245 protein-coding genes, 8 tRNA genes, 1 other RNA gene, 1 pseudogene, 3 riboswitches and 1 other annotated feature are annotated in these 230,686 nt (G+C 38.4%); of the genes and pseudogenes, 24 read left to right on the top strand and 231 right to left on the bottom strand.

Translation table 11 applies throughout. The annotated features are described in order from the left end of the window. Positions 1–13: 13 nt before the first annotated feature. From V6C17_RS10245 to V6C17_RS10175, 15 genes are all read right to left on the bottom strand, one after another. Entirely contained in the window at positions 14–316 is a 303-nt protein-coding gene (locus tag V6C17_RS10245) for a DUF167 domain-containing protein (protein ID WP_333522470.1), read from the bottom strand. A 2-nt stretch (positions 317–318) separates the two neighbouring features. Further along, complete coding sequence (locus V6C17_RS10240; RefSeq protein ID WP_333522469.1) at positions 319–771, bottom strand: DivIVA domain-containing protein; 453 nt, start codon at positions 769–771, stop codon at positions 319–321. Between the two features lie 23 nt (positions 772–794). Then, positions 795–1,580 carry a YlmH family RNA-binding protein gene (locus tag V6C17_RS10235; RefSeq protein ID WP_333522468.1) on the bottom strand — a complete coding sequence of 262 codons (786 nt, stop codon included), beginning with the start codon at positions 1,578–1,580 and terminating at the stop codon, positions 795–797. Between the two features lies 1 nt (position 1,581). Then, positions 1,582–2,391: a pyrroline-5-carboxylate reductase gene (gene proC / locus V6C17_RS10230; RefSeq protein WP_333522467.1), complete on the bottom strand. Its 810-nt coding sequence runs from the start codon at positions 2,389–2,391 to the stop codon at positions 1,582–1,584. A gap of 16 nt (positions 2,392–2,407) precedes the next feature. Continuing rightward, positions 2,408–2,845 (bottom strand): cell division protein SepF, encoded by a 438-nt coding sequence (locus tag V6C17_RS10225; RefSeq protein WP_333522466.1) that lies wholly within the window; start codon positions 2,843–2,845, stop codon positions 2,408–2,410. Between the two features lie 15 nt (positions 2,846–2,860). Next, the gene (locus V6C17_RS10220) at positions 2,861–3,556 is read right to left on the bottom strand and encodes a YggS family pyridoxal phosphate-dependent enzyme (RefSeq protein ID WP_333522465.1); all 696 of its coding nucleotides are present in this window, start codon (positions 3,554–3,556) and stop codon (positions 2,861–2,863) included. Between the two features lie 216 nt (positions 3,557–3,772). Beyond that, positions 3,773–4,939: an ABC transporter substrate-binding protein gene (locus tag V6C17_RS10215; RefSeq protein WP_333522464.1), complete on the bottom strand. Its 1,167-nt coding sequence runs from the start codon at positions 4,937–4,939 to the stop codon at positions 3,773–3,775. 223 nt (positions 4,940–5,162) lie between these two features. Then, positions 5,163–5,975 (bottom strand): peptidoglycan editing factor PgeF, encoded by an 813-nt coding sequence (pgeF, locus tag V6C17_RS10210; protein ID WP_333522463.1) that lies wholly within the window; start codon positions 5,973–5,975, stop codon positions 5,163–5,165. A 5-nt stretch (positions 5,976–5,980) separates the two neighbouring features. Beyond that, positions 5,981–7,717 (bottom strand): TIGR03960 family B12-binding radical SAM protein, encoded by a 1,737-nt coding sequence (locus tag V6C17_RS10205; RefSeq protein WP_333522462.1) that lies wholly within the window; start codon positions 7,715–7,717, stop codon positions 5,981–5,983. An 80-nt stretch (positions 7,718–7,797) separates the two neighbouring features. Then, complete coding sequence (locus V6C17_RS10200; RefSeq protein WP_333522461.1) at positions 7,798–8,004, bottom strand: hypothetical protein; 207 nt, start codon at positions 8,002–8,004, stop codon at positions 7,798–7,800. Positions 8,005–8,072: 68 nt separating this feature from the next. Beyond that, positions 8,073–8,600 (bottom strand): anaerobic ribonucleoside-triphosphate reductase activating protein, encoded by a 528-nt coding sequence (gene nrdG / locus V6C17_RS10195; RefSeq protein WP_333522460.1) that lies wholly within the window; start codon positions 8,598–8,600, stop codon positions 8,073–8,075. 16 nt (positions 8,601–8,616) lie between these two features. Continuing rightward, entirely contained in the window at positions 8,617–10,629 is a 2,013-nt protein-coding gene (gene nrdD, locus V6C17_RS10190; protein WP_333522459.1) for an anaerobic ribonucleoside-triphosphate reductase, read from the bottom strand. Continuing rightward, positions 10,629–11,114 (bottom strand): transcriptional regulator NrdR, encoded by a 486-nt coding sequence (nrdR, locus tag V6C17_RS10185; RefSeq protein WP_333522579.1) that lies wholly within the window; start codon positions 11,112–11,114, stop codon positions 10,629–10,631. The genes nrdD and nrdR overlap by 1 nt, the downstream gene beginning before the upstream one ends. A 156-nt stretch (positions 11,115–11,270) precedes the next feature. Then, on the bottom strand, positions 11,271–11,567 hold the full coding sequence (locus V6C17_RS10180) for a YlmC/YmxH family sporulation protein (RefSeq protein WP_333522458.1): 297 nt from the start codon (positions 11,565–11,567) through the stop codon (positions 11,271–11,273). Positions 11,568–12,050: 483 nt separating this feature from the next. Next, positions 12,051–12,458 (bottom strand): hypothetical protein, encoded by a 408-nt coding sequence (locus V6C17_RS10175; RefSeq protein WP_333522457.1) that lies wholly within the window; start codon positions 12,456–12,458, stop codon positions 12,051–12,053. Positions 12,459–12,632: 174 nt separating this feature from the next. On the opposite strand from V6C17_RS10175, the gene V6C17_RS10170 reads away from it, so the two are divergent. Beyond that, positions 12,633–12,758 (top strand): hypothetical protein, encoded by a 126-nt coding sequence (locus V6C17_RS10170; protein WP_333522456.1) that lies wholly within the window; start codon positions 12,633–12,635, stop codon positions 12,756–12,758. A gap of 150 nt (positions 12,759–12,908) precedes the next feature. On the opposite strand, the gene V6C17_RS10165 is transcribed toward V6C17_RS10170, so the two are convergent. From V6C17_RS10165 to lgt (V6C17_RS10040), 26 genes are all read right to left on the bottom strand, one after another. After that, on the bottom strand, positions 12,909–13,172 hold the full coding sequence (locus V6C17_RS10165) for a YlmC/YmxH family sporulation protein (protein ID WP_333522455.1): 264 nt from the start codon (positions 13,170–13,172) through the stop codon (positions 12,909–12,911). A gap of 72 nt (positions 13,173–13,244) precedes the next feature. Then, positions 13,245–13,844 carry a stage II sporulation protein R gene (gene spoIIR, locus V6C17_RS10160; protein ID WP_333522454.1) on the bottom strand — a complete coding sequence of 200 codons (600 nt, stop codon included), beginning with the start codon at positions 13,842–13,844 and terminating at the stop codon, positions 13,245–13,247. A 16-nt stretch (positions 13,845–13,860) separates the two neighbouring features. After that, positions 13,861–14,634: an RNA polymerase sporulation sigma factor SigG gene (gene sigG / locus V6C17_RS10155; RefSeq protein WP_333522453.1), complete on the bottom strand. Its 774-nt coding sequence runs from the start codon at positions 14,632–14,634 to the stop codon at positions 13,861–13,863. 246 nt (positions 14,635–14,880) lie between these two features. Continuing rightward, positions 14,881–15,618, bottom strand: a complete 738-nt coding sequence (sigE, locus tag V6C17_RS10150; RefSeq protein WP_333522452.1) for an RNA polymerase sporulation sigma factor SigE — start codon at positions 15,616–15,618, stop codon at positions 14,881–14,883. Continuing rightward, complete coding sequence (gene spoIIGA / locus V6C17_RS10145) at positions 15,609–16,523, bottom strand: sigma-E processing peptidase SpoIIGA (RefSeq protein WP_333522451.1); 915 nt, start codon at positions 16,521–16,523, stop codon at positions 15,609–15,611. Before spoIIGA ends, sigE begins: the two co-directional genes overlap by 10 nt. Positions 16,524–16,728: 205 nt before the next feature. After that, complete coding sequence (gene ftsZ, locus V6C17_RS10140) at positions 16,729–17,775, bottom strand: cell division protein FtsZ (protein WP_333522450.1); 1,047 nt, start codon at positions 17,773–17,775, stop codon at positions 16,729–16,731. Positions 17,776–17,809: 34 nt separating this feature from the next. Continuing rightward, positions 17,810–19,000, bottom strand: a complete 1,191-nt coding sequence (gene ftsA / locus V6C17_RS10135; protein WP_333522449.1) for a cell division protein FtsA — start codon at positions 18,998–19,000, stop codon at positions 17,810–17,812. Positions 19,001–19,196: 196 nt separating this feature from the next. After that, positions 19,197–19,526, bottom strand: coding sequence for a small basic family protein (locus V6C17_RS10130; RefSeq protein WP_333522448.1), 330 nt, complete (start codon positions 19,524–19,526; stop codon positions 19,197–19,199). Further along, positions 19,526–20,215: a DUF881 domain-containing protein gene (locus V6C17_RS10125; RefSeq protein ID WP_333522447.1), complete on the bottom strand. Its 690-nt coding sequence runs from the start codon at positions 20,213–20,215 to the stop codon at positions 19,526–19,528. The genes V6C17_RS10130 and V6C17_RS10125 overlap by 1 nt, the downstream gene beginning before the upstream one ends. 17 nt (positions 20,216–20,232) lie before the next feature. After that, positions 20,233–20,979, bottom strand: coding sequence for a cell division protein FtsQ/DivIB (locus V6C17_RS10120; RefSeq protein WP_333522578.1), 747 nt, complete (start codon positions 20,977–20,979; stop codon positions 20,233–20,235). A 124-nt stretch (positions 20,980–21,103) separates the two neighbouring features. Continuing rightward, complete coding sequence (locus tag V6C17_RS10115) at positions 21,104–22,033, bottom strand: D-alanine--D-alanine ligase (RefSeq protein WP_333522446.1); 930 nt, start codon at positions 22,031–22,033, stop codon at positions 21,104–21,106. Between the two features lie 12 nt (positions 22,034–22,045). After that, entirely contained in the window at positions 22,046–23,293 is a 1,248-nt protein-coding gene (gene murA, locus V6C17_RS10110; RefSeq protein WP_333522445.1) for a UDP-N-acetylglucosamine 1-carboxyvinyltransferase, read from the bottom strand. 59 nt (positions 23,294–23,352) lie between these two features. Next, positions 23,353–24,729 (bottom strand): UDP-N-acetylmuramate--L-alanine ligase, encoded by a 1,377-nt coding sequence (murC, locus tag V6C17_RS10105; RefSeq protein WP_333522444.1) that lies wholly within the window; start codon positions 24,727–24,729, stop codon positions 23,353–23,355. A gap of 88 nt (positions 24,730–24,817) precedes the next feature. After that, a complete protein-coding gene (gene murG / locus V6C17_RS10100) occupies positions 24,818–25,933 on the bottom strand; it encodes an undecaprenyldiphospho-muramoylpentapeptide beta-N-acetylglucosaminyltransferase (RefSeq protein ID WP_333522577.1) in 1,116 nt (371 codons plus the stop codon). A gap of 33 nt (positions 25,934–25,966) precedes the next feature. Continuing rightward, complete coding sequence (gene spoVE / locus V6C17_RS10095; protein WP_333522443.1) at positions 25,967–27,076, bottom strand: stage V sporulation protein E; 1,110 nt, start codon at positions 27,074–27,076, stop codon at positions 25,967–25,969. A gap of 11 nt (positions 27,077–27,087) precedes the next feature. Next, positions 27,088–28,443 (bottom strand): UDP-N-acetylmuramoyl-L-alanine--D-glutamate ligase, encoded by a 1,356-nt coding sequence (murD, locus tag V6C17_RS10090; RefSeq protein ID WP_333522442.1) that lies wholly within the window; start codon positions 28,441–28,443, stop codon positions 27,088–27,090. Position 28,444: 1 nt separating this feature from the next. Then, on the bottom strand, positions 28,445–29,419 hold the full coding sequence (gene mraY / locus V6C17_RS10085; RefSeq protein WP_333522441.1) for a phospho-N-acetylmuramoyl-pentapeptide-transferase: 975 nt from the start codon (positions 29,417–29,419) through the stop codon (positions 28,445–28,447). A gap of 18 nt (positions 29,420–29,437) precedes the next feature. Next, positions 29,438–30,799: a UDP-N-acetylmuramoyl-tripeptide--D-alanyl-D-alanine ligase gene (locus V6C17_RS10080; RefSeq protein ID WP_333522440.1), complete on the bottom strand. Its 1,362-nt coding sequence runs from the start codon at positions 30,797–30,799 to the stop codon at positions 29,438–29,440. Continuing rightward, entirely contained in the window at positions 30,799–32,289 is a 1,491-nt protein-coding gene (locus tag V6C17_RS10075) for a UDP-N-acetylmuramoyl-L-alanyl-D-glutamate--2,6-diaminopimelate ligase (protein ID WP_333522439.1), read from the bottom strand. Before V6C17_RS10075 ends, V6C17_RS10080 begins: the two co-directional genes overlap by 1 nt. An 83-nt stretch (positions 32,290–32,372) precedes the next feature. Continuing rightward, the gene (locus V6C17_RS10070) at positions 32,373–34,466 is read right to left on the bottom strand and encodes a stage V sporulation protein D (RefSeq protein ID WP_333522438.1); all 2,094 of its coding nucleotides are present in this window, start codon (positions 34,464–34,466) and stop codon (positions 32,373–32,375) included. An 18-nt stretch (positions 34,467–34,484) separates the two neighbouring features. Further along, complete coding sequence (locus V6C17_RS10065; RefSeq protein WP_333522437.1) at positions 34,485–34,937, bottom strand: cell division protein FtsL; 453 nt, start codon at positions 34,935–34,937, stop codon at positions 34,485–34,487. 42 nt (positions 34,938–34,979) lie between these two features. Further along, entirely contained in the window at positions 34,980–35,912 is a 933-nt protein-coding gene (gene rsmH, locus V6C17_RS10060) for a 16S rRNA (cytosine(1402)-N(4))-methyltransferase RsmH (protein WP_333522436.1), read from the bottom strand. A gap of 45 nt (positions 35,913–35,957) precedes the next feature. Further along, positions 35,958–36,389, bottom strand: coding sequence for a division/cell wall cluster transcriptional repressor MraZ (mraZ, locus tag V6C17_RS10055; RefSeq protein WP_333522435.1), 432 nt, complete (start codon positions 36,387–36,389; stop codon positions 35,958–35,960). Between the two features lie 166 nt (positions 36,390–36,555). Continuing rightward, complete coding sequence (locus V6C17_RS10050) at positions 36,556–37,386, bottom strand: polysaccharide deacetylase family protein (RefSeq protein ID WP_333522434.1); 831 nt, start codon at positions 37,384–37,386, stop codon at positions 36,556–36,558. Between the two features lie 44 nt (positions 37,387–37,430). Then, positions 37,431–37,886 carry a YbaK/EbsC family protein gene (locus V6C17_RS10045; protein WP_333522433.1) on the bottom strand — a complete coding sequence of 152 codons (456 nt, stop codon included), beginning with the start codon at positions 37,884–37,886 and terminating at the stop codon, positions 37,431–37,433. A gap of 47 nt (positions 37,887–37,933) precedes the next feature. After that, a complete protein-coding gene (lgt, locus tag V6C17_RS10040; protein WP_333522432.1) occupies positions 37,934–38,611 on the bottom strand; it encodes a prolipoprotein diacylglyceryl transferase in 678 nt (225 codons plus the stop codon). Between the two features lie 248 nt (positions 38,612–38,859). Here lgt (V6C17_RS10040) and V6C17_RS10035 point away from each other — a divergent pair, with 248 nt between their 5' ends. Next, positions 38,860–39,093: a DUF1858 domain-containing protein gene (locus V6C17_RS10035; RefSeq protein WP_333522431.1), complete on the top strand. Its 234-nt coding sequence runs from the start codon at positions 38,860–38,862 to the stop codon at positions 39,091–39,093. Positions 39,094–39,205: 112 nt separating this feature from the next. Here the strand turns inward: V6C17_RS10035 and V6C17_RS10030 are convergent, their stop codons facing one another. The 65 genes from V6C17_RS10030 to folP all read right to left on the bottom strand — a co-directional run bounded on the left by V6C17_RS10030 (position 39,206) and on the right by folP (position 96,258). Continuing rightward, positions 39,206–39,511 (bottom strand): FeoA family protein, encoded by a 306-nt coding sequence (locus tag V6C17_RS10030; RefSeq protein WP_333522430.1) that lies wholly within the window; start codon positions 39,509–39,511, stop codon positions 39,206–39,208. A 21-nt stretch (positions 39,512–39,532) separates the two neighbouring features. After that, a complete protein-coding gene (gene feoB, locus V6C17_RS10025; RefSeq protein ID WP_333522429.1) occupies positions 39,533–41,461 on the bottom strand; it encodes a ferrous iron transport protein B in 1,929 nt (642 codons plus the stop codon). Positions 41,462–41,575: 114 nt separating this feature from the next. Continuing rightward, a complete protein-coding gene (gene trxA / locus V6C17_RS10020) occupies positions 41,576–41,899 on the bottom strand; it encodes a thioredoxin (RefSeq protein ID WP_333522428.1) in 324 nt (107 codons plus the stop codon). A 17-nt stretch (positions 41,900–41,916) separates the two neighbouring features. Next, on the bottom strand, positions 41,917–42,297 hold the full coding sequence (locus V6C17_RS10015) for a CoA-binding protein (RefSeq protein ID WP_333522427.1): 381 nt from the start codon (positions 42,295–42,297) through the stop codon (positions 41,917–41,919). Between the two features lie 107 nt (positions 42,298–42,404). Further along, positions 42,405–43,229: an RMD1 family protein gene (locus tag V6C17_RS10010; RefSeq protein ID WP_333522426.1), complete on the bottom strand. Its 825-nt coding sequence runs from the start codon at positions 43,227–43,229 to the stop codon at positions 42,405–42,407. 112 nt (positions 43,230–43,341) lie between these two features. Next, the gene (locus V6C17_RS10005) at positions 43,342–45,048 is read right to left on the bottom strand and encodes a proline--tRNA ligase (protein ID WP_333522425.1); all 1,707 of its coding nucleotides are present in this window, start codon (positions 45,046–45,048) and stop codon (positions 43,342–43,344) included. After that, entirely contained in the window at positions 45,039–46,115 is a 1,077-nt protein-coding gene (gene ispG, locus V6C17_RS10000; protein ID WP_333522424.1) for a flavodoxin-dependent (E)-4-hydroxy-3-methylbut-2-enyl-diphosphate synthase, read from the bottom strand. The genes V6C17_RS10005 and ispG overlap by 10 nt, the downstream gene beginning before the upstream one ends. 27 nt (positions 46,116–46,142) lie before the next feature. Next, a complete protein-coding gene (rseP, locus tag V6C17_RS09995) occupies positions 46,143–47,177 on the bottom strand; it encodes an RIP metalloprotease RseP (RefSeq protein WP_333522423.1) in 1,035 nt (344 codons plus the stop codon). A 28-nt stretch (positions 47,178–47,205) separates the two neighbouring features. Further along, the gene (locus V6C17_RS09990) at positions 47,206–48,351 is read right to left on the bottom strand and encodes a 1-deoxy-D-xylulose-5-phosphate reductoisomerase (RefSeq protein WP_333522422.1); all 1,146 of its coding nucleotides are present in this window, start codon (positions 48,349–48,351) and stop codon (positions 47,206–47,208) included. 24 nt (positions 48,352–48,375) lie between these two features. Beyond that, a complete protein-coding gene (locus V6C17_RS09985) occupies positions 48,376–49,203 on the bottom strand; it encodes a phosphatidate cytidylyltransferase (protein WP_333522421.1) in 828 nt (275 codons plus the stop codon). Between the two features lie 29 nt (positions 49,204–49,232). After that, positions 49,233–50,006, bottom strand: a complete 774-nt coding sequence (locus V6C17_RS09980) for an isoprenyl transferase (protein ID WP_333522420.1) — start codon at positions 50,004–50,006, stop codon at positions 49,233–49,235. A 56-nt stretch (positions 50,007–50,062) separates the two neighbouring features. Beyond that, positions 50,063–50,230, bottom strand: a complete 168-nt coding sequence (locus V6C17_RS09975) for a DUF362 domain-containing protein (RefSeq protein ID WP_333522419.1) — start codon at positions 50,228–50,230, stop codon at positions 50,063–50,065. A 4-nt stretch (positions 50,231–50,234) separates the two neighbouring features. Beyond that, positions 50,235–50,438, bottom strand: a complete 204-nt coding sequence (locus tag V6C17_RS09970; protein ID WP_333522418.1) for a hypothetical protein — start codon at positions 50,436–50,438, stop codon at positions 50,235–50,237. A gap of 2 nt (positions 50,439–50,440) precedes the next feature. Then, positions 50,441–50,962 carry a ribosome recycling factor gene (gene frr, locus V6C17_RS09965; RefSeq protein WP_333522576.1) on the bottom strand — a complete coding sequence of 174 codons (522 nt, stop codon included), beginning with the start codon at positions 50,960–50,962 and terminating at the stop codon, positions 50,441–50,443. Between the two features lie 28 nt (positions 50,963–50,990). Further along, positions 50,991–51,725: a UMP kinase gene (pyrH, locus tag V6C17_RS09960; protein ID WP_333522417.1), complete on the bottom strand. Its 735-nt coding sequence runs from the start codon at positions 51,723–51,725 to the stop codon at positions 50,991–50,993. 93 nt (positions 51,726–51,818) lie between these two features. Next, positions 51,819–52,466 (bottom strand): translation elongation factor Ts, encoded by a 648-nt coding sequence (gene tsf / locus V6C17_RS09955; RefSeq protein WP_333522416.1) that lies wholly within the window; start codon positions 52,464–52,466, stop codon positions 51,819–51,821. Positions 52,467–52,536: 70 nt separating this feature from the next. Then, positions 52,537–53,241 carry a 30S ribosomal protein S2 gene (rpsB, locus tag V6C17_RS09950; RefSeq protein WP_333522415.1) on the bottom strand — a complete coding sequence of 235 codons (705 nt, stop codon included), beginning with the start codon at positions 53,239–53,241 and terminating at the stop codon, positions 52,537–52,539. A gap of 180 nt (positions 53,242–53,421) precedes the next feature. Then, the gene (locus V6C17_RS09945) at positions 53,422–53,991 is read right to left on the bottom strand and encodes a DUF6115 domain-containing protein (RefSeq protein ID WP_333522414.1); all 570 of its coding nucleotides are present in this window, start codon (positions 53,989–53,991) and stop codon (positions 53,422–53,424) included. A gap of 34 nt (positions 53,992–54,025) precedes the next feature. Continuing rightward, positions 54,026–54,364, bottom strand: a complete 339-nt coding sequence (locus V6C17_RS09940; protein WP_333522413.1) for a hypothetical protein — start codon at positions 54,362–54,364, stop codon at positions 54,026–54,028. Positions 54,365–54,398: 34 nt separating this feature from the next. Continuing rightward, complete coding sequence (locus V6C17_RS09935) at positions 54,399–56,012, bottom strand: DUF342 domain-containing protein (RefSeq protein WP_333522412.1); 1,614 nt, start codon at positions 56,010–56,012, stop codon at positions 54,399–54,401. A 22-nt stretch (positions 56,013–56,034) separates the two neighbouring features. Next, positions 56,035–56,787: a FliA/WhiG family RNA polymerase sigma factor gene (locus tag V6C17_RS09930; RefSeq protein ID WP_333522575.1), complete on the bottom strand. Its 753-nt coding sequence runs from the start codon at positions 56,785–56,787 to the stop codon at positions 56,035–56,037. A gap of 38 nt (positions 56,788–56,825) precedes the next feature. Further along, on the bottom strand, positions 56,826–57,146 hold the full coding sequence (locus V6C17_RS09925) for a hypothetical protein (protein WP_333522411.1): 321 nt from the start codon (positions 57,144–57,146) through the stop codon (positions 56,826–56,828). Positions 57,147–57,159: 13 nt separating this feature from the next. Beyond that, entirely contained in the window at positions 57,160–57,645 is a 486-nt protein-coding gene (locus V6C17_RS09920) for a chemotaxis protein CheD (protein WP_333522410.1), read from the bottom strand. Continuing rightward, on the bottom strand, positions 57,645–58,265 hold the full coding sequence (locus tag V6C17_RS09915) for a chemotaxis protein CheC (protein ID WP_333522409.1): 621 nt from the start codon (positions 58,263–58,265) through the stop codon (positions 57,645–57,647). The genes V6C17_RS09920 and V6C17_RS09915 overlap by 1 nt, the downstream gene beginning before the upstream one ends. A gap of 20 nt (positions 58,266–58,285) precedes the next feature. Beyond that, positions 58,286–58,750, bottom strand: a complete 465-nt coding sequence (locus V6C17_RS09910; protein ID WP_333522408.1) for a chemotaxis protein CheW — start codon at positions 58,748–58,750, stop codon at positions 58,286–58,288. A gap of 11 nt (positions 58,751–58,761) precedes the next feature. Further along, positions 58,762–60,786, bottom strand: a complete 2,025-nt coding sequence (locus tag V6C17_RS09905) for a chemotaxis protein CheA (protein WP_333522407.1) — start codon at positions 60,784–60,786, stop codon at positions 58,762–58,764. Positions 60,787–60,801: 15 nt separating this feature from the next. Further along, positions 60,802–61,854, bottom strand: coding sequence for a protein-glutamate methylesterase/protein-glutamine glutaminase (locus V6C17_RS09900; RefSeq protein ID WP_333522406.1), 1,053 nt, complete (start codon positions 61,852–61,854; stop codon positions 60,802–60,804). Between the two features lie 20 nt (positions 61,855–61,874). Further along, a complete protein-coding gene (locus V6C17_RS09895) occupies positions 61,875–62,534 on the bottom strand; it encodes a flagellar brake protein (protein WP_333522405.1) in 660 nt (219 codons plus the stop codon). Between the two features lie 24 nt (positions 62,535–62,558). Then, a complete protein-coding gene (locus V6C17_RS09890; RefSeq protein ID WP_333522404.1) occupies positions 62,559–63,446 on the bottom strand; it encodes a MinD/ParA family protein in 888 nt (295 codons plus the stop codon). Position 63,447: 1 nt separating this feature from the next. Next, positions 63,448–64,563: a flagellar biosynthesis protein FlhF gene (gene flhF, locus V6C17_RS09885; RefSeq protein ID WP_333522403.1), complete on the bottom strand. Its 1,116-nt coding sequence runs from the start codon at positions 64,561–64,563 to the stop codon at positions 63,448–63,450. Then, positions 64,564–66,627 carry a flagellar biosynthesis protein FlhA gene (gene flhA, locus V6C17_RS09880; protein WP_333522402.1) on the bottom strand — a complete coding sequence of 688 codons (2,064 nt, stop codon included), beginning with the start codon at positions 66,625–66,627 and terminating at the stop codon, positions 64,564–64,566. It lies immediately after the preceding gene. A gap of 33 nt (positions 66,628–66,660) precedes the next feature. Further along, positions 66,661–67,812: a flagellar biosynthesis protein FlhB gene (gene flhB, locus V6C17_RS09875; RefSeq protein WP_442891473.1), complete on the bottom strand. Its 1,152-nt coding sequence runs from the start codon at positions 67,810–67,812 to the stop codon at positions 66,661–66,663. After that, complete coding sequence (gene fliR / locus V6C17_RS09870; protein WP_333522401.1) at positions 67,766–68,545, bottom strand: flagellar biosynthetic protein FliR; 780 nt, start codon at positions 68,543–68,545, stop codon at positions 67,766–67,768. The genes flhB and fliR overlap by 47 nt, the downstream gene beginning before the upstream one ends. Positions 68,546–68,560: 15 nt before the next feature. Then, entirely contained in the window at positions 68,561–68,830 is a 270-nt protein-coding gene (gene fliQ, locus V6C17_RS09865; RefSeq protein ID WP_333522400.1) for a flagellar biosynthesis protein FliQ, read from the bottom strand. A gap of 11 nt (positions 68,831–68,841) precedes the next feature. Next, positions 68,842–69,567, bottom strand: coding sequence for a flagellar type III secretion system pore protein FliP (gene fliP / locus V6C17_RS09860; RefSeq protein ID WP_333522573.1), 726 nt, complete (start codon positions 69,565–69,567; stop codon positions 68,842–68,844). Between the two features lie 43 nt (positions 69,568–69,610). Further along, positions 69,611–70,168, bottom strand: a complete 558-nt coding sequence (gene fliO / locus V6C17_RS09855; protein WP_333522399.1) for a flagellar biosynthetic protein FliO — start codon at positions 70,166–70,168, stop codon at positions 69,611–69,613. A 2-nt stretch (positions 70,169–70,170) separates the two neighbouring features. Further along, positions 70,171–70,533, bottom strand: a complete 363-nt coding sequence (locus V6C17_RS09850) for a response regulator (RefSeq protein ID WP_333522398.1) — start codon at positions 70,531–70,533, stop codon at positions 70,171–70,173. A 44-nt stretch (positions 70,534–70,577) separates the two neighbouring features. Continuing rightward, the gene (gene fliY / locus V6C17_RS09845) at positions 70,578–71,696 is read right to left on the bottom strand and encodes a flagellar motor switch phosphatase FliY (RefSeq protein WP_333522397.1); all 1,119 of its coding nucleotides are present in this window, start codon (positions 71,694–71,696) and stop codon (positions 70,578–70,580) included. After that, positions 71,689–72,693 (bottom strand): flagellar motor switch protein FliM, encoded by a 1,005-nt coding sequence (fliM, locus tag V6C17_RS09840; RefSeq protein WP_333522396.1) that lies wholly within the window; start codon positions 72,691–72,693, stop codon positions 71,689–71,691. Before fliM ends, fliY begins: the two co-directional genes overlap by 8 nt. Before the next feature lie 58 nt (positions 72,694–72,751). After that, positions 72,752–73,225 (bottom strand): flagellar basal body-associated FliL family protein, encoded by a 474-nt coding sequence (locus V6C17_RS09835; RefSeq protein ID WP_333522395.1) that lies wholly within the window; start codon positions 73,223–73,225, stop codon positions 72,752–72,754. A gap of 143 nt (positions 73,226–73,368) precedes the next feature. Continuing rightward, the gene (locus tag V6C17_RS09830; protein WP_333522394.1) at positions 73,369–73,563 is read right to left on the bottom strand and encodes a flagellar FlbD family protein; all 195 of its coding nucleotides are present in this window, start codon (positions 73,561–73,563) and stop codon (positions 73,369–73,371) included. Between the two features lie 47 nt (positions 73,564–73,610). After that, positions 73,611–74,846, bottom strand: a complete 1,236-nt coding sequence (locus V6C17_RS09825; RefSeq protein WP_333522393.1) for a flagellar hook protein FlgE — start codon at positions 74,844–74,846, stop codon at positions 73,611–73,613. A gap of 90 nt (positions 74,847–74,936) precedes the next feature. Next, positions 74,937–75,332: a TIGR02530 family flagellar biosynthesis protein gene (locus V6C17_RS09820; RefSeq protein ID WP_333522392.1), complete on the bottom strand. Its 396-nt coding sequence runs from the start codon at positions 75,330–75,332 to the stop codon at positions 74,937–74,939. A 23-nt stretch (positions 75,333–75,355) separates the two neighbouring features. Next, positions 75,356–75,976, bottom strand: coding sequence for a flagellar hook capping FlgD N-terminal domain-containing protein (locus tag V6C17_RS09815; RefSeq protein ID WP_333522391.1), 621 nt, complete (start codon positions 75,974–75,976; stop codon positions 75,356–75,358). A gap of 10 nt (positions 75,977–75,986) precedes the next feature. Further along, positions 75,987–77,408: a flagellar hook-length control protein FliK gene (locus V6C17_RS09810; protein WP_333522390.1), complete on the bottom strand. Its 1,422-nt coding sequence runs from the start codon at positions 77,406–77,408 to the stop codon at positions 75,987–75,989. A 41-nt stretch (positions 77,409–77,449) separates the two neighbouring features. After that, positions 77,450–78,052: a MotE family protein gene (locus V6C17_RS09805; protein ID WP_333522389.1), complete on the bottom strand. Its 603-nt coding sequence runs from the start codon at positions 78,050–78,052 to the stop codon at positions 77,450–77,452. Between the two features lie 20 nt (positions 78,053–78,072). Continuing rightward, on the bottom strand, positions 78,073–78,621 hold the full coding sequence (locus V6C17_RS09800; RefSeq protein ID WP_333522388.1) for a lytic transglycosylase domain-containing protein: 549 nt from the start codon (positions 78,619–78,621) through the stop codon (positions 78,073–78,075). Between the two features lie 5 nt (positions 78,622–78,626). Beyond that, the gene (locus tag V6C17_RS09795) at positions 78,627–79,073 is read right to left on the bottom strand and encodes a flagellar export protein FliJ (protein WP_333522387.1); all 447 of its coding nucleotides are present in this window, start codon (positions 79,071–79,073) and stop codon (positions 78,627–78,629) included. Between the two features lie 21 nt (positions 79,074–79,094). Beyond that, positions 79,095–80,411 (bottom strand): flagellar protein export ATPase FliI, encoded by a 1,317-nt coding sequence (gene fliI, locus V6C17_RS09790; RefSeq protein WP_333522386.1) that lies wholly within the window; start codon positions 80,409–80,411, stop codon positions 79,095–79,097. After that, entirely contained in the window at positions 80,408–81,145 is a 738-nt protein-coding gene (locus V6C17_RS09785) for a FliH/SctL family protein (protein WP_333522385.1), read from the bottom strand. Before V6C17_RS09785 ends, fliI begins: the two co-directional genes overlap by 4 nt. Continuing rightward, positions 81,138–82,148, bottom strand: coding sequence for a flagellar motor switch protein FliG (gene fliG / locus V6C17_RS09780; protein ID WP_333522384.1), 1,011 nt, complete (start codon positions 82,146–82,148; stop codon positions 81,138–81,140). The genes V6C17_RS09785 and fliG overlap by 8 nt, the downstream gene beginning before the upstream one ends. Positions 82,149–82,165: 17 nt before the next feature. Further along, the gene (gene fliF, locus V6C17_RS09775) at positions 82,166–83,698 is read right to left on the bottom strand and encodes a flagellar basal-body MS-ring/collar protein FliF (protein WP_333522383.1); all 1,533 of its coding nucleotides are present in this window, start codon (positions 83,696–83,698) and stop codon (positions 82,166–82,168) included. Between the two features lie 35 nt (positions 83,699–83,733). Further along, on the bottom strand, positions 83,734–84,030 hold the full coding sequence (gene fliE / locus V6C17_RS09770; protein WP_333522382.1) for a flagellar hook-basal body complex protein FliE: 297 nt from the start codon (positions 84,028–84,030) through the stop codon (positions 83,734–83,736). 14 nt (positions 84,031–84,044) lie between these two features. Then, complete coding sequence (flgC, locus tag V6C17_RS09765; protein WP_333522381.1) at positions 84,045–84,479, bottom strand: flagellar basal body rod protein FlgC; 435 nt, start codon at positions 84,477–84,479, stop codon at positions 84,045–84,047. Positions 84,480–84,481: 2 nt separating this feature from the next. Beyond that, positions 84,482–84,895: a flagellar basal body rod protein FlgB gene (gene flgB, locus V6C17_RS09760; protein ID WP_333522380.1), complete on the bottom strand. Its 414-nt coding sequence runs from the start codon at positions 84,893–84,895 to the stop codon at positions 84,482–84,484. 354 nt (positions 84,896–85,249) lie between these two features. Then, the gene (codY, locus tag V6C17_RS09755; protein ID WP_333522379.1) at positions 85,250–86,026 is read right to left on the bottom strand and encodes a GTP-sensing pleiotropic transcriptional regulator CodY; all 777 of its coding nucleotides are present in this window, start codon (positions 86,024–86,026) and stop codon (positions 85,250–85,252) included. Between the two features lie 91 nt (positions 86,027–86,117). After that, positions 86,118–87,518: an ATP-dependent protease ATPase subunit HslU gene (hslU, locus tag V6C17_RS09750; RefSeq protein WP_333522378.1), complete on the bottom strand. Its 1,401-nt coding sequence runs from the start codon at positions 87,516–87,518 to the stop codon at positions 86,118–86,120. Positions 87,519–87,526: 8 nt separating this feature from the next. Then, the gene (gene hslV, locus V6C17_RS09745; RefSeq protein WP_333522377.1) at positions 87,527–88,057 is read right to left on the bottom strand and encodes an ATP-dependent protease subunit HslV; all 531 of its coding nucleotides are present in this window, start codon (positions 88,055–88,057) and stop codon (positions 87,527–87,529) included. A 329-nt stretch (positions 88,058–88,386) separates the two neighbouring features. Further along, the gene (gene trmFO / locus V6C17_RS09740) at positions 88,387–89,712 is read right to left on the bottom strand and encodes a methylenetetrahydrofolate--tRNA-(uracil(54)-C(5))-methyltransferase (FADH(2)-oxidizing) TrmFO (RefSeq protein WP_333522376.1); all 1,326 of its coding nucleotides are present in this window, start codon (positions 89,710–89,712) and stop codon (positions 88,387–88,389) included. 17 nt (positions 89,713–89,729) lie between these two features. Further along, the gene (topA, locus tag V6C17_RS09735; protein WP_333522375.1) at positions 89,730–91,904 is read right to left on the bottom strand and encodes a type I DNA topoisomerase; all 2,175 of its coding nucleotides are present in this window, start codon (positions 91,902–91,904) and stop codon (positions 89,730–89,732) included. Next, the gene (gene dprA / locus V6C17_RS09730) at positions 91,897–92,982 is read right to left on the bottom strand and encodes a DNA-processing protein DprA (protein ID WP_333522374.1); all 1,086 of its coding nucleotides are present in this window, start codon (positions 92,980–92,982) and stop codon (positions 91,897–91,899) included. Before dprA ends, topA begins: the two co-directional genes overlap by 8 nt. 72 nt (positions 92,983–93,054) lie before the next feature. Next, positions 93,055–94,185: an MGDG synthase family glycosyltransferase gene (locus tag V6C17_RS09725; RefSeq protein WP_333522373.1), complete on the bottom strand. Its 1,131-nt coding sequence runs from the start codon at positions 94,183–94,185 to the stop codon at positions 93,055–93,057. Positions 94,186–94,204: 19 nt separating this feature from the next. Beyond that, entirely contained in the window at positions 94,205–94,693 is a 489-nt protein-coding gene (folK, locus tag V6C17_RS09720) for a 2-amino-4-hydroxy-6-hydroxymethyldihydropteridine diphosphokinase (protein ID WP_333522372.1), read from the bottom strand. Position 94,694: 1 nt separating this feature from the next. Next, the gene (folB, locus tag V6C17_RS09715) at positions 94,695–95,057 is read right to left on the bottom strand and encodes a dihydroneopterin aldolase (RefSeq protein ID WP_333522371.1); all 363 of its coding nucleotides are present in this window, start codon (positions 95,055–95,057) and stop codon (positions 94,695–94,697) included. Further along, positions 95,047–96,258, bottom strand: a complete 1,212-nt coding sequence (gene folP, locus V6C17_RS09710) for a dihydropteroate synthase (RefSeq protein WP_333522370.1) — start codon at positions 96,256–96,258, stop codon at positions 95,047–95,049. The genes folB and folP overlap by 11 nt, the downstream gene beginning before the upstream one ends. Before the next feature lie 115 nt (positions 96,259–96,373). Here folP and V6C17_RS09705 point away from each other — a divergent pair, with 115 nt between their 5' ends. Then, the gene (locus V6C17_RS09705; protein ID WP_333522369.1) at positions 96,374–97,423 is read left to right on the top strand and encodes a nicotinate phosphoribosyltransferase; all 1,050 of its coding nucleotides are present in this window, start codon (positions 96,374–96,376) and stop codon (positions 97,421–97,423) included. 82 nt (positions 97,424–97,505) lie between these two features. Here V6C17_RS09705 and sigK read toward each other — a convergent pair whose 3' ends face one another. The 3 genes from sigK to V6C17_RS09690 form a co-directional block, all read right to left on the bottom strand. Next, entirely contained in the window at positions 97,506–98,204 is a 699-nt protein-coding gene (gene sigK, locus V6C17_RS09700; protein WP_333522368.1) for an RNA polymerase sporulation sigma factor SigK, read from the bottom strand. 228 nt (positions 98,205–98,432) lie between these two features. Continuing rightward, on the bottom strand, positions 98,433–99,017 hold the full coding sequence (gene yyaC, locus V6C17_RS09695; RefSeq protein WP_333522367.1) for a spore protease YyaC: 585 nt from the start codon (positions 99,015–99,017) through the stop codon (positions 98,433–98,435). A 193-nt stretch (positions 99,018–99,210) separates the two neighbouring features. Beyond that, complete coding sequence (locus tag V6C17_RS09690) at positions 99,211–99,777, bottom strand: HD domain-containing protein (RefSeq protein ID WP_333522366.1); 567 nt, start codon at positions 99,775–99,777, stop codon at positions 99,211–99,213. 147 nt (positions 99,778–99,924) lie between these two features. Between V6C17_RS09690 and V6C17_RS09685 the strand changes: the two genes are divergently transcribed. Continuing rightward, complete coding sequence (locus V6C17_RS09685; protein ID WP_333522365.1) at positions 99,925–100,848, top strand: Na/Pi cotransporter family protein; 924 nt, start codon at positions 99,925–99,927, stop codon at positions 100,846–100,848. A gap of 54 nt (positions 100,849–100,902) precedes the next feature. Here the strand turns inward: V6C17_RS09685 and V6C17_RS09680 are convergent, their stop codons facing one another. The 9 genes and pseudogenes from V6C17_RS09680 to V6C17_RS09640 form a co-directional block, all read right to left on the bottom strand. Beyond that, positions 100,903–101,565, bottom strand: a complete 663-nt coding sequence (locus V6C17_RS09680; RefSeq protein WP_333522364.1) for a C40 family peptidase — start codon at positions 101,563–101,565, stop codon at positions 100,903–100,905. Positions 101,566–101,568: 3 nt separating this feature from the next. Next, positions 101,569–101,707: riboswitch (cyclic di-AMP (ydaO/yuaA leader) on the bottom strand. A gap of 173 nt (positions 101,708–101,880) precedes the next feature. Continuing rightward, positions 101,881–102,267 carry a chorismate mutase gene (gene aroH, locus V6C17_RS09675; protein WP_333522363.1) on the bottom strand — a complete coding sequence of 129 codons (387 nt, stop codon included), beginning with the start codon at positions 102,265–102,267 and terminating at the stop codon, positions 101,881–101,883. 78 nt (positions 102,268–102,345) lie between these two features. Further along, positions 102,346–102,726 (bottom strand): hydrogenase expression/formation C-terminal domain-containing protein, encoded by a 381-nt coding sequence (locus V6C17_RS09670; protein WP_333522362.1) that lies wholly within the window; start codon positions 102,724–102,726, stop codon positions 102,346–102,348. Beyond that, positions 102,723–103,202, bottom strand: coding sequence for a HyaD/HybD family hydrogenase maturation endopeptidase (locus tag V6C17_RS09665; protein WP_333522361.1), 480 nt, complete (start codon positions 103,200–103,202; stop codon positions 102,723–102,725). Before V6C17_RS09665 ends, V6C17_RS09670 begins: the two co-directional genes overlap by 4 nt. Continuing rightward, positions 103,203–103,901, bottom strand: coding sequence for a Ni/Fe-hydrogenase, b-type cytochrome subunit (gene cybH, locus V6C17_RS09660; RefSeq protein ID WP_333522360.1), 699 nt, complete (start codon positions 103,899–103,901; stop codon positions 103,203–103,205). It abuts the gene before it with no gap. 20 nt (positions 103,902–103,921) lie between these two features. Continuing rightward, entirely contained in the window at positions 103,922–105,811 is a 1,890-nt protein-coding gene (locus tag V6C17_RS09655) for a nickel-dependent hydrogenase large subunit (RefSeq protein ID WP_333522359.1), read from the bottom strand. A 21-nt stretch (positions 105,812–105,832) separates the two neighbouring features. Beyond that, a pseudogene (locus tag V6C17_RS09650) lies at positions 105,833–106,962 on the bottom strand (hydrogenase small subunit). Positions 106,963–107,257: 295 nt separating this feature from the next. Further along, positions 107,258–107,581: a thioredoxin gene (trxA, locus tag V6C17_RS09645; RefSeq protein ID WP_333522358.1), complete on the bottom strand. Its 324-nt coding sequence runs from the start codon at positions 107,579–107,581 to the stop codon at positions 107,258–107,260. Positions 107,582–107,719: 138 nt separating this feature from the next. Then, positions 107,720–108,388 (bottom strand): TMEM165/GDT1 family protein, encoded by a 669-nt coding sequence (locus tag V6C17_RS09640; protein ID WP_333522357.1) that lies wholly within the window; start codon positions 108,386–108,388, stop codon positions 107,720–107,722. Positions 108,389–108,599: 211 nt separating this feature from the next. Here V6C17_RS09640 and V6C17_RS09635 point away from each other — a divergent pair, with 211 nt between their 5' ends. Beyond that, positions 108,600–109,148 carry a ferritin-like domain-containing protein gene (locus tag V6C17_RS09635; protein WP_333522356.1) on the top strand — a complete coding sequence of 183 codons (549 nt, stop codon included), beginning with the start codon at positions 108,600–108,602 and terminating at the stop codon, positions 109,146–109,148. A gap of 70 nt (positions 109,149–109,218) precedes the next feature. Here the strand turns inward: V6C17_RS09635 and rnpB are convergent. From rnpB to V6C17_RS09560, 15 genes are all read right to left on the bottom strand, one after another. Beyond that, positions 109,219–109,571: RNase P RNA component class A (rnpB, locus tag V6C17_RS09630), an RNA gene on the bottom strand. A gap of 59 nt (positions 109,572–109,630) precedes the next feature. Beyond that, entirely contained in the window at positions 109,631–110,290 is a 660-nt protein-coding gene (gene thiE / locus V6C17_RS09625) for a thiamine phosphate synthase (RefSeq protein WP_333522355.1), read from the bottom strand. A 3-nt stretch (positions 110,291–110,293) separates the two neighbouring features. Continuing rightward, on the bottom strand, positions 110,294–110,914 hold the full coding sequence (gene thiF, locus V6C17_RS09620) for a sulfur carrier protein ThiS adenylyltransferase ThiF (protein ID WP_333522354.1): 621 nt from the start codon (positions 110,912–110,914) through the stop codon (positions 110,294–110,296). Continuing rightward, positions 110,915–112,045, bottom strand: a complete 1,131-nt coding sequence (gene thiH / locus V6C17_RS09615; protein WP_333522353.1) for a 2-iminoacetate synthase ThiH — start codon at positions 112,043–112,045, stop codon at positions 110,915–110,917. Then, positions 112,038–112,808 (bottom strand): thiazole synthase, encoded by a 771-nt coding sequence (locus tag V6C17_RS09610; RefSeq protein WP_333522352.1) that lies wholly within the window; start codon positions 112,806–112,808, stop codon positions 112,038–112,040. Before V6C17_RS09610 ends, thiH begins: the two co-directional genes overlap by 8 nt. 4 nt (positions 112,809–112,812) lie before the next feature. Beyond that, entirely contained in the window at positions 112,813–113,013 is a 201-nt protein-coding gene (thiS, locus tag V6C17_RS09605; protein ID WP_333522351.1) for a sulfur carrier protein ThiS, read from the bottom strand. A gap of 51 nt (positions 113,014–113,064) precedes the next feature. Next, positions 113,065–113,171: riboswitch (TPP riboswitch) on the bottom strand. 75 nt (positions 113,172–113,246) lie between these two features. Continuing rightward, positions 113,247–114,368: a Nif3-like dinuclear metal center hexameric protein gene (locus V6C17_RS09600; RefSeq protein ID WP_333522350.1), complete on the bottom strand. Its 1,122-nt coding sequence runs from the start codon at positions 114,366–114,368 to the stop codon at positions 113,247–113,249. Next, positions 114,359–115,048, bottom strand: coding sequence for a tRNA (adenine(22)-N(1))-methyltransferase (locus V6C17_RS09595; RefSeq protein WP_333522349.1), 690 nt, complete (start codon positions 115,046–115,048; stop codon positions 114,359–114,361). The genes V6C17_RS09600 and V6C17_RS09595 overlap by 10 nt, the downstream gene beginning before the upstream one ends. A gap of 109 nt (positions 115,049–115,157) precedes the next feature. Then, a tRNA-Val gene (locus V6C17_RS09590) sits at positions 115,158–115,233 on the bottom strand. Positions 115,234–115,238: 5 nt separating this feature from the next. Further along, positions 115,239–115,313: transfer RNA gene (locus V6C17_RS09585), tRNA-Glu, on the bottom strand. A gap of 10 nt (positions 115,314–115,323) precedes the next feature. After that, a tRNA-Ile gene (locus V6C17_RS09580) sits at positions 115,324–115,398 on the bottom strand. A 41-nt stretch (positions 115,399–115,439) separates the two neighbouring features. Beyond that, a tRNA-Asn gene (locus tag V6C17_RS09575) sits at positions 115,440–115,515 on the bottom strand. Positions 115,516–115,601: 86 nt separating this feature from the next. Beyond that, entirely contained in the window at positions 115,602–116,714 is a 1,113-nt protein-coding gene (rpoD, locus tag V6C17_RS09570) for an RNA polymerase sigma factor RpoD (RefSeq protein ID WP_333522348.1), read from the bottom strand. Between the two features lie 51 nt (positions 116,715–116,765). Continuing rightward, complete coding sequence (dnaG, locus tag V6C17_RS09565; protein ID WP_333522347.1) at positions 116,766–118,571, bottom strand: DNA primase; 1,806 nt, start codon at positions 118,569–118,571, stop codon at positions 116,766–116,768. Positions 118,572–118,947: 376 nt separating this feature from the next. Next, complete coding sequence (locus V6C17_RS09560; protein WP_333522346.1) at positions 118,948–119,949, bottom strand: deoxyguanosinetriphosphate triphosphohydrolase; 1,002 nt, start codon at positions 119,947–119,949, stop codon at positions 118,948–118,950. A 130-nt stretch (positions 119,950–120,079) separates the two neighbouring features. On the opposite strand from V6C17_RS09560, the gene V6C17_RS09555 reads away from it, so the two are divergent. Next, complete coding sequence (locus tag V6C17_RS09555; RefSeq protein WP_333522345.1) at positions 120,080–120,553, top strand: LptA/OstA family protein; 474 nt, start codon at positions 120,080–120,082, stop codon at positions 120,551–120,553. Between the two features lie 40 nt (positions 120,554–120,593). Here V6C17_RS09555 and glyS read toward each other — a convergent pair whose 3' ends face one another. From glyS to gpr, 32 genes are all read right to left on the bottom strand, one after another. Beyond that, positions 120,594–122,651: a glycine--tRNA ligase subunit beta gene (gene glyS / locus V6C17_RS09550; RefSeq protein WP_333522344.1), complete on the bottom strand. Its 2,058-nt coding sequence runs from the start codon at positions 122,649–122,651 to the stop codon at positions 120,594–120,596. A 1-nt stretch (position 122,652) separates the two neighbouring features. After that, positions 122,653–123,528, bottom strand: a complete 876-nt coding sequence (glyQ, locus tag V6C17_RS09545; protein ID WP_333522343.1) for a glycine--tRNA ligase subunit alpha — start codon at positions 123,526–123,528, stop codon at positions 122,653–122,655. A gap of 341 nt (positions 123,529–123,869) precedes the next feature. Further along, positions 123,870–124,316 (bottom strand): DUF4342 domain-containing protein, encoded by a 447-nt coding sequence (locus V6C17_RS09540; protein WP_333522342.1) that lies wholly within the window; start codon positions 124,314–124,316, stop codon positions 123,870–123,872. 77 nt (positions 124,317–124,393) lie between these two features. Next, positions 124,394–125,128 (bottom strand): DNA repair protein RecO, encoded by a 735-nt coding sequence (gene recO / locus V6C17_RS09535; protein WP_333522341.1) that lies wholly within the window; start codon positions 125,126–125,128, stop codon positions 124,394–124,396. Positions 125,129–125,146: 18 nt separating this feature from the next. Next, entirely contained in the window at positions 125,147–125,287 is a 141-nt protein-coding gene (locus V6C17_RS09530) for a YqzL family protein (protein WP_333522340.1), read from the bottom strand. A 21-nt stretch (positions 125,288–125,308) separates the two neighbouring features. After that, positions 125,309–126,607, bottom strand: a complete 1,299-nt coding sequence (locus V6C17_RS09525; RefSeq protein ID WP_442891480.1) for a hemolysin family protein — start codon at positions 126,605–126,607, stop codon at positions 125,309–125,311. Positions 126,608–126,701: 94 nt separating this feature from the next. Next, positions 126,702–127,292, bottom strand: coding sequence for a DUF502 domain-containing protein (locus V6C17_RS09520; RefSeq protein WP_333522339.1), 591 nt, complete (start codon positions 127,290–127,292; stop codon positions 126,702–126,704). A 152-nt stretch (positions 127,293–127,444) separates the two neighbouring features. After that, complete coding sequence (gene era, locus V6C17_RS09515) at positions 127,445–128,335, bottom strand: GTPase Era (RefSeq protein ID WP_333522338.1); 891 nt, start codon at positions 128,333–128,335, stop codon at positions 127,445–127,447. Next, a complete protein-coding gene (locus V6C17_RS09510; RefSeq protein WP_333522337.1) occupies positions 128,332–128,730 on the bottom strand; it encodes a cytidine deaminase in 399 nt (132 codons plus the stop codon). Before V6C17_RS09510 ends, era begins: the two co-directional genes overlap by 4 nt. Positions 128,731–128,745: 15 nt before the next feature. Then, the gene (locus tag V6C17_RS09505) at positions 128,746–129,099 is read right to left on the bottom strand and encodes a diacylglycerol kinase family protein (RefSeq protein ID WP_333522336.1); all 354 of its coding nucleotides are present in this window, start codon (positions 129,097–129,099) and stop codon (positions 128,746–128,748) included. Between the two features lie 2 nt (positions 129,100–129,101). Next, positions 129,102–129,569 (bottom strand): rRNA maturation RNase YbeY, encoded by a 468-nt coding sequence (gene ybeY / locus V6C17_RS09500; protein WP_333522335.1) that lies wholly within the window; start codon positions 129,567–129,569, stop codon positions 129,102–129,104. Beyond that, the gene (locus V6C17_RS09495) at positions 129,478–131,670 is read right to left on the bottom strand and encodes an HD family phosphohydrolase (RefSeq protein WP_333522334.1); all 2,193 of its coding nucleotides are present in this window, start codon (positions 131,668–131,670) and stop codon (positions 129,478–129,480) included. Before V6C17_RS09495 ends, ybeY begins: the two co-directional genes overlap by 92 nt. Positions 131,671–131,712: 42 nt before the next feature. Further along, a complete protein-coding gene (locus V6C17_RS09490; protein WP_442891472.1) occupies positions 131,713–132,687 on the bottom strand; it encodes a PhoH family protein in 975 nt (324 codons plus the stop codon). 9 nt (positions 132,688–132,696) lie between these two features. Further along, a complete protein-coding gene (gene yqfD / locus V6C17_RS09485; RefSeq protein WP_333522332.1) occupies positions 132,697–133,920 on the bottom strand; it encodes a sporulation protein YqfD in 1,224 nt (407 codons plus the stop codon). Continuing rightward, positions 133,910–134,188: a sporulation protein YqfC gene (yqfC, locus tag V6C17_RS09480; RefSeq protein ID WP_333522331.1), complete on the bottom strand. Its 279-nt coding sequence runs from the start codon at positions 134,186–134,188 to the stop codon at positions 133,910–133,912. Before yqfC ends, yqfD begins: the two co-directional genes overlap by 11 nt. Positions 134,189–134,302: 114 nt before the next feature. Then, positions 134,303–135,856 (bottom strand): ATP-binding protein, encoded by a 1,554-nt coding sequence (locus V6C17_RS09475; RefSeq protein WP_333522330.1) that lies wholly within the window; start codon positions 135,854–135,856, stop codon positions 134,303–134,305. 206 nt (positions 135,857–136,062) lie between these two features. Then, positions 136,063–136,515, bottom strand: a complete 453-nt coding sequence (locus V6C17_RS09470) for a GatB/YqeY domain-containing protein (protein WP_333522329.1) — start codon at positions 136,513–136,515, stop codon at positions 136,063–136,065. A gap of 22 nt (positions 136,516–136,537) precedes the next feature. Further along, positions 136,538–136,717, bottom strand: coding sequence for a 30S ribosomal protein S21 (gene rpsU, locus V6C17_RS09465; protein ID WP_019553266.1), 180 nt, complete (start codon positions 136,715–136,717; stop codon positions 136,538–136,540). 94 nt (positions 136,718–136,811) lie between these two features. Continuing rightward, positions 136,812–137,159 (bottom strand): histidine triad nucleotide-binding protein, encoded by a 348-nt coding sequence (locus V6C17_RS09460; RefSeq protein ID WP_333522328.1) that lies wholly within the window; start codon positions 137,157–137,159, stop codon positions 136,812–136,814. A gap of 111 nt (positions 137,160–137,270) precedes the next feature. Next, positions 137,271–138,569 (bottom strand): tRNA (N(6)-L-threonylcarbamoyladenosine(37)-C(2))-methylthiotransferase MtaB, encoded by a 1,299-nt coding sequence (mtaB, locus tag V6C17_RS09455; protein ID WP_333522327.1) that lies wholly within the window; start codon positions 138,567–138,569, stop codon positions 137,271–137,273. 26 nt (positions 138,570–138,595) lie between these two features. After that, positions 138,596–139,333, bottom strand: coding sequence for a 16S rRNA (uracil(1498)-N(3))-methyltransferase (locus tag V6C17_RS09450; RefSeq protein ID WP_333522326.1), 738 nt, complete (start codon positions 139,331–139,333; stop codon positions 138,596–138,598). A gap of 1 nt (position 139,334) precedes the next feature. Then, on the bottom strand, positions 139,335–140,273 hold the full coding sequence (prmA, locus tag V6C17_RS09445; protein ID WP_333522325.1) for a 50S ribosomal protein L11 methyltransferase: 939 nt from the start codon (positions 140,271–140,273) through the stop codon (positions 139,335–139,337). Positions 140,274–140,343: 70 nt separating this feature from the next. Further along, positions 140,344–141,477, bottom strand: a complete 1,134-nt coding sequence (gene dnaJ, locus V6C17_RS09440; protein WP_333522324.1) for a molecular chaperone DnaJ — start codon at positions 141,475–141,477, stop codon at positions 140,344–140,346. Between the two features lie 104 nt (positions 141,478–141,581). Next, the gene (gene dnaK, locus V6C17_RS09435; protein ID WP_333522323.1) at positions 141,582–143,417 is read right to left on the bottom strand and encodes a molecular chaperone DnaK; all 1,836 of its coding nucleotides are present in this window, start codon (positions 143,415–143,417) and stop codon (positions 141,582–141,584) included. Positions 143,418–143,453: 36 nt separating this feature from the next. Beyond that, positions 143,454–144,026, bottom strand: a complete 573-nt coding sequence (gene grpE / locus V6C17_RS09430) for a nucleotide exchange factor GrpE (RefSeq protein ID WP_333522322.1) — start codon at positions 144,024–144,026, stop codon at positions 143,454–143,456. A 20-nt stretch (positions 144,027–144,046) separates the two neighbouring features. Continuing rightward, positions 144,047–145,633, bottom strand: a complete 1,587-nt coding sequence (locus V6C17_RS09425) for a TCP-1/cpn60 chaperonin family protein (RefSeq protein WP_333522321.1) — start codon at positions 145,631–145,633, stop codon at positions 144,047–144,049. Between the two features lie 39 nt (positions 145,634–145,672). Beyond that, a complete protein-coding gene (gene hrcA, locus V6C17_RS09420; protein ID WP_333522320.1) occupies positions 145,673–146,701 on the bottom strand; it encodes a heat-inducible transcriptional repressor HrcA in 1,029 nt (342 codons plus the stop codon). Between the two features lie 118 nt (positions 146,702–146,819). Then, a complete protein-coding gene (gene hemW, locus V6C17_RS09415) occupies positions 146,820–147,953 on the bottom strand; it encodes a radical SAM family heme chaperone HemW (RefSeq protein WP_333522319.1) in 1,134 nt (377 codons plus the stop codon). Between the two features lie 28 nt (positions 147,954–147,981). Further along, positions 147,982–149,778, bottom strand: coding sequence for a translation elongation factor 4 (gene lepA / locus V6C17_RS09410; protein ID WP_333522318.1), 1,797 nt, complete (start codon positions 149,776–149,778; stop codon positions 147,982–147,984). A gap of 71 nt (positions 149,779–149,849) precedes the next feature. Then, positions 149,850–150,296 carry a hypothetical protein gene (locus V6C17_RS09405; protein ID WP_333522317.1) on the bottom strand — a complete coding sequence of 149 codons (447 nt, stop codon included), beginning with the start codon at positions 150,294–150,296 and terminating at the stop codon, positions 149,850–149,852. Positions 150,297–150,390: 94 nt separating this feature from the next. Further along, positions 150,391–151,446, bottom strand: a complete 1,056-nt coding sequence (spoIIP, locus tag V6C17_RS09400; protein ID WP_333522316.1) for a stage II sporulation protein P — start codon at positions 151,444–151,446, stop codon at positions 150,391–150,393. Positions 151,447–151,759: 313 nt separating this feature from the next. Further along, positions 151,760–152,728, bottom strand: coding sequence for a GPR endopeptidase (gene gpr / locus V6C17_RS09395; protein ID WP_333522315.1), 969 nt, complete (start codon positions 152,726–152,728; stop codon positions 151,760–151,762). Between the two features lie 296 nt (positions 152,729–153,024). Here gpr and rpsT point away from each other — a divergent pair, with 296 nt between their 5' ends. After that, entirely contained in the window at positions 153,025–153,291 is a 267-nt protein-coding gene (rpsT, locus tag V6C17_RS09390; protein WP_333522314.1) for a 30S ribosomal protein S20, read from the top strand. 65 nt (positions 153,292–153,356) lie between these two features. Here the strand turns inward: rpsT and holA are convergent, their stop codons facing one another. The 4 genes from holA to leuS all read right to left on the bottom strand — a co-directional run bounded on the left by holA (position 153,357) and on the right by leuS (position 160,000). Continuing rightward, positions 153,357–154,397 (bottom strand): DNA polymerase III subunit delta, encoded by a 1,041-nt coding sequence (gene holA / locus V6C17_RS09385; RefSeq protein ID WP_333522313.1) that lies wholly within the window; start codon positions 154,395–154,397, stop codon positions 153,357–153,359. Between the two features lie 30 nt (positions 154,398–154,427). Further along, positions 154,428–156,794 carry a DNA internalization-related competence protein ComEC/Rec2 gene (locus V6C17_RS09380; RefSeq protein ID WP_333522312.1) on the bottom strand — a complete coding sequence of 789 codons (2,367 nt, stop codon included), beginning with the start codon at positions 156,792–156,794 and terminating at the stop codon, positions 154,428–154,430. Between the two features lie 8 nt (positions 156,795–156,802). Further along, the gene (locus V6C17_RS09375) at positions 156,803–157,387 is read right to left on the bottom strand and encodes a helix-hairpin-helix domain-containing protein (RefSeq protein WP_333522311.1); all 585 of its coding nucleotides are present in this window, start codon (positions 157,385–157,387) and stop codon (positions 156,803–156,805) included. A gap of 132 nt (positions 157,388–157,519) precedes the next feature. Beyond that, entirely contained in the window at positions 157,520–160,000 is a 2,481-nt protein-coding gene (gene leuS, locus V6C17_RS09370; RefSeq protein ID WP_333522310.1) for a leucine--tRNA ligase, read from the bottom strand. A 75-nt stretch (positions 160,001–160,075) separates the two neighbouring features. Then, positions 160,076–160,276: a binding site (T-box leader), on the bottom strand. Positions 160,277–160,425: 149 nt separating this feature from the next. Here leuS and V6C17_RS09365 point away from each other — a divergent pair. The 5 genes from V6C17_RS09365 (at position 160,426) to V6C17_RS09345 (ending at position 165,419) form a co-directional block, all read left to right on the top strand. Next, entirely contained in the window at positions 160,426–160,818 is a 393-nt protein-coding gene (locus V6C17_RS09365; protein WP_333522309.1) for a hypothetical protein, read from the top strand. 223 nt (positions 160,819–161,041) lie between these two features. After that, on the top strand, positions 161,042–161,827 hold the full coding sequence (gene lgt, locus V6C17_RS09360; RefSeq protein WP_333522308.1) for a prolipoprotein diacylglyceryl transferase: 786 nt from the start codon (positions 161,042–161,044) through the stop codon (positions 161,825–161,827). Between the two features lie 74 nt (positions 161,828–161,901). Then, on the top strand, positions 161,902–162,558 hold the full coding sequence (locus V6C17_RS09355; protein WP_333522307.1) for a response regulator transcription factor: 657 nt from the start codon (positions 161,902–161,904) through the stop codon (positions 162,556–162,558). A 160-nt stretch (positions 162,559–162,718) separates the two neighbouring features. Continuing rightward, entirely contained in the window at positions 162,719–164,101 is a 1,383-nt protein-coding gene (locus V6C17_RS09350; protein ID WP_333522306.1) for an FAD-binding oxidoreductase, read from the top strand. A 1-nt stretch (position 164,102) separates the two neighbouring features. Beyond that, positions 164,103–165,419 carry a (Fe-S)-binding protein gene (locus V6C17_RS09345; protein ID WP_333522305.1) on the top strand — a complete coding sequence of 439 codons (1,317 nt, stop codon included), beginning with the start codon at positions 164,103–164,105 and terminating at the stop codon, positions 165,417–165,419. Positions 165,420–165,480: 61 nt separating this feature from the next. Here V6C17_RS09345 and V6C17_RS09340 read toward each other — a convergent pair whose 3' ends face one another. Next, positions 165,481–166,611: a sensor histidine kinase gene (locus tag V6C17_RS09340; RefSeq protein WP_333522304.1), complete on the bottom strand. Its 1,131-nt coding sequence runs from the start codon at positions 166,609–166,611 to the stop codon at positions 165,481–165,483. A gap of 147 nt (positions 166,612–166,758) precedes the next feature. Next, positions 166,759–166,935, top strand: a riboswitch (Lysine riboswitch). A 92-nt stretch (positions 166,936–167,027) separates the two neighbouring features. On the opposite strand from V6C17_RS09340, the gene V6C17_RS09335 reads away from it, so the two are divergent. Beyond that, entirely contained in the window at positions 167,028–168,446 is a 1,419-nt protein-coding gene (locus V6C17_RS09335; protein WP_442891471.1) for an amino acid permease, read from the top strand. Between the two features lie 154 nt (positions 168,447–168,600). Beyond that, positions 168,601–169,545, top strand: coding sequence for a metal-dependent hydrolase (locus V6C17_RS09330; protein WP_333522303.1), 945 nt, complete (start codon positions 168,601–168,603; stop codon positions 169,543–169,545). 78 nt (positions 169,546–169,623) lie between these two features. On the opposite strand, the gene V6C17_RS09325 is transcribed toward V6C17_RS09330, so the two are convergent. Then, complete coding sequence (locus tag V6C17_RS09325) at positions 169,624–170,085, bottom strand: VOC family protein (RefSeq protein WP_333522302.1); 462 nt, start codon at positions 170,083–170,085, stop codon at positions 169,624–169,626. A 92-nt stretch (positions 170,086–170,177) separates the two neighbouring features. Here V6C17_RS09325 and V6C17_RS09320 point away from each other — a divergent pair, with 92 nt between their 5' ends. Together V6C17_RS09320 and V6C17_RS09315 are read left to right on the top strand one after the other, a co-directional pair. Beyond that, positions 170,178–171,398 (top strand): S1C family serine protease, encoded by a 1,221-nt coding sequence (locus V6C17_RS09320; protein ID WP_333522301.1) that lies wholly within the window; start codon positions 170,178–170,180, stop codon positions 171,396–171,398. A 146-nt stretch (positions 171,399–171,544) separates the two neighbouring features. Next, positions 171,545–172,420: a hypothetical protein gene (locus V6C17_RS09315; protein WP_333522300.1), complete on the top strand. Its 876-nt coding sequence runs from the start codon at positions 171,545–171,547 to the stop codon at positions 172,418–172,420. Positions 172,421–172,447: 27 nt separating this feature from the next. Here V6C17_RS09315 and V6C17_RS09310 read toward each other — a convergent pair whose 3' ends face one another. The 7 genes from V6C17_RS09310 to V6C17_RS09280 all read right to left on the bottom strand — a co-directional run bounded on the left by V6C17_RS09310 (position 172,448) and on the right by V6C17_RS09280 (position 179,692). Further along, complete coding sequence (locus V6C17_RS09310; RefSeq protein ID WP_333522299.1) at positions 172,448–173,110, bottom strand: TerC family protein; 663 nt, start codon at positions 173,108–173,110, stop codon at positions 172,448–172,450. Positions 173,111–173,316: 206 nt separating this feature from the next. Next, positions 173,317–173,688 (bottom strand): DUF1667 domain-containing protein, encoded by a 372-nt coding sequence (locus tag V6C17_RS09305; RefSeq protein ID WP_333522298.1) that lies wholly within the window; start codon positions 173,686–173,688, stop codon positions 173,317–173,319. Continuing rightward, entirely contained in the window at positions 173,688–174,968 is a 1,281-nt protein-coding gene (locus V6C17_RS09300; protein ID WP_333522297.1) for an NAD(P)/FAD-dependent oxidoreductase, read from the bottom strand. Before V6C17_RS09300 ends, V6C17_RS09305 begins: the two co-directional genes overlap by 1 nt. After that, complete coding sequence (locus V6C17_RS09295; protein ID WP_333522296.1) at positions 174,968–176,440, bottom strand: NAD(P)/FAD-dependent oxidoreductase; 1,473 nt, start codon at positions 176,438–176,440, stop codon at positions 174,968–174,970. Before V6C17_RS09295 ends, V6C17_RS09300 begins: the two co-directional genes overlap by 1 nt. A gap of 145 nt (positions 176,441–176,585) precedes the next feature. After that, positions 176,586–178,082: a glycerol kinase GlpK gene (gene glpK, locus V6C17_RS09290; RefSeq protein ID WP_333522295.1), complete on the bottom strand. Its 1,497-nt coding sequence runs from the start codon at positions 178,080–178,082 to the stop codon at positions 176,586–176,588. A gap of 88 nt (positions 178,083–178,170) precedes the next feature. Continuing rightward, complete coding sequence (locus V6C17_RS09285) at positions 178,171–178,899, bottom strand: MIP/aquaporin family protein (RefSeq protein ID WP_442891478.1); 729 nt, start codon at positions 178,897–178,899, stop codon at positions 178,171–178,173. 220 nt (positions 178,900–179,119) lie between these two features. After that, entirely contained in the window at positions 179,120–179,692 is a 573-nt protein-coding gene (locus V6C17_RS09280; protein WP_333522293.1) for a glycerol-3-phosphate responsive antiterminator, read from the bottom strand. A 223-nt stretch (positions 179,693–179,915) separates the two neighbouring features. On the opposite strand from V6C17_RS09280, the gene V6C17_RS09275 reads away from it, so the two are divergent. The 4 genes from V6C17_RS09275 (at position 179,916) to V6C17_RS09260 (ending at position 180,524) form a co-directional block, all read left to right on the top strand. Next, positions 179,916–180,143, top strand: a complete 228-nt coding sequence (locus tag V6C17_RS09275; protein ID WP_333522292.1) for a hypothetical protein — start codon at positions 179,916–179,918, stop codon at positions 180,141–180,143. Between the two features lie 133 nt (positions 180,144–180,276). Beyond that, positions 180,277–180,352, top strand: a tRNA-Thr gene (locus V6C17_RS09270). 4 nt (positions 180,353–180,356) lie between these two features. Next, positions 180,357–180,441, top strand: a tRNA-Tyr gene (locus V6C17_RS09265). Positions 180,442–180,447: 6 nt separating this feature from the next. Continuing rightward, a tRNA-Met gene (locus tag V6C17_RS09260) sits at positions 180,448–180,524 on the top strand. Between the two features lie 102 nt (positions 180,525–180,626). Here the strand turns inward: V6C17_RS09260 and V6C17_RS09255 are convergent. The 13 genes from V6C17_RS09255 to V6C17_RS09195 all read right to left on the bottom strand — a co-directional run bounded on the left by V6C17_RS09255 (position 180,627) and on the right by V6C17_RS09195 (position 189,378). Continuing rightward, entirely contained in the window at positions 180,627–181,196 is a 570-nt protein-coding gene (locus V6C17_RS09255) for an N-acetylmuramoyl-L-alanine amidase (protein ID WP_333522291.1), read from the bottom strand. A 171-nt stretch (positions 181,197–181,367) separates the two neighbouring features. Further along, a complete protein-coding gene (locus V6C17_RS09250) occupies positions 181,368–181,979 on the bottom strand; it encodes an acetate uptake transporter (protein WP_333522290.1) in 612 nt (203 codons plus the stop codon). A gap of 185 nt (positions 181,980–182,164) precedes the next feature. Then, positions 182,165–182,332, bottom strand: a complete 168-nt coding sequence (locus tag V6C17_RS09245) for a hypothetical protein (RefSeq protein ID WP_333522289.1) — start codon at positions 182,330–182,332, stop codon at positions 182,165–182,167. A 74-nt stretch (positions 182,333–182,406) separates the two neighbouring features. Beyond that, positions 182,407–182,889 carry a hypothetical protein gene (locus V6C17_RS09240; RefSeq protein WP_333522288.1) on the bottom strand — a complete coding sequence of 161 codons (483 nt, stop codon included), beginning with the start codon at positions 182,887–182,889 and terminating at the stop codon, positions 182,407–182,409. Between the two features lie 81 nt (positions 182,890–182,970). Next, the gene (locus tag V6C17_RS09235; protein WP_333522287.1) at positions 182,971–183,378 is read right to left on the bottom strand and encodes a (deoxy)nucleoside triphosphate pyrophosphohydrolase; all 408 of its coding nucleotides are present in this window, start codon (positions 183,376–183,378) and stop codon (positions 182,971–182,973) included. 592 nt (positions 183,379–183,970) lie between these two features. After that, positions 183,971–184,249 (bottom strand): DUF1294 domain-containing protein, encoded by a 279-nt coding sequence (locus V6C17_RS09230; protein WP_333522286.1) that lies wholly within the window; start codon positions 184,247–184,249, stop codon positions 183,971–183,973. A gap of 42 nt (positions 184,250–184,291) precedes the next feature. After that, the gene (locus V6C17_RS09225) at positions 184,292–185,221 is read right to left on the bottom strand and encodes a DUF1848 domain-containing protein (RefSeq protein ID WP_333522285.1); all 930 of its coding nucleotides are present in this window, start codon (positions 185,219–185,221) and stop codon (positions 184,292–184,294) included. Between the two features lie 179 nt (positions 185,222–185,400). Beyond that, entirely contained in the window at positions 185,401–186,102 is a 702-nt protein-coding gene (locus V6C17_RS09220; RefSeq protein ID WP_333522284.1) for a cytochrome c biogenesis CcdA family protein, read from the bottom strand. Beyond that, on the bottom strand, positions 186,102–186,644 hold the full coding sequence (locus V6C17_RS09215; protein WP_333522283.1) for a thioredoxin family protein: 543 nt from the start codon (positions 186,642–186,644) through the stop codon (positions 186,102–186,104). Before V6C17_RS09215 ends, V6C17_RS09220 begins: the two co-directional genes overlap by 1 nt. A gap of 459 nt (positions 186,645–187,103) precedes the next feature. Next, the gene (locus V6C17_RS09210; protein ID WP_333522282.1) at positions 187,104–187,268 is read right to left on the bottom strand and encodes an aspartyl-phosphate phosphatase Spo0E family protein; all 165 of its coding nucleotides are present in this window, start codon (positions 187,266–187,268) and stop codon (positions 187,104–187,106) included. A gap of 104 nt (positions 187,269–187,372) precedes the next feature. After that, complete coding sequence (locus V6C17_RS09205; RefSeq protein WP_333522281.1) at positions 187,373–188,341, bottom strand: inverse autotransporter beta domain-containing protein; 969 nt, start codon at positions 188,339–188,341, stop codon at positions 187,373–187,375. A gap of 139 nt (positions 188,342–188,480) precedes the next feature. Continuing rightward, entirely contained in the window at positions 188,481–188,627 is a 147-nt protein-coding gene (locus V6C17_RS09200; RefSeq protein WP_333522280.1) for a hypothetical protein, read from the bottom strand. Positions 188,628–188,730: 103 nt separating this feature from the next. After that, positions 188,731–189,378, bottom strand: coding sequence for a restriction endonuclease (locus tag V6C17_RS09195; protein WP_333522279.1), 648 nt, complete (start codon positions 189,376–189,378; stop codon positions 188,731–188,733). Between the two features lie 287 nt (positions 189,379–189,665). On the opposite strand from V6C17_RS09195, the gene V6C17_RS09190 reads away from it, so the two are divergent. After that, positions 189,666–189,896 carry a hypothetical protein gene (locus tag V6C17_RS09190; protein ID WP_333522278.1) on the top strand — a complete coding sequence of 77 codons (231 nt, stop codon included), beginning with the start codon at positions 189,666–189,668 and terminating at the stop codon, positions 189,894–189,896. 57 nt (positions 189,897–189,953) lie between these two features. After that, positions 189,954–190,223, top strand: coding sequence for a hypothetical protein (locus tag V6C17_RS09185; protein ID WP_333522277.1), 270 nt, complete (start codon positions 189,954–189,956; stop codon positions 190,221–190,223). Between the two features lie 133 nt (positions 190,224–190,356). Here V6C17_RS09185 and V6C17_RS09180 read toward each other — a convergent pair whose 3' ends face one another. The 5 genes from V6C17_RS09180 to V6C17_RS09160 all read right to left on the bottom strand — a co-directional run bounded on the left by V6C17_RS09180 (position 190,357) and on the right by V6C17_RS09160 (position 195,591). Then, a complete protein-coding gene (locus V6C17_RS09180; protein WP_333522276.1) occupies positions 190,357–191,430 on the bottom strand; it encodes a hypothetical protein in 1,074 nt (357 codons plus the stop codon). Beyond that, complete coding sequence (locus V6C17_RS09175) at positions 191,427–192,341, bottom strand: acyl-CoA dehydratase activase-related protein (RefSeq protein ID WP_333522275.1); 915 nt, start codon at positions 192,339–192,341, stop codon at positions 191,427–191,429. Before V6C17_RS09175 ends, V6C17_RS09180 begins: the two co-directional genes overlap by 4 nt. Before the next feature lie 263 nt (positions 192,342–192,604). Then, on the bottom strand, positions 192,605–193,684 hold the full coding sequence (locus tag V6C17_RS09170) for an acyl-CoA dehydratase activase-related protein (protein WP_333522274.1): 1,080 nt from the start codon (positions 193,682–193,684) through the stop codon (positions 192,605–192,607). Continuing rightward, positions 193,681–194,598: an acyl-CoA dehydratase activase-related protein gene (locus V6C17_RS09165; protein WP_333522570.1), complete on the bottom strand. Its 918-nt coding sequence runs from the start codon at positions 194,596–194,598 to the stop codon at positions 193,681–193,683. The genes V6C17_RS09170 and V6C17_RS09165 overlap by 4 nt, the downstream gene beginning before the upstream one ends. A 30-nt stretch (positions 194,599–194,628) precedes the next feature. Further along, positions 194,629–195,591, bottom strand: coding sequence for an acyl-CoA dehydratase activase (locus tag V6C17_RS09160; RefSeq protein ID WP_333522273.1), 963 nt, complete (start codon positions 195,589–195,591; stop codon positions 194,629–194,631). Positions 195,592–195,836: 245 nt separating this feature from the next. Here V6C17_RS09160 and V6C17_RS09155 point away from each other — a divergent pair, with 245 nt between their 5' ends. Further along, positions 195,837–196,391: a ferritin-like domain-containing protein gene (locus V6C17_RS09155; RefSeq protein WP_333522272.1), complete on the top strand. Its 555-nt coding sequence runs from the start codon at positions 195,837–195,839 to the stop codon at positions 196,389–196,391. A gap of 178 nt (positions 196,392–196,569) precedes the next feature. On the opposite strand, the gene V6C17_RS09150 is transcribed toward V6C17_RS09155, so the two are convergent. The 8 genes from V6C17_RS09150 to V6C17_RS15975 form a co-directional block, all read right to left on the bottom strand. Further along, positions 196,570–197,931: a nickel-dependent hydrogenase large subunit gene (locus V6C17_RS09150; protein ID WP_333522271.1), complete on the bottom strand. Its 1,362-nt coding sequence runs from the start codon at positions 197,929–197,931 to the stop codon at positions 196,570–196,572. Then, complete coding sequence (locus V6C17_RS09145) at positions 197,906–198,898, bottom strand: hydrogenase small subunit (RefSeq protein ID WP_333522270.1); 993 nt, start codon at positions 198,896–198,898, stop codon at positions 197,906–197,908. The genes V6C17_RS09150 and V6C17_RS09145 overlap by 26 nt, the downstream gene beginning before the upstream one ends. A 245-nt stretch (positions 198,899–199,143) precedes the next feature. Then, positions 199,144–200,268 (bottom strand): radical SAM protein, encoded by a 1,125-nt coding sequence (locus V6C17_RS09140; protein ID WP_333522269.1) that lies wholly within the window; start codon positions 200,266–200,268, stop codon positions 199,144–199,146. A gap of 551 nt (positions 200,269–200,819) precedes the next feature. Next, complete coding sequence (locus tag V6C17_RS09135) at positions 200,820–202,625, bottom strand: GmrSD restriction endonuclease domain-containing protein (protein WP_333522268.1); 1,806 nt, start codon at positions 202,623–202,625, stop codon at positions 200,820–200,822. A 733-nt stretch (positions 202,626–203,358) separates the two neighbouring features. Beyond that, complete coding sequence (locus V6C17_RS09130) at positions 203,359–204,600, bottom strand: hypothetical protein (RefSeq protein WP_333522267.1); 1,242 nt, start codon at positions 204,598–204,600, stop codon at positions 203,359–203,361. 81 nt (positions 204,601–204,681) lie between these two features. Next, a complete protein-coding gene (locus V6C17_RS09125) occupies positions 204,682–205,659 on the bottom strand; it encodes a DUF3231 family protein (protein WP_333522569.1) in 978 nt (325 codons plus the stop codon). 559 nt (positions 205,660–206,218) lie between these two features. Then, on the bottom strand, positions 206,219–206,464 hold the full coding sequence (locus V6C17_RS09120) for a hypothetical protein (RefSeq protein WP_333522266.1): 246 nt from the start codon (positions 206,462–206,464) through the stop codon (positions 206,219–206,221). 82 nt (positions 206,465–206,546) lie between these two features. Next, complete coding sequence (locus V6C17_RS15975; protein WP_442891469.1) at positions 206,547–206,675, bottom strand: hypothetical protein; 129 nt, start codon at positions 206,673–206,675, stop codon at positions 206,547–206,549. 1,184 nt (positions 206,676–207,859) lie between these two features. Here V6C17_RS15975 and V6C17_RS09115 point away from each other — a divergent pair. Then, entirely contained in the window at positions 207,860–208,708 is an 849-nt protein-coding gene (locus tag V6C17_RS09115) for a hypothetical protein (protein WP_333522265.1), read from the top strand. Between the two features lie 42 nt (positions 208,709–208,750). Here the strand turns inward: V6C17_RS09115 and V6C17_RS09110 are convergent, their stop codons facing one another. From V6C17_RS09110 to minC, 27 genes are all read right to left on the bottom strand, one after another. Beyond that, positions 208,751–209,122, bottom strand: a complete 372-nt coding sequence (locus V6C17_RS09110; protein WP_333522264.1) for a DUF4357 domain-containing protein — start codon at positions 209,120–209,122, stop codon at positions 208,751–208,753. 336 nt (positions 209,123–209,458) lie between these two features. After that, positions 209,459–209,968 carry a hypothetical protein gene (locus V6C17_RS09105; protein WP_333522263.1) on the bottom strand — a complete coding sequence of 170 codons (510 nt, stop codon included), beginning with the start codon at positions 209,966–209,968 and terminating at the stop codon, positions 209,459–209,461. A 339-nt stretch (positions 209,969–210,307) separates the two neighbouring features. Next, positions 210,308–210,383, bottom strand: a tRNA-Ala gene (locus V6C17_RS09100). An 84-nt stretch (positions 210,384–210,467) separates the two neighbouring features. Further along, positions 210,468–211,385, bottom strand: a complete 918-nt coding sequence (locus tag V6C17_RS09095; protein ID WP_333522262.1) for a chemotaxis protein — start codon at positions 211,383–211,385, stop codon at positions 210,468–210,470. Positions 211,386–211,496: 111 nt separating this feature from the next. Further along, positions 211,497–212,375: a CvfB family protein gene (locus V6C17_RS09090; RefSeq protein ID WP_333522261.1), complete on the bottom strand. Its 879-nt coding sequence runs from the start codon at positions 212,373–212,375 to the stop codon at positions 211,497–211,499. A 10-nt stretch (positions 212,376–212,385) separates the two neighbouring features. Beyond that, positions 212,386–212,733: a ribosome silencing factor gene (gene rsfS, locus V6C17_RS09085; RefSeq protein WP_333522260.1), complete on the bottom strand. Its 348-nt coding sequence runs from the start codon at positions 212,731–212,733 to the stop codon at positions 212,386–212,388. Between the two features lie 146 nt (positions 212,734–212,879). Then, entirely contained in the window at positions 212,880–213,851 is a 972-nt protein-coding gene (locus V6C17_RS09080; RefSeq protein ID WP_333522259.1) for an LCP family protein, read from the bottom strand. A gap of 61 nt (positions 213,852–213,912) precedes the next feature. Continuing rightward, positions 213,913–214,476: a bis(5'-nucleosyl)-tetraphosphatase (symmetrical) YqeK gene (gene yqeK / locus V6C17_RS09075; protein ID WP_333522258.1), complete on the bottom strand. Its 564-nt coding sequence runs from the start codon at positions 214,474–214,476 to the stop codon at positions 213,913–213,915. A gap of 156 nt (positions 214,477–214,632) precedes the next feature. Continuing rightward, the gene (locus V6C17_RS09070; protein WP_333522257.1) at positions 214,633–214,884 is read right to left on the bottom strand and encodes an RNA recognition motif domain-containing protein; all 252 of its coding nucleotides are present in this window, start codon (positions 214,882–214,884) and stop codon (positions 214,633–214,635) included. 102 nt (positions 214,885–214,986) lie between these two features. Then, positions 214,987–215,601: a nicotinate-nucleotide adenylyltransferase gene (nadD, locus tag V6C17_RS09065; protein WP_333522256.1), complete on the bottom strand. Its 615-nt coding sequence runs from the start codon at positions 215,599–215,601 to the stop codon at positions 214,987–214,989. A 358-nt stretch (positions 215,602–215,959) separates the two neighbouring features. After that, positions 215,960–217,213 (bottom strand): glutamate-5-semialdehyde dehydrogenase, encoded by a 1,254-nt coding sequence (locus V6C17_RS09060; protein ID WP_333522255.1) that lies wholly within the window; start codon positions 217,211–217,213, stop codon positions 215,960–215,962. A 28-nt stretch (positions 217,214–217,241) separates the two neighbouring features. Continuing rightward, positions 217,242–218,369 (bottom strand): glutamate 5-kinase, encoded by a 1,128-nt coding sequence (gene proB, locus V6C17_RS09055; protein WP_333522254.1) that lies wholly within the window; start codon positions 218,367–218,369, stop codon positions 217,242–217,244. Positions 218,370–218,397: 28 nt separating this feature from the next. After that, positions 218,398–218,706, bottom strand: coding sequence for a ribosome assembly RNA-binding protein YhbY (gene yhbY, locus V6C17_RS09050; protein WP_333522568.1), 309 nt, complete (start codon positions 218,704–218,706; stop codon positions 218,398–218,400). A 6-nt stretch (positions 218,707–218,712) separates the two neighbouring features. After that, positions 218,713–219,984: a GTPase ObgE gene (gene obgE, locus V6C17_RS09045; protein ID WP_333522253.1), complete on the bottom strand. Its 1,272-nt coding sequence runs from the start codon at positions 219,982–219,984 to the stop codon at positions 218,713–218,715. A 63-nt stretch (positions 219,985–220,047) separates the two neighbouring features. Then, complete coding sequence (locus V6C17_RS09040; protein ID WP_333522252.1) at positions 220,048–220,284, bottom strand: Spo0B domain-containing protein; 237 nt, start codon at positions 220,282–220,284, stop codon at positions 220,048–220,050. A 211-nt stretch (positions 220,285–220,495) separates the two neighbouring features. Next, positions 220,496–220,783, bottom strand: coding sequence for a 50S ribosomal protein L27 (rpmA, locus tag V6C17_RS09035; protein ID WP_333522251.1), 288 nt, complete (start codon positions 220,781–220,783; stop codon positions 220,496–220,498). A gap of 7 nt (positions 220,784–220,790) precedes the next feature. Further along, positions 220,791–221,111: a ribosomal-processing cysteine protease Prp gene (locus tag V6C17_RS09030; protein WP_333522250.1), complete on the bottom strand. Its 321-nt coding sequence runs from the start codon at positions 221,109–221,111 to the stop codon at positions 220,791–220,793. Between the two features lie 2 nt (positions 221,112–221,113). Further along, positions 221,114–221,425, bottom strand: a complete 312-nt coding sequence (gene rplU / locus V6C17_RS09025; protein WP_333522567.1) for a 50S ribosomal protein L21 — start codon at positions 221,423–221,425, stop codon at positions 221,114–221,116. A 150-nt stretch (positions 221,426–221,575) separates the two neighbouring features. Continuing rightward, on the bottom strand, positions 221,576–223,015 hold the full coding sequence (locus V6C17_RS09020) for an Rne/Rng family ribonuclease (protein ID WP_333522249.1): 1,440 nt from the start codon (positions 223,013–223,015) through the stop codon (positions 221,576–221,578). A 19-nt stretch (positions 223,016–223,034) separates the two neighbouring features. Then, the gene (locus V6C17_RS09015) at positions 223,035–223,733 is read right to left on the bottom strand and encodes a TIGR03936 family radical SAM-associated protein (RefSeq protein ID WP_333522248.1); all 699 of its coding nucleotides are present in this window, start codon (positions 223,731–223,733) and stop codon (positions 223,035–223,037) included. Then, a complete protein-coding gene (locus tag V6C17_RS09010; protein WP_333522247.1) occupies positions 223,733–225,586 on the bottom strand; it encodes a TIGR03960 family B12-binding radical SAM protein in 1,854 nt (617 codons plus the stop codon). Before V6C17_RS09010 ends, V6C17_RS09015 begins: the two co-directional genes overlap by 1 nt. A gap of 121 nt (positions 225,587–225,707) precedes the next feature. Further along, positions 225,708–226,586, bottom strand: a complete 879-nt coding sequence (locus V6C17_RS09005) for a M50 family metallopeptidase (RefSeq protein ID WP_333522246.1) — start codon at positions 226,584–226,586, stop codon at positions 225,708–225,710. A gap of 3 nt (positions 226,587–226,589) precedes the next feature. Next, on the bottom strand, positions 226,590–227,318 hold the full coding sequence (locus tag V6C17_RS09000; RefSeq protein ID WP_333522245.1) for a M23 family metallopeptidase: 729 nt from the start codon (positions 227,316–227,318) through the stop codon (positions 226,590–226,592). Between the two features lie 176 nt (positions 227,319–227,494). After that, positions 227,495–228,601: a rod shape-determining protein RodA gene (rodA, locus tag V6C17_RS08995; protein WP_333522244.1), complete on the bottom strand. Its 1,107-nt coding sequence runs from the start codon at positions 228,599–228,601 to the stop codon at positions 227,495–227,497. 148 nt (positions 228,602–228,749) lie between these two features. After that, on the bottom strand, positions 228,750–229,031 hold the full coding sequence (gene minE / locus V6C17_RS08990) for a cell division topological specificity factor MinE (protein WP_442891468.1): 282 nt from the start codon (positions 229,029–229,031) through the stop codon (positions 228,750–228,752). A gap of 8 nt (positions 229,032–229,039) precedes the next feature. Then, positions 229,040–229,831 (bottom strand): septum site-determining protein MinD, encoded by a 792-nt coding sequence (minD, locus tag V6C17_RS08985; protein WP_333522242.1) that lies wholly within the window; start codon positions 229,829–229,831, stop codon positions 229,040–229,042. A 13-nt stretch (positions 229,832–229,844) separates the two neighbouring features. Then, positions 229,845–230,462 carry a septum site-determining protein MinC gene (minC, locus tag V6C17_RS08980; RefSeq protein WP_333522241.1) on the bottom strand — a complete coding sequence of 206 codons (618 nt, stop codon included), beginning with the start codon at positions 230,460–230,462 and terminating at the stop codon, positions 229,845–229,847. Positions 230,463–230,686 lie beyond the last annotated feature (224 nt).

Genomic DNA, 230,686 nt, shown 5'->3' with positions numbered 1-230,686 from the left:
GTCAAATTATAATCTATAAAGTTTCAAGTTTGTCTATTAATGACGCTTTATCAATTCCCATAATTTTTATATTCTTAATCCGATTTTTATGTCCAGAACTGATAGTAACCCGACTTCTCGGAACATCAAATACAGCAGCGATAAATTCAATACATGCTTGATTTGCCGCTCCATCGACAGGCGGAGTCGATAAGTGAATCTTAAGGCAGTCACCAAATAACCCGGCAATCATATTACGACTTGCCCTAGGCTGAACCCTCACTTTCAAAGATACTCCATCTGGCAGCGACTTAATATCTAACCCTGTTGTCTCCAATATTACTGCTCGTCCTCATCAGAGGATTTTAACATTTCCAACTGAGCTTGAACTAACGTTCTCATCCTTGTACGATAAATTTGAGCTTGCTTTTGAAGCTCTTCATATTCAGCCGTCATCTTGCGAACTTTAGACATAGCTTCGTCGACAATTCTCTGAGCCCTGACCTCAGCCTCTTTAACAATTAACTCAGTTTCTTTTTTAGCGTTAAGTTTAACCTCTTCTGCAGTTTCTTGTGCTATCACTAAAGTATTGTGAAGAGTATTTTCCATGTGCTGATAATGCTCTAACTTACTATTAATACGATCGATTGTTTCTTTTAAGTCCAGGTTTTCTCGATAAAGCTGCTCATAATCTTTCACGACTCTATCAAGAAATTCGTCTACTTCATCTTCATTATACCCACGGAAACCTCGCTTAAACTCTTTATTATGGATATCTAACGGTGTAAGCAATTACAGCACCCCCACATTTTAAATTATATAACACGTTTAAGTAAAATACTGATCCTACCCTTTTTGGTCTGTCCAAAAATTTCAGAAACTTCGATTCGACCGCGTCCACGCATCGAAATAACATCGCCTTCCTTAATAAGATGAGAACTACTCTTAGCTTGCTGCCAGTTAATCTTAACTTTGTCAGCTACAATTTCATCAGCCATTTTACTGCGTGAAACACCAAATCCAGCTGCAGCAATAACGTCAACTCTTAATGATGCAACAGTTGTTCTGATCTCTTTTATTTTTTCTTCTCGCGGTCTTATCTCGTCAAGTGAAATTTCTTTTATCGTTACAGTTGCGCTTCCTACACTCGTAAGGTTTTGCATTATATAGGAAGCCATAGAACTATCTACGACAATTTGACTACTATCACCTAGCATTATTATGTCTCCGATAGTTTCACGCTTAATACCAAGTCCCATAAAGGCGCCAAGAATATCGCGATGCGAGATATGGTAATAGCGCGAATCCCATGAAACAAGCAAAGCGCTGATCATAAATTCTTCTTTGCCTAAAAAATCTTTGTGTACAAAAGCTGCCTTTTGCCTTTCTGCTCCTAGGTATCCGCCATTAGTTATCAACTGCAGCCGGTCATAATGAGCAATAATAGTTTCGGCAATTGTGTAACCAAATGGATCTAAAAATTCAACCACCTTATACTTACGATTACGTAATACAGCGTCAGCTGCATCCAAAAGTTTGACTGCTAGCTGATCTTCACCACTTGTCCGATAATATCTCAGTATCTTTTCCCGATCACTCATTTTATTTCCCCATCTCTTGTGAGCGGTTTGTCGCTGCCACCACTGCATCGATCAAAGCATTTCGCAATCCTTTTTGTTCAAGCACGTGTATGCCTGTAATAGTCGTTCCGCCAGGAGATGTAACCATGTCCCTTAATTTTGCTGGATGCTCTCCTGTTTCAAGAACCATCTTAGCTGCACCTAATAGCGTCTGAGCTGCTAAAACCAAAGCTGTCTGACGAGGTAGTCCAACTCTAACCCCCGCATCAGCCAAAGCATCTATTATAACAAAGGCATATCCCGGTCCGCTACCCGACAAACCAGTAACGCCATCCATCATTTCCTCCGCAACAGTTACGACATTACCAACTGACGAGAAGATTTTTGAAACAATTTCACTATCGTAATCAGTTGCAAATTTCCCGAGTGCTATGGCTGATATACCAGCACCAACTGCAACTGGTGTGTTTGGCATAACTCTAATTATAGCATTCTTTGAAAAACTTTCTTGAATTTTTTGCAAAGTCAAACCTGCTACAACCGATACAATAATGATTTTAGAAGATATACGTCCACTTAGCTGGTCAATAACTGCATTAATCACTTGGGGTTTGACTGTCAGAAAAAGAATGTCTACCTCATTTATTAAACTATCATAGTCCCTAACAGTTAAAACAGAATAAGTCTTGTTTAAATAATCAAGACGACCTGATACTATATCAGTTACATAAATTTGCTGGGCACTAAGTAAACCCGATTTAATAATACCACCTATTATCGCCTCAGCTATCGCACCGCCACCAATAAATCCAATTTTTTTTGACTTTAGCATGATTCCTCCTGAACCATTACTTATTAGCCCACGGCATAAAGGCTTTATCTATACCTTCTTCTTGCGGGCTATAAGAAATATCAACATTATTAGGAGCGCATAAAAATATATTATTGCCAACCTTTTGTATTGATCCTCCTAATGCGTATGTAGTTCCACTTATAAAATCAATCATCCGTTTTGCGACTTCTTTATCAGTGTTTTCAAAATTGACTACAACTGGTTTACGATTTTTAAGATGGTCGGCTACATGCTGTGCATCATCAAAAGTAAACGGCTCTACTACCATTACTTTAATCTGCTTTGGAGCAGAAGCTGTCGGTAAATTTACCAAATTGTTTGTTTTTTTACTGCTCTTTTGTTCATTCTCTTCCATTTTGGGTTTTTGTTCTTCTTCTACCTCTACCTGCTCAAATAGCCCAAGGCTTCCCCAAACCTTTTCCATGAATTTCATTGTTCTTCCTCCCCACTAATATTGGCGTGCCCCAAATATTCCAGTACCAACCCGCACTAGATTAGATCCCTCTTCAATTGCTATAGTAAAATCATTTGTCATCCCCATAGATAACCATTCAATATTTGTGTTGTTAATATTAACTGAGCGCAACTCTGTAAATAAACTGTATAATTCACGGAATACTGGCCTTGTTAATTCTATATCTTCGTGATTAGGAGCTATAGTCATCAATCCACATAAACGAATATTATTTAAATTACTTACTTGTTTCGCAAAATCGATAACAAATTTAGGATTTATCCCAAATTTACTTTCTTCCCCCGAAACGTTTACTTGAATTAGAACATCCTGGCGTTTTCCCAACTTCTCAGCAATTCGATTGATTTCTAATGCAATACGCTCACTATCAACCGATTGGATTAGATCAGCTGTTGGTACAATTTGCTTTACTTTATTAGTCTGCAAATGCCCAATTAAATGCCACTCTACTTTGCGATCCAATATTACACACTTTTCGAGCACTTCTTGTACCCGATTTTCGCCAATAGCATATACACCGTTATCAATAGCTTCTCGCATAGCATGAACGTCATGATTTTTGGTTACTGCCACTAATTTTACTTCGTCGCCAATTCGCGGTACCTTCACACGTTCAATAGCCAAATTTATATCACTTAAAATTTGGGTTAGATTTTGAGCTATAGACATATAACCCCTCCATGATAGGATTATTCGCGAATAAACATAATTTTCCTCTCATAGTGTTCCCTTAACATAAAAAAATATTGGAGACCCATTATATATGGTAGCCTATTTTTATAATACTAAGCATCTACCAAATGTACTAATTAATTAGTAAAAAGGGCCCTATTTATCTTATAATAATAAAATAACCGCCAGATTCATCTGGCGGTTATTCTATTATTATGGTTTTACAGTTTCTTTATAAACTTGTTTACCTTCCTTCATTTCTATTATAACTGCACTTTTTACTGCATCATGCTTATCGTTTAAAGTCAGAAGACCAGTAACAGCCTGGTAGTCTTTAGTCGCAGCCAATGCATCACGAATTTTTGCAGGTTCAGAACTATTAGCCCGCTTTATCGCATCAACCAAAACATAAGCCGCATCATAGCCTAGTACAGCCATAGCATCAGGAACTTGACCATATTCTTTTGTATAAGCATCTACAAACGCTTTAGATGCAGGACTTTTATCTTCTACTGAATAATGGTTTGTGAAGTAAGTATTATTCAGTGCAGAAGCGCCTGCAATTTCAACTAACTTAGGCGAATCCCAGCCATCGCCGCCAATGATAGGAATATTTACACCTAATTCTCTAGCTTGCTTTGCAATTTTTCCAACTTCTTCATAATATCCTGGAACATAAATCATTTCTGGGTTTTGTGCCTTAATTTTAGTTAGTACCGTTTTAAAATCTTGATCCTTTTGTAGATAAGCTTCTTCAGCTATAATTGCTCCGCCGCCTTTAGTAAAAGCTTCTTTAAAAAACTGAGCTAATCCTTTGCTATAATCACTTGAATTATCAATCATAACAGCAGCATTCTTAATTTTTAAACTATTAAGTGCAAAATTTGCACCAACTGTACCTTGAAATGGATCTATAAAACAAACACGAAATGTGTTTTCCTTAACTTTATTAGTCTTTTCATCTACTGTAACTTTAGGATTCGTTGCTGCTGCTGTTATAAAAGGAACTTTATTTGCTTCAGCAACAGTTGAGGCTGCAATTGCGTTTGAACTTGTAGTAAAGCCAGTTACTGCAACTACTTTATCTTGAGTAAGCACTTTTGTCATAGCATTTGATGATTCAGACGGCTCACCTTTATTATCCGCAACAACTGCCTGAATCTGCTTGCCAAGCACCCCACCTTTAGCATTAATTTCTTTAAATGCTAATTTTGCACCATTTGTAGCGGATGCACCAAAGGTTGCTGTACCCCCAGTCAACTCATATACTACCCCAATTTTTATATTATCTGAACTCGCACCACCACCGCAACCAGTTACCAATCCGACAATCATACTGAAAACTAGAAATAAACTAAATAATTTAATGCGTTTCTTCATAAGTGCTTTCTCCCCCTTATTTAATAAAAAATTTGTTTAAACTTAATCTACTAAGACTATATTGATAATTCACCTCCAAATAATCTGAACATCATCAGCTTTAGTTTACAAAAAAAGCTTCCAAAAGAGCGTAGTATTACACTCTTCTGAAAGCTTCATCGCATTTTAATTATTAAATTATAGTAACATTATAATTTGTATATTGTAAAAATACAAGTGTTTTTTATTTCAAACTAATAACTGCACCCATCCTACCAGTCCGACCATTTTCAGCTCGATATGAAAAAAACAACTCTTTATTACAAGAAGTACAGACACCACTGATTTTAATGTTTTCTTTAAGAACACCAACTTCTTCTAACTGCATGAGGTTCGCTGCCCACAAATTTAGCTTCCATTTTGAGTTGTGAGGAGTTAAGATTTCATCCCCTCTGTCAAATTGTATTTTGAACTGATTAGCAACATATTCATCAACCTCATAACAGCACGGTCCTATTGAAGGCGCTATTCCAACTATGCAATCACCGGGATTGGTGCCAAATTTCTCCCGCATTGACAAGACAGTCTTTTGAGAGATTTTAGCTACTGTTCCCTTCCACCCCGCATGCACTACACCTATAGCTTTGTTTATCGGATCAAAAAGCAAGACAGGTACACAGTCAGCAAAAAACAGCATCAACGGAAGATTAGAAATGTTCGTTATCAGTGCGTCAACTCCTTTAAGAGCTTCACTATAATCCTTCGCACCTTTTCCTAATTCTGTGGTAAATACTTGAGCCACATCAGAACCATGGATTTGTTCAGCAGTGACGATACTATCGAAGTCTATACCTAAAGCTTCACAGAAGATTCTTCTATTATTACAAACGCTTTCGATATCATCACCAGTATGCAAACCTAAATTCAAAGTGGAAAAAGGTGCCTTACTAATACCGCCAATTCTCGTCGAAACAGCATGTGTAATCAATGTTTTATCGAAATGCGAAAAACATCCATACCACACACCGTTATTTGCGTGTTTCAAGCAAAACCCCATTTATGTCACTCCTTTTTACATATCCCGCATCGTACACACCCTTGGACACAAGGATCGGTAAACTTTTCTAATTCAGCCTTTTGTAATTCTTGGTATAAATAATTATCATCAAAACCAATGTTCATGGTCTGCCATGGAAATTTTTCTTCCCTTGTGCGTGTTCTATATAGGTAAAACTCCTCTTGTAAGTTATGCTCCTTAAGCACTTTTTTAAAGTGTTTGCTTCCACCAAGTTTATGTGATTGCATTAGTACTGATCCTAATCGGCGATCACCTCTAGATAGCACACCTTGTATGTAAGCCTCTTTTGGCGATTCGACAAGTACTTCAATACCTTTTTTGTTTTTCAATCCTGTTTGAATTATTTTAAGCTTATGCTCCACTTTTTTCATATCATCCATAGGAAGCCATTGAAATGGAGTGGATGGCTTAGGTATAAAAGGATTTATACTAAGTGTTAGTTTACCCTTGCTACCTAGCTTTTCCATATACTTTTTTATATTTTCTGCCATATGTATTATCTCGGTAATATCACTATCTTGTTCGTAAGGCAATCCGACCATAATATATAATCTAACATTTAATATGCCCGCTTTAACAGCTTGCGAAATCGACTGATATATGTGTTCATCACTGATACCTTTATTTATAATCTTACGCATACGATCACTTGCGGCCTCCGGCGCCAAAGTTATCGTTTTCTGACCACTTTCTGCCAGAGCAGCAACTAACTTATTTGTTAAAGAATCGGCACGAAGTGATGCAACAGATAATCCCATCCCTAAATTGATAATGGTTTCGCAAAGTTCATCAATATACGGATAATCCGATATTGCCGCCCCCATTAAACCAACTTTTGCTTTCAAGTTCTTGGCCTGTCTAACGGCATCAAGAATTTTATTTAAAGATCTAACCCTCGGTCTTCGGAAACAATATCCAGCCATACAAAAGCGGCAATGCCGACCACAACCTCGAGCTACTTCAATCAAATACATTTCTTTGAATTCCGTATCTGATGTAACAATAACAGTATTGGCCAAATGACTGTCTAAATCTCTCACCCACCGCCTATTTACTCTTTCCGGTACACCGTTTACAGTTTCAATTTTACTAATAGTGCCATCTTCGTTATATGAGTGTACATAAAATCTAGGTACATATACTCCTTCAACTTTTGAAAGTCTCAACAAAACTTCATCTTTTGTTAAGTTCTCACCCTGACACGAATAGTACTGATCCAGTAATTGATTAATTACTTCCTCACCTTCGCCAATAATAAATACATCAATAAAATCCGCAAGCGGCTCTGGGTTAAAAGTTGCACAAGGACCGCCAGCTATTATAATCGGGTCATTTTCCTTTCGTTCACTACATAATAGGGGGATTTTCCCTAAGGAAAGTATTTTTAGTATATTGAAATAATCCATCTCAAACGAAACAGCGAATCCTAGGAGCGAAAATTCGTAAATCGGCCTCTGAGTTTCGAGTGTCATTAGCGGTGTATTCGTCCTAATATATTCCTGCTCTGTTTTTTTATCAGGCAAAAACACCCTTTCACACGCAGTATCTCCTCGGCTATTAATTTTTTGATAGATAATATGCATTCCTAAATTAGACATACCAACATGGTATGTATTAGGATAAATTAAAGCGAAACTTTCACGCGATCCTGGTGCAAATATAACAGTTCCTTGCTCCTGCGCAATTGTTTTTTGCAGCTTATCTTTTAAATTCCACGACAATCAAATCACTCCATCATTTTGTCTACTTCTGTATTTATAGTCTTTCCTTATAATAACTTAATAATAAAAATAGCTCACACCTACTGTGAGCTTTCAAATATTTTTGCCTTAACTTTAATTTTATCAATGTTAGTCATTGTAACACTTTCTTTCACTAAATAATTCATTAGGCAATTAAGCACATCCGCCTGTTCAGACAGTTTGTCATTATAATAACGTTGTAAAATAATTACCTGAACTAACACTATAAGCAATGCCAAAGCAAGCAAAACTTCAAAAATAGTCATATACATTCCCCCTATTTTTGCACTACCTTACAGCATATGCAAAAAAAGCAGAAATATGACAAAATATTTTAGGCATTTATACAAACAGGCTGGAAATCGTCCCACAAAACAACTCTCTCGTTTTTCAGTGAATCAACAACATTAATTAAGCGTTGATTAGCAGAGCCGCGAAAGGCTAGTCTTAGATCACGCTTTTCTAGTTGAAAAGGACCATCAACTAAAATATCTGTTTTATAAAGAAGTTCTTTTACATCATTGTCACTTATTGACCTATTCATTAATTGTTCAAAAGTATATCCACTATAGGTCACAATATTGAGCCCTCGAGCCCTGATCTTATCAGCAAGATAAGCCAATGCCTTTGCCTGTAAAAACGGCTCGCCTCCCGAAAAAGTGACACCTCTTATTAATCTAGCTTTACTAATAATCTCCATTAATTCGCCAGCATTAATAATCTTACCACCCATAGGGTCATGTGTTTCAGGATTATGACAACCTAAACAATTATGGGGGCAGCCCTGGGTAAAAATTACAAGTCTTAACCCAGGACCATCTACTACACTATCTTTAACAAATCCGGCAATTCGCAATTCCATATATATCACCTAAAAACTAAGAATGAGCTACCCGTTCTTTTAGTTCAGTACATTTAGCATCATTAAATCTTTCAAGCGTACTTAGGTACCCAGTAATCCTTCGTACGCGCCTTATACTTGAAGTGTTGCAAGATGGGCAACTTTCGGCATCAATAACCCCTAGATAACCACAGCTTTCACAAAAGTCGACAGGGAAGTTTACACCAGCATAACCAATATCACATTTGCTCATGTACCTCAAAATATCTTCAACTGCTGTAAGATTATTTACTGGTGGAGCATCAAACTCAACATAGCTAATATGTCCAGCATTCGTATACTTGTGATAGATACCTTCTAAGCGGATTTTGTCATAAGCTCCTATAGGATAGTTTACAGGTACATGGAATGAGTTCGTATAGTAATCCTTATCAGTTACACCAGGTATAATACCGTACTCGCGACGATCCATCTTCACGAAGCGACCTGATAGCCCCTCAGCAGGAGTCGCCAGTAAAGTAAAGTTCAAGCCATGCCTCTCAGCTGCCTTATCTAGTTTATTACGCATAAAAGCAACTATTTCCTCACCCAAAGCCTGTGATTCTTCATTTTCACCATGATGATTGCCAGTTAAAGCAAGAAGAGTTTCCGCTAACCCAATAAATCCAACAGATAGTGTACCGTTTTTTATTATATCCGCAATTGTATCATTAAAGCTTAAATTTTCAGACCCCATATACAAACCTTGTCCCATTAAGAACGGCATATCCTTAACTCGCAGCATCGCTTGCACTTGGTATCGGTGAAGAAGCTGATCGCATGTTAAATCAATAAGATCAGATAAACTTTGATAGAATTTCATTAGATCCCGTTCAGCCTTAATAGCCAGACGTGGTAAATTTATCGTAGTAAAGCTAAGGTTTCCTCTGCCATCAGTTACCTCTGGACCACATATATTAGACATAACGCGTGTACGACAGCCCATGTATGATACTTGATCTCCATATGGCTTGTTAAAAGAAGAATCCATAAAACTAAAAGTCGGGTTTAATCTTTGCGAAGCAACTCTAATAGCCAATTTGAACAGATCGTAATTCAGATCGCCAGGATTTAAGTTAATACCCTCTTTAATTCTGAAAATAATATTTGGGAAAATAGGGTTTTCCCCACGGCCTAAGCCCCTCTCATACGCCAATAAAACATTCTTCGTTATTAAACGACCTGCAGCTGATGTTTCTGTACCAATATTCAAACTAGAAAATGGCACCTGCGCACCGGCACGACTGTGCATACTATTTAAATTATAAATTAAAGCTTCCATCGCCTGGTAAACTTCTTCGTCGCTGGCTTTGGTCATAAAAGGAGCCATATCGCGATCGAAGAAAGCAAACGACTGACCTCCATGCATATCATTTTGAGAACTTTGCAAAATAATAGCGGCTAGGGCAGTAGCCGAAGCAGGACGTTTAGGAGCACGAATATAGCCATGACCGTTATTAAAGCCTGATTTCAATAGTTTTCCCAATGGTATTTGCACGCAGGTTAGAGTTTTACCGTAAAAATCCAGATCATGAATATGTATATCTCCACGTACATGAGCAGTCGACATATTTTCAGGAATAAGTCGGTTTAGATAATAAGCCTTACTTGCGGCGCTGGCAATTTGAAGCATTTTTGCAGATGGAGAGTTAGATACATTCGCATTTTCCCGGTTTGTCTCAATTAGAATATCCGCAACTGCATCCATTAAGTCTGACTTAGCATCACGAATCCGGGTTCTCTTATCACGATGCAAAATATACGCTTTAGCAGTTTTTGCATGTCCTTTTTCAATAAGAATTTTCTCAACAGTATCTTGTACATCTTCAACACTAAATAACTTTCCACTGTGTTTTTGTTTCAAATATTTTAATACATCTAATGTCAACTCTATGGCAAGCTGTTTGTCCGCACCACCAACAGCCTTAGCTGCTTTAAATATTGCTTCAGTAATATTTCCTTCATCAAATTCAACTTCTCGTCCATCACGTTTTCTAATCTTCGTAAACATTATGATTCCTCACTTTTTGTTGTCTCTTTTTTTGTTAACTTCATTAGACTTTCCAACTCTTGCATAAAGTTATTAATATCGGCAAATTGGCGATAAACTGAAGCAAAACGAACATACGCAACTTGATCACACTCTCGTAAATTGCGCATCACTAACTCACCAATCGTCTGCGTAGGTATTTCGCGCTCCAATGAATTCCTAATTTCCTTCTCGATCCGATCTGCAATCGATTCAATTGTATCAATCGATATCGGACGCTTTTCAAACGCTTTAATTAGTCCGGTTAGCAGTTTGTTTCGTTCAAATACTACCCGTCTTCCATCTTTCTTAATAACCATTAGCGGAACTTGCTCGACGACTTCATAAGTTGTAAATCGCCGCACACATGTTAAACATTCGCGCCTTCTTCGTATCGAGTTACCTTCCTCTGCTGCGCGGGAATCAATTACTTTACTCTCCGCCCAACCGCAAAATGGACAACGCATCTCCTCACCCCTTATACAATAGGCAAGTACTAATATTTCAATGAAAACCAAAACTTGTACATCTATATATTGTATTGCTTTAATATCATTACGCCATATATTGTATAATTCCTGCCATTTCAACAAAAAAAACTCCAATCAGTAAAGATTAGAGTTTTATTTATCTATTGGTTTTATATCCGAATATATTGTCGATTCTACTAAGATAACATCAGATCCAATTCTACTAATTTTCCCCCACGGTATGACTAAATCTTCCCGGCGTCCAAATATTCCAAGAAATTTCTCCGTACCAGGCACTACAATTGCCGTAAGCCTTCCTGTATCAATATCTATTTCTACATCTGTTATAGTGCCTAATCTTTTGCCGTCCGCGATGTTTATAACTTCTTTCATCTTCAAGTCAGAAATACAGCTTATATTATAGTCCAAATTATTACTTCTAAATTTCATAGTTTTCACCTCATTACAAGTATATGACAAGCATCTGAGCATTAGTACTGAATAATAACGTTTATCTTCCTCTATCAAGATTCAAAGATGAGACTTAAAAACAGAAACACCACTAATAAAATAGCGGTGTTCAAAGAAGTTTTTATTGTTATAAACCGTTTGGTGATCCGTTGTCATCAAAGAAAAATAGCAGGAGAATAATTATAATGACAATTACCCACCAGCTACCATTACCATTGCCACAACCGCCAAAACCGCCAAAACCCATAAAAAATCCTCCTTATATCTTAGTTGGGAGTTACCTAATACATCCTATGTTAAATTCAGCCCTTTTGCTACTTACCACAATATGTTTATTAAAGTGATGTAATTATCACCAGGTACTTTTTATGATTTGTCCACAACAGAGAATAATCACACTTAGTTCACCTACTGAATATTATGTAATAAAGCACTGAGATTTCTTTTGGAGGTGATAATGTGTCAGATTATAAAAGGTTTGGTTGGGAAGACGAAGTACCTGAATATATCGATTGGGATGAAGACATGCGGGAAGATGACTATGATGAAAGAGTAGTCGCCACCACTAGCTGTTACCCATATAATTGCTATCCTCGTCAAAATTGCTTCCCTCGTCAAAATTGCTTCCCTCGTCAAAATTGCTTCCCTCGTCAGAACTGCTTCCCTCGTCAAAATTGCTTCCCTCGTCAGAACTGCTTCCCTCGTCAAAATTGCTTCCCTCGTCAAAATTGCTTCCCTCGTCAAAATTGCTTCCCTCGTCAAAATTGCTTCCCTCGTCAGAACTGCTTCCCTCGTCAGAACTGCTATCCTCGTCAAAATTGCTTCCCTCGCAATTGCAACCCTCGCTAAAGCTACATTAGTAGTTTTCAAATATCAAACTTTGAGAGAACGAGTTTATTAATACTTGATAAATAGAAAATACAACATAATGTAAAAACAACAATCTCAAGATCTTGAGATTGTTGTTTTTACATTTATTTAGCGCAATTGTTATAACGCATTAAACTAGGTATTTTGCGAACAATATATTCGGAGGTGATTGCTGTGGCCAAGAAACAAACAAATGATTCTCCAGCACAAAAAAAAGCTAAACAGCAAAACAAAAAACTACAAAACGATAACACTATAGGCAACAGACATACCGAGGGCGCCAACCACCCAGCAACCTAAGGACTAACTTGTTTACTCTTTCGTTATGATGAAAAAAGGCTTTCACCGAGCATTAGTTGACGGCGTAGGTCGTTTTAAACATCCTAACCGAAACCACTTTCTGTTAGAATGGAAAAATCTCTAACCCTGCAAGAGAGTTAGAGATTTCTTTTATTTACCTATCGGATTAATATCAGTAAATGCTGCTGATTCAACTAAAATAACATCTGAGCCAATTTTATTGATTTTTTCCCATGGTATAACCACATCTTCATTACGACCAAAAAATCCAAGAAATTTTCCTACGCCCGGAACAACGATTGCAGTTAACCTACCAGTTTCGACATCAATTTCAATATCAGTTATCGTCCCTAGCCTTTTTCCATCAATAATATTAATTACTTCCTTCATCTTAAGGTCAGATGTTTTTAACATATTCCTGCCCCCCACCGTTTTGCTACATTATATGAGGGACAAAGAATAAATGTGCGCTTACATCCAGTTAGTTTATTTAAATAATTCGGCTACCTTCCATTTCATTTCAATCTTGCTAGAATTTTCCTTGTTGTTAGAGTCCTTATTTACTTCAGCAATTGGCGTTGCGGCTGCATTCGTAATATCGATAAAACAAAGCGGTGGAAATAATACGCACCACCAATTTTTTCCTTCAGCATTACCTATCAAAATTCGTACTGCTTCATACTTGCCTGCGGGAAGTACAAAGTTACCATAAGATTTTACTGGAAAATCAAAAAGCCCAAATTCAGTACTTACTGGATAATTATCACCATTTTCCTTGACAACACGTTGTGCAATATCATTAAGTTTGCTTTGATTCTCTAATACAACAAGGCGCGCTGCTTCAGGATCATTCAAATGTTCAAGACGTGGTGCTAAATAAGCAATAACTGCATCCCGTACTTTTAGCTTAAGCTGCTGATCTTCGGGCTTATCACTATTTGCTAACACATGTAGCCTGATTAGCCCTTCTTGTCCTACAGTAGCTGGAGAATTTTGTTTGATTTGTTCAAGGAAAAAAGCCCATCCGATGCTCACAAGCCCAAAAACTAGTACAACCGCAGTAATATGTAATAAATTTCTCCTCAAGAAAACGTCCCCCTATTTATATATGCTTTCTCATATGACTGAGAGCAGCCTTTTCTAATCTTGATACCTGGGCTTGGGATATTCCTATTTCTTCAGCGACTTCCATTTGAGTTTTTCCTTCAAAGAACCTAAGTGTGAGTATATGCTTCTCCCGATCACTTAACCTACGGAGCGCTTCTTTGATTGCTACTCCTTCCAGCCAGTTCATATCTAGATTTTTATCATCACTTATTTGATCCATTACAAATATAGGATCACCACCATCATGATAGATCGGTTCAAATAGCGATATTGGTTCCTGAATAGCATCAAGCGCAAATATTATCTCTTCTCGCTGTATTTTCAACTCGTCGGCAATTTCATTAATAGAAGGTTCACGCGAATATTTACTAACTAGAGAATCTCGCACCTGTAATGCTTTATATGCAATATCACGCATCGAACGGCTTACTCTAATCGGATTATTATCGCGTAAATAGCGACGTATTTCACCTATTATCATCGGAACGGCATATGTTGAAAACTTAACGTTTTGAGATAAATCAAAATTATCAATTGCTTTCATTAGGCCAATGCAGCCAACCTGAAATAAATCATCCACATACTCACCGCGATTATTGAATCTCTGAATTACGCTAAGCACCAATCTAAGATTTCCATAAATCAACTGTTCACGCGCAGTAAGTTCTCCACCTTGCAGCACTTCGAATAATTCACGCATCTTACTAGAGGAAAGCACCGGGAGTTTTGCCGTATTTACACCACAAATTTCAACTTTATTTATAATCATTAATATAACCTCCCATAAGTTTCCATGATTAAAACGCTACAAGAGAATTATTGCCATGCCTGATAAGTTTTATTCACTGGTTATATAATAATAGTCAGTATAACTCTGCTGGATTTTCTTTAATTTTTAGAAAAAATTGCATTTACACAAAATAAAAAAGCCACTAATCCAGCTTAATTAAGCTTAATTAGTGGCTTTACAATTTATAATATATGTATGTTACAATACATATCAACTCTCGTGAATTCACTCCATACGGCTTATCTCTTTACGTAACCGTTTGATTATTCTTTTTTCTAGACGTGATATATAGGATTGAGATATTCCCAACATGTCAGCAACTTCTTTTTGTGTTCTCTCTACCCCTTCATCATTTAAGCCAAAGCGCAATTCCATTATTCTGCGTTCTCTACCAGATAACTTATTCATAGCAGTATATAACAGTGTTTTATCTACTTCTTCTTCAACAGATTTATAAATTATATCATTGTCCGTTCCTAGCACGTCTGATAACAATAACTCATTGCCATCCCAATCAATGTTTAAAGGTTCATCAAAAGAAACTTCTGCACGAGTCTTACTATTACGCCTTAAATACATCAAAATCTCATTCTCAATGCATCTTGACGCATATGTGGCGAGTTTGATTTTTTTTATTGGATCAAACGTATTAACTGCCTTGATTAAACCGATGGTGCCAATACTGACTAAATCTTCAATTCCTACTCCTGTATTTTCAAATTTACGTGCAATATAAACAACAAGGCGTAGATTTCTTTCAATAAAAACAGTCTTGACAGCTTTATCACCTTTTTGGAGACAATTTAATAAATATATTTCCTCATCATTACTTAAAGGAGGCGGCAAAATTTCGGTACTTCCCACATAGAATACTTCGTCAGGTTTCTGTAATCTTAAGAATTGTAATATCGCGATTAACTTTAGTCTAAAGAATAATTTAACTATTGCCCAGTTTATGCGCATATACTTACCTCCTCATTATTAAATAATGCTGGATGCAATAAAGCGTTATAAGTCCCATCACTAGAGAGTTTACCGTTATATATTGCAATCACTACATCATTTTTAGTTATTAAACCCTCTCTCGTAATTACTTTGATATTGTCAGGGCGAAACGCAAGTAACATACTGCTGCTGCCAACTGCAGTATATGGGATGACCTGCACTCGGCTAAGCCAATCATTATCCTTGCAGTTTTCTAACTCCGCCAACCATAAAGTACTCTCAGTATTATTAAAGTATTTTATAACCTCCTCACTCAAAACCATTTCAATTTTAGATCGTTCTATCACAATTACGGGCTTACGCCCTATCAACGTATACAAACCATTTCCAGTATCCAACATAGAAGTTAACTCAACATGACGTCCTTCATAGCCCACATTTATTTGATACAAGCTGCGCTTCCTGGATAGCCTGCCGATTATTCTTCTGATTACTAAAGTAATTAATATGATTCCTATGAATGTACCTCCAAGTAAATTTTGCAGACTGATACTGCTTAATGTTAAGTATGTTGTTTGGAAATAGCTGCTATTTTGCCAAAAATAAAACCAGCCAATTACGGCTCCACCTAAGAAAAAGGATATAACGTAGAAAACACCAACAAGCATTAACAGACTGCGTATTGACTTAAAACCAAAAGCTACTAGAACTAATAGAAAAGAGATCAAAATTTTAAAAGGTGCTGTATGAAGAAATGCCAATTGTGTCCAGAATCCTGTTAAAACCTGCATAGCGCCGATAGCTGAAGCTGCTAAAATTCGCCAGAATTTATAGCTAATTGCCATTCCTACTGCAGTAAGCCATAATATAATACAATTCATGAAAACGTTAATTACAAGTAGAACATCAACATATACACTCATTGGAATAACCTTCCATTCAAACATGCTATTCATAATACTATATGGCTTCACATTATGATTAATTCCAATTATATCAAAATAGGTATTAGTATTTTGTAAAATTTTGGATATAACAACTAATTAATTCTTAACAAAAGACAAAAAAAGAATGCTGTCTAGCATAAAGCTGGACAGCATTCTTTTTTTGTCAATTTTATATACTAGACTAGCGTCTCATCCATGCAGGAATATCTAAATCGCGCATTTTAAAGGTTTCAATGGCTGGTGAATCCACCTTGCCGGATATCTGTTTTGCTGGTTTTGCATCAAAGCCAGTCGCTATAACGGTTACTCTGACCTCGTCCTGGAATTTTTCATCTATAACTGCACCAAAAATAATATTTGCTTCAGGATCTGCAGCATTAGCAATAATTTCAGCTGCCTCATTTACTTCGAATAAACCTAAACTGCTGCCACCAGTAATATTAAGCAGTACACCTCTTGCACCCTCAATAGAGGTTTCCAGGAGTGGACTTTTTATCGCTGCTTCTGCCGCTGCAACTGCACGATTATCCCCAGTACCGATCCCAATGCCCATCAAAGCCGATCCAGTTTCGGTCATTATTGTTTTAACATCGGCGAAATCCAGATTGATTAAACCAGGGACAGCAATTAAATCCGATATCCCTTGAACGCCTTGACGTAGAACATCATCAGCAATTCGAAAAGCATCCATTATGGAAGTCCGTTTATCCACAACTTGCATTAAACGGTCATTAGGTATAGTAATCAAAGTATCAACTTTTTCTTTTAGTTTAGCAGTTCCTCTTTCTGCTTGGCTTTGGCGTCTACGACCCTCAAAAGAGAAGGGTTTAGTAACAACACCAACAGTTAATGCGCCTACCTCTCTAGCACATTCGGCCACAACAGGAGCAGCCCCTGTTCCTGTTCCGCCACCCATACCAGCAGTTACGAAAACCAAATCAGCACCTCTAAGCGCTTTAATAATCTCTTCTTTACTTTCCTGGGCAGCCTTCTCACCTACTTCTGGATTGGCTCCAGCACCTAACCCTTTAGTAAGTTTTTCACCTATTTGAATGCGATGAGGGGCAAGAGCGTGAATTAGTGCTTGTGCATCAGTATTAACAGAAAGAAATTCAACACCTTGCAATCCAGCACTAATCATTCTATTTACTGCGTTATTACCGCCGCCTCCAACACCTATTACTTTAATATTCGCAAATTGATTAAAATCCATATCAAACTCAAGCATTTTAAATGTCCTCCTTAAATATTACTGCAGCGTATTAGTTTTTTAAAAATTTCCTAACTTTTTTTATAATAGAACTCCAAGAATTCGAATCATCTTCATAAACGGGTATATTCCTTACTGCATAGCGTGTAATACCGTAACACGCAGTATTAACCGGGTTTGAATATTCTTGAGGCATTCCGGCAGGTACAAACCTTTTCACAGGTATTCCGAAATTAACTTCAAGACGCTCAGCAAAACTATTCATAGCAGAACAGCCACCAGTAATATAAATCTCTTCGCAATCAAATCCAGTTATTTTGGGTTTGATGTACTCACAGATTAAATTAACTATTTCGTCCACTCTGCTCTCGATAATCTTATTCAAAAAATCATATGGAATATTTTTATCAGTTGTTCCAAAATCATTACAATCTAAAATAACCTCATTACCAAACAGTTCTTTGTCTAATTTACTATAATAGCGTTTAATTGCTTCCGCATGTTCATTATTTATATCAAGTCCATGCATTAGGTCCCATGTTATATAATCTCCACCGAGCGGTAATGAGTAAGCAGCGTGAATCTGCCCGTTATTTGCTAGAATAACATCAGTGTGCCCCGCCCCAATATCAAAAACTACACATGGTTTTGGCGGAGAAATATCCCCAATAGATTCTCCTAAAGCATAAGTATTTGAGATAACACCAGAAACATTAACCCCAGCTGATTCAACTCCTCGTACTAATTCAGTAAGAATAGCTTTGGGTATTGTTATTATCTGTACTTCAGCCTCCAAATGTTTACCTTTACTCCCTATAGGGGAAGGTGAAGCAATACCATCCACTTTAAAGGTTTTCGGCAAAACATGAAGGACCTCAAGTTCATCTGGTATTAAAGCAAGTACGGCAGCGCGATAAACTTTATCTATATCACTATTAGATATAGTTTCATCGATTTTTAAAGCTATACTTCCGATAGCCTCATGAAATTCTACTCCCATACCGCTAATGCCAATATAAGCCTGTTTTGTCACTATATTATCTGCGGCAAAAGCACATTCTACCGCCTGACTTATAGAAGTAATCATTTCGTTTTGATTAGTTATCACACCTTTAGAAAAACCCTTAGTTGAGATGATTCCATTTCCGTAAATTAATACATTTCCACTGCTATCACTTGACCCAGAGAAAACTTTAATAAAAGATGTCCCTATATCGATAGCTAAAACACCTGGCTTACCCATAACCTGTCCCTCACAAACATTATGTTTCTTTCCATATGTTTCAACAGAAGTAGCATATTCCCTTTTTTTGTTACAAAGAAAATATAAGTATTTTAGTAAATTTGTACTAAAGTCCTAGTAATATCAGCTCTTCACCGCTAATAGTTATATACACAAAAACAACCGTTAGATTTAACGGTTGTTTTTGTGTATATAACTATTTTTTTAAAAAATACCTACGTATAATTGCTAAATTTTGAAATATGCGCAATCCGAAAGCTAATAAGGCAACAAAATATAAATCAATCCCTAATCGTTCACCAACATAAACCAGACCAGCCGCTAATAAAGCATTGGTAAAAAAGCCTGTTATAAAAACTGTATTGTCAAAGCGTTCTTCTGCGCCCGCACGTAAGCCTCCAAATACTGAATCTAAAGAAGCTAGCAAAGCAACGGACATAAACTTTGCGTATTCCACAGGTATACTAATAGGAAAAATGAGTCCTATGATAACGCCAACAATCAGACCGGCAATAGGTAAAGCCACTATTTACCAACCTCCTTTACCGGTTTGGCTAATTCAAATCGGAAGGTTCCTTTGTATGAAGGAATAAATACATCTTCCGCTGTTTTAATTGTAACTTGAATACCCCAAAACTGCAGTGTCTCCACTACTCCGCCCCTCATTTTAAGCGAGTTTTCCAAGGTTTGTGGATCGCCAATTGCTCTAATATCATACGGAGGAGAATATCGGGTATTATTAACCGATAATGTCGGTCCAGCACATCTAATTTCGGAAGTAGCTATAAGCCGCTGTTCGTTAATAGATATAGCCTCCGCCCCCGCAGCCCTTAACTCATTTATTACTTTCAAAATATCGTCATCGTGAATTAAATACAGATTAGGATTGTCACCAGGCTTAGAAGGACGTTTGCTGTCATCAATCGTAACAACAACGCCTGGCCCCTGCAACGCAACTACTCCAGCACCTAGTTTGATAAGCTCAGACTCAAGCCCATTTGCACTGCCAGAGGTCTGCCTTAGTGTGTGCACTTCCTTTAACAAAGCATCTCGTTCTTTTTCAGTTTGGCTTAATCTCTGTGACAAATCCTCTATTCTCTGAAAAGGCACAGTTGAACGAATATCTTGAGTGGTACGGAACTGAACTGCAAGCATTATTCCTAAAACAACGCATACTAAAGCAATTGCAGCTTGTCCCTGTCTCACAGCGAACATTTTGCCATCCCCCTTTCCTAATTTTTAAATTTAATAAATGGAGAAGAATAACTCAAGTCAATATAATCAACGATTAGTTTCTTTTCTGTTATTTCTTTTAATATATCTTTCGTTAAATTAGCTTTATCAGCCAAATTTTCGTTAGTTCCAATCCGAATCTGCACTGAGTTATTAGTATATGCAAACATAGATCCGGATGAGCTGAAGTTAATTTCCGATAGGTTATTAATTGTTTGCTCATCTAGGTTTGATAAATAATTTAATATATATTGTATAGCTTGGTTTTGTACCTGATCCCCAACATAACCAGATTCCAGCCTAACACCCGTGATCATCGGTACACTAACTTTCTTTAAATTCTTGTACACAGCTAGGATAATTCCTTGCTTATCAATCTCCATAAAACCATAGCTGCTGGCGACATAAGCTATAGGTTTCCTCTCAGCAATTTTGAGAACTACTGTTCCAGGAAATTGTCTTGAAACTTCCGCTTCAGCTATTCGAAGGTCATGTGAAAGCCTAGTTTTGATTTCAGAGGTATTTAATCTTAGAATATTTATATTGTCAGGCAGCCCCGCAATGCGAATTACCTCTTCTTCAGACATATATTTATTTCCTTGAACAATAACAGATTTCATATTAAAACTTGATGAGTTCATAAACAAAAACCCGGCAATAAGAATTATTAATATCAAAATTAGACTGGGAAACACTTTCTTTAAATCTTTTTGCTTATCTGGAGGCTTATACTCTAGTCTATCCATCTTCAATATTAGGATCACCCATCCTTGCCAACCTTCTCAACCCACAGAAGTAATTATACACCAGCTTTAGTCGTAAGATAAACTAAAAAAAAAAGACAGCATAACCATATGCTGCCTGATATTATTAAACTGTCGCTGATAATAATAATCGCTCACATAAGTCAGCAAAACTAATTCCCGCGGCAGCAGCCGACTTTGGTACCAAACTTGTCGCCGTCATACCAGGTATTGTATTAACTTCTAACACGTACGGTTTATTTTGTTTATCTATAATGATATCTACTCTGGCAATTCCTCTGCATCCTAAAATTTTATATGCCGCATTGGCAGCTTGATTAACACTGCTCACTGTTTCCTGATCTATTTTAGCAGGTATTATGTATTCGGTAGCTCCTCTTGTATACTTTGACTTATAGTCATATTTGCCTGAAAAAGGAACAATCTCAATTATTGGCAATGCCTGCGGGTTTTGGTCGCCCCAAACAGCAACAGTAACTTCTTTACCTACTACAAATTCCTCAACTAGTATACTATCACTGTATTCAAAAGCTTGATTAATTGCTTCAGGAAGTTGGCTTTCGCTTTCCACAATCGTTACACCAATACTCGATCCTTGGGCTGATGATTTAACAACAACGGGAATTCCAAACTCAGCTGAAACTTCTAAAGTTATATCTTGCTTACTTTTATCCTTATCATAAAGTCTCGATCTTGGAGTTGGTATATCAGCACTTAAGAACATCCGCTTTGATATTGCCTTATCCATAGCCATCGCACTTGCTAGCAATCCCGAACCAGTATAAGGTATATTCAACAGTTCAAAAACTCCCTGAAGAACACCATCCTCACCATACTTGCCATGGATAGCATTAAACACAACTTCAATATTATTTGCTAGTAATTGCTCGAAAATCCGATTTGGCTCTAAGTCCAATCCTATTGCATTATAACCTTTATCTAACAAAGCATTTAAAATAGCGCTTCCTGTGTTCAGCGACACTTCGCGCTCAGCAGATGGCCCACCCATCAATACTGCTATTTTTTTGTTTTTCATAAATACATCCCCCTATTTTGAGCGGATGATGCGGGCACCGAGGCTCTGCAACTTTAGCTCTAATTGCTCATACCCTCTATCAATATGATACACCTGTTCTATCTCCGAAACGCCTTGTGCAGCTAGAGCAGCTAATACTAAAGCCCCACCAGCTCTGAGGTCCGGAGCTGCCACAACAGCCCCAGTCATTCTTGGCACACCACGAATTATAGCCGTCCTACCTTCTACTTTTATTCTGGCTCCCATACGTGTAAGTTCATCCACATGCTTGAAGCGATTCTCAAAAATAGTTTCAGTTACAATACTAGTTCCTTTAGCAACAGTTAATAAAGATAATATTGGCGCTTGTAAGTCGGTAGGAAAGCCCGGAAACGGCAGAGTTTTAATATCTCCACCCCGAAGCTCCCCGGCTTTAATTCTTATGCTGTCAGTTGATGTTGCAATAGTTGCACCAAGTTCTTCCAGTTTGTTAGTAACCGAAAATAAGTATTCAGGCTGAATATTTTCTACAGCAATATCACCTCTTGTAATTGCACCAGCAATTAAGAACGTGCCTGCCTGAATTCTGTCTGGCATAATGATATGCTCTGTAGGATATAGTTTTTGAACACCATCGATACGAATTGTATCAGTGCCAGCGCCTCTGATCTTTGCTCCCATTTTATTAAGAAAATCTTGCAAGTCAATAATCTCTGGTTCTCTAGCGGCATTCCGTATTACACTAGTACCTTTAGCTAAAACGGCAGCCATCATTGCATTCTCTGTAGCTCCAACACTTGGAAAATCAAAATGTATTTCAGCTCCAGTTAATTGGCCTGCTTCGGCTTCAATATATCCAAAACTCTCGCATATCTTTGCACCAAGTTTTTCAAGAGCTTTGATATGTAAATCTATTGGGCGCGGTCCAATCGCGCACCCCCCCGGATATGAGACTCTAACTTTGCGGAACTTTCCTAATAAGGGTCCCATTAGAAATACAGATGCACGCATCTCGCGCATAAGGTGTTCTGGTATCTCCTGTTTGCTTACACCCGACGTATCAATTATGACCGCTGATCCGTCCCTAGTAATCTTAGCACCTAACAATTCCAGAATATCCTGCATAGCTTTTATATCACTCAAGTGTGGCACATCATGGAGAACACTAACCCCTGAGCATAGTAGAGTTGCAGCCATGATTGGCAGCGTTGCATTTTTCGCCCCACTAATCCGAATATTACCAGTTAGTTGTACTTCTCCAGTGACGATTAATTTTTCCATCGTCTCCCCTCCTAAGAAAAGCACAATCACCCAAACATCATATCTTACATGGAAATTTTTTACTGCTCAACTAGACTTTCTACAAGTTTTTCTCCGGCAAGGTAAATATCGCCTGCCCCCATAGTAATAACCAAATCTCCCGGTTCAACTATTTCACTTAAATAACGAGGTATTTTATTTTTATCCTGAATATAAACTACCTTATTATTCGTTTGGTACTCAACCTCCTCCTTTATTACCTCCCCATTTATACCGGGTATCTGTTCTTCTCCGGCTGCATAGACATCCGTTAAAACAAGTAAGTCGGCAGGAGTAAAAGCACCACCAAATTCTGTCCTTAAAAACTTAGTTCTCGAATAACGATGTGGCTGAAATACGCAAATGAGTCTTTTAGGATCAGTTTGTCGAGCGGCTTGCAAGGTTGTAGTAATTTCGGTTGGATGATGGGCATAATCGTCAACTATCCAAACACCATTTATTCTTGCTTTAGTTTGAAAGCGACGTTTGGCACCATTAAAAATAGACAGTCCGTCAGCTATCTGACTAAAACTTAGACCTACTTTTTCACCAACCGCAATTGTCGCAAGGGCATTTGCAATATTATGTTTTCCTGGCACATTTAGTTTAATTGTGCCAAGTAATTCATCATATTTATAAACATCAAACAGTGTCAATGCACCTTGTGTTTTTATATTTCTTGCTGTGTAATCCGCAGTTTGATCTACTGCATAAGAAATAAATGGACATTCTAAATGCTGGGCAATATCCCGCACATAAGAATTATCAAAGCACAGAACTGCTAATCCATCACGTTTAGGAAGTCTTTGTAGAAATTCGTTAAACGTTTGAAGTATATTTTCCATAGTTCCATAGTAATCCATATGATCATTTTCGATATTTGTAACTATTGCTATCTGAGGAGAAAGCTTCAAAAATGATCCGTCACTTTCGTCAGCTTCGGCAACTAAATATTTTCCATTTCCGAGTTTTGCATTGCTTCCAAGATAATCTAATTCTCCACCAATTATGATAGTTGGATCTATACCGGCCTTTTCTAGCATGACTGCAACCATAGATGTAGTAGTAGTTTTTCCGTGAGCACCAGCAACTGCGATACCTTCAGACCCGTTCATAAGGTAAGCCACAACATCTGACCTGTGAAGAATTTTTATCCCTTTTTCTTTAGCCTTTATAACTTCTGGATTGTTTTGTGGAATAGCTGTAGATACAATTAAAGCATCAATATTACTAATATTGTCTCCACTATGGCCTAAGTAAATTTTTGCACCCATTTTTTCAAGCTTATTTGTAGTGTCAGATTTATTCAAGTCTGACCCTGAGACAGTGTACCCTTTTTCTAATAATATTTTTGCAATTGCGCTCATGCCGGAACCACCAATGCCGACAAAATGAGTATGTTTTATATTATTCAGCAAAAAAATTTCTCCCCTTTCTTGCGCCGCAACATTCCTCTTAATGTGTTGTTATTGTATGCAAATATAATACGGATTGTTACAATCCGTATTAGCGTGAATTACTAAGAAGTATTGCCATCCTTGCTATTTGTTCAGCGGCGTCTGGCCGACCTAAACTTTTACTAGCCTTAGCCATAACTTTAAGTCTTTCATTATCAAAAATCAATCCATCGACGACTTTGGTTAGTTTTTCTCCGTTTAGTTCGTTATCCTTTATAACAACGGCGGCACCCTGATGCTCCATAACTCTAGCATTGAATTCCTGATGGTTTTCAGCTGCATACGGATAGGGTATTAGTATAGAAGGTATACCTAAAGAGGTAAGTTCTGCTAAACCAATAGCGCCTGCCCTAAAAATAGCTAGATCTGTTGCAGCTAGTGCATTAGGCATATCGTAAAGATACGGTTTAATGATAATATTTCCAGCTGTGGCAGTATCTATACCAATTTGCATTAAATTTCCAACTATGTCATTATACTCATTTTTTCCTGTAACATGCAATAGCTGAATATTCTTATTTCCCGCATAATGTTTATGAACTTGAATCATGGCAGTGTTTATGCTTCGTGCGCCCCGACTTCCGCCAGATATTAAAATTGTTTTCTTTTTAGGATCTAACCCTAGTTTACTCATACCTTCTTCTCTTAAAGCAGAAAGAACCTCTGGCCTTATCGGATTGCCAGTAAAAACAACTTTAGCACTACGATTAAAATGTTTTGCTGCATCCGCATAGCCCACAGCAATCTTATCGACAAATTTAGCTAATATCCGATTAGTTATACCAGGTACAACATTTTGTTCTTGAATCATTGTTGGAATTCCCATTAAGCTAGCAGCAAGTAGTACTGGACCACAAACGTAACCGCCTGTCCCAATAACAACATCGGGTTTAAACTGACTAATCAGCCTTCTGGACTGCCATAAACTGCCAAACGTTTTAAGTACAGTAGCTACATTTTTTAGTGAAATTTCTCGAGCTAATCCACGCACCTCAATAGTAGCAAAAGGAAGACCTTCCTTGGGAATTATATCTGCTTCTAAGCCTTCATTTGTGCCAATATATAATATTTCACAAGAATTCCTTAGACTTTTAATTGCCTTAATCAAAGTAATAGCGGGGTAGATGTGCCCACCTGTTCCCCCGCCAGAAACAATTATTCGCATCTTCAAACGACGCCTCCTACGTTTCCCCTTTATCTATAAACTATTTTTACTGACGTACCTAGATATATTTAATAAGATACCAACACCTGCCAGAGTAAATATCAAAGCTGAACCACCGAAACTCAGGAATGGAAGAGGTATTCCAGTTACAGGCATTGAGGCAGTCACTACTGCAATATTCATAAGGGCTTGAACCATAATCATAGTTGTTAGTCCTGCTGCCAAAATGCTGCCAAAAATGTCTGGAGCAGACATGGCAATTTTAAGCCCTCTCCAAGCAAATAAGAAAAATAGTGAAATTACAGCAAGGGTGCCGATTAAACCAAGTTCCTCGCCCAATATAGCAAAGATAAAGTCAGTATGAGGCTCTGGTAAGTAAAGGAATTTTTCCCGACTTCGCCCAAGCCCAACCCCAAACAAACCGCCAGAACCTATTGCATAAAGAGACTGAATAATGTGATAACCAGTATCTAAGGGATCTGCCCAAGGGTCACTAAAAGCCAGCAGTCTTTTCATACGATAAGGTTCAAACAGCACGGCAGCAATAATTCCTACTACACCAACTGCTCCTAAAGATCCTAAATGCTTGATTTTAGCACCTGAAATAAATAAAAGAACAAACACCGTTCCACCTATTGATAATGCAGTCCCTAAGTCAGGTTCTTTTAGTATGAGTCCAAACACTACCAACAACATCAACAACTGGGGCACAACCCCCTTTACAAAGTTGCTAATTTTGTCTTGATGCTTAGCTAAGCTTGTTGCTGAGAAGAGCACCATACTAAGTTTTGCGATTTCAGATGGCTGAATATAAATTGAGCCAAAGCCTAACCACCGCCTTGCACCATTTACAACTTTACCCAGTCCAGGTACTAATACCAATACTAATAAAACTAGGGTAGCGATCATAATAGGTTTAGATAATTTACGCCAAACATGATAATCTATGTTCATTGTAAATACCATGGCTAATAGACCTAAAGTAGCCCAGATAATTTGCCGTTTAAGAAAATAGTAGCTATCATCAAAATTAACATAGGCCGAAACAGCGCTTGCACTATAAACCATCACCACGCCTATCCCTAGTAAAGCTAAGACTGAAAAAAAGATAATAAAATCGGGCAACTTAGGTCTAGTGGTCAAAACATTCCCTCCTAACTCAATTGAAGGACTAGATTTTTAAATACTCTACCCCGCTCCTCGTAGTTACTAAACATATCATAGCTTGAACACGCAGGTGATAATATCACAACTTGATTTGGTTTTGCTAAACTATGCGCAAGAGTAACAGCTTCGTTGAGAGATTCTACACTATGTATACTAGATACTCCACTCTTTTTAGCAGCCTCTTTAAATCGTTCTTTAGCTTCGCCTAATACAATCAAATGCACAGCTTTTTTCTTGATTAAATTCATAAATTCATCTAAATTGGTATTTTTATCACGGCCACCAGCAATCAAAATAATCTCCTCGTCGAAAGCTTCAAGCGCCTTAATCGACGACTCAGGATTTGTTGCCTTAGAGTCATTATAATATTCTACACCATTAATGGCAGAAACCATTTCAATGCGATGTTCTACACCCCTAAATTTACTAATTACATTAGCTAGATCAGTGATTTGCGCCCCGGCTAAAAAAGCGACACCGCAAGCGGCTAATGCATTCTCAACATTATGTCCACCCTTTATTTTTAAAGCAGTTACTGGACATACTTCGTATTTTTGATTATTCCATGCAATAGTAATTATTCCGTTATTTACATATACGCCATTATCTAAAATAGTATTTCTGCTAAAATACATTATTTGCGAAGAGGCGCGTTCAGACATATCACGTATTTGGGGGTCATCATAGTTTAACACTAAATAATCTTCGGATGTTTGATTTTTAAAGATAGCTTCTTTAGTGAATTTATAGTTTTGCATAGTATAATGACGGTCAAGATGATCCGGCGTTAAGTTTAATACTGCTGCAACTTTTGGTTTGAAATCAATTATACCTTCTAATTGAAAACTAGAAATTTCCGCGACTACAAGTCCTTGTGAATTTACTGATTCTACTTCTTTAGATAAAGCCGTTCCTATGTTGCCGCCAACAACAACTTCTTTGCCTGTAGTTTCAAGCATTTCACCAACTAAAGTAGTTGTCGTAGTTTTACCATTAGTACCAGTGACCGCAATAATTGGCGCTTTACACAACTGGTACGCTACCTCAATTTCACTCATTACTAAAATACCAAGTTCTTTTGCATTCTTTATTAATGGCAAATTAATCGATATCCCTGGTGACACGACTATGCAGTCAGTCCCATTTAATAAGTCTTCGTTTTGTTCTCCAAATATTAGTTTAACACCAAGGTTTTTTAGATGGGAAAAATCAATTTTAATTTTATCTATTGGCTTAGAATCATTTAGTGTAGCATCTGCACCATTATTTTGAAGTATCTCAGCTACCGCAACACCACTAATTCCCGCACCTAACACCAATATCTTATAGCCTTTAAAATTCATTTTACATGCCTCCTGAATGACTTACTGCCAATATTACTAAAGCTATGGCGCTAAATACTGCACCGGCAAGCCAAAATACAGTGACAACCTTATTTTCAGACCAACCAGCAAGCTCAAAATGATGATGTATTGGACTCATCAAGAAGACACGTTTACCAGTTGATTTAAATGATATTACTTGGATGATAACAGAAAGCGCCTCTATAACAAACACTCCACCGACAATAACTAGGAGCAACTCAGTCTTAGTCATAACTGAGACTGCGGCTAAAGCCCCTCCTAGGGCTAATGAACCGGTATCTCCCATAAATACTTTTGCCGGATGAGCATTATATCGCAAGAATCCTAACGTTGATCCAGCGAGTGCTACACAGAATATCGCCAAGTCAGGCTTCATAAAGTTCATACATATTACTGCATAAGCTAGGGCTGCAACAGTAGTAGTTCCAGCTGCTAAGCCATCCAACCCGTCTGTTAAATTTACAGCATTGGTGGTTCCAACCAGTACCAAAAAAATCAAAATATAATATAACGGTCCAAAATCAACGTTAACGCCTAATAAAGGTATCCATAGGTCTGTACCACGGTCCATATAGTTAATCGCGATATAGCATAAGGCCAAAGCCATTATTATTTGACCAAAAAGTTTTTGACGAGCCTTTAGCCCTAATGATCTTTTTAATACTACTTTGATAAAATCATCAATAAATCCAAGTAAACCATGCCCAAAAGTTATAAATAACGCAAGCCATACTTCCAAACTGCGTCCAGCAAAATAAATCGCAGGTATAATCAATGAAGTTAGAATTATTATCCCCCCCATAGTTGGGGTACCTGCTTTAGCATAATGACGTTGTGGACCTTCTTCTCTAATACTTTGACCAAACTTCAAACGCCGCAGCAATGGTATTATCATTGGTCCGCTAATTATTGCAATGATAAATGCCATTACCGCAGCATAAAACAATTCATGCATGATAAGCCTCCCCGGACATTACATCAACTTTTCTAGTATTTTTTCCATTTTCATGCCGCGTGAACCTTTTATAAGAATGGTATCACCCGGTTTTAGTATAGTTTGTAGATATTCTTTGGCTTGATCATGACTGTCACAGGAAACGGCGGCATTGATTCCACTCTTTTTCGCAGTTTCAGAAATGTGCTTTGCACACTCGCCAACTGTAACTACAACATTAACTCCGCACTCGGCTAACTTCTTTCCAATTTGCCGATGTGCTTCAATCGCAAATTCGCCTAATTCTAACATATCTCCAAGAACGGCAATACTTCTTGCCCCAGCTACCTCAATCAAGGTATCGATTGCGGCATTCATAGACATCGGGCTGGCATTATAGGCATCGTTAATAACTTTATAAGGGCCAATCTTATCTATAGAAAGACGCATAGCACTAGGTGAAAAGCTTTTTAAACCATCTTTAATTTCATTAAAAGTTAAGCCTAATTCTAAGCCAGCGGCAATTGCAGCAAGTGCATTATAAACATTATGCCTACCTATGGCTGGAACTACAACTTCGAATGTACCTTTGGTAGTTTTACATTCAAATCTGGTTTGGAGTTCATTAGTTCTTATATTATCGGCCTTTACATCACACTGACTTTCAATACCATATAAAAGAATACGAGCACAGGTTTTAGAACGCATATCGCTAACTAATCTATTATCGGCGTTTAGTATGGCTACCCCGTCTTGGGAAAGAGACTCGACTAGCTCCGCTTTGGCATTTGCGATATTCTGAACCGAACCAAGAAGTTCGATATGAGTCTCACCAACATTAGTTACAATCCCCATCGTTGGTCTGGCGATTTCAGCTAGTTCTCGAATTTCTCCTAAACCACGCATTCCCATTTCAACCACAGCTACCTCATGGTCATTATTAAGATTTAGAAGTGTATAGGGAAGCCCGATTTCATTATTATAGTTTGCCTGAGTCTTTAAGACCGTGAAACGGCTAGATAAAACAGCTGCCGTAAGATCCTTTGTAGTTGTTTTACCATTGGATCCTGTAATTGCTATCACAGGTATTTTAAATCGATTACGGTGATATGCAGCAATATCTTGGTAAGCTTTTAAGGTATTTTCAACTTCTATTATGGCTATATTGTTGCCATAACTATTGCTTAGGCAAGAACTTATTAATATACCTGCAGCACCCTTTTCAATTGCTTTATCAATAAAATTATGACCGTCAAATTGTTCCCCGACTAATGCAACAAACAAATTACCTGATTTTATCGTCCTTGTATCGGTAGAAATACCTGAAAACTCAGTCCTAAAATTACTTTTCGATTTACCGCCAGTTGCATTACAAACATCACTTACCGTAAACTCAGCCATTAAACCATCCCCCTGAGAATTTGCCGAGCTACTTCTTTATCATCAAACGAAATAGTTTCAGTTTTGAGTATCTGGTAGTTTTCGTGTCCTTTACCTGCAATAATTACAATATCGTCACGACCGGCAACTGCTAAAGCTCGCGTTATTGCCTGCCTTCTATCTACAATTTTTTCATACTGCTTATTATTAGACAGCCCTTGCTTAATGCCCACTTCTATTTCCGATAGAATAAATTCAGGATCTTCACTGCGTGGGTTATCAGATGTAGCGATTACTACATCTGATAACTCTGCTGCTATTTTACCCATAATAGGTCTTTTCGTGCGGTCTCTGTCGCCACCACAGCCAAAAACAACAACAATACGCTTCTTTGCAAATTGCTTTGCTGTCTGCAAAATGTTTTCTAATCCATCAGGAGTATGAGCATAGTCAACAATTACGCTAAAAGGCTGCCCTTCATCGACTAGTTCAAACCGTCCTGGTACACTATCAAAGCTTATTAGTGCTTGCTCAATGATATTAGCTTCTACACCTTCGGCTAAAGCTGCTCCTATTGCCCCCATAACATTATAGACATTAAATATACCAGTTATCTTTAAGTTGAGTGAAATCTCACCAAGCCAATACTTTACATCAAAGACAGCTCCCGATGCTAAAATATCAATGTTGTGTGCTTTAATGTCGGACTCACTATTTATACTATAGGTAATTGAACGGCATGTGGTATTATCCAACATGGTTTTTCCCGCATCATCATCCAGATTAATAACGGCAGCTTTATTCTGTTTGACATTAGTATCATTATTAAGATTTTTGAAAAGTATTGCCTTAGCCTCAATGTATTTGTCAAAAGTAACATGGAAATCAAGATGATCTCGACTAATATTAGTGAATACCCCTACATCAAATTCACAACCAGCAATTCTATCTAGAGCTAAAGCATGTGACGAGACTTCCATAACTACATAGTCAATTTGGTTTTCTACCATCTCCGAAAGCAACTTTTGCAGTTCTATTACGTCGGGCGTAGTATTTTTAGCAGGTAAAACCCGCTCTTCAATTAAAGTCTGAATAGTCCCAATAACACCAACCTTAAATCCGGCTTTATTCAAAATACTTCTAATAAGATATGTTGTTGTTGTTTTACCGTTCGTACCGGTAATACCGATCATGCGCAGCTTACGGGCGGGATAGTCGTAAAAATATGGGGCAATATTTTTCATTGCATCCCTAGTACTTCTAACTTTTATCACAGTCACCCCAGCAGGTGTCTGAACATTTTTTTCAACCAAAACTGCTACTGCGCCAGAAGCATAGGCCTGATCAATGAAGTCGTGACCATCTACCTTTGCACCTGCTAAACATATAAAAAGCGTGCCTGGTACTACTTCCCTAGAGTCGTAGGCTATCGCCTTTATAATTCTATTTCTATCCCCAGCCACTTCGGCTTCAGGTATTAGAGATATAATACTTTCTAAGCTTTTTTCCATAGCAAGGCCTCCCTGTGAGTATAAAACTATTATTACCAATATTACCAATTTTATCTTAAGTGACTTAAAAAGTCCAATTTAGGCTACTCAAAGAAAACCGTTACAATAGTCCCTGGCAGAACTTTGCTTCCAGCCCGAGGATCTTGCTTTGTTGCCAATTGACCATCGCCAGTTGGATTTATTGTAAGTCCTAATTCGGCTAGTATTTCTGAAATTTCTTTCTGCGAACGGCCAGTAAAATCAGGTAAAGTCACTTCACCAGATTCGTATCTTGGCGTTAGCGTATACAAAAGAACATTAGATCCTTGAGGCAATCTACTACCTGGTTTAGGAATTTGATCGGCTATACGTTCACCGGTTTCTTCTATCCTAGCATTTAAATTCAATTTCTTTAACTCTTTGACTGCATCTGGAACTAACAAATTAATTAAGCTAGGTACAGTTACATGCTCTAATATGATACTACCTTTTTCATTTTGTGTAATAATTGGAGTGACCTTTAGGTATTGAAGAATATCCTTCATAACAGCGCCAAAAACAGGTGCAGCTATCTGTCCGCCATAATATAGCCCTACTGGCTCATCAATCACAACAAGCATAGCAACTTGAGGATCATCAGCTGGAGCAAAACCAGTAAAAGACGCAACATATTTACCGGGAACATATCCTCCTGCACCAACCTTCTGGGCGGTTCCTGTTTTCCCAGCAATGCGATACCCGTCTATATAAGCATTTCGACCTGTGCCATTTGCTACGACACTCTCTAAAACACTTTTTACTTGCTGAGCTGTAGATTTATCTATTACTTGATTTAAAGTGTCAGGCTGAAAACCACGAATAAGTTCACCATTAATTCCACGTACCTCGCGCACAATCTGCGGACGATTTCTCTGTCCATCATTGGCAACCGCTGACACTGCGGAAATGAGCTGAATTGGTGTTACAGCAATACTCTGCCCCATAGACATTGTAGCTATATTTATCGGTGTGGCCTTGTTTTGATCGATCATTATACCTTTAGCCTCGCCAGGCAGATCGATAGCCGTAGTTTTACCTAAACCGAACGCTTCCAAGTATCGATAGAAGGGATCCCTGCCTAATCTCAACCCCGCCGTTACAAATCCAGTATTACACGAATTTTCGACAACCTCTTGAAAAGATTGACTACCATGACCACCATGTTTCCAACAATGAATTGTTCTTCCCTGAACTTCTATACCACCAGGATCAAAGAAACGTTCGTCCAGTTTTACAACCTTTTCGCCTAAAACAGCCGTAGTAGTTAAAATTTTAAAAGTAGAACCTGGTTCATAAGCATTTGATACCGCAACATTACGCCATAATTTTGATGGATACTCTGCGAACTTGTTGGGATTATAGTCAGGGCGATTTGCTAAAGCTAATATCTCACCAGTTTTTGGCTGCATAACAATAATAGTAGCAGCCTTAGCTTGTGTTTCCTTCATTACTTTTTCGAGCTCGCGCTCAATAATTTGCTGTATCACTAAGTCGATAGTTAAGTAAATATTATTTCCTTCTGTCGGTGCTGCAAAACGATGATTTGCATAAGGAATCTCTCTGCCTCTGGCGTCATATTCTACAACGATACTGCCTGGACGTCCACGCAAATAATTATCGAAAGTCATTTCGACACCATCTAAACCTTGACTGTCAATACCGGTAAATCCTAATATATGCGCAGCTAAATTATCATGTGGGTAATATCTGCGTCCTTCTTGAGTTAAACCAATACCCGGCAAATTAAGCTTTTTTATTTCTCTTGCAATGTTGTCATCTACTTTTCGCTTTATCCAAGTAAATGCTTGACGTTTCTTTAGTTTAGCTGAAAGCTTATCTTTGTCTAACGCTAAAATAGCAGCCAATTTGGCTGCTGTATCGTCGGCGTTGCGTATTTCTGCAGGTATAGCATAAACTGATTCTGTGCTCAGACTTACTGCCAGTTCTTTGCCATTTCGGTCGTATATTACACCCCTTTTTGCCTCGACCGGAATATCACGTATGCGCTGATCTATGGCGTTTTCAGTAAGCCAACCACTGCGATAAAATTGGAGATACATTAAACGGCAACCAAGGCCAATCATTATTACCGACACAAAAAGAAAAAATACTGTCACTCTTTTCCTTATGGTAACATGTGTTGCTGACGCCAATAACATCTCCCCCATATTTTTATTTTAACGTACTTTACTAGCCTCCGCTTTTCCTGACTTAATAGCACTAACCAAATTATCTAGCAGACCGTTTTCATTCACTGTAACAGCACTAGCCATTGTTGTTTCAGAAGCATTAGCCGCACAATAAACATTAGTCGGTACTACCATACCTAATTCCCTTGTGGCAATTTCCTGAATACGCTGAGGGGATTTTAGTTTAGCAATATCCAACCTTAAAAGTTCATTTTCCTTTTCAGCTTTTATCAGCATGGCCTTTACCTGAACTAAATCGTATCCAGCTCTTATTATAGCTTCACTCCGTACCGTGACAAACATTGCAATCATTGTTATCAATGCTGCAATAATTAGACATCGCGTACGTAAAGCTCTATTAACACTTGGTTTAGCAACTGTGGGTACAGGGGCGGTTTCTTGTTGATACATTTCCCATTCTTGCTTTTTGCTTACTAACATGTGTATTTCCCCCTCCAAAAAATTAGAACAGATACTAATAGATCATAATTTTTCTGCGACGCGTAACTTTGCACTACGAGCTCTAGGGTTTTCATTAGTTTCGTTTTCTGAAGGTGCAATCGGCTTACCTATTAATTTGAGCTGAGCCTCTTGCTTACAAATGCAGATTGGAATCCGAGGAGGACAAACGCACGTTTTCGCGAGATTCTGCAATGTCTTTTTAGCTATACGGTCCTCAAGTGAATGAAATGTTATTATACATAAACGTCCATGCTTTCTAAGTCTGGTAACAGCATCAGTAAACACGTCTTTGAGCATATCTAATTCGTTATTTACCTCGATACGAATTGCCTGGAAAGTGCGTTTTGCTGGGTGTGGCCCTTCTCGCCTCGCTGCAGCTGGAATAGCTCTCTTAATAACATCTACAAGCTGACCGGTTGTATTTATTGTAGTTACCTGGCGTGCCTCTACAATAAGCTTGGCAATACGTTTAGCCCATCTTTCTTCGCCATATTCGAAAATAATGCGAGTTAACTCGTCTTCACTATACTTATTAACTATATCAAAAGCTGATAAATCTTGATTTGGATTCATCCTCATGTCTAATGATGCATCTTGCATATAAGAAAATCCTCTTTCTGCTACATCCAACTGATGAGAAGATACCCCTAAATCAAACAATATACCGTCTACATAATCTATATTAAGTTCGTCAAGAATCTTACTGATATTACTAAAGTTATTGTTAACTATATCTACTCGGCAAATAGCATCTGCTAACCTAGCTTTTCCCACAGCAATAGCAGCAGGATCTTGATCAATTCCGATAAAACGACCTTTGCTGCTCAGTTTATCAACTATTCGTTTTGCATGTCCACTGCCACCTAACGTACAATCGACATATATTCCGTCAGGATTTGTAATTAGTGCGGAAAGAGTTTCTTCCATTAGCACACTTATATGATGAAATTCCACAATAAAATATTCACCTCATACTATTAACATAAATTATTAAAACGACTATATTCCAAGACCTGCTAAATCTTCGGCAATCTGGGTAACTGTTGGGCCAACCTCTTCGTTATATTTATCCCACAATTCTTTGCTCCATATTTCAACTCTATTTGAAACACCAATTACTGCAACGTCTTTTTCTAACTTCGCATATTCCCTAAGATTATTAGGAAGTAAGACTCTCCCTTGTTTATCACACTCTAATTCAGCGGCACCAGCAAAAAAGAATCTAACAAAGGCTCGAGCTTCTGGTTTTGCTAGTGGCAGCTGCTTTAATTTATTCTCTAGAATTGCCCATTCTTCTTTACTATATACGAACAAGCAATTATCTAATCCCTTTGTTAAGATAAAACTGTCTCCAAGTTCATCACGCAACTTTGATGGCAATATTATCCGGCCTTTATTATCGACAGTATGCAAATACTCTCCCATTAGCACGGCAACAACACCACCAAGTTCGTTTTATTCACCACAATACACCACTATACACCACATAAATAGTATCTTCTGGAAAAAAAATAAAAATCCTTCATAATTAATGAAGGATTTTTATTTTTCTGTATATTAAGTTATAAAACCTACTTTACTAGGTCACTGGTCCTGTTTAGTTTCTAATAGCACCTAATCGCTCTAATACTGCGGCAAACTTTAACCGAACAAAAAAACTTTGAAAGGTTCTTTGGCCTTTGAAAATTGGAATTCTCTCTAATGCATATAGATTACTCTCTGGTCCGACTTGTCCATATCTGATAGTAAAAGCTGCATCATAACCAGCTTCGCGAACTAATTTCATCGAATTTAAATCATATGCGCCAGTAGGATAAGCAAAAAAGCATGGTTCGTATCCAAGTTCTTTTTTAATTTTAGCACGCGATTGTATTAGTTCATTTTTAACGCTGTTAGTGCTTATTTTAGTCAAAGGGGTATGATTCACAGTATGCGAGCCAAAGATAAAGCCACTTTGCTGCATCTCTCTAACTTGGTCCCAATTCATAAATCTACTATCATTTCCTATTAAATTTGTGACTAAAAATATAGTTGCTGTAAAACCGTATTTTTTTAAAATTGGATATGCATTAGAATAATTATCTAAATAACCATCATCGAACGTTATAATAATCGGTTTTGGAGGAAGATTTTGGCCACCTTTTATATATGATAAAAATACATCAGGCGAAATAGTATTATAACCCTGTGATTTTAAGTACCCCATTTGTTCGTCAAATTCTTGAGGTGATACTGACAATGCAATATTCTGGTCATCTACCTTATGATAGTTAAGTATAGGAATATTTATGCGGCTATTTTTTGTTAAATTGCTGTTTACACTAATTGAACTGGCTCTTGAACCAACTAAGCCTATAGCGACAAGCAACAACATTAAAACTATTGCTACAGCTTTACAAACAAATAATCGCCTATGGCTTTTTATCAAAATTAGGAGGCTCCTTTCCGTTGTAAATCATCATGTTAAATTTACTAACATACATCAATAACATTTCCATGTGTTATTAGTGCCAGCCGCTGTGGAGAAATAGGAAGCGAGGAATTTGCTGTTCCTGCTGCCGCGTAAACTAAGTCATAACAAAACAAACTTTTATCAAGATATAGAGGAATATCACTTAATAACCCAATAGGCGAAACGCCCCCAGGCAAAAAGCCTGTCAATTCTCTTACAGTTTCAGCATCGGCAAATCTAACTTTTCTAACGCCTAATATTTTTGACAACCGTTTTGTGTCAACTTTTTTATCACCACAGGTAACAATAATTACTCCCTGTCCATCTGCAGTAAAAACTAACGTCTTAGCTATTTGCCCAACTTCTACACCTAGCGTTTCAGCAGCCATCTGTGAAGTATGAGTGCTACTATCAAATAAAATCACTTTCAAGTCAGGATATTGATTTAAGAAATTTTCCACACGCTTTATCGGCACTTCTAGATCCTCCTGCACTTATCCGATTGTTGAAACTTTTTAAAAACTCAATTACTAAGAGTGAAATAAGAAAAAGAAAAATGACCTATTAAGAAAAGTATAATATAACAAAGAAAGAGTTTTCCCTGGGTATTATAGTAATTTTTGCGATAAGATAATCCACAAATAGTCAGCAATAGAAATGTTGCTAATAACCAGCCTGACTCATACAGAAATATTGGGTGGAAATAATCATACTGTTCAAAGCCTGCTGGCCGAAAGGCATAGTCAATGTATATGCCCCATTTTACATCTGTCGGGAAGCCAAACACTTCTTGATTAACAAAGTTTGCCCAAATTCCAATAGCCTGACCAAGCGCTAAACCAGGGGACAAAATATCGGCCCAATACAGAAACGAAAGATTGTTTAAGTGTGTAAAAAAATAAACTGCAAAGAAAAAACCTATAATTGCTCCATAAATTGATAAACCACCGTGCCATACATATAAGCTTTCTAATAAATTCAACTGATATAAAGACCAGTTAGAAACAACATAAAAAACTCTAGCAAAGATAAGAGATACTGGAATAACACATAGGGAAAAATCGAAAAGAGGCTCTAACGGGGCATTGTGTAATTTAGCCTGCCATAGACTTGCTGCTAACCCAACAGTAATTGCAATTGCTATTATTATGCCGTACCAATGAAAACTCAATATGCCAATAGAAAAAGCCGTTATATTCATTTCTGCTCCCAACTAAAATATTGTCAAAAAATATTTTACATCGGACCTGCTAAAAATACTAGTACAAATTCGTATATATGTCTTCAAAATAGGTTAAAATGTACTATAATGCCTAAACACTTATCGTTATTGGTATAAAAATATATAATTAACTAGTAATACTTATTTAAAAGCATATGACAATAAAATTGGTCTGTGCTATAATAATTTTGTCCAATATATACCACTACAAAGGGAGGATAAATTCCATGAGCATAACTAAAGATATGAGTATTATTGAAATTGTACAAAATTTCCCGCAAACAGTCGAAGTTTTCCGCAAATACGGCATGGGTTGTCTTGGTTGCTCTGCTGCTCGTTTCGAAAACGTCGAACAAGGAGCTTCAGCACATGGCATTAATATTGATGCTTTAATCGCTGATTTAAATAAAGCTGTTGGTGGCGAAAGTCACTGCGGTTGCGGTTGTGGCTGCGACAAATAACCTAAATTTCATTCGGATATAATAAAAATAAGACTTGGCGATTTGCCAAGTCTTATTTTTATTATAAAGAAGCTTTGATGTTTACTCATTCTGCCACAATAACGAATTATAATCATAGCATTCTTTTTATTAAAGTAACAAACTTGTTCCATGAGCCGTAAAATAATTTATTATAATCCGTGCACGATTGAAATTTTTTTACGAAAATTGTACTTGCTATAATTCTATCAACTGCTAGCTCTGTATGTTCTACCCGTATCACATAGGCAGGACTATTTTGTATAATTGTAATTTGTGTTCCCGGTAATATACCAAACGCAGCTAATTTGCGTACTATAGCCTCATCTGCTGCTCTCACTTCAACTACATTCGCTATTTGGCCAACTCTGCATAAAACTACCGGCAATATTTCCGACATAAATCCAGCTCCTCTTAGCCTTTACAGTATAATGCTGTTCGCCACTAATAACCAATTAATAAAGTATCCTGAAAGAAACGCTATGCCTGCTATTATTAAAACCATAACTGCAGATGCAACTAATCCTCGTTCCTTAACCATTACTGCAAGCTGCGCAACGCATGGGACAAAAAGTGTCAACGTTACTGCAGCGACTAAAAGTTGATTATCAGATAGTATACCTTGGCTGCATAGATCATATAATCCGGCAGCCCCATAATCACGGCGGAAAAATCCTAGTAAAAAAGCTTCTGCCGTATCGCTAGGTAACCCTAACATTGATATAATCGGCCCAATATTCATAATAATATTTTTTAAGAAGCCGAAATAGTCAAGCGTCCACATGACAAAACTTGTTAATATGAATACTGGCAGAATCTCAAAAAAATACCAAAACATTCTAGTCCATGCTTTTTTTACAATATTAGCGATTAAAGGAAGTCTTAACGGCGGTAACTCCATATAAAAGCAGCTTATGTTGCCTGGTAATATTCGTGCACTAATCCATCCTACTAATACGAAAATACATACTATATACGCTGCCCAAATGGACAGTGATTTATCGTTGTGGGACAAGAGTGACAATATAACTCCAAGTTGAGCAGAGCATGGTACTGTCAAGGCTATTAAAAAAGTAGCTAGAATACGTTCTCTTTTACTTTCTAAAGTTCGCGTAACCATTACCCCCATAGTACCGCAACCAGTACCTAGGGTAATTGGAATTATCGCCCGACCATTTAAACCAAACTTTTTAAAAACCCTATCAACCAACATTGCCAGCCTTGGCAAATATCCGCTATCTTCAAGTATTGCAAAAACAAGGAAAAAGGTCCCAACAATCGGTAGAATAATAACAAACGCATAACGTATACCTAGTGAAAATATACCATATTCACCAACTATCAATGATTTAAGCCAATCCCATTCGATATATCTATTTGTATAGAATTCAACTGTTGGTGAAATTAAAACTTCAAAAATATTTTTGTCCAGATAATCAACCAAAAAACCAGCCCCAAATTTCCCAACGATCAGATAAAGACCAAAGTATAGCACGAAACAAAGAATTGGAATTCCAGTAAGTGGTTCCCTAGTATAACGTCCAAGAATTTCATTAAAGCATATATTTGACTGCTTTTGCTTTGTCATTACATGGTTCAAAATTCGATCCACTACTTCTTGCCTTTGCAACGCTAACACTGCGTTTAAAGATGTCTGGTAACATTCCTGAAGTAATTTAATTTCATTTAAAATTTCAAAGTACTGCTCTTCTTTTTCTACCCTTTTGTGCATTATAGGATCGCCCGATATTAGAAGTACTGCTGCAGTGCGTAAGGAAAACCCGTAGGAATGTTTTATCATGGTGATTATGTTTGATATTGCAGCTTCTATATTATCTGAGAAATTAAAAACAACTGGTTTATTATATTTATAGTTCTTAATTAAATTTCTAAGATTGTCTAACCCAATTTTTCGGATTGCAGAAGTAGTCGCAACGGGTACTCCCAAAATTTCCGAAAGAAGACTAGTGTTTATTTCAACTCCGAGCCGTTTTGATTCATCTATAACATTTAAATCAAGTATTACAGGCAATTCTGCCTCAATTAATTGGATCGTCATCCCTAACATACGTCTGATGTTTTTAGTATCAATTACGTGTATTACACTATCGGCTTTTTCCTTCTCCAGCAAACTACGTGTTACTCTTTCTTCCTCTGTAAATGGTATTAAAGAATATAACCCTGGAGTATCTATTACTTCGTAGCTCTTTTTATTAATTTTAGCACGGCCACGTAGAATGTCGACTGTTGTCCCTGGATAATTAGATACTGTAGTGTAAGCTCCTGTCAAATAATTAAAGATTGCGCTTTTACCTACATTAGGAGTCCCAACAAGTATGACAGAAGACATATATGTTTCCCCCTAGCCTATTTCGAATTTGTACTTTACTTTCTATTCAAGCTAAGTTCTAAATATGTGTATAAATAAAAAATGCGTATCGGTTTTCCGATACGCATTTTTTATTTATATATAAGGTTTAATTTTAGCAACAATCGCTGCCTTAGGAAGAAATCCAACGATTTTTTCTACTTGTTCTCCGTCCGAGAATAATAAAATTGTCGGCAAACTCATTACCCCATGTTTCTCAGCTAGTTTTCGGTTGTCGTCTACATTTATTTTTACTAATTTAATACTCTGCCCTAATTCTTGAGCTAAATCATCAAAAACTGGCGATAACTTTGTGCAATAACCGCACCAAGGTGCCCAAAAATCCACTAAAACTGGTAGGCTAGAATCAATTACTTCATCATTAAAGTTTTCTTCGTTGATACTAATTACATTTGCCATATTAGATTCCCCCTTAATTATTTAAGCTCGATCATAATACAGGCATTGCTCACCACATTTAGCCCAAGCTGCTGGCCAAGTTCTATCAATTCTGCTGTATCAGCACCAGGCTGTAACCAAATATTCATAATCCCTAGTTCAGCACATTCATGCATAATTTGTTCACCTACACGGGGTGGTACAACAACGTTTACAGCATCTGGCCTTTGTGGTAAATCTTTTAGGCTTGGGTAACATTTATGACCAAGAATTTCAGAAACACCTGGGTTTACTGCAAATACCTGGATCTTGTTATTCACTAGGCATTTAAAAATTTTATACCCAAATTTCTGTGTATTATCGGTAGCTCCAACAACTGCCCAAGTTTTTGACTGTAGCATTTCTTCAATATGGTTCAAAATTTGTTCCCCCTACATAATAATTATATTGTCATATATTACCATGGTCAATAAGGAACATTCCTAATACACCTTGTTACCACTACAGTATATTAGGAAAATTCATATTAGTGACCAAAAAACTTCTCTACTAAAGAAATAATAATCTCTATTGCTATTAAAATGATTATAGCCCATTCTAATTTATTGCCACGGTTTGCATTCGCAAGTCCAGAAAACACCTCAGTAATATCCATTAAGGTTGCTGTTTTATCAAGAATAGTTCTATATCTGTCATCTAATTCAAATAAATTAGTGAAATTAATAAATATATTGCTTGCATCATCGTTGACCCAAGTGATATCAGGTTTGTCTAACAACATAAGATATGAGATTGTATTAAGCTTAAAGCCTAATATACTACCAGAAATCTTAGCTAATTTTTCATCGGAAAATGCTAATTCGCCTTGTTGAAGCTTTGCAACTATATATTCAATCTCATCCAGTAAATATCCAATGTCTAATTCTATCTTTTCTAAAGCAACTGATTTAGCTAATACAGTTGCAATAATCTCCATAAGATATTCAGCATTTTGGTCTGTTATCATTAAATCATTGGTGATCGTTTGTTCTGCGCCGGGTTTAATTTCTAAATTATAATCATCTGTATATTTGAAGTCATCAACTATGTTAATATCCGGCTGAACTCTTTTCAGATAATTAAGAACATCCATTTGTTCATGGTGTTGAAAATTGATAAAAACCATACTACCAAACGGAAATATATAAACTACTTTATTGCGAGTTTGTTGAACTATTCCTTTTAAGAATTGATCATTTAGGGCAAGCGATTCTTCCCACTTAAAGTTACGATTTATCCCAAAGTGCTGGGCAATCTTATTCAAATTTATTTCATTTGACACAACAACAGCTTTAAATTCGGCATGTATCATAAAACACCATCCTAGACAGAATGACACATAATATTTTTTCCAGTTACAGTAAAAATATTTGTATCCAAAATATTATATTAATAAAAAAGCGTGATAAAAATCACGCTAATAATTAAAGCTTTGAAAGAAGTGCTTTTACATCTTCTATATAGCTTTGCAGACTGAAGTAGTGCACTTCGCCTGTACGTCTGATTTTAACTTCAATTAATTTCTCACTAACAGTTTTCGGGCCTACTGTAATTTTGATTGGATATCCAATTAGATCTGCATCTTTAAATTTAACGCCAGGTCGTTCATTCCGATCATCAAGCACTGTATCTACTCCGTTATTATTAAGCTCAGCGTATATTTTCTCAGCTAAAGAAAGCTGCTCTGAATCCTTTGCACTTACAGGAATAACAGCGACTGAATACGGCGCTATAGAAACTGGCCACACAATTCCGTTATCATCATAATTTTGCTCAATAGCCGCTGCCATTGTTCGGCTCACACCGATACCGTAGCATCCCATTACCATTGGCTTTTCCTTTCCGTTCTCATCCAGGAAAGTTGCCTTAAGCGCCTTACTGTATTTAGTATATAGTTTGAATACTTGGCCTACTTCAATACCTCGTGCCGTTTTCAATTGTGATCCACATTGTGGACAAGGGTCATTCTCTTGAATTAGACGAATATCAGCAATAATGGTAGGTTCAAAATCTCGCTTTGGATTAACATTAAGAATATGCTGATCCGGTTTATTTGCACCGCAAACAGCATTAAACATATTCATTACTGTCAAATCAGCTACAACTGTAACCTTGCCTTTAAGATCAACCGGCCCAATAAAGCCTGGAGTACTCTCAAATTCTTCAGTAACAGTTTGTTCATCTGCCAATTCTAGAGTCAAACAATTCAACTGATTTTGCAGCTTAATTTCATTTACCTCATGATCACCACGCACTAATGCTAATACAACGCCCTTGTCTGTTTTATAAGCAAGCGCTTTAATAGTTTTAACAGTTTCGATATTTAAGAATTTAGCGATTTCACTGATTGTCTTAATGCCAGGCGTATCCTTAACAGCTTTTGGCAGCAACTCTTCTTCAGCTGCGTAGATTGGCTTCAGCTCTGCTTTTTCCACATTTGCCGCATAATCGCAATCATTACAATAAACTATCCCAGCTTCTCCCGAATCAGCTATGACCATAAATTCGTGAGTTCCACTGCCACCTATCGCGCCAGCGTCTGCCTCAACGGCACGAAATTTTAATCCACACCTTGAAAATACTCGTGTATAAGCATCATACATACTTCGATAACTTTCCTCAAGGCCAATCTCATCTCGATCAAAAGAATATAAATCTTTCATTATAAATTCTCTTCCACGCATCAGCCCAAATCTTGGTCTAATCTCATCACGATATTTGTTTTGGATTTGATATAATCTAAGTGGCAACTGACGATATGACCTTACATCTGAACGCACAAGTGTCGTTATCATCTCTTCATGTGTCGGTCCTAAACAAAAATCGCGGTTATGGCGGTCCTTCAAACGAAACATTTCATCTCCATAGACATTCCAGCGGCCAGTCTCTAACCACAATTCCGCTGGCTGCATAATCGGCATTAATAGCTCTTGCCCACCTTTGTTGTCCATTTCCTCACGAACTATAGTTTCTATTTTTCGCAATACACGCCAAGCCAAAGGCAGATATGAATAAATGCCACCGGCTGCTTTTCTGATCATTCCAGCCCTTAATAAAAGCTGATGACTTATCACTTCAGCTTCTGCAGGAGTTTCTCTTAAAGTTGGTGCATACAATTGTGTCATTCGCATATATTGTTCTCCTCCTCAATTAGCCTATCAATTTCAGTAAATAGTGCTTGAATTAGCTGATTTTCAGGTACTTTACGGATAATTTCTCCCTTACGGAATACTAGACCTTCCTTTTTACCGCCCGCAATACCAATGTCAGCTTCACGTGCTTCCCCTGGACCATTTACAACACAACCCATTACAGCAACTTTAATAGGTTTTTTTAAATTAGCTAGACGATCTTCGACTTGCTGAGCAATAGCTGCCAAATCTATACTACATCTTCCACAGGTCGGACACGATACCAATGTCGGTCCGTATTCTCGTAACCCTAACGACTTCAATATTTCATTTGCAACTTTTATCTCTTCGACAGGATCACCAGTCAAAGAAACTCTAATGGTATCCCCAATTCCCTGCGCTAAAAGCGCCCCAATTCCTACAGCAGATTTAATCACACCAGACTTAACTGTTCCTGCTTCCGTTATCCCTAAATGTAATGGATAGTCGACAGTATCAGACATTAATTGGTATGCCTTGAGTGTTAAAGGAACATCATGAGCCTTTAATGATACCTTAATATCATAAAATCCTAGTTTTTCTAGGATTGCAATATGATTCATGGCACTTTGAACCATTGCTTCTGGAGTAGGATGTCCATATTTCGCTAATAAGGTTTTGTCTAACGAACCTGCATTTACGCCAATTCGAATCGGTAGACGGCGCCTTTTGGCTTCTTTGACAACTGCGGCAACATGATCCGAGTTACCGATGTTTCCAGGGTTAATTCTAAGCGCATCTGCACCACTTTCCATGGCGGCAATCGCAAGTCTATAATCGAAATGTATATCTGCAATAAGAGGAATGGTCACATTTTCTTTTATCTTCTCAAACGCTCTTGCGGCAGCCATATCTGGCACTGCTAATCTTACTAGATCACAACCAGCATCCGAGAGCTTATTTATTTGTTTTACAGTAGCATCTATATCATCAGTTTTTGTATTAGTCATCGACTGTATAGAAACGGGCGCATTGCCACCAATGCGCACCGCTCCAATGTATATAGGACATGTTTTTTTTCTCTTCATTTGTATTCCTCGCAATCAAAATTGCCGTTATTTAAAGATGCTAAGCCTGGTGACATCTTTAAAGGTAGTGATTATTAATAAAATCATTAACAAGGCAAACCCTACCATTTGAATAAATTGCATTTTATTCCGACTAAGAGACCTTCCTCTAATGCCCTCAATTGCTAGCGTAACTAAATGGCCGCCGTCGAGAACCGGTACCGGCAATAAATTTATTAAACCAAGATTTATGCTTAAAAAGGCGGCAAATTGAAGCAACGGAATAAGACCAAGTTGAGCAACTTCACCTGCCATTTGAGCGACACCAATCGGTCCAGCAAGCTCGGCAGAGACCTTTCCTGTTATCATTTGATAGATACCAGCAACCATACTGCTCGTAACCGTATAGGTTTGTTTAAAAGATAACCCAATACTTTCAACAATTCCTGGCTGGTATTTATCTATTTTGGGTGTAACACCAATTATCCCTCTATCAGCTTTACTATCATATTCAGGGATGATTGCTGTATTTTTGATAGTGCCATTATTCTCATATTTAATATTTATCTGTTTTCCAGCACTTATTTGTACTACAGCTACAAAATCTTGCCAAGAGTTAATAGCTGTGTTATTAACAGAAATAATCCGATCACCTGACACTAAACCAGCTTGCGCTGCAGGTCTATCAGGAAATACATTTCCGATTATTGGCTGATTAGAGGGTGTATCTATCCCTGCTCCTATAAATACAAAGAAAAATAGAATTATTGGTAAAATGAAATTCATTGCTGATCCTGCAACAATAACTAACATTCTTGCCCATACAGGTTTTGAGCTAAACGATTTGTCATCCTGTTCTTCGTCAGGATCCATGCCTGATATTTTGTTAAATCCTCCAAGTGGGATAATTCTTAAAGAGTAGAGAGTTTCCCCATGCCTATAGCTAAAAAGTTTTGGTCCGAATCCTATTGCAAATTCTTCAACTCTCATCCCAACAAGTTTAGCAGTTATAAAATGACCTAGTTCATGAACAAAAATCAATAATCCAAAAACAAATATTGTCGCTATCAACGTAATAGACAACTACACTCCCCCTATCGTTAAGTAGTTTTTATTTAACTAATCCGCTTACATATCTTCGAGCCCATGCGTCAAAATAAACTAAATCATCTATCGATGGAGAGTCGATTGAATCATGGCTTGTCATCGCAGCCTTTATCAATTCATTAATTGATAAAAATGAGATTTTACCATCAAGAAAGGCATACACAGCAGCTTCATTAGCTGCATTAAAGACACATGGAAGTGACCCGCCAGTTCTCCCTGCTATATATGCGTACTCAAGAGCTGGAAAAGATATTACATTAGGAGATTCAAAACTAAGCGATGATATTTTTGTAAAATCCACTTTTGCAAAATCGGCTTGAATGCGTTCAGGATAGGTTAATGCATATTGAATTGGCAACCTCATATCAGGCATCCCCAATTGAGCCATAACTGAGCCGTCAATGAATTCTACCATGGAATGGATGATACTTTGAGGATGAACTACTACATCAATTTTATCGTAGCCAATATCGTAGAGCCATCTAGCTTCAATTACCTCTAATCCTTTATTAGCTAGTGTTGCTGAATCAATTGTAATTTTTTTACCCATCGACCAATTAGGATGACGTAGACAATCTGCTATCTCAACATTCTTTAATTGATCTGGTGTCATGCCCCGAAATGGTCCTCCCGATGCCGTTAGGATTAACCTACTAACATTTTCTTTTTTTTCACCCTGTAGACACTGCAGTATTGCACTGTGTTCGCTATCAACAGGCAATATTTTAACACCTTTTATCTGTGCAGTTTTAGTGACTATTTCACCTGCAGCTACTAAAGTTTCCTTATTAGCCAAGGCAATGTTTTTCCCTGCATTAATAGCCGCCATTGTCGGCTTCAGGCCAGCAAAGCCCACAAGCGAAGTAACCACCGTGTTAGCTTTAGGAACCACTGCTGCCTCTAACAGACCATCCTCGCCCGCTAGAATTTGTGTAGAACCACGATATCTTCTGATTAAACGTGAAGCAGCATGTTCATCAGTTAAAACAGCAATTTCAGGTTTAAATATATTAATTTGTTCCTCTAATAATTCATCATTATGGTGGGCCGCTAAAGCACATACAGAAAAGCGATCTCTGTTAGCTGCGATGACCTCAAGTGTCTGCTTCCCTATAGACCCCGTACTTCCTAGTATTGATATATTCTGCATTATGTACTCCCATTTTTATTAAAGTTATTTTAAAATTGTTGCTTGCACATAATAGTAAACAGTTGGAACGGCAAACATTATACTATCAAAGCGATCTAATACGCCACCGTGACCAGGCAGCAGACTACCTGAATCTTTAACACCTGTATATCGTTTTATAGCAGACTCAGCCAAATCACCTAAAGGCGCAGAAATACCAACTAACAGACCGATAATTACACTGTGTAAAATTGATAATTTAAATATTATTCCCATAATTACAATAACTATAATACTGCCTGCTATACCTCCGATTGCTCCTTCGATTGTTTTACCTGGACTTATTAATGGGCAAAGCTTTTTCTTTCCAAATTTTGAGCCTACAAAAAAGGCAAATGTATCACTCGCCCAAGTACCTATAAAAGCAATCCAAATAAACATTGTACCTGCTGACAACTCACCAAAAAAAGCGGAATGATATGGCTCACCGCTAATAAATCTTAACAGTAAGAGATGCGAAAAAGATAACCCTATATACAAAACACTAAACAGCGTTAATGCTGCATTAATTATATTAAATTTCGGGGTAGAAAGTACGATTTTGACTAGGACTAACATCGTCAAGATAGCTATGACCATATTTAATTCATGGGAATTACCTAACCACGCGCATCCCAGTAACATCAGTATGCTAACTGCTCCCATACTGTACCATAAAGGTGTTTTCGCATGACTGAACATTTTACATAATTCGTGCCAAGATAATAGAGCAAGAATAATGATTGAGCTTGCAAAAAGCCACTCTCCATAACTTATAATGTATCCCGTAGCCATTATACCGATAATCGCGGTTAATATTCGCTTAATTAACATAAATTAAACACCCACTTAAAATGTAAGCATTACTTTTTAATACCGCCAAATCGACGATCACGTTTTTGGAAATCAATAATCGCCTGAACTAAATGTTCTGGCTTAAAATCTGGCCAATTAATATCAGTAAACCATAACTCCGAATAGGCAGACTGCCATAGTAAAAAATTACTGATACGCAAATCACCGCTTGGTCTTATAAGTAGATCAGGATCTGGTAATTCGCCTGTAAATAAGTTGTTCTGAATTGTATTATCCGATATATCTTCGATTTTTAATTCTCCCGTTTGCACCTTTTCGGCAATTATTTTAACAGCACGCGTGATTTCAGCTCGGCCGCCATAATTAACAGCCAAATTTAGTATCAATCCTGTATTCTCAGAAGTACGCGCCTGGGCATTTTCAATTTTATGCTGTAAATTTAAAGCTAATTCGTCAATTTTACCAATAAAACGTATTTTAACCTGATTCTGATGTAATTCCTCTATCTCAGTATCTAAATACTCAGAAAACAGACTCATAAGGAAATTAACTTCTTCATCAGGACGTTTCCAATTTTCGGTGGAAAAAGCATAAGCCGTGAGAGCCTTTACTCCTAAGCGTGATGCCGCCTTAACTATATCCCTTAATCTCTCAACCCCAGCACGATGTCCAAAAGTACGTATTAAGCCCTGTTTTTGAGCCCACCGACCATTACCATCCATAATTACTGCTACGTGCTGCGGGATTCTTGTTGGATCTATTAAATCAACTTCGGGAATTTTTGTAACTTCTCCAGATTTGCTAAACCACTTTTTCCACATAGCGACCTCCAATATACCTTTAAGAAACTAAACCCCCTCTCGCGAGGGGGTTCCAATCATGGAGCCAAAATAGCACCAACAGGGCAAACCGCCGCACAGGCACCGCATTCAACACATTCTTCAGAAATCACATATTTGGAATCTCCTTCAGAAATAGCACCTACTGGGCAAGTACCAGCACAAGCACCGCAAGAAATACACTCATCATTAATTGTATAAGCCATAATATTAAAACACCTCCTTTCCCATTTTAGCAGCAGCTACTATCTGATATTGTCCATCAGCATCCAGCCGTTGTCGTATAACATAAAGAGCATCGCCTTCCACTTTAAAGAAATCTCGGGTAGGTCGACTAATCTTAACAGTATACCGATAACTAAGTTTATCCATCGCTTCAGTTACTAAGTGCAAAGGTTGCGCTAAGATATCCACAATTACACTTCCATTATCTCTTTCTCTTTTGCAGTCATTACTGCATCTGTCTCTTTAATAAATTTATCTGTTATCTTTTGCATATCTTCTTGCGCTTTTTTAGTTTCATCTTCCGATATAGCTTTATCTTTTTCTAGCTTTTTAATAGCATCATTTGCATCTCTTCGAATATTGCGAATAGCTACTCGAGCTTCTTCAGCCTTTTTATGAATAACTTTCACCAATTCAGTTCGACGCTGCTGAGTCAATTGCGGTATAGAAAGTCTTATTACCACACCATCACTACTGGGAGTTAGTCCTAAATCAGACTTTAAAATAGCTTTTTCAATCGCAGAAAGCATAGTCTTTTCCCATGGCTGAACTGTAATCATCCGCGGTTCAGGTACCGAAATGTTGGCAACTTGATTAACCGGTGTTGGTGAGCCATAGTAATCCACAGTGATTTTGTCTAGCAGTGCCGGAGTTGCTCTACCAGCTCTGAGCGATGCCAATTCACGACGGAGAGCTTCGATAGCTTTTTTCATTTTTTCTTCATGTGTACTAAATACATCTTTAACTGTCACTTTTATTCCCCCCCACAAGAGTACCTATATCATGTCCAAGCGCCGCTTTTAATATGTTGCCTGGTTCGTCGATACTAAACACAATAATGGGTATTTTATTATCCATACAAAGACTAGTGGCCGTAGAATCCATAACCCCTAGACCTCTTTGCAGTACTTCTATATATTCTAACTCTTTAAATTTCTTTGCATCAGGGTTATATCGAGGGTCCGCATCATAAACGCCATCTGTATTCTTTTTAGCCATAAGTATGACGTCAGCCTCAATCTCAGCTGCACGAAGTGCCGCAGTTGTATCTGTAGAAAAATAAGGATTTCCCGTTCCCGCAGCAAAAATAACCACTCGTCCTTTTTCTAAATGACGAATAGCCTTTCGGCGAATGTAGGGTTCAGCCATCTGCCGCATTTCAATTGCTGTTTGAACCCGTGTATCAACATCACATTGTTCAAGTGCATCTTGTAATGCCAAGGAATTCATAACAGTGGCTAACATGCCCATATAGTCGGCAGTTGCTCTATCCATTCCTTTGGCACTTCCAGCAAGTCCTCGCCAGATATTCCCTCCGCCTACAACAATTGCGACTTCGAGGCTTGTAGCTTTAATTTCCTTGATTTCACGCGCTATGGAATCAACAACAATAGGATCAATTCCATAACCTTTTCCGCCTGCCAAAGCTTCGCCGCTTAGTTTTAAAATTACGCGTTTATATTTTGATGCTGCCAAAATAAAACCCCCATCATCGGTAAAATTCTACAAATGTATCAATAATCCTCTTTTTTGGATATCTTTAAAAATAAGAGAACACTTAGTGTTCTCTTAGCTTTGTACGGCAGCCATTACTTCAGCAGCAAAATCATTTGATTTTTTCTCAATTCCCTCGCCAAGCTGATATCTTGTAAATCTTCTAATTGAAATATTCTCACCGATTTTAGCAATAGTTTCATTAATTAGTTGGTTAATTGTTTTATCAGGGTCTTTAATGAAACCTTGCTCTAACAAGCATACTTCTTTATAGTATTTTTCTACGCGCCCAACAATCATCTTTTCAACGATGTTAGCTGGTTTACCTTCGTTTAACGCCTGTGCACGCAATACTTCGCGCTCATGTTCCACTATTTCTGCTGGCACTTCTTCACGACGAACATAACTTGGGTTAGCAGCAGCGATTTGCATTGCAATATCTCTTGCTAAACCTTTGAAATCGTCAGTCTTAGCTACGAAGTCGGTCTCACAGTTTATTTCAACCAATACGCCTATTCTACCGCCACCATGTATGTAAGATTCAACAACACCCTCTGCAGCAACACGACCAGCTTTCTTAGCGGCAGCAGCTAGTCCTTTTTCACGCAAGAAGTCTACAGCTTTATCCAAATCACCATTAGTTTCAGTCAGAGCCTTTTTACAATCCATCATTCCTGCGCCAGTACGTTCACGCAATTCTTTAACCATTTGAGAAGTTATCATTTAAATCCTCCTATCTATTATTAAAGGTAAGGGGTAGCACTCCTAGCCCCTTACCTTTATTGTATAAAAATTACTCAGCAGCAGCTAATTGTTCGCCTTGACGACCTTCCATAACTGCATCTGCCATTTTAGCTGTAAGAAGTTTAACAGCACGAATAGCATCATCATTACCAGGAATGACATAATCCACTTCATCAGGATCGCAGTTTGTATCTACAATAGCTACAATAGGAAGACCAAGTTTACGAGCTTCTGCAACCGCAATACGTTCTTTACGTGGATCAATAATGAAAAGTGCACCTGGTAGTTTATTCATGTTTTTAATACCACCAAGGAACTTTTGCAATCTATCCATTTCATGGCGCAATGCTAAAACTTCTTTTTTAGGTAATACATCGAATGTTCCGTTTTCTTCCATCTTTTCAAGTTCACGTAGTCTATTAATACGCTTTTGAATAGTTTGGAAGTTTGTTAACATTCCGCCTAGCCATCTTTCATTAACATAATACATGTCAGATCTGATAGCTTCTTCTTTTACTGCATCTTGAGCTTGCTTTTTAGTTCCTACAAACAGAATAGTTTGACCTTGAGCTGCAACTTCACGAATGAAGTTATAAGCATCTTCAACCTTCTTAACTGTTTTTTGCAAGTCAATAATATAAATACCATTGCGCTCCGTAAAGATATATGGAGCCATTTTAGGATTCCATCTTCTGGTTTGGTGACCAAAGTGTACACCAGCTTCCAGAAGCTGTTTCATTGAAATAACTGACATAGTGCACCTCCTGTTAATTTACCGCCGCATTCCGCACTTTTTGTTTTCACCAATATAACTACTGGCACAGTACAAAATTGGAATACGTGTGTTTTTTTTACACCGGAAATTAGTATACCATAACTTCCTTTATATAACAAGCCAATTTATTAAGAATTCAATGGTAGTATGTAATTTATTTTATTTTTTATTCAACTGAAGAACTAACATAATTTCGCCTTTGCCAATCATTGTTGCTTTTGCAATCTCCGTTGCGTTATATCCTTGCTCATACATAGCCAGAATTAGCCTTTTTTTATCATCGCTAATTATTTCTTTAACAACTTTTCGTGTACTGTTAGGAGAAGATGATATATATTCTGGTTGTTGATCTATATTAGTACTATCATAATCCAAGCTTTCTATCGTCCTCACAGTATCAGTAGTATAAATTTCCTGGGTTGTATCAATGTGCTTTAATGTATTTTTGTTTGTTGCTTCAGAAGCGTTTATTAGTTCATTTGCCAATTCCAGTTTTTTATCCAAAACAGCTATTTTTTCTTCTGCTTCTGACAATAAATACTCGAGATGGGTAATATGGTTTTCCATTTTTCTAATAATAGAATCTGCTGTATTTTCAAGTTCAGTTTGAAGTTCTTTTGTTGAGTTTGAAATATTTGTAGAAAAAATTTCAAATAGTGCTTTACGTTTAGTTATGATAATTAAAATAGCTAAAATTATTAATAAAGCAGTGCTTATAGCTATTGACATTTCACACCTCGATATTCTGAGTAATCAGAATGGTTTATGTTCTTATATCGATAACCTGTCCCCTCAGATGGTCTTTAATTGTAGACTGATCCTTTCCAGAGTCTGTAGTTAAGTTTTCATCAGTCTGAATGTCGTGGCTATTTCCATAAGCGCCTCTATGTTTATTCTTAGAGTCTGCTTCCCTCTGAACTTTGCCACCTTCATTTTTCAGCATTTCTTGAACTTGTTTCAACTTTCGATCAGATAATCGCTGGATTTTCTCAGCACAATGCTGCTGCTGCGCAATAATCTGTTGATTAGCCGCATGTTGAACTCGGCTCACATCAGTAGCCCTGGGGATGATTACCTGCAAATCAACAGGCCGAATACTCATTATCCCACCACCCGTTATTTACCTTATAGTTGTACTAATTAAAACTGCCAACTTTTATATCACCGTCTTCAGAAAAAAAAGAAACGTATGATAATTGCTCTCGAATTGGTTTAATGACAGCTCCAACAACAATTTTTACTCCGGGATAAAGAATATCAGCAATTCTAATTCGACCATTTTTCATTTCATCAAACTCTATTTCAATTTCTGCAATTCTATTACGAATACTCTCTATCCGCCCCACCAAATGAAATTGGGTTTTTGTTAATTTCAATAACAGCTCACGCTTATCGGCAGGCATTGAAGCTTGATCCATAGACTTCAATATAGTAACTGCTTTTTGTGTTTGTTCAAGATTAGTTTCCATTAGTTTAACTTCTTTACGAATTGTCTGGTACTCTTCCCTCATAGCAGGATTAATACCTACTTCTAATTCTGTTGCCGTCGCCATTTGAGTGCCAGCTATTTTAGCTACAATTTCTTCTCCTGCAATTACAGTGCCACCGGCTACTAAACCGCGTTTACCCTGTACTAAAACCTTCTTAGCAGCATTGACTTTTGAGTGAAAAATTGCTTCACTCACTATGACATCATTATCGGAAAAAACTACAGCATTTTCAATAAACTTAGCTACCACGTTCTCAGACGCCTTTATATATCCTCTGCTCATACCTTGGACACCAGTTTTTATAATTACATTTTTTCCTTCTACAGTGCCACCGCTAACCGTGCCATAAATTTCAACGTTGCCTGCTGCTTTGACATAAAAACCCGACTGTACAGAGCCTCTTACGATAACACTTCCAATAAAGTCAATGTTACCTGTAGATAAATCAACATCGCCTTTTATTTCGATGACAGGAAGTACATGTATCTTATTGTTAGAGATTATCATCTGTCCAGCTTGAGTCGCAATAATTTTTGTGTCATCAGTAATATGCACGTTTTTACCAACTGGCATTAAAACATCTTTTCCAGCTTTAGCGGGTATTGAATTACCAAAAATATCAACACCAGGAGTACCTTTTGTTGCAGGTATTTTCTCTGCTAAAAGTTCTTCTTGCTGTACTACTGTAAACATGTTTAAGTTTCTATAATCCACTTTGCCATTTTCAAGCTCAGTTGGTATTCCTTTGGAGTGTAGATCCACATAATGCTTAATATAGGCGTTTGTTCCATTCTCAGGCTGCTGCCCCGCCGCAGCAATAGTTTGTTTTCCTGGACACTGTATAGCCGCATGTATTTCTTCAGTATTTAATCCAAAAACAACACCAGTATTAGCTAGTTTTTCCATTACTTGTTCGAATGTTACACTCTTAGCATTTTTGGGCGAAACAATTATTAAGTTTGCTTCCATCCGATCACGGCTTATATTAACCTGAATTTCTGACTCTTCTTTAGGGCTAGGATTATCTCCAATTCTTACTTCAATACCATTTGCTTCTTTTATAGTTTTCACGATAGCTGCGTATTGAAAATTTACGGCTTTATTCTTCAAATCCTCTAATATTGTTGACTCATTTACCTGCTTTCCATCACCTTGTGGGGGATATACTTTTAAAAAAACGCCTTGGTCATTAAGCTCGATTGAATAATATCCGTCAATATTATCATTAATCTCAGATTGCTTTAAAACATGCTCTTGCATTAATGATCCACCCCCGTTTATGCTAAATCAAACTTGATTTAATTCGCGATAAGGAACCTCTTAATCTAAAAACCGCTTTTGTGTGTAATTGAGAAATTCTAGCTTCAGATAATTTCAAGATAACACTTATTTCTTTTAAAGTTAGGCCCTCATAATAATAGAGAGTTATAACTATTTTTTCTTTCTCAGGTAGTTTATCTATCGATTTAGACAAAGTATCTTTTACTTCTTCAGTTTCGACTTGCTGCATTGGATTTGTATACTGATTTGAAACTGTTTCTGACTTAGTAAACTCTTCTAATGGAATAATGGTTGTTGCTTTCAGTTGGGTAATTAATTCATTGAGCTCAGAAGTTGAAATATTAAGACTAGCAGCGATCTCAAAGTCGCTAGCTGATCGTCCAAGTTCATGCTCAAGCTTAGCAACAGTTTGCTCATACTGGCGTGCTTTTTGGCGTATTGCTACCGGAACCCAATCTTGAGCTCGAATAGCGTCTAAAATTGCCCCTCTAATTCGAGCAACAGCATAAGTTTCAAACTTAAAGCCTTTACCTGGATCAAAACGCTCAATTGCTTCGAGTAAGCCAAAAAAACCATTACTAATTAAATCATCTTTATCTACATGCTGAGGCAATCCAATTGCTATTCTTCCCGCAACCAGCTTAACTAGCCCCAAGTAGTTTTGGATAAGCCGTTCACGAATATCAATATTTTTAGACTGCTGGTAAGCAAGCCATAAATCTTGAATTTCAGAAGCCTGTTTACTACCTTTTATAGTCATATAAAGATACTCCTAATTTAACTTGCCCTCAGTTAATCTTTTGGAGATGTGATATGTTCAAATTTGTCTGGAGTAAAAGGGTCAAATTGACTATCTTTGTTTAGAGAAACATCCTCTTGCTCACTTACGATGTCAACTTTGCCGCTTGTTTGCGATCTTTTCTCTTCTAACTTGGCTAAAATCAAATTTTGTATTATTCCTGTCGCTAAATAGCCGAGTACACTAAAAATACTAACTGAAATTATAGTACGATATAATACCGTCACAGGTCTAGCGTCACTTAACAAACTGATAACAAGGGTAATTACTCCGGCTACTAGAGATAATCCTGAAGCAAATTGCAATTTAAACACTCAAGTCCCCCTACTAGAGCTCTTTTTCACCTTTATCAATAGTTTTTACTTTATATATACCATTCTCAAGCTTTAATTCAACTGTTCTACCATAATTCCCGCCAGTGTCATCTGCAATAATTTTTATGTCTATTTTCTTAAGCATTGAACGAACTGCCTCTGAGTTTCGTTCTCCTACTCTCATAATGTCTGTTGCGTTAGCAAAAGTGAACATCTGTGAACCACCAGCTATTTTAGCCGTGATGCGATTTTTACTTGCCCCTAGCTTAAGCATATCACTAAGCATTAAAGGCAAAGCAGTATCTGCAAACTTGGCAGGGTTTTCTGCCGAGCGAGCTTGGGTACTATCAGGAAGCATTATATGAGCTAGACCGCCGATTTTTGTAAAAGGATCGTATAGCGCAATCCCAACACATGAGCCTAGTCCGTAGCTTATAAGATTCGCTGGATAGCGACCGACTTTATAATCTGCCATACCTACCTTAATAAGCTCCGACATTATTCCTTCACCCCTATTGCGGTCAAAATAGTACTTAAAGAACCGGGATCAGGAATGAGGAAAAAGTGACCCTTTACACCATCATTATCGGTAGTAAATTCAGTCTCTATTACTAACGCGTGGTCACCCATCTGACCTAGCTGAATTAACACTACACTTAAAATAGCTCCTGCCATATCAATAGCCAAGGCCGGTATGGAAGGTAGTAATGTCAAATTAGTAAAATGGGAAAGTGCGTTTAAATAGGCACCTGCTAAAATATTTCCGATTTCCATAAGTGCCGACTCATCCATTGAGCTTAGAGTAGTAGTACTACCTTGCTCTCTCCCCATAAGCATATCAACTAAATAAAATGCACTCTCGCGCGGTAATAAAAACAATATACTGCTAGGGGCAAGACCATAAACCCTTAGAAAAACCCCAACTACCATAGCATCCGGTCCGCCTACTACATCTGGTACATCTCCCAATGGCATAATAGCTACTTGCGGAACAGTCATATCAATTTTGCGATCTATAATCTGTGATAGTGCAGTAGCCGAATTACCAGCTCCTACATTTCCGATTTCCCTTAGAGCATCTAACTGCAATGCCGATAGGCTTAATATATCCTCAGACAAACTATTCACCTCTTCATTACTTAAACAGCTTTGGTATCTTGGCCTACGCCAATTATCATTTCTAAATTCAATAAGATTAGTAGGCGATTATCTAGTTTTCCGACACCACTGATAAAATTAGCAGCAATACCGCCCACTACTGAATCTGGGGATTCGATATTAGTTTGATCAATAGCTAAGACTTCGGAAACTGCATCAACAAGCATCCCTAAAACAATTTCGTCAATTTTAATTATTATAATTCGTGTATTGTCGGTATGGTCTTGCGGAGGTAAATTAAGACGATTTTTAAGGTCTATTACCGGTAGAACACTACCACGCAGATTAATAACTCCAGTGATATAATCAGGTGTATGAGGAACACGTGTAATATCGGTCATACGTTTAATTTCTTGAACCTGAAGTATGCTAACTCCATATTCTTCTCTACCTAGTTTAAAAACGACCAACTGCACTTCATTGCCTGAATATGTCTTTTCTGCCATACATCTCACCCCTAATTATATTGCATTAATGCACCTACATCTAGAATAAGTGCGACTTGGCCGTTTCCTAAAATTGTAGCCCCAGCAATAACTTTGATACCTGCTAAAAGCTTACCCAAAGATTTTATAACAATTTCTTGTTGCCCAATTAGATTGTCTACAATAATTCCCGCTCTGTGCTCACCCATATGTACAACAACTACAAACAACTCTTCCTGTGAATCATTACCTTTCTGAGGGACATTTAGTTTATTAGCTAACCTAATGATTGGAATTATTTGGCCCCGCAAAAGAATAACTTCCTGGTTTTGGATCGTTTTAATATCTTCGGTAGTAACACTTATAGTACTATCAATCGACCCTAAAGGTATCGCATATATCTCTTGGCTCACTTTTACCAACAACGCTTGAATTATCGCCAAGGTCAGAGGCAGTCGAATTTTAAACTTACTTCCTTCATTTAATTTTGTTTCTACATCAACCATACCGCCAAGCGACTCAATTTTATTTTTAACCGCATCCATTCCGACACCGCGTCCTGATACATCAGTTACAACTTCCGCGGTTGAAAATCCAGGTAGAAAGACAAGTCGAACGGCATCATTAGCATCCATCTTGTCCGCCTCAGCCTGAGTAATAAGTCCCTTTTGTAATGCTTTATTTTTAATTACATCAGAATTAATGCCTTTCCCGTCATCTTCAACAATTATAATTACGTTGTTACCTTCGTGACGAGCAATTAGACGTATTTCCCCTATCGGGTTTTTCCCTTTAGCCTGGCGCTCATTAGGTTTTTCAATACCATGATCAATTGAATTGCGAAGGAGATGCACAAGAGGATCCCCAATTTCATCAATAACTGTCCGATCTAATTCTGTTTCTTCACCCTGAATAATCAAATTTACTTCCTTATTCAAATCACGTGACAGATCCCGAACCATACGCGGAAAACGATTAAAAACCTGTCCTACTGGAACCATTCGGACTTTCATAACTACCGACTGAAGATCTGTTGTTACCCTATCCATTTGTTCTATTGTCTCAACCAAATCCGCTAAACGATGGGTAATGCCAATTTGTTCAAGTCGAGTTTTATTAATTACTAATTCCCCAACAAGATTAAGAAGTGAATCAAGTTTGTCAATATCAACACGAACAGATTGTCCACTTTTAATTTTCTTATCAGCGGAGCTGGCTTGAGCAGCAGTAGCATTCTTCTCTACTTTTGCTACTGAATTATTCTCAATGTTAACAGTATCTGATATTACTTTGCTTGTCTCTATATAATTAACTGAAGGCGCCTCACATACTAAAACCTCTGCTTTATCAACTTCTGATATAGATAATACAGTTTGGTGGACTTTAGCTGCCTCAGCTGCAGTTAAAAGTAATACTTCGAAACTAAATGCAAATTTCTCTTTTTCTAAATCTTCCGTTGATGGAACTGTTTTTATAATATCCCCTAGTTCCTCCAAGGCACTTATCACCATATACGATCTTGCTGATTTAAGAAGGCATCCTTCACGTAGTGATACCTTGATCTCGAATGCTTGCATACCAGTATCTTTCGCTGATTTTATAATAGAAGCTTCTGTATCACTAAGCACAATACTGGAAACTTGAGGCGTAGTTTCACTGTTTGTTTGGATAGTTACTTCGCCCTTAGCGACTAAATTCAATTTATCTATTAAGGGTTTAATATCCAAGACTAAATCATTACCACTTGCCACATTCTCAACCAGTTGTTCTAAAGTATCAACACATTTAAAAACAGTATCTATAATATCCGGTGTTGCTTTTAGCTGATTTTTACGAAGAAGATCGAGGACATTTTCCATTTCATGGGTTAACTCAGCAATTGTAGTAAACCCCATCGTAGCAGACATTCCCTTAATTGTATGAGCACTACGAAAAATCTCATCAAGTACCGATAAACTTTCCGGATCGTTTTCTAACTCAAGCAGACAACTGTTCAGTGTTTGTAAATGCTCGCGGGATTCTTCTAAAAACATCCCCATATACTGGTTAGTGTCCATTACAATTCCCCCATCTTATTTGGTAACAGATTTGACTATTTCAGACGCTATGTTGTTAATTGGAGCAATTTTATCAATCACTCCTAGCTCAATTGCAGACTTTGGCATACCAAAAACTACAGCAGTCGACTGATCTTCGGCTATAGTAAACCCATGTTGTTGTTTAATCGCTTGCATTCCTTTCGCCCCATCATGTCCCATTCCAGTAAGTATTACTCCGGTTGCATTACTACCGTAAGTCTTAGCTACTGATTCGAAAAGCGGATCAACTGCAGGACGATGACCAGCTAGAGGAGGACTTTGGTTTAACTTTATTAACCTCTTATTGCCATCAGTTTCAACTGTCATATGATAGTCACCTGGCGCTATAAGCACTAGTCCCGGGCGAATTACATCATTGTTCTCTGCTTCTTTTATTGTTAATGATGATATTGAATTTAGTCGATCTGCCAAGGATTTTGTAAAACCGGGAGGCATATGTTGAACTATTACTACGCCGCAAGGTAAATTTCCTGGTAGCTTGGTAATAATTTCTTGCAATGCACGAGGGCCGCCAGTAGAAGTTCCTATTGCAATTACTCTTTCGTTGCTGAATATAGGTACAGTTTTTACGGATGTTTTTAGCGGAACAGGAGAAACTACTGTTTTAGATATTGGTAGAGCCAGTCTTGTCACATTTGCACGTACAGCAGATCGGCATTTAACTATTAATTCCTCGCTTATAGCAGCCACACTAGAAATTGGACCGGCTGCTTTGGCTACAAAATCAACCGCCCCTAACGCTAAGGCTCGAATTGTAGCGTCAGCTCCAGCTTGCGTCAAACTACTAACCATAACAACCGGCGTCGGGAAATCTTGCATTATTACCTCAAGAGCCTGCATACCATCCATAATCGGCATCTCGACGTCCATGGTTACAAGATCAGGCTTTAGCCTCTTTACTTTATCAATGGCATCTTTGCCATTACGAGCTGTATCTATCACTAAAAAGCCATCCTGACCTGTAAATACGTCAGTCAGCATTTTTCTCATGAATGCCGAGTCATCAACAATAAGAATTCTTATCATTACGCCACCTCATCTTCCACCTATAAACCTTTCTGTCGCAATTCGAGTTGCTTTTTAAATATGAATTTGATAATTTTACTTCGAACACTCTCTGGCGTATCTATAAATTTAGTACCTACCCAAAATACTGGCAAATCAGACTGTGGTTTTTCTACTCTAACTACTTCACAATTTAATTGAAGCTGTTCTAAATCGGGTAAGTTAATATGTATTTTAAGCTTTGTTCCAAGACGTATGGGCTGCTTACTGATGAGTCTAGCACCGCCACCACTGATATCTTTGGTAATTGTCTTAGTAGTCTCTGAGTCCTCAGATTCAGCACATTGCCATTCAACTGGTAGCATTGTATCAATCCTAACAAAAGCACGCTGCTGAATCTTTTTAATTTCGTTAGGAAGCGAAACTATCCAAATAGGCAATGGGCGTAATTGCTTGTCAATAAAAATACAAGTAAATTGGTAGGAAGCATTATTGGAAACCATACGAACAAAAAACTTACTTCCACTACTAAGTAATATCGGGTATCCTTTACTCATTGGCATTGCAATTACCATACTCTTTTCGTTGACTTCTTCGATACGGCTTGTTAACTTTTCCTCAGGAACAGAGGCTAGTATTATTTCTAATCTTTGGTTAGGCTTGATAATATCTTCTGGCTTAATTTGTTCTGACTTATTCACATGTACCTCCTGCCTAAAAGGTTGTTACTGTCTCCAAAAATCAAACACTCTACTGAAAAAACCTTTAATTCCACGAGGTGGAACTGCATAATTTCCGAACAGTATGTTTTGCGCTATATTATTAATACACTTTGATGCTAACGTATCAGGAAAAGCTAACAATAATGGTTTTTGATTCTTAACGGCTTTTATAAGGTTTCGATCTTCGTATATGAATCCTATACCTATTACAGAAAGTCCTAGAAAGCGGAAAGCAGCTTTAACTAGTTTATCGGTTACCATCTCGCCTTCACCAACTTCTATAACCCTATTCACAACTAATTTAAGCGGAGAAGTTCCGTTATTATTGATGTAAGCTTTCATCATTGCATATGCATCAGTTATTGCAGTAGGCTCCGGTGTAGTAATAATGATAACCTCGTCGGCAGCAATAACAAAATTCAATACGTTACGATTTAATCCAGCACCTGTATCAATTAAAATAGTATCGGCCCAATCATCGAATAAAGAAATCTGGCTTATTATGCTAAATAATTGTGAATCCGTTAAATTTGCCAAGTGGTGAATTCCTGAACCGCCAGATAAATATTTTATGCCATAAGGTCCTTCAGAAACGGCTTCATTTATTGCTAGACCATCTTCTAGAATGTTTAATAAGTTATATTTTGAAGTACGGCCTAAAACTACATCGACGTTTGCGGTTCCTAAATCAGCATCTATAATCAAGACCTTCTGTCCTAATTTTGCTAAGGAAATAGCCAAATTTACAGTGAAATTTGTTTTTCCTACTCCCCCTTTACCACTTGTCACAGTAATTACACGTGCTTTATTTGCAGGCTTAGTAATTATCGCTGCCTCGCCCACTTTACTTTTCTGCACTAATTGTCGTAACTTCTCAGCTTGATCAGCCATATTAATCCCTCAAGACCATATTAGCAATTTTTTGAGGATTTGAAAGTTCAATATCATCAGGTACATTTTGGCCAGTAGTAATATACGAAAGAGTAGTAGGAAATTGATACAAGAGATTAATTATCGTACCTATATTACTTGCCTCATCAACTTTAGTAAAAATAATCTTTTGTGGAGCACAAACGGAAAACTTACGTACTATATCTAAAGCATCTTTGTATTTTGTAGAAGTACTTAAAACCAGATGTTTTTCTATACTAGCATCTACTTCCAAAAAAGCTTGTAATTCGGCTATTTGATAGTGGTTTCTGGGACTACGTCCTGCTGTGTCAATTAAAATAAGATTTTTGTCCTGGTGACGATAAAGAGCATCCTTTAATTCGTCTGGTGTATAAACTATTTCAATCGGAACTCCAATTATATCCGAATATGTTTTTAATTGCTCCACAGCCGATATACGATAAGTATCAGCTGTAATCATCGCAACCTTATAACCCTCTTTTATTGAAAACTGAGCTGCCAATTTTGCAATAGTAGTTGTTTTGCCAACCCCAGTCGGGCCTATAAACGCAACAGTCTTACACCCAGATGAAGAAACTTCGATACCTTCTATTCGATGTAAATAACTAGTCAAGCGGTCTAAAAGCATTCTCCTTGCTACAGAGTTAGAATCATCGCCAACTTCTTCAATATCAGGGATACCTTTTAATAAATTCTCGGCAATTTTAACTTCAACATCATTTCTAACTAGAAGGTCGAGCAGATGTGAGTTTTTGCACTTACTCTGAGGAATCTTATGCAGCACTTGTTCAAGCATTTTACGCATATTAGCAAGTTCATGTTGCATAACTAAGGAATTATGATCAGGTTCTTCCCATAAGTTATGATCAATATTCTTCGCCGCAACTGTTTGCTTTTTTTCTGTTGTCAATGCGGCTGCTATTGGAGGAGAGTCTACTGCAGCCATAACCTCGACCATCTCTTTTCCAAAGAAGCCGAATAGACCACCTTTTTTGAAGCGTCGTGTGTGCAAAATAACAGCATCACGACCCAACTCATTTTTAACCTGATTCATTGCGTCCTGCATAGAACTGGTTGTAAATACTTTAACTTTCAATTATATTCTCACCATCCCTAAAGCCTGCACCTCAGCTTTTGATTCTAGTTCGGCGTAGGATAAGACGACTAAAGAAGGCGCAGCACGTTCAGTCAACTTACGAAAATAAAGCCTAACAGCAGGGCTTGTAAGTACTACTGGTTGATAGCCAAGATTAGTTAATTTAGGAATTTCGCTGTTTAAACTATTGATCATATTCTGCATAACGGCAGGCTCAAGCGCAACATATGAACCATGCTCGGTACGCTGAACAGATGCAGATATTGTATTTTCTAATTGCGGTTCAATTGTTATGCAAGTCAAAATATTATTTTGTACATACTGTCGTGAGATTTGCCGTGATAAAGCATGACGAACATATTCACCTAGTATTTCAGGGTCTTTAGTTAAGGTTGCATAATCCGCTAAAGTTTCTAAAATCGTAACCATGTCTCTAATAGAAATACGTTCTCTTAACAGTCCAGCCAGCACTTTTTGAACATCTCCTATGGACACCAAATTTGGGACTAGTTCATCAACAACTGCTGGGGAATTCTGTTTGACGCTTTCTACTAGATTCTGTGTTTCTTGACGACCTAAAATTTCTGCCGCGTGGGCTTTTATGATTTCGGTCAAATGTGTTGCGAGTACTGAAACAGGATCGACAACCGTGTATCCTGCCAATTCAGCCTGTTCCCTAGCACCATCCTGAATCCATAAGGCCGGAAGTCCAAAGGCAGGTTCTACAGTATCAATTCCTTTAATTTCTTCCATTACATTGCCTGAGTTCATTGCTAGATAGTGATCAAGTAATAATTCTCCCTTAGCTATTTCTATTCCTTTGAGCTTTATCATATATGAGTTAGGTTTCAACTGAATATTATCACGAATTCTAATGGTAGGAACAATTAACCCCATTTCTAAAGCGCACTGACGTCGAATCATAACAATTCTATCAAGTAAATCTCCACCTTGACCTGCGTCTACCAAAGGGATTAAGCTATAACCAATTTCCAGTTCCATAGGATCTACCTGAAGTAAAGAGACGATGTTTTCTGGTTTTCGTACTTCTTCGTTTTCTTGCTGCTCCATTTGAGAAATCTCTGATTGTGCTTTGTCCTGATCCGATTTATGAAGATTATAGCCAATGGCTAAAGAAATAGCTCCTAGTACAAAAAACGGAATGCCAGGAAGACCGGGCACTAATGATAAAAGAACTAAGACCCCAGCAGCAATGAAGAAAACTCGTGGATTATTAAAAATCTGCGACGCAATATCCTGTCCAAGATTAGAATCTGAAGCAGCTCTCGTAACTACTATACCTGTCGCAGTAGATATTAATAAGGCAGGTATTTGATTAACCAGACCTTCACCAACAGTCAGTAAAGTATAGCTCTGAAGTGCATGTAAAGCATCGAGATTTCTTTGCACCATGCCTATAAAGAAACCGCCAACAATATTAATAATAATTATAATAATTGCAGCAATAGCGTCGCCCTTAACGAACTTACTTGCACCATCCATAGCGCCATAGAAGTCTGCTTCACGCTGAATTTTTTTACGGCGATCCCGCGCTTCACTATCAGAAATAGCACCAGAATTCAAATCCGCATCAATACTCATTTGCTTTCCAGGCATAGCATCTAAGGTAAAACGAGCAGCAACCTCAGCTACACGCTCAGCACCCTTAGTAATAACAATAAATTGTATGATAATCAAAATAACGAATACGATAAAACCTACAACTGCATTACCGCCAACTACGAAATTACCAAAGGCCATGATTACCTCACCGGCATAGCCATCAATTAGAATTAGCCGCGTCGATGAAACATTAAGAGCCAAACGAAACAAAGTAGTTATAAGAAGTAGTGAGGGAAATATAGAAAACTGCAATGGCTCTACATTATAAATAGCAACCATTACAATAATTAATGCAAACGTTATATTTAACGATAATAAAAGATCCAGCAAAAACGTAGGGAGCGGGATAATCATCATAATAACGATGGTAATTATCGCTACAGCTATGAGAATATCACTATATTTTTTTAATACACCAAATGGCGTTGACTGTGTAGCCATGATTACTCGCCCTTTCTAATAGAGAACAATAAATTACGATAATTTCTTTTTTAGTCTGTAGACATAAGCCAATACTTCTGCTACTGATTTGTATAGTTCTGGCGGAACTATGTCGCCGACTTCGGAGTTACTATACAAAGCACGAGCTAGAGGCTTATTCTCGACGATAGTTACACTATGTTCTTTAGCAATTTCTCTAATGCGCTTAGCTAAAAGGTCTTGTCCTTTAGCAATTATCATAGGCGCTGCCATGGTGTTGTCATATTTTAGGGCAACAGCAAAGTGTGTAGGATTTGTAACGATTACATCTGCCTTGGGAACTTCATGCATCATACGACTCATTGCCATTGCTCGTTGACGTTCCTTTATCTTTCCTTTGATTTGAGGATTACCTTCAGTTTGCTTATATTCTTCTTTAACTTCCTGCTTACTCATCTTTAAACTCTGGTTATGTTCCCAATGTTGATAAAAAAAGTCTAAAGCAGCCATCACGAGCATTACTCCGCTAATTTGAAAAACTAGTGTCAATAAAAGCCCTGTTATCAGTTTTAGTGAATCAGACAGGTCAGCACCAATTAAATTTGGTAACCGTCCGGCTTGCTCTATCATGAAATTGTAAACGAAATAGCTAACTATGATTATTTTGAAAATAGCTTTGAATAGTTCAACTAAGGACCTTTTTGAAAAAATCCGCTTAAAGCCGGATAATGGATTTATTCTTTCTAACTGGGGCATTAAAGGTTCAAATGAAAAGTTAATACCAACTTGCAGAAAGTTAATAAATACAGAGGTAACTAATATTACAAGCATTATTGGTAATGAGGCTTTTAAAAAAACAATTCCAAAGTTTAGAAATATCTCGCTAACTGTATTAAGCGTAAAATCTTGATAGGAAAAATTAGAATAAATAAACCTCATATAATTTGCTAATTCATCGTAAATAAAACTTCCAATAACTTTTAAAGCTAAAAAGGCCGCCATAATTCCTATCGCAGAATTAACTTCGACACTCTTTGCCACCTGCCCCTTTTTTCGGGCATCTGCCTTACGCTTTGGCGTAGCATCTTCTGTCTTTTCACCACTAAACAACTGTAGATTAAATGCAGGCAATTTGGTTGCATGCATTAGTTGTAGTAAATCATTTGAAGTTTTCAAGCAATTTGTATATGTTAGTAAACATGCCATTAAATGCCACTTCCAAAAATAGAATGTAAAAAGGTAAGGCCAAGGATAGAACAAAAATGCCGACAATTATTTTGCCCGGCACACCAACTACAAAAATATTCATTTGCGGCATTGTGCGAGCCAGTATTCCTAATGCTATATCAGTTAACAGTAGTGACACCAGCACGGGCAGGCTTATTTTTAAAGCAATAGAAAATATGCCCCACACCATATCCACAATAATTCCTGTTAGGGCGGTATTGAATACTACTCCAGTAATAGGAATTATTTTGAAACTATTAAATAAAGCAATTAACAATAAATGATGACTGTTAGTTATAAGAAAAACTATAAGAGCTAAGATATATTTAAAATTGCCGATAAGGGGAACTTGTTGGCCTGACTGAGGATCAAAAACATTAACTATACCAAATCCAACCTGAGTATCAAGGAGTTGACCAGCCATATGAACGGCCGAAAAAACAAATGAACTAGCATAACCAATAATCCATCCTACCATCAATTCACTTATCATCATAAAGGTAAATAGTAGAACGTTTTCAGGAAGGACTACATTCGTTTGAGACACAATTGGGAATAAAATCATCGAAATAGCTAATGCTAATCCTGCCTTTATATATACTGGTATATTACGACTGCCGAAGATAGGGGTTACTATGAATATCCCACTTATACGTACAAATATAAGTAGAAATACTCCTAGTGAGCTTTGTATAATTGTGAATAAATCCAAAACAAACCACCTTTGCTAGCGAATAATATTAGGCAAACTAACAAAAATATTGCGCGTATAGTCAACCAGCAAACTAAGCATCCAAGGACCAAATACTAAAATAGCAACAAAAACTGCAATTATCTTTGGTATAAAAGCCAAGGTTTGTTCTTGTATCTGAGTAGTAGCCTGAAAAATACTAACTAAAATACCGACTAGCAGCCCTAACCCAAGCATTGGTGCAGCAACCAGCATAACCATAGTTAAAGCATCGCGCCCAACCTGTACAGCAAAATCACCGGACATCATTATCCCCCTTAATTAAAACTGGTTACCAATGACTTAATGATTAGATGCCAGCCATCTACTAGAATAAAAAGCAATATCTTAAATGGCAGTGAAATCATTACCGGTGGAACCATCATCATCCCCATTGACATCAGTGTGCTGGCTACAACCATATCTATTACAATAAAAGGGATATAAATCATGAAACCAATTTGAAAGGCCGTTTTCAGCTCACTTATAACAAACGCAGGAATAAGTGTTGTTGTAGGAACATCATCAGGCGAGTTTGGTCGTGATGCCTCTGAAATATTTACAAATAAAGCTAAATCATTTTCCCTTGTTTGCTTGAACATAAACTCGCGCATTGGCTTTAAACTTTCTGTAATAGCCGCATCCTGTGAAATAGCACCATTTAAATAAGGTTGAAGACCATTAGTGTTGGCCTGCTCAAGATATGGCGACATAATGAAAAATGTCAAAAAAAGTGCTAATCCAATTAAAACTTGGTTCGGCGGCATCTGTTGAGTAGCCAACGCACTTCTCAAAAAAGACAAAACCACGATTATACGAATAAATGATGTCATCATAATCAATATTGATGGCGCTAACGATAAAATCGTCAGGGTGAATAATATTTGTAAGCTAAGCGCAACGTCCTTTGGATCGTTTGCCGATTCAACCCCAACGTTGAAACTAGGTATCGGCATTATTGGAGCGGCCTTAATAGTTTCAGGCATACTTATAATTAACAGCATCACTATGATACTCAAAACAACATAGCGTTGTTTAAACACAGCTTTACCTCTTCTCATTCTCATTGTCTTGCTTGGTTCTATTATTGCTGCCAATAGAAGGGAGCTTTTGCGTTATTTGGTGCAAAGAAGCAAGATGGCTTTGGAAGATGTTACTAAACTGTTCTTGATCTGCTCTGTCGACTTTCTGTACACGCAGTTTTTCAATTTCAGCTTCATCTGTTATCTCTTGAAGAAGTGTAATATTATGATCAGTTACCCCAAGAACCATACATTTGCCGGCGATTTCTACAACATATACCGCTCGGTTTGTCCCAAGAGACAAAGTAGTAATAACTTTACTAGATTCACCAAAAGACTGGCTTCCTAGCTTTTGTCCAATAAATTTTGACGTAAAGTAGGCTAAGCCAATGACCAGTGCAAAAGTCACAATCAACGAAAAAACATAAGAAATGGTGGACATCCACGATGCACTAGTCGGCGCTTGCGGCTCCTGGTATTTTAGATACTCTCCTTGAGCTTCTTGGGCACCGACTTGAGACGAAGCCAATAGCACGCATACTAGAATACATATTGGCAAGATACGCTTATTAATAATTCCCATTATTAACCGACTGCTTTTCGTACAGCCTCTAATACTCGGTCTGGCTGAAATGGCTTTACAATAAAATCACGGGCACCAGACTGAATTGCTTCAATAACCATTGCCTGCTGTCCCATAGCACTACACATTATGACCTTTGCGGCAGGGTCGATCTTTTTAATTTCCTTGACTGCAGCAATACCATCCATTTCCGGCATTGTAATATCCATAGTTGTAAGGTCTGGCTTTAATTCTTGGTACTTTTCTACTGCTTTCAGACCGTTTTCCGCTTCACCAACAACTTCATAACCGTTTTTTGTAAGTATATCTTTAATCATCATTCTCATGAAAGCAGCATCATCAACAACCATAACCTTAATTGCCATTTTTCATCTCTCCTTAAATTCTTCATTGAGCATTTTCTAGAGTACTACTGTAAAGTACTTGCACGTTCTAAAGGACTTATAATATCTGTTATTCTGACACCAAAATTCTCATCAATAACAACAACTTCACCTTTTGCAATTAGCTTACCGTTAACTAAAACATCTACGGACTCCCCAGCAAGCTTATCAAGTTCTACTACCGACCCGGGTGCAAGTTCTAAAATCTCACGAATAAGCTTTTTTGTCCGCCCCAACTCAACAGTTACCTGAAGCGGCACATCTAATATTAAGTTAATATTGGTATCAGCAACTGGTATTGTGTTAGGTGCTAATGGAGCAAATTGAACTGGCTGCACCGCAACATTTTGCTGAGCTCTCTTTTGCATTGGAACCGCAGCAACAGCAGCCTGCTGAGCATAAGCTGTACTTGGCTGTTCGGCAGCCTTAGGAGGAGCCGCACTAGCTTTAGGAGACTGGGCAACTGCAGGTGGTTCTTGAACAGCGGTGAATAAATTCTCCACCATATCTTTAGATATATCAAGCGGAAGTATTTGCATTATTTCACTATCAATTAAATCTTCAACTTCCATCCTAAAAGCAACTTTTACAATATGATCATTTATCGGTACTGAATTGGTAATTGCCGAATCTGTCGCAAAATCTACAATATTCACATTAGGCGGAGAAATGTCGATTTTTTTTCTAAAAATAGTAGACATTGAAGTAGCTACCGAACCCATCATTTGGTTCATGGCTTCCCCAACAGCACTCATATAAAGTTCATTTAGCTGGGTTGGAGGGTTTGTCCCATCTCCTCCCATCATAAGATCAGCTATAATTAAGGCATCTTGCTCACGCATAGCAAGTAAATTCGTCCCTACAATCCCATGTGTATAACCGACTTCAATAACTAAGTACGGTAATGGATATTGACCCTGTATCTCTTTTAACGTAGAAACAGACACTCTTGGAGTAGTTATAGAAACACGCCGCCCTAGTAAAACTGAAAGTGTTGTGGCTGCACTTCCCATCGAAATATTACCTATTTCGCCTAAAGCATCTTTCTCCATGTCCGAAATACTAGGTACAGAAGAAGACGGCGCAGCTGGCTCTCCGCGTAATAGGGCATCAATTTCGTCTTGTGAAAGAAACCCGTCACTCATCACTGTCATCTCCTTCCATAACAATTTGCGATATCTGTACCGCAACCTTTTTCCCCGAAACTCCAGGTTTACAGCGAAATTTTTCTCTATGACCAATTATTACGCTTAAGTCACTTCCAACTTTGGTTTCCAGCTGCAAAACATCACCGACAGCTAAATCCAGCAACTCGTTAACCTTTACGGTGATTTGTCCAAGCTCTACTACCATTGGTATTAAAGTCCTTTCCAACTTTCGCTGCAAAGCACTAATATGTTCTGGATGCTCTTGCTTTGAAACCGAAGAAGCCACCCAAAAAGTTGTTGTAAGTTTCGACATTATAGGTTCTAAGACCAAGTATGGTATGCAAATATTAATTAATCCCTCTACTTGACCTATCTTAGTTTGTAGAGTAATTATTACGACCATATCATTAGGTGGTACAATTTGTGTAAATTGAGGGTTAGTTTCAATTGCTTCTAACCTCGGTTCAATCGCAACAACTTGTTTCCATGCCTCTTGGAAACTCTCTAGAGCTTTATTCATCACTCTTCTAGTTATAGCCTCTTCGATATCAGTCAAAGCCCGGGTTTTAGCCGGTGGTAATCCAGGTCCCCCAAACAATCTGTCTATTATTGAAAAAACTATATTAGGGTTAAGTTCCAAAATGACATTGCCCTTTAGTGGACGCATATTAAAAATCCCAATAACACTTGGGTTTGGTAATGACCGTATAAATTCCTCATAAGTTAGCTGATCTACCGAAGCTACATTTATGTGAACAAGCGCCCTTAGATGTGCCGAGAGGTAGGTGTTCAAAAGACGAGCAAAATTCTCATGCAGCATATTCAGAGTGCGAATTTGGTCTTTAGAAAACTTATCAGGGCGTTTAAAATCATATACTTTTATTTTACGCTGTTTGTGTTCTACCTTAATATCTTCCGCTGATACAACACCTGTTGACAATGCTGATAATAGGTCATCAATTTCCGACTGCGACATTACATCAGACCCTGACAAAATTCCCCCTCCTTCCACACCTTTATTATATATCTTTTGTTATAGCTAATCTATAATACTACTGCAAGACAAAGTTGGTAATGTATACCTCATATACTCTCTCTTGACCAAGTGCCTTGTTAACTTCATTCTTAATGATTTCTTTGAGCTGCTCCTGTTTACCAGGATCAAAGTCTTCTACTTTCTGTGATCTCAGTAATTGAACAACAGTATCTAAAACTTTAATTTCCGTAGGTGAAGGCATTTTCCCTTCCTTCGGAGGATCATTCTTGTCAGGTTTTAACTCTACAATAATACCGATTTTTAAGAAGCGCCCGCTGTTAACACCGCCAATATTTAATATTAATCCATCCTTTGCATCGCCTAGTTTAATAAACACGCCAGGCTCATGCTGTGTGGTCTTTTTATCAGTAGCTTTGTCAGCAACAATTTTTGTCGCTATATAATAAGAAACTCCTCCAGCCAACAAAAGTCCAAAAACAATCATCCCAACTATTAGCATTAAAGAAAACTTCTTTTCACCTTCTGCCAACTTCTACACCTCCATTCCAGAACAACTATAGTTTAGTAACTAAATTACTTTATAGTAATACTAATCCATTGCTATATTCCAAATTATGCCTGTACAGCAAGATCACACATACTTTCCTAATATTAAAAGAACCATGTTATTATCTAGCGAAAGTTGCGGAAAATAGCTCTTCTATAATCCATAACACGTCTTACAACTTCATCCATCGATTCTTCTACAATTAGCTTTTTGCCTGAAGTCAGGGTTATAACTGTGTCTGGAGTTTCTTCAATTGTCTCAATAATCTCTGCATTAAGCACAAAATCGTCGTCGCATTTTAATCTAGTAAGTCTTATCATATTACGCCCTCCAACTTAAGTATAGGGGGGAGTCCCCCCCTATTAGATTAACGTTTAAGATTAGCTAAATCTTGAAGCATTTCATCAGTTACAGTAATTATTTTGGAATTTGCCTGGAATCCACGCTGAGTAATAATCATATTACTGAATTCTTGAGCTAAATCAACATTTGACATCTCAAGTGATCCAGGATTGAAGCCTCCCCTGCCTCCAGAACCAGAAGGTCCTACTTGTGGTTCACCCGAGTTGTTTGACTTGATATACATATTATCGCCAACTTTAGTTAAACCAGCTGGATTATTGAAGGTCGACAGGCACACTTGAGCTAGTTTTTGAGTTTGCCCGTTACTGAATTTACCGATAATAGTACCAGTACCATCAATTGTAGTCTGTTCTAAAGTTCCTGCTGCATACCCATCTCTATCAACTGCCTGGGCAGTTGATTCTCCACCGTACTGAGTAAGACCGGTGAAATTGGGTGTAACAGAAACCGTAGCTGCCCCTGCAGGATCAAATGTAAACGCTGTAGCTGGCGTTGCACTATCAAAACTACCATCTGTATTAAAGTTAATTGTATATGTTCCCCCGGTAATCGTAATTGGCGGGGTATCGGCGGTTTGCGTTCCTGATGAAAACGTCCATTGATTTGCCGTAGCAGTTTTCGTAAATACCCCTGCGATTTTATGTGTATTACCTTTACTGTCATATACAGTAATAGAGGCAGGCACGGTAGTTCCGGTAGCGGCATCACCTGACAAGTTATTAGCATATGTAATAGAAGTAGACGGTTTAGCCGCCATTGAACTGCCCACCGGTATTTGAATCGGCGTTACCGGCTGATTAGTATCAATATTCCCCTCAGTGCCTTTCCAGCCCATAACTTTGTAACCGCTTCCCGGCACAAGGAAATTACCCTGGTTATCAAAATCAAAAGCGCCAGAGCGGGTATAAATTTGGTTCATACCATCTGATAAGACAAAAAAACCTGATCCTGAAATAGCTAAGTCTGTCTGTTTTCCAGTTGGTTGAGTGCTACCATCAGTGAAAAGTGTATCAATACTTGCTAACCCCATACCAAGACCAACCTGCATTGGATTAGTACCACCTAGGTTGCCTTGTCCACTAGAAGCACCCTGGATAGTTTGGTTAAGCATATCCTGAAAGTTTACTCTGCTAGCTTTAAAGCCAACAGTATTTACGTTAGCAATGTTGTTACCAATAACATCCATACGAGTCTGATGATTACGCAAACCGGAAATTCCGGCAAATAATGAACGCATCATAATAAAACGACCTCCTATAAATTTCAATTTTACTAGCTAATTAGCTGCTTCAATCATTCAGCAGCCAGGGCTTCCTCAAGAGGTCCAGCCCTAAATAATTACTGCACTATCGATATTTGTAAACACATTATCTTTCATACTTGTTCCATCTATCGCAGTAATTACTGTCTTATTCTTCACACTGACAACCAATGCCAAATTATCCATCAATACAAGCGATTCCTTAGCACCTTTTTGTGCCGCCTTGTCAACAGCGTTATTTAATTTTGCTACATCAGCCTCACTAAGTTTTATGTTTCGACTATTCATACGCTGCAAAGCGTGCTGTGAAAATTTTACACCTAATTCTTTTTGGAGAGCTTCTTTAAATATCCCCTTATTATCCGCTTCAGTGTAAGACGATTGCCGTGGTTTAATCGTTGTACCGCCCGGATTATGGGGAATGTGAATTACTTGTTGAAAGTAAATTCGATTATCACTACTCATAACACCCCATCCTTATCAAAAATCTATATATGCAGCCCAACATCGGTAATTGCCGAAAGATCAAGACGATTCTCCACCGCCAGACTTTTAACCTTAGTCAGCTCTACAGTAACTTCAACCGGGTCAGCCTTTGACGCTATTTTTTCATCAATAACGAGTTTTTGTTTGCCCTCATCATTTTGGATATTAGTCACAACCCCTGTGTGTTCTTTGCTGTCACTATCGAGCCATTTAACAGTTTTACCCATAAGACTCTCATCAGATTGCAACTTACCATTAGCAATTGTAACATCAGAGTACACGACTAGTTTTGGTTGACCATTTATAACACTTACGCCGCCTACTACTCCCGTTTTTTCTGCATAAGTACTAGAGTCATTCCACTTAACTCTATTACCAATCATGCCACTGGCTTGAGTTGTAAGAAGGTTTGAATTCATATTCTGCATTTGCTCTAGACTGGAAAACTGTGCCATTTGGGAAATAAATTCTTTATCTTCCATTGGGTTCATTGGATCTTGATAGCGGAGCTGTGTTACTAGTAATTGTAAAAATTCATCTTTTCCCATTTCATCATTTGCTTTGCGTGTTCCTTGGTTAGTTGCTGAAGTGTTAACGTTCGATGTACCATTAACGGTTGACATTCTATCCCTCCTATATTCGGTAATCAACACCTGTATCTACTCTAAGCTGAGATTTAATAGTCGATTCGGAATCTTCAAAGGCTTCTTCTGCAATCTTCTTATTATTGAATTTCACCACAGGCTGCTTTGGTGCTTCTCGTTGTCCATTAGATAAAAACTGCCCTAATCCCGAATAAACCCCTACATTATCTACCTTCAACCCTTGATTTGTCATTTCTTGTTTCAATTGGACTAAAGATGACTCAATCACACTTCTAACTTCAGCATTATCTGAATGGAAGCTTGCACTGATTAGTCCCTTATCTACCGAAACCTTCAAGGTTAATTCGCCCAGATGTTCGGGTTTTAATTTAATTATCATTTCTGTTTCTTGAGTTCCTCTAACAAGCCGTGCTTTTTCGATTATCTGCTCGGCTATGTTGTGTGTGTCATTTACCTTAGGAGTATCACTTTGCTTTACGGTACCCAGGTCTGACTGAACGGCAGGTTGCTGTAATTTATTAATACTATCAATATTAGCAGTTTCCCGTTGGAGAACATTACTTGAAAAATCGTTTTTTTCTATTGAGTCGATTTTAGGACTAATGCCATTCTCCTGGTATGACTTACCCTCAGAATTTAGATTTAAGCTAGATTTAAGTAAGGTATCCACTCGTTTTTCAATACTTACAGGACTTTGTTTGTCGAGCGTTACATTAGATAAAGCTGCAGCAACCTCAACTTCAGATCCTTCATTGACCGGTTTATGTGTATTTTTTTGCCCTGTAGTTACATTTAAAACACTTACACCATTAACATCGTCATTTTTGTTAGAAGCTGAGTCAATACCTAAATCAGTAACGTCTTCTGCTAAAGCGCTGCTATTTTTTAGTGAATCTCTTATAACGGTAGTAATTGCAGCATTTTTTTCTGGTTTGGCTCCATCACTGTCGTCAATCAACGGTTTCACTAAAGAATCAGCACTAGGATTTATAACTTTCGCAACATTCGGCTCTTTACCTGACGTGATTAGCTGCTCACTCACTAAGAACTGATCAGTTTCCACAGAAGTGTTACTTATTATATCAGAAGCAAGAATATTAGATAGTTTACTATTATCATCTATGACTACCGAATTCGAAATTTCTTGAGCAGGCACTTGTACTTGTATAACATTACTAGAAATCGAAGGCATCGCGACAAATGGAGCAATAAAGGGCATTATTACTACCTGATCTGAATTCGTGCTCTGTGTTTCACGTTCGGACAATCCACTTTGACTGGACGGTTCCTGGAGGTTTGCCTTGTCTTTTAAGTCTGATTTTTCATAAGATACTTCAGACATTACTTTAGTAAATTCCTTAGACTTCTCTTTATCTAGACTAGTATTTGGCTTGTTTTTATACGTAGATTTGCTTTGTTGATTATTAACTAAAATTAACGATTCTGTCATTTAATTCACCCCCTTTCCTATACCACTTATAACAAGTTTTGTTAATTGCTTACTGCTTGACCTTTGAGTATTAACTCAGTTAGTCTTGCAGATCTCTTACTATCTAGTGAAGATAGAATTTTCGCAGCCTGATCTTCTTCCATTTTGTTTAGTATTGCTAAAACCGTTGGGTCATCTAGCTGATTTAGAATATTAGCAGCCTCAGTTGGCTTCATTGAACTATATAATCGTGCCAATTTACTTATTTTCTTTGCTTCTTCTTGCTGTTTTTCTTTAGCTAATTTATCCCGCTCTGTTGTATCAAGTTTACTTATGGAATTAATTTGAGACTGAGCCTGAGGTAAAACCTCTTGCGGAGATTTATTCACCTGAGGTTTATCTGTATTAGTTTTAGTGTCATCAATATCGACTGTTTCAAAATTCGTTTTTGGTCTCTCAAAATACTTACCGATAACTGGCTTATCATAAAGCTTCCACTTATCCCCAATATCCTGGATATCAATAAACTTCAAATATATTCCTAATGCAAAACCTGCTCCTCCAAGCATAACTAAAACTAATAATACAGCAACAATCTTTGATACATTACCAGATGGTTTTTCAATATTTGCAGGTTTAGTATCTTTTTTTATATTTTGAGCCATATAATTACTCCTGCCTTCTGTTACTGCGAATTACGATATTGCTGCATTACTTTACCAACATAATTTTGGGTCTCAGCGTATGGCGGTATACCATTATACTTTATTACTGTTTGTGGTCCGGCATTATAAGCAGCCACAGCTTTTACAACATCCCCATTAAAAGTACCTAAAAGTTCTTTTAGGTATTTAACGCCACCATCAATGTTTGCACTAGCATCATGTATATTAGTTACACCCAAATAGCTGGCTGTATCAGGCATCAATTGCATGACACCTACTGCACCAGCCGAAGATACCACATTTTGATTATATCCGGACTCATTTTCAGCAATTGCATTAACCAACTTAGGGTCTACTCCATGCTTCTTAGCAGATTTACGGAGTAAATCGATGATTTCCGATGGTTTTGACTTTGAAATCAATTGCTTGGCTTCATTTGAGTTAATTCCCGCATTTTGCACAGCATTATTCAATGCTTCACTAAAACTGCCATTAGCTTTAGGTGTAAGCTTTGCAAAACGCTGCTCGATGTTATTAATACGTTGTACAACACTATTAATCCCACTCATTAAAATCACCTTACCTGTCTTACGTACAGCTGCATGCCCAAATCATCTAAATATTGCTGTTCCTCACGTAGTAGTTCTGCATTAAATTGTCCTAGCCTTTTACTGTGAAGTTCTTCAATTACTTTTAAATTTTTCAATGCCTCATCCAGAGACCTTAACGCTTGAAGTTTCTCTAATTCAGCCACTTTGACGCGTTCTACCTGCAATGCAATTTCGTCTTTTGTTTTCGAAAAATAGCAATTATATGATTTAATAACTTCGATACAGATAATTTGACTTTGAGCATCTCGAAACGTCTTCATGCTTTCAGCCAAACGTTTTTCTATATTATCTAACAATGCTTTAGCAGCAAGAAGTTTGTTTTCTGCAGCAGCAAAATTAGTTTGTGCTTGTTCTTTATGCATACTTCGAACTTTCAGTAAGGTGTCTAAACGAAACTTGAATTTTTTCATGAAGTGCACCTCAATTAAATATTAGGATACTAATCCAATTAGTTTATTAATAGTCTCGTTCAGGCAATTAACTTCGTAAACATCTTGCCGTAAAAATTTCTTAATTTCATCAATCACACTTATTGCACGATCAATATCCTGATTGCTTCCTGATACGTAGGCACCAATATTTATAAGATCCTCAGCTTCACGATAGGCCGCTAAAGAAGACCTTAGCTTTTGAGCAGCCTGATAATGATCTTTTTCAACAATTTCTAGCATAACCCTACTAACGCTATTTAGAATATCAATTGCAGGGTAATGATTTTGAGCGGCAATATTACGAGACAATACGATATGCCCATCCAATATACTACGAACTGAGTCAGCGATTGGCTCGTTCATGTCATCACCATCAACTAGCACAGTATAAATACCAGTTATCGATCCACGTTCGCCTGTCCCTGCACGTTCTAACAATTTGGGCAACATTGCAAATACAGAAGGTGTGTATCCACGTGTTGCTGGTGGCTCACCTACAGTAAGTCCCACTTCCCGCTGTGCCATGGCAAAACGGGTTACTGAGTCCATCATTAAAATTACATCTGAGCCTTGATCTCTAAAATATTCAGCAATTGCAGTAGCCGTCATAGCCCCCTTAATGCGGACAAGTGCGGGCTGGTCGGATGTTGCAACAACTACTACAGAACGTTTTAATCCTTCTTCACCAAGGTCACGTTCAACGAATTCACGCACTTCACGACCACGCTCACCAATTAAAGCAATAACACTAATGTCAGCCTCGGTATTTCTTGCAATCATACCTAGAAGAGTACTTTTCCCAACACCGCTACCAGCCATAATACCAACACGCTGCCCTCGTCCCATAGTAAGTACTCCATCGATAGCTCTTACACCTACGGACAATTTCTCTGAGATACGTCTCCTAGAAAGAGGATGAGGAGGCTGTGTTGTTAAAGGATATTGAATTGATGGCAAAAGCGGTCCTTTGCCATCAATTGGATTTCCTAACCCGTCTAATATTCTCCCAAGAAGTTGTCTCCCTACTGTAACCTTCAAAGTACGCTGTGCAGATATAACTTCACACCCTGGACCGATCCCATGCATTTCACCAATCGGCATTAATAAAACTCTATTCTGCCTAAAACCGACAACCTCTGCAGGTATAGGGGCGCTATCCGAAGTACGAGGGCATACATAGCATAACTCTCCCAAATTCACACTTGGACCTTGGGATTCTATAACTAAACCTATTATCTGAGTTATTTTACCATTCATTTTAATAGATTCAGTCTGTTTAATTGCATTTAAATACTTATTGCTGTCAAATATTATCATTGCGTAACTTCCTGTAATGTTTTTGCAAGCACTTCGAACTGCGTGCTTATCCTCGCATCAACAGTACCATTAGAACTTTCTATTATACAACTTCCTATTTCAATAGTTTGATCATTAGCAATAGTTAAGGAATGTTCTCTGCCAACAATGACTTGTAGATCGCGCCGTGCTTGAAGGAGTAAATCGTAGTCCTCAGGATTAACCTTAATTACTATTTGATCCTGATCTCGAACCTTCTCTAAAGCATTTTTGACAATAGGTAGAACAACCATTGGGTTTTCGTCAATTTCGCGTACCAAAATTTTCCTAGCTACCGCAAGTGCAATTTCCAGGATATGACGCTCAGCATCCAACACACTATCGCGCATTTCCTGATCTGTCATTGACATTATCTGTTCACTCTTCTCTACCGCTTCGAGAAGAGTCTTTAGAGAATCTGCCAACGCAGCTTCTTTTCCTTTTACGTATCCATCGCTATACCCTTGTTCAAAACCAGCATTTTGCGCCTGGTTTCTTAATTCTTCAAGTTCCGCTTTTGCATCAGTAATTATTGTTTCCGACTGATTTTCAGCGTCAGCAATAATAGTTTTAGCTTGTTCATGTGCTTCTTTTAAAAGACGTTCCGCTTCAACACAAGAGTCATCATTATTTCTTTTCGTTTCGATTGCAATTGTACCACTGTTTATAATCCTGGGCGACTCACGCATTGAAACGCTTTTTAAAATTTTAGACAATTATCTCGTCCCCTTTACCACGTGAAACTATAATTTCACCTGATTCCTCGAGGCGTCTTATAACATTTACAACCTTTTGCTGTGCTTCTTCTACATCACGAATTCTAACTGGCCCCATATACTCAATTTCCTCTCGAAGCATTTCGGAAGCCCGTTTAGACATATTTTTATAAACTTTACCAGCAACTTCGCTCGAAGCCGCTTTAAGAGCCAACGCAAGATCCTTAGATTCAATCTCCCGCAGAACAAGCTGCAGAGAGCGGTCATCCAGCATAACAATATCTTCAAATACAAACATCCGGCGTTTAATTTCTTCTGCGAGTTCAGGATTTTGAACTTCTAAATTCTCAATAATTGTACGCTCTGTAGTACGGTCAACACGATTAAGTACTTCAACAATTGATTCCACACCACCAGCAGCAGTAAAGTCTTGTGTTACTAATGATGATAACTTTCTCTCGAGTATACGCTCAACATCTTTTAGAATATCAGGCGAAGTACGATCCATTGTTGCTATACGCTTAGCAACTTCCACCTGCCTATCGGGAGGTAGAGCAGAGATGATTGCTGCTGACTGATCAGGATGCAGATATGCCATAATTAATGCAATTGTCTGCGGATGCTCATTTTGTATAAAGTTAAGCAGTTGGCTTGGATCAGTTTTTCGAGCAAAATCAAAAGGCCTAATTTGAAGACTAGATGTAAGCCTATTGATTATCGAAACAGCTTTTTCTGAGCCGAGTGCCTTTTCAAGAACCTCTCGAGCATAATCCAATCCGCCTGAAGACAAATATTCCTTAGCCATGGCCATTTGATGGAATTCACTTATGACCTTATCACGCTGCTCTTGAGATACCTTGCGCTGATTTGCAATTTCTAATGTAATTTTTTCAATTTCATCTTCTCTCAAATGCTTAAAAACCTGAGCAGACGCCTCTGGGCCTAGAGAAATTAGTAATATTGCAGCTTTTTGTTTATTAGTCAATTCATTTGATTGATACATACGCCACCTACAGCTCTTTATTCATCGGCCAGCCATACTTTGATCAATTGCGCTACATCCTCCGGCTTCGACTTTGCCATCTTCTCGATTGCCTGGCGTTCAGTTGAGCGCTCTTGCTCCTCTTGCGACAGTTTTTTACTTTTAGCCTCAACAGGTTCAGGTTGTATTGAGTTTGCAGCAATCATCTGTTCCTTTTCATCTTCTTTTCGTCTCATATAAATACGAACAAGATACATTACTGCAATAATCGCAATAACCGCTAAACCAACCTTGATCCAAAAAGCTTGACTTTGCTGCTTAGCAAACTCTTGCTCTTCTTTTTGCTGTTTGTCCAACATTTCAGTATTAAACGCTATACTCTCGATAGATACTACATCACCACGAGCAGCATTGAGGCCTATAGCTGAGGATACCGTTTTAGCAAGGCTATCCTGTTGAACTTTAGTTATATTCGCATCAACTAGCACCGCTACCGTCAACCTTTTGATAGATCCAGGTGCGGAAACCACTTTTTCTTTTGTCTCGTTTATTTCATAATTTCTAGTAACGTCTTTTTTCTCATAATTTGATTGCGAGTTATTACCAGTTACATATCCGGGAATATTTGAAGCCGTTCCAGCAGCCCCGCCTGGCGATAACGAATTTCCAGTATAGTTTTCATTAGTCTCTTGTGAACTTCGAATTATTCCTTTTTCGTCGACTACTGGTTCAAAAACCTGGCGATCCAAAGTACGCTGATCAAAACTCAATTCCACATTAACACGGGCTGCAGCTCTGCCAGTTCCAAGAACTTGATCTAGTAATGACTGAATGTTCTTTTGTAAATCATCTTGAACCTTTTTTGTCATCTCTAGTTGCGTCAGAGTTATAGCTCCAGACATTTCACTATCAGACTCATTAAGAATTCGTCCTAAACTATCTACAATCGTAACATTCTCAGCCTTTAGACCTTGAACGCTGTGAGCTACCAGATTTACTACACCTTTAATCTGCTGCTTATTTAGCTGGGCAGAAGGCCGTAGTTTCAGCATAATTGATGCGGTTGCTGGTTTTTCATTCTTTTTATATAAGCTGTCCTCAGGCAAAACAATATGAACCCGAGCTTTTTCAACTTCCGTCATCTGCTCAATAGTACGAGTTAATTCCCCTTGAAGTGCTTGCAGTAAATATACTTTATTCTGAAACTCAGTAACACCAAACTTATTTTGATCAAAAATTTCAAACCCTTTATGCCCACGCGGTAAACCTTGACTTGCAAGTTCTAACCTGACCCTATGGACATCTTTGGCTGAAACCAAGATAGCCGTTCCATTTGCCGTTTCCTGAGGCTCAAATGTTATTTTCGCTTCCTTAAGTTTTGCCGCCACTTCGCCTGCGTCTCTAGCTTCCATACCAGTAAATAAAGGAACGAGATCAGGACGGCCTCCCCACCAGTAACTCCAGGCTAAAATTGCCACGAATACCAGAACGGAAGAACCGACAATTATTGATCGTTCCTTTTTGCCTAGATTTTGCCAAAAGCGCAGAGACTGCTCTTTCCAACCGGCCATCGTCTCCACCCTTTCACTTTATAGCAAATATCGCTCTACACTTGCATGCGCATAACTTCCTGATACGCCTCTACTGCTTTATTACGCACTTGCATAGTCAACTGTAAAGCAATACTGGCCTTTTCAGTGGCGACTACTACTTGGGATATATCTTCAACTTTTCCAGCTGCTAAGTCCACAGACGATTTTGCAGCTTTTAACTGAAGATTATTAACATTATTTATAGCTTCACTTAAGAATTGCCTAAAATTCACATCGCCGCTAGGCAAAGTCTTCGAATTAACGTTCTTATCAACACTAATTGAAGCTAACTTTAAAGGTTCTATTCGCATCTATCTCTCCCTCACTATCTACCTATTTCAAGGGCTTTAAGTGCCATATTCTTAGCAGCATTTACAGCGGTAACATTTGCTTCATAAGAACGAGTAGCAGTAATCATGTCGACCATTTCAGAAACTATATTGACATTTGGCATGTCAACATAACCGTCTTTATTTGCATCTGGATGACTTGGTTCATACACTTTTCTAAGCGGCGAGTCATCTTTAGATATTCCTACTGCTTTGACTCCAAGACCGGCATCCATGTGCTGAGAAAGCATTTGTGAAAACGACGTTTGCCCTGAACGAGGTTCAAATATGACCAACTGTCGTCTGTAAGCCCCGCCTTGCGCCGTACGAGTTGTATTTGCATTTGCAATATTATTTGAGATAACATCCATGCGCAGACGTTCAGCTGATAACCCCGAAGCGGCTGCATTAATTGCATCAAACATGCCCATAACTAACGTTTCCCTTCGTTAATAACAGATTTTAAACCCGAAAAATAATTTCCTAGTTGCTGTGCCACAGCGTTATAGTAAATGTTGTTCTTAGCAAGTTCCGCCATTTCCACATCGATGTCCACGTTATTTCCGTCTGTCCGCATTGTAGTATTTGTAACCGTACTAACCTGAGGTTTTGAAGAAACTAATGATTGCTTTAAGGAAATATGCTTATTATTAGTATTCGCCAAAGCTAATTTGTTTTCATTCAGAGCATTTTGCAAAAAACTCTCAAAGACTACTTCGCTCTTTTTAAAATTCGGAGTATTAACATTAGCTATATTGTTACTAATTATTTTATGACGGAGCGAAGCTGCAGCAAGTGATTGTTCTAAAACTGAAGCACGAGGTGAAGAAAATAGCGACTTTAACACTGTAACCCCTCCTGATAAATTCCCTCGTTCCTTATAATGAGTTCATTCAACATAGTTCTACATAACGTATAAAATTCCTCTAATTTTTCACAATTTAACGAATTCATAACACAAATAGTTCTAGTCGACTAATAAGCTAGGACTTTAGTACTAATATGAAAATAACTAAGGAATATAGCTTTATGAAAAAACGATAGACAAATCCTAATTATATAAACAATAAATTACCACACGAGTTGTTCTCTTTTCAGTAAAAGCTGGTTCTGTCGTACAACACAACGCTTTACCTATATTCAGAGCAAAAAAAAAAATTACTCCGAACAGATGTCTGAACGGCGTAATTTTCATTTGCTATTATTTCTTTAACTTCTTTAGTTCTTCGAGTAATCGTTCATTTAAGACCTTTATATATGTACCTTTCATACCTAGGGACTTAGATTCTATTACTCCAGCACTCTCAAACTTACGGAGTGCATTTACTATAACAGAGCGAGTAATACCAACCCTGTCTGCGATTTTGCTAGCAACTAGCAACCCTTCATTACCTTCTAGTTCACTTAAAATATGCATAACAGCTTCAAGTTCTGAATATGACAGCGTCCCCAGTGCAACCTGAACTGTAGCCTTCTTACGCGCCTCTTCCTCGATTTTTTCACTTCTATCACGAAGTATTTCCATACCAACTACGGTTGCACCATATTCTGCTAATATTAGATCATCATCAGTGAACTCGGCATGAAATTTAGCGACAATCAATGTACCTATTCGCTCACCAACACCATGTATGGGTACAATTGTTGTGAATTTATCATTAAACATACATTCTGTACCTTGACTGAAAGTGCATAACCCGCTTTCAAGTCTTAAGTTAGGAGAAGTATCACTAATTTTTAGCAGCCATTCCACATATCGCTCTGGGAAATTACCTTGTGATAACACCCTATCTCTCATCAAATCGCATTCAAAATCATCCAAGAGGGCAAAACCTAGCACTTTACCATCTTTACTTACTATATAAACATTCGCATTAATGACAGTACTAAGCACACGTGAAATTTCATCATATTCAACATTTTCGGACTTTTGCAGCAGTTTATTTATTTTACGAGTACGTTCCAGCATTGATAACACTACATTCGACCTACCTTTCAACTACTTAAATAATAATTATAAATTTTATCGAACAAGGATTAATCTTTAAACCTAGTCAACTAAATACGGTCTATAAAATAAAGTGACTTAAATCTTGATTTATCACAATATGTGCTAATTTCGAATCGACATATTCTCGGTTAATTTCAATGTTTTTTTCACCTATATCTGGAGCTTCAAACGCTAGATCTTCCAAAAGTTTTTCCAAAATAGTATGCAGTCTTCTAGCTCCAATATTTTCCGTTTGAGAATTTACGCGGCATGCAATTTCTGCTAATTCATCAATAGCATCCTCTGTAAATTTAATTTTTATACCTTCAGTTTCCAGTAGGCATATATACTGTTTTAGCAAGGCATTCGCCGGCTCAGTTAAGATCTGCCTAAAATCAGCTTTAGAAAGATTTGTCAATTCTACTCTTATCGGAAATCTACCTTGCAGTTCTGGAATTAAGTCTGAAGGCTTGGAAATGTGAAAAGCACCTGCTGCAATAAACAAAACATGATCTGTCTTTATCGGTCCATGCTTTGTAACAACGGTAGATCCTTCTACGATGGGCAATATATCACGCTGAACTCCTTCTCGCGATACATCAGGTCCCGATGAATTACCGCGCCCAGCGACCTTATCTATTTCATCCAAGAAAATAATACCATAGTTTTCGGCTAAGTTTATCGCGCTCGCAATAACTTCGTCCATATCAATAAGCTTCTGAGCTTCTTCTTGAATGAAAATTTTCCTAGCATTCGCCACTGTAACTTTACGTTTCTTTTGCTTTTTAGGTAAAAAACTACCTAACATATCCTGGATGTTCATACCCATTTCTTCAACTCCAGAACCAGCAAACATTCCAACCATAGGATTAGAATTATCTTCCACGGATATCTCAATGAGTTCTTCTTCTAACTCGCCGTTATCTAGTCTTTTTTTCCACCATTCACGACCAGCGTTAAACTCAGGTTCTTGCTTAGTTTCTTCTGCGATCACCTGTCCGGTATTTGTATTTCCAGAAAACAAAATTTCAAAAGGATTTCGCGGCGTTTCGCGTTTTAAAGAAGGAATGAAATGCTCAATAATGCGTTCGTTTGCCAATTTACCAGCCTTGTCAGTTACCTCGGACATTTTTTCCTGTTTAACCATCCTTATCGATGTTTCGACAAGATCCCTTACCATGGATTCAACGTCTCGACCAACATAGCCAACCTCAGTAAATTTTGTTGCCTCAACTTTAACAAAAGGAGCATTGACTAATTTAGCTAACCGCCGAGCAATTTCTGTCTTACCAACACCAGTTGGACCAATCATCAGAATGTTTTTAGGGATAATCTCTTCTTTGAGTTCGGAAGAAAGTTGCTTACTTCGCCAACGATTTCTTAGTGCTACTGCTACTGACTTTTTCGCTTGACCCTGACCAACAATATATTTGTTTAATTCGCTGACAATTTGTTTGGGTGTCAGTTCGTTCAACTTCATCCCCCTCTTCAAAGTTCCTCTACGGAAATATGATGATTTGTATAAACACAAATATCCGCTGCTATTTCGAGCGCCTCTTTAGCTATACCTGCGGCGGATAAAGTAGAATGTTTTACAAGCCCCCTAGCAGCGGCCAGCGCATAAGCCCCACCAGATCCAATCGCAGTTACACCATCATCAGGCTCAATTACTTCACCATTACCCGAAATAATTAGCATCTTTTCGTTATCTGTTACGATCAAAAGTGCTTCGAGCTTACGTAAAACCCGATCTGTTCGCCATTCTTTTGCCAGTTCTACTGCTGAACGCATTAAATTGCCATTGAATTCTTCAAGTTTCGATTCAAATTTACTAAATAGAGTGAATGCGTCTGCTACTGAACCAGCAAAACCAGCTAGCACCTTGCCATGATATAGCCTTCGGACCTTTTTGGCATTATGTTTCATTACGGTATTACCGCCAAAAGTTACTTGGCCGTCACCAGCTATAGCCGTTTGTCCGTTATGCTTTACAGCTACTATTGTTGTAGCATGAAACATTCAGCCACCTCCTTATTAAAACAAGTGCTAAATTCTATTTTTATATTCAAAACACGGTACCGACACTTCTCGGCGACACAAGCCTTACGAGCATTGAGTTGAAATTAACATTTATTTAAAAATTTAGAAAGATAGATAAAAAAGAACCTCACACACACGATGCAATAGACAAATTCGACAACGCTCGTTTTTTGCCGATAGTTCACAACACTGTGTGGTGAAGCATTTTTATTTAAAATCAAATCACGTTTAACTCTTTCATTACCAAAAGTAGCCCACTTTAGTAAATTTAGTAAATAATCAATTTATTTATTTATATTATCACAGCACTACAATTTATGCAATATTTTGTCGAAGGTAGATTTGAAATTTTCTAAACTTTCTAATGCTCTTTCCCCAATCATCTTATTTTTAAGTTTTTTATCCCTTATCTTCTGACCAAGCGGGGGTAATAAACCAAAATTAATATTCATGGGTTGAAAGTTCTTTGAATCAGCGCTTGTAATATAATGGCATAAAGCCCCATGAGCTGTATCCTCAGGAAACACAACTGCATCTTGGCCTTTCAAAGCTAACGCTGCATTAATTCCTGCCACTAGACCACTTGCAGCAGATTCAACATATCCCTCGACACCGGTTATTTGTCCTGCAAACATAATTCTAGAATCAGATTCCATTTGTAATGTTGGGCGTAATATTCGTGGCGAGTTAATAAATGTATTGCGATGCATTACTCCATATCGAACAAACTCGGCTTTTTCCAGACCTGGAATTAACCTAAACACTCTGCTTTGCTCCGGCCATTTTAGATGAGTCTGAAATCCAACAATATTATACAGCGTTGCAGCCGAGTTATCCTGCCGAAGTTGAACTACTGCATACGGCATTTCTCCAGTTACAGGATGCTTCAAGCCAACTGGCTTTAGTGGTCCAAAACGCAATGTATCAACACCCCGCGAAGCCATCTCTTCCACAGGCATACAACCTTCAAAGAAAATTGCCTTTTCAAAGTGTTTTAGTTCCGTTTTTTCAGCATTAACCAATTCATTCCAAAATAAGTCATATTCTTCCTTGGTCATTGGACAATTCAGATAATCATCGTCACCTTTCCCATAACGCGATGCCCTATATATTTTATTCATATCCAGCGAGTCTCCAGAAATAATTGGTGCAGCAGCATCGTAAAAATATAAATATTCCTGGCTCGTTAATTTCGCTATCTTTTCGGCGAGCGATGGTGAAGTCAGCGGACCACTTGCAATAATAATAAGTTCACTACTAGGAATATCGGTAAGTTCTTTATTTACAATTTGCACATTTGGATGGTTCTTAAGACTCTCTGTAATATAATTACTAAATGAAGTTCGATCAACAGCTAGTGCACCACCAGCAGGAACTCTCGTCGCATCCGCTGCCTTCATTATTAACGAATCTAATTTTCGCATTTCCTCTTTAAGTAAGCCTACAGCATTTTCTAGCGCCGCGCCGCGTAACGAATTGCTACATACAAGTTCACCAAAGCCACCCGTGTGATGCGCAGGCGTCATAACACCCGGTCTCATTTCAATTAAGTCAACATTAATTCCAGCTTGTGCGATCTGCCAAGCAGCTTCACTGCCAGCTAAGCCAGCACCAACGACAGTTACTTTAGACATTATTTCCCCCGATTATTTCAATTATTTTTCTTTTTGCCTTTTTTAGTTTTAGCTGTTTTGCCAGGTTTACTGCTGTCAGCTTTTTTTTCCTTTTTCTTAAGTTCTTTGTTTATCGGACTATTCTCCCTGGTGGGGCATCCTTCATTATTGCAGTATAGTATAAATCGGCCGTTTTTGTAGTTATGACGTAAAAGTAAGTTTCCACAGCTTTGGCATGCTTCTTTTTGAGGAATATCCCAAGTAACAAAATCACATTCTGGGTAATTTTTGCAGCCGTAGAAATTCTTACCGCGTTTAGTACGACGTTCCACTATATTTCCTTCGCATTTGGGGCACTTAACACCAGTATCTTTTAATATTGCTTTTGTATTGCGACATTCGGGAAAACCTGGGCAAGCAAGAAACTTGCCATAGCGCCCCTGTTTTACAACCATAAATTTACCACAGTTTTCACATGGTACATCAGATATCTCAACAGGAAGTTCTACCTGACCGATCTGCTCTTCCGCGTTTGCTAAGGTTTTTGAAAAAGGCTGATAGAACTCGTTTAACAATTCAACCCCTGAAGCTTTACCGTCAGCGATTTCATCCAATCTATCTTCCATAGCTGCAGTAAATTCAACATCTACTATCGTATTAAAGTATTCTTTTAATAAATCTACTACAACGATACCAAGTTCAGTAGGTTGAAACTTCTTGTCAACTCGGTTTACATAGCCGCGCTCTAATATTGTTTCAATAATAGGTGCATAAGTACTAGGCCGACCAATGCCATTCTCTTCAAGCGTTTTGACTAAAGAAGCTTCAGTATATCGCGGAGGCGGCTCAGTAAAATGTTGAACCGGGAGTATTTTTTGGAGTTTTAGAACTTCGCCTACTTCCAATTCAGGAAGCGTTACGTCTTTATCATTTTCTTGTTCGTCTTTTCCCTCTATATAAATAGCCATAAACCCTTTAAATTTTAATTTTGAACCGTTTGACCTTAAACCATATCTTCCAGCACCAATTTCTACTGTAATCGTATCATAAACCGCTGGTGCCATTTGACTGGCAATAAAGCGGTCCCATATTAAAGTATACAGTCTTAACTGATCGCGCGATAAACTATTGGCTAGACCTTGCGGATTTAGATCAACACTTGTCGGCCTAATTGCCTCATGCGCATCCTGAGATTTTTTTGTTGAGTAAACAGGTGGTTTTTCTGGCAGGTAGTTTTGACCAAAGCGCTCCGCTATATAGCTGCGCGCTTCTTGTTGAGCGACTTCGGATATACGAGTGGAGTCAGTTCTCATGTAAGTGATCAAGCCAACTGGCCCAGAGCTGCCTATCTCAAGTCCCTCATAAAGTTGCTGGGCAACCATCATTGTTTTACGAGAAGTAAAACCCAATTTGCGTGAGGCGTCCTGCTGCAGACTGCTTGTAATAAAAGGTGGTGATGGATTCCTTCTCCGTTCTCTCTTTTTGACATCACTCACCCGGAATTCCGACTGCTCTAATTCCGATTTAATTAAATTAGATTGCTCTTCATTATTTACATAACTTTTCTTTCCATCCACACTCACTAATTGAGCATCAAAAAGTGGTGTTTTCGGCTTCTGGCGCAATTTTGCTGCTATTGTCCAGTACTCCTCAGGTATAAAAGTTTGTATCTCTTTTTCTCGGTCACAAATCATTTTAACAGCAACAGACTGAACTCTTCCGGCACTTAGGCCTTTTCGAACCTTCCGCCAAAGCAGAGGACTTAGTTGATATCCGACAATTCTATCTAATAGCCGTCTAGCCTGCTGAGCGTCTACACGGTCAGAATTAATTGGACGAGGGCTTTTTACTGCATTTTGTATTGCAGGTTTTGTAATTTCGTTAAATACAATTCTACACGCCTTATCTGGCGATAAATTCAGGATATGTGCCAAGTGCCACGCAATAGCTTCCCCTTCACGGTCCGGGTCAGAAGCCAGAAATACTTTATCCGCCGTTTTAGCTGCATCTTTAAGGCTTTTAATTACATCTCCCTTTCCTCTTATATTAATATATTTCGGCGAAAAATTATTCTCTATATCTATACCAAACTGACTTTTCGGCAAATCTCTGAGGTGTCCCATTGAAGCTTTGACAGTATAATTCTTGCCCAAAAACTTTTCAATAGTCTTTGCTTTGGCAGGCGATTCAACTACTACTAAATTTTTACTCACCCAATACCCCCTTAATGGCGCGAACGTAGTATTGCGGACAGTGTTCTGCCACTAAACCACGTAGTTCTAATTGTAATAATATATATGAAATGACAGGAATCGTTAAATTAGTTTTCACAACTATTTCTTCAACCGTCAAAGGATTGTCAAAATTCAAGGTATTATATATGACTGTTTCATCTTTAGATAAACTCAATTCTCCCGCATTCTGTTTACATGCCCAGTTATATTCCTCTAAAATGTCATCAATGCTATCTATTAACTTTGCGCCTTGCTTTATTAGTTTATGGACACCTTTGCTTGCATCCGAAAATATACTTCCAGGTATTGCGAATACGTCCCGCCCATTATCTAAGGCATGTTCAGTAGTTATTAATGCTCCGCTCCTTTCAGCAGCTTCAACTACAACTACCCCCGCTGACAACCCGCTTATTATCCTATTTCTAGCAGGAAAAAAGGCAGCATGTGGAGTTGTTCCAGGTGCATATTCGGAGATAACCGTCCCGCAATCCGATATTTGGTCAAGTAAATATCGGTTCTCCGGAGGGTAACTGATATCAACACCACAACCTAAAACTGCAATAGTTTTCCCCGTGGTTAAAGCCCCTTTATGTGCCGCTGTATCAATACCTCGGGCCGCTCCACTTACCACACAGATATCAGCGGCGGCTAATTCTCTGCCTAACATATTCGCAGCATTTTTGCCATAGGCTGTCGACTGTCTAGAGCCAACTATTGCTATAAGTTTCTCTGACTTTGGCAGTATTCCTCGATAGAAAAACAAATCAGGTGGATTGTAAACATTTCGCAGTAAACCAGGATAATCCCTTTCGGATATATGACAAAGTTTAATATCTTGTTTAAACCACTTGTCAGCTAAATTTAGTATATCTATCTTTTCCCGAAGCAGAATTAAATTATTACAGATTGTTGCATCTATGTTTTTACAAAGCAATAAATCGTGCTTGCTGGCCTGCCATGCCTGCTGGGCACTGCCAAAGTAATCAATGAGTTTCTTTATCCTTGAGTTCCCAATTCCAGGAACCATCTGCAGCCCAGCTAAAAATATTTTTTCCATCTACTCACCGCCAGCCCTCGATTTAAAATACCACTCTAAATTATCAGAGGTTTGCTAATCATCAAAACCAGCCTACACCGAGTACTTTTTAATAATAGTTTCAGCAATTCTACGGGCAGCTTCTGGTCGGCCCAACTTAGCCGAATTCTCCCTCATCACCGCCAGGTTGTTATCATCTTGTTTGAAAAGTCTATTAATCACATTTACAAGATCTTCTGTTGATTCCGCTCGAACAGCGGCTTTTTTTTCAATCAGGAATTTTGTATTAGCTTCTTCCTGTCCAGGAATAGGACGATAAATAACTAGTGGAAGGCCCATGCTTAAAGCCTCCGACGACGTCATACCGCCAGGCTTTGAAACAAGTATATCAGAGACTGCCATTAATTCATGGATATTATCAATAAAACCGAATATTTTCACTCTATACTTAAAGCCGCCCTTATTTGATTCTAGCTTTTTATATAGCTTATTATTGCTTCCAGTAACTACTAATACTTGAATTGGTGTTATTATTTCATTTAAGGCGATTAGAATCTCAGCCATAGGCATAACACCTGCCCCGCCCCCCATTAGGAGAATTGTCTTTATATCGGAAGGAACGTCCAACTTTTCACGGAGCTTTTCAGTGCAAATCATCTCACTAAATGAACTTGCAATTGGAATTCCGGAGGCATTGCTATTTGACCGCGTAATTCCATACTGCTCTAAAAATTTTCGAAGTTCTTCGGATGCAACAAAATAATAGCTGATATCTTCATATATCCATAACCGATGTATAACAAAATCTGTTACAACCGCGACTGCTGGAATATCAATTCTTTTTTCCTTTATTAAATAAGCTATTAGTCCAGCAGGTGTTGCATGAGTACAAATAATTAAAGTAGGCGAGTAATCCTGAATATAGCGACACATACGATTTGCTAAAAACCGGCTCACTATTTCGCGTCCTATTAGTGCTAACTTATTTGTATTCCCCATTCCATACATCATTCCATATAAACTTGGAAAAAAATCAAGTATTTTGAAGTAAGTCTTCAAAAGGAAGTTTCCAATAGACTTACTGAAAAAGTCAAATACATTAATAAGCCGTGTATTTACGTCCGGTCTTAAACATAGTATAGCATCATTAATTGCGTTAGCTGCACGTATATGCCCTGATCCAATTGGAGCACTTAGAAAAAGTATTTTGGCTGGTTTATCCATATTCTTCCCTCCGAGTTCATTATAGAACCAGCGTTTTATAAAAAATAACACGGCAGCTATCTTCTACTTTTTCTAGTAGTTCTGCAGCCGTATACCCGTTAAGAATAACAGTATCCCCCGCAATCTCCTGCAACGGAACCAACACAAAATTACGCTTGTCCATAAGCGGGTGTGGAATCGTCAATTTCTCAGAGTTTATTAATGCATCCTGATATATCAGTAAATCTATATCTATAACGCGGGATTCCCATCTCTTATTTCGTACTCTTCCAAGTAATTTTTCTATGCGCAGACATTCATCGATCAACTCGAAAGGTGAAAGTTTTGTATCGATGCTAATTACAGCATTAAGGTAGTCCTGCTGTTCGATAACGCCATATGGCTCTGTCTCATATAGTGAGGATACTTTTTTTATTGTAATAGTGCTGTTTTTTGCGAGTTCGTCAATAGCAGATATTATGTTTTTTTCACGATCGCCAAGATTTGAACCAAGCCCTAAAAAAATCATTCTATCTTCCTCGTACTATTTCAATCTGCACAAAATCAATTTGACCCGGTATCGGGACAGCAGGTTTTCTAATTCTTATCTTCACTTCATGAATAACTGAATTCCTCACTAAAATTGTATCCGCAATTTTATGTGCGAGAGCTTCAAGTAATTGAAAACGATAATTTTCAACAATTTCCTTAACACAGCCATACACTTTAGTATAATCTACTGTATCATTTAGATTATCAGTCTTTCCAGCTAAGGATAAATCAGTCATTAATTCAATATCTAAATAGAAACGCTGACCTTGTTCGCGTTCATATTCAAACACTCCATGAAAGCCATAAAACATTAAGTTAGAAAGTAATATTTTATCTGACATTGTTAAAACTCCTCAACATAGCATCCGTCATTTTTGCAATTCTTGCCATTTCTTTAACATCATGCACTCTAACGATATTAGATCCTTTTACTATACCTACTGCAACGGTCGCACCCGTACCCTCGACCCTGTCATTAACAGGTAATTCCAAGATATCTCCAATAAACCTTTTTCTTGAAGCTGCCAATAAAATTGGACATCCTAAATTCTTAAGTTGTTCAAGCTGGGACATCACTTCCAAGTTTTGCTCAGAGTTCTTCCCAAACCCAATTCCTGGATCAACTATAATCTTGTCTCTTTCAACACCTGCTTCTAAAGCAATATCAATACTCTTTCTTAATTCTTCGCAAACATGAGACATGACATTGCGTTGATAGCTAGTTCCTTCCTGATTGTGCATAATTATAGTAGGAACATTAAATTGAGCGGCGACAGCTGCCATATCTGGATCTTTTTGCAGTCCCCAGACATCATTTATTATATGCGCTCCCAACTTTAACGCTTCACGAGCAACAATTGATTTATATGTATCAATCGAAATTGGAACACTAGAATAAGCTAGTACATGTTCTATTATTGGCAATAACCGCTCTAATTCCTCCTCAGCAGTTATTTTTTTAGAACCCGCATAAGGTCTAGTCGATTCGGCTCCTACATCAATGATATCGGCACCATCACTAATCATTTCCTCTACTCGTCTAAGTGCCGAGTCACGCTCATTATATTTACCTCCGTCTGAAAACGAATCTGGTGTAATATTTAATATTCCCATTATCAAAGTTCGCCCAGGAGTAATTGCTAACTTTTTATCTGGCCATTCGTAGGTCCTTGTTGGAAAACCTTCATTATATTCGAGTGTTTTTTCAATCGCTTGAGCAAGTCTCGGCAATCCCCACGGCTGTAGTTTCAATTGGTTGACCGCTAGTTTATACTGTTTGATAGTTGCACATATAAGCACATCTGTATAATCTATGCTTAGATTAGCTGTACCCCTAGCAACAGCTACTTCCCCGCCTTTCGCCAAAAATGTTTGTTTTAATAAATTAGCTTCTCGTGCAGGGATTTTTTCCAACTTGATTGTCTTAAATATTGATTTAGGGGACATTATATTAATCCCGGACGGATCACAGTCTATAATCTGCAGTTCATAGTTCGCTTGCTTCAAATTAGTGATCTCAATAACGCGCGGGTTAAAATTCATTTGTTTCCTCCCTATTGCGGCTTAATACGATTTTATTGTATCATAAATAATATGCATAATGGAAATTTATATAAACATTTAAGGAAATTACCGGAATATTAGGAGGACTTTTAAGATGAAAACACGCCGCTCGCCAGACAGCTTTCGAATCCCTGTGGAAGAAATCAAAAGCGGTTTCTACAGTGACAGCTATTTCCTGCGTACTCAGGAAATATTAAATAGAGATAATCATCATCCACGCGTCTTAATGCAGGTCTTTCAACGCCAGCATTCTATATTGTGCGGAATAGATGAGGTCATTGCCGTAATACAAAAGTGTGCTTACAATCCAGAGAATCTCGTTGTAAAAGCGTTGCATGACGGGGACACCATAGAACCTTGGGAAACAGTCTTAACTATCGAGGGTGATCTTGCAGATTATGCTCACTTAGAGACAGTATACTTAGGAATTCTTGCCCGCCAAACCAAAATTGCAACCAATGTTAGGAAATCTGTCGCCGCTGCGAATGGCAAGCCCGTCCTCTTCTTTCCTTCACGCTTCGATCACTTTACCACACAATTATCTGATGGATATGCTGCTTACATCGGAGGCGTATCCGGTGTATCAACTCCAGCAAACGCTGAGTACTGGGGCACCAAATCCTCAGGAACAATCCCCCACGCACTTATTGCAACATATTACGGCGATACATTAAAAGCCACCTTGGCCTTCGATAAGCATATCGATAGCAACATTAATAGAGTTGCTTTAGTTGACTTTAATAATGACTGTGTCGGAACAAGCCTAGCTGTTGCCCGAGCACTGGGAAGTAAACTATCAGCGGTCCGCTTAGATACTGCTGACACTTTGGTTGATGCGTCGGTTCTTTCAGATATGGGTAACTTTAAGCCAACTGGTGTAAATCCTCAACTTGTAAGAAACGTTCGACAAGCACTTGATTCCGCAGGATTTTCCCATGTCAAGATCATGGTTTCCGGAGGATTTAATCCAGAACGAATTAGCGAGTTTGAACACCACCAGGTCCCTGTTGATGTATATGCTGTCGGCAGCAATATCTTTAACAGCAACATCAACTTCACTGCTGATGTCGTTATGGTTGATGGTAAGCACTGCGCTAAAGTTGGCCGGCATTACCGTCCCAACCCGCGCCTTGAAACAGTATAAGAATAACCGCCAATATGGCGGTTATTCTTATATAAGATAACGTTCTTAAATGACTATCATAATATGTAAACATCGAATTATCCTAAGAATCTTCAGCAGATAGATTCTTACCTAGCTTACCGATTGCCCTTTTTTCAATTCTCGATACATACGAACGCGAAATCCCTAGCATTTTTGCTATATCACGCTGTGTCTTTCTACTTCCGTCAGGCATACCAAAACGCATTTCCAATACCCATTTTTCCCGAGTACTTAAGCGTCCAATCTGTTTGTTAAGACGCTCATGTTCGCATTGATTTTCTACAGCTTCGGCAACAACATCTGGTGCTGTTCCAAGAACATCAATTAATGTTATTTCATTGCCCTCTTTGTCAACCCCTATTGGATCATATAAACTGACCTCAGAACGAATCCGACGAGTACTGCGCAAATGCATCAATATTTCATTTTCAATGCATCGGGCCGCATATGTAGCAAGTCTAATCTTTTTAGCTAAATCAAATGTATTAATAGCTTTAATTAAGCCAATAGTACCGATAGAGATTAAATCATCCACATCTTCACCGGTATTATCGAACTTTTTTACAATATGAGCAACTAACCGCAAATTCCGCTCAATCAAAACATTTTTTGCATTTTCATCGCCGTTTTTAAGTCTGTCAAGATAAATTTGTTCGTCTTTTTCAGATAACGGTAAAGGAAAGGTGTTGTTTGTTACGTAGGCAACAAGCAACGAAATGCTTTTTATTACTGTCATCGCTAGGGCTAATAAAAAAGACACTAACCATCACCCCCGCCATATATGTGATTCATTCTATGGCGGTACATGAAACATTGTGCCTGTCAAAACAATTTTTTTAAAAATAAATATCTACGACTTATCTAACAAAAAAACCTTCACGAAGGAGAGTTAGCATGGAAAATTACATTGGTGATATTGGGCTATTGTTCTCGATTGTCTTAGTTACTATTTTTTGTCTATGGGATCGCCTGTTTTCGGATTGACAACTCACCCTAGCAGTACTTTTTCTGATCTTGTTGGATTTACTGTATTAATTGCCTCAGAAAGCGAACAGCCTATTACCTTACTTAGTTTCATAACGATAGAAAGAGGAGTACTTTGTAAATCTAAATAACCTATTTGCCCCCCTGAGTTTACTACTCCAACTATTGAAATATGCCCAACACAAGGCAATCTGTTCCCTACTGCAATGCCTGCATGTAATCCACCTTCCCACATTTCTATATTTCCAATTTCATCACTTTTCCCTAGGCATGCATCAATCGCAATAACTATTGGATTATGATATTGATGATTAATATGCGCAATTATTTCTACAAGATTGCCGGCATGAACTGGATAATCTAGGCTGCCGTGTATAATAGCATCCGTATCTTCCTCAAGTTGACTACCGACAAGCGGACCTAATGAATCGCCCGTATAACGGTCTGACCCTATGCAAAGTAGAACTAAAGGACGCGCCGAATAGTTTTCTTGCCTCTCAAGTAATTTTAAAAAATGGTTGTACAATTTGATTTTAGCCTTGCAGTCAGCCAGATTAACTGTTAGTTTATCGGCAATTTTTTTCCCCATTTTACCTCTCCTCTTCTAAGTACATATATCCTTATACAAATTGCCTTTTAAATAATAATTGTTCACTTATTATTTATATATGTTTTAACTTTTCAATTATGACAATAAACTATGATTCATCAGGCAAATCGAAGAATATTTCCTTATATAAAAAGCGGTCCCTTCACACACCTTAGTGTAAAGGGACCGCTTTTTATATAATCGGCACTTCCTGATAATCTGGATGCTTAGCAGCATCAGAAAGGGCTTTGATTACGAATTGTATATGCTCTCTCAGATCTACTCCCATTGCTTCAGCGCTAGTATATATAGTTTCTCGGTTTACTGCTTTAGCAAAAGCTTTATCCTTCATCTTTTTCATAACAGATTTAACTTCAAGATTATCAAGGCTTTTATCCGGTCTTACAAGAGCACATGCAATGATAAATCCAGTTAATTCATCAACTGCTAGTAACGTTTTTTGCAGAAGTGTTCTATCACTCATCCAATTCCTATCATGCGATTCAATGTTATTGACAAATTCTTCGTCATAACCCTCAGTTTCTAATAACTCTCGAGTATGATATGGATGGTGTTCTGGGTATTTTTCAAAATCAACATCGTGAAGAAGTCCTACTGCACCCCAATGTTCTCGATTTTCGCCAAATTTCTCAGCATATGCACCCATCGCAATTTCAACTGCAAGACAATGTTTTATTAAGGAATCATTGCTAACATGTTTTTTGAGTATGCGCCAAGCTTTGTCTCTTATTTCTCCCATGAAGAAACCTCCGCTATTATAAGTTTAAACACAATCCACCTTACAACTATTACCATGCTAAATTATACCAAAAAAACAGCCATTCCACAAAATTCTATAATAACGAGAATAAGCATACATTTTAGCATTAGATTGGGGGTCAGAAAAATGCATACACTAACAACACTCGGTGTTGGCATCTCCTTATTACTTTTCGGTATTTTTTTTATGCGTTTAGGTCTGCAGAACATGCTAGGGAATAAACTTAGATTAATGCTGGTAGAAATTACTGTGACCCCATGGCGAGGCCTCATTGCGGGGGCACTCGCATCAGCATTAATGCAAAGCAGCACTGCTGTATCTTTAATAACAATCGGTCTCGTTAGTGCAAATTATATGACCTTTTATCAGAGCCTTGGTATTATACTCGGCGCAAATATCGGAACATGCACTACAGTTCAACTGATGGCTCTTTCTTTTCCAGATCAGTACTTTATACCGCTTTTAATAACTTTTACAGTTATTGCAATCTGTATAAAAAAACTTCGTTTTATATGTTTGGCTATTAGCGGGTTCATAAGTATATTTTTGGGTATAAATATACTGTCAGATACACTGAGTAGTCTCTCTGAAATAGAAACTGCCATACAATATATACTTTCCTCGCAATCAAATCCTTTATACGGAATTGCTGGCGGCATACTTATAACTATGTTATTTCAGTCAAGCAGCGCGGCAACAGCTCTACTTATGATTCTCGCAGGTGACGGGTTAATCAATCTGACGTCAGCTGCTTACGTTGTTTACGGTAATAATATTGGATCCTGTATTTCTTCAGTAATTGTTGGCGCTGCTGCACCTATAGCTGCTAAAAGAGTAGCAGCAGCTCACATTATTCTTAACATAGTCGGAGCTGCACTCTTCTTACCTTTCACAAACTTTTTAACAAATTTAATAGCACTGCATGTTACTGATTTCGCGAGTCAAGTAGCACTTGTCCATACTCTTTTCAATATTATTTCGTCAATCGTTGTCGTTCCTTTTGCAAAACAGTATGCTAAGGCAATTATTGTCTTAGTTCCAGATAGATAATCATATCGGCCAATAGATAACAAAAAGGAGGCATATATGCCTCCAAATGAATCACTATAAAACTCTACGCGCTCCTACGTAGCGCGAGCCCCAGTATCCGCTATCAATACGATCAACGGCAACACCGCGACTAGAAGTTGCACTAATGAACTTTCCATCTCCAAGATAAATCCCGCTGTGCGAAGGACCAGAAGTGTATGTAGAAAAGAATACAAGATCTCCTGGCTGCAACCTGTTGTAAGATACCGATTGTCCCACTTCAAATTGCTGATCGGCTGTTCTCGGCATATAAATCCCACTATTGCCAAAAACAAATTTCACAAAACCGGAACAATCGAAGCCGCTTGGAGTAGTTCCACCAAACACATACGGCACCCCAATATAACGAAATGCTGTTTGTGTAAGACGTCTAAACGCCGTGGAGCTATCGCGGCTAGCTGGAATTTCGCGACCCATTAGTGCTTTGTAAGTTTGTTCACCAATTACTCCGTCTGCTTCAAGTCCGCGCTCTTTTTGAAAAGCCTTTACAGCTCTTGTCGTAGCTGGACCAAAATCGCCATCAGCGACGACATCATAACCTAAAGTATTCAATCGGGCTTGAATAGAAGCTACATCCTGACCTTCATCACCTTGTTCGTAGGCACCAGATGCATATGTAACGGAAACGGTGCAAACCAGCATTAAAAACATTACCAAAATACGTGCTGCCTTATTCAATTGATTGGCTCCTCCCTAAGCCTCCGAGGTTAGCTGACGGGTTAGGGTTGAGGTTCCCCTATCACTGCATTGAAATCAGCAGTAATTTCACCCCTTAAAGTTGGTTCCCCCGGTCCTGAGTTAGATTCGGCTTTTATAGTACTCATTCGATATTATTCTTTTTTTTTATTCAAAATCCTTCCTTATAAAAGATTAATTTCACAATCTCTGTTTTTATAAACAACTGTTAGTTTAAATCAAATCCATATTATAACAAATTCCCAAGATAATCAGAAAAACAAAAGCCTTTGCTGAAGCAAAAGCCTATTACATAGATTAACGGTTAGCATCTTCCTTTTCTTTAATGTCCTGCCGCAATGATATAGCGTCTCTTAAATAAATATGCTTTATCGATCTTTGCGGTAAATCAGTATTCCAAAGTATAAGTACTCTTATGCACTTTGAAATACCAGATGGATTCTCTATTTCCTGAGTTCCGAATAAGGGCACCTCATTCCACCCTAAACTTCTAGCCCCCACAGCCGGAAATGCAGAATTTAAATCAGAAGTCGAACTAAATATAACTGCTCCTATATCTTCGGTTTCTATATTGTTCGCAGTAACCATCGAAGTTAAAAGTTCCACGACACTTTCACATATCATTGTACTATTATTCGATTCTACTGTTATTGCACCTCGGACACCACGCAATACCTTCACCATTCCTTTACACTTTTTCTAGTAAAATTCGGTAAATAAATATTAATTCCTTTAGTTATTCCAGGTTATGAGTAATGGCAACTATTCCAAACTTTGCAATTGCTTGCCCAATTTTGATAAGCTGGCTTTTAAATCTTCGGGGTGGGCTGAAGCTAATTGCGGAAATGCGCCTATCTCAATCAGCTCGACAATCGGCTTGCCGAAACTATTATAAATAACTCCTGACCAAACACCAGTTATTCCTGTTTCTTGCCATTCAGCTGGTTCACTGCTATTTCCAAGTTTAACACTAATGCTGCCTTTTCCTAAAAAATCATTGATAATTTTTCGTTCATCTTGAGTTAATGGAGCCTGATTAATAAATATTGTAAATATCTCTCCCGTTGCCTTGAACTTTTCCAACGCTATATAAATTTCATGCAGGATTGATAATACATTGGCAGAAAAACTAGAAGTTTTCATTTCTTATTAACCTCAATTTTCCAGTAACTTAGTTTATTAATTATTCTTTCTATTACTGGTTCAACAGCTGAAGCTGCTACTGGCGATAATTCCAAACCAACATCCATTATTAATGGCTGAGTGCCAATAACTACAACTTCCTTAATTGGTTTACTTATTATCTCCAGAGCTGAAAGTACATCTTGAATCCCCAATTCATGCATTGACACTTTTTCCGTAAAATACGCTTTTACTTCTTCGTTAGAAAATTCATATATAAATCCTGCAGGCTGGGTTCCTGAAACAGCATCGACAATAATTAACTTATCCGTATCTGTTAGGAATTTAAGAAGCTCCATCCCCAGCGTACCACCATCGAGAACTTGTATGGATTCTGAAAAGTTATATGTTTTTTGCATTTCCTCAATAACTCTTACACCGAATCCCTCATCTTTAAGTAAAATATTGCCAATCCCTAGTATAGTTATCTTATTCATTTATTTAATATCATTTAAGTCTTCCGGTTCTTCATCATAAAACTTAACACCTGAAATCATACCGGAAACCTCTCCTCCTTTTTCCATAAAATCAGCTCTAGATGCCATATATATATGTACTATTACAAATAGCATAATTCCCCATGCTGCATAATGGTGAATTATATGAACATTATATTCGTTGATAAATAGGTGATTAAATGGTCCAAATACTTTAGCCGCAAAGCTATTAGGATTTATCATAACATACATTGCAAATCCTGTAACAATTTCTAGCAGGATCATTATATAAACAAATAAATAACCTGTTCTAGCTAAAGAATTACGTAAATATGGAGTATGCTGATCACGTAAGAATAAATAGTGGAGTGTTGTATCAACTAAACCAAACCAATATCGCCGAGTCCAAAAATGCGGCAGCAGCCTGTCACCTTTATTAATGATAAAACCATATATCCTAAGTATTAAAGATACAGTTAGCAGATAAGCAAAAATAAAATGGACATATCTCATCATTTCCATCGAAAATATATTCGTAATAGCAAACGTAGCCTCCGTACCTTGAGTGCCGATAAAAAAAGGATCGCCAATATATAATCCAGTAAAAAACAGCACAAATATAGCTAGTACCATGATCCAATGGAATATTCTGATGGCCGGAGAAAACACATAATAGGCTCTAAGTGATTTTTCCTTCATATTTACTCCTCCATTCAGCTCTACTTGTACGCATCACTATATACTACCGATAATTGTTTACCTTCAGCATTATATAAATGAGTAGCACAAGCAAGGCACGGATCAAAAGAATGTATAACTCTTAGTATCTCGAGAGGTTTTTCAGGAATCTTTATTTTTGTGTCAATCATGCTTGCTTCGTAAGGGCCATAACCAGCTTTGCTGTCTCTTGGACAAGCATTCCAGGTCGACGGTACAACCGCTTGATAATTAGCAATTTTACCGTCTTTAATAACTACCCAATGACTTAACCCTCCGCGCGGAGCTTCATGCAATCCTACACCCTTTGCTTCACTTGGCCATTTGCTTATATCCCATTTATCCATATTGGCTACCGAGGTGTCGCCATTATGGATATTTTTTATTAATTTATCAAAATAGTATTTATTTATATACGCTGCCGCCTGCGCTTCGAGACCACGAACAAGAGTCCGACCAACCGTTGACAACATCCATTTTTCCGGCAAAAGATTAAGCATTTTTGAAACCTGATCAATTTGATCTACCATTAATTTTTCGACCCAAGTAGGCTGCATTATCCCCTGTTTAACTTTAGTATAGACAATAATATATCTTGCAAGCGGACCTACTTCCGCCATTTTCCCCTGCCATTTCGGTGTCTTGATCCAAGAATATTTTCCGTTTTCATCAAGATACTTCCAATTTGTTTTAGTTCCTTCTTTAGGACCAGTATATTGCGGATCAGTAATACCATCCCACGGATGCAAATCAGCGCCAGCCTGATTATAAGTATACCAAGAATGCTCTACCCCTTCTGTAATTACCGCTGAATCGACTAAATCCTTTGCTTCAAAATTATGAAAAACGGCCTTAGAAACTCCCTGATCAAAATTTTCTACTATCCCGTCTGATCTAAGCAAAAGGTTCTTATGATAACTACCGTTTGTTGTACCCGAGTACGTATCTTCAGGATAATCACCAAAACCCAAAACTCGTTTCCCTGCTATACCAGCCCCATCAATATTGCCACTTTTAACATAGATTTCGCAAATTGCAAGTAAATCTGGCAAGTAGAAATAATTAACGGCGTCCAACCCTAAATTAATTGAAGTATCAACAATAGCTAATCGTTCTGTATTAACAGGAGCATTCATGTCATTCATAGAGATTGAGCAAGGCATACCTCCAACCACATAGTGAGGATGGGGATTCTTACCGCCAAACACTACATGGGAATAAACTAAATCCCTCTGCCTATCCAGCATATTAAGATAATGCGCCATTGCCATGAGATGTACTTCGGGTGGTAATAATTCATAATCTGGATGGTCCCACCAATGTGCAGCAAACAATCCTAATTGACCGCTTTCAACGATTTGCTTTATCTTATTTTGGATATCCCGAAAATATATTGTAGTAGCTTTAGGAAAATCTTTTGGGTAAGCCTTAGTATCGTATTCGATTGGCGCATCAATATTAATAGTATATTTTTCTAATACGCTATTTTGCAGAGCAGCTGTTGCAGCTGGGTCAGCTTTTAAGGCTGCTACCGGACTAACCCAATCCAATCCATGCAAATGGTAAAAGTGTATTAAATGATCCTGGACAACCTGGCTTGCTGCAATAATATTTCGAATATAGTTTGCATTTTTTGGAATCTCAATCCCTAGAGCATCCTCAACAGCCCTAAGTGACCCTAAAGCATGTACAGTAGTACAAACTCCACAAATGCGCTGAGCAAATAGCCACGCATCCCGCGGATCACGATCTTTCAGGATTATTTCAATACCTCTCCATGCTGTTCCGCTGGATAAAGCATCCTGAACTTTACCTGTAGCTTCATCTATTATTAACTCAAGTCTTAAATGACCCTCAATCCTATTTACTGGATCAACTACTATGCGTTTCATTCACTTCCTCCTAAGTAACTCTTATTTATCAAGCTCGTTTTCAGGCTTCGCTTCTGAAATATCATGCTCTTTTTCAGTATCCGCTTGCGATTTTTGTTTGCTTTTTATTTTATGATGCACATAAGAAGCAACTCCGTGTGCAATAACTCCGGCAGTTGTGACACCCGCTGCCGTTAGACCGATTTTATCCGCATTAGCGATTGTGTTAAGCACTGGAATATTAGGAAGTCGCTCGTAAAATGGGTCGCTATCCCAAAAACCATCCGATGCACAAGCAACACATGGAGCACCAGATTGAATTGGATAGGACATACCATTCCACCATCGCATATTACCACATGAATTATAGGCTTCAGGACCGCGACAGCCTACCTTGTATAAGCACCAGCCTGCTTTACTAGCAATATCATCAAAGGTCTCAACAAACATCCCCGAATCAAAAAAAGCTCTCCGATAACAAGTATCATGTATACGGTTGCCAAAAAACTGTTTTGGACGCCCTTTGCTATCAAGTGGTGGAATTTGACCAAAAATTGTATAGTGCATAACAACACCAGTAATTATTTCCGGTATAGGCGGACAGCCTGGCACTTTAATTATCGTCTTACCTCTTACTACCTCACTTATCCCAACTGACTGAGTCGGATTAGGACGCGCTGCTTGTATTCCACCCCACGCAGCACAAGATCCAACTTCTATAACTGCCGCAGCACCCTTAGCTGCTTCTTTCAATGCCTCTTCAAAAGTCCGTCCACCAATCATGCAGGTAACTGCATTATCACCGATTGGAACAGCACCCTCAACAGCTAAAATATATTTTCCATAATTTTTCTTCATAGTCTCGTGCAAATGCTCCTCAAGTGGCGCACCTGCTGCGGCTGATAATACATCTATATACTCAAGCGAAATCATATTTAATAGCAGGTCAGATGCTAACGGTGTCTGAGAGCGTAGAAACGCCTCATCACAGCCGGTACATTCGTGTCCATGCAGCCATATAACAGTAAAGGTTTTTTCTCGGCAGCTGAAACAACTTCCTGCAACATATTAGGTGATAAACCTAGTATCCCTGTTATTGTAATACAAGTTTTCAAAAAAGAACGTCTGCTCAAATTCCTCTTTTCAAAAACATTCCACAAGGATTCTCTCATATCAGAACCTCTTTCTTTATATTTTCATTTTTTGTGATAAGTATGCAAAATTTGTTAAAATCAAAACTTAGAAAGATCAAACACGATAAATTTATCTATCCGTATTATATCAATAAACAAAACCTTCGTACATAAATTTTCCAAACAATTAGCGGATGAAGATTTTTTAGGGGGACTATTGTATCTTAAAATAACAATGTGCCATACAAAAAGGCTGCTGACATAATATCAGCAGCCTCTTTTTGTAAACAGTCATTACTATTTACTATGTTATTTTTAAATAGTTTTTAATTCTCTACAATACGCCGTCCAACGCAGCACCAAGCTCTTTGCGAGGTCTATAACCTACTATACGGTTAACTTCTTTTCCATTTTTCAGCACTACAATTGTTGGTACACCCATAACATTATACTCACTAGCAAGTTGCTGGTTTTCATCTACATTAATTTTAGCCACAATAGCTTTACCTTCGTACATTTCTGCTACTGCTTCAACTTCTGGACCAACCATTTTACATGGACCACACCAAGGTGCCCAAAAATCAACTAATGCTGGCTTATCCGACTTAAGAATATGTTCGTTAAAATCTGCTTCGTTATTAATAGTAATTACAGCCATAGATACAGCCCCCCATCCATTTTGATTAGTATTAACTAAATCTTTTTATTAACACCTACTAGGATTAGTTATATTGTAAAAAATATTTTCCAAGAAGTCAACATTATTTACCAACTAAATAGAATGTTCTTCAGATAATCATTCCTGATTTCTGGGCACTATTGTTTTTTGTTCCATGCGAGCTACTAAATAAATAAGTACTATTATAGTTATTATTGCACCAATAACAATTGGTGGCGTTAATAAAAAGCTAGGCAGATTTTCATACAGACCGTAAAGTCCGAAGAATATAAAAACTAAAGCGGCAAACCATTTAACAAGACGGTCTGGTATTTTTTTTCCTAGAACTATACCGATAATAATTCCAATTGCGTCAGCTACCATCATACCGGCAGTAGTACCAAACCAGACTGGTATTATCGCATTAAACTGAGCTGCCAAAGCTACTGTTGCTAACTGAGTTTTGTCCCCCATTTCGGCTATAAAAAAAGCAATTGCTACTGTCCAAAAGGGGCTATAGCCCGACCTCTTATCTTCATCGCCTAATTCATCACCGCGAATTGTCCATAAACCAAATAAAATAAACGAGGCAGCAGCGGCGATTTGTACATATGAAATAGGAATAAACTTAGTAAGATATACACCTACCACAACAGCAAAGAGATGATTAAAGACAGTGGCGACAAAGACTCCCCACATAACCGTCTTCCAATGATATCTAGTAGCAAAAGCCATAGCCAGCAATTGCGTTTTATCCCCCATTTCAGCTAATACAACAAACACTAAAGAAGTTAAAAAAGCTGTCATTAGTTCGCCTCCGATAAAGAATACCATTTTTAGTATTAACTAAACGTAGTTCGATTACTACTCGAGAACTACAAATTCAAGTTTTTTTATGGTAATTCTTTTATTTACCTTTGTATAATATACCAGTCAGTAGCTATTGTCAAAATTACTCTCACAAATCGTCATTTTTTATCATAATCTATATAAAACTTATAGGAGGTATATGTTAAGTATGACTGAACGAAAGAAATCGAGCCAAAAGGATGCTGTACTAGCCGAACTCAGTTTTAATTATAAATGCCCTATATGTCCCGATGACCCGGATTTACTTTTATTGCGTGAAGCCGCTGCAGATGAACGCAATGCAATATCCTTATACTTAAATTCAGCTCGAAAAACTGCCTTTCCTGAACTTTTTATAGAGGCTGCAGAAGATGAAATGCTGCACTATGCAGCAATTATGCGCCTTATTTGTGCTCTAGATCCAGTACAGGAAGAAGAATTCAGAAAAGTAGGCTTAGACTTTTTGACTCGAGCAAAAGAAAAAACAGGTGACAACACATCTATCCCCAGCAGAGAAGATGTTGAAAATGTCGACTATCTTACTAGAGCCTTAAATGATGAATTAATTACAGTAAACAAGTACCAAGTATTTATGGAAAAGGCAAAGCATGAACATACGAAAAAACTTTTTTGTTACTTAATGAATAGCGAAAAAGAACACATTGCCGAATTCACTGATGCATTATTTTGCGTCACTGAAGAACCATTAACTGAATAAGATGGTAAACTAAAAAGCTTCTAAAAAATAAAAACCCGTCATCACTAGGATAACGGGTTTTTTAAATCTTATTATGAGTAATCAATAAGCCGAGTTCTGTACCGCGTAAGCGGTGACGATCATCTATCTAGGCCGGCAGTTGCCTGCCGGCTCAAGCGACACAACCCGGAAGGCTCAGCGAGCCGCTTCATCCCTTCCCTATTTGGTCTTGCTCCGAGTGGGGTTTACCTAGCCAGTCAGTCACCTGACTGCTGGTGCGCTCTTACCGCACCGTTCCATCCTTACCTGAATAATCAGGCGGTCTACATTTCTGTGGCACTATCCCTGAGGTCACCCTCGCTGGACGTTATCCAGCACTCTGCTCTATGGAGCCCGGACTTTCCTCGAGTACCTTAAGGCACTCGCGATCATCTTTCCTACTCATAATTCATTTGCGTTAGATTGATATTATATCACCATATTAACATAACGTCAATATAGATCTACATTCCATTTTTGTCCATCGCTTTACGTATATCGCTAACTTTCTCTGATATATTATCTGCTGCAACAATATCTGTAACAATTGCAACTATCTTCGCTCCATGTTTTTGCACTTCAGCAACGTTGTGCTCTTTTATACCGCCAATAGCAACAAAGGGCAGCTCAATATTGTTCGCAACAAAATCAAGGTATTCTAATCCAACTGGATCACAAACATCCTTTTTGGTATTTGTAGCGAAGATAGGACCTACACCGATATAGTCAACTACGCCACTTTTAACTGCAGCTAATGCCTCAGACGGCGAATGAGTTGATAGACCTAATATCATCGAATCGCCTATTAACTGCCTAACCTTTACAGGAGGTAAGTCTTCCTGACCTATATGAACCCCATCAGCTTCAATCGCAATTGCTAAGTCAATATGGTCATTGATAATAAAGGTTACGCCTGCTTGAGCGGTTTTTTCCCGTATTTTTAAGCACTCATTATACATATAAATAGCCTTTTTTTCTTTTTCCCGATATTGGATAACTTTTATACCTGCAGCTATCATCTCTTCTACCACTTCAATGTTGCTGCGCCCCAGAGAAAATTCTTCCGCTGTTAAGCCATAAATATCAGTGCTTAAAAAATTCTCTAAACCTTTTCTTATACTCACATTTCATTCCCCCTTCATAGGTCCTAAAACATACCTTAATATTACATCAGCTTGCTTCGCCGCGGCAATATGTACACAAGGAGCCAATGGTGGACATTCAGGTCCAACTTCTGTTTTGAGGTCGCCAACTAAATAAAAATTCTCTTTAATTCGATGAGTTCTTATTCTTTCACTATCGCCCCAGCCAGCCAATCCTGAAGCTGATACTAGGAACTTATCGGTTTTCAAATAAGTCTCAACAATAAGTTTTTTATAAACAGCTTTATCAAAAGCTTCAACTATAATATCACAATCAGCAAAAATTTTCTCTACGTTAGATTCATCTATTTTATCTGTAATAGTTTCAATCATTAAGTCTTTATTAACTCGCCTAAGGTTTTCTCTTAATACCTCGACTTTATATTTGCCAACCTGGTCCGCAAAGTAAAACTGCCGATTTAGATTACTGTATTCAATCACATCAAAATCAGCTACCAAAAAACTCATAAAACCACTGCGCACAAGCATCTGAGCACAGTTAGATCCAAGACCCCCGGCTCCTGCAATGCCGATTTTCTTAGTTTGAATTATACTCAGTTTATCCGCCGGTAAATATCGTTCAAGTGCATTAATAAATTCATTCATTTATAGCACCTGCCAATCTTTGTATAACGGCTGATAGCCATTTTCATATAGCATATTAGCCATTTCAGATACACTTCGACTGTCAGATATCTCAAATTGGCCAACGTTTTCTTTTTCAACACGGCCGCCTACAGCAGTGCATACTCCTGCCGACATTTTCGTTACACCAAGGTTCACTAAATGGTTACGCAGATCACCACTCTCACGAGTTGAAACGGTAATACCCCCGCGCGGCATAAATAATCTATATGCAACTATATACTGTACCAAGTTTTTATCACTTACAATCACTTTAGGAGGATACCCACCTAAATGCGGCCGCATGCGCGGTGGCGAAATACTCACTTCAACTTCTGGATACTTTTGCTGGAGATAATCTGCATGCAATCCTGTTAAAAACGCTTCAGTGCGCCAGTTATTCAAACCCAATAAAGCTCCTATGTTAACAGTACGCACTCCAGCCTGGCATGCCCTTTCAGGAGCATCTAGGCGATACTGATAATCTCTCTTAGGACCAGCCGGATGAAGCTCGGAATATATATCCCTATCATAGACTTCTTGATATATCGTTAAACCATCAATACCTGCCTCGACTGAATCTTTGTATTCTTCTGTAGATAAAGGATAAACTTCCATCCCAATACACGTAAAGTGTTTTCTAAGTATCTTAACACTGTCAATGATATATGAAACAGGCGATTCTTTTGGTGATTCACCTGTTAAAATAAGCAGATGTTTCAACCCACTATCGGCAATAATTTTCGCTTCTGAATCGACCTCATCCATGGTAAGTTTTTTACGTGGAAGTTTATTTTTTACGTTAAATCCACAGTACAGACACTGATTAATACAATGGTTAGCCAAATACATCGGTGTGTATAAAAGCATGGTTTTGCCAAAATGCTGTATAGTCAGTTTTCTGGCTTTCTGCGCCATTGCCTCTAAATGCTTTTCTGCACAAGGTGATAACAAAGCAAGGTAATCCAATATAGTTAGGCGGTTTTTATCAATAATTCTTTGAATATCATTGTCGGTAAGCCTGGCAAAAAACTCGTCATAATTGAACTTTTCATATTGTTCCAATGCATTAATAAACGACATAACCTCATCCCTTGCAAATTCTTTATTCATGTAAAAACCCAGTCAAAGGTGACGATGCACTCGCATAATCCTTTGTTGCTCCAGGACCAGCTAAATAAGCTGTTCTGCCAGCTTGAACGGCCATGCCAAAAGCACGAGCCATGGCAATTGGATCATTAGCAGTTGCGACTGCTGTATTAACCAAGACCGCTGCAGCCCCCATCTCCATAGCTTCTGCAGCTTCGGATGGCCGGCCAATACCAGCATCTACAATAATCGGGACTGATATTTCCTCAATTAAAATTCTTACTAATTCTTTTGTTTTTAATCCTCTATTAGTGCCTATTGGTGCTCCTAATGGCATAACTGCCGACGCTCCAGCATCCACCATATGCTTGGCTGCCATTAGGTCTGGACTCATATACGGAAGGACAACAAAACCTTCAGCCGCTAGAACTTCAGTAGCCTTTATAGTCTCATAGTTATCAGGAAGTAAGTATCTGTTATCTGAAATAACTTCAATCTTTATCCAGTTACCACAACCTGCTGCCTTTGCCAACCTGGCTATTCTGATTGCCTCTTGAGCATTACGGGCACCGGAAGTGTTCGGCATTAATATACAGTTCTTTGGTATAAATGAAGCAATATTTTCGTCCTTATACTCAGGATCAACTCTTCTTAAAGCAACGGTAACAACCTCAGATCCTGAAGCTTCAACCACCTGAGGAATAATCTTATTTGAAGAAAACTTACCTGTACCTAAAAATAACCTGCTAGATAATTCATGTCCACCAATTCTCAATACATCATTCATAACATCAACCTCCTCCAACAAAACTTAAAATTTCCAGATTATCATCTTGATTAAGAACGATTCCATCCCAGCAGTCTTTTCTAATAATTTCGTGGTTATATTCAACAATAATGTGGTCAGGATTAAAACCCTCTTGCAACAGGTATTTTGCTAAGGTAAGACCACTCTCTAGGTAAACCTTTTTTCCATTAATGCTAATTTCCAACTCATTCAACCCCTTAAAAAAAATAAATACGCTCCCGAATAGGTTCAGGCGCGCATTGCTTAATTACCTTCCTACGCGGGCATTATCCCGATCAGGTTAGAGGTCAGGTGCTTATAGTCCACTCTCAGCCCATAACATGAGCTCCCTCGGTATCAATATTAATTTCATGAGTATCTAAAGCTAATATTGCTATTATTGTATAATTTAATATTTCAGTCGTCAACAAATTTTGGCTATTTTACGAAAGTAAAAATATCCTTACTAAAACTATCGGCAAATATACGAATATCCCACTTACCTGCTGATGCACTTTTTTCTAGATGTTCTACTATACTATCAACAACAGGTATTTCAGTTGCAAAATGGCCCGCATCAATCAGAGACACACCTAAAGATAACGCTTCTTGGGCTTCGTGATATTTTACATCACCAGTAATAAGTACATCTGCTCCCATAAAAGCTGCTCTTTTAATTAACCCGGCTCCACTACCACCACAAACAGCTACTTTGTTTACAGTTTTCCCTGGGTCGCCAACCACCCTTACCCATTCGATATTTAATATCTTTTTAACTTCTAGCGTAAGTTCTTCTAATGTTTTAGTTGAAACAAGCTTGCCAATTCTCCCCAACCCCAGTTCCTTGCCTGCATTATGCAAAGGATAGACATCATAAGCAACCTCTTCGTAAGGATGACTTCTTAACATGGCTTTTATTATCCGTTTGCTTATCCTCTCAGGAAAAACAGTTTCTAACCTTAACTCCTGTACAAATTCTAACTTACCTTTTTCACCAATAAACGGCGAGGTTCCCTCTAACGGCAGAAAAGTCCCTATACCTTCTGTATAAAATGTACAATGACTGTAGTTTCCGATATAACCTGCACCAGCCTCAGTTATTGCGTTACGTACCTCTTCTATATAATCTTTAGGAACGAATACTGCTAGTTTCACTAAACGCTCTGAGAAACTCGAGGTAAGCATTTCTATCCCCTGCAAACTTAGCCTCTGTGCCAGTATATCATTTACTCCTCCTGCTGCAGTATCTAAGTTAGTATGTGCTGCAAATACAGCAATATCGTTTTTTAATAATCTGGCAATAATCCTTCCTTGTGGATTATCTGTTCGCAGATGTGCAAGCGGTTTAAAAATTAACGGATGATGTGAGATAATCAAGTTGACGCCTTTTTCTACAGCCTTTTCAATAACATCTTCTGTTATATCTAAACTAACTAAAATATTGTCAACAACTTGAGCTGGACTGCCTATCAGCAAACCTACGTTATCCCAGTCTTCTGCTAAATAACGCGGTGCTAACTTGTCAATAGCATCCATAATGACTTGGCATTTTACAGGCATTCTAACTTCATCTCCAACTCTCTTATTTTTTGCGCATACTGTTGATATTTTTCAGATTTCTTGGCCTGCTCACTTGCATCCATTTCCTTTAATATTCTCTTAGCTTGCAAAATAAGATTTTCAATATGTTCCTTTAGTAAAACCGAACGGCTCGACCACAACACCGGGCCTATATCAAATAATATTGGTTCTATCTCAATTTGTTTCCCTTGTTTTGCACTAATAATTTCATACAACCTCTCATCTTCCTTAACTAATAGTTCATCAGCAATAAACCAGCCATTTTCAACTAACCATTTACGCAATGTTGCCGAAGCGTTCATTGGCTGTAAAATAATTTGCTGCAGCGACTTAGCTGTTTCCGGAGATTTTTCGAGAATATCGACAATAGTACCTCCACCCATACCTGCAATAACAACAACATCAACCTCGTTGGGCCTAATTACATCTAGTCCATCCCCAAGCCTTAATGAAACGTCGTTTACAGCCCCATAATACTCTATAGTTTCCTTAGCTGCATGGTAAGGTCCTTTATTAACCTCTCCTGCCACTGCTGATCTAATAATATTGCTCTTTAATAAGTAAATCGGTAAATATGCATGGTCTGTACCAATATCTGCCATTACTGTGTTTTTTGGTATTAGTGATGCAACTGCAGTAAGTCTTTCACCTAGTTTCAAAATTCCACCCCATTGTTTTGATTCTATAGCCAGTAGTTATGTATCTTTAAAATAGAATTTCTAAATTATATAAAAAAATGCAAAGCATATGCTTTGCATTTAATTTCAATGGTGGGCGATGACAGGATCGAACTGCCGACATCCTGCTTGTAAGGCAGGCGCTCTCCCAGCTGAGCTAATCACCCATAGTTGGTGACCCGTAAGGGAATCGAACCCTTGATACCGCCGTGAAAGGGCGGTGTCTTAACCGCTTGACCAACGGGCCATATAAAGTTTGGTGGGCCCACCTGGGTTCGAACCAGGGACCAGCCGGTTATGAGCCGGCTGCTCTACCGCTGAGCTATAGGCCCAAATATTGAAAGCAAATTATGATAATCTGCTAAAAAGCTAATGGCTCCTCGAGTAGGACTCGAACCTACGACCGATCGGTTAACAGCCGATTGCTCTACCAGCTGAGCTATCGAGGAATATTATCAACGGATATTATTATAAAATAATCACAAAGTTATGTCAAGATCTTTTTTAGATCCTTATTATTATTTTCCTTCTGAAATTATTCTAAGAAATCTTTCAGCTTTTTACTTCTGCTCGGATGGCGAAGTTTCCTAAGTGCCTTTGCTTCAATTTGACGAATACGCTCTCTTGTAACTCCAAAATGCTGACCAACCTCTTCAAGAGTTCTAGCCCGGCCATCATCGAGTCCAAACCGCAATCTTAGGACTTTCTCTTCCCTCGGCGTAAGTGTTTCAAGTACTTCCTCAAGCTGCTCTTTCAAAAGCATAAAAGAAGCCGCCTCAGCTGGTGCTGGCGCATCCTGATCTTCTATAAAATCACCTAGATGAGAATCCTCTTCTTCTCCTATCGGAGTCTCTAAAGACACTGGTTCCTGAGCAATTTTCATGATTTCACGGACCCTGTCCACGCTTATATCCATTTCACGGGCAATTTCCTCAGGCACAGGTTCTCTACCAAGTTCTTGAAGCAATTGGCGTGATACTCTAATTAGTTTGTTGATAGTTTCAACCATATGCACAGGTATGCGTATAGTCCGCGCTTGATCAGCAATAGCTCTTGTTATCGCTTGACGAATCCACCAAGTAGCGTATGTGCTAAACTTAAAGCCCTTATTATAGTCAAATTTTTCAACAGCTTTAATCAGACCCAGGTTACCTTCTTGGATTAAATCCAAAAATAGCATTCCACGACCAACATACCTTTTTGCTATACTAACGACGAGACGTAAATTAGCTTCGGCCAAACGACGCTTAGCTTCCTCATCACCGTTTTGCATTCGAATGGCTAACTTAATTTCTTCATCGGCAGTAAGAAGCGGAACACGTCCGATTTCCTTGAGATACATCCGTACAGGGTCATCAATACTAATACCTTCTGGAATAGATAAATCAATATCTACCTCTTCAGGTGTTACTTCTTCCATATCTGAAATATCCGGATCGTCGATGTTCTCAACTTCTGGAATTTCATCAACAATTTCAATGCCTTTACTGGAGAATACTTCATACATATCATCAATTTCATCAGGAGATAAATCTTCGCTTTGGAGGGTATCCATGATTTCACCATAGGTAATTACGCCGCCGCGTTTTTTACCCTTACTCAGCAATTTATCAACATTATCGTTTGGCATACTTTTCTTCTCAGTCATTATTCCCCTCCTCCCGTAGCTATTGCAATAAATCTTCTACTATCTTTTATTTTATGAATAGTGTAGTTTGCTAATTTCATGTTTTATTCGCTGACTTTCCGCTAATTCCTGCAGAAAGCGACTATCCCCCATGCGTTGTAATTCATCGGCGCGAAGTCGATGTTGTTCATATAATTCCTTTAAATGAGCTATCCTAATTGTTTTTATGCAATCATCCACCAGCTTAGGAATATCATCATGCTGCAAATCTATTAACAAAATATGTGATAACTCAGTGTTTGCTGCTTCATTCAAAGTCATGGCAGACGATACATCATGAGCTTTTTTACCCATATTATACGCTTCAAAGAGCGATTTAATTATCTCACGGTATAGATCACCTTGAATTTCTTCAATACTGAGTTGTGCCTGAATATATGGTATAATAGTATCATCTTCCCAAATTAACCGGATAACATGTCGCTGGGCTTGGATTACCGCACTATCAATATTCTTTGAAAGTGCTACCATTCTAATAGTTTTCCCTTTATTTACATTTTTATCCTTTTGGGAAAGATCTAAATATTTACTAATTTCACTTCTAATAGCACTCTCATCAATACCTATACTTTGCGATACTTGAGCAATATGTGCATTAGCCTCTACGGCATTCGTCGCAGCAGCTAATGCTGGCACAACTTTAGCTACAACCGCAACTTTTCCCTCCAAATTTGAGTAATCAGTCCCTTGCAATGCTTGCCGAATCTGGTATTCTAATAGTGGAGTGGCTTCATCTATCAGTTTATTAAAAGCTTCTGCGCCATGCTTAATTATAAAATCATCGGGATCTTTACCATCTGGAATAGAAATAATTTTTACAGATGCACCTAAGCCGCGAACGATGGTTAAGGCTCTCATTGTAGCCATTTTCCCTGCTGCATCACTGTCATACGCAAATACTATTTCGTCAGTATATCGCATTAACTGTTTTGCCTGCTCAGCTGTAAAAGCAGTTCCAAGTGAAGCTACTATGTTGTTTACGCCAAAATTACGAGCTGTAATAACATCCATATACCCTTCGACTACAACCGCTTTTCCTGATTCACGTATAAACTTATGTGCACTATCAAAACCAAATAAAATATTCCTTTTGTTAAAAACTGGAGTTTCTGAAGTATTTAAGTATTTAGGTTGACTATTATCAATCACCCTGCCACCAAAACCAGTAACTCTTCCCCGCATGTCACATATCGGAAAAATTATCCTGTTCCTAAAACGATCTAAGATTCCTGCTGAAGACGTACGCTCTACTGCTAAGCCTGATTTTAGGAGAATATCCCGTTCGATTCCCCGCTCAGTAAATGCTGTTACTAACTTATCCCAAGCATTTGGTGCAAAACCTATCTTAAAATCGTCAATGACCTTATCCGTAACACCTCGCCGCTCTAGATACTCTTTAGCAGCTTTACCATAGCGTGTTTTCGTAAGACAAGCATGAAAGAAATCTCGCGCCAATTCATTTGCCCGCCAAATTTTAGCTAATTCTTTTTCATTTGCAATTTCCTGGGGCGACTTTTCTTTTTGCGGCAAGGGTATATTCATACGGCGTGCTAATACTTTAGCTGCTTCGATAAATACTATGTTCTCCACTTTCATAATGAAATTAAACACATTCCCGCCTGTTTGACATCCAAAACAATAAAAAAAACCTTTTTCTGGATTAACTGAAAAAGACGGTGATTTTTCTTGATGAAAAGGACAACATCCCCAATAATTTTTACCCTTTTTTTTCAGGGGTACATAGTCTGAAATAACACTAATGATATCACTCTGTGAGCGCAATCTTTCAATAAACTCATCATAAGCCATATCTTTCATAAGTTCACCCTTTATAGCGCCCAGTATACATATCTAATATTTTTATTACATTATAAGACAAAAGGTACACATATATACATTCTTACACTATATTTCATGTTTTCGCTGTTTTTTCGGATTTTCCTGCTTAATTCAATCGGCATAACTCTATTACATTAATTAAATTAACCATGGTTTGACTTTTTTCTACATTGTTTTCAGATCGTTAAGTATGCATCTGCATATTTAATACTAGATCTCTTTAGTTACTTATATTCAATATAAACAGTAAATATCCTTTTTTGCCTCTTGACAGAAAACATTTAATTTGCTTAATAATAAAACTCGACTTTCGTCGAGTTTTATTATTAAGCAAATTCATGAATCTAGTTTGAATTTAGTATCTTGCAGCTATCCATTTCGAAGGAATGAATAATTTTTCGAATATATTAACAGCAAACAAATCGGTCAAACCCGCAATATAGTCAATCACAGTCGTTTGCAGTCCCCATCGTTCTTCTCTATCTAGAAACTCTTGCGGTAACGCACCAGGATTAACCATAAAATAATCGTAAAGTTTATGTATTACATAAGCAGCCTTTTTGCGATCAGGCTCTAAGTCAACTGAATGGTAAATCCTTTTGAACATAAACTCACGCAATTCATCCATAGCTTCTTTAACTGCATCTGACATCAATATTTGATTTTTCCCTTCAGATGCAGTAATCATATCAGACACCATAACTGTTATCATATTCGATGGATTACTGCCTAGCACGGAAACTACCTTATCTGGAAGATCGCTTGGTCTTAGCATGCCAGCTCTTATACCATCATCATAATCATGGCATAAATATGCTATACGATCCCCTATTCTAACGATATTCCCTTCTAAAGTAAATGGTTTATTTGGTCCAGTGTGATTTACTATTCCATCTTTAACTTCTAAGGTTAAATTCAGTCCAGTTCCGTTTCTTTCTAAATACTCTACAATTCTTAAACTTTGCTCGTTGTGGTTATATTTACCAATTATTTCTCTCAATGCATATTCTCCAGAATGGCCAAACGGTGTATGCCCTACATCATGGCCCAGTGCAATAGCTTCAGTTAGATCCTCATTTAGCATCAGCCCGCGAGCAATAGTACGAGATATTTGAGCAACCTCTAAACTGTGGGTCATACGCATACGGTAGTGATCACCTGGAGAAATATATACTTGAGTTTTATGCTTTAAGCGCCGAAAAGCTTTACTGTGAATAATCCGGTCACGGTCTCGCTGAAAAGCAGTTCTAAAATTGCACAGTTCTTCTTCCTTTTCACGTACTGATTCCCTGCTTTTACTCGCAAATGGCGACATTAGCTTATATTCCTGCGCTTCAATACGCTCCCGTATATTCATAATAATCAGCCCCCCTTTATTTAATTATACATATACAACACCAAACAACCTAGTTAATTTTACAAAATTTACATACTCATTGCAGATTATAATTTGTTATAATACTATTAGTAAGAAAGGGGAGGATAGCTTGAAAGCCAAAATTTTCTTAATTGTCACCCTATTATTATTATTGCTAACCGCTAATGTTGCGGCAAAACCTGTAATAACTGCCGATAATACATATTATGATATAAATACTGGACAGTATGTCTTAACAGGTAATGTACATATTGAAGTGGGAAGCCGCATAATTACAGCTGGAAACGCAAGAGTCAGCATGTTCACCCGCGAGGTATGGGGAACTGGTGGCGTCACAGTAACTCAAGGTGATATTTATTTTACAGGAAGCAGTGTCTACGTTAATGGCAGCCAAGATTCAGCCCAAATAGATGGTACGGTTAATTTTTCACGTACAGGCTTAAACATCAGTGCTAATAGAGTCGATTATAATTGGCGAACTAAAATAGCTACCTTTAGCGGTAATGTTCAGTTTTCCCAAGACGGTACTACACGATATGAAAATATTTTAAGGTACGACCTGCGTAATAATGTTATATTATAGCTTAAAAAATAAATCCCCCGGAAACCGGGGGATTTATTTTTTAAGCTATAATTTTGCTAAAATCTGCAATTTTAACTGTCAAATCTGATATGGATTTAAGCAAAGCAAGCCTATTTTTTCTCACCTGAACATCTTCAACCATAACCATTACTGCTCCAAAAAAAGCGTCTATTGGTGCAACTAATGTTGACATGATATTAAGGACACTATTATAATCCTGATTCTCAATATGCTTTGCAATTTGATCATTTGCAGAAATATATGCTTGATACAAATTAACCTCAGCATCTGCTGCAAATAACGCAGGTACTACAACAGAAGAATCTGCATTTTTAGCAAGATTTCCAACTCGGGTAAATGCTTGGTACGTTTTTTGCATTACCTCTGTGCCTTCGTTTGCTATTGCTTTAGCACGCAAATAAGTGTCATAAACATCATCAATGCCTGCTGTAATAACTGCATCTATAATATCGTAGCGAACATGTTCGTCAGCTAAAACATTTTTTACACGCAAACGGAAAAAGTCTAAAACTTCATTACTAAGTTTGCTGCGTCTTGCAGAGTCGGTAACACCTAATAAATCCATAGAACTATTTATTAGATTTAATAACGATACTTTGTACTTTGCATCTACTAATATATTGACAATTCCCAAAGCTTGGCGGCGCAATGCATATGGATCCTGCGACCCAGTAGGTATTAAACCTCGGCTAAAGGTCGCTACAATATTATCAATCTTATCTGAGATACTTATAATTCTTCCGGCAGGAGCAACTGGCAGCTTATCACCTGCGTAGCGGGGCAAATAATGTTCGAAGATTGCTTCAGCAACTTCCTCGTTTTCCCCGTTAAGCAAAGCGTATTCACGCCCCATTATACCTTGAAGTTCTGTAAATTCGTATACCATACCAGTAACTAAATCGGCTTTTGAAAGTTTTGCACCTCGAATTATTGCTGGTATGATTTTTTCATCCATACCTATTTCTTGTGCAATTATATTTGCTAATTTCTCAATACGGATAGTTTTATCGTAAAGGCTGCCAAGCCCCTCCTGGAAAACTATCTTCTTAAGTTTTTCTAACCGTTCAATTAAAGGTACCTTTTGATCTTCCTCAAAGAAAAATTGAGCATCAGCCAGCCTAGCTTTTAATACTCGTTCGTTGCCGCGGCGAACTATATCAATATAGTCTGATCCACCATTGCGAACAGTTATGAAAACTGGCAATAGCTTACCATCCTTGCCAACCACCGGAAAGTATCGTTGATGCTCGCGCATAGGAGTAATAACAGCTTCTGGCGGAAGTGCCAAATATTTCTCTTCAAAGCTGCCGCATAGTGCAGTTGGATACTCAACTAAGTATATAACTTCTTCCAAGAGGTCTTCATCGATTGCCGCAGTCCCACCTTGCGCCACGGCAATTTTTTCAACTTGTTCACGAATGACTTGGCGGCGAACTTCCTGATCAACCATAACATGATTTTCAGCTAGTTTAGAGAAATACTCTTCAACTGAATTTACAAATATTTTACCTTTGCTTAAAAAACGATGTCCATAAGTATAGTTATCGCTAGTTACTTCTGCAATTGTAAATGGAACTACTTCATTTCCATATAAAGCTAATAGCCATCTGATAGGTCTTACAAAGCGCATGTCTAAATTTCCCCACCTCATATTCTTAGGGAAATTTATAGTATTAATCAGATCTGTAAGTATTTCTGGCAGCAGCTGCTGAACCTCTTTGCCCTCTTCATGAACTATCGCGTAAACATATCCATCTCTCACGATAAGTTTTTCAACAGCTATTCCCTGACCTCTTGCAAACCCTTGTGCAGCTTTGGTCGGATTTCCATTATCGTCGAAAGCGATTTTAATAGACGGCCCTTTATTCTCACTTTCTTTATCCGCCTGCTCCTCAGATAATCCGTTTATTACTAACGCTAGGCGCCGTGGTGTTCCCACTGCTCTTACTCCATCATGCTTAATGCGCAGATCAGCAAATTTATCTGCTGCCATAGTTTCTAGCTGTTTTAAGACACTTGGCATGAAGCGAGCTGGGATTTCCTCTGTTCCGATTTCTAATAGTAAATTCTTAGACATATTACTTACCTCCTTTGAGAAGCGGGTAACCCAGCTGTTCCCTTTGTTCTAAATAGGTTTGAGCACATAAACGAGCCATATTACGAACTCTTCCTATAAATGTCGTCCTCTCACTTACACTAATAGCTCCTCGAGCATCTAATAAGTTAAAAGTATGCGAGCATTTTAGTACATAATCATATGCAGGCATAACAAAGCCCAAATTTACAATCCTCAAAGCTTCTTTCTCGTACATATCAAACAACTGAAATAATAAATCAGTATCAGCTAATTCAAAGTTATAGTGAGACTGCTCTACCTCATTACGGTGGAAAACGTCACCATAGGTAACTCCTTCGACCCACTCTAAATCATAGACATTCTCTTTACCTTGAATGTACATTGCTAACCGCTCTAGTCCATAAGTTATTTCAACAGATACAGGTTTAACATCAATACTTCCAACTTGTTGGAAATATGTAAACTGAGTAATCTCCATACCGTCGAGCCAAACTTCCCAACCAAGTCCCCATGCTCCTAATGTTGGGGATTCCCAATTGTCTTCGACAAATCGAATATCATGTTTATCTGGATCAATTCCTAATTTAGCTAAACTAGCCAAATATAACTCTTGAATATTAGCTGGTGATGGTTTCATAATAACTTGATACTGATGGTGCTGGAACAAACGATTAGGGTTTTCCCCATAGCGTCCGTCAGTAGGTCTCCTTGATGGCTCAACATAAGCAATATTCCAAGGTTCAGGGCCTAATGCTCTTAAAAACGTTGCTGGATTCATCGTTCCAGCGCCTTTCTCCACGTCATAAGGCTGAGCTAAAATACACTTTTGTTCAGCCCAAAAGTTCTGCAGTGTCAGGATAATTTCCTGAAAAGTCATACTAGATTACCTCCCTAAATAAACAATTACTATTTTTACACAAATAAAAAAATCCCGTCCTCGTAACAAATAGTTACAGGGACGGGATTATATCCCGCGGTTCCACCCTGATTGGCCTAGAAGCCCACCTTGTGTATTTATTGCGAGTTTTACTTACCATAAGAAACTTATAGCTTTCCTCTCACAGCTTGGGAATGCCTTTCTCCTATTACAACTTCAGGCTTACACTATCCCCGAATCGCTGAACTAAACCATATAGGATACTTTTTCCCTCATTGCCTTATTTTATTAAAATATAGCAAAAACGCTTAGGCTTGTCAACAAAGCAGCAAATATTCCTGCTAATATTGTTTATTGTTATTGTCGTTTTCAGCTTTGTGCTCTGACATGCTGTCTTGCATATCATCAGATTCTTCACCAGATCTCACTACTTCAATTGTGCACCTTTTAAAGACCGCAACCAAAACCCCCAACGCTGCTAGCTGCGGCAGTACAACTGCACCTATAGCACCTAAAGCTACTGGAATCTCAACTAAAGTTCGACCATCACTCTTAATTCTGATACGATTAACGTTTCCCTCATGAATTAGTTCTTTAACTTTATCAATAACTTCATTTGAACGAACTGAAAATTCTTCTGTCCAATTATTATTTTTTTTAGTCTCGGCATCAACTAGTGCTTCAATTACATTACCATTGTTACGCTCAAGTATTTCTTTGGCTTCACGATACGAAACTCCTATTCGTTCGCGTATTATATCAATTTTTTCTAAAGTAATCTCTTCCATTATGCTAACCTCCACTCCAAAATTTAATATATTATAACCACAAATAATACTTGCTATCCCGATAGTGGGATTTCAAATTATATATGGATTTGTTTAATAAATTCTAAAGAGTTTAGCGGTTTTCCGAGTAAATAACTTAAATAATTTGTTAATATCTTTTCACTTTGGATAAGAGTTGCAGCATTTATTGAAAAACTCTGAGGATTATCCCAATCTATTGACATAAGGTTAGTAATAAAGGTTCTTACACTTAGGTCAAAACCCAGTAATTTATTATTATCACATTTTTCGCAAACGCTCCCACCCTTATCAAGACTAAAAAACGCTTTATCTGTTAGGTTTTGTCCGCAAATAACACAATTATCAAGATTAGGCTGGTAGCCAGCTAGCGTTAAAAGCTGCCATGCTGCGGCAGACGCCACAAGTCGGGGATTACGGCTGGATATTAAAGAAAACGCACTCAATAACAAATCATAAATATGTGGTTCGGGTTGACGTTCGGGGCAAAATTCTACAACTAATTCGTTTATAAAAGCTGCGTATGACATTATATTAAGATCTTCTCTAATCTGCTTAAAAGAATGCTTAATTTCACACTGCTTGATTGTATCTAACGCTTTACCAGGAGTTATAGACAACTCAACTTGGTTAAAAGCTTGGATAGCTCCAGCTAGTCCGCTTCTGGGACGACGGCAACCATATGCAATAGCCGCTATTTTTCCATATTCGCGAGAAAATAAAGTAACCATCCTATCAGCCTCACCCCAGTTGCGAACTGCTAATAAGATGGCCTCAGTAGAATACTGTGACATACAAAAACCTCTATGAAATTAATTTAGATCACGAGCCTGACTTTCTGGTACTACCTCAAGTTGCTGAGTATTATCATCATTACATGACCGATAAATCAGATATGCTTCAATATGTCCCGTATTTTGGAAAATTTCCCACATAACGTTTCCCAACAACATGACATCATCCTTTCGCAACTGTTAGTCTTTTTCAATTTCATCCTCAACTAAAACAGACAGAGGTGAAGCTTTCACTCGAACAATGCGAAAACCATTGACTTTAAGCACTCTAAAGTTATAATCGCCAATATTAACATTATCACCGTTTTCAGGACGCCTTCCTAAAAGTCCAAAGATATACCCGCCGATAGTGTCTTCTTCGTGCTCTTCTAAGCGAATATTGAGAAGATCGATAACATCATCCAACAGAACACGGCCATCAAATTCATAAGCTCCATCACTTAACCTCTGAATTTCAGTCTCCTCAAACCCGTCATGTTCATCTTGAATGTCGCCAACTATTTCTTCTAAAATATCCTCTAAAGCAACAAGACCAGCAGTACCTCCATATTCATCAGCTACTACCGCTAGGTGAATACGCTTACGTCGCATAAGCTGCAGCAGTTTAGCAACTGACATACCTTCAGGCACCACTAATATCTCCCTCATTATACTCCTAAGGTCCTTTTCAGCGGTGTGGACTGATTCGATATCCATAAAATCACGTAGATGTATCATTCCAATCACATGATCTTTATCCTCGATACAAAGGGGATACCTGGTATGATGTGTTTCCCTAACCACTCTTATATTTTCTTCATAAGGGTCGTCAGTAAATAAGCATACCATGTCCTGCCGCGGCACCATAACTTCTCGAGCTAACCTGTCTGCAAAATCAAATACGTTGTCTATTAGCTCACTTTCCATTTGGTTTAAAACACCACCACGGTGACTAGCACTTACAATCATCCGGAGTTCTTCCTCTGAATGTGCTAAATCAGCTTCGGAAGCTGCTTTAATGCCAAGTAATGCTAAAATTGCACGAGCGGCATGATTAAACAGTACAATAATAGGATAGCCAATTTTGTGAAAAATATAGAGCGGCCAGACGGAAAATAAAGCCATACTCTCGGCACGTTGAATTGCTAGTGATTTTGGAACCAGTTCTCCAATTACGATATGTAAAAACGTGATAATTGTAAATCCGACAGCAATGCTTATAGTTGTATGAAGCCACGCTGAACCAGGAAAATAGTTAGATACCAGGGGTTCGATTAAAGCTGAAACCGCTGGTTCCCCTAACCAACCTAATGCTAGCGATGATAAGGTGATTCCCAGCTGTGTTGCCCCAAGGTAAGTATCAAAAGATGAAACTACTTTCAGCGCTAAAACAGCTCGGCTATTTCCCTGCTGAACTAGTTCCTCAAGACGAGTTTTACGTATTTTAACAAGCGAAAACTCCGCAAGAACGAAAAAACCATTTATAAGTACAAGTAATATAGCTGTAAGAAATTTTAGTAGATCATAAAACGCAGAATCGATAACGCATCTCTCCCTCGCTGGCCCATAGGCCTATAGCGACATTGATTAGATTTTAATTATTTACCTTCCTATGCTGACGCTCAGGCATAATAGCCCCGGCCGTAACAACGTACTGCAGAGCAGTTTCACTTGTAACCTGCAAAAATATTATATCCCGTTTAGGTACGATTATATTAACACCTGATGTCATATTTAAACTCCAAGGAATAAAAACACATACATGTTCTTCTTCAAAATTTTCTGCCAAAGGCGGCGAAAGTTCTGTCATAACAAAACCAAGTGCCTTAGTACCTTCATTAGGGTATGAAACTAATACCGGCTGTTTGAATAAATTCTGAGATTCTAAAACTGCTGTTGAAACCTGTTTAAAACTCTTATAGATAACCTTAATAACAGGGATAGAGCCAAGCATTTTTTCACCAAGCTCCAACATCCTTTTAAGAAGCCAATGAGAGGATAGCCACCCAACTAGTAATATTAACATCACTACAGCAACAAGACCAATGCCGGGAAATTGAATCGGTAAGTGACGTCCTAAAACCGACTCAGCTAAGGAAAATATATTTATTACTACATATGCTGTAAGCGCTATCGGAACAATGACTATTAAACCATTTATAAAATATTTCGATATATTTTTCATAACTAACTCCTCTTAACAAATGATACCATTCAATCCAATATAGGTCAACAACACATATGTCATAGATTCTGCTACTATCCAAAACATTGCCTTTTTAAAGATTGAGAAAACTAAAGGACTTAGAGTAAACACTAAGTCCTTTAAAACAAAAACTAGTCATATCCAAAAGTGCGTAGAATGTTGTCGCGATTGCGCCAATCTTTTTTCACCTTTACCCACAAATCCAGATATACTCTTGATCCGAGTAAATTTTCAATATCCGCCCTTGCAGCCTGGCCAATTTCCTTAAGAAGCTTTCCGCCTGCACCGATTACTATTCCTTTCTGGGAATCCCTTTCAACATATACTACTGCCCTTATAAACAAATCATCATTAGGACGAGTGGTTATTTCTTCGATATCAACTGCAATAGCGTGTGGTATTTCTTCTCGTGTTACATGCAATACTTTCTCGCGAATAAGTTCAGCAATAACCAAACGTTCAGGCTGGTCGGTGATCATATCACTCGGATAGTACTGCGGTCCAGGCTCCAGATATTTCTTAATCTCAGTAACAAGCCCCTCAAGATTAGTGTGTTCTTTTGCGGATATTGGAACTACACCAGCAAAATCATGACAACTTGTATATTTTTGAATTATCGGCAAAACTTGCTGTTTAGGAATGAGGTCAATTTTGTTCACAACAAGTAGAACAGGCGTTTTTACTGCAGCCAGTCTTTCTAATATATATCTTTCCCCTGCCCCTAAATCTTCTGTTGCATCTACAACAAATAATATTACCTCTACTTCTTTCAAGGTATTTTCAGCTGTCTTCACCATATACTCGCCTAGTTTATGTAAGGGTTTATGTATTCCAGGTGTGTCAATAAACAAGATTTGTGCATCGTCTAGTGTAAGTACACATAAAATTTTGTTACGTGTGGTCTGAGGCTTATCGGACATAATAACTACTTTTTGTCCAATTAAACTGTTTATAAGGGTTGATTTGCCGACATTCGGTCTACCAATAACAGAAACAAACCCTGATTTATGCTCAGAAGTCAAATTATATCATCTCCATTCAAGTCATTCTTCTTAAAGGAAAAAGGCAGTAGCTCATCTAAACTCACAATTTTATGTTCGCCTTTAATATTACATAAAATTATTTCATCTATACCAAATTCAGCAATAACTTGCCGGCAAGCTCCACACGGAGCTGTTGGATTAACAGTATCCGCAATGATGGCAATTGCTTTAATTTCGGTAATGCCTTCCGAAACAGCTTTAAAAATTGCTGTACGTTCAGCACAATTTGTAAGTCCGTAAGATGCATTTTCAATATTGCACCCTGAAAAAATTTTACCATCTACGCCTATAACAGCTGCACCTACTTTAAATTTTGAGTAAGGAGCGTAAGCATTATCACGAGCTTTAACGGCAGCCTCGATTAATTCATGCATTTAGAATACCTCCTACTAAAGAATCCGCTGGCAAAAGAGAACATACCCTAAAATTAAGGCAGCTATCGCTGCAACTAATACAGCTCCAGCTGCTAGATCTTTTATAACTTTCGCAATTGGATGATAATCTGGATGTATAACATCTACTATCTTTTCAATGGCTGTATTAAACATCTCGGCTATTATTACCAAGGCTATAATTATCACGAGAACCGCTATTTCAAGTTTTTCTAATCCAAACCACAAGGCAAATAATATTGAAATAACCGCTGCACAACAGTGAACTATCATGTTGCGCTCATTTGTCAAAGCATATTTTAACCCTTGAAAAGCATTCTTAAATGCAATTTGTAATGAATTTTTTCGCATAGCTAGTCACGAGTTATTCCAAGGTTGGAAAGCACATATTCTTCTTCTTGCCGCATTTCAATACGTTCGGCTTCATCTTCATGATCATACCCTAATAAATGCAGCATACCATGTACTGTTAAAAAGGCAATTTCTCGTTCCAAACTGTGACCATATTCTACGGCTTGACGCTCTGCTGTTTCAAGAGAAATAATTATATCCCCAAGTAGATTTTCTTGCGGTCCATTAATTATATCAGGCTCTTCTCCTTCATTTAACGCGAAAGATAATACATCGGTCGGACAGTCTTTTCCGCGATAGACTTTGTTAAGCTGCTTAATATACTCATCATCAGCAAGTACAATACTAACTTCATTATGTTCTTCTATGTCATACAGTTCAGCACTCTTTTTTAGCACTGACATCAGCGTTTGTTCCATTTGCGGTGTTACAATCGTCTTTTCCTGTAAGTTGCTTAGTACTATTTCCATTCTTGTTCTTTCTCCTTTCAAGCTCCTTTAAAGCATCAGGATATTCAATCCGCGTGTGAAACATACTTGATAGTATTCTGATGTAAGCATCGCCAATAATATTTAAATCTTTTAACGTCAAATTACATTCATCTAATTGCCCATCATGCAAACGCTCCCGAATAACCTTTCTTACAGTTGCTTCAATTCGATTAACATTGGGTTTTGCGAGCGATCTAACTGCCGCTTCGCATGCGTCTGCCAGCATAATTAATGCGGCTTCTTTTGTTTGCGGTCGTGGTCCTTCATATCGAAAATCTGCCTCGATAATACAATCACCATGTTCATTCTCAGTAGCTCGCTTATAGAAATACGAAACAAGCATTGTTCCATGATGCTGCTGAATAATATCCACTATAATCTGGGGCAGATTGTAGTCGCGACATAGATCTACACCATCTTTTATATGTGACGTAACTATTAACGTACTTAAAGAAGGCGCGATTTTATCATGCGGATTCTCCGCACCAAATTGATTTTCGACGAAAAAATATGGTCGTTTAATTTTTCCAATATCATGATAATAAGCACCTACTCTAACTTTTACCGGATCAGCACCTATCATATCTGCTGCAGCCTCCGCCAAATTTCCAACCAAAATGCTATGATGATAGGTCCCTGGTGCTTCTAAAAGAAGGCGCTGCATTAACGGATGATTCGACTGTGCTAAATCTAAGAGTTTAATTGGCGTAGTAATATTGAAGGTGTTTTCCAAATATGGCAATAACCCTGTTGTTATTACAGCTGCGCCAATTCCACTAAACACACCTAGTAACCCCTGAACAAGAACTTGTGTTCCCTCTATTTGCTGCATTAGTCCGGTTGCGCCTATTACCAGAAAGTTTATACCTGCAATCCAAATTCCCGTTTTCGTTAAGCTGTAGCCGTGAGTCATTTTCGACACACTGTAAACACCTACAATGCTTCCAATGAGAGCCGCCGCAACGGCACGCAAATCATGGTCAACAATGACACCAAATAACAGCGAAAGTACTACGCTAACCACTAAGCCAACACGAGCATCAATTAAGATAGCCGTCAATAACGCACCTATTGCAATTGGAGCTGCAAAATCCGAGTAATAGTGGGCTACCTTACCTAACAATAGTGAAACAAGCAGTATTAGCCCAAGCAATACGAGGTGTAAGTCATTCGAATAAACTTTGTGGGCAAATTTATACAGGTACCCCAACATAACAGCAATAACAGTTAGAACATATATTGTTAAGCCAAAGATTCTCAGTTCATTAAATTGACCTTTATGCAGACCGAGTTCTTCCATAGCATGAATTTGCTCGCTTGTAACTACATCACCACGCCGGACTACAACTTGTCCCTTTTTTATAGTCTCCCTAACTGATTCTATGCTTGACAGAGCAGCCTGTTTACGTTTATCTGTCTCACGTATATTTAGGATAAAATTCGGCTTTAAAAGCTGCTGGGCAATACCGGCAACAACAGCCTCGCCATTTTTACTAAGCCCAATTTCTTCAGTTTCAATTACAATATGCTTTCGAGCAACGTCCAATTCATCATCGCGTATACCTCTCTGGAAATATTTGCGTAATAATGAAATGGTATGTTCTTCTGCTTTTGTTAAACTAGCTTCATCTAAACTAACTAACCCAGATAACGTTAAATGTGATAACGAAACTGGAAGAGCTTGCTTTAGCTTTTCAATTCTTTCATCGCTCGACGTGACACTCTTATCAGCTAATCCAGTCCGTGCTGCATTAAATATCGCCTTTACGCTTTCTTCAGCTTTGACAAGTACAGCGACATCAAGATCATACACATTGGCAACACTTGCCAAAACCTCTGATTCTAGCTTTTTAGTTTTAATACTATCAACATAGGAAATAGTCCGAGGGGCAATAATATCACGATCACTAACTTGTCCTACTTGATAAGCTACTTTATCAGGAATAAGATCAGCTGATAAAACAATCATAAAAAGAAAGAAAAAAGCCATACCAAGCACAATACGTCGTGCAACCGGTTTAGCGTATATGCTGTTGGGCTGCATGAAGAGATCCCGCAGTCTATTATTAAGCGACACCATTCTTACTCAACCCCAATCAAGGTACGAAAATATAGCCCATACCTATTTTTTTTCTTGTTCATACCGATCATATGCTTTAATAATTTTACCTACAATCTCATGTCTAATTACATCACTGTCATCAAGTGTTATGATTTCAATACCTTGTATGCCGCTTAACACTTGTTGGGCTTGTCTTAACCCTGACAAAGAGCCATTCGGCAAATCAGTTTGGCTCAGGTCACCTGTAACAACCATCTTTGAACCAAACCCTAGTCTAGTTAAAAACATTTTCATTTGGGGTGGAGATGTGTTTTGGGCCTCGTCCAATATTATGAAAGCATCCTCTAACGTACGTCCGCGCATATACGCCAGAGGTGCAATCTCGATTATATTTTTTGACATATATTTTTGAAAAGTTTCCATTCCTAAAATGTCTTGCAGGGCATCATATAGTGGACGCAAATATGGATCTACCTTTTCTTGCAAGTCTCCAGGCAAAAACCCTAGTTTTTCACCTGCCTCAACAGCTGGCCTAGTTAAAACTATACGATCAACTTCTTTTTTCTTCAAGGAAAAAACTGCCATTGCAACCGCAAGATAAGTCTTCCCAGTTCCTGCAGGACCTATTCCAAAAGTAATATGATTATGGCGAATAGCTTCTAAGTAAACACGCTGACCAAGTGTTTTTGGCTTTATATGACGGCCGCGAGCCGTCACAAGAACTGTATCACCAAAGATTTCATGTAAATTATCAGCTTTTCCTTCTTGCAGCAGCTTTACACTATATTTTATATCATGACTTGTAACTGGACTTCCTTGCCTGTAAAGGTAAAGAAGTTCAGAATATAGTTTAGTTAATTTTTCGACATCACTTGGCACGCCCGTGATTATTAATTCTTCGCCGCGGCAGATGATTTTCGCCATAAAAGCACTACTAACAATATTTAGATATTCATCATTTTTACCTAATATCGCAATTGCTTCCTGATTATCTGCAAAATTAAAACGTTTCTCTGAATTTTGCTGCAAAGACACTATCCTCCCTTATTGCTGAGAAATAACGATACTTTGACCTATTTCTTCTTCTGCTTCAATGGTTACCTTAACTCTAACCAAATTAGGTTCTGAGGTGTTTATAAGCTCTATATTACGAGATAGAATATTTGCCGTTTCCGGAATATTTCTCTGAACAGTTTCTAGGGCTTTGCTTTTCGCCTGGTCGCGAGCTTCCTCTAAAGTAATTTCTGACGTTTTTTCTTCTAATTCATGAAATATATTAATAATTGATTCGACGACAAAGTCACTATTCCTCCACCTAGGAAGCTTTTTATGGATTACCTCTGTATCATATAGCTTAAACTGTTCTTGTTGAGAGTTTTTTAGGACTATCTCGTTAGAACCTATCTTTAGTATTACAGATACTTGTTGCTCGCCTGTCCTTTCGTGTATTGCTTTTACTAGCTCAGACTCACCATAACTTTCGTACCAAACCCTAGCTTTAACAATTCCCTTTGCCTTTATCAACTGTTGAGGTACTGAAATAATAGGCGGCTGATCCGCTGATGTGGGACTTGTAATTTGTTCTGGTATAAATCCTTTGATAAGTAAGTCTCCTCTTTTAACTGTATCACCCTTTTTTAAAGTTGATTGACCAGCTAAAATTATAGCTTCTGTAATAATCCCATCCTTTGCTGCTACGATATGAGCAGGCGACTTGTCCTCAGGTTTTGCTATATTCTTCTCAACTACCTCAACAACGGCTCGCGTGCCGCTAAAGGTCACACCAACCCATGCTACTTCAGGAAGATTAACTAAAATTTCATTCTCGATGTGCTTAGAATTTATATTGTTTTTCATCGCGCCTGGTTTTAAACCTTGAGAATACGCTATTTCCTTAACCCTATCACTTCGCAGATTTTTTATGCCAATTACATCAACAAACCAAATATATGAGGCTAAAACATTTAAAACAATAAAAAAAATGACTGGACCTATTAATAATATTTTTCTTTTCTTCAACCTCTTTACCGTGAACGGCAACCCGTAACGCTTTATTATAGAAACTCTAGTTCTGCTTTTTCTAGCAATTGCTCTTATTGTATAAAAATCATTTAAGAACATCCACACAAATAAATCTGATCCGCTCTTATTTATTCCCCATAACAGTATATTTTGTGCGACACATAAATTAATAAATTTTTCGGGCATGTGGCCGGAAACCTTTACTTTTATCGCCCCATTTATATATTTCGCCATACTAAGCGTCATATCTTATTTCCTCCACCGTTCCCTCAACCAAAATTTGCTCTATCTGCAAGTTGCCTAAAGTAAAATTAGCACCAGAAACAATTAATTCTCCTTGATTTAACTTTATCCGTATCAACGAAGGGGTGTACTCAATAATTCCCTTATGGTTTTCTACCAATAGTTGCTTATTACCTAGCATAGTTATTCTTGGTAAATCCATTACAATATCCTGCGGTATTTCAAGCAAGCCGGCTAATCTTTGTAAACGACCTTTCTTAGGTGATTGCATGCCACTCCCTCCCTCCATATAGAAGTGTATGCCGGTCATATGTGTTTATTACTATAAAACTTATACTTGCTAAAATAGAAAAAGCGTGGCTTCCCACGCTTTTTAAGCAATAAACTAGATGAAATTATTCGGGGTCATACAGCCTGGTATAGATCCATTTGTGATAAATTGATCTCCATAGCGCTTAGATAAAAAATCTTCATACTTGTGTACTTTTACCGGTGCTGCAAATCGCATATAATTTGTAGCAATTATCATTTCACCACAGTCTAGATTTTTTATTTCATTACGCTGCTGCAAAATGTCTTTACGACACATAGCCTCGAGTTTAGTACGATCTGCTTTTGAAGCCAGCCCTAAAATAAATAACGTATTAAGCTGAGATAGCACCTTATCAGCAAGTAATCTTGGCTGTTGATCAACTACGCACATACCTAAATTAAATTTTCTTGCTTCACTTACAAGTCGCGCAAAAACATTATTACTGCTTTGCTCTTTTTTACCAAGAAAACGATGTGCTTCCTCTAGAACAATCAGCACAGGCTTTACCTTAGACCGATCGACATCGGACTTTGACGCATAGTTTTGCAGCAGTTTCTTAGACAGCAGTGTAGATAGAGCCTGCTCGCCTACAGGTGAAACACTTTTTAATTCAACCAGCACAACTTTCCCTTGTTCAAGATCCTGCATTATATTACTGATAACTGTCTGCTGTTGTTCACCCATGTTTAATTCTTGCTCTAGATTCCAGCAAATACTCTTAATTTTGCTTATTGTACGCGAATGAAATTTCTGACCAGTACTTCCTGCCAATTCGTCAATTATGTCACTTGTGTCGTATTTTAAAACGTAATTCATCCAATTTTCTTGCCAAACCGTAGATAGTTTATAAATCGCATCCAGCTGAGGCTCAGAGAATGTTGCACAGGCTGTTATATCTTCGGGATCTATTTCGTCAAAATTTACAGTTAGTTTTTTGCAATGATCTGCTTGGGGATTTGTGTTGTACACACTAAGCCGATTAGCAGCCTGCGGATGAGCAGCTAGGTCTTTAAAGTATTCATTATGAACATCAAAAACCAGTAATCCATAATTGCCATTATCAATTATTGAGCTTGCTAATACTTTTACGAGATTACTTTTTCCTGAACCTGTCGTACCAAAAACTCCAATATGTTCAGTAATGGCCTTAGAGCCATAAATTCCAACTGGTAATTCCATAATGCCGCGTCCACTTTTTAAAAAGCCTATTTCTAAATCGCCTTTCATTTCTGATAACAATTCAGTGTCTTCATCGCTCAGCGAGCGAACTTGACAAAAGAAATCTGGACAAGTTTTTGGATTAAATAAATTACCCTCCGGATCTGAAAAACAAAGCTGTTCTGCCATACCTATCTTCACAGTATGGTTTCCGCCTAAATAAAAATCCAATTCTTCTTGATCCTGAACTTGTCCATTGTCATCTAACTTACTCATTAAATATCCCACGCCATTTAAACCAGACCAACGTGACTTAACTTTAAAATCATAAGCCCTAATGTAAAATCGCTCACCATTGCTGCCTTCTACCGCTAAAATATCGCCAAAATCAACATCCTGGTTAGGAGCGACAACGAATTCAACATATGTTCCTTTTGCATATGTCAGGCGGCCTTTATATTGTGACATTGTTCATGCCTCCCTTTTTTGGCAATTGGTGATTTTATTATTTTTTATATTTTTCTCACTAATAGTAAAAATAATGCCACTGTTTCCTATGTAAAAAGTAACATGGCATTTTATAAAATAGATGGATAATAATGTATGTATAGTTAACAAGCTTAAATTTTAAGCAAAATAAAATCCGGTACCCATTATAATGGGTACCGGATTATTTATTTGCTTAAAATTTCTCGCACTATAGTATTAACTAACTTACCATCAGCGCGACCTTTAACTTTTGGCATGAGCACCGCCATTACCTTACCCATATCTTTTGGACCAGTTGCTTGTGACTCGGCCACAGCCTCTGTCACCAAGCCCCGCACTTCAGCCTCACTAAGCTGTTGAGGAAGATAAGGCATGAGAATAGCAATTTCTTGTTCTAGCTGCTCTGATAAATCAAGACGATTAGCATTCTTAAACTCTTCCATTGCATCTCGGCGCATCTTTACTTCTTTTGCCAATACATCAAGAACCTCTTCTTCAGAAAGTTCCTTTTTGCGGTCAATCTCAACATTCTTTATAGTGGCACGAACCATGCGTATAACTGAAAGGCGTAATTTACCCGCCTCTTTGTCCTTCATGGCCTGCTTCATGTCTTCGTTTAGTTGTTCCTTAAGAGACATGCCAAGTACCCTCCGAAAAATATTAAGCCTTAAACTTACGTTTACGAGCTGCTTCGGACTTTTTCTTGCGCTTTACGCTAGGTTTTTCGTAATGCTCGCGCTTTCTTACTTCAGCAAGGGTGCCGGCTTTTTGGCATGTACGTTTAAATCTGCGGAGTGCGCTATCGATTGTTTCGTTTTTTCCTACCTTAACTTCTGACATCTAATCTCCCTCCCTCCACTCAGACCGTTACGGGAAGTGTATTTGCTAACATACACCTAAATATTATACAGGAAGTAATTATTAATTGTCAATATTAGCCTGGCGGCCATGTCATAAATCTCTCACCTAACATATGAAAATGCAAGTGATCTACTGTTTGCCCGCCATTTTCTTTTGTATTTACAACTAAGCGAAAACCTTTCTCTTCTAAGCCTAAGGTTTTAGCGATACCCGGTATGACCGACATAAGATGCGCCATTAATTTATTATCATCGGCTGTTATCTCCAGGAGGTTTGCAATATGCTTTTTAGGAATTACTAAGACATGCGCTGGTGCCGCTGGACTTATATCGTGAAAAGCTATTATAAGCTCGTCTTCGTATACAATTTTCGCCGGTATATCCCGGTTAATAATTTTACAGAAAATACAACTTGCTTGCATAAGGCACCTCCCCTCGCAAAAAGCCTTCAGTTGGTAGTTATATACAATATATAAAATTTTTATTCTCTTTATCATTCAGATATCCTGCCAACTACTGTTAAAATAAGAAAATTAATCTATAATAGTTCCCCATAAACCGTCTTTAAACAATTTTTCTAGCCGAACTTTGCAGATAGTACCCTCAGTAATTGAACCAGCGTCAGCATACACCCTTAAGTAATTTCCGGTTAGTCCATCAATAATCTTATTTGATTTTGTTTCAAATAAAACATCTAACACGTTCCCGATATAAGCCTTTTTAAAAGAGTCTGCTTTTTTTTCTGATACATCTTGCAATAAAGCTACTCTATGCTTTTTAATTTCTTCGGGCACTTGATCTGGATAGTCAGCCGCAGGTGTACCTTTTCGGCGTGAGTAAGGAAAAACGTGTATTTTGGCAAAATTAAGCTTATTCACTACCTCAAGACCATTATTAAACATTTCTTCTGTCTCACCCGGAAATCCGACAATTATATCAGTTGATAAAGCTAAGTTTGGAACACGTCTCATTATACTCACTGCTAAGTCACTAAACTGCTCAGCCGTATACTGCCTATTCATAGCCATTAGCACTGTATTATCGCCAGCCTGAAGCGGCAGATGCAAGTGACGGCACAACCTAGTGTCGTTTAATATTAGTTCGATTAGTTCGTCTGATACCTCAATTGACTCCAATGAGCCTAAGCGCAAACGAGCAAGACTGCTTACACTCAAAACTGTCTTAATGGCATCAATTAAACTGACAGATCCTCCTAGATCACGTCCGTATGCGCCTAGATGTATGCCCGTTAGGACAATCTCCTTAAAACCCGCAGCTACAAGTTTTTGAGCTTCAGCTAAAATACTTACAAGCGACCGAGAACGCAGCGGTCCTCTAGCATAAGGAATTATACAATAAGTACAAAAATTGGTGCAGCCTTCCTGAATCTTGAGAAACGCCCTTGTGCGGCCAGGTGTATCAAATAAAGGAATATCTTCAAAATTCTGCGCCTGCATAATATCTGTAACTACATTTACTTGGCGATGGTTACCGACAACCTCTTCTACTAGGTCAACTATTTTATGCCTGTCTTTTGTACCAATAATTACATTAACGCCTGGAATGCTTTCAACTTGTTCTGGTGAAATCTGCGAATAACATCCTGTGACGGCGATTATAGCATTTGGATTTAGTCTTGTAGCTCTTCGTATTAGTTGGCGAGATTTTTTCTCTCCGAGATGAGTAACGGAACAAGTATTAATAACATATACATCCGCTGGCTCATTGAACTCGCCAATTTCATAATTACGCTTTTTAAATAGACCTTCCATTACTTCTGTTTCAAATTGATTAACTTTACAACCTAAAGTTGTTAACGCAACACGCGGCAAAAAAACGACCCCCTATAATGAAGACACTAGCTGCCACCCAAATCACCTTTGTCGTATAGGACAATGCTGACCGCAGCCAGCGATGCGGTCTCGGTACGCAAAATCCTAGGCCCAATTGAAACGGTATGTACTTTATGCTGTTCACAAAGTTTTACTTCGTCAGAGCTGAAGCCACCTTCAGGACCAATTAATATTAAGTACTCTTTTGCATGGCACTCAGCTAAAAGGTTTTTTAATCCTTGCTGCGCTATGCCTTCATAAAGCATTATTACAACAGTCTTTTCATCTAAAGCAGATAACATACTAGCAATATCCTGAATTGGTTCAACCTTCGGAACAATACTGCGCCTACATTGCTTAGATGCTTCTACTGCAATCTTTTGCCAGCGCTCCTGACGCGCTGTCTGTTTATTCTTATCATATTTCACAACACTTCGTTCTGCTGCTATAGGATAAATATTGGTTACCCCTAATTCTACAGCCTTCTGAACAATATAGTCCATTTTGTCACTCTTCGGCAAGCACTGTGCCAAATTAACTTTAATTGGTGACTCACTATATTCAGATACAATTTCACAAACTTTGCAACTTACTTGGTTTTCGGTGATACAAAAAATCTCGGTTACCGCAACTTTCCCTTCGGGGTCGATCACCAGAATCTTATCTGAAGGCCTCATCCGTAAAACACGACTAATATGATGAGCATCTTCGCCGTTAATTATAAGTTCTGAAGTTAAAGGATTTGGTATAAAAAAGCGGCGCAAATCACTCGCCCCCTTTGCGCACGAGAATTGCAACCCAACCGCCTTCTTCAATTACTTTATCTATTGTTAAGTCATGGGCAATAATTGCCGCAGTAACATCACTTAACCGCTCAACAATTATGCCGCTGGCAACTAAAACCCCATTGTCTTTTAGACGCTCAGGAATATCTGCAAGCAATTTAATTACAACATCCGCAATTATATTAGCTATAATAACATCCGCCTGCCCTGTAATTCCAGTCAGCAGATCACCATGGGCTACAGTTACTTTATTCGATACTTTATTTATCGCTACATTTTCAGTGGCGACCTTTACAGCTACTTGATCTAAATCAACAGCTTGGACATTTTTTGCGCCAAGTTTAGCTGCAGCAACGGCTAATACCCCAGAGCCTGTTCCAATATCGAAAACAATACTTTCTGGTTTAACAACCTCTTCTAAGCACCTTATGCACATCGCTGTGGTATTATGGGTACCGGTACCAAATGCCATGCCTGGATCTAATTCAATGACTAAGTCACCTTCAATTTGCTCATATTCTTCCCATGAAGGTTTTATTACAATTTTTTCACCGACTTTTATAGGGTGAAAATAGTTTTTCCAAGAAGACGCCCAATCTTCCTCGTTAATTTCCTGACACTCAATATGCCCTTGCCCTTTATCCAAATTATGATTAACCAATTCGTTAACACGTTCTTCGAAAATACGCATCTTTTCTTCGAGTTGCTCGTCAACTGGTAAATAGGCCTTAACTGTAACTACTTCAACATTCACTTCCTCAGGTATATCACAGTAATCCCAGGTACCAGCTCGTCGGTAGGAATTAACTAATTCCGGGTCTTCTATTACAACCCCACTTGATCCTAATTCGTGAAATATATCAGCAATGGCTTCTGTAGCCTCATGGGATGTCTTGATACTAATTTCAGCCCATTTCATGTTCATCGCTCCTCAAAAATTCTGATAGTATAAGTGATGCCGAGAGTAATAAACTCTCGGCCCGGATCACTTATACCCCAAAGGCATCTTTAACCTTTTTGAAAAAAGTTTTTTGTTCAGGATTAACGTTTTCACCACAAGCTTTGGCGAATTCAGATAATAGTTCCCTTTGACGCTCAGTAAGTTTTTGCGGTGTTAATACTTTTACCTTAACGTGCTGGTCACCGCGTCCTTGACCTCTTAAATAAGGAATACCCTTATCCTTTAGACGCAGAATGGTACCAGATTGTGTGCCCTCTGGAATTTTAAGTTTAACTTTGCCATCTAATGTAGGAACTTCAATTTCATCACCTAATGTTGCCTGCACGAAACTGATTGGAACCTCACAAATAACTTCACTGCCTTCTCGTGTAAACAGTTTATGCGGTTTTACAAAAATGTAAACATATAAATCTCCTGGTGGGCCGCCTCGTGCACCTGCTTCACCTTCGTGCGCTACTCTTAATCGGGAACCACTGTCTACTCCAGCAGGAATTTTAATTTTGATTTTACGTCTTGTCCGAACTTTTCCACGACCATTACATTCCTTACAAGGGGTATGGACAATCTTACCTTCTCCATTACAACGATCACATGCTTTTACATTGACCATTCTCCCGAAAGGTGTGTTTTGTGCGTATTGTATCTGACCGGTTCCTTTACACTGCGGGCAAGTTTCAGGGTGTGACCCTGGCGCCGCACCAGTACCATGGCAAGTCGAGCAGTCTTCTGTGCGTGGAATTTGAACTTCTGTCTCAAGACCAAATGCAGCTTGCTCAAAAGTTATCTCTAAATCATAGCGTAAGTCTGAACCTTTTTCTGGTCCAGCCTGTCGTCCACCAAAGCCTGACTGACCGAAGAACATATCAAATATATCACTAAAACCGCCAGCTCCACCGAAGCCCCCAAAGCCTCCTGCGCCACCGCCTTGTGAACCATCAAAAGCTGCATGACCGAATTGGTCATATTGAGCCCGACGCTCACCGCTTGATAATATTTCATATGCTTCATTTATTTCTTTAAATTTTTCCTCAGCCTCTTTAGGATTATCACGGTTTACGTCAGGATGGTACTTTCGCGCTAATTTACGAAACGCTTTTTTTATTTCATCATCTGACGCTGTTCGCGCAACCCCCAGCACCTCATAGTAATCGCGTTTACTCACATCACACCACCCTAAAAAATTATTACGTCACGCCGCAAGACTCCGGCCTATGTAGGAGACCGGAGTCAGCGGTACTAAATCTAGAATTAGCTAGATTTCAAATACTATTTCTTTTCATCATCTACTACTTTATATTCCGCATCGACTACCTTTTCGTCTTTTGCGGAACCAGAAGCAGGTTGACCAGCATCCGGAGTTCCTTGGGCTTCAGCTGCCTGATAAACGGCCGCTGACAATTCATATAGCGGCTTTGTAAGTTCTTCAGTATCAGCCTTGATTTTTTCAATATCTGAACCTTTTAATGTTTCTTTTAGTTGATCGGCTGCTGCTTGCACCTTATCAATAATTGCTTTATCGGCTTTGTCTCCAACTTCTTTTATTGTTTTCTCTGCCTGATAAACAAGAGAATCAGCATTATTACGAATTTCAACTTCTTCTTTACGCTGTTTATCCTCAGCTGCGTGTAGTTCAGCTTCTTTCACCATACGCTCTATATCGTCTTTATTCATGCCGCCGGACGTAGTAATAGTAATTTTTTGTTCCTTACCTGTTCCAAGATCTTTTGCTGATACATGCACAATACCATTTGCATCTATATCGAAAGTTACTTCTATGCGTGGTACACCTCTAGGTGCTGGTGGAATACCTGATAATTCAAATCTACCAAGAGTTTTATTACCTGCAGCCATCTCTCTTTCGCCCTGGAGAACATGGATATCAACTGACGGTTGATTATCAGCAGCAGTAGAGAATGTTTGGCTCTTTGAAGTAGGAATTGTAGTATTACGTTCGATAATCTTAGTGCAAACACCACCAAGTGTTTCAATACCAAGCGAAAGCGGAGTTACATCAAGAAGCAATACATCCTTTACTTCACCTACAAGAACTCCTGCTTGGATAGCAGCACCAACTGCAACGCATTCGTCAGGATTTACGCCGCGATGTGGTTCTTTTCCTAAGAATTTCTTGATCGCTTCTTGTACTGCTGGAATACGAGTAGATCCGCCAACTAAGATTACTTTATGAATATCGTTAGGAGATAAACCAGAATCGTTCAATGCTTGGCGAGTTGGCCCCATAGTAGCTTCAACTAAATCAGCTGTTAACTCCTCAAATTTAGCACGAGTTAAGTTTATATCCATATGTTTAGGACCAGTTTGATCTGCAGTGATAAATGGCAAGTTTATGTTAGTTGTCAAAACACCTGAGAGCTCAATTTTAGCTTTTTCTGCAGCCTCAATTAAACGTTGGGTAGCCATACGGTCTGCGGCTAAATCAATACCGTGTTCCTTTTTAAATTCAGCTACCATCCATTTCATGATTCTTTCATCAAAATCATCACCACCGAGGCGATTATTACCGCTGGTAGCTTTAACTTCAAATACTCCGTCACCTAATTCTAGAATAGATACGTCAAATGTACCGCCGCCTAAGTCGAAAACTAGAATAGTATGATCTTCACCTTTATCCAAACCGTAAGCTAATGCAGCCGCAGTTGGTTCGTTAATAATACGAAGCACTTCAAGACCAGCAATAGTTCCAGCATCCTTTGTTGCTTGACGCTGACTATCACTAAAGTAAGCAGGAACTGTTATAACTGCTTGAGTTACAGTTTGACCTAAATATGCTTCAGCATCTGCTTTTAGCTTTTGTAGAATCATTGCTGAAATCTCTTGCGGAGAGTATTTTTTATCATCGACACTAACCTTGTAGTCAGTTCCCATATGACGTTTTACTGAAATAATAGTACGGTCAGGATTAGAAACAGCCTGACGCTTAGCAAGCTGACCAACTAAACGCTCACCAGTCTTTGAAAAGCCAACAACTGATGGCGTTATGCGTGCACCTTCAGCATTAGCTATAACAGTAGGTTCGCCACCTTCCATTACTGCTACACATGAGTTTGTAGTACCTAAATCTATACCTATTACTTTTGACATATTTAAAGCCTCCTTAAATATATGTAAATTAAATAATTATCCTACAACTTTTACCATACTAGGGCGCACTACTTTACCACGCACAATATAGCCTTTTTGCAGTTCCTCGACAATCGTACCTTCAGGCTTATCACAGTCATCCACCCTCATAATAGCCTCATGAAATTGTGGATCAAAAGTTTGGCCTACTGCATTTATTTGTTCTAAGCCATTTTTTTCAAGCGCGCTAGAAAACTGACGATACATCATTTCAACGCCTGATCTAATTGCGGCAGCATCTTGGGCTGCTTCTGTAGCCATAGCCCTTTCGAAATTATCCAATAGTGGCAATAGCTCTTTAATTAAATTTTGGGTTACTAAGCTAGATAAATCTTCTTTTTCTTGGCGAGTGCGGCGGCGGAAGTTATCAAAGTCTGCTTGCAACCTCTTAACTCGTTCAGCATGTTCCTGAAGCAGCCTGTTTTTTTCCTCAATTACTGTCATCATTTGCTCTACTTCCGTATAATCAAAACAAACCTCTTGGGAAGATACTTCTTGACTGTTTTCGACAGCTTGAGATTTCTCGTCAACAATCTCTTGACTACAATCTTTTTCCTTATTATCAGTCATTATTTACTCACCTCAAATAATTAAAAATCAGGCAGCCCCTGCTCAGTGTTGCTGGCAGACATGGAAGCCTTTTCTTTATCTTCTTTTTTCTTAATAATTGTATCAATCCTAAGAATAGCCACAGCAACCTCACCAGCAGCTTTTATTGCATTCATTTTAACAAGAACAGGATCGATAACTCCTTTTTCTTGCATATCAGCTATTTTCCCATAATCGCAGTCTATTCCCAGTGAATCTATACCTTGCTCTGCTTGGGCGGCAATTACCTCTTCTACCTTTTCAAGCGGATTATAACCAGCATTTTCAACGATTTGCGACAATGGCCGTTTCAAGGCATTAACAACGCAATCCACTCCATATGCTGCCATACCTTTAAGGTTTTCGCGTGATTTTTCTACCATCCTAGCAGCAGCTATCTCAATTGAACCGCCGCCTGGGACATAGCCGCCCTTAACCGCAGCCTGAACACTAGAAGCAGAATCTTTAGCGATCCGCTCTCTTTCGCCAACCACTTCTTCGGTTGCTGCGCCAACTAAGATAGTGGCCATAGGCTTTCCTTTACCACCCAGAATACGTACTTGCTCTAATTTTTCATCCTGGTAAATTCGGTCAGCATGGCCGATATATTTTTCAATATCTGCACTGTTTTTCTTTAAGCCAGTGCGTTTTATCATACGCGCTCCAACATGTTCGGCTACACGACGCAAATCATTTGCGTTAACCCGTTGTATAACAATAACTCCGCCATCAATAAGAATCTCTTCCGCAGAGTCATGAACACCACGATCTACAAGTACTACGTTTATTCCTAGTTCAAGAATTTTGCTAACGTTAACTTTAAATTCATCTTGAAGCTCAATGAACCTTTTGAAGCCCGCTTCGGTACTAAGTGCCTCATCACCAATTTCTTCTGGTTCCAATGCATCATCAATAATTAAAACCTTTAAGTCATCAAGCTCTTGGGGCATTTCCTGGCTCATTCTTTCTTTGTCAACGATAACACCCATAAAAACTTCATTACCTGCTCCCTCATGGGCGGTAATAATGTCAGACAGCTTAAAGTTCTTCTCATTAAGTTTTTCAAAACCAATAAGGCGAGCAGCTTCTACAACTAGTTCAGCTATATCTTCATTCTCACGACCTGCTATCATCGCGATATTACTCAGCATCGGGTCATCAACATCGCAAATTACGCGAGCACGCGACTTTATGCTTTCTAATGCTTGTGCTATGCCATATTTGACTCCCTCAATTACTCTCGCGACTGGAACTCCACGAAGTACTTGATTGACCCCTTCTGAAACCAGCCCACCAGCCATAATTGTAGCTGTAGTTGTGCCATCACCTACTTCAGCTTGCTGAGCTTTGGCAATATTAATAAGCATTTTTGCAGCAGGATGATTAACATCCATCTTATCTAAAATCGTCACACCATCATTTGTTATGATAACTTCGCCAAATCGATCCACCAGCATTGTATCGAGACCTTTAGGACCGATCGTACCTTCAACGGCTGCCGTGATAGCCCGCACAGCGTTAGCATTCGTAATAAGTGCCGCTAAACGTTCATCTACTTCAGCTCCGCTGCCAGCCTGTTTTAGATTCATTCTGGCTCCTCCTGTATGTAGTAATAGGGGATATCTCCCCTACATCTTGTATTTTTTTAGTATTTCACCTAAATGGCTATGCATAAACTCCAAAACAGCCATGATTTTTCCATATTCCATTCTAGTAGGTCCCAAAACAGCAATAGTACCGACAACTTGCCCCTCAACCTGATACGTAGCCTGAACCATGCTGCAATCTTTTATACCACTGTACTTATTTTCTTGACCAATTTTAACTACAACGCCATCACCATCTCCTGCTTGTAAAATATCGCACAGAAGCTGTTCTTCTTCTAACATTGACAAAATGTTTTTCACTTTGTCAACATCTCTAAATTCAGGCTGGTTTAATAGCTGAGTCGTTCCTCCTAAATAAACCCGCTCTTTTTTATCAATGGTTAGAGCACTTGTGACTACTGATAATGCAGCTTCGAACAGACTAGAGTCCGGTATTACCTCGCTGCGTATATCTTTTAAAACAGATGCTTTTATTGCATCTAACGACACCCCGGACAATCTGTTATTTATAGCTGCAGCTACTCGCTGGAGCTCCTCTACTGTTGTATCTTCCGGAATATCTATGATTTTGTTTTCAACAAAACCACTATCTGTCACAATAACCACTATAACTCGTCTGTCATCAAGCGGTAAAAATTGCAAATATTTAAATGTACAATGGGAAAACTGTGGAGCCAATACTAAAGAAACGTTGTGCGTCATACGTGATATAATTCGCGCAGTCTCTTGAAACACTTCTTCAATACGTCTCACTTTTGCACCATACCAATTAGAAATTAGGCTGATCTCATTTTCCGATATAACCGGCCTAGAAAGAAGAGAATCAACAAAAAACCTATAGCCTTTTGCCGAAGGAATACGACCTGATGAAGTGTGAAGCTGTTCAATGTAACCCAAAAGCTCCAAATCTGCCATTTCATTTCGAATAGTGGCCGGACTTATACCTAAGTCGTATTTACGGGCAATAGTTCTTGAGCCAATAGGTTCTGCGGTGGAAACATAGTCGTTAATTATGGCCTGAAGAATTTTCTTTTTTCGATCATCAAGCATCTTTCCCACCTCCTATTGTTAGCACTCAACCGGATAGAGTGCTAATATCTACTAAAAAAATACCACTCATTTGCCTGAATGTCAAGATAGTCAATTAATAGCACAAGCATTACTTTTTTTAGCGCAGGAACTCACTGAAAACTTGATTGCCGTACTTCATTCCAAGGGGCGTAAGTCGTACATATCCTTCTTCTATCAAAATCACTCTTTTTTTCTCAAGTCTGTTAATAATATTTTTGTATATTTCGAAAAAATCCAAATTGAATTTTGCTGAAAATTTTTCTAAAGATAGACCTTTAACGGTCCGCAAAGATAAGAAGGCAAACTCTTCTATAGCTGTATTGTCATCAAGTCGCTCTTCCGATTCCAAAGGAAATTCACCAGATTCTAAACTATATATATACTGTCTGACATCCCTTATGTTCGCTTGTCGTGTGTTATTAATAAATGAGTGTGCCGCTGATCCCAAGCCAACATAAGGCTCAAAATTCCAATATTTTAAATTATGTTGGCATTCATAACCACACTTAGCAAAATTAGATATTTCATAGCGATCATAACCATGTCTTATGTTTTCCTTAATTACAAATTCATACATTTGATCTTCGAGACTATCCTCAGGCAGTTTTAATAGACCTTTTTCTGAAGAATCGGCAAACAGTGTTCCTTCTTCGATTTTTAAGCCGTAAACAGATAAATGTTGAATTTCCAGATCATAAGCTTTAAGCAAGCTACTTTTCAAGTGTTCTAGCGATTGATTTGGCAGCCCATACATAAGATCAATATTAATATTATTAAAACCGCATCTATGTGCTAAATTAACCGATTGTATAGCATCTTCGGCTGTATGTATTCTGCCAATAGCTTTAAGTAAATCATTAGAAAATGATTGAACACCAAAGCTGATTCTATTCACACCAGCACTACGCAATAACTTCAATTTTGATTCTTCTACTGTTCCCGGGTTTGCCTCAATACTAATTTCCGCATTACTTGAAATATTAAAGTTTTTCTGTAGGTTTTCCATTAAGTTTTCTAAGAGACCGGCTGGCAAAATCGTTGGCGTTCCCCCTCCGATAAAAACCGTATCAACGGTATAATCAGATAGAAGACCGCCCCGGTCGGATATTTCCCGACTCAAGGCGGCAATATAATCACTATATAGATAATCCAAACCGGAATATGATGGAAAATCACAATAAAAACACTTCTGACTGCAAAAAGGAATATGGATGTATAAACCTAAATTCATATTACCCTCCGGCTATTGAAGCACCTAGCTAATCAATCTTCAAAATAGCCATAAATGCTTCCTGTGGTATTTCAACATTTCCTACCTGTTTCATGCGCTTTTTGCCTTCTTTTTGCTTTTCAAGCAGTTTGCGTTTACGGCTAATATCACCGCCGTAACATTTTGCAAGTACGTCCTTGCGCATAGCACGAACAGTTTCACGAGCAATAACTTTGTTACCGATTGCCGCCTGTATAGGAATTTCAAACATTTGTTTAGGTATAATACCCTTTAGTTTTTCAGCTAACTGCCTTCCTCTATACGCGGCCTTATCTCTATGAACTATGACCGACAAAGCATCAACAGGTTCACCGTTTAATAATATGTCAAGCTTTACGAGGTTTGAGGTGTGATATCCTATAAGCTCATAATCTAGTGAAGCATAACCTCTTGTAGAAGATTTTAAGCGGTCAAAATAATCATAGATGATTTCGCTTAGCGGCAGATTATAAGTCAACATAACACGTGTTGTATCAAGATACTTCATGTCCTTAAATTCGCCGCGTTTCTCTTGAGATAATTCCATAACTGCACCTACAAAGTCATTCGGCACTATAACAGTTGCTTTAACATAAGGTTCGTCTATATGATCTATCTCTTGCGGAGTTGGAAGCTTTGATGGATTATCAATATCCAAGGTTGATCCGTCTGTTTTGTAAACTTTATATATTACACTAGGCGCTGTAGTAATCAGCGCGATATTATATTCTCGTTCAAGGCGTTCTTGAACTACATCCATATGAAGCAGCCCTAGGAAGCCGCAGCGAAAGCCAAAACCTAAAGCTATTGATGTCTCAGGTTCAAATATAAGTGACGCATCATTTAATTGCAGTTTTTCTAGTGCGTCCTTTAGGTTTTCATATTCCGAACTGTCAACTGGATATAGTCCGCAATATACCATCGGTGTTATCTTTCGATAACCAGGCAGTGGCGTACTTACCGGTTTTTCAGCATCTGTAATAGTATCGCCAACCCTTACATCTTTAACATTTTTGATGCTTCCAGAAACAAAGCCAACTTGACCAGTTCCTAGTTCATCGATATTTGCAGGATATGGCTTAAAGATACCTACCTCGGTTACCTCAAACTTCTTATCTGTAGCTATCATTTTTAGTTTCATGCCAGGCTTTATTTTTCCGTTCATAACTCTGACATACGCAATTACACCTTTATACGCGTCAAAATGCGAATCAAAAATTAGGGCGCTAAGCGGCTCCTCTACTGATCCAGCAGGATGGGGTACTTTTCTTACTATAGCCTCAAGAATATCTTGTATACCTATACCAGCTTTAGCACTTGCAAGTACTGCATCTGACGTATCTAAACCAATTACTTCCTCTATCTCATGTTTAACCTTTTCTGGGTCAGCACTAGGTAAGTCAATCTTATTTATAACAGGGATAATTTCAAGGTTATTTTCTAATGCCAAGTAAACATTAGCTAAGGTTTGAGCTTCTATGCCTTGAGCTGCATCGACAACTAACAGAGCCCCTTCACATGCCGCGAGACTGCGCGACACCTCATACGTAAAGTCAACGTGCCCTGGTGTGTCAATGAGATTTATCATATATTTTTCGCCATCTTTGGCTTTGTATTCCAATCTGACGGCTTGTGCTTTGATTGTTATACCACGTTCGCGTTCTAAATCCATCTGGTCCAAAACCTGGGCTTCCATCTCTCTCGCAGAAAGAGCTCCAGTATATTCAATCAGACGGTCGGCAAGTGTAGATTTTCCATGATCTATATGGGCGATAATTGAAAAATTTCGGATATTTTTCGTAGTCATAAAGGCCTCCCATGTCAGCAATCCAAATACTGCTATAGATTATAGCATCTGAAACCTACGACCTGCAAGCATTACCTAATTTGCTTTATATAATTGGATATATCTCGACTAAATTCCCTTAGATAATGCTGCATTTTTTGCTTGGTATTAATAGCTTCAGTAATAAACTGTTTATACCAAATATAAAGAGTATCTAATATTTTTTCTGACTCATATTTATAATTAGTCGGAATATCAAAATTAAAGCCATACTTCGAATATTTGAATATCTCTTTGTTAAGGTCAATATTAGCTACCGAATATACAGCCTTGACATCAATTCCATTACCAAATAAATATGCTGTATACTGTCCGCTATTATCACGTCTGACTGAGAAAGCCTTTGGATAATCATGACGATGCGTAAGCTTATTCAGTTGGTTTTCAGCAACATTCACCCCTAAGACAATTATAAAAATTAATAGTAAAACTCCTTGTACTATTTTAGTTACAGCATATCTATCTACAGTTGTAAACATTAATATAAGTCACCTCAATCTTAACTTTCCAAAAAAAGGGGATATTAATACATAAAACAGTCAAGCAGCCCACTGTTTTATGATTAATATCCCTCTAATTACTTTCAGCAATAATCTGAGCTATTACATCTCCCAAAAATTCAATACTGCGTTCAGCTTCTTCCCGGCTATTTTCTTGACAGCCAACTTCAATCAGTAATGCTCTTGGATGCAAATGCTGATTATATCGCCATTCAACTAAAAGTATTCCTTTAGATAAACCCGGATAGTATTGATTCAGCTTTGCATCTATTAACTTTGCGAATGCATGATTTTGCTGCCAGTGAGGCTGTGGCAAATCCTGTTGACCTGTCGCAACTACAATAGTTATTTTTGCTGCTGGAACCCCGTTAACTATTGCCGTAGAATTCTCCCGCTTATCAGCATCCCTATGAATGTCAAGCACTATTTGAAGCGATGGATTTTCTGCGAGCATCTTTTGGACAGTAAGTTCAGATGCTCCATATGCTTTCATAAAGCTTGGATAATCGTGGATAGTTTTGTTTTGTACAGAAGGTATACCCAAAGTTTCTAATTTTTTAACCAGCGCCCCTCCGACATTAACTATTTCGCCTATTTGACCGCCAGGCTTGTGAGCTACACCTGAACTAGGTATAAAAGACTCTGCTGTATGTGTATGGTATACACCTACTATAGGTTTACCTTTAGGTAAAATATTTTGTGGGTCAAATTTTGGAAAATTGGGCAGGCTTATAGCACTAACGGATGGGGGACTGGTCTTAATGACCGCCATAATCGGCATTTCCGCTTTGAGAATAGTGCGCCAGTCGCGGATGTCAATATCTGTGAAAAATAACACTGCTCCATGAAGTATATTCTGGAGAGTTATCTCTGGCTTTACTTTAACCATAGGCTGTGCCTCTGCAGTACTGGCTAGTCCAGGAACACCAGAAAATAATATATCTCGCCATTTCGGAAGCAATGAAGATTTCTCAGTAATAAAGGTATTATGACCTGAGTTGCTAACAGCTAGAGTTTCTTCCGACCACTCAAGATATGACCAAAATATTAGACTACAGATCATCACTATAGCCACACAAACAAAGAGAATTTTTTTATCACTCTGCTGACGTCTTTGCCGTCTAGTCACATTGTATCCCCCTATGGGCAAGCAATAATTAAATTGCTTCCAATTTTTGTTTACATACAATGTATATGCTTGTCAACATTATGATATTACACTACAGATTAATTGCTTTTTATCCGTGACCAATTCGCTGGACAAAATCGATAAAAAAACACGGCTTGCGCCGAGCTGTGCAAGGCAAAAGCCGCCTACCATTTATGCAGTAAGAAGGTTTATACTTTCGTACTAAAAATTCAGGTGGAGTACTACCTGAAGGGCACAGGCAACTCCACCTGAATTGAATCCATTTGATCGTTAAGGTTAAATTACAAAAGAGTTAGTGCAGATATATATGAATATTTTCATAATCAATATTCGGATGCATTGCTTGATTTATCCCTCCAGCCACTACATCGGCAATATCGGCAATAAGACGATCAACTTCTTTTGGTGTTACCATTAGATCTCCAAGAACATCTGGCAGTACCTGCCTTACTATAAGCTGACGATCCTGATCAGTCAGGCTTTCCATACTTTTAAAATATCTAGCAAACGAAGAGTGTTCTTGAAGTGTATTAATCGTATCCATCGCTATTGTCGACGCATGTACTACGGTTGGTACTCCAATTGCAATAACCGGTACACCAAGAAATTCTTTAGTCAAACCAAATCGTTTATTCCCAACACCTGATCCTGGGTGTATTCCTGTATTTGCCAGTTGCACTGTTGTAATAACTCTATGACTAGAGGCAGCAGCCAATGCATCTACAGCTATAACCAAGTCAGGTTTTATTTTATTTACAATACCATGCACGATTTCGGCAGTTTCCATTCCCGTTATTCCTAATACACCTGGGGCTATAGCACAAACAGAACGTACTCCCCCTTTTAGCTCCGGCGAGAGCATATTTTGTAGATGTCTTGTTACAACAATTTTATCGACAGATCTAGGTCCTAGTGCATCCGGGGTAACATTCCAGTTACCTAAACCTACTACTAGTACGGTCGCATTCCGAGGCAGTTGTGATAATTCTGCTAGTTCTTGTGCAAGTGAATTCATTACTTTTCCCTGCAATGGGGTATTCTTATAACGTAGACCATGGGCCTCAATTGTTACGTAGCGTCCTTGAGCCTTGCCTAATGCCCGTTCTGCTTCCGGTGTTGTAATATTTACTCTTGTTATTAGTATGTCATCGTCTTCGCTCGTTTCTACAAGGACTCCTGGTACGTCCTGCCTAACCTGCTTTGTTACCATCTCTCGTGCTTCTAGAGCCAAGTCGGTACGTGGTGTACTCATTGAATTCATTAAAATCACTCCTGCACCAATATAGTAATTGTTTAACTTAGAACAAAGATACGATTAAGCTTTAATAAATCGAATCTTAAATAATCTATCCGGTTTATTCCCCTGATGGATAGTTTATCTCAGGAAAAATGACGCCCGGATAAAGAATTATATTCAGAGATTATCTTATCCTAGATACATTTGTGCTATTCACTGCGAAACCTAAACATAAAGATCCTAAACTATTTGTCGCTTGCATTTTCTACTGTCACGTGCTAGAATATTTTAGGTAACATGGTCGTAAGGAGGTGAAAGACTTGCCAAATATTAAATCATCTGAACGCAGCGTGAAAACTGACGCTGAACGGCGCGCTAAAAACTTTGCTGTGAAATCAACAATTAAAACAGTTACTCGTAAAGTAACTGAAGCTGTAACTTCTGGCAAAGCTGATGATGCTAAGGCCCTCCTGACCAAAGCTAACAGCACTATCGATAAAGCAGCCGCTAAAGGCGTTCTTCATAAAAATGCAGCAGCTCGCAAAAAGTCACGTATGGCTCGCAAACTTAATGCATTAGCTCAATAGTTGTAAAACCTGTCCTAAGAATGGACAGGTTTTTTATTTTTGAAGATTTTTATCTTAGATATAAATCAGCTATTCTTTTTGCACAAATCAATAATTATTTTCTCTAAAACGACGCTGGTAGCACGTCCTGATTTTAAATCCGCATCAGCTTCTGCCAACACAATAATCACTTCTTTTAGCTTTTTGTCGTCGAAGCCTTTGCATTGTTTCATAACCTTTTCGCCCACAAAGGACACTAATCCTAATTCATCTGAAATTTCTCTACTTCCATATCCTTGCAGCATCAATTCCTTAGCTTGCCAAAGTAATCTTACTTGTCTAGTCAACAAGGATAATATTTTTATCGGATGCTCCCCAGAAGCAAGTTGTTCGGAAAGTAGGACTAGGGCCTTTTGCGTGTTTTTTTCACTTACAGCGTCTATCATAGCAAAAATCGACGCTTCAGGTATGGTTGACATCACACTGATTAAGTCATCCTTAGTGATAATCTGCTTTTCAGAAAAAATTGCTGCTTTGTCTAACTCACTCTCTAAGAAGCCCAATGAAATACGGGACATTAAACTTACTGAAGCTAAAAAATGCTCCATGGCATCGTGGGACATCCGTTTATTTAGTTCTCCTAATTTACCTTGCAACCATACGCGAACATCTTTAGGTTTTAAAGGAGCAACTTCGACTATAGTACCAAACTTTTCAATAGTCTTATAAACTTTACGACGTTTATCAATCTTATCTGGTGATAAGAAAACAACATAGCTATAGGCAGGCATATTACTTAGTAAATTAATTAAACGTTCATCAGTTTTGTCATCAGACTCATTTTCGCTTTGCCCGGTTTTTCTATTTTTGAACAAAGTAGAGTTTCGAACAACAATTAAGTTTTTGTCACCGAAAAATGGAATGGTATCAATAAGATTAATTAATTCCTGCGGCGAACTATCACTATCGATGATATTCAAATTCATATCCCGATCTTCAGGAGATAATAACGCAGCAGTAATTGCTTTTTCAAGCTGTCTTGCCAAATAAGTTTCTTCGCCATATATTAAATAAATCTGACTGACTAAGCCTTTTTTGACTTTGTCAAGCTCAATTATATAACTCATTCCCAGCCTCCTATAAAACAGGCAATAGCATCAATCATTTAGATAATTGTCAACAGATAAGATCTTCCCGTCTGTTTCAAAAACTATAGCCCCATTTTTGTCTGTACGGTAAACTTCTATTTCATGGTCTTTTAAAAGTTGTAAGACTTCCTTGTTAGGGTGTCCATAACGGTTATTAGCACCGACCGATATTACGGCATATTGTGGTAAAACTGCATGCAAAAATTCCGGACTTGTTGATGTCTTGGCTCCATGATGACCTACTTTGAGTACTGTACTTTTTATATGACTTCCACTGTCAAGTATAACACTTTCACCACTAACCTCCAAATCGCCAGTTATAAGAAAACTATGTTGACCATAAGTAATTCTAATAACATTCGATGCTTCATTATTTACAGTCTTTGACTGGCTATCGGCAGCGTAAATTACTTCGATAAAAACCCCATCTAAAATAATGTTTTGCCCGGTATATGCAGGAATTACTGTATAACCACTACTATTTTTTAGAAGTTTCTGTATTGATACCGAATAACCCTCACGAGCTAGTAATATATTTTTAATTGATATTTTTTTAGCTATTGCCTCTGCACCGCCTGCGTGATCCTGGTGCCCGTGCGTTAATATTAAATAATCTAATGTCTGAACGCCGTAATGCCTCAGATATGGCAGTACCACCTTTTCACCAATGTCAAAACTTGATTGACCTGCCAACCCTCCAGTATCGATTAATATGGCTCTACCATGTGGTGTTTTTACAAGCGTAGCATCACCTTGCGCTACATCAATAAAATGAACACTTGCAGGCCTAGGATAATTTAAGTATAGTAAAGCGCTTAAACATATAGCAGTAATTAAAATTATACCTTCTAAAGTCCATCGTCTGAACAAAGAAACTAAGCCCAAACTTTTGGCTGGTATATAACCGAACAAATATGCTAAAAAAACATAATAAAATACGCCTGCTAAAATATTAAATGAGGGTAGATAAATTGAACCACCTGGAATAGCTGCAAGCAGTTTTACTAGTTTTAATACCAAGCCAATAGCAAGACTGCAAATAACAAGAGCAATTTTACCTATAGTAACTGAAATATTTCCTGCTAATAAACCAGCAAGACCTAGGATTACTATTAATTCAATGATTGGCACAATTGTGAGATTGGCAATAAATGCGCTTAATGATAATGCGTTGAAATACCATGCAATAAAAGGAATAACTCCAAGCTGTGCAGCGGCGGTTAATGCAAAAGGACCAGCAAGCCACTGCGGCAACGAACTCATCCTTGAATAAATCTTTGGGAATAAATAAATCAGACCACCTGTAGCCCCAAACGACAACTGAAAACTTATATCAAATATTAGTTCAGGCTTAAACAGTATCATTACTAATGAAACTAGCGCTAACGCCTGATATGAGTCTTTTTCTCTGCCTAGCGCAACGGCCCCGAGGGCCAGAATTCCCATTACAGCCGACCTAACTACTGGTGGAGTAAAACCAGCAAGTGCTGCATAGATCAAAATAGCTAAAAATACTATAAGCGCTGCAAATTTTCCATTTAATTTTATTCTATTACAAAGCCATAAGATTACACTGGCAACGAGCGCAATATGTGTTCCAGACACCGACAAAATATGTACAATTCCTGTTGTCGAAAATGCCGAAATTACCTCTTGGCTTATATCTTTATAACCACCAAATAAAATCCCAAACAATATCGCCGCATCTTCATGCGGCATAACTTGCTTCATAAATAGTATAACTTTTTCTCGCAGCATCGCAATCTTTTCTTGCCAGTCGCTTTTATCATCGGTTAAAATATCTATTTGCCCCGATGAAGTTGTTATTCGCCCGCTTACCCCCGCTCGCTTCAAAGATGCTACACTATCAAGGATACCGGGATTATTAAAACCATGTAATGCTTGGAGTTCTCCGGTAACTCTGATTTTATCCCCTATAGTCCCAGTAGGTTTTTTTATATCATGAGAACTGTTGACGACTATTTTCCCAACACAAAAAGCTGTACCTTTTTCCCCGTCTAATATCTTTTCGCTAGAAACAACATACCGTGTCCTTATTTTATCCCCAGCAAAATAGATTTGCGGTGATTCATCGATTCGGCCATAAACAGTAACTTCATGACCAACATAGCGGCCTACTTCATACGGAGAAGGTACTTGGTCATGAGTAAAGCGTAATACCCCCATTATTAAGAATAACAAAATAATCAGTAATTGTGCCGCTTTATATTTACGATAAATTGCCCAAGAGGTACAGATTGCTGCCAGAAATACTAGAAAACTTAATACATTAATCGAAAAGGTGTATTTGCTCGCAATAAGTATTCCAATTACAACAGTTACTACTAAACTATTTATAAATTTAACATTATCCATCATAACTTTTAAATTGTTATTTTGTCTTGGATTTTTTGATACTTACTTTCACCAATTCCCGGAACTTTCTTTATATCAGCTGTATTGTTGAAAAGGCCCTGTGACTCACGATACTTAATAATTTTTTCTGCTATAGAAGGCCCTATTCCTGGCAGCTTATCCAGCTCGGCTGCATCAGCAGTGTTAATATTTATTTTGCCGCCTTGCGAAACCTGAATTATACTTTTGTCCTTAATATTATCGGCAGCTGCTGCTAATTTCTTCTCAGGTACATTTATTTGCATTCCATCTTTGACAACTTGAGCAAGATTTATTTTGGTGGAATCGGCGGTTGGCAATAAGCCTCCTGCCAAATTTACTGCCTCCATTACCCTTACACCTTGCTGAACTTTTATTACTCCCGGGTTATTAACAGCGCCACTTATGTAGATTACTAATTCAGGTGAATTAACCTTTACTTCAAAATCTTGGTCAGCTGGGTTAGGCAAAGATTCAGCAACTAGATCTTTCTCCCAGAAATTATACGAGCTAATACCAATTATCAGTAAAGCTAGAGTGAGAATTACCCATAACTTATTACTAGGTCTAGACATATAACATCCCCCCTTGTACCAAATTATGGTACTTTTCGCTTAGAGAGTATTTAATTCCTGTCCAGATTAGTACTTATTTGTAGAAAATTAAAATAAAAAAGAAGACTCGCGATATAATGCGAGTCTTCTTTCTTATTTCACAACAATATTTACAAGTTTTTGTGGCACACAAATTACCTTAACTATTTGCTTGCCAGCAATTAATTCTGCGACCTTTTCCTGCTCTAGCGCAGTTTTTTCGAGTTCACTCGGGGTCAAACCCGCAGGAACGACGATTTTATCGCGAACCTTACCATTTATTTGTAAAACTATCTCAACTTCGTCTAATACTATAGCTTCAGCTTCAAACGCCGGCCACTGCTCCTTGTGAACACTGCCGCTGCCAATAACTTGATGCCATAATTCTTCCGTAATATGAGGTGCAAACGGTGCCAGTAATCTAAGAAGTGCCGATATAACTTCTCTCAATAATCCAGAAGCGATAGGAGTATTCTGATCTTTGACTGCGTAGATTGCGTTTACTAATTCCATAATAGCACTGATCGCAGTATTAAAATTGAATCTATTGCCAACGTCTTCAGTTACCTTTTTGATTGTAACATGAAGTATTCTGCGTAAATCCTTCTCAGCTTTAGTCAATGAGCTTCGATCATATGCCTCATCTGCTCCACTAACTGCAGCTTGGTAGTGGCTTACAACCCTCCATACTCGACCTAAGAAGCGGTAAGCACCTTCGACGCCTTGCTCGCTCCATTCCAAATCTCTTTCAGGAGGTGCAGCAAATAGAATAAAGAGCCTAGCAGTATCAGCACCATATTTGCTTATAATATCTTCAGGAGATACTACATTGCCCTTAGACTTGGACATTTTTGCTCCGTCTTTAATAACCATACCCTGGGTCAGCAAATTCTTAAACGGTTCATTAAAATTAACAAGCCCTGCATCCTTCAGAACCTTTGTAAAGAATCTCGAATAAAGGAGATGTAAAATTGCATGCTCAATGCCGCCGATGTATTGATCAACTGGCATCCAATAATTTGCTTTAGAAGAGTCAAATGGTACACTAGTATTCCGCGGGTCGGTATAACGCAAATAATACCAGGAAGAGCAGATGAAAGTATCCATTGTATCAGTTTCACGCCTTGCCGCTCCGCCGCAGCTTGGGCAGCTGCAATTAACGAAATCGTTAACTTGTGCCAATGGCGATACAGATCCGGTATCAAATCGCACATTATCTGGAAGCATTACTGGAAGCTGATCCTCAGGCACAGGAACAACACCGCACTTCTCACAGTAGACAATAGGAATCGGCGCACCCCAATATCTTTGGCGAGATACTAACCAATCCCGAAGACGATAGTTAATGCGGCTGTTTCCTATTTTTTGCTCTTCCAACCATGCAGCAATAGCGGTTTTGGCTCTACTATTGTTTAATCCAGTAAATTGTCCTGAGTTTACTAAGTCGCCAGGCCCATCATAAGCTCCTGTCATGTTTTCAAGACATGACTCACCATTTTGCCAGTCAATTACTAATCGTTTAGGCAACTGATATTTTGAAGCAAACAACCAGTCGCGTTCGTCATGAGCAGGAACGCCCATTACAGCGCCTGTGCCATACTCTACTAACACGTAGTTAGCTATCCAAACTGGCACCTGTTCGCCTGTGAATGGATTAATAGCATAAGCACCAGTAAAAATACCTTCTTTTTCAAACTCACTAGATGTGCGGGCAAGTTCACTTTGATTGCGGACCTTTTCGATAAAGCTTCTAATTTCGGCTTCATTAGGCTTGCCGCTAATTAATTTATCAACAAGCTGATGCTCAGGTGCTAACACTACATAGGTGACACCAAAAACAGTATCATGACGTGTAGTATAAACTGATATTTTTTCATTAAATTCAGGAACATTGAAGCTGAATTCAGCTCCCTCACTGCGACCGATCCAGTTTTCTTGCATAGTTTTTACACGATCTGGCCAGCCCTTTAGCTCACTTAGATCATTTAATAAACGATCGGCATAATCAGTAATCTTAAAGAACCATTGTTCCAATTCTTTTTTTATCACTATTGAATCACAGCGCCAGCAGTTGCCATCAATAACTTGTTCATTCGCCAATACCGTGTTGCATTGATCACACCAGTTTACTGCGGCCTTTTTCTTATAAGCTAAGCCACGTTGATAAAATAAAAGAAATAACCATTGAGTCCAGCGATAATACTCCGGATGGCAAGTAGCTACCTCACGGTTCCAGTCATACGATAAACCAATCTCTTGTTGCTGGCGGCGCATATTGTCAATATTCTTCCATGTCCATTCCGAAGGCTGAACACCATGTTTTATAGCGGCATTTTCAGCTGGCATACCGAAAGCATCCCAACCCATAGGATGTAGTACATTGTACCCTTGCATTACCTTAAACCTAGCAACTACATCTCCTATTGAATAATTGCGTACATGACCCATATGTAAATTCCCTGAAGGGTAAGGAAACATTTCAAGAACATAGTACTCTGGACGCTGACGATTCAATTCAGTATGAAATGAATTCTGCTCAGTCCAGTATTTTTGCCATTTAGATTCAATATCTTGTGGGGCGTATCTTTCGTTCATTTTTTGTACCTCCTGTTTCTTCAGCACGATTTCACTTAATTCAATAAATATAAGCAAAAAAGCCCCATGGCATAAGCCAGGGACGAGTTTTCTCGCGGTACCACCCTGTTTGATGACATTTGTCATCCTCTCATTGATCGATAACGCAAATCAGCGGCGGTTGTTTATGCAACCGCTCCTCCGCAGTGAGTTCAGCTCTATGCCGATTGGCTTGCATCAACCGCCAATTTTCTGACACGGCATTTTAAACCTACTACTCTGCATCACAGGATTACACGAATCTTGGCCAGATCTTATTGCAAAAACTTGCCAAATTACGCGTGATTTCATTATATCCCAGGTTATATTTAAAAGTCAACTTGACGAAAAATACTGTTCTACATTTTAAAAACAAGCATACACTTTAACTACTGAGGAGGTGCATTATGTATAAACTAATTATTGGAAATGTAAGAATAACTGTTTCTGACGATAGCATTGGTAGAGAACAAGCGACCGCGGCTGCCAGACAAGCAATTTCATCAGCTAATCAGCAGGGTAAATTACTCAGCCATGTCGAAATTTACGCCAGTGATTCCGGCGTAGAAGTTAAAACAACTGAAAAAGTTGGTACTAAAGTAGCCCGCAAAACTATAAAGCAAAGTATGTTAAGTGGCATGCATGCCGCAATAAAAGAAAAATTAAATCCTACCGGAACTTTTGCTAATAAAGATGTCTGGTATGATGGCGATACTGGGCAAGAGTGGCACGGCCATGAATGTAAGTGCGCACGAGAAGAATTGATCGCCAAATTTGAAGAATGGATGAAAACAGTTTAATAGTTATTCATACGAATCGTTGGGCTAAGTATTTAGTGGTTTAAATACCCACTAACACGTAGTCCAACTTTATTATTTTTGTTAAATAAATTTGCAGATTTTAATTGCTTATCCTATAATATATGTAAATTTATTTTAGTAAAAACACAGTCAACCACCTCTTAAGGTGGTTGATTTGGCATAATAGATAGATGGATTTCAAATACAACTTTTCGGAGGTCATATGTACCAATACCTATTCTTTATCGGTGACTTTCCTATCAGGGCATACGGACTAATACTAAGCCTGAGTATTATTTTAGCGACAGGAACAGCATACTTTTTAGCTAAACAAGATGGCCGCTGGCACGACCACATCCCTGACATGGGTATTTACTGCGGACTTGCTGGAATCGTAGGAGCACGACTTTGGGATGTATTTTTTTTCGATTGGGACTACTACAGTAACCACCTGCTTGAGATCCCTTTTGTATGGCAAGGAGGCATGGCCATTCAAGGGGGGGTTCTCTTTGGCGTAATAGCTGGCTACATATACACTAAGAGGCATAACATAGACACCTGGGCCCTTGCTGACATTATTGCCCCAGCAATAATATTGGGACAAGCAATAGGAAGATCAGCTAACCTTCTAAACGGCGACGCTTTTGGTCATCCCACTGGCGGACCGTTCGGCATAATCTATCCAGCTTCAACACTTGCGTATCAAGTATATGGTAATCAACCACTCTGGCCTGCTGAAGTTTGGGAAGGTCAATTAGATGTTATCATTTTTGCTATTCTTCTAATTTTTCGTTCAACTTCTCACGCTAAGGGGCAAGTATTTATTCTGTACGCGGTACTTTACTCTTTAGCTCGTTTCTTTTTAGAGTTTTTACGCGGAGATTACGGCACACTAATGCTTGGGCTAAAATCAGCTCAGCTTACTAGTCTGGCAGTAATTATCATTGGACTAATACTATTTGTTTGGTGCGGCTTAAGGAGCAAGAATAATAAAAATAAAGCAACCTAAAGATATTTTAAAGTTTACTGTAAAAATAAAATATGTTACATTTTAAAATAGTAAGATATACTTGGAGGCGTTTTATGCATAAAATTCGTATTATAATTGCCGACGATCACGCCGTCTTACGCTCTGGCCTTAAGGCTCTCCTAAGCTGTTCTTCACAATTCGATATCATTGGTGAAGCTGGCGACGGGTTAACCGCTATAAAAATGGTTGAAGAAAACAATCCGGACATATTAATCCTTGATATTTCTATGCCTGGCATGAGCGGTGTAGAGTGTATAAAGGAAATTAGATCGCGTGGTCTAACTTGCCGAATTTTAGTATTGACTATGTATGATGACGAAGAATATATAAAAGAAGTTATGCGGTCAGGCGCAGATGGTTATGTTTTAAAAAAATCTGCAGATACTGAATTAATCGAAGGTATAATTAAAGTTTTTTCTGGTAAGAAATATCTTAATGAAACAATATCACAGACTTTAATTGATAGTTTACTCAGAACCTCTAATGATGAACCTGAAGGAACCAATCCTTATATTCTTTTGAGCATACGAGAGCGTGAAGTTTTAAGGTTTTTGGCAAAAGGCCACACTAATACTGAAATAGCCGAAATACTTTCTTTAAGCCCTAAGACTGTTGATACCTATAGATCTCGCATAATGAGTAAACTTAACGTACGTAAGAAGTCAGAATTGGTTAACTATGCAATCCAGCATAAACTAATAAATACCTAAAAAAAACACGCCGTAGGAAACAGCCTTTTGTTTGTAAGGTTTTTCCCTACGGTATTTTACATTAAATACCCTCTTTACTTATTTTTCTAAACAGGACAAAATATAAGATAGTAATAATTTTTTCAATATTATTAAATATTTAGTAGAGGGGTATGAAAAAATGCAAAACACCCATATTGAAGCCTTAAAGAAGATTGTTGGGCAAGACAACGTTATGACTAGTCCAGAGGACCTTTACACTTATTCTTATGATGCAACTCCAGGCCATGCTCATATGCCTGATGTTGTTGTCGCTCCTGCTAATACACAAGAAGTTTCTGAAATCATGAAGCTTGCTAATACTCACAAAATCCCTGTTTACACTCGCGGCTCAGGAACAAACCTAAGTGCTGGTACTGTTCCAACTAAAGGCGGCATTGTTCTTCTTATGACTCGTTTTGACAAAATCGTTGAAATCGATCTAGAGAACCTAGTAGCTGTTGCAGAGGTTGGCGTTATTGTATCAGACCTAAACGATGCTGTAGGTAAGCATGGCCTTATCTATCCACCAGATCCTGGTACTGTTGCAACTGCAACTCTTGGCGGCACAATCTCCGAGAATGCTGGCGGTCTTCGTGGTCTTAAATACGGCGTTTCCAAGCACTATGTAATGGGTCTTGAAGCAGTTCTTGCTAACGGTGACATTATAAAAACTGGCGGCAAAAACGTTAAAGATGTTTCCGGCTATGATATGACTAAATTGTTTACTGGCGCAGAAGGTACACTTGCTGTTTTAACTAAAGCAATTGTTAAGCTAGTTCCAGCACCTGAAGCTAAGAAAAGCATGATGGCTATCTTTAAAGATCTTGATGATGCTGGTAAAGCAGTTTCTGGTATTATTGCAGCTAAAATCATCCCTGCTACTCTAGAAATTATGGATAATGCTACAATCCGCACTGTAGATGATTATGCTAAAATCGGCCTTCCATTAGATGCTGAAGCTATTCTTCTAATCGAAGTTGACGGTATTCCTGAAGTAGTTGAAAAAGAAGCAACTAAAGTTATGGACGTATTGAAATCAAATAATGCAAGCGAAGTTAAAATTGCGCAAACTGATGCAGAACGCGATAGCTTATGGGCTGCTCGTCGTGCCGCTCTTCCTGCACTAGCTAAACTTCGTCCTACAACATATGTAGAAGATGCTACTGTTCCTCGCAGCAAAGTTCCTAATTTCCTTCGTGAAGTTAATGCTATTGCAAAAAGAAATAATGTAACCATTGGAACCTTCGGTCATGCTGGTGACGGTAACATGCATCCAACAATCGTTTGTGATCTTCGCAACAAAGAAGAAATGGAACGCGTTTACACGGCTATGGACGAAATGTTTAAAGCTGCAGTAGAACTTGATGGAACTCTAAGCGGCGAACATGGCATTGGCCTAGGCAAATTACCTTGGATGGAACTTCAACATGGTCCACAAGGTATGAATGCAATGAAAGCTATTAAACGCGCACTTGACCCAAATCTGATTTTAAATCCTGGTAAATTAGTGGGAGAGTGTTAATATGAGTAAACAAATTACTGCGAGCGATATCAACGCTCACGATAAAGAGTTGTTAAATGACATACAAGATGCATTAGCTAACTGTATGAAATGCGGTAACTGTATGGCAGTTTGTCCGATCTATAAAGAGACTAATAAAGAATCTTCTGTAGCTCGTGGTAAGATATCACTTATGGAAGCTGTTCTGAACGGTACTCTTCCTATCACTGCTGGTTTTGATACCGCTATGGCTAACTGCCTAAACTGTAAATCCTGTACTGCAAAATGCCCTTGCGGTGTTAAAGCTGACGAATTAATCCTTCGTGGTCGTCAAGCTGCAGTTAAATCCCGTGGCTTACACCCAATCAAAAAGAACGTTTTCAGACTTTTGAGAAACAGACAATTATTCGATCTTGCTCTACGTATGGGCGGTACTTTCGGCGGACTTACTTTCAAAAAGATCCCTGGAAAAATGGCTGCTGTTTCAAGATTCCCAATGCCTGGTATGGATCCGAAACGCGCTACTGCTCCTATCTCCTCCTCTCCTCTACGCAGCCAATATCCTGAGGTTATAAAAGTAGATAATCCTAAGGCGAAAGTCGGTTTCTTCACTGGCTGTACTATCAACTATATGTACACTGATGTTGGTTCTTCAGTTATCAATGTACTAAAAGAAAACGATATGGAAGTCGTAATTCCTAGCGGTCAGCACTGCTGCGGAACTCCTGTTTACGTATCTGGTGATGTTGATCTTGCAAAAGAAATGGCAAAAGCAACCATTGCTACTTTTGAAAAATACGATGTAGATTATGTTATTGGCGCTTGTGGTTCCTGTACTGAAGCCCTTAAGGAATATCCACATCTTCTTCAAGATGACAAAGAGTGGAAAGCACGCGCTGAAAAGATCGCTAAAAAGACTTATGAAATCAGTGAGTTCTTAGTAGATGTTGTTAAATTCCGCAAAGACACCCTTGGCAATGTAAACGCAACTGTTACTATGCATGATCCTTGCCATATGGTTCGCGGCCTAAAAATCACTAAGCAACCACGTGAAGTTTTAAAAGCTATTCCTGGCTTGAATTTTGTTGAAATGAAAGACTGTGATCGCTGCTGCGGATCAGGCGGTTCTTTCAGCTTAGCAAACTATGAATTATCTCGCCAAATCAACGACAAAAAAGTTGCTAATATCGCCAACACTAAAGCTGATATTGTTGCAACAAGCTGCGGTACTTGCCGTATGCATATCCAAGATGGTATTCTGCAAAACAACATGAACCAAGATGTTGTTCACACAGTTCAGCTTCTTGATAAAGCATATCAAGCTGGTAAACGCAAATAAAAAATTACTCCCCGCCTTCAAGGCGGGGAGTAATTTTTTATTTATTATGTAGACAAGCATATTAATTGTTAAATAATGAAACGTGTTTAGAATTACTTAGGCTGCGCTTCTTACTCTTTTTAGCTATTAATGGTATCTCAGCTACTACACTTGTGCCTTCTTTAGCTTTAGAGCAAATTGCAAAATAGCCATCAAAAAGTTCGACTCTCTCCTTCATTCCAAATATACCTAACCTACTATCATTACCATACTTTGACGATAAATCAGAATCAAAACCTATACCATTGTCTACAACTATAAGAGTAAGTTTTTGCCTGTGCCGACGTAATACAACCTGAACATTACTAGCATTAGCATGTTTAGCAATGTTAGTTAATGCTTCTTGCAGTATTCGGTACATTGTGATTTCAACCTCTGGGGTGAACCGCAACTCTCTTGATAAGTTTACAAAATCAATATCAACCGGGATATTGTATTGCTGTGAGTACTTCTCTACATATTTTTGTGAAGCTACCACTAAGCCCAAGTCGTCTAATAATAGGGGTCTCAGCTCTACTGCTAAGTGATGTACTGCTTCGAGCGTACGAGCGACTAGATCTCTCATCTGCATTATTTGCTCATGATCTGCCTCATTATGAGCCCGCTCAGCAAGAACCCTAAGACCTACAATTATTGAAGTAAGAGATTGGCTTGTCTCATCATGAAGTTCACGAGAAATCTTTTTCCGTTCCTCTTCTTGAATACTAATAATTTTATTTACATAGATTGTCTGAAGTTCACGCTTTTCTTTTAGAGCTATCATTAGCTTTTCACGATTTGCATTTGATTGAAGAGCCGCTTCAACAAAACGTGCCGCTAATCTAGCATAAGGCGCCGCGGTTTCTGGATCACCTGTTACACCTATAACACCAACGCAACGATCCGCAAAAATTATTGGCACATTTACTCCACGCCGAACTCCACGTAGTCGCACTTCATCTTCAGCACTTACTGAAAACTCTTGAATATTTCCCGAAGTAAGTCTCTGAGCTGCAGCTTCGTGAACCTGTCCTATTCTTTCTTTACTAAATGAAGCTATAATTACACCTTTATCGTTAGTTATATTCACATTTTTCTTTAATTCACTAGCAACTATATCAACTAGTGATTGTGCGAATTTAGGATCGAGACTTTGAAACTCCTCTTTAGGCATTTTTTCACCACCGTTACATTTAGTGTTATTTTAATCTTAGCTTGTTTAGGTTTTTTAGTCAATTGATTGTCTTTATGCAATAAACATTATTGGAATTATCCATTGACACTAAACAATGTCTATTATAAAATAAGGTTTGGAATAATCGTGATGCATAGAGGTGCAAATATTATTAGTATGTACAATGAGCCGCAAGCTGTGATTTGTACAGAAAGGGATATTTGCCGAAGTAAAGTTACGCAATAAACTTTGCTGGTTTAGTACTAAATAAGTGCTAAACTGTCGTCTGAAAATGCCAGTTTCAGATGAAGTGCTATCTCACAGGGGCAGATTTTGTATTATTACAATCATCAGCCGTGAGATAGCTCACGGCTTTTTGTTTTTCTAATTTTAGATTATTTGGAGGAGATTAGTTTTTGAGCTCTATTGACACAACTACACTTTGCCCCGAAAAAAAAGGCCTTAAGCGTGATATGAAATCACGCCATCTCATGATGATTTCGGTAGGCGGAACAATCGGCACAGGGCTTTTTTTAGGGTCTGGTCAAACAATTAACCAAGCAGGTCCTCTTGGTGCAATCCTTGCATACTTAGTCGGCGGCATAATTATGTACATGGTCTTACTATGCCTTGCTGAACTAACAGTTGCTATGCCTGTTTCTGGCTCATTTCAGAGCTATGCATCCCGTTTTATCTCACCTGGTGCAGGATTTACAACAGGGTGGCTTTATTGGATAAATTGGGCTATTTGCATAGCTGCAGATTTTACTGCTGCCGGAATAATAATGCATAGCTGGTTTCCGCAGGTTGAAATATGGATATGGTGTGCCATCTTTGCTGTTGCATTAGCTTTATTAAACCTAGTTTCGGTAAAAACTTATGGCGAGGCTGAATTCTGGTTCGCTGGTATAAAAGTAGCCGCAATAGTTGGTTTCATTATTGCTGGTGCGGGATTGATGTTTGGATTTACTGGGCATGAAGGTTCGATTGGATTTTCGAACTTTAATATTGGTGGAGATATTTTTCCTAACGGCTTTAGTGCTGTATTTTTAACAATGATTGCAGTGGTATATTCATTTCAAGGAGCCGAACTTGTAGGTATTGCCGCTGGAGAATGCGAAAACCCCGGTAAAAACGTACCAAGGGTCATCAGAGGGATTACAGCAAGAATCATTATATTTTATGTCTTAGCTATATCCATTCTTGCTGGTACTATTCCCTGGCAGGAAGCTGGTGTATTAGAAAGTCCATTCGCACAGGTTTTCGGGCGCATCGGAATACCTATTGCAAAAGACATAATGAGTTTCGTAGTATTGACATCAGCTCTATCGGCTGGTAATTCTGCTTTGTATGCTTGTTCTCGTCTGTTATGGTCTATGTCAAAAGAAGGCTTAGCACCGTCTTGGCTGAGTAAACTTAATTCAAATGGTGTACCTTTTAATGGTGTTATTATTACGCTTGTTCTAGCGTGTCTTTCTCTACTAACACAAAGTTTTGCGGCCAGCACAGTTTACCTCTGGCTTATGTCTAGTACAGGCCTAACTGGGTGCCTTATATGGATTATAATAGCTTGGTGCCAAATTAACTTTAGAAAAGAATTTAGACGCCTTGGTGGAAAAATACAAGATTTAAGTTTTAAAACTCCGCTTTATCCTTTTGTACCATTATTAGCAATAGTTTTAAATTTAGGTGTTATCGTTAGTCTTTACTTTGACGAAGCACAGCGAATAGTTATTTATACCGGTATACCGGTACTTGCAGCAATATACCTTTACTACGTGCTCTTCCTAAAGACTAAATTAAATACAGCACCATCTAATCAGATTAATCACTAATGATAAAACAAGGCCGTACTAGACTATTGCAGAGTCTAGTACGGCTTGTTTTTTACAAAATTTTATACCTGAACTTACCATAGACCAACTCCCCCTCCCCCATGTTATAATCTTATGTAAACTTTTTTTAGGGCTTTGGAAACGGAGGTGGAAAATGGATACCTTATCACATGCTTTAATAGGGATTGCCGTGGCTGGGCTGTCTGGCCACCAACCTGCAATAGATAATCCTATCTATATCGCTGCTGTCTTAGGCGCCCAGGCTCCTGACTTTGATATTATTGCCCAATTGCGTGGTAGTTTCGCTTATATTAGACAACACCGGGCGTTTTCACACTCACTGCCTGGTGTCGTCTTATTGTCAATATTACTCACTGGAGGAATTCACTTATTTTATCCACAAGCTAATATTGTCGAGTTATTATTCTGGGCTTTTGCTGGCGGCTTATCGCATATTATTATCGATTACTTCAATACCCATGGTACTTCCGTATTGTGGCCTATTCGCCGCGAACGCAAAAGCTGCAAGTTATTAAACGTATTTGATCCAATTTTAATTATAGCTATGCTGGCATTATTTTTACCTAAACTCACACCAAAAGAACATTCTCTTATAACCTTTCTATTTATAACAATATATATATTAGTGCGTATTTATTTGCGCACAAGAGCTGCAAGATGGCTGCGTTATGAATATGCAAATCAGGCTATTTTCCGGGTAGAAGTCATGCCCTCATTAAAAAGACTGCTGTTCTGGGACTTTGTAATAGAAACCTCTGATAGTTTTATAATTGGTCAGATCGGTGCTCTTCATCCAAAGCTTGAACAAAAACTGTGCTTACCTAAAAATCAGAACAACTCAAACGCTGCTCTCTATGCACAAAAGACGACTGTGGGGGACTTTTTTAATAGTTTTTCCCCACTAATCTATATCGAAGAAACACAACACGATAATATATTTAGAGTGAATATTTATGATTTACGATACTTAATTAACAAGCAGTTTCGCCATAGTGCAACAGTTGTATTCGATAAAAACTTAGTTCCAATAGACGCATACCTATTATCCTATGGCCGCAAAATCAAAGTACCGTCTTAAACCAGTCAAATTGACTGGTTCTTTTATTTTAAGGCTCTAAGTATTGTTGATTTATCCAAAGAATACTCCGTTATGAAGTTACTGCTGCACAATCTGAATAAGATTGCCGCATGTATCGTCGAAGACAGCAATTGTAACTTCGCCCATTTTGGTCGGCTCCAAAGTAAACTTCACGCCGTTTTCCGATAATCGTTTATACTCTTTGTTAATATCTGAAACGCCAAACATTGTTGCTGGTATGCCATCGTCAAATATCTTCTTTTGATACTCTTTAGCGGCAGGATGGGCATCGGGTTCGAGCAAAAGCTCGGTACCGTCTTGCGCGAGGGGAGAAACAAGCGCTATCCACCTAAATTCTCCGACAGGAACGTCATGCTTTTTTACAAAGCCTAGTGTTTCTGTATAAAACTCCAGTGCCTTGTCTTGATCTTGAACGAAGATACTGGTAACAATGATTTTCATAATATTTTTTGCTCCTTTGATATTTTCGATTTTGGTACTATCACGAGTTCTTTTGTTATTACCGAAAAACTTTGCCATCTTAAAATTATATTCAATTTATATAAAAGTATAACCATGTTTTTAATCATTGAATAGCCTATAGTATAAGCAAGGCGAAAGGTTGTGATTCAATGACTAAAAAACTTTTTATAGTGACATTAGTCATACTATTTATCTTGTCTCAATTGAGTGTATTTGCCGCCAGTAAAGAATGGACTTCGGAGGAAAAACTAGCAAAATTGACTAAACCAGCGGTTGTCAGAGTGTGGGCTTACTATTACGGAACTTGGACAATTGGTAACTATCAGATTCCGGCTTATTATGGAGGATTTGGATCCGGCGCCTTTATAAACCCAGACGGATATATTATGACTAATGCCCATGTTGTTGATGTATATAACCATGACGACAATAAGAAGTGGGAAAACTTGGCTTGGCAGCTAGTCTATACACTTATGGAAAACTACAATCTCCCGAAAGAACAAGCTATTGCTCTTATTACACAAGGCTATGCGCGTCTCGGCAAAATATCTTCAGTATTTACAGTTGTTACACCAGGTGGCGAAGAATTACCTTTTGATCTAAAAGAAATAGGAGCATCAACAGGTGAAAAATCTGGCAAGGATATTGCCATAATCAAAGTCGAAGGTCGCAATTTCCCAACATTAAGATTGGGCGATTCGGATAAAGTACGCACCGGAGAACGAATTTTTGTTGCAGGTTATCCAAGTGCTGGTGATCTACGAAGCATTGGGTCGAAAAATTCTCAGCTTGAGTGGTCTTGGGCTCCTGGTTCCATTTCCTCTGATAAGAAATCGACCGCACAAGGAGCACCTCTTATTCAAGTAAACGCTGAAGGAGTAACTCCGGGAAATTCTGGTGGTCCAGTACTTAATAGTGATGGTCAGGTAATTGGCCTACTTACGTTCTACATGAATGCTAACGGCACTCTAAATGGTCCTCTTTACTGCATGGCTTCAAATACTGTACAAGAGTATGTACGCAAGGCCGGAGCTACTAATGATGAGAGCCTTACCGATAAAGCTTACCGTGAGGGTTTAGAATTTTATTGGAAGGGCTACTATACAAAAGCTCTAACAAAATTTGAAGAGGTAAAACGACTGTATGCTAAGCATTCCGAAGTGGAGTCTTTAATAGCTGAATGTCAGAAAAATATAGCTGAAGGTAATGATAAGCGTTATTGGCCAGATTATTACGCTTATCTCGGGCTATTAATCACGCTTGTCGTAGCAGTAAGTATAATATTTATCTATCTAAAAAGGAAAAAAGCTCAAGCAGCAATAACTACTGATCAAAATGTTACACAAACCAAAGAAACTTCAGATAACTAAATTAAGTAAAAAAACCTGCTAATGCAGGTTTTTTTACTTAATTTAGTAATTTTATTCCCGATATTACCACTGCTTACTTTAGAGGTAGTAGCTAGATCGTCATCGAATAACTTTTAAAAATATTATGTAAAGTGGTGAGCTTACCAGTGTCGAAATTCATGGTTCTTTTCATCGTTTTTGTTTTGTCTGCCATAGCGCAAAATAGTTCAGTAAAAGCCGCTACTATCTCAATAGGTAATTGGGCTGTAGACGGCTCACAAATGTGGCGTACTTCATTTCCCCTCAATGCAAACGGGTATGGCTCATCTGAACTTAAATACCCTCATTCAGGCAATTATACTACTGTAAGTCTCGAAACTCCCCTAACCAATAAAAAAACGCTGAGAGTTGCTGGTGGATTTATGGGACAAATCCAAAATGCAACAGGCAGCGATTCTGACTGGAACTACCCCTTAGGGGGTAATAATCTTTGGTATTATGGCGAGTTTAATACTAGCGGAGCTGCAAATTTCATCGAAATTAGTTGGGTAAAAAAACTAAATGACACTAATAGTCTAAGTTATGGTTATAGCTATTCCAAGAGTAATTATTTAATGACAGACGGAGTATATTACATTTCAAATTACCAAATAGAATCTCCGCCTCTGCAACTTGAAAATCTTCATTCTACCTATACAATGATCTATCATGGTCCATTCATTGGTATTGAATCAGAAAAGAAACTATCTTCGAAAATAACCGCTGTGGGCACCATTAAGTATTCCCCTCTGGCGATCGCGCAAGGACATGGCTATTGGAACCTCAGAGACTTAGATTTTAGGCATATGGGTATAGCCCAAATTATAGACACACAAGCAGGTCTGCGCTTTTCTGTCATTAAAAATGGGGCAGTTACTGTTGGTTATCGTTTTAAGCAAATGGATATCTATAGAGGATGGGAAGACTTGAGTCCGGATATATCTTGGGATAAAGCTACAAGTCGCCAGCGCGGTATTTATATAAATGGTGAAATGAAATTCTAATACAGATTTATTAGCTGTCTAAGCTAGTTATCTCTTTCGTATTCGCTTTTTAGATGATATCATACTAACAATGACAATAAGGCCGGCAAATACCTCTGGAAACGCTATATTGAGCCAAGGATACTTTGTCAATAGTTCAATAGTTTTAGTATCACTTGTGATCATTTCGCCCGCGGTCCATCCTAAAAAAGCGGCTCCAATTACTATAATTATTGGCCACCTTTCCATAAGCATATTTATAAGCTTACTTCCCCAAATTATTAGAGGAATACTAATAGCTAAACCTACAATCAAAAGACTAACATCACCTTTAGCAACGCCCGCTATAGCTATAACATTATCTAAGCTCATAACCACATCTGCTACAATTATAGTCTTAACTGCCTCCCCTAAGCTGCAGGCATTTGAAACATTCTCATTATCGTGGTGCTCATTTTTAGCAAGTTTAAGAGCTATCCAAAATAGCAGTAGACCACCCATTAATTGTAAGTATGGTATTTGAAGTAAATAAATTGTTAAAAAGGTTAACACAATTCTAAGTATAATCGCCCCTGCTCCACCGATAATTGTTGCTACTTTTCTTTGTTTGTCCGGCAGCCTACGGCATGCTAAAGCAATTACTAAGGCATTATCACCACTTAGAACTAAATTTACCGTAATAATACTTAACAAACTAAATAAATAATCCATGTTCACCACCATAAAAATGATTTAGCATTATTATTATTACCGTAAGCTATTCTTGTAATGTTAGTAAGAATATGTAATTACTACTCTGAGAAACCTATTCAACTAATTAAATGAGTATTCTAGTTTATATTTGGAAATAAATACATACTCTTTAAAAAGCAAAAGAAAACCTGGAATGAAAATCCAGGTTTTCTTTTGCTTATATCTTAATTTCTTTTTGCTAAGTCACGTGCAGCGATAATGTCTACACCAAGGCCTAGAATATCCCGATATATTATATCGCCTTCTTTGATCGGCGCAGTCACTTTAATACTCGCTAAACAACGCGCTGCAGGTAGTATTTTTCCTTTTGGGAGAACTGCTTTAGAAACTACAGGTAATAGTGCTAGTTCACCATCATCTACCTTTACGGTTGTAGTAAGCATTCTCATAGGATTAGTAACCTCTGTATTTGCGTATTCTACACCACGCTTACAGTTAAAGCCACTAACATCCTTAATCTGGCCGTTTTCGAATACAACTTCGCCGCTGCAACTAATTGGACATACAATACAGCTAAGTTTTCTTGAAGAATTCATTATGCTTTCACCGCCTTTCTAGATGTCACAACAACAAATTCACCAGCATCTCTAAATTTGTCTACAGGTATATCTAATTCTATCATCTCGCCCGGTTTTGCAATTGGCAGCCGCTTCGTAGCTATTACTTGTTCTTTTGCGCCCGTAACTTCAACAATCAATTTTTCCTCAGGTTTTCCAACACGCATAAATAAGCGAACTGCATCTATGCTTGTATCATCAAGTACAATTTTTTGCGGAACCACTGTTCGAATGGCATTTTCACCTAAAACGTTAATTGTACGGTAACTTTCTGGAAGTATGCCTTGCGCGTATAAAGCAGCATATTTTCCGGCTATTTCGCCTTCTTCAGACACAAAATCAACAAGATCATGTACATGAACTACATTACCTGCTGCAAAAAAGCCAGGTATTGAAGTCTGACGTCTCTGGTCAACTATTGGTCCACTTGTCTTGGGATCTATTTTTACTCCGACCTCTTCGGAAATCTCATTTTCTGGAATAAGACCTACTGAAAGCAATAAACAATCACACTCTAACTCAAATTCTGTACCTGGTATTGGTCTCATATTTTCATCTACCTTGGCACAAGTTACTCCAGTTATACGCTCGTTACCCTGAATAGCAACAATGGTATGTGCAAGATGCAAAGGAATATTAAAATCCTCTAAACACTGTACGATATTGCGAGTAAGGCCATTTGAATATGGCATAATTTCTAGTACAGCCTGCACCTGGGCTCCTTCTAGGGTTAAACGTCTTGCCATAATCAGCCCAATATCACCAGACCCTAAGATAACGACCTTTTTACCTGGAATATAGCCTTCCATATTAACCATTCGTTGAGCGGCACCGGCTGTAAAAACTCCAGCTGGACGCCATCCTGGTGTACGTATTGCCCCTCTTGTTCTTTCGCGGCAGCCCATAGTAAATATTACAGCTTTAGCCTGGATTTTTAAAATACCTACTTCAGGATTCACTGCTAATACTAATTTGTCCTCACTAACCTCTAACACCATGGTATCTAACATTATCTCGATTTCAGGATGTTCCTCAACCATTTTTATATAACGCTGAGCATAGCCAGGCCCAGTAAGTTCTTGTTTAAAGCGATGAAGGCCGAAGCCATTGTGAATGCATTGCTGAAGAATACCGCCAAGTTCTCTATCGCGCTCTATCACTAAGATTTTTTTCGCACCATTAAGTTTGGCACTATATGCGGCTGCTAAACCAGCAGGACCTCCTCCAATTATAACAACATCATAATTATGATTATTCATTAGCTCTTAACCTCACAATCTCCAGGAATTTTCTCGAAAAACAGATATGATCCTGCTGTTTCTTTACGTACCTCGGCAACCGAAATATTTAACTCTCTTGCCAAAATTGCTGTTACGCGCGGACCGCAGAATCCACCTTGACATCTCCCCATACCAGCTCGAGTCCGGCGTTTGATTCCGTCTACCGTTTTTGCGCCGCATGGCTGATGGATTGCTGCAACAATTTCTCCTTCAGTTATGGTCTCACAGCGGCATATCACGCGTCCGTAAAGGGGATTTTCCTCGATAAGAGATTGCTTTTCATCTAAGCTAAGCTCTTTAAATATTATCTGCTTTGTGCTTTCAGGTTTAAAGTCATCTTTTTTAATTAATTGCAGACCATCTTTTTCTAATATCTCAGTTACAAACTCAGCAATGGCAGGTGCAGCTGTTAGCCCAGGTGACTGAATACCTGCTGCATGTATAAGCCCTGCAGCGTAGTCAGACTTACGTATTACAAAATCTCCGCAATCGGCTGCTGCTCTTATTCCTGAAAACTGAGTTATGGCTTCCCTAAGAGGAATGTGCGGCAATAAGCCTTGAGCTCTATCAATTATTTCAGACATACCAGTTGGGCTTGTTGATATATCTTCTTTATTTTCAATATCTTGTGCGTTAGGTCCAATAAAAAAATTACCGTGAACAGTGGGGCAAATCAATATACCTTTACTTACTTTACTAGGAGCTGGGAAAACTACGGTGTTTACTAAACCGCCAACTTTACGGTCAAATAAAATATACTCACCTTTACGTGGCTTAATACTAAAACTATTGTCACCTACAGTACGACTAATATCATCGGCGTGTACGCCAGCAGCATTAATTACGTATTTGCAGTTTATTGTTCCCTTGTCTGTTTGGACACCTGTAACCTGTCCATTTTCAATTAATATTTCCTCGACTGTACATTCAGTTATTACCTTTACGCCATTCATTATAGCGTTATCAGCAAATGCTACTGCTGCGCCAAAAGGCAGAAATATACCAGCAGAAGGCGCCCAAAGTGCTCCTTTAACATCTGTTGATAGATTAGGTTCTTTTGCTAACACTTCATCTTTAGACAGAATTTCAAGCCCTGGTACGCCATTTTCATTTCCACGTACTAATAGCTCGTTTATAGTTTCCATTTCTTCATCTGTTTTTGCGACAACCAAAGAGCCTGTCCACTTGATATCCAAATTCAATTCTTTTTCTAGCTCGTGATACAGCGCATTGCCACGCACATTTAATTTTGCCTTCAAAGTATCTGGGTGTGCGTCAAATCCCGCATGAAGTATAGCACTATTTGCTTTAGTAGTTCCAGCAGCCACATCAGGCTGTTTTTCAACTAAAACAACATCAAGCTTATACTTTGACAAGTCTCTAGCAATAGCTGTACCTACGATACCTCCGCCAATAATTACGATATCTGCCTTGGTTACCTTTTGCATCATGTCACTCCTCTTTATCCACGGGCATTAATATATCTTATATATCAGAAAAGAGACGACCCAAGGGCGACTGCTTTAATATCAAAGCAGTCGCCCTAAAGGACCGTCTCTTAACTCTCTAGCCCGTATTTATTTATAGTAAATTAGTTTACTCTTCCCAGTCCATTGCGCGTTTTACAGCTTTTTGCCAGCCACTGTAAAGTTTAGCGCGGTTTGCATCTTCCATTTCTGGCTCAAAACGTTTGTTTAGCTTCCAGTTCTCAATTAAATCTTCTTTGCTATTCCATACACCAACTGCTAAGCCAGCAAGATAAGCTGCCCCTAGTGCTGTTGTCTCAGTAACATCAGGTCTATCCACTGGAACGCCAAGAATATCACTTTGGAATTGCATTAGAAGGTTATTTGCTACTGCACCACCGTCTACTTTTAGGGCTTGCAGTTTGATACCAGAGTCAGCTTCCATAGCACTAAGTACATCTTTAGTTTGATATGCCATTGAGTCTAAAGTTGCACGAGTAAGGTGAGCTTTAGTTGTACCACGAGTCAGCCCAAAAATAGCACCACGAGCTTTCATATCCCAGTATGGAGCACCCAAACCAACAAACGCAGGTACTACATATACACCTTCAGCATCGGCTACCTTTTGAGCATAATACTCTGAGTCAGCAGCAGCTTCGATCAATTTTAGACCGTCACGAAGCCATTGAATTGCAGAACCTGCAACGAAAATACTGCCTTCTAGAGCATATTCTACTTTACCTTCAATGCCCCAAGCAATAGTTGTTAATAAGCCATTTTTAGATGAATACAATTCACTGCCTGTATTCATAAGCATAAAGCAACCAGTACCATAGGTGTTTTTCGCCATACCCGGCTTAAAGCAAGTTTGACCAAACAATGCTGCTTGCTGGTCACCAGCAGCCCCTGCAATAGGAACAGTCGCGCCAAGGAATATTGCCGGATCGGTATTGCCATATACTTCGCTAGATGGGCGAACTGCAGGCAGCATAGATGCTGGAACGGTAAGCACATCAAGAAGCTCTTCATCCCATTTCAAATCGCGGATATTATACATTAATGTACGGGAAGCATTTGAGTAATCTGTAACGTGAACTTGACCGCCAGTTAACTTCCAGATAAGCCAAGTGTCAATTGTTCCAAATAGTAACTCTCCAGCTTCTGCTTTAGCGCGAGCGCCTTCAACATTATCTAGAATCCATTTAACCTTAGTACCGGAGAAATAAGCATCTACAACTAATCCAGTTTTTTCTCTGAACATAGATGCTAAACCTTTTGCCTTGATATCATTACAAATATCCATAGTTTGACGAGACTGCCAAACTATTGCATTATAAACCGGCTTGCCAGTATTCTTATCCCAAACAACTGTAGTTTCACGTTGGTTAGTAATACCAATTGCAGCAATTTCAGTCGGTGAAATACCAGCTTTAGCAACTACTTCAGCAACTGTACCAATTTGAGTTCCCCAAATTTCTTCAGCATTGTGCTCAACCCAGCCTGGTTTAGGGAATATTTGAGTAAATTCCTTTTGGGCAACGGCAACAATATTAGATGACTGATCAAATAGAATCGCTCTTGAGCTTGTAGTTCCTTGGTCTAGCGCTAAAACATACTTCTTAGTCATTTCAGCCACTCCTCAAATATATTTTTATTAACAATCAAACTAAATACCAACCATAATCAAATACCTTAAATACCAATAAGTGTTTATATTACATTAAGCCTATAGCATGACCGATAACATATGCAACTGCTGCACCGGCAAGAGGACCAACAACTGGAATCCATGAATATCCCCAGTCGGAATCACCTTTACCAGCAATCGGAAGAATTGCATGTGCGATACGAGGTCCAAGATCACGAGCAGGGTTTAGCGCATAACCAGTAGGACCGCCCAAGCTTAAACCTAATGCCCAAACCAAAATACCTACCAAGTATGGACCAAAGCCTGCTGGAATGCTTCCAGTATTTTTAGAGAATATAGCAAAAATCATTAGTACAAGCATTGCAGTGGCAATAATTTCACAAAGTAAGTTAGCGCCAGTGTTACGAATAGCAGGAGCTGTGCAGAATATCGCAAGTTTAGCACCTTTATCTTCAGTAACTTCCCAGTGTGGTAAGAAAGCCAACCAAACAATCGTTGCACCAACGATACCGCCAAGTAATTCAGCGCCCATTGTCGCAATAGCTTGAGGCATAGTATAAACGCCCATAAAAGTTTTAGCAAGAGTTACTGCTGGGTTCAAATCGGCTTGCGGAGCTCCCGTAGCAACCGCTGAAAAAACGCCGAGAACTACACCAAATGCCCAACCTGCGGTAATTACCATCCAGCCTGCGCCTTCAGCTTTTGATTTTTTAAGAAGGCAGTTAGCGACAACACCACAACCAAAAATCATTAACACCATAGTACCAAAAAATTCACCAAATAAATTTGTCATAATACGATCCCCCTCATTAAATTTTTATAAGTCCGAAATTTTTGTTGTCTGATATCAACCCCTTTTAGCATTAGACTAGACATAGAAAAAGAAGCCCAAAACAAACCTAGCCTGCATGACTAAATCTATAATGAACTTCTCTAGTATCTCTCGTCCAAAATATTTACTTAATAAATGATATTAGACATTTGTCATAATATTCCTTTAAATTAAAAAAATTATTTTATTTCCATAATTCTCGTCTGCTGGTACTTACAGCATGGATACCTCGACTTAATGCAGTCTTCGCATCTTCGGCAGTATAGATTAGACCACCAGCTAAAATTGGCAACCCAGTCTCTTTAAAAAGTTCTTGTATTGTAGCAGCTGGAACAGAAGCAGGCAATATTTCTACCGCGTCTGGTTTACAACTATGTAATAGATGAATTCCAGAACGCAGCGCTTCTGAATCCATTAAAAAAAGTCTTTGAATTACAATCATGCCCTCTTCACGAGCATATTTTACCAGTTGGGGTTTAGTAGTAATAGCACCAGTGACTCCCATTCTAGCCAAGAATTTAATGCCAGCTTTATCTTTTCCAAAACCGCCTAACAAGTCTAAATGTACAAGCAACCGCTTATTATATTTTTTAGCCTCGGCTATAAGTTCGGGTAATACAATAATATCGCCAAATAACAATATTACACTTTGGGCACTAGTGCTTGATAACGCACATTTAAAATCACTAATAGTGCGAGCTGCAGGCACAATCGATCCTTCCGTGAATAATCTATCGCAGATTGTTGTTTGTCCCATTTTTACTCACATCTCTTTTACTTAAAATAATATTACATATAAATGAATTTCGGTTAAATTCAAAATATTCCTTTTTGAAAAATACAAAAGAAAATAATACCTTCCAAAAAACAAAAAAATTTAGTTCGTAAAAAAAACTTTTGGGGAAACTATTTTTCAGGAGGTGATTATTTAAAAATTAGAATAACGCTTTTACACTAAAAATACACAAGAGGTGATAATTATGGATAATGAACGTAATAACCCAATTACTAATGCCTATACCGACACTGATACTCCTAATAACATTATTACTACTATTACTACTCCAACAACATCATCATCAACAACTACTACCAACGCCTCTTCGCCTACTATTCAAAATGAAAACGCTTTTAAAGGCACAGGTCTTGAATCAAGCGCTGAAGAAAAGCCGTTATATACTTCAGGGACTTCGGAAATGCCTGCATAATATATCCTTAGTAACAATACCAAATAGGGGTGGAAATGTCCACCCCTATTTAATTCCATAAAATCTACATAAAAATTCAGTTGACATATATCGTAAATATGATATATAATGCATATTGTCGCTAATGCGATTTGCTGGCATAGCTCAATTGGTAGAGCAGCTGACTTGTAATCAGCAGGTTGGGGGTTCAAGTCCTCTTGCCAGCTCCATAATGGATGGGTTCCCGAGTGGCTAAAGGGAGCAGACTGTAAATCTGCCGGCTCTGCCTTCGTTGGTTCGAATCCAACCCCATCCACCATATTTTGGCGGCGTAGCTCAGCTGGCTAGAGCATTCGGTTCATACCCGAAGTGTCCGGGGTTCAAATCCCTGCGCCGCCACCACAATGCTAATTAAACCTCACTCTATAGTGAGGTTTTTTACTTTCTCAAAAAGGCACGATTAGTATAGTATCTACTTCACCTTGAGCAAAAGCCTTTTTAAAATTAAAGCCCATTATTGCAGTACCAGACTCCCTTACCGCGCAAAATATCCCCACCGGACCCAGGTTCGTCTCCTTCTTTTATTACCCAAAAATCCCATCGTTCAACAGTAGATGCGGGACCATAAGGTTCATGCCAACGAAAATCACCATCCAAATTATCCGCAGCTTCAGCATGAGTCATAACATGTTTATTATCAATAGGTATATCTAATGCTTTTGTTAGAACTGCTAGTGATTGAGCAATTCCCTCTATCTGATAGTCAGTAGGAGGCTCTGGGCCTAGATCATTAGCCGAGTGAGCATTATAAGCGCAAGCAGCAGATATCGCAACTGCACCACTGTTACGGTGATAGGTGTGCAGCTTATATTCATTAAAATCGTCCGTACTGACAAATAATTCGCCATTTTTACCGATATTAATATGATAGTCATTATAATATTGATCATAATGTCCAGCTGACCAATGAATATATATCTTAACCGGGCGTCCAAGGTTTTCGGCAACTGTTTTTAGACCGGCTTTTGCATTTTCGGCCATTATTCTAAGTTCATCCAAATTAATCTTTCTCATGTACAGCACTCCTTCCTTTGGTTCTCAACCTTATAATATATTATGCCATCTTAATTGGTATTGCTAAAGAACTTAAAATGAAACTATAGCAACAGCGTAATATAAGTGGAAAGAGTCATAATGAGGCAAAAATATAGCCCTCTATCAGCTGATAGAGGGCTATTAATGATTTTATTTAAAAATGCCAAAAGGCTTTCCAACAGGTAAAAACACTTTGCCAAAGTGATGATTTAGAACCACTGCACCTGAACCATAGAAAGATAGTAAAGAGATTATCAATTCAGACCAAGCTGCAATAGTATGTGCTGTATGGTTAGCACTGTAAGTATCAATCGCTAAACAAAGTAAAAGAATATCAATAAGGACGAGAATTGAAAAAAGAACTTTGTTTGTTTCCATGAAGCCAATAGTCAAAAATAAGGAAAAGATTAAATATCCAATAAATGCAAATGCTAATTGTTTTGGATCAGCGGTAGCAGCTAGAGCAGGACCAAAAACACCTAATTTTATCAGCCAGCTAGTTCCTACACCAAACCAGAATAAAGCATAGGCGCCAAATGTAGTTGCTCCTAAAATATTGTTGTGCTTGAAATCATAAATACTAGCAATTAATTGGGCAATAGCACCTAAGAAAATAGCCCAAGGCAATACAAACGCTACCCCTGTAGTTATTCCTAATTTTTGGGACGATGCAACCAGTGTAACCATAGCAAGTCCAACTAAACCTAATGCCGAAGGATCTGCAACAGTAATTTTTACATTTTGCGTGTTACCAGTACTCATTAATAACCTCCTAAATACAAAGTATTTTTAAAATATCATATTTGGTCATATTGTGTCAATCACTGTAGTTAAAATAATTTAATTAATTATTTTAATCAAAAATTATCCATGTCTGTACCTTAAAATTTACCTGTAAATTTATCCAATAACAAAGCACGGTCATGAGACCGTGCTATTAAACATTTCTAAACTTTTATATAAGATTTATTCTTAAGCTTAATATATTCTTCACTTAGTTTTTCCAATTCAGCCATTATACGTTCTTTAATCTCGGGTTCTTCGTTTTGATAACAAAGCCGATTTGATAAATCGGCAATTTTTAGCCTAATTTTGGCTAATTCGTCAATCTCCATGCTTTCTCGCCTCCACATCGCCCCTTATATGGTAATTATATTATAAGCTATTTGTCAATTTTTGCCAAAAGATGTTATGTAAAAAGATTTTGAGTATAGTATTTTTTATTAGTAAGATCGAATTTCATCCATTTTTCATCGCTGCCAAAATGCTCAAACCCCAACTTACACCAAAACCCGTCTACTTTTGCATTAGATAAAAGACCTACTCGTTCAAAATTCGTCTTAAGGTATATTTCTCCAAGTAATATATCTATTATTTTCGATCCGAAACCTTTTCCTGACGGCCTTACATCGAAGCGATAAATGAATACCGTTGGTCTATCTACATAAAAGCCATTATATAATCGTGAGCCAGACGTATTACAAAGACTAACTATCAAAGCAAATCCATTTTGACTTATATATGAAATATGCCAATGCTGCTTATCCTGAATTCTAAGAACAAAATCCACTTTGTATCCTAATATATCCGTAAACTTACTTGCTAAGTTTTTTAGTACAGCTTTATATTCCTCTGTTAGTATGTCAGGCATTACATCGCACTCATCTTGCAAGCCCTAGCCCTTCTTTCATACTTTTTGATAGCATTATATTCCAGTTATATTGAAATAGAATGAATTTTTCGCGTATTCGCATTAATCATCTTCAAGCTCTTTCCAATATGGTTCGGATAGCAGCTTCGTAACGATTGGTACGTCAGCAGGGGCAAAATTATATTGCAAAATAGTTTCTTTTGTTGCCCAGGCTACTTCTTCGTGTACATTGAGAGCAATCGTACCACTTTTCCAAAATACCCAATATGCAATAAGCTTAATTACCCCTTTATCATACTCATGAACAGTTTCCATGAAAAAATCGCCGACATTCACTTTTATCCCTAACTCTTCATCCAGTTCTCGGATTAGACAACTTTCAGGCGACTCACCAAGTTCTATTTTTCCCCCAGGAAACTCCCATAAGTTAGCTAGATCATCATCTGAGGATCGTTTTGCTACTAAAATCTTTCCATTATTTAATATTAAAGCAGCAGTTACTTCTTTCATTTTTATTACCTCTTAAATGACTGATTTTTGTTTTGTTATTTTTATCCTATTTGAGGAAGTTTTATTTTACATTAAAAAAGACGTCTAACTTAAATAGTTAAACGCCTTCCATTTAAATTTTACATAGCTCAATACTATCTGAGTATCGCATAAATTGACATAGCTAGAGTATAAAAACTTATAAGTGCTGTTATTACAACAATCGGATTTTGGTATAATCTTGAATTCAAACTTATCACTCCTTATAGTAGCATAACATGTAGTTTATCCATTTACTGGCATCATATGTATAATCATTCACAATTAATTTACCGATAATGAAACTTCATTAAATTAGTAAGTTCTAGTAAAAAGCTTTTCATTTTACTTATATCTTGCTTGATACCAATAGGTATAGAAGTCAAGGAGTATACTGATCTTCCAACCCATATTTTTTTATCAGCCATGTACCCAACCCCTTGTCATTTGTCTTTTTGTGGATACTTATTATTTGTTAGTAATTAATTAATTATAGTATACACTATTTTTGTTTCAATGTAAATACTTTCAAACAAATTACTAATAAACAATTAAGCTGACACTGCCACCTATTTCAACTTAAGATTAGGTAGATTAATCCCCAGTTAAACAATAATAATAACGGCACAAATACAACAAAAGACGAATGCTTTGTCTTGTGTCTGAAAACGTACATTCCCGACAGCACTCCTACTGCACCAAAGAAAGCCGACAAAAGAAAAAAAGTGCGCTCTCGTATTCTTCTTTTTCCTTTTATCTTGGCACATCGTTTATCATATGAAATTGTAAAGAAAGCTGCTGCATTCCACAAAATATATAATACAAATATAAAAATATAGTTTTCTAACTTCATCGTTAGCCTCCGTTAAAATTCGACAAAATCAGTTTCATACCACTAAAACATACTTTGTTGTCCAATACAACTTGACTTAAGCTTACGTTCGGAAATCTTATCATTCGCTTCAACTTCGCCAAATAACAGCGGCGAAGTTGGGTTATGTACGCTGATATTCTTATAGACAGTTCTTAGATTAGAATTAGCGTAGCAGTACAAGCAGTTATGCGTACAACTACTATACGCCCCAATATCTATGCTGGCGATGCAACCACATTTCTCTCGCTGATTTTTATCCTTATCGTTTATTATAGGAGCTCCTACTATTTTAGAAATAAGCTGTGGGTCTATACACTTAGCTGGAGTAATACCTAAGCTTGAGAAGTCGCTCTCGGCACAGCTTACGATTTTCAAGCCGTGCTTACTCGCAATTAACGCAAGCGACTTAACTGCTGTTTCCTTCATATCTTCTGTAATATGTTTTATTGCGAAAGATTTGAGGTTGAATTTTGTTTTGTTATACATCCAAAGGAAGCTAATAACACATTTATTTGTAAAGGGTGCAAGTTTGCCAGCAAGATGATCAAAATATTTATAATGGTAATTAAGATCAATATCCTCTGTTAAAATAATAGGGTCATATCTCCAAATCACTTTATCTTTACCTATAATTTTCGATAATTGGATAAATGTATTTATTACATCATTTTTTTGAGGTACATTTAGTTCGATATTTTTGCCATAAGGATTTATAGTAAACATAAAATAAAATTTATACTTTTCTAGTAGATGCAGCCGACTTATCATATTCGCAGGATTTTTAGTCCAAAAAACTATACAATCAACTACTCCCGTATCTAAGGTTATCTTGCTAATTTGATGTATATTAATAGGATTCCTAACCATCACAAATCCTTCACGTACGCGGTTAAAAAACCAGTCGCTATAAAATGCTGGAATATCAGTTCGGCGACTTGCACTTATAATCATTTTAATCACCTCAATTACTTCACTTTAGATCTAGACCAAATATTGAGCTATTTAATTGCATGTAAATCATTGTAGCCCAAATGGCTAAACTTAGCTATATAGCAGAATTAATTAACACAACCTAGAAAAAACTGCCTTTTGGGTTAATCCCTTAAGGCAGTTTTTTCTATTCCTTAATTTTAAAAACCTAAGTAAAACATATAAAGGGAGATTATAACCATAAGTGTACCTAATAATAATCTTATTGCTTTAGACCCTTTGCCATAACTCTCACTAGATACTAGCTTATGAACGAAACTTACGGACGTTCCTGCAATAAGAACTAAAACACTATGCCCTAAAGAGTAAACCAATAAAAGTGATACTCCCCAAATCATATTTCCTTCTTTAGCAACCGCAGCAAGCAGCACAACCAATACGGGTGTAGCACAAGGCGACGAGAAAAACCCGCCCAAAATACCTGCAACAAATGCTCCAAAGTAACCACGTTTACGATTTTTGCTTATAGCATACGAAGACGGTATAAAGTTAAATATCTCCCATGTTTGCAAAGCCATAAACAGCATCAATACACCAAGAAAGATAAACCACCAGGATCCTGCCCCAAGCATCAATTGACCAATCAAGGAGGCTACTATTCCTAAAATTGTGTAAGTAATAGCCATGCCTAATGAAAATACTGCTGAAAGCCGAAATGCATTTGTAGTGTTCTGTCCTCCAACACCTCCTACATAGCCAATCACAAGTGGAATACTTGTAAGTGCACAAGGAGAAAAAGATGTAATTATTCCGGCAAGTAATGCTAAAAGAGGAGCTAACCATATATTCGATGAAATAGTTTTTGAAATAGCTTCAAGCCACTGTGTTGTTAAAATATCCATTATTTTAACCCCATTTCCTTTAAAACTGTCACCATCTCTTCTTTTGTCAGTCCGCCCTCGTGAGTTGTAAATACATGCTCATCATTACCACGCTGTTTATAAATTTTAATTTGCATATCTATATTTTTTTTAGGGGTAAATGGTTTGCCATTTGAATCAATTAGCACCTGTGTTGGTATAAGTCTTACTGGATAACCGTTTGCTAATTTCTGATATTTCCATACATCAACAAACTTAATGATCGCTTTTCCCTGAAGTTCCTCATTTAGCTCTTTTAATACTGGAGCCATTTCTTGACAAGGTATACAAGAGTCAGCTCCAAAATCAATTATTATAGGAACACCGTATTGCTTTAGCTTTTCTATATCCAGCTCTTCAGTCACATGCAGTGCAAAGTCAGCATTATAACTTCCTATTAAGGTATTATCCCTTTTCTTGTTTTTTACTGCCCATATACCAAATATAAGACAAATAAGCAGTAGTGGAATTACGAATTTTAATTTAATATTTTTCCTATCATTCGATGCTTTCTCATCAATCATCAGTAAATTCCTCCATATCAATCTGGATAAACCACTAACAAACAGTACAAATATTACTTATAGTCTTTATTCATTCTATTCACCATTTATTATAGATATAGACAAATATCTATATCTATAATATTCCTATATATAGATAATGTCAATTTGCCTCCAGACAATAAATAAATGCCGGTTAGGTTAACACCTACCGGCATTTATAGATTTTATTAGTTTTACACCAAAACCAATTTTATCATAAATTGGCTCCGGCCTATTCTCTATATACGATATTTGAACAAACGAATATTACTGTTTTGGTTCACCATAAACACGCAGAAATATAAATCCCCCAACTAAACATGAGGTTATAATTCCAGCTATCATTCCGCTAACAAAACTATACAAATTTACTCCTCACCTTCACAATAAATGTATGAATTAATTTTATCAGTCATATTTTAGAATTTCTTTTGAGTTCTAAAATTGCCCCTTAACTTTAATTTTTTCGTACTCATTTAACTTACCGTCTAATATTTGACTTAACAGCAGGACATCAGGATGCGAAATACCTTTTTCGAGTGCAGTCTTGTGCATTATTTCCCTCAACAATTCCACACTTATTAAAAGCTCTGATAATATCATTTGTCTCGCCCCCTAGCTATAAATTATATTATTTAAGGAAATATTTATGTGATTGAGGTCACGCCAACCTCGATTATTTCCTTAGCCAGGGGATTATGCTTATTTCAAAAGCCCTTTTCTTCCATTAAAGTAATTCTTTTCACACTATATTCTCTTTGAACAGCTTGTCGTCTAAATGCAGTCAGATCAGTTGGTATCTTTTTAGGCTTACCCCATAAAGATGGAGTCGATGGCTCTGCTATTGTGTATAAAAACTGACCGTAAAGATCATGGTTTTGATTAGAATTTCGATTTATAACTTCTATATTAAAACGTGGTGTTAGCTGTAATCTTGAGCTTACATGATAGCCGTATTCGTCTCCTGGATTATTATTCTCAAACTTAAAACCTGTAGCAGTTACCACAAACCAAGGCGCTTTAGGGAGAGCAGTTCCAATTTTAAAATCAACTCCACTTACTGTTTTTTCATACACGTGTACCGGATTTTGATTCATGTTGACCTTTTTTTCGCCCGATAAAGGCAGATAGAAATTCACTCTATATTCAGCACCATATTTAAAGTATTCTAAACCCAATCCCACTCGCGAATGAGAATGCTCAGGAGTGTGGTCAAAAAACACATTAAAGCCTACCATACTTTCTTTTTTGGCATCAACAAAAATCCGATTACCAAAGCCGAGATTTGCAAGCGAAGAATCTCCGTAATGTTGATAACGCCCTTGAAAGAAATGAATAGAATTATCATCTTCTTCGATAGTCCGCAGTGTGTTAACAGTAACAGCCGGCTGATATTCTTCCGCTAATATTACGGCTAAATCTACGTCTTTAAACCATGATGTGTTTTTGGCTTTCTGAAAATAATTGGATATATAAGAATTTATTGTATACTGTACTCTTGCTTCATCACTTAACTCGTTCAGAAACTGATAATCAGGGGGTTGGACTTCTTTTTGAAGATTAAATTCATAAAGGGGCTTATCCATTAATTTTTCTCCGCTTGCCAAAGAAAAATCAGGTGTTAGAATCCCAATAAGCACAATTGCGGCTAATGATAAATTCCTGACCTTAAACAAACTCTTCCACCTTTGCACGCTAACTCTCCTGAAATTTAATAATTGTATGGTCTTATTATAACGGAATATTATGTTACCTTCTAGAGGTGAAATGTAAAAGCCGCTAGGAAATTATAATCTCTCCTAAGCGGCTTTTACGTTAGCGTTCATCATTTTCTTTTTGTGCTTTTTCAATATGTCCTATATCCGAATGTTTAAGCAAACTACTATTTATCGATATTTCTGATACAACACGGTTTTCAGCCGGCACTCCTTCAGATTTCGTTATATCGCGGTTTTCTGGCATATAATCACCTCCGTGTATAGCTTTAGCCTTTTACAGCTTAATTAAACAGATACTCATATGCTTAGATTTATGTGGGAATTACTAGTGTGTTATTAAGTAAAATCTATAGTTTACCTTTTGCTTTCAAAATTTCTAATGCAACCTTTAGCTGACGCTCAGGCTCATTACAGCTAAGTTCCTTAAGCAAAATATCTTCTGCTATTTTTATTAAATCTGATACCTTATCGCCCGATGCAGCTTCAAACAAAGCTGGCTCCTCGGCCATAGTATCTGATTCTGGTTGCTCGTTAACCATTGCCCAGACAGACTCTGTTCTTTTTCTAAGTTTAGCAATTGTATTTCGCGTGCTTAAAAAAACTTTAACTTCACCCTCAAAAATATCACGAGTAGTCTCGAATAGCCATTTTACCTTACGCTGATGACAGTAACCTTCGTTTTTCTTTGCAGAATCATAATAATATCCTGATTCAATAATCCCTAAAAGCACACGCTGCCCGCTTGGCACCATTACCAGATCATCCACTCTCAATCCATTGACAAATGCATTAACTGCAGCAAGAGCCTGGCCTACCTTTCCGGATGAGTCATATTCAGGATATGCAGTTCTAAGCATATCACGAAGCTCTCCCATAGATTTCCCTTCTAGGTTAGTAAGCTTAGACCAACCAATCGCAATAATCTGTTCTTTGTTAAATAATTCGAACCGATCATGCCCGTTTGGAAATGCACGCACCAACCAAATGTTCTTCATATCCCGTCACGCTCCTTCGAAGTTTTCCTCTTATTTATACATTATGTATGACGGGTAATTTAAATGACTGTACTAGAAATTAAAATGCGTGACGAAATCCGTACGATTTTATTACGAGAATATAATTTATACTACGTCTATTTATCTATAATTTTAGTTATAATGAGGATTTACACATTTGGCTTGCTATATAAGCCCCAAGAATAGATAAAGCCTCCTAATTAAATATAAAAGTTGAACTTACCTATTCTTACGATATAATAGTATTAGATAAAGGGGGTTTTCCAATGGCTAAAATTAAATGTGGAACTATTAACCCAAATATTCTCAAGATTGCAGGTAAACCTAATCGTGCAATGACTCCAGAAGTAAAACTGGCCCTGATTTGGATAGACCGAAAAAATGATTACCGCAGAAATAAAGAAAAGCAGAAGATCCGTCATTATTCCAAAGAATATGGAAATGACGGATCTTCTGCTTTTATATTTATCACAAAAAAAATTACTAACTTGGAGTAGAAAACAACATATCCAAAACTTCAATGAATATAATTTAACAACATAAAATACGGGGAGATGAATAGTATGTTAGATTTTATCTGGACCGTCTTTAAAGATGTATTTGCACCGGGGCAATTGGGCTTTTACATTATTGTACTTGGTTTAGTTGGAATATCGATCAAGCTAACTGCAACCTGTTTACAAAAGTTTAATCGTCACAGTGCTGCAAGCCGTGTGTTAAAACTATCAGGACCAATCGGCTACATGATAATGGGCGCTTTTATCGTTGACTTGATTCGAGAGGTAGCCCCAATAGTCGTTGAGACATTTTCTAAATTTCATTAAAATAATTCTATTATTTTGAACGGCACCTTCAGGTTTAGACAATGACTTAAGAGTCCCCTATCGTAAACTACTACGATTAGGGGGCTTTGTCATGTTCGGAATAAAGGAAATACGGATTTAGACAAATGAATGATTAGCTATTCTTTCGCTTAATACAATCAGCAAAGGCTTCAATTCGAGTCATAATACCAACATCGCTGGAGTGTTCATCTATGCTTAGTGATAATAAAGGCATATTATAATCATTCACAAGATTTTTAAGTGCATACTGTGCTACTACTTCCGGCATGCAGCCAAATGGATAAACATGAATTATCCCATCGAAATTATTGCGGGCACACCAAAGTGCACTACCTACGGATTTTAGGCCATCACCGCCCACGTGGTAATTCATATAAGGTTTGGCTTGATCCAGATATTCCTTTTCTTCATTATATAGACCTAACGAGCTTAAAAGAGTATTTGAATATGCCCAATCACCAGTATAAACAAATTTTTTGACCTCAATCCCCTGCTTTATAAGGACTTCCTCAATCATATGGTTTACATAGGGTTCAAGCAAGATATAAAATTCACCTATAAGCCCAATTCTAGCTGGCTTCCTTTTAGACTGTTTGCCCACTTTCTCTATTAACTCGACCGCTTCTTTCTTAGTTTTGTTAATATCATTGAAACTGCGGCACTCTGTAAAATCTTTTAAGGCACTGCTGTAGATTTTGATAATTTCTTCTGGGTTATCTAATCGAGCACCATACAAATTCTTTGCGCTGCTTACGGCGTCTAAAGCTTTAAGGGTTTGTACTGCCATAGCAATGCTTTTTACTATTTCTAAACGGCTAACATGCGGGACCGATTCCCTTAAAAAACTATATAGAGATCGAAATAGATTGTTTGTATCTATGTTATAGAACGTTAGGTTCTTTCTTTTTTCTAGTTCAATTTTTTGAACGGCATTGTAAAATCCTAATCGGCATTTACCAGCGCCGCATACATTTATTAACGTGTCCGCACCACGCTCTATACTCTCTAAAAAATTCCCAATATTTATTTTATAAGGCAAACACACACCCTCGGGAGAATAAAATGATCCTAATTCGATTGTTTTTTTAGTTATCGGCGGAGTCTCGATTACTTCAATACCTAAATTATTAAACATATTATTAACAGGTATATTTAAATAACCCATGTGGGGATAACTAACTTTCAAGCTTTTGTCCTCCTAGCCACTAGATCCCAAAATGCTTCAATCCTTGTAATAAGACCAGCGCTTCCGCTATGTTCATCAACATTTAGGATAATATAAGGTTTGTTATTTTTTTGCAGCACATGATGCTGTATATATTCATTAACAAGTGAATCCGGTCCGCAGCAAAAGCTAGAAACTATAACAATACCTGCAATATCGGGCTGACGGCAAAAATAGTTTGCGGCTCCGGCTATCTTAGCCGATAGCTGCCAGTAAATATCCGGCTCAAAGACTTTAGCTTCACTATATAGAACTTTACTTGCCACTTGATTAGAAGTAATAACAGCAACTCCTTGAGCATTTAATGTTCCTATAATTTCTCGAGAAAAAAAATCATCCTGCAATAAGTAGCTATGTCCAATTAGTGCAATTTTAGGGTTTTTGGATTCATTTGAAATATTAAAGAAACCACTCTTCCATTCTTTTAATGCATTTTTATAAGCAAAGTGTCCAACAAGCGGCGATTTTCCTAGCGCTTTGCAAGTTGAATAGGCACACTTAACCGAGTTATCCGGAGACGTACTTTCTATGTTAGGAGCTATCAGTTGCTTTGTGGATAAACCAAATGTATTTCTAACTATATCAGGTAACCCTGCGAATTTTGCACATAAATAAAAATTGCGATTATACTGGGCAATACGTGGCACAAATATATGGGTACATTTATCTAGTAATGAATCGACGTGCCCTAAATAGACTTTTAAGGGAAGGCAAGATTCATCAATCGCAAGTGATGTACCGCGATCTAGCATATTTTTATTAGTCTCATCTGATACCGTAGCTTGCACTCCTATATTACGAAAAAATTCTGTCCATAAAGTACCATACTCGTGATATAGCAGAGCTCTTGGTATACCTACATGAATTTGCATACAACCATCCTCTAAATCAAAATCTAACAAAAGGATTTGTAAAATTGCCTTTATTTGACTACTGTTATTAAGTTATTTCTCCGAGACGTTCTACTACCATAAATTATCCCGTATATAGAATTCTAGTCACAAGGGATATTATTTACACCATCGTCGATTTATAAGCTATAGAATGCAGATATTTGAAAAAAGCCAAGTATGGTAATTCATAGCTAAATACTATGAATTACCATACTTGGCTTTAAGCTCAGACTCTTCTTAGTTTAACGAGCCTTTTTATGGCGACGGTATTTTAACAAGTCAATAAAAGCTTCCAATCTAGTTGCTGTTCCGGCATCACCTGATTGTTCATCAAAAGCAATCGATAATACAGGGATGTTTTTTTCATTGCTAACTTTAGGAAGAATATTTTTGGCTACAACTTCTGGCATACAGGTAAACGGAAACATATGAATAATACCATCGTAGTTTTCCTGTCCCATATCAACTGTATGCGCAATACTCTTTATAGCATGACCACCAACATAATGACCCAAGTAGGGTTGTGCTAGTCCGGCTAGATATTTAAACTTCTCAAGATATTCGCTCTTTCTAAATAAATGTCCATTAACATAGTCGCTTAAATACATAGTTTTATGTATTTCTACTCCCATACTTCCTAGACGTAAATCTAAGTTTTGGTTGATAAAGGGCTCAAGCATTACGTAGATTTCTCCAACAACACCAATACGCAGCGGATCCATATCAGACCTGGTTTTAATATTATCTAATTCCCGTTCTGCCTTAAAATAGACGGCATGCAAGTCGGCTATTTTTTCGACAGAATCAATGGCCGATATTGTTTCTTTTCTAATAGCGGCAGATTGACCTGAATTTACCTCTAACGGTCTGATAACACTGACTTTTCGCTCAATATTGTCAAGTGCATTCATTTTTTCTATCGCCAAACGAAAGGCTAAATAAACCTCCCATAAACTGCGCTTGTATGTAACTCGACGTAAATTCGCAAAAATATCCGTGATATCTGGTTCAATAACAATCATATCAAACTTGTACCCTAAACTTTGAAGAATACCTCGCTGTACTTCAGCGTAATAACCTAATCGACAAGGGCCAACCCCACCGCAGGTGGCAAGTGTGTCCGCACCTTGTTCAAGAGCTTCGATAAAGTTCCCAAGCGTAAGTTTGAACGGCAAACAAACCGTCTCAGGTGAATATTTTGCTCCTAATTCAAATGTCTTTTTAGATATTGGAGGAGGCATAATTACTTCTCGTCCTAGATTGCTAAATAACGATTTAAGGACTATACCCATATCCCCCATATGAGGAAATGTAATAATCATGATCTTTTCCTCCGTAAAAGCATATCCGTAAAAGCTTCTAACCTTGTTACAAACCCAGCCTCAGCGGTATGCTCATCGACTGTTAATAGCATACATGGGATATTTAAGTCTTGGGCATGCTGACTAATCAATTCGCCTATTAAAGCGTCAGGGCCACAAGCAAAGGAAGTTAAGAAGATTAGCCCATCAACAGGCTGCGGTGATTGCATTAAGGCTAAAGCCGCCCCCGTCATATGAGAACCATTAGACCAAAAGATCTGTTTAGCCAGAGCACCATTTGAAGCGGCAACCTCATTTTCATTAACCATCTCTGGAGTTATAACATCAATACCTAATTTATCAAGTCTGTCAATGATATTCATGCTAATCTGACGGTCATATATTATATAAGGATGGCCAATTAAACCAATACACTTATTTTTAGACTTTTGGATATTAGCAGTTTGCTGTTGCTGCCAATACTTCCATGCACGAATCCACGCATAAAGGCTTTTGAAATTATTACTGCCTAGCGTGCGTCCTACAGTTATAATCGCCTGATATAAATCCCGCTTATTTTGACGAAGATTCACATTAACATCAATAAGAGGCGGTAAGTGATCGACATTACTGCGCAGCATATCTGACACACCAATAATCTTGGGGCAAGTATATTGCCCAGCTGATACACTAATTAACCGCGGTATAAATAGAAAATCCACCTGCTTGTACAGTTCGTAGACATGGCCAAAGTATACTTTAACAGGTAAACAAACTTCGTCTAGCGCACTCCCACAGTCTAATGTCGCTTTGGATGTTTCACCACTGACAACTACCTCTACCCCAAGTTCTTGTAAAAATCTTTCCCAGACTAATCCGTATTGGTAATAAAGTAATCCTCTTGGTACTCCAACCCTAATCGGCAACAAAATCATCCCTTTATAGATTATTAATTCCAAATAGTCTTAGTCAGCTGTTATACTGTTGCTCCATTTGCCGCACTGGTCACTCCAACGCGCTATTACTTTATCATTCATATTAATTTCAATAACTTCACACAGATTTGCACAGCCGCTGCACTCAAAGCTGCGCGTTTTGTAAATAAAGTCAACAACTTCTAAGCCGCGAAAAGCAGTTCGCTTGTTCCGACTAATTTCTTCCTTAGCTAATAAAGCAGCGCCAATTGCGCCCATTACATTATAATAGGGGGGAATTACCACAGGAGAACCTATCGCTTCTTCAAAAGCGCGTTTCATTCCCTTATTTGCCGCTACTCCACCTTGGAAAAGGATTGGTCCTTGAATGGTCTTTCCTTTGCCAACATTATTTAGATAATGCCTTACTAATGAATGACATAATCCATTGAGTATATCGGCTATTGAATGGCCAGTCTGTTGTTTGTGTATCATATCAGACTCAGCAAAAACCGCACATCGTCCAGCAATTCTGACTGGTGCTTTTGATTCTAGCGCTTTATCGCCAAAATCCTCAATCCGAATACTTAGCCGAGCGGCCTGTTGATCTAAGAAGGACCCAGTTCCCGCAGCACATACGGTATTCATCGCAAAATCCGTTACTACTCCGTTGCGTATAATAATTATCTTAGAATCTTGTCCACCAATCTCCAAGATTGTTTGCACATCCGGTATTACGTGCATTGCTGCTACTGCATGAGCAGTAATTTCATTTTTTATACTATCTGCCCCTATAATTGCACCAGTAAGTTGGCGCCCGCTGCCGGTAGTACCAACCCCCTTAACTTCTAAGGCTGAATTACGCTCCTTAATATAGCGCAGCCCAGTTTGTACCGCTTCAATAGGCTTCCCCTGCGTGCGTATATATAGCGTGTCAACTACATTCCCACCTTCGTCAAGCAGAGCAATATTAGTACTTACTGAACCTACATCAATACCTAAATATACGTCCATTATATACTCCTATTTTCCTTTTGTGTCATATTATACCATATTAATCAATAATAACCAAAATTTTGATACCGCGATACAATCGACTAATACACTGAAATTATCGAAATAAATAGAGCAAAAGTATGATTCATGAAATGTTAGCTCTTAGTCTTCTTTATCATCACCTCTAGTATTATTTGTCAAACGAAGTCATACTTTCTTTCACCATTAATATATAAGTAAAAAAGCACTAGGGGGAATTTACTATGAGTGATATAGACTATGAAATTCACAAAAGACCCTCCTACTCTGACCCGTCACCCTATCCAGAGGTTAAGGTTGTTGAACCAAACCTTTACTATGCACAGCTGTTAATGGATGACTATGCAGGTGTTGTCAGTGAGTTTACTGCGATTAGCCAATATCTCTACCATTATTTCCTTACCAAGAAAGTAGATGAAAAACTAGGAAAACTTTTCGAGAATGTATCTATTAACGAAATGTTGCATATGGAAATTCTTTCGGATATAATCGTAAAGTTAGGTGGAGATCCTCAGATTCGCGGTTCATTCAGCACAAATAATCGGTTCTGGAATGGGAAGTTTATATATTATGGTGACGATATTTGTGAGCAATTAAAAGCTGATATTGAAGCAGAGTACGCGGCGATCGAGGAATATCGCAAGCATATCCGGCTAATAAATGACCGCTACATACAAGCAATTCTTAAACGAATCATACTAGATGAAAAAGTACATATTAAACTGTTTAATAAGGCGCTTTTAGAGCATTGCGGATGTACCTATAGAGATATTGATTAACAGATTAGTAGTATATTTAAAGAGGCTAGCCCCATATGGCTAGCCTTTGCACACATCGGTTGCTCTGCGAATGCATCAATAGTACTTAAAATCCCTCAATGAGTTGGTTTATTTCAAGATAAAAGTCGTCTAAACTTACTGCTTACACCGAAATACCCCTCCGTTTGGAGGGGTATTTTTAGTGTGTTGCACAACTTATACATGGATCAAAAGAACGAATTATTCGTCCCGGAATTACATATTTCAGATCTGGATGTGGTATTAACGTACCAACCAGAGCTTCTTCAGCAGGTCCGCGATTTTCTTTTTCATCCTTGGGCGAAAAATTCCATGAGGTCGGAGTTATAATATCGAACTTATCAACTTGTTCCCCATTTAGCTTTACTGCATGAAGCAGAGGGCCACGCATAGCATCAGTAATCGATATTCCTTCGCTAGCCGCGAGATCCTTTTTTCTCGCAATCGGTGCATCACCAATTTTAATTATTTTTAACCATTTCTCAATTAACTCAGCTATCAACTTTGTTTCAATTGATCGGGCGACTATGCGGTCCATTGTCGAAGTTCCACCTGAATAGAAACCATTAATTATCATACGGACAATCGGTCCGCCCTCATAATGTAATCCATCGTATAAGACTGCCTTATTCCAAGTATATGCCCCTGGTTTATAAGGAGCAGGAGTATCCTCATTTGACCATTTTGGTCGGTAATACCACGCCTTGGTTATGTCCTCTTTTATATAGTCTAGATTCGCCTCATTTCTAAACTGCGAGCCTGCCTTCACGCCGCCTCGCCAAAGCAGTTCATGGTTTTTATTACCAAAGCGGAAAAGTCCAAAAGATAGAAATCTACCAGGAGTTATACCAATATCGTAATAATCATTATAGCAGTGCGCGATTAATTCTGTATCTGGCATTAAACAGCCCTCTATGAACGTACGTATATCCCGAATAAGTGAAAGCGCTTTGTTGATCTTGTCGGCTGTAGGTGCAACTGATACCCCACCGTGAACAAAACTGTGTTGATGTGGTGCTTTGCCACCAAATAGCGCCAGTATTTGATGGCACTTTTCAGATACCGCAACTGCATCAAAGTAATGGCTTGCTACTCTGTGATTATCACTGTCATTTAATCGGCAATCATAGCAATTCTGATTTATAAAGGGCGGCTGGTTAGGCATGATAACAAAATCAGGCAGGCCAAAGAAATAAAAATGGCGTATATGATTCTGCAAAAAGTCGGCTGCAAGCATGACATTTCGTATGTACTGCGCATTTTCTGAGATATCATTATCGTACAGTTTATCAAGCAAATAACTTGCCGCTGCTCCATGTACAGTAGAACATATGCCACAAACACGCTGCGTCATATAAACGGCATCTGTAACATGACGATCTCTCATTATATATTCAAAACCTCTAAACATTGTACAGCTAGCGTTTGCTTCTATTACTTGTTTATCTTCAACTATTAATTCCATGGATAACAGACCACTAAGTCTTGTGACAGGACTAATTATTATCTTTTTCTTGCTCATATGCTTCTCCTTTCTCAGCTGTCGGCTGGGTTAAGGACTGTTTTTGCTTATTTAGCGTTTTCTCTGGCAGCGGCGAGAAGAACGGCGTTGAACCGTCTGGGAAATCTTGATTAGTACAGCCGATACAAGGAGTATTTACTTTTACAGGCCAACTAACATGATTAATCCACTGACGATAGGGACAATCGGCGCTAGTACGCGGGCCTGCACATCCTAATGAAAACATGCACTCTATATCTCCCAAATGCTCTGCAAATTCTTTTTTATCGAAGTAAGAGCGACGCTGACAGTGCTGATGCACTGTATATTCATAGAACATTTTGGGTCTACCTAAGTCATCTAATTCAGGTTTACCATACATAAGAAGATGCGCAAGCGTACCGACAAACCAATCGGGATTAACGGGGCATCCGCTAACGTTAATAACGTCGCGATCAAGAACTTTACTTACTCCAACCGATCCAGTTGTATTTGGAGCGGCCGATGATATCCCACCAAAACTAGCACAAGTACCAATAGCTACGACGTATTCCGCTGCCGCCCCCAGAAGTTTTACAGCTTCTAATGCGGTGATTCGATGACTTTTTGTTTGAGCTATTACATTATATAGTCCGTCGTCTTTAGTAGGTATAGCTCCCTCTACTACGAGTGTGAATTTTCCATGATGTAATTTTATTGAGTTAAATAGAATCTCTAGAGCGTCCCCTCCCTGTGCCGCCATGAAAGTATTACTATACAAGAGATCAATCATGTCAGTAAAAACCTGATGCAAGTACGGGTATGTCGTATTCATAAAGGCAATATTGTTATCTCCGCTATCGCTTGTCTCAAGCCATATAACAGGAAGTTTATTTTTTTTGTTACTGACAATAAAATCACATGCCTCAGGGATAATCTTGGAAGATAAAGTGTGATCGTTACATAGCCGATGTTCCAGGCAAATGCTTTCAAAATCGCTCTTATTCATACGTAGTCCTCACATTTTTGTATCAGCATATGACTATACGGCGTAAGTCAGTACTACAAAATTAGATTTGAAGTAAAACATTATATGAGTAATCTCTTCCTATGTAATAAAAACGTGGGTAAAATCTAAAAAACCTACCCACGTTTTCCGAACGTGAGTAGGTTTTTACACAAATATATTATTTCTAGGATTGCATTAAATTCTTGCTAAACTAATTTCCCCTGCCCACAAAGGAACACACCATTCTAAAAATCCATAACTTCTGGTTTATAGTCGTCAGGCAATTCTTCTTCATTTAAGAATTTGAAATTGTCATCATTCAGTATTGGCATAAATATTTCGAATGGAATCATAGAAAATTCACAGGCATAATTACTGGAGCCGAACAACATACCCGCTTTGCTGCTCAAATTTAAGCCTCTTGCAAACTTTGTGTTGTTTGAGCAATCATGAACCGCTAAATCCCAGTTTTCTTCATCAGCTATTTTCATGAATTTCAAAGTTAATTCCCTACTCCAAATTGGAGATATATAACCATGTCTGGAAATATACATGTTTTCCCCATAATAATTGTATATGTTATTCTCATTTAAGTGTAATTCCGCACAATTGATAAAATCGAGTTTTGTCTCGAAGATTGCTTGTCTTTTCTTAAAAAATGCTTCAAAAAACTCAGGAGTCATTGGAGTTTCAATACCGACATTTTTGATATATTTTTTTGCTAATCCAATATTTTCAATTACTTTGTCCGCACAATTAGAAGCACCTAGGTTGAAACGTATCTCATTAAGACCGGCTTCACCTAATGCTTTCAATGTCTCTTCTGTAGCTAAAGTGCCATTAGTGTATAAATGCTGATGAATTTGAGCATCACTAAATTTCTTTATAATCGAATAGTATTTTTCAATTTCCATGAATGGCTCTAAATAAACGTAGGAAATGCCAGTGGGTTTTTGGTGGATGGAAAGAAGCAAATCAATATCCTTCTCGTAAAATTTCGTGCCTCCAATTTCCCACATACCTTCTCCAACCGGACGAATATCGTCTAGTTCGCCATAATTATAACAGAACTTACACACTAAATTACATTTGTTCGTTTTCCTAATTGCACTCAAGCCAGTACCCAAAAGACAAGAACGACATCCTTTAGGGAATTTGCTTTCATTTCCCACAAAAATAGTTCTATTTTCTAATGTTTTCAAACCCTTAATTTCTGACATCAGCATATCATTTCTATGATCAATTGCTGCCTCAATTTGCGCAAAGGTAGCGTAAATGATTTCTTCGTGTTTTACACTAATGTCCTCTTCCTCAGACAATTGTGAAAAATGATCAAACCATATCAACGCATCATTTTTAGAAATTTTCATAACGTACCGCCTATCTACTTAATCTAATACTTCACACATTCGTCAAGTATAAATAATATTTAAAAATCTGTAGTTGAGCTTGATTGCTTCTTCTATAATGAGTAATCAAGCCAATAATATTTAAATTATACTGGTTTACGCATCAGTTTACAACAATGTCAGTTTTTTATCACTTTCCACTGATCTCCCATCAATGTAATCCCAAATAGGCGTTAAATATTTCGGCATAGTTTTAAATCAAATTTTAGTCTGTCACCAATACCGTTACTATATTAAAACAAAAAAGCCTGCGAAGTAAAAACCTCGCAAGCCTTGATTTCTCTGGTGGAGATAAGCGGGATCGAACCGCTGACCTCTTGAATGCCATTTTGGAAACGGCATTGAGATGGATAAGGAAACCCCAGTAAAATCACGGTTTCTGCCTCTTGCTGTTTGATGACTTTGGTAGGTTTCTAACACGTTTGTTAGAAGAATGTTAGAAACATTATTAACGTTATTATAATTAAACAACATTTCTAAATCTTATAATTACAGACTTGGGCACACAAAATCTATAAAGAGAAATAGTACTCTTTTATCTTCTGTGCCATCAATGAACGTCGTATTTCCAGAAACTCCTGATATCTTGAAATATCCATATTAAATATGTCATCAGGAATACAACTCATAGTTAAATTAGCTCTTAGTGTTGCTTCGTCGCGGATACCGCCGTATTTAAGTTCGTTTCCATTACATTGAGCTAGCACATCAGCCATATATTCGTTCGGTGGCTTTTTGCCTATTTTTATGTTTACCTCTGATTGAGTGTATACATAGTTAGCGATCTGATTGTACTGTCCGCGTTCAACACCATTGCGCTTTAAATATTCCTTGGGAAAAACGTGGTGGATATCGCCCTTATAGGAAACTAAATCATGAACAGTTATTTCTTTAGACAAAAACCCTCTATCTTGTCCCTTGATTTGTGACGCAAGGAAAACATGGAAATAGGGACTGCTGGTCACAGAGGTATTCAGGTTTTGAACGAGCACGGTATTCCAGAAGGCATCTGATAATTCACCGGCTTCAACATTATTTAAATAATCTCTAAAGTTACCTGCAGAAATATTGCGGATATCATAATCAAATTGAGATTCTGGCGATCCTGAATATCTGCCAGTGAGTACTGAAATGACATACCAACGCCGAACAAAATGCTCTATATTTCCGGACTGATAGCCCATTGCTTTTAACTTTAGGTATAAAATATAAGCAAAGTTGACTGCATTCTGGGAACGTACGAGTGAGGCTGCGATAAACCCTGTCGAACGAATAATCATAATAAAACGCTTGAAATTTGTCTCGTTCGTAAAATTCAGTACACCTTTTTCTAAAGCAACAAATGATTGCCGGGCAATATCTTCCTCAAAGGTACGAGTCTCAAAATTACGTCCAGATAACAAGCTTACTAAATCAGCTAGTTTACCGCGATTGAATTCTGAAGTAAAAGCTACACGCAATACATCTGTATAATCCGGATCATATAGATCGTCATTTTCGTCTTTCATCCACTTAATTCTAGCGAAATATTCGGATCCAGTAAAATCTCTATCTACGTCCTGGATGGTACTAACAAATTCAGGTGCTACAGCAAGATGACAGAAGTAATCGATACACTTACGTAATTTGTTGCCACCATATTTTTCATCAGCTGCTATCTTAGACATCGCAAAATCCGCTTGACTCAACACAACCCCTTTAGAATTTATGCGAATAAAGATCTCAGTGACGGTCTCTATATCTAAATCAGGAGCTAATTCGATTAATCCTATTTGTTTATGTAATATCTGAGTTAAATTTGTGATAATTTCGTGCAAATGTTCTTCCGAAACGGCAGGATTTTTTTCGCAGTATTCCTTTACTAAAGTAAATAGTTTGACTTCATTTCGCATTATCGGTGAAATATCAGGTATCCAAGCGGGATCTTTTTGTATAGCCGGATTTAATACTTCAAAGCGCTCTTCCTGTGGGTGAAAGGCAATAATAATGCGTCCCTTGCGATATTCCTTATTTACCACGGGCATTCCCAAGACGGCAGCAGTTAATGCTGTTACTCGTTGCTGTCCATCAATTAATATCTTTTTGCCTGCAGAAACGGTGCCGTCTTTCAACCTGATATTCGGATTTTTCCAAGCAATAAGATAACCGACAGGATATCCTTGGTATAGCGAATCCATAAGATCACGGACTTTGGATGCATCCCAGACAAAAGGTCGCTGTATTTCCGGTATAGCAATCTCTCCAGATTGAACCCAGGAAAGAATAATTCCAATAGAATGTTGATTAACTGAATATTTATCCGTTTTTAAGTTAGCCATAGCAGTACCCCACCTTGTGCAGTTTCTTATCCCTTACCTTCAAATATTATAATTATTCCATATTTATACAATAAATCCTTTTTTACAGACTTCTATATCGCGGGTACGCTTCCATCGAGTCATGTATATGCATCACTAGAATCCTAGTAATCCTTCTAACAAAGGGGCTTTTTTTCGACGCATAACTATAAGCTTTTTGGAACCACATACATAGCGTGTGGTATTCGCTTACGCAAAAATAAAAGCTTCCGATTGCCGGAAGCTTTCATGCTAATACTCTTCAGGATACTCATAATATCGTTACCTTCATCATCACTATTATCTACTATCCATATTCGACGATTTACTGGTTCTGATATATTGCGGTGACAGTTCTGTTGAGTCATGTAAAGGAATCACTAGAACCGTCCCAATGATGCTATCCGCCCGAACCAGGCAGGAGGCCCCTGGCGCGTCCGATAATCCTGTTATGTCACAGCACTATACCCGGTACCGACGCGGGCTCGGTGTTTGCTCGTGGCGGTACCGGGTATAGTGCTGCTGCCGTGGCAGATAAAGCGAGTGACTGCCTATACTCTTCCGGCAGTACCTCGCCCGATGCAGCTGGTGTACATACCAAGGGATTATCGCTGATGCACCGGGGAGACGTGGGCAAGGTGCCCGGCGATGGTAATTAGTAATGAGGCGGACATAGGACTAGGGCGGTTTTGGAAGTGCATCTGGTGTAACCGCCTTACGGCTTTACAGTACCAACCCCGAAGGCGGCATTGTCCCGAAGTACCTGCTCCACCATGTTAGCCTCGGCATTGTCGCAACTGATCAGCAGAACAAGTTCCGAAACTTTATCTCTCCTCTGCCTGGTCATTTTTCGTCTTGTCAGGAGGTAGTCGCCGGCAAGCCCGATCGCCGCGCCGCCAAACAGACCGATTAATGCCCAGAAGACTGGCCCCCAGGCCCAGACAAACCCGTAGATTGTGCCCAGAACCATGCCTATAGTGCCGAACACCGAGGCAGTATCGATGATGCTGATTCCATCGGACCGATGGATGGTATCTAAAATTGCAACGTTTTTTTGTTTCTGAGCGATAGGTATCGCCAGTATCTTCTCTTTGGAAATACCCTTTGCTTCCAACTCGGTTACGGCAAGCTCAACAAAGGACGAATGATCAAAAGTTGCGGCTATCAGCATCTGGGACTCTCCCTCCGTTATTGGCATAGGCAGTTCAATTAGCAATCGCTGGTATCTCTTCTCGAGATATTCGCGTTGTTCCGTATCAAACTTTTTATTTAGTTCCACTATGCTAGTGTATGCATCGTAGACGGCAAAGCAGAAAAGCGACGGCAGGAACATTAACCATTGTGGATCAGCTACAGCCAACGCCTGCTCAAAATCCCCCAGAAGAGTAAAATGCACGACCTGGAACAAATGGGAATAATAAGCGCCGACCATCCAGAAACTGATCAAGAAAAGGCCGGTGACCATTCGCATAACGAACATATGCCCCAATCCCGGAAATACTATGCTCCAGAACATGCCCACCCAGGGCGCCCTTTTATCCAGAAAATTAATGCTGTACGACTGCATTACGAACACATCAATCGGTGCTTTTTCCCGTTCGGCAAGCACGGCCTGCTTATTTAGGCTGACGGAATGGTTGTAGGCATCCCATAGACCGTAACAATAAGCGAGGACATAGGCCAAGAGCCACCTTGCATCCAGCACTTCTATGGCAAGCTCTATCCGCCCTGTGAATGAATATAATATTGCCAAATTTACATTCGCCATCAGATTGAGGATGATCTCCATGATTACCAGCACGAAGCCTTTGATATAACTGCCGATCATTATCTGCCCGAAGCCCCCGAAAGAGGCCGCCCACCATACGGCTATGAGCGGATGCCGGACATGCATCTCCGATGTGGTGTAAGCAGAGAGGGACAACCGCTTGCGGCGCGGCGTGTAGCTATCGCTCATTTTTCTCTCTCCAATCTAGCAGTTGCCTGAGGGGCATATCCCTAATCGAAGGGTTTTCTTGTATATGTATTCGCCCAGCATTTACTTGTTTTTGCCGCTCAGCGCCAGCTCTTTGCGGTCATCAGCCATCGGCGGCTCCTCCATCCAGCCATTTTCGATGAGCATCTTAATGCCGTCATCGACATACATTCCGATTTCCACCATAAGGCGGGCGTAGTCCGCTGAAATATCTCTCCGAAAGCTGGAACCGATGCCTGCCGCATAATAGGCGAGTCCCATGGACATGAGCTGGCAGATTTGGAACAGCATCAGCTTGTCGGAGAACGGCGGCGTGGTGGAGTCCATTATATCTGAGTCGAGGCTCATCGGCGCGGGAAGGCCGCTTTCTTTAAGTGATTGTCCGAATATTTCTACATGCTTGTCAGCGATATCTGCGCCCCTGACGAAAAGCTGGCGTAGCTCAGTGGAATGGGCTACCTGACTATAGCCGATCATCAGTGCTTTTGCGATAGCATCGGATTGAGAATTTAAAAACAGGTGGGTTATCTCCAGGGCATTCAGCGTTCGTTGCTTGCCGAACAGGCTGCCGAGAAACTTATCGCTTTCCACGTACTCCACCCGGTCGGGAACGGTGATATAGGGCGGACGAACATACGTGCCTTTCGACAGCATCACCTGTGTCGCCCGCTCGTCAAGGTCGGAGGATTCCGCAAGGCACTTCCTATAGAAATGCCTGACATCCGCCCGCGAAGCCAACGATTGGGAAAGACTATAGGCAATCATGCCTGATTTAGCCAGATTTTTCACGGTGAACAAGTGCATCGGGTCGGAAAACAGACGAGGAGCGTTGGGGATAACGTCCTTGTCGGTGAAGCCCACAGGGGTTGGGAACTCCTCTTTCTTGAATATCTCGTCAATGGTTAACAGGTGCGACTCGGCAAGCTGAAGCGCGTACTTTAGGATAGGCAGAATTTCGGTATCCTCCGTCTTCTTTATCATGTACTTCATGAAGCATACTGCACTGCTGTCGCTGAGATACTGAATCCAGAGGCTACTAATCTCGGCGCGTCATTCTGATGTTGTGTTTTTCCTTCATGGTGACAACCTCCATAAGCGTTTAGGAGTAGTTTGCGCTTTTTGTGGCATTTTAATCAGGCATTTTATATCACCGATGTGTTAGTGTTCTATTACCCGCTGTGGAATTACATAGGTCCACCCTATCTCATCCACCTGGGCGATGATTTGGCGATATATCCTGTGGTAACGTATCTGTTTATTCAGTGGTTATCCAAAACGCTCTGTTTAAAACATGCTCAGATATTGGTTACTATGGACAACTATCGCTGTATCATTGATTTAATCTATGTTATTTTCGAGTACATGAGATACCACCAATGGTGGAATACTTGGCACTCTTACATAGCTGACTGGTTTTTATATTGGCTGTTTTATCAATTTAATAAATTCTTAAATTGGAGAACCTTTCATCCTAAAAATACCACCTGCTGTGATACAGGTGGTCATAACTCAGTAATAATCTTGATCGTCATTCGGACTATCCAGCAGTTTCTGGCTGGCTGGACGGATGGCGATCGTTACCAGCAACGAAAAAAGCCGGTCAAGGTGATTCAAACCACCCCAACCGGATCAAATCTTCTTCTCTATTCAATGTCACATTCAACCTCGTCCCATCAAGCAAACTTACTATCAATCTGCCTTCATCATAAACTGTAATCTTCTCCACAAGGGCAAAAAACAAATCTACGTCAACCTCGGTTAGTGGCTTAGGCTTCGTCATTTCTTCAATAAACTGTGCAGCCTTATATCGCTGAAGCAGATTTCGCTCCCCAAGCGTTCTTTCCACTTTTCAATAAAGTAATCCTTGTTCTCAATGAGGGCATTAAATGTATTTATAAAAGCTTGATACCCCCCCATCATCGATATGCTTACTCACACCCATTTTCGCCTTTGGCTGGATATCTACCGTTACATCGCCAGATGATCCTTCTGAGCCTCTCAGCGGTAGAGTTCCATACCTTCCTGCTAAAGATCTGCCCGCAAGAGCCGCAGATCACTCTGCCTGCAAATGGATTATTTGTTGTTGCATAGTCGAGCTTTCGTTAATAATAAGATTGCCGTCCTCATCTTTGTCATAGCCTATAAAATTCGTATGGTTGATTTGAAGCTTTCCTTGCTCGAAGCGCCTTCTAATGCCCCAGGTAGAGTTCTCGGGAATTGACCTCGTATCACCTTGTGTTTTGGCAATAAGATGATACAAATACGCGGAATTACTGGGGATAAATAAGGGGGTCGTTTTAGGGGGTCATTGATACAATTTAATTATTCTTACCCTGTTGCATCGTAAGGGGGGGTGCACCCAAAATTACGATTCAGTAAATAAAGTTCTACTAAAATAGAAATCCTATTATTTGATACGTTCATCAAAATATGTTGATACGTGTGTGGAAATATATCGACCGTCTGTACCTCAAGTGTCTTATATCCTAACTCATCTAATATCTTCAAATCCACCGTCGAAAATTGAGGTTTGAATTTTTACAACAGAGTTTAAATTATTACATAATTATTCGCATATTACAAATAATGCATTTGTAATATTTTGTAAAAACAATTCCGTGAACACCGCTGGCCGTTAGATGCTTGTGTAGGTTACGCCATGCTGCACAGGCTGTTCGATAAAAGCGAGATGGTATATACGAAAACGCTCTACAACGGCCAAAGGGCACCAGCATTGACGAGCGTCCCAATATCGTGGATGACCGCACAGAGCTTGACTTTGGGAAGCCGACACGGTGGTCGGACGTCGCAACTGCAAGGATGCTGTTATCCTGACGTTGGTTGAGCGTGTCACCGACAACCACCTTGCCATTCGTATCCCTGGTAAAACTAGCGAGGCTGTAATCGACGCATGAACGTTCTGTAAGTGAGTACGGTGAACTGTTCAGGCAAGATATTCAAGACCATTACGACTGCCAATGGTTCAAAAAGGATTTTGCACAGCTTCAGCAGTGGGGCACGGATGTTTATTTTGCTCATCCATACTTGTCCTGGAGCGTCCCGTAAACGAAAGGCACAACGGTCGCTTACGCCAGTACATCCCTAAAGGCGTCTCCATCGAGCTGTATAATCCCGAAGACGTGCTGGCCTTTGCCGATGAACTGAATAGCCGTCCACGAAATATTAGAAGAACTAATCTCATTGTGTAACAAATAAACAGTAATTAAGGAGCAAAAAGTTTATGTTGTTTATAATTCATATTGTTATTTTTACAATTTGGTTTATGTGGATAATAAAAAAAGGGAAATATTCATGGGGTACAATATTAACCGCTTTTTTCCTCTTTGTAATGATTGTTGATCTTGGAGAGGTAACTTTTAACTTTCTGTTTGAGACCTATAAATTCCCCGCACATTTACTTTCTAATTTTCACCAGGACAATCAAATGGGTGTCCTTCTGGCAGATGTAGTCGTTATACCCCTGACTTTTTTTATTGCAAGTCATTATTTTATCCATAGTAAAAAACGTTGGCTACTTATCATATTATTCACAATTATGCAAAGTTTGACCGAAGTTTTATATTTACGTTTAGGATACCTTGTCTATGTTCATTGGAATATCTTGATTTCGATAGCTGTCTATTTCGTTTGGTATGTTATCTTGTCAAAATATGCTCCTCGTTTTTTAAGAAAAGAAAAGCCATTCCCTTATTCGCTTATACTTACGGCTAGTGTGTATAACATTGGAGGCATGTTAGGAGGAGCTATTATGGGTGGAGAACTTCTGAAGTTTTTTCAATGGAGACCACACATTTTCATCTCTCCCCATGCTGATGACCGTTTTTCTGAAATTGGTTCTCTTACTTTACTTGGAATTTTAACTGGTATCCTGATACCCAAAACTCAACCTAAATATCGTCCAATCATATTTGGACTTTTAATCATTGTAGGTATATCTTTCTATACATTTGCAAATTGGAAGGGTTGGCTACTATATCATCACTGGAATATATATGCTACAATAATCCGCTGGGTCGTCCCTTACGCTATTATTACATGGCTGGATCGTCAGGAATCTTTCCGGACCTAAGTATAAAATATTTACAACCTCTCTAAGCTCAGCTTTGTTTAACTAAGAGACTACATGTCTCAACATGGCTTGTTTTTTTATATTGTTTTTGCCATTAGCATCAATCCAGTATTCGTTTACTGAAACATAGCCTTGTGTCACCACATCAGCCGCTGATGTTGGAGATGAAAAAGTATGTTCTTTTTTAAATGCCCAGTCGACAATTACTTTATTCTTTATCAGTTTATCGAGCAACTCACTGTATTGGCATTCTTTAAATGTTTTTGATGAGCAATTCTCTATCACCTTGTTGCCAAGCAAAACTGTAAACCCCTTATCGGAATAAAAGCCTTTTGCATCAGCGCCTGTTTTATTTTTACAATAAAAATAAGTCTTATCAGATGATATGCCAGTTGCCCTTGCCGAATCTTCCAATATTCTGTATCCTATTGAGCCCACCAACATATCACATTATCAGAAAATCCCTGCATACCAGCTAACTCTGAACGTTTAAGTATCATATTGTGAAAAGATTTCTGTGTCAGAAAATTATATGCACTGGACTGTTTGCCTGCAGACAATAATAAGTTTCAAGATATATTATAAGTGCTTTATTAGGCTCCTTTCCAGAAACTGAGCATCCTTAACTCAATCGGCCCATCTGATCAGCCAGTCGGCAATAAAATATTTATTGATTTCGAATATGCCATGTTACCTAACCTCCCATTTAACATTTCTATCTTCAACCCACCCAATAACAATTCTGTCCGCTCAACTATACTCCATTGATATGTTTACCATCGCCCGCCCACACAATGCGGGTCTACCGCCTGCCGGTACATCGTCGGCAGACTGCCACACTTGAATCGACACTTGCATCTGCTTCAAGATCATCACCATTGCAGAAAACACTAATGTTTTCCTGCCAATAATTCTAGCTACCACCTGCGGCTTGCGCCGTTGCGAAGTGTGCGCGTTAAGATGGCGTGATATTGATTTTGACCGCGGACTGTTGTTTGTGCGCAATTCTCTCGATTGGGAAAACAGCAAACTCACTCTTCGGCCAGTCAAGACCTCAACTAGCGAACGCTCAGTAAAACTTCCCGTTATTACACTAGAGGCCCTAAAAAAAGAAAAACGCCACCAGGCGGCAGATAAAATCCGCGCCGGCGGCATGTATGATGATAAAAACTTCGTCTGGCCTGGGATGATGGTCGTCCCTTCGATCCCGATCAGCTCTATAGTAAGTTTAGAAAGACCATTAAACAGTATAACAATCAAATAGACAAAGATGCTGCTTTAACCAAGGAACAAAAATATGAACGTAAGCTTCCTCTTATCCGTTTTCATGACTTGCGTCACAGTCATGCAACTGCCCTCCTTCTGGAAGGGTATCAGTAAAAGTGATATCTCAAAGACTAGGCCATTCGTCCACTAGAATCACCCAAGATATTTATAGTCATGTCCTGCCGCAGATGCAAGAGCAAGCTGCTAACGCTATAGACAAATTACTCGCGAAAACAAAATCACTTTAAGATAAATTCAGCTAAGTTGGGTAGAAAAATGTTAGAAAAAACAAAAAAGCCTGCGAAGTAAAAACCTCGCAAGCCTTGATTTCTCTGGTGGAGATAAGCGGGATCGAACCGCTGACCTCTTGAATGCCATTCAAGCGCTCTCCCAGCTGAGCTATATCCCCAGATTAAGTTTTATCGATACTACTAAATGCACCGACATAAATTATTATATATTTATAGTAACATAATGTCAAGCCTTACAAGTATTATTGAAAAGTTAGCTTGTCAAGTAATTCTATAAGCTGACCTATCTCTGGCTTAGAAATTTGACCGTTAGCACCGATAGCTTCGCCCTTGCGGCGCATTTCGTCGTTAATTAGAGAGGAAAAGATAATTACAGGGAGATGCTTTAATCTTTGCTCTTCACGTATGCGCTTTAGCAAATGATGACCATCCATTTGAGGCATTTCTATATCAGTGATTACGATATCTACCTTTGTTTCGACAGGCGCATCACTCATTGCGATATTCTGCATAGCTTCCCATGCATCTTTACCATTATTATATGGGATTATGTTAAGGTATCCAGCCTCATGAAGAGTACCTACCAGCAGCTCACGCAGCATTGGAGAGTCTTCTGCTAAAATAATAGACTTCTTATTACGCTGGCTCTTAATGTCTTCAGATTTTTGAGGAACGGTTTTTAGTTTTATGTTGATTTCAGGGTTAATTTCAGAAATAATTTTTTCGAAATCTAGCAGCAATACCATTTTGTCATTCATCTTTATAATGCCAACAACCATTGACGAATTGCCGATAGGTGGAGGTGGCTCCATAGCAGTCCAGGACACTCTATGAATACGGGACACACCATCTACTAGAAAACCAACATGGTAGTTGTTAAGTTCACTAACAATTATATTTTTAGCCGAAGACTGTTCTTCTTCACCTAGACAACGAGATAGATTAACTAGTGGCATAACACGTCCGCGCAAAGTAAACATTCCGTCAACATACGGGTGCGATTGTGGCATTTTTGTTACTGGAACTACATTAATAACTTCGCGGACTTTAGCCACGTTAATACCATAAGTCACAGACCCTACATGGAATTCAACAATTTCAAATTCATTAGTACCAGTCTCTAGTAGAATACCTTTTTTATCTAAAGCGTTATCGTTCATATAAACTCCCCCGGCTGAAAATTCAAATATTATTTGTTAGTTTTAACTTTCGCTAAACTTTCGACATAATCCTGCATAAAAATGACAAGTAACACAAAAAAAACTCACTGACTAAAGATCAGTGAGTTTTTCCTTTAGATATGTCCAGCCTTCTTTTTGCTCAATTGCATCTTCCTTTATAAGCCTGCCAATCGCACGTTTAAAAGCCGCTTTACTTATATTAAACTTCTCTTTAATTACCTCTGGTGCAGTATCATCGCTATAGGGCATTTTTCCGCCCCTGCTCTTAAGCAGTTCCATAATCTTTTGGGCATCGGTCTCTAGAGCATCTTCTTTTACTGGCCTCATGGAGACATTAATACGTCCATCTTCACGCAGGTATGTTATGCGAGCTGTAACTTCTTCGCCAACTTTAGGACGGTCAATCATCTCTGCAGTATGCATAAAAGCTATGTAGCGCTCGTTAGTAAATAAAAAGGCCCCTTGGTCAGTAAAATTATAGATTGTACCTGTTACTACATCTCCAACCTTTGCGTCTGTGGCTGGTTTTGAAGCACGTCTAAGTTCGTCCTCAACCTCCATGGTTACAGCAAGACGACCAGACTTATCTGTATAAAGTTTTGCCCATACTTTTTCGCCTGTCTTGAGCGCACCACGCATTCCAGCAAACGGCATAAAAATACCACGCTCTGCGCCAACATCAACGAAAGCACCGTCTTTGGTTGTATTTATAACTTTAACTCTGGCGATCTGCCCTTCCCTCATCAGTGGAACACGCATACTTGCTGTCAAACGTCCTTTAGGGTCTAAATAAAGAAATACCTTTACCTCATCCCCGACAGCAACATCATGCGCTTGCTGAACTTTATGGAGAAGTATATCATCTGAGGTATTCCCAGTACCAGCATCTAAAAACGCGCCTAGTTCGCTAATACGTACTACCTTAAGCGTAGCTACTGTGCTTGGTTTAAGTTTCTCATTATTACTCATAAATCTTCTCCTATTTTTCGTAAGTATGAGATTTGGCGTCGCCCCAAAGCCGCTCTAAGTTATAGAAACGTCTATCTTCTTCGATGAAAATATGAGCAATACAATAACCGTAGTCAAGTAATACCCAGCGTCCTTCACGGTATCCTTCTCTACGAAGAGCATGTATTCCCTGCTCAGATAATTTTTCTTCTATATTGTCTGATATTGCCTTAACCTGAGTTGTTGAGTTGGCACTGCAGATTACAAAATAATCTGCTACCAACGAAACCTTGTCCATGTCTAGTATAACAATATCTTGGGCTTTTTTATCACTTGCAGCAGCTGCTATCATTGTCTGTATTTGATTTATTTGATCCATGGTATCCTCCCGCGATTATAAGTCTTCATATTTAATTATTTTCATTCCAAATGTATTATATTCTTCTAATTTGTCGTGTTTCCTGCAAAATTATTAAAAACAATAAAAAAGAGCCTTGCAATTGTACATTGCAAAGCTCAAAAAAGTTAATTGCTGAGTGTATTTTGACTAGAATATGATCCACCAACTCTTTTAACACTACTTGAAAACATTTTTTCAAGCAGCTGCTTGGTTTGTTCTTTATCGTGTACCCAATAGCTTAGGCCATCTACTGTAGCAAATTGCCCTGGAAGCATCTCGGCATTAAGCGCCCCGCTTTTGAAGCCTTTTAGACTATTAACCAGTTTGATAATGTCCAGCATTGACATATCTGTTGCTACATATTGCCTAATTGTACTTGATAACGCTGGGAGCTTGACAATAGTTCCAACCTGAAAAGCCTCGTCACTGAGAGCTTTCAAGAATTTTTGCTGTCGTTGAACTCGCCCGATATCTCCAAGCTCATCATGACGAAAACGCACATATTGTCCGGCCTTTTCACCATTTAAATGCTGGTAGCCTTTTGTTAGGTGTATTTCTAAATCGGCATATGGATCTTCATAATCCATATTATTTTCAACGTATAAATCAACTCCACCAAGTATGTCAATCACTTCTATAAAGGCTTTCCAGTCGATAGTAACGTAGTAGTTTACCGGTATATCAAGAAAGTTTTCCACAGTACGTACAGCCAGCTGCGGTCCGCCATAAAAATAAGCGTGAGTTATTTTATCAAAACCCTTTTTGCCAGGGATTACAACCTGTGTATCACGCGGTATCGATAATAAGTTTATCGCGCCGCTCTCAGGATTAATACTAGCAAGAATCATGGTATCAGAGCGCTTTGCATTTGACTCTGCCTCACCATCATCCACTCCAAGCAATAGTATATTAATATTTTTGTTAAACTTCTCGGCTGGTTTTTCAGCAGCTACAATAGGACTTGTGTTTTTTGGAGCACGGAAATAGCTTGTGTAAAGATAAAAGGACGCTCCCGCTAACGATATAATAAATGCCATAAATAATGTCAGGAGTAAAAATACTCTTGACCAGCGAATTTTCCGTCGCTTATTTCGCATTTTTCCTCCCCCTCTCTAAGGAGCAAAACATTAATAAAAAAGCAAATGACTCAATTTTAGGTTATCTATTATTTAGTAACTCGTTTCTTCCTGCAATTGTATCAGGATGAATTATACTATTACGATCTACAAGAAATTTGATCGATTGATTATAGGCAGCTAATAAGGCCTTATCTAAGTTTTCCTCAGCAAGTGTACGCAATGTATCTACACCAGGAAAATCGCGGCCAGGTTCAATGATATCAGCAATAAATAATATCTTGTCTAACGTAGACATATTGCTGCCGCCGGTCGTATGCATTGTAATAGCTTGTACTATCTCTGGATCTGTTACGGCATACTCTGCCATAGCTAGCTTTGCTCCTATAGGCGCATGCAGTAGCACAGGCTGGGAGAGCTCAATATCTCCCACCAATATACCAAAAGCTTCAGCTGTTGACAATAGGCGATTACTGGTTAACTCTCGCGCACAGTCGTGCAGCAATCCTGCGAGTTTTGCTTGTTCAGAGTTACAGCCATAAACTAGCGCTAAATTTTCAGCTGTATTACTAACATTAATAGAATGTCTAAACCGTTTTTCAGATAAATTTTCAGCCAGTTTTTTCATAGCTTGATCAAAATTCATATCAATCACCCATTTACTAAATTTCGGCAAAATCTGTCAATATCCTTCAAAAAGATAAGGAAAGGCGAAAACCTTACTAGGCCAATCTATAGCTTCCTACTTATTTTGACAAAATAAAAGCCTCCCCATACAGGGAGGCATTTTTATCAAAAATTATTAACCTTGTCTTGGTTTTGCTTCATTTACAACAATTTGACGCCCGCCAAAATCGGAACCATGCATCGCTTCTACCATTTTATCTGCGTCTGCATCTTCAACTTCAACAAAGCCAAAACCTCTGGAGCGACCTGTTTCTTTGTCGGTAATAATTCTTGAAGATATTACTGTGCCGTAAGGACTGAAAGCTTCAATTAAAGAAGTATCAGTTGTTGACCACGGCAGGTTGCCTACGTAGAGAGTTTTTGCCATCGAGATCACCTCTCTTTCCATGGATTCTGTACTGCATTATCATTATCTGCGAATCCACGGATTTTATGCCTGCCTATATCTGGAACTATAAAGTTTTATTTATCAGCGGTATAAGCCTTCTTTTAAAATATAGTTTTCAACACTCTCCGGTACAATATATTTTATTGATCGTCCCTTCTTCACTCTTTCACGAATATCCGTTGATGATATTTCGAGTTCAGGTGTGGCTAAGCGATGAATACGGCGACGGCCTTGCGGACCGAAATATCTTATAATATTATCTAAAGTACTAAGGCATCCTGGCCGTGTTGCCGCTATGAAATGGCATAAATTCAAAAGTTCTTGCACTCGCTCCCAAGTCGGCAAATCTTGAATTGCATCAGCACCAGTAATAAAATAAAACTCGGTCTTTTCTCCAAATTGACTAATAAGGTGCGTTAATGTATCAATGGTATAAGATAATCCTGGCCTCGATAATTCAATGTCAGATACAAAGAAATAAGGATTAGAATAAGTGGCCATTACTGTCATTATATATCGATGAATTGCCGGAGTAACCTGCAAATCCTGTTTATGCGGTGGATTAGCTGCAGGTATAAATATAACTTTATCTAAAGAATACTCAATCCTTACTGCCTCTGCCGTGACAAGATGACCAATATGAATGGGATCAAACGTTCCTCCCATTATACCTATTTTCCGTTTATTTTCGGACATAAGTAATCTCCTATCGAAATATTCTTACATCACTATATAATAGTAAAAATCAACCAAGATAACAAGTCCAAGTTTTATTTATTGTCATTTTATTATAGATCAAAGAAACTCAACCATTAATCTTATTAATAGCATTGTAGCTATCATTATTATAATGGCCTTCAGATAATCAAATAAATCATGTTTAGCTTTATCGGTTTTATAGTAATTTATTATTGCCCATAAATATTGTGAAATTTTATTCACATATTACGCCCCTAATCTAAAGTTCGTTTGATTAACGCGCGTAAATTAAAATAACTACCATCTTACCCGATAAGGCTATGAAGGTAGTTATTTTAATTTACGCTAATTCATGTTATCTTATCTGACCGCTGCCTGTTATGATATATTTTATACTTGTTAGCTCTGGTAAGCCCATTGGGCCGCGAGTGTGTAATTTTTGCGTGCTAATACCGATTTCAGCACCAAATCCGAACTCAAAGCCGTCAGTAAAGCGAGTCGAAGCATTAACATATACTGCTGCTGAATCGACACCTTGCTGGAAACGAAGTGCATTATCATAACACTTTGTAACAATTGCTTCGGAATGGCGTGTGCTATATTTATCAATATGGTCTATTGCTTCTTCAATATCATTTACTACTTTGACTGAAAGAATTAGATCATGATATTCTGTTGCCCAATCTTCCTCGACAGCCGGCTTTACATTAGGGTTGTGCCTTACTGCCCTAGGACATCCGCGCAATTCTACGCCAGCCTCAACGAATTTTTGTAGCATACGAGGCAAAAACTCAGAAGCCACCGAACTATGAACAAGCAGTGTTTCCATTGAGTTACACACTGAGGGACGGGACACTTTTGCATTGATGGCAATAGCTTCAGCCATGTCTAAATCAGCACTTTGGTCTACAAAGGTATGACATACACCGCTGCCTGTTTCGATGACTGGTACAGTGCTATTCTCGACCACTGTTTTTATAAGCCCCGCTCCGCCTCTTGGAATGATAACATCAAGGTATTTATTAAGCTTTAGCATTGCATTTACGGCCTGTCGGTCGGTAGTTTCAATAAATTGTATTGAACCTGCAGGAATGCCAGCAGAATAAGCGGCCTTAGTTATGGTTGAAATTATTGCGAGATTAGAGTGAATAGCCTCAGATCCGCCTCTAAGGATAACTGCATTGCCTGCTTTAAGACATAAACCTGCCGCATCAACTGTTACGTTAGGTCTTGCTTCATAAATGATTCCAATAACTCCTAGCGGTACTCTTACCTTGGATATTGTCAGTCCATTAGGTCTAACCTGTGAACCCAAACCTTCACCGATTGGATCAGGCAGTGCAGCAATTTGACGCAAACCTTCAGCCATATCCTTTATTCGCTGCTCATTTAACAGCAGGCGGTCGAGCATTGATTGGGATAAGCCTTTTTCTTTACCATTTGCGATATCTTCAGCATTAGCTTTCAATATATCAGCAAATTCTGTTTCTAACGCGCCAGCCATACTTAAAAGTGCATTATTTTTTATATTAGCAGATAGATTCGCAAGCTTGCGTGCTGCAAATTTTGCCTCTTTACCTTTGTTTTCCAACTCAACACTGTAATTCACACTTATTCCTCCCCACTCCAAGAGTACACTAAGCCATTAGCACTAAGTTATCGCGATGAATTACTTCATCATACGATTTTGACCCGAGAATTTGAACTATATCATTAGTGTGGCGGCCTTTTATTTTTCTTATCTCATCCGAAGTATAATTAGCCAAACCCCTAGCAAATTCACGACCATCTTTATTTAAAACACGGATTGTATTACCATGTTCAAAATCTCCTTCAACGGAGAGTATTCCAGCCGCTAGAAGGCTCGAACCGCCATCTAAGATTGCCTGCTCACAGCCTTTATCAACAGTAACAGCTCCAGCTATTCTAGCTCCAAAGGCTAGCCAACTTTTTCTTACCTGCAGATGGCATTCTTTAGATGGAAAAATTGTGCCGATATCGCTTCCGCTCAAAATATCTCTTACAACACCATCTCTCGCCCCTGAAGCAATAACCATGGTTACGCCCGAGTTTACGGCAATTTTAGCGGCCTGCATTTTCGTAAACATACCGCCTGTTCCAAGCAGCGATCCCGCCCCCCCTGCTAAAGCTTCGACCTCAGGGGTGACTTCAGATATTACCGAGATTAGCTTTGCTTCGGGATTCTTCTGCGGATTTTCAGTGTATACACCTTCAACATCGGATAAAATTATCAATAAATCAGCGTCGACGATTGTTGCAACCATAGCCGATAGCGTATCATTATCACCAATTTTTAATTCATCTACTGAAACTGCATCATTTTCATTTATTACCGGAATAACGCCCATTTTTAAAAGCGTGAGCAGGGTATTTCGCGAATTTATATACCGCTTATGCTTGACTGAATCTTCACGAGTCAATAAAACCTGGGCAACAGTTTGCCCATACTCAGCAAAGAGTTTTTCATATGTATGCATTAATATGCCTTGACCAACTGCTGCTGCTGCTTGTTTTTCTGGAATGGTCTTGGGCTTCTCTTTTAGCCCAAGACGATCTACGCCCGCTCCTACAGCACCTGAAGTAACTAGTATAATCTCTTTGCCCTGATTTGCTAAGTCTGATAGCTCACGTATCAGCTTCTCAATCCGATAAAAATTAAGCTTTCCAGTATGATGCGTTAAAGTACTTGTACCTACCTTAACTACAAATCGCTTGGCAGAAGCCATATTTTCTCTGGTAAGCATATTCTCCTCCAATTACTTCACTCATCGCCTAAGGCAGTTCTATTTTAGACTTCTCTGGGTTTTGTTTAAATAAGAGACCATTACGGCCAATAACCTGAACCAGCTCAGCCCCAGTTGCCTCCGCTAATTCAGCGATAGCATCTCTAGGCTCTTGAGGACTGTTTTGCAAAACTTTTACCTTAATTAGTTCCCGTGCATCAAGAGCTTCTTGAGTGCTGTTTATAACTGAATCAATTACTCCAGCTTTACCAATCTGTACAACTGGGTCCATAGTACTGCCCAATGATCTTAAAAAACGTTTTTGTTTTCCGGTTAAAGCATTTTCCACTAAAAAAATCGCTCCCTATTCTTTAAATTCAAAAACCATATCTCTTATCCGAACGCTATCCCCTTCTTGGATTCCTCGCTCCTTGAGGGCAGCTTCTATTCCGAGTTTTCTCCAGATAGCCTGGAAGCGCTGAACAGCCTCATCATTATCAAAATTAGTCATCGCAACTAATTTCTCAATGCCCTTGCCAGTTACGATAAATGTTCCTTCATCATCACGGCTGATTGAGAATTCTTCCTCAGGCTTAGCTTCATAAATCTTAGTATCTTCCTCTGCTTCAGGCTCTTCAACATATTCTAGAAGAAGCTGAGAAACTCGCTGCATCAGCTGGGTCAGGCCTTCACCTGTTGCTGCCGATACAGGATATACTTCGCGCCCTTCCTTAGCCATATATTCGACTAGCTTGTTATAGTTATCCTGAGCTTCCGGTATATCCATCTTATTTGCCGCAACTACCTGCGGCCTCTTAGCCAAACGTTCGTTATATAGTTTTAATTCATTATTTATCTTATGATAGTCTTCGATTGGGTCCCGACCTTCCATTCCCGATACGTCTAGAACATGAATTATAATCTTTGTTCTTTCAACATGGCGCAGAAAATCGTGTCCAAGGCCCACACCTTCGTGAGCGCCTTCAATCAGCCCTGGGATGTCGGCAAGTACAAAACTATGACCTTCAGCGATACTTACGACACCAAGTACAGGAGTTAATGTTGTAAAATGATATGCAGCTATCTCTGGTTTTGCTGCCGATACACGCGATATAATACTAGACTTTCCTACGCTGGGATATCCGACAAGGCCAACATCTGCTAATAATTTAAGCTCTAGCTGCAGCGTACGAGCGCCGCCGGGTTCACCCTTTTCAGCAAATGTTGGAGCACGATGAACACTATTAACAAATCGAGCATTGCCACGTCCTCCACGTCCTCCTCTAGCAACAACAGCTTGCTGACCATTTTCTGTTAAATCTGCTACAACTTGGCCAGTTTCTTCATCTTTAACTAAAGTTCCAGGCGGAACTTTTATATATAAAGGCTCTGCGGCAGCGCCGTGCATATTCTTTGTTTGGCCACTGACCCCATTATTCGCGGCAAATTTGCGCTTATAACGGAAATCAATAAGTGTATTTAAGTTTTCGTCAACAACTAATACTACATCCCCACCTCGGCCGCCGTCGCCGCCGCTGGGACCACCTTTCGGGACATACTTTTCACGGCGAAAGGCCGACATTCCATGACCGCCGTCGCCTGCTTTAATTTGTATTTTCGCTCTGTCTATAAACATATTTATCCCCTTTGCAAATACAGAAACTCTCACTATATGTAATATGTACCATTGGGCGATAAATTAATCATGCACAGCTTTACGTTGACAATCTGCTGGGCAAACCTTCATTCTAAGCGGATCTGTTATCATATTAGGATCTTTAGCTATATCTTCGATATATCTTAACGCTTTTTCTACCCGCCCCAGCTGCAGCAGAGCATGAACAACCTGAATATGATTTATAAAATCATGGCGCTGAACTCTAAGTAGCCTGATTAACTCGTCACATACTTCTTTGTTTGCCGATTCGATCGTCATTGATCTTCACTCCTCGTTTTATGGCACATCGAAGTATGTTTCGCCTTATTCATACAAAATTCCTGTTTATTTTGTAACAAAAGCTGGTACTAGATTTGTGAAATAACAACAATCTAATACCAGCTTTTGCCGATATCTGATATTCTTTCCATAAAACTTACTGTAAATAAAAACAATACCTGCGGCTGATGCCGCAGGTAATCTAATTGCTTTAGATAGCTTCCATCTCATATACACTAATTTGTCTGTCGTCGCGGCCTTTGCGTTCAAAAGCAACACGTCCAGCAACTTTAGCGAACAAGGTATCATCTTTACCGATACCAACGTTTTTACCTGGATGGAAGTGAGTACCTCTTTGGCGAACTAAAATGCTGCCTGCGGTAACAACTTCACCAGCATGACGCTTTACACCAAGGCGTTTTGATTCGCTGTCGCGACCATTCCTGGAGCTACCCACACCTTTTTTTGTAGCGAATAACTGTAAATCAAACTTGAACATACTCATCTCACCTCCTGTGTTCCGAAATTCGGATATTTTGTGGATTTATTTTTTCGATCTCCAATAATCCAAACAACATCGTTTCTAAAATAGCAGCTGTTAGCTCATTCGGAGGCACATCAAGCTCAACATCTAGCTTACCACTAGCAATATCAAGGCTGATTGGAATTTGCAAATGCTTTTCCAGGCCAAGTACTGCAGTTTGGGTTAATGCAGATACTGCCGCGCAGACTATATCTTGCCCGTGCGGAGCTGTATTTGCATGACCGCTAAGACTAAATGCTGCAATTAAGCCATCCGAGTTTCGAAAAATTGCTACCTTAATCATAATTAAGCTTCAATTTTTTCGATTACTACTTTAGTAAACGGTTGACGATGACCTTGGCGTCTACGGTAGTTGGATTTTGCTTTGTATTTGAAAACCAAAATCTTTTTACCTTTGCCTTGAGCAGTTACTTTTGCAGTTACTTTAGCACCCTCTACTAAAGGTTTACCAAGCACTACAGAACCGTCTTTTACTACTGTAAGAACACGAGCAAACTCAACAGTTTCGCCTTCGTTAGCTTCTAGCTTTTCAATAGTTAAAACATCGCCTTCAGTTACACGGTATTGTTTACCGCCAGTCTCAATAATTGCGTACATCATTACACCTCCCTGCAAAATTACTCGCCGAATACGGTACAGCATCAAGCTGTTTTATAACCAACCTCTTCGTGCGGTTTGGGAAGTAAGCTAGTGCTTACAACGTTAAAATTCTATCACAATGGAGTATCACTTGTCAATTAATTCATATTATTGTCCCAACTGGAGAATAGAATACGCTTCAGGATGCATCGTCGGTATGGCCTCAATGGTTAGACTTCGTCCTATTTCTTTTTCAATGATGGATATGGCATCATCTTTTGTAAATAAGGCAGCCACTCTTGGATGCACTTGCACAACAAGTACTCCTTCCAGCCTTTTTGTTTTGGCTATTCGGCGAAGCTCTCTGCGAATATTTATGCTAACAGTTTCAGGCGATTGTACTCTCCCCCGACCCTCGCAGCAAGGACACTCACTATAAAGTACACCTTCAAAATTTTGCCTAGCTTTTTTGCGGGTCATTTCAACAAGACCTAGTCCGGTTAAACCCAAGATATTTGTTTTAGTTTTATCTCGCTTTATTTTTTCCTCAAGAGCATTTATAACAGCGTGCTTATGCTCTTCAAAATCCATGTCGATAAAATCAATTATGATGATACCGCCAATATCACGTAACCTTATCTGCCTAGCTATTTCACTAGCCGCTTCAAGATTTGTATGAAGAACAGTATGGGCTAAGTTAGTGTGACCAACAAATTTGCCTGTGTTTACATCAATAACAGTAAGTGCTTCCGTCTTATCGATAACGATATATCCGCCGGATTTTAATTCCACCTGTCGCTTTCCACATTTATCTAATTCTTCTGTTATCCCATAGTGAGTAAATGTATCTTCTGCTCCCTGATGCAATTTAACTCTTGGGAGAAGTTCTGGTGACATATATTTTAGCAGATCGCATACACGGGCATAAGCTTCAGCATTGTCAATAATAAGCTGGTCTACTTCTTCAGACAGATAATCGCGTACAATACGGATAACTAAATCAACATCACGATAGAGCAGCGTCGGGGCATTGGTACGTTTAGCTCTTGCCGCAAGAGAATTCCACAAATTATTTAGATAATCAATATCCCGCTTAATTTCTTCTTCGCTTTTTCCTTCTGCAACAGTTCTAACTATCATGCCCATGCCCTGCGGACGTACTTTCTCGGCCAGCTGCTTAAGTCGTTCCCGCTCTTCACTTCTCTCTATTCGTCGTGAAATTCCTACATAATCGACAGTAGGCATTAAAACAACATATCTCCCTGGAAGCGTCAAATGAGTAGTTGCTCGAGGTCCCTTTGTGCCAATGGCATCTTTGATAATTTGAATAATTATATCTTGACCAACCGTCAGCTTTTCATCAGTTGCCTGAGAAGGCACATCGGGATGAATATCTCCTGTATATAGGAATGCATTTTTATCGCGACCAATATCGATGAACGCCGCCTGCATTCCGGGAAGGACATTTTTAATTTTACCCTTATAGATATTACCTACAACATTACCACTCTGAGTACGTTCTATTGACACTTCCAAAAGTTCATTATCTTCAAGAATCGCCATCCTAGTTTCTTCAGGCATGATATTAACCACAATGGTTTTGGCCATAGTTCGTCTCCTTGCACTACTATAAATCAATTGGTGATAATAGAGCTTTTTCATTGGCAATAAAAATGCCAGTTCTATTAATGAGTGCAGACGCATCATTAATCTTAAGATCAAATTTATCTACTAGCACTTTAAGAACTTCTCCCGGTTTAATACTACCGCCAGGAGTAATACTAATCGCCATTTTAATCGTTAATTCCTTTTTATTTATTGAAACATTTATAGCTTCCGCGATATATTCTTTAACATCGATCTCCTTTTTACCTTTAGGAGATTCTCTAATATAGATTACTTCAAGTGAGTCATTGAATCTTTCCACTGATTGTTCTACATCATCAATCGATACCTCAGCGCTAGTAGGAACAATAATAGTATATTCAGCTCGATTTACTACCGCCATAAGGGCTTGAGTTTTTTGCAGCATATACTTTGCACGTTTTAATACTATACCAGGCGGCAGCTGCCCAGATATTTTTTCTTGAAAAGCTTCTACCGGAATGTCCTCGGTCATTTCTATATCCAAAAACTCAGCATCACTTGTAATGCCTACCGCTAAAGCTGATGCAAATGAAATTTTCATATGTGGGTTAAAACCCTCAGAATAGGCAACTTGCAGGTTTGCCCTTCTTATAGCCCGCTCAATAGCTCTTGCAAAGTCTAAATGTGAGATATAGCGAATTTCTTCACCTTTGGTTATTTCTGCGCGAAGTTTACTCATTATGCTTTTTTCCCCCAATCCAGAACTTCGACACCTAATCCAGGACATACTCCGCATGTGCTACAAGAGTCCCGTCTACAATCAGGTGTAAAGGATTCTTGTATAGCATTCTGATATTCTTTGGACAAAAACTCCTTGTCCACTCCGCAGGATAAGTGCTGCCACGGCATTATTTCGTCTTCATCACGATCTCTGCTTGCATAAAAATGCGGGTCAATTCCACATTTTTCGAAAGCTTCCATCCATACATTATATTTAAAATGTTCGGACCAGCCGTCAAATTTAACTCCGCCGCGCCAAGCTTCGAGCAATACTTTGGACAGTCTTCTATCCCCTCGTGAGAATACCCCTTCTAAGAAGCTTGTCCGCGAATCGTGGTAATTAAACGAAATACTGCGATCTCTGAGACGAGATTTGAGAAGCTGCTGCTTACGCTCAATTTCTGCTGTCTGATTTTGACCAAACCATTGGAAAGCAGTATTAGCTTTAGGCACAAATGATGATACACTGACCGTTACTTTTGCGCCGCGACGTCCTTTAATTTCTTTGTATAGGTTAAGTACGCGATAAGCTAAGTCGGCTATGCCTAAAACATCTTCATCAGTTTCAGTCGGCAGTCCAATCATAAAATACAGTTTCACACTCGACCATCCTTGACGAAACGCTGCTCCTACTGCCTCCTCTAAGTCGCGTTCAGTTACTCCCTTATTAATTACATCACGCATCCGCTGAGTGCCTGCTTCGGGTGCAAAAGTAAGACCGCTCTTACGGACTTGCTGTACTTCTTTTGCTAACTCAATGGAAAAACTATCTATTCTAAGTGAAGGTAAGGATACACTTACCCCCTTGTCACTAAAGTTGGTAATAAGCTTTCGAACAATCTCGCTCAGGCAGGAATAATCAGCCGAACTTAGTGAAGTTAAAGATATTTCATTGTACCCTGTATTGTCTACTAACTGTTTTGCGATATTTAATAATGTTTCAGGCGTCCTTTCTCTAACCGGCCTATAAAGCACACCAGCCTGACAAAATCTACATCCTCTTGTACAGCCTCTGAATAATTCAAGCATGATGCGATCATGAACTATATCAAGATATGGTACAACTGGTTTTGTTACAAATTTAGCCTCGTTTAAATCCTTTACCACTCTCTTAGTGATTAAGGCTTTAGCTTCACTGCAGTTAGGCGCAATTTTTGAAATAGTTCCGTCTTCGTTATAAGAAACATTATAGAATGAAGGCACGTATATGCCGTCAATACTTGCTGCAAGCTTAAGAAAACCAATTCGTCCGTCTGGTTTGCCATTATCTTTCCATTCAATTAATGTCTGAACCAAGTCCTCAATAACTTCTTCTCCTTCACCGACGATTAAGAGGTCAAAAAAGTCTGCGACAGGTTCAGCATTATATACGCATGGTCCGCCTCCAATTATAAATGGGTGACTGTCATCACGATCGGCTGACATTAGCGGAATATCAGCCATATCAAGCATATTTAAGACATTAGAGTAAATCATTTCATATTGCAGCGAAAAACCAAACATATCAAACTGTTTAACTGGCGTAAAACTCTCCAAGGTATAAAGAGGTATATTATGTGACCTCATTTCAGCTTCCATATCTACCCATGGAGCATACACTCGTTCAGCTGCAGTGTCAGGCCTGTCATTTAAAATCTGATACAGTATTTTTAATCCAAGGTTTGACATACCTACTTCATATACGTCAGGCAGTGCTAAAGCAACTGTTGCTTTAACTCCAGCATGATCTTTTCGTACGCTATTGAGTTCATTTCCAGTATAGCGAGCTGGCTTCATTACACGGCTAATTATAGCGGGATCAAGCTTTATCATTTCAACCTCCAAAATTCGCTAAGGCTTAAGTACATACTATCAAGGTATATATTGCCCCAATATATCCAAATCTTTACTATAGATAACTTTATTAGATTCTATATATTATAAAAAAATTCCTTTATTGTTGTAAAAACTCACCAATTTTAGCATGATACCCACGACGAGGCAGTGCTTCCCAAACTTCGGTTTCAGTCAGCGTACCACAAATACTAAACTCATCATCAAGAACTAAGAGAATATAATATTTTTCAGGATTAAACAACCTTACAATATCTCGGACTGCTGTGCCTGTCATCACCGTATAATGAGTTGTAGTCATAAAGCCACGAGACGATAAATCAGCCTTCTTATTTGCTAAAAGCCTCATTGTCCGATACCCTATTATTTTAATCTCTGCACGTGCTGCAACATACAAGAATACTGCGGCTATAGTAAGTGAAATATTAAATAGCCCCTCAGATACATAATCATATAACGCGAACGCTATCAGCCCAAAGCTAATACACTTACTGATATTCGCGGTAATTAAGGTTGCTTTTGTATATTCACATATGCAAGATAGAAAAGCTCTAAAAATACGACCGCCATCTAAAGGCAGCGCAGGAATTAAGTTGAATAATGCCAGCATTAGATTCGTTTCATAAAAAAAGACAGCAATATCTGAACTTAGCTTAAATTGATTAATCATTATATAAACAGCAGCCGCCAGAACCAAGCTTGCTGCCGGTCCGGCGGCTGCCATTAGTATTTCACTTTTCGCCGACGCTTCCCCTAGTCTATCAATACGGGCCACTCCTCCGAATGGCAAAAGCTCTATTTCGCGAACCTTATAACCTAATATTATAGCCATTACCGCATGAAAAGTTTCATGCCACAGTACTGCGCTAAATACCAACAACACTTTACCAGCCATACCGACAAGTGAGAATAAAGCAATTAACGCAATAAACCAGTTATTAAGAATCAATTGAATGTTGCCAACTTTGCCTACACGCAAGTTTTATTTACCTCCTTCAGTTGGAAACTCTCCTTTGATTCTTGATAGTGGATCAATCGCCTTACCTTTTTCACGCATCTCAAAATAAAGCATTGGTCCAGAAACAATGCCGCTTTTACCAGACTTCGCTATAACCTGCCCTTGACTTACTGCATCACCTTGTTTTACTAAAACTTCACCAAGATGACCATAGACCGTTTCAATTTCCTGACCATGTTCCAATACTATAGTTTTACCATGTTGAGCACTGTCAGCTATTGTTTTAACTGTTCCAGAGGCACTGGAGCGAACGCTGGTTCCTAACTGCGCCTCAAATTCTACCCCTTCATGCATCATCTCTTGTTTTAGCACAGGATGAGTTCTCCAGCCAAAACCAGATATTACTTTACCGTTCACTGGTTTATTCATATACATAAGCGGATCAGCTGGCTTAGTTACCACCGACTGTGCTCGTTTAAGAACAGATACATCAATGTTTTTTGGCGTGTGATTTATTATTTGATCAAAAACATAAGCAAAGTCAGTTTGCGTATTAACCATATATCTAACCCCGTTATCAACCATACGACCAAGCATAGTTTCAGAAACATGAGCCCCATAGGCAACTGTAAAGATTATCACTGCTATAATAGTTCGCTTCAGCCAGGCGTAATCAACTTCTTCTTCACGATATTGCCAATTATTATCTTTAGTTTCCCAATAGTTTTTCCAATTGTTCCATTGCTTTGCCATATATACACCCCCGCAGGCTCACTCATCTACTGGTATATATATGCCAAAACTTAGTATATATAACTACAAAACAAACTTACTACTGAGACGAGTCACTTTCGCTGCATGAGCTGATGCTAAGTGTAAATAAATTTTAAAGAACCATACAAAAAGGATGCGCAGGCCTGCGCATCCTTTTAAAATAATATTTTTTGCCGTCGCATATAAATGTTAAGCAATATCCCGATACTAACTAAATTTGTTGTTAGCGAACTAACCCCGTAACTCATAAACGGAAGAGGTATCCCTGTTACAGGCATAATACCCGCATTCATTCCTACATTTACTAGAACATGGAAAGTGAGCATTGAGCTAATTCCAGTCGCGAGTAGTGTGCCAAAATTATCTCTAGCTACACCTGCAATTTTAACACCACGATAAAGCATTATAAAGTAGAGAAGTAAAATGATCGTAGCGCCTATAAACCCTAATTCCTCGCCGACAACAGCAAAAATAAAATCAGTATGATTCTCTGGTAAAAAATTAAGCTGGCTCTGTGTTCCTTCGAATAAACCTTTTCCCAAAAGCATGCCCGAGCCTATCGCTATTTTAGACTGAATAATATGGTAGCCAGAACCAAGCGGATCAACGTTTGGATTAATAAATACAGTGAGTCTCATTTTTTGATAGTCCTTCAAAAAGTGCCAAAAAATCGGCATAAAGGCTATTCCTGCACCAAATATCATCATTAGCAGCCTGGTATTTATCCCAGCCACATATATCATACCAAACAGAATCGCGATAAAAACTAAGGCTGTCCCTAAATCTGGCTGTTTCATTACAAGTAAAAATGGAATGCCAACATAAACAAAAATAGGTATTACATCTTTAATTGTATTGAGTTTACCAGTACGCTTGTCCAAAATGTTGGCTAGCGCAATTATCATAATTAGCTTAGAAAATTCAGATGGCTGTAAACTTATCGGTCCAATTTGTATCCATCGTTGAGCTCCCAGCGCAGATTGGCCCACAAACATAACGGCCAGCAACATAACAAGATTAATAAAATATAGTATATTAGCATATCTAGAGAGCGACTTATAATCAAAATGAAGCATAACAAAAATTATTAAGAAATTCGCAATCGCAAAAAGTCCTTGTCGCTGAACATACCAGTAACGATCTTCACCTGGAGTATTAATATGAGTAGCACTGCCGATAATTATTAAGCTTGTAATAATTATCGAAATAACAGTTATTATCAATGTAAAATCGAGATTCTTTAATAAACGCCGGTTAAGCATATCTCACACTTATCCTTCCGTATGTACGTACTTACAAACCAACTATTATTATAATAGTATTTCCAACATACGTCTAGACATCAAAAACAGCACAGAAGAATTCTTCCGTGCTGTTTTTAAAATATTATTGGAAGTTTAATTAAATCATTCAGTCCTTATAGGCTCCGCGTTTCATACGTTGTACTGGTATATTAGCCACCAGCGCGACTGACGAGTTATTATTGGTAAGACTAACTTCCATATCTTTCTCGTTAATTTCCATATAATTAGATATAACTTTTATCATGTCATCTTTAAGGACTTCCATGAACTGTGGCGAAACATTGACCCGGTCATGTACTAATACCAGTCGTAAACGTTCCTTTGCTATATCTTTTGAACCAGCTGAATCCTTACCAAATATTTTCGCTAATAGGTCAAACACAGTCATTCCCTCCTTCAAATTCCCAATATTTTTTTGATTTTTCCCAAAAAGCCTTCATTAACTTCCAGTGTCATAAGCGGAACATTCTCGCCCATCAAGCGGCGAACGATATTTTTATAGGCATTACTTGCCATTGATACTGGATTAGTAATAGCTGGTTCACCACGATTTGTTGAAATGACAATAAACTCATCTTCAGGGATTATACCTAACAAATCAACAGCTAAGATTTCTATAATATCGTCAATATCCATCATATCGCCTTTCTTAACCATGTTAGGCCTGATACGATTAACGATTAGTTTAGGGTTGCTTTTTCCTTCTGATTCAAGTAATCCAATAATGCGATCCGCATCACGAACAGCGGACACTTCTGGTGTTGTCACAATAATTGCCCGATCAGCACCCGCAATGGCATTTCTGAATCCTTGTTCAATTCCTGCTGGACAATCAATAATTACATAATCAAAATCTTGGACTAAATCTTGACAAAGCTGCTTCATCTGATCTGGATTTACAGCGTTTTTATCACGAGTTTGGGCTGCTGGCAGCAAATATAACGTTTCATAACGTTTATCACGAATTAACGCCTGTTTAAGGCGGCAGTTGCCCTCAGTTACATCAACTAAATCGTAAACAATACGATTTTCTAGTCCCATAACAACATCCAAATTTCTAAGCCCAATATCGGCATCAACTAATACTACTTTTTTCCCCATCAAAGCAAAGCCTGTCCCCAAATTGGCGGTTGTTGTAGTTTTTCCAACGCCACCCTTGCCAGACGTTACGACAATTACTTCCCCCATACGGCGCAACCTCCTATATGTTAGCTGGTCCAATTACAATTATTCCATCTTTAATTCGCGCAGTTTCAATCCGTTCAGGTTTATCTAAGTTATCTGGCGCGCGTGAAATAAGGTTAGCTATCCTAATTTGTGATGCTAATAGCCGATCTGCCGTTATTAATGCATTAATATCGCCAAAGGCTCCAGCATGTACTATTCCACGGCAAGCTCCGTGTACTACGACATCTCCGCCTGCTATAACTTTAGCACCAGGATTTACGTCCCCCATAATTATTACTGATCCTTTGTGACTGACTTCTTGTCCGCCACGAAGTGTTCTAGTTATAACCAAGGTTTGAAAAGATTCAATGCTCGTCTCTTTCTTTACTTCATCTTCTGGCACTTGATATTCAGGAGCTTCTTTTAAAGTAATGCCATAATTTGCAAAAAGATTTATTAATTCTACTTGCTGATCTTGGGTTAATACTCTATGATCAGCTGAAATTTGAACAACAGTACCTTTAGTAAAAAAATTAACAGCTGATTCTAACTTAGCTTTAAGTTGGCTCAAAATGCTTTCAAACTCAATAGTCTCATTAAACACTAGCAGCAAACCATCACGGCTGCCTTTAAATACAACATCCTCGTTCATGACCTACTCCCAAATTTTACCACATGTTAATTGTTATTTACAACATAAATTCGCTTTTTTTACCAATAATCCTGCTGCGCAAAAGAATTATATTGACAGTCAGTACCCACCCGTAAAACGGGTGGCTTGATTACGCCCTATAAGGGCATGACACTAGCTGAGTCTCAAGACTCTCTGAAAAAGTCTACCAACCGCATAACCTTTTCAGTCAGCCCCTAAAGGGG

It is taken from the genome of Dendrosporobacter sp. 1207_IL3150, assembly GCF_036763085.1.
Lineage (GTDB): Bacteria > Bacillota > Negativicutes > DSM-1736 > Dendrosporobacteraceae > JBAIYU01.
The sequence above is the reverse complement of the archived record's forward strand: the minus strand, read 5'-3'. Positions and strand labels throughout refer to the sequence as shown.

What these genes read in the sequence shown, in the direction of transcription:
- V6C17_RS10235 (WP_333522468.1), bottom strand. Translation starts at nt 1,580, where the DNA reads ATGAGTGATCGGGAAAAGATACTGAGATATTATCGGACAAGTGGTGAA.
- proC (WP_333522467.1), bottom strand. Translation starts at nt 2,391, where the DNA reads ATGCTAAAGTCAAAAAAAATTGGATTTATTGGTGGCGGTGCGATAGCT.
- V6C17_RS10225 (WP_333522466.1), bottom strand. Translation starts at nt 2,845, where the DNA reads ATGAAATTCATGGAAAAGGTTTGGGGAAGCCTTGGGCTATTTGAGCAG.
- V6C17_RS10220 (WP_333522465.1), bottom strand. Translation starts at nt 3,556, where the DNA reads ATGTCTATAGCTCAAAATCTAACCCAAATTTTAAGTGATATAAATTTG.
- V6C17_RS10215 (WP_333522464.1), bottom strand. Translation starts at nt 4,939, where the DNA reads ATGAAGAAACGCATTAAATTATTTAGTTTATTTCTAGTTTTCAGTATG.
- pgeF (WP_333522463.1), bottom strand. Translation starts at nt 5,975, where the DNA reads ATGGGGTTTTGCTTGAAACACGCAAATAACGGTGTGTGGTATGGATGT.
- V6C17_RS10200 (WP_333522461.1), bottom strand. Translation starts at nt 8,004, where the DNA reads ATGACTATTTTTGAAGTTTTGCTTGCTTTGGCATTGCTTATAGTGTTA.
- nrdG (WP_333522460.1), bottom strand. Translation starts at nt 8,600, where the DNA reads ATGGAATTGCGAATTGCCGGATTTGTTAAAGATAGTGTAGTAGATGGT.
- nrdD (WP_333522459.1), bottom strand. Translation starts at nt 10,629, where the DNA reads ATGTTTACGAAGATTAGAAAACGTGATGGACGAGAAGTTGAATTTGAT.
- nrdR (WP_333522579.1), bottom strand. Translation starts at nt 11,114, where the DNA reads ATGCGTTGTCCATTTTGCGGTTGGGCGGAGAGTAAAGTAATTGATTCC.
- V6C17_RS10180 (WP_333522458.1), bottom strand. Translation starts at nt 11,567, where the DNA reads ATGAAATTTAGAAGTAATAATTTGGACTATAATATAAGCTGTATTTCT.
- V6C17_RS10165 (WP_333522455.1), bottom strand. Translation starts at nt 13,172, where the DNA reads ATGTTAAAAACATCTGACCTTAAGATGAAGGAAGTAATTAATATTATT.
- sigG (WP_333522453.1), bottom strand. Translation starts at nt 14,634, where the DNA reads ATGATTATAAATAAAGTTGAAATTTGTGGTGTAAATACGGCAAAACTC.
- sigE (WP_333522452.1), bottom strand. Translation starts at nt 15,618, where the DNA reads ATGCGCATAAACTGGGCAATAGTTAAATTATTCTTTAGACTAAAGTTA.
- spoIIGA (WP_333522451.1), bottom strand. Translation starts at nt 16,523, where the DNA reads ATGAGTGTATATGTTGATGTTCTACTTGTAATTAACGTTTTCATGAAT.
- ftsZ (WP_333522450.1), bottom strand. Translation starts at nt 17,775, where the DNA reads ATGCTTGAGTTTGATATGGATTTTAATCAATTTGCGAATATTAAAGTA.
- ftsA (WP_333522449.1), bottom strand. Translation starts at nt 19,000, where the DNA reads ATGGGTAAGCCAGGTGTTTTAGCTATCGATATAGGGACATCTTTTATT.
- V6C17_RS10125 (WP_333522447.1), bottom strand. Translation starts at nt 20,215, where the DNA reads ATGTTCGCTGTGAGACAGGGACAAGCTGCAATTGCTTTAGTATGCGTT.
- V6C17_RS10120 (WP_333522578.1), bottom strand. Translation starts at nt 20,979, where the DNA reads ATGGATAGACTAGAGTATAAGCCTCCAGATAAGCAAAAAGATTTAAAG.
- V6C17_RS10115 (WP_333522446.1), bottom strand. Translation starts at nt 22,033, where the DNA reads ATGAAAAACAAAAAAATAGCAGTATTGATGGGTGGGCCATCTGCTGAG.
- murA (WP_333522445.1), bottom strand. Translation starts at nt 23,293, where the DNA reads ATGGAAAAATTAATCGTCACTGGAGAAGTACAACTAACTGGTAATATT.
- murG (WP_333522577.1), bottom strand. Translation starts at nt 25,933, where the DNA reads ATGCGAATAATTGTTTCTGGCGGGGGAACAGGTGGGCACATCTACCCC.
- murD (WP_333522442.1), bottom strand. Translation starts at nt 28,443, where the DNA reads ATGAATTTTAAAGGCTATAAGATATTGGTGTTAGGTGCGGGAATTAGT.
- mraY (WP_333522441.1), bottom strand. Translation starts at nt 29,419, where the DNA reads ATGCATGAATTGTTTTATGCTGCGGTAATGGCATTTATCATTGCAATA.
- V6C17_RS10080 (WP_333522440.1), bottom strand. Translation starts at nt 30,799, where the DNA reads ATGGCTGAGTTTACGGTAAGTGATGTTTGTAATGCAACTGGCGGTAAA.
- V6C17_RS10075 (WP_333522439.1), bottom strand. Translation starts at nt 32,289, where the DNA reads ATGGAAAAAAGCTTAGAAAGTATTATATCTCTAATACCTGAAGCCGAA.
- V6C17_RS10070 (WP_333522438.1), bottom strand. Translation starts at nt 34,466, where the DNA reads ATGTTATTGGCGTCAGCAACACATGTTACCATAAGGAAAAGAGTGACA.
- V6C17_RS10065 (WP_333522437.1), bottom strand. Translation starts at nt 34,937, where the DNA reads ATGTTAGTAAGCAAAAAGCAAGAATGGGAAATGTATCAACAAGAAACC.
- lgt (WP_333522432.1), bottom strand. Translation starts at nt 38,611, where the DNA reads ATGAATATAACGGCTTTTTCTATTGGCATATTGAGTTTTCATTGGTAC.
- V6C17_RS10035 (WP_333522431.1), top strand. Translation starts at nt 38,860, where the DNA reads ATGAGCATAACTAAAGATATGAGTATTATTGAAATTGTACAAAATTTC.
- V6C17_RS10030 (WP_333522430.1), bottom strand. Translation starts at nt 39,511, where the DNA reads ATGTCGGAAATATTGCCGGTAGTTTTATGCAGAGTTGGCCAAATAGCG.
- feoB (WP_333522429.1), bottom strand. Translation starts at nt 41,461, where the DNA reads ATGTCTTCTGTCATACTTGTTGGGACTCCTAATGTAGGTAAAAGCGCA.
- trxA (WP_333522428.1), bottom strand. Translation starts at nt 41,899, where the DNA reads ATGGCAAATGTAATTAGTATCAACGAAGAAAACTTTAATGATGAAGTA.
- V6C17_RS10010 (WP_333522426.1), bottom strand. Translation starts at nt 43,229, where the DNA reads ATGATACATGCCGAATTTAAAGCTGTTGTTGTGTCAAATGAAATAAAT.
- V6C17_RS10005 (WP_333522425.1), bottom strand. Translation starts at nt 45,048, where the DNA reads ATGCGAATGACACAATTGTATGCACCAACTTTAAGAGAAACTCCTGCA.
- ispG (WP_333522424.1), bottom strand. Translation starts at nt 46,115, where the DNA reads ATGAAGAGAAAAAAAACATGTCCTATATACATTGGAGCGGTGCGCATT.
- V6C17_RS09990 (WP_333522422.1), bottom strand. Translation starts at nt 48,351, where the DNA reads ATGCAGAATATATCAATACTAGGAAGTACGGGGTCTATAGGGAAGCAG.
- V6C17_RS09985 (WP_333522421.1), bottom strand. Translation starts at nt 49,203, where the DNA reads ATGTTAATTAAGCGAATATTAACCGCGATTATCGGTATAATGGCTACG.
- V6C17_RS09980 (WP_333522420.1), bottom strand. Translation starts at nt 50,006, where the DNA reads ATGTGGAAAAAGTGGTTTAGCAAATCTGGAGAAGTTACAAAAATTCCC.
- V6C17_RS09975 (WP_333522419.1), bottom strand. Translation starts at nt 50,230, where the DNA reads ATGGCTTATACAATTAATGATGAGTGTATTTCTTGCGGTGCTTGTGCT.
- frr (WP_333522576.1), bottom strand. Translation starts at nt 50,962, where the DNA reads ATGAAAAAAGCTATCGAAGCTCTCCGTCGTGAATTGGCATCGCTCAGA.
- tsf (WP_333522416.1), bottom strand. Translation starts at nt 52,466, where the DNA reads ATGATAACTTCTCAAATGGTTAAAGAATTGCGTGAACGTACTGGCGCA.
- rpsB (WP_333522415.1), bottom strand. Translation starts at nt 53,241, where the DNA reads ATGTCAGTTATTTCAATGAAACAGCTTCTGGAAGCTGGTGTACACTTT.
- V6C17_RS09945 (WP_333522414.1), bottom strand. Translation starts at nt 53,991, where the DNA reads ATGTCAATAGCTATAAGCACTGCTTTATTAATAATTTTAGCTATTTTA.
- V6C17_RS09940 (WP_333522413.1), bottom strand. Translation starts at nt 54,364, where the DNA reads ATGAGTATTCGGCCTGTTGATTTGCAGGTAATCATCCCCAGGGCTACT.
- V6C17_RS09935 (WP_333522412.1), bottom strand. Translation starts at nt 56,012, where the DNA reads ATGCAAGAGCATGTTTTAAAGCAATCTGAGATTAATGATAATATTGAC.
- V6C17_RS09920 (WP_333522410.1), bottom strand. Translation starts at nt 57,645, where the DNA reads ATGTCGGAGCTTATTAAGGTAGGTATGGCAGATTATAAAGTCGGTCGC.
- V6C17_RS09910 (WP_333522408.1), bottom strand. Translation starts at nt 58,750, where the DNA reads ATGGCAGAAAAGACATATTCAGGCAATGAAGTGCAGTTGGTCGTTTTT.
- V6C17_RS09905 (WP_333522407.1), bottom strand. Translation starts at nt 60,786, where the DNA reads ATGGACACTAACCAGTATATGGGGATGTTTTTAGAAGAATCCCGCGAG.
- V6C17_RS09900 (WP_333522406.1), bottom strand. Translation starts at nt 61,854, where the DNA reads ATGATAAGAATTCTTATTGTTGATGACTCGGCATTCATGAGAAAAATG.
- V6C17_RS09890 (WP_333522404.1), bottom strand. Translation starts at nt 63,446, where the DNA reads ATGGCTGATCAAGCTGAGAAGTTACGACAATTAGTGCAGAAAAGTAAA.
- flhA (WP_333522402.1), bottom strand. Translation starts at nt 66,627, where the DNA reads ATGGCTACACAGTCAACGCCATTTGGTGTATTAAAAAAATATAGTGAT.
- flhB (WP_442891473.1), bottom strand. Translation starts at nt 67,812, where the DNA reads ATGGCATGTTTACTAACATATACAAATTGCTTGAAAACTTCAAATGAT.
- fliQ (WP_333522400.1), bottom strand. Translation starts at nt 68,830, where the DNA reads ATGTCCGGTGATTTTGCTGTACAGGTTGGGCGCGATGCTTTAACTATG.
- fliP (WP_333522573.1), bottom strand. Translation starts at nt 69,567, where the DNA reads ATGCTGTTAATTATAAGTATGCCTGAAACTATTAAGGCCGCTCCAATA.
- fliO (WP_333522399.1), bottom strand. Translation starts at nt 70,168, where the DNA reads ATGGGAATTATTAATAAGCGTATCTTGCCAATATGTATTCTAGTATGC.
- V6C17_RS09850 (WP_333522398.1), bottom strand. Translation starts at nt 70,533, where the DNA reads ATGGCAATTAAGGTTATGGTTGTTGATGATGCTGCTTTCATGAGAATG.
- fliY (WP_333522397.1), bottom strand. Translation starts at nt 71,696, where the DNA reads ATGAGTGACGGGTTTCTTTCACAAGACGAAATTGATGCCCTATTACGC.
- V6C17_RS09830 (WP_333522394.1), bottom strand. Translation starts at nt 73,563, where the DNA reads ATGATAAGACTTACTAGATTAAAATGCGACGACGATTTTGTGCTTAAT.
- V6C17_RS09825 (WP_333522393.1), bottom strand. Translation starts at nt 74,846, where the DNA reads ATGATGCGTTCATTATTTGCCGGAATTTCCGGTTTGCGTAATCATCAG.
- V6C17_RS09820 (WP_333522392.1), bottom strand. Translation starts at nt 75,332, where the DNA reads ATGAGTAGTGATAATCGAATTTACTTTCAACAAGTAATTCACATTCCC.
- V6C17_RS09815 (WP_333522391.1), bottom strand. Translation starts at nt 75,976, where the DNA reads ATGTCAACCGTTAATGGTACATCGAACGTTAACACTTCAGCAACTAAC.
- V6C17_RS09810 (WP_333522390.1), bottom strand. Translation starts at nt 77,408, where the DNA reads ATGACAGAATCGTTAATTTTAGTTAATAATCAACAAAGCAAATCTACG.
- V6C17_RS09805 (WP_333522389.1), bottom strand. Translation starts at nt 78,052, where the DNA reads ATGGCTCAAAATATAAAAAAAGATACTAAACCTGCAAATATTGAAAAA.
- V6C17_RS09800 (WP_333522388.1), bottom strand. Translation starts at nt 78,621, where the DNA reads ATGAGTGGGATTAATAGTGTTGTACAACGTATTAATAACATCGAGCAG.
- V6C17_RS09795 (WP_333522387.1), bottom strand. Translation starts at nt 79,073, where the DNA reads ATGAAAAAATTCAAGTTTCGTTTAGACACCTTACTGAAAGTTCGAAGT.
- fliI (WP_333522386.1), bottom strand. Translation starts at nt 80,411, where the DNA reads ATGATAATATTTGACAGCAATAAGTATTTAAATGCAATTAAACAGACT.
- fliG (WP_333522384.1), bottom strand. Translation starts at nt 82,148, where the DNA reads ATGTATCAATCAAATGAATTGACTAATAAACAAAAAGCTGCAATATTA.
- fliF (WP_333522383.1), bottom strand. Translation starts at nt 83,698, where the DNA reads ATGGCCGGTTGGAAAGAGCAGTCTCTGCGCTTTTGGCAAAATCTAGGC.
- fliE (WP_333522382.1), bottom strand. Translation starts at nt 84,030, where the DNA reads ATGCGAATAGAACCTTTAAAGTTAGCTTCAATTAGTGTTGATAAGAAC.
- flgC (WP_333522381.1), bottom strand. Translation starts at nt 84,479, where the DNA reads ATGGGCATGTTTGATGCAATTAATGCAGCCGCTTCGGGGTTATCAGCT.
- hslU (WP_333522378.1), bottom strand. Translation starts at nt 87,518, where the DNA reads ATGAAGTTGAACGAACTGACACCCAAACAAATTGTCAGCGAATTAAAC.
- hslV (WP_333522377.1), bottom strand. Translation starts at nt 88,057, where the DNA reads ATGTTTCATGCTACAACAATAGTAGCTGTAAAGCATAACGGACAAACG.
- trmFO (WP_333522376.1), bottom strand. Translation starts at nt 89,712, where the DNA reads ATGTCTAAAGTAACTGTCGTTGGTGCTGGCTTAGCTGGCAGTGAAGCT.
- dprA (WP_333522374.1), bottom strand. Translation starts at nt 92,982, where the DNA reads ATGGAAAAAATATTTTTAGCTGGGCTGCAGATGGTTCCTGGAATTGGG.
- V6C17_RS09725 (WP_333522373.1), bottom strand. Translation starts at nt 94,185, where the DNA reads ATGGATAAACCAGCCAAAATACTTTTTCTAAGTGCTCCAATTGGATCA.
- folK (WP_333522372.1), bottom strand. Translation starts at nt 94,693, where the DNA reads ATGATTTTTTTAGGGCTTGGTTCAAATCTTGGCGATCGTGAAAAAAAC.
- folB (WP_333522371.1), bottom strand. Translation starts at nt 95,057, where the DNA reads ATGTCAGATAAAATATTACTTTCTAACTTAATGTTTTATGGCTTTCAT.
- folP (WP_333522370.1), bottom strand. Translation starts at nt 96,258, where the DNA reads ATGAATTTTAACCCGCGCGTTATTGAGATCACTAATTTGAAGCAAGCG.
- V6C17_RS09705 (WP_333522369.1), top strand. Translation starts at nt 96,374, where the DNA reads ATGAAAACACGCCGCTCGCCAGACAGCTTTCGAATCCCTGTGGAAGAA.
- yyaC (WP_333522367.1), bottom strand. Translation starts at nt 99,017, where the DNA reads ATGGGGAAAAAAATTGCCGATAAACTAACAGTTAATCTGGCTGACTGC.
- V6C17_RS09690 (WP_333522366.1), bottom strand. Translation starts at nt 99,777, where the DNA reads ATGGGAGAAATAAGAGACAAAGCTTGGCGCATACTCAAAAAACATGTT.
- V6C17_RS09685 (WP_333522365.1), top strand. Translation starts at nt 99,925, where the DNA reads ATGCATACACTAACAACACTCGGTGTTGGCATCTCCTTATTACTTTTC.
- aroH (WP_333522363.1), bottom strand. Translation starts at nt 102,267, where the DNA reads ATGGTGAAGGTATTGCGTGGTGTCCGAGGTGCAATAACAGTAGAATCG.
- V6C17_RS09670 (WP_333522362.1), bottom strand. Translation starts at nt 102,726, where the DNA reads ATGAAAACTTCTAGTTTTTCTGCCAATGTATTATCAATCCTGCATGAA.
- V6C17_RS09665 (WP_333522361.1), bottom strand. Translation starts at nt 103,202, where the DNA reads ATGAATAAGATAACTATACTAGGGATTGGCAATATTTTACTTAAAGAT.
- cybH (WP_333522360.1), bottom strand. Translation starts at nt 103,901, where the DNA reads ATGAAGGAAAAATCACTTAGAGCCTATTATGTGTTTTCTCCGGCCATC.
- V6C17_RS09655 (WP_333522359.1), bottom strand. Translation starts at nt 105,811, where the DNA reads ATGAAACGCATAGTAGTTGATCCAGTAAATAGGATTGAGGGTCATTTA.
- trxA (WP_333522358.1), bottom strand. Translation starts at nt 107,581, where the DNA reads ATGGCTGTAATTACTATTAATAACGAAGCAGATTTTAACGAACATATT.
- V6C17_RS09640 (WP_333522357.1), bottom strand. Translation starts at nt 108,388, where the DNA reads ATGACAGCTTTTTTAACTTCTTTAGTGTTTGTTGTATTAGCTGAAATG.
- V6C17_RS09635 (WP_333522356.1), top strand. Translation starts at nt 108,600, where the DNA reads ATGACTGAACGAAAGAAATCGAGCCAAAAGGATGCTGTACTAGCCGAA.
- thiF (WP_333522354.1), bottom strand. Translation starts at nt 110,914, where the DNA reads ATGAATGAATTTATTAATGCACTTGAACGATATTTACCGGCGGATAAA.
- thiH (WP_333522353.1), bottom strand. Translation starts at nt 112,045, where the DNA reads ATGAATAAAGAATTTGCAAGGGATGAGGTTATGTCGTTTATTAATGCA.
- V6C17_RS09610 (WP_333522352.1), bottom strand. Translation starts at nt 112,808, where the DNA reads ATGAATGATGTATTGAGAATTGGTGGACATGAATTATCTAGCAGGTTA.
- V6C17_RS09600 (WP_333522350.1), bottom strand. Translation starts at nt 114,368, where the DNA reads ATGCCTGTAAAATGCCAAGTCATTATGGATGCTATTGACAAGTTAGCA.
- rpoD (WP_333522348.1), bottom strand. Translation starts at nt 116,714, where the DNA reads ATGACTGAGAAGAAAAGTATGCCAAACGATAATGTTGATAAATTGCTG.
- dnaG (WP_333522347.1), bottom strand. Translation starts at nt 118,571, where the DNA reads ATGAAAGATATGGCTTATGATGAGTTTATTGAAAGATTGCGCTCACAG.
- V6C17_RS09560 (WP_333522346.1), bottom strand. Translation starts at nt 119,949, where the DNA reads ATGAATATACGGGAGCGTATTGAAGCGCAGGAATATAAGCTAATGTCG.
- glyS (WP_333522344.1), bottom strand. Translation starts at nt 122,651, where the DNA reads ATGTCTAAGAATTTACTATTAGAAATCGGAACAGAGGAAATCCCAGCT.
- glyQ (WP_333522343.1), bottom strand. Translation starts at nt 123,528, where the DNA reads ATGACTTTTCAGGAAATTATCCTGACACTGCAGAACTTTTGGGCTGAA.
- V6C17_RS09540 (WP_333522342.1), bottom strand. Translation starts at nt 124,316, where the DNA reads ATGGAAGAGATTACTTTAGAAAAAATTGATATAATACGCGAACGAATA.
- recO (WP_333522341.1), bottom strand. Translation starts at nt 125,128, where the DNA reads ATGTCACAGTATTCTACTGAGGCCATCTTATTAGCAGTTCGCAACTGG.
- V6C17_RS09530 (WP_333522340.1), bottom strand. Translation starts at nt 125,287, where the DNA reads ATGTTGTTGGGAAACGTTATGTGGGAAATTTTCCAAAATACGGGACAT.
- V6C17_RS09520 (WP_333522339.1), bottom strand. Translation starts at nt 127,292, where the DNA reads ATGAAAAATATATCGAAATATTTTATAAATGGTTTAATAGTCATTGTT.
- V6C17_RS09510 (WP_333522337.1), bottom strand. Translation starts at nt 128,730, where the DNA reads ATGCATGAATTAATCGAGGCTGCCGTTAAAGCTCGTGATAATGCTTAC.
- V6C17_RS09505 (WP_333522336.1), bottom strand. Translation starts at nt 129,099, where the DNA reads ATGCGAAAAAATTCATTACAAATTGCATTTAAGAATGCTTTTCAAGGG.
- ybeY (WP_333522335.1), bottom strand. Translation starts at nt 129,569, where the DNA reads ATGGAAATAGTACTAAGCAACTTACAGGAAAAGACGATTGTAACACCG.
- V6C17_RS09495 (WP_333522334.1), bottom strand. Translation starts at nt 131,670, where the DNA reads ATGGTGTCGCTTAATAATAGACTGCGGGATCTCTTCATGCAGCCCAAC.
- yqfD (WP_333522332.1), bottom strand. Translation starts at nt 133,920, where the DNA reads ATGACGCTTAGTATGGCGAAATATATAAATGGGGCGATAAAAGTAAAG.
- yqfC (WP_333522331.1), bottom strand. Translation starts at nt 134,188, where the DNA reads ATGCAATCACCTAAGAAAGGTCGTTTACAAAGATTAGCCGGCTTGCTT.
- V6C17_RS09475 (WP_333522330.1), bottom strand. Translation starts at nt 135,856, where the DNA reads ATGTCACAATATAAAGGCCGCCTGACATATGCAAAAGGAACATATGTT.
- V6C17_RS09470 (WP_333522329.1), bottom strand. Translation starts at nt 136,515, where the DNA reads ATGTCTCTTAAGGAACAACTAAACGAAGACATGAAGCAGGCCATGAAG.
- rpsU (WP_019553266.1), bottom strand. Translation starts at nt 136,717, where the DNA reads ATGTCAGAAGTTAAGGTAGGAAAAAACGAAACAATCGATAGCGCACTC.
- V6C17_RS09460 (WP_333522328.1), bottom strand. Translation starts at nt 137,159, where the DNA reads ATGCAAGCAAGTTGTATTTTCTGTAAAATTATTAACCGGGATATACCG.
- prmA (WP_333522325.1), bottom strand. Translation starts at nt 140,273, where the DNA reads ATGAAATGGGCTGAAATTAGTATCAAGACATCCCATGAGGCTACAGAA.
- dnaK (WP_333522323.1), bottom strand. Translation starts at nt 143,417, where the DNA reads ATGTCAAAAGTAATAGGTATAGATTTAGGTACTACAAACTCATGTGTA.
- grpE (WP_333522322.1), bottom strand. Translation starts at nt 144,026, where the DNA reads ATGACTGATAATAAGGAAAAAGATTGTAGTCAAGAGATTGTTGACGAG.
- V6C17_RS09425 (WP_333522321.1), bottom strand. Translation starts at nt 145,633, where the DNA reads ATGAATCTAAAACAGGCTGGCAGCGGAGCTGAAGTAGATGAACGTTTA.
- hrcA (WP_333522320.1), bottom strand. Translation starts at nt 146,701, where the DNA reads ATGCTTGATGATCGAAAAAAGAAAATTCTTCAGGCCATAATTAACGAC.
- hemW (WP_333522319.1), bottom strand. Translation starts at nt 147,953, where the DNA reads ATGAATTTAGGTTTATACATCCATATTCCTTTTTGCAGTCAGAAGTGT.
- lepA (WP_333522318.1), bottom strand. Translation starts at nt 149,778, where the DNA reads ATGACTACGAAAAATATCCGAAATTTTTCAATTATCGCCCATATAGAT.
- V6C17_RS09405 (WP_333522317.1), bottom strand. Translation starts at nt 150,296, where the DNA reads ATGTTTACAACTGTAGATAGATATGCTGTAACTAAAATAGTACAAGGA.
- gpr (WP_333522315.1), bottom strand. Translation starts at nt 152,728, where the DNA reads ATGAATTCAATGAGTACACCACGTACCGACTTGGCTCTAGAAGCACGA.
- holA (WP_333522313.1), bottom strand. Translation starts at nt 154,397, where the DNA reads ATGAGTTATATAATTGAGCTTGACAAAGTCAAAAAAGGCTTAGTCAGT.
- V6C17_RS09380 (WP_333522312.1), bottom strand. Translation starts at nt 156,794, where the DNA reads ATGGATAATGTTAAATTTATAAATAGTTTAGTAGTAACTGTTGTAATT.
- V6C17_RS09375 (WP_333522311.1), bottom strand. Translation starts at nt 157,387, where the DNA reads ATGTCTAGACCTAGTAATAAGTTATGGGTAATTCTCACTCTAGCTTTA.
- leuS (WP_333522310.1), bottom strand. Translation starts at nt 160,000, where the DNA reads ATGAACGAAAGATACGCCCCACAAGATATTGAATCTAAATGGCAAAAA.
- V6C17_RS09365 (WP_333522309.1), top strand. Translation starts at nt 160,426, where the DNA reads ATGTATAAACTAATTATTGGAAATGTAAGAATAACTGTTTCTGACGAT.
- lgt (WP_333522308.1), top strand. Translation starts at nt 161,042, where the DNA reads ATGTACCAATACCTATTCTTTATCGGTGACTTTCCTATCAGGGCATAC.
- V6C17_RS09355 (WP_333522307.1), top strand. Translation starts at nt 161,902, where the DNA reads ATGCATAAAATTCGTATTATAATTGCCGACGATCACGCCGTCTTACGC.
- V6C17_RS09350 (WP_333522306.1), top strand. Translation starts at nt 162,719, where the DNA reads ATGCAAAACACCCATATTGAAGCCTTAAAGAAGATTGTTGGGCAAGAC.
- V6C17_RS09345 (WP_333522305.1), top strand. Translation starts at nt 164,103, where the DNA reads ATGAGTAAACAAATTACTGCGAGCGATATCAACGCTCACGATAAAGAG.
- V6C17_RS09340 (WP_333522304.1), bottom strand. Translation starts at nt 166,611, where the DNA reads ATGCCTAAAGAGGAGTTTCAAAGTCTCGATCCTAAATTCGCACAATCA.
- V6C17_RS09330 (WP_333522303.1), top strand. Translation starts at nt 168,601, where the DNA reads ATGGATACCTTATCACATGCTTTAATAGGGATTGCCGTGGCTGGGCTG.
- V6C17_RS09325 (WP_333522302.1), bottom strand. Translation starts at nt 170,085, where the DNA reads ATGGCAAAGTTTTTCGGTAATAACAAAAGAACTCGTGATAGTACCAAA.
- V6C17_RS09320 (WP_333522301.1), top strand. Translation starts at nt 170,178, where the DNA reads ATGACTAAAAAACTTTTTATAGTGACATTAGTCATACTATTTATCTTG.
- V6C17_RS09310 (WP_333522299.1), bottom strand. Translation starts at nt 173,110, where the DNA reads ATGGATTATTTATTTAGTTTGTTAAGTATTATTACGGTAAATTTAGTT.
- V6C17_RS09305 (WP_333522298.1), bottom strand. Translation starts at nt 173,688, where the DNA reads ATGAATTCTTCAAGAAAACTTAGCTGTATTGTATGTCCAATTAGTTGC.
- V6C17_RS09300 (WP_333522297.1), bottom strand. Translation starts at nt 174,968, where the DNA reads ATGAATAATCATAATTATGATGTTGTTATAATTGGAGGAGGTCCTGCT.
- V6C17_RS09295 (WP_333522296.1), bottom strand. Translation starts at nt 176,440, where the DNA reads ATGATGCAAAAGGTAACCAAGGCAGATATCGTAATTATTGGCGGAGGT.
- glpK (WP_333522295.1), bottom strand. Translation starts at nt 178,082, where the DNA reads ATGACTAAGAAGTATGTTTTAGCGCTAGACCAAGGAACTACAAGCTCA.
- V6C17_RS09280 (WP_333522293.1), bottom strand. Translation starts at nt 179,692, where the DNA reads ATGGGACAAACAACAATCTGCGATAGATTATTCACGGAAGGATCGATT.
- V6C17_RS09275 (WP_333522292.1), top strand. Translation starts at nt 179,916, where the DNA reads ATGGATAATGAACGTAATAACCCAATTACTAATGCCTATACCGACACT.
- V6C17_RS09255 (WP_333522291.1), bottom strand. Translation starts at nt 181,196, where the DNA reads ATGAGAAAGATTAATTTGGATGAACTTAGAATAATGGCCGAAAATGCA.
- V6C17_RS09250 (WP_333522290.1), bottom strand. Translation starts at nt 181,979, where the DNA reads ATGAGTACTGGTAACACGCAAAATGTAAAAATTACTGTTGCAGATCCT.
- V6C17_RS09245 (WP_333522289.1), bottom strand. Translation starts at nt 182,332, where the DNA reads ATGGAGATTGACGAATTAGCCAAAATTAGGCTAAAAATTGCCGATTTA.
- V6C17_RS09235 (WP_333522287.1), bottom strand. Translation starts at nt 183,378, where the DNA reads ATGAAAGAAGTAACTGCTGCTTTAATATTAAATAATGGAAAGATTTTA.
- V6C17_RS09230 (WP_333522286.1), bottom strand. Translation starts at nt 184,249, where the DNA reads ATGAAGTTAGAAAACTATATTTTTATATTTGTATTATATATTTTGTGG.
- V6C17_RS09225 (WP_333522285.1), bottom strand. Translation starts at nt 185,221, where the DNA reads ATGATTATAAGTGCAAGTCGCCGAACTGATATTCCAGCATTTTATAGC.
- V6C17_RS09220 (WP_333522284.1), bottom strand. Translation starts at nt 186,102, where the DNA reads ATGGATATTTTAACAACACAGTGGCTTGAAGCTATTTCAAAAACTATT.
- V6C17_RS09215 (WP_333522283.1), bottom strand. Translation starts at nt 186,644, where the DNA reads ATGATTGATGAGAAAGCATCGAATGATAGGAAAAATATTAAATTAAAA.
- V6C17_RS09210 (WP_333522282.1), bottom strand. Translation starts at nt 187,268, where the DNA reads ATGATATTATCAGAGCTTTTAATAAGTGTGGAATTGTTGAGGGAAATA.
- V6C17_RS09200 (WP_333522280.1), bottom strand. Translation starts at nt 188,627, where the DNA reads ATGCCAGAAAACCGCGATATAACGAAATCTGAAGGAGTGCCGGCTGAA.
- V6C17_RS09195 (WP_333522279.1), bottom strand. Translation starts at nt 189,378, where the DNA reads ATGAAGAACATTTGGTTGGTGCGTGCATTTCCAAACGGGCATGATCGG.
- V6C17_RS09190 (WP_333522278.1), top strand. Translation starts at nt 189,666, where the DNA reads ATGGCTAAAATTAAATGTGGAACTATTAACCCAAATATTCTCAAGATT.
- V6C17_RS09185 (WP_333522277.1), top strand. Translation starts at nt 189,954, where the DNA reads ATGAATAGTATGTTAGATTTTATCTGGACCGTCTTTAAAGATGTATTT.
- V6C17_RS09175 (WP_333522275.1), bottom strand. Translation starts at nt 192,341, where the DNA reads ATGCAAATTCATGTAGGTATACCAAGAGCTCTGCTATATCACGAGTAT.
- V6C17_RS09170 (WP_333522274.1), bottom strand. Translation starts at nt 193,684, where the DNA reads ATGATTATTACATTTCCTCATATGGGGGATATGGGTATAGTCCTTAAA.
- V6C17_RS09165 (WP_333522570.1), bottom strand. Translation starts at nt 194,598, where the DNA reads ATGATTTTGTTGCCGATTAGGGTTGGAGTACCAAGAGGATTACTTTAT.
- V6C17_RS09160 (WP_333522273.1), bottom strand. Translation starts at nt 195,591, where the DNA reads ATGGACGTATATTTAGGTATTGATGTAGGTTCAGTAAGTACTAATATT.
- V6C17_RS09155 (WP_333522272.1), top strand. Translation starts at nt 195,837, where the DNA reads ATGAGTGATATAGACTATGAAATTCACAAAAGACCCTCCTACTCTGAC.
- V6C17_RS09150 (WP_333522271.1), bottom strand. Translation starts at nt 197,931, where the DNA reads ATGAGCAAGAAAAAGATAATAATTAGTCCTGTCACAAGACTTAGTGGT.
- V6C17_RS09145 (WP_333522270.1), bottom strand. Translation starts at nt 198,898, where the DNA reads ATGAATAAGAGCGATTTTGAAAGCATTTGCCTGGAACATCGGCTATGT.
- V6C17_RS09140 (WP_333522269.1), bottom strand. Translation starts at nt 200,268, where the DNA reads ATGAAAATTTCTAAAAATGATGCGTTGATATGGTTTGATCATTTTTCA.
- V6C17_RS09135 (WP_333522268.1), bottom strand. Translation starts at nt 202,625, where the DNA reads ATGGCTAACTTAAAAACGGATAAATATTCAGTTAATCAACATTCTATT.
- V6C17_RS09130 (WP_333522267.1), bottom strand. Translation starts at nt 204,600, where the DNA reads ATGAGCGATAGCTACACGCCGCGCCGCAAGCGGTTGTCCCTCTCTGCT.
- V6C17_RS09115 (WP_333522265.1), top strand. Translation starts at nt 207,860, where the DNA reads ATGTTGTTTATAATTCATATTGTTATTTTTACAATTTGGTTTATGTGG.
- V6C17_RS09095 (WP_333522262.1), bottom strand. Translation starts at nt 211,385, where the DNA reads ATGAACGATAACGCTTTAGATAAAAAAGGTATTCTACTAGAGACTGGT.
- V6C17_RS09090 (WP_333522261.1), bottom strand. Translation starts at nt 212,375, where the DNA reads ATGAGTAATAATGAGAAACTTAAACCAAGCACAGTAGCTACGCTTAAG.
- rsfS (WP_333522260.1), bottom strand. Translation starts at nt 212,733, where the DNA reads ATGGATCAAATAAATCAAATACAGACAATGATAGCAGCTGCTGCAAGT.
- V6C17_RS09080 (WP_333522259.1), bottom strand. Translation starts at nt 213,851, where the DNA reads ATGCGAAATAAGCGACGGAAAATTCGCTGGTCAAGAGTATTTTTACTC.
- yqeK (WP_333522258.1), bottom strand. Translation starts at nt 214,476, where the DNA reads ATGAATTTTGATCAAGCTATGAAAAAACTGGCTGAAAATTTATCTGAA.
- V6C17_RS09070 (WP_333522257.1), bottom strand. Translation starts at nt 214,884, where the DNA reads ATGGCAAAAACTCTCTACGTAGGCAACCTGCCGTGGTCAACAACTGAT.
- nadD (WP_333522256.1), bottom strand. Translation starts at nt 215,601, where the DNA reads ATGTCCGAAAATAAACGGAAAATAGGTATAATGGGAGGAACGTTTGAT.
- proB (WP_333522254.1), bottom strand. Translation starts at nt 218,369, where the DNA reads ATGCTTACCAGAGAAAATATGGCTTCTGCCAAGCGATTTGTAGTTAAG.
- obgE (WP_333522253.1), bottom strand. Translation starts at nt 219,984, where the DNA reads ATGTTTATAGACAGAGCGAAAATACAAATTAAAGCAGGCGACGGCGGT.
- V6C17_RS09040 (WP_333522252.1), bottom strand. Translation starts at nt 220,284, where the DNA reads ATGACGATCGAATCGGCAAACAAAGAAGTATGTGACGAGTTAATCAGG.
- rpmA (WP_333522251.1), bottom strand. Translation starts at nt 220,783, where the DNA reads ATGTTCAAGTTTGATTTACAGTTATTCGCTACAAAAAAAGGTGTGGGT.
- V6C17_RS09030 (WP_333522250.1), bottom strand. Translation starts at nt 221,111, where the DNA reads ATGATTAAGGTAGCAATTTTTCGAAACTCGGATGGCTTAATTGCAGCA.
- rplU (WP_333522567.1), bottom strand. Translation starts at nt 221,425, where the DNA reads ATGTACGCAATTATTGAGACTGGCGGTAAACAATACCGTGTAACTGAA.
- V6C17_RS09020 (WP_333522249.1), bottom strand. Translation starts at nt 223,015, where the DNA reads ATGGCCAAAACCATTGTGGTTAATATCATGCCTGAAGAAACTAGGATG.
- V6C17_RS09015 (WP_333522248.1), bottom strand. Translation starts at nt 223,733, where the DNA reads ATGAGTAAACTTCGCGCAGAAATAACCAAAGGTGAAGAAATTCGCTAT.
- V6C17_RS09010 (WP_333522247.1), bottom strand. Translation starts at nt 225,586, where the DNA reads ATGATAAAGCTTGATCCCGCTATAATTAGCCGTGTAATGAAGCCAGCT.
- V6C17_RS09000 (WP_333522245.1), bottom strand. Translation starts at nt 227,318, where the DNA reads ATGGCAAAGCAATGGAACAATTGGAAAAACTATTGGGAAACTAAAGAT.
- rodA (WP_333522244.1), bottom strand. Translation starts at nt 228,601, where the DNA reads ATGCTTAACCGGCGTTTATTAAAGAATCTCGATTTTACATTGATAATA.
- minE (WP_442891468.1), bottom strand. Translation starts at nt 229,031, where the DNA reads ATGACTGTGTTTGACCTATTAGCGAAAATATTTGGTAAGGATTCAGCT.
- minD (WP_333522242.1), bottom strand. Translation starts at nt 229,831, where the DNA reads ATGGGGGAAGTAATTGTCGTAACGTCTGGCAAGGGTGGCGTTGGAAAA.
- minC (WP_333522241.1), bottom strand. Translation starts at nt 230,462, where the DNA reads ATGAACGAGGATGTTGTATTTAAAGGCAGCCGTGATGGTTTGCTGCTA.